This window comes from Variovorax sp. PBS-H4, assembly GCF_901827205.1.
In the GTDB taxonomy this organism is placed as follows: Bacteria; Pseudomonadota; Gammaproteobacteria; order Burkholderiales; family Burkholderiaceae_C; genus Variovorax.
The window spans coordinates 4,595,864-4,817,003 of record NZ_LR594675.1; the positions used below are offsets into that span (position 1 = coordinate 4,595,864).

General features: G+C 66.8%; 221 protein-coding genes, 4 tRNA genes and 1 pseudogene (2 of these 226 cut by a window edge). 101 read left to right on the forward strand and 125 right to left on the reverse strand.

The window, feature by feature from the left end:
• The 6 genes from bfr to hemP form a co-directional block, all read left to right on the forward strand.
• Positions 1 to 68, forward strand: partial view of a bacterioferritin gene (gene bfr / locus E5CHR_RS21820; protein ID WP_162581783.1) — the end only. The gene continues 409 nt to the left of window position 1, outside the view; only the last 68 of its 477 coding nucleotides appear in the window; the start codon falls outside the window, past its left edge; its stop codon occupies positions 66 to 68.
• 147 nt (positions 69 to 215) lie between these two features.
• The gene (locus E5CHR_RS21825) at positions 216 to 488 is read left to right on the forward strand and encodes a (2Fe-2S)-binding protein (RefSeq protein WP_162581784.1); all 273 of its coding nucleotides are present in this window, start codon (positions 216 to 218) and stop codon (positions 486 to 488) included.
• Between the two features lie 94 nt (positions 489 to 582).
• Positions 583 to 1,278, forward strand: a complete 696-nt coding sequence (locus tag E5CHR_RS21830; protein WP_162583834.1) for an energy transducer TonB — start codon at positions 583 to 585, stop codon at positions 1,276 to 1,278.
• An 18-nt stretch (positions 1,279 to 1,296) separates the two neighbouring features.
• Positions 1,297 to 2,010 carry a MotA/TolQ/ExbB proton channel family protein gene (locus tag E5CHR_RS21835; RefSeq protein WP_162581785.1) on the forward strand — a complete coding sequence of 238 codons (714 nt, stop codon included), beginning with the start codon at positions 1,297 to 1,299 and terminating at the stop codon, positions 2,008 to 2,010.
• 8 nt (positions 2,011 to 2,018) lie between these two features.
• Positions 2,019 to 2,432: an ExbD/TolR family protein gene (locus E5CHR_RS21840; protein WP_162581786.1), complete on the forward strand. Its 414-nt coding sequence runs from the start codon at positions 2,019 to 2,021 to the stop codon at positions 2,430 to 2,432.
• 87 nt (positions 2,433 to 2,519) lie between these two features.
• The gene (hemP, locus tag E5CHR_RS21845; protein WP_162581787.1) at positions 2,520 to 2,732 is read left to right on the forward strand and encodes a hemin uptake protein HemP; all 213 of its coding nucleotides are present in this window, start codon (positions 2,520 to 2,522) and stop codon (positions 2,730 to 2,732) included.
• 172 nt (positions 2,733 to 2,904) lie between these two features.
• Here hemP and E5CHR_RS21850 read toward each other — a convergent pair whose 3' ends face one another.
• Positions 2,905 to 3,312, reverse strand: coding sequence for a GlcG/HbpS family heme-binding protein (locus E5CHR_RS21850; protein WP_162581788.1), 408 nt, complete (start codon positions 3,310 to 3,312; stop codon positions 2,905 to 2,907).
• 182 nt (positions 3,313 to 3,494) lie between these two features.
• On the opposite strand from E5CHR_RS21850, the gene E5CHR_RS21855 reads away from it, so the two are divergent.
• The gene (locus tag E5CHR_RS21855) at positions 3,495 to 4,196 is read left to right on the forward strand and encodes a Bax inhibitor-1/YccA family protein (RefSeq protein WP_162581789.1); all 702 of its coding nucleotides are present in this window, start codon (positions 3,495 to 3,497) and stop codon (positions 4,194 to 4,196) included.
• A 42-nt stretch (positions 4,197 to 4,238) separates the two neighbouring features.
• Here the strand turns inward: E5CHR_RS21855 and rlmD are convergent, their stop codons facing one another.
• From rlmD to surE, 5 genes are all read right to left on the reverse strand, one after another.
• Positions 4,239 to 5,675 carry a 23S rRNA (uracil(1939)-C(5))-methyltransferase RlmD gene (gene rlmD / locus E5CHR_RS21860; RefSeq protein ID WP_162581790.1) on the reverse strand — a complete coding sequence of 479 codons (1,437 nt, stop codon included), beginning with the start codon at positions 5,673 to 5,675 and terminating at the stop codon, positions 4,239 to 4,241.
• Between the two features lie 44 nt (positions 5,676 to 5,719).
• Entirely contained in the window at positions 5,720 to 6,622 is a 903-nt protein-coding gene (locus E5CHR_RS21865; RefSeq protein WP_443083122.1) for a sigma-70 family RNA polymerase sigma factor, read from the reverse strand.
• Positions 6,623 to 6,760: 138 nt separating this feature from the next.
• The gene (locus E5CHR_RS21870) at positions 6,761 to 7,696 is read right to left on the reverse strand and encodes a peptidoglycan DD-metalloendopeptidase family protein (protein ID WP_162581792.1); all 936 of its coding nucleotides are present in this window, start codon (positions 7,694 to 7,696) and stop codon (positions 6,761 to 6,763) included.
• Positions 7,697 to 7,707: 11 nt separating this feature from the next.
• Positions 7,708 to 8,481 (reverse strand): protein-L-isoaspartate(D-aspartate) O-methyltransferase, encoded by a 774-nt coding sequence (locus E5CHR_RS21875; RefSeq protein ID WP_162581793.1) that lies wholly within the window; start codon positions 8,479 to 8,481, stop codon positions 7,708 to 7,710.
• A gap of 2 nt (positions 8,482 to 8,483) precedes the next feature.
• Positions 8,484 to 9,248, reverse strand: coding sequence for a 5'/3'-nucleotidase SurE (surE, locus tag E5CHR_RS21880; RefSeq protein ID WP_162581794.1), 765 nt, complete (start codon positions 9,246 to 9,248; stop codon positions 8,484 to 8,486).
• Positions 9,249 to 9,371: 123 nt separating this feature from the next.
• On the opposite strand from surE, the gene E5CHR_RS21885 reads away from it, so the two are divergent.
• Positions 9,372 to 10,358: an NADPH:quinone oxidoreductase family protein gene (locus tag E5CHR_RS21885; protein ID WP_162581795.1), complete on the forward strand. Its 987-nt coding sequence runs from the start codon at positions 9,372 to 9,374 to the stop codon at positions 10,356 to 10,358.
• A gap of 64 nt (positions 10,359 to 10,422) precedes the next feature.
• On the opposite strand, the gene E5CHR_RS21890 is transcribed toward E5CHR_RS21885, so the two are convergent.
• The 56 genes from E5CHR_RS21890 to E5CHR_RS22165 all read right to left on the reverse strand — a co-directional run bounded on the left by E5CHR_RS21890 (position 10,423) and on the right by E5CHR_RS22165 (position 61,974).
• Positions 10,423 to 10,764 (reverse strand): H-NS histone family protein, encoded by a 342-nt coding sequence (locus E5CHR_RS21890; RefSeq protein WP_162581796.1) that lies wholly within the window; start codon positions 10,762 to 10,764, stop codon positions 10,423 to 10,425.
• Between the two features lie 284 nt (positions 10,765 to 11,048).
• On the reverse strand, positions 11,049 to 11,579 hold the full coding sequence (locus E5CHR_RS21895) for a DUF2514 family protein (RefSeq protein WP_162581797.1): 531 nt from the start codon (positions 11,577 to 11,579) through the stop codon (positions 11,049 to 11,051).
• Positions 11,580 to 11,667: 88 nt separating this feature from the next.
• Positions 11,668 to 12,348, reverse strand: coding sequence for an SGNH/GDSL hydrolase family protein (locus E5CHR_RS21900; protein ID WP_162581798.1), 681 nt, complete (start codon positions 12,346 to 12,348; stop codon positions 11,668 to 11,670).
• The gene (locus tag E5CHR_RS21905; protein WP_162581799.1) at positions 12,345 to 12,869 is read right to left on the reverse strand and encodes a glycoside hydrolase family protein; all 525 of its coding nucleotides are present in this window, start codon (positions 12,867 to 12,869) and stop codon (positions 12,345 to 12,347) included. Before E5CHR_RS21905 ends, E5CHR_RS21900 begins: the two co-directional genes overlap by 4 nt.
• A complete protein-coding gene (locus tag E5CHR_RS21910; protein ID WP_162581800.1) occupies positions 12,866 to 13,150 on the reverse strand; it encodes a holin in 285 nt (94 codons plus the stop codon). The genes E5CHR_RS21905 and E5CHR_RS21910 overlap by 4 nt, the downstream gene beginning before the upstream one ends.
• 270 nt (positions 13,151 to 13,420) lie before the next feature.
• Positions 13,421 to 26,566, reverse strand: a complete 13,146-nt coding sequence (locus E5CHR_RS21915) for a PLxRFG domain-containing protein (RefSeq protein WP_162581801.1) — start codon at positions 26,564 to 26,566, stop codon at positions 13,421 to 13,423.
• A gap of 36 nt (positions 26,567 to 26,602) precedes the next feature.
• Complete coding sequence (locus E5CHR_RS21920; RefSeq protein WP_162581802.1) at positions 26,603 to 28,588, reverse strand: transglycosylase SLT domain-containing protein; 1,986 nt, start codon at positions 28,586 to 28,588, stop codon at positions 26,603 to 26,605.
• Position 28,589: 1 nt separating this feature from the next.
• Positions 28,590 to 29,999, reverse strand: a complete 1,410-nt coding sequence (locus tag E5CHR_RS21925; RefSeq protein WP_162581803.1) for a methyltransferase domain-containing protein — start codon at positions 29,997 to 29,999, stop codon at positions 28,590 to 28,592.
• Positions 29,999 to 30,859: a hypothetical protein gene (locus tag E5CHR_RS21930; protein ID WP_232062156.1), complete on the reverse strand. Its 861-nt coding sequence runs from the start codon at positions 30,857 to 30,859 to the stop codon at positions 29,999 to 30,001. Before E5CHR_RS21930 ends, E5CHR_RS21925 begins: the two co-directional genes overlap by 1 nt.
• The gene (locus tag E5CHR_RS21935; protein WP_162581804.1) at positions 30,843 to 31,451 is read right to left on the reverse strand and encodes a hypothetical protein; all 609 of its coding nucleotides are present in this window, start codon (positions 31,449 to 31,451) and stop codon (positions 30,843 to 30,845) included. The genes E5CHR_RS21930 and E5CHR_RS21935 overlap by 17 nt, the downstream gene beginning before the upstream one ends.
• A gap of 86 nt (positions 31,452 to 31,537) precedes the next feature.
• Positions 31,538 to 32,107, reverse strand: coding sequence for a DUF4376 domain-containing protein (locus E5CHR_RS21940; RefSeq protein ID WP_162581805.1), 570 nt, complete (start codon positions 32,105 to 32,107; stop codon positions 31,538 to 31,540).
• A 2-nt stretch (positions 32,108 to 32,109) separates the two neighbouring features.
• On the reverse strand, positions 32,110 to 34,551 hold the full coding sequence (locus E5CHR_RS21945) for a phage tail tip fiber protein (protein WP_162581806.1): 2,442 nt from the start codon (positions 34,549 to 34,551) through the stop codon (positions 32,110 to 32,112).
• Positions 34,548 to 36,221 carry a hypothetical protein gene (locus E5CHR_RS21950; RefSeq protein ID WP_162581807.1) on the reverse strand — a complete coding sequence of 558 codons (1,674 nt, stop codon included), beginning with the start codon at positions 36,219 to 36,221 and terminating at the stop codon, positions 34,548 to 34,550. The genes E5CHR_RS21945 and E5CHR_RS21950 overlap by 4 nt, the downstream gene beginning before the upstream one ends.
• 2 nt (positions 36,222 to 36,223) lie before the next feature.
• Positions 36,224 to 36,523, reverse strand: a complete 300-nt coding sequence (locus E5CHR_RS21955) for a phage fiber-tail adaptor protein (RefSeq protein WP_162581808.1) — start codon at positions 36,521 to 36,523, stop codon at positions 36,224 to 36,226.
• An 11-nt stretch (positions 36,524 to 36,534) separates the two neighbouring features.
• Positions 36,535 to 37,854 (reverse strand): hypothetical protein, encoded by a 1,320-nt coding sequence (locus tag E5CHR_RS21960; protein WP_162581809.1) that lies wholly within the window; start codon positions 37,852 to 37,854, stop codon positions 36,535 to 36,537.
• Positions 37,855 to 37,864: 10 nt separating this feature from the next.
• A complete protein-coding gene (locus tag E5CHR_RS21965; RefSeq protein ID WP_162581810.1) occupies positions 37,865 to 38,302 on the reverse strand; it encodes a phage tail fiber protein in 438 nt (145 codons plus the stop codon).
• Between the two features lie 21 nt (positions 38,303 to 38,323).
• A complete protein-coding gene (locus E5CHR_RS21970; protein ID WP_162581811.1) occupies positions 38,324 to 38,887 on the reverse strand; it encodes a hypothetical protein in 564 nt (187 codons plus the stop codon).
• Positions 38,884 to 39,510 carry a phage adaptor protein gene (locus E5CHR_RS21975; RefSeq protein ID WP_162581812.1) on the reverse strand — a complete coding sequence of 209 codons (627 nt, stop codon included), beginning with the start codon at positions 39,508 to 39,510 and terminating at the stop codon, positions 38,884 to 38,886. The genes E5CHR_RS21970 and E5CHR_RS21975 overlap by 4 nt, the downstream gene beginning before the upstream one ends.
• A 4-nt stretch (positions 39,511 to 39,514) precedes the next feature.
• On the reverse strand, positions 39,515 to 40,258 hold the full coding sequence (locus tag E5CHR_RS21980; RefSeq protein ID WP_162581813.1) for a hypothetical protein: 744 nt from the start codon (positions 40,256 to 40,258) through the stop codon (positions 39,515 to 39,517).
• A gap of 86 nt (positions 40,259 to 40,344) precedes the next feature.
• Positions 40,345 to 40,791 carry a hypothetical protein gene (locus E5CHR_RS21985; RefSeq protein ID WP_162581814.1) on the reverse strand — a complete coding sequence of 149 codons (447 nt, stop codon included), beginning with the start codon at positions 40,789 to 40,791 and terminating at the stop codon, positions 40,345 to 40,347.
• Positions 40,792 to 40,868: 77 nt separating this feature from the next.
• On the reverse strand, positions 40,869 to 41,993 hold the full coding sequence (locus E5CHR_RS21990; RefSeq protein WP_197893867.1) for a N4-gp56 family major capsid protein: 1,125 nt from the start codon (positions 41,991 to 41,993) through the stop codon (positions 40,869 to 40,871).
• A gap of 208 nt (positions 41,994 to 42,201) precedes the next feature.
• The gene (locus tag E5CHR_RS21995; protein ID WP_162577778.1) at positions 42,202 to 42,474 is read right to left on the reverse strand and encodes a hypothetical protein; all 273 of its coding nucleotides are present in this window, start codon (positions 42,472 to 42,474) and stop codon (positions 42,202 to 42,204) included.
• A gap of 69 nt (positions 42,475 to 42,543) precedes the next feature.
• Complete coding sequence (locus E5CHR_RS22000) at positions 42,544 to 42,744, reverse strand: hypothetical protein (RefSeq protein WP_162581815.1); 201 nt, start codon at positions 42,742 to 42,744, stop codon at positions 42,544 to 42,546.
• Between the two features lie 5 nt (positions 42,745 to 42,749).
• Positions 42,750 to 43,727 (reverse strand): hypothetical protein, encoded by a 978-nt coding sequence (locus E5CHR_RS22005; protein WP_162581816.1) that lies wholly within the window; start codon positions 43,725 to 43,727, stop codon positions 42,750 to 42,752.
• Between the two features lie 9 nt (positions 43,728 to 43,736).
• Positions 43,737 to 44,147: a hypothetical protein gene (locus E5CHR_RS22010; protein WP_162581817.1), complete on the reverse strand. Its 411-nt coding sequence runs from the start codon at positions 44,145 to 44,147 to the stop codon at positions 43,737 to 43,739.
• On the reverse strand, positions 44,144 to 44,347 hold the full coding sequence (locus tag E5CHR_RS22015) for a hypothetical protein (protein ID WP_162581818.1): 204 nt from the start codon (positions 44,345 to 44,347) through the stop codon (positions 44,144 to 44,146). Before E5CHR_RS22015 ends, E5CHR_RS22010 begins: the two co-directional genes overlap by 4 nt.
• Positions 44,344 to 44,532: a hypothetical protein gene (locus E5CHR_RS22020; RefSeq protein WP_162581819.1), complete on the reverse strand. Its 189-nt coding sequence runs from the start codon at positions 44,530 to 44,532 to the stop codon at positions 44,344 to 44,346. Before E5CHR_RS22020 ends, E5CHR_RS22015 begins: the two co-directional genes overlap by 4 nt.
• Positions 44,529 to 44,951, reverse strand: coding sequence for a hypothetical protein (locus tag E5CHR_RS22025; RefSeq protein ID WP_162577779.1), 423 nt, complete (start codon positions 44,949 to 44,951; stop codon positions 44,529 to 44,531). Before E5CHR_RS22025 ends, E5CHR_RS22020 begins: the two co-directional genes overlap by 4 nt.
• Entirely contained in the window at positions 44,951 to 45,649 is a 699-nt protein-coding gene (locus E5CHR_RS22030) for a DUF2829 domain-containing protein (RefSeq protein ID WP_197893868.1), read from the reverse strand. The genes E5CHR_RS22025 and E5CHR_RS22030 overlap by 1 nt, the downstream gene beginning before the upstream one ends.
• Positions 45,650 to 45,669: 20 nt before the next feature.
• The gene (locus E5CHR_RS22035) at positions 45,670 to 48,063 is read right to left on the reverse strand and encodes a portal protein (RefSeq protein ID WP_162581820.1); all 2,394 of its coding nucleotides are present in this window, start codon (positions 48,061 to 48,063) and stop codon (positions 45,670 to 45,672) included.
• Positions 48,063 to 48,551, reverse strand: a complete 489-nt coding sequence (locus tag E5CHR_RS22040) for a hypothetical protein (RefSeq protein ID WP_162581821.1) — start codon at positions 48,549 to 48,551, stop codon at positions 48,063 to 48,065. Before E5CHR_RS22040 ends, E5CHR_RS22035 begins: the two co-directional genes overlap by 1 nt.
• Positions 48,551 to 48,808: a hypothetical protein gene (locus E5CHR_RS22045; protein ID WP_162581822.1), complete on the reverse strand. Its 258-nt coding sequence runs from the start codon at positions 48,806 to 48,808 to the stop codon at positions 48,551 to 48,553. The genes E5CHR_RS22040 and E5CHR_RS22045 overlap by 1 nt, the downstream gene beginning before the upstream one ends.
• A 20-nt stretch (positions 48,809 to 48,828) precedes the next feature.
• On the reverse strand, positions 48,829 to 50,313 hold the full coding sequence (locus E5CHR_RS22050) for a terminase large subunit domain-containing protein (RefSeq protein WP_162581823.1): 1,485 nt from the start codon (positions 50,311 to 50,313) through the stop codon (positions 48,829 to 48,831).
• Positions 50,306 to 50,827, reverse strand: coding sequence for a hypothetical protein (locus tag E5CHR_RS22055; RefSeq protein ID WP_162581824.1), 522 nt, complete (start codon positions 50,825 to 50,827; stop codon positions 50,306 to 50,308). Before E5CHR_RS22055 ends, E5CHR_RS22050 begins: the two co-directional genes overlap by 8 nt.
• Positions 50,828 to 51,677: 850 nt before the next feature.
• Positions 51,678 to 51,753, reverse strand: a tRNA-Met gene (locus tag E5CHR_RS22060).
• 3 nt (positions 51,754 to 51,756) lie between these two features.
• Positions 51,757 to 51,832 (reverse strand) — tRNA-His (locus tag E5CHR_RS22065).
• A gap of 11 nt (positions 51,833 to 51,843) precedes the next feature.
• Positions 51,844 to 52,113, reverse strand: coding sequence for a helix-turn-helix domain-containing protein (locus E5CHR_RS22070; RefSeq protein WP_162581825.1), 270 nt, complete (start codon positions 52,111 to 52,113; stop codon positions 51,844 to 51,846).
• On the reverse strand, positions 52,113 to 52,436 hold the full coding sequence (locus E5CHR_RS22075) for a hypothetical protein (protein ID WP_162581826.1): 324 nt from the start codon (positions 52,434 to 52,436) through the stop codon (positions 52,113 to 52,115). Before E5CHR_RS22075 ends, E5CHR_RS22070 begins: the two co-directional genes overlap by 1 nt.
• Positions 52,433 to 53,209 (reverse strand): hypothetical protein, encoded by a 777-nt coding sequence (locus E5CHR_RS22080; RefSeq protein ID WP_162581827.1) that lies wholly within the window; start codon positions 53,207 to 53,209, stop codon positions 52,433 to 52,435. Before E5CHR_RS22080 ends, E5CHR_RS22075 begins: the two co-directional genes overlap by 4 nt.
• A gap of 94 nt (positions 53,210 to 53,303) precedes the next feature.
• The gene (locus E5CHR_RS22085; protein ID WP_162581828.1) at positions 53,304 to 53,660 is read right to left on the reverse strand and encodes a phage protein NinX family protein; all 357 of its coding nucleotides are present in this window, start codon (positions 53,658 to 53,660) and stop codon (positions 53,304 to 53,306) included.
• A complete protein-coding gene (locus tag E5CHR_RS22090) occupies positions 53,657 to 54,133 on the reverse strand; it encodes a Ref family recombination enhancement nuclease (RefSeq protein WP_162581829.1) in 477 nt (158 codons plus the stop codon). The genes E5CHR_RS22085 and E5CHR_RS22090 overlap by 4 nt, the downstream gene beginning before the upstream one ends.
• The gene (locus E5CHR_RS22095) at positions 54,133 to 54,618 is read right to left on the reverse strand and encodes a recombination protein NinB (protein ID WP_162581830.1); all 486 of its coding nucleotides are present in this window, start codon (positions 54,616 to 54,618) and stop codon (positions 54,133 to 54,135) included. The genes E5CHR_RS22090 and E5CHR_RS22095 overlap by 1 nt, the downstream gene beginning before the upstream one ends.
• Complete coding sequence (locus tag E5CHR_RS22100; protein WP_162581831.1) at positions 54,615 to 55,100, reverse strand: hypothetical protein; 486 nt, start codon at positions 55,098 to 55,100, stop codon at positions 54,615 to 54,617. Before E5CHR_RS22100 ends, E5CHR_RS22095 begins: the two co-directional genes overlap by 4 nt.
• Before the next feature lie 103 nt (positions 55,101 to 55,203).
• Positions 55,204 to 55,563, reverse strand: coding sequence for a hypothetical protein (locus tag E5CHR_RS22105; RefSeq protein ID WP_162581832.1), 360 nt, complete (start codon positions 55,561 to 55,563; stop codon positions 55,204 to 55,206).
• Positions 55,560 to 55,865 (reverse strand): hypothetical protein, encoded by a 306-nt coding sequence (locus E5CHR_RS22110; protein WP_162581833.1) that lies wholly within the window; start codon positions 55,863 to 55,865, stop codon positions 55,560 to 55,562. Before E5CHR_RS22110 ends, E5CHR_RS22105 begins: the two co-directional genes overlap by 4 nt.
• On the reverse strand, positions 55,862 to 56,401 hold the full coding sequence (locus E5CHR_RS22115; protein ID WP_162581834.1) for a hypothetical protein: 540 nt from the start codon (positions 56,399 to 56,401) through the stop codon (positions 55,862 to 55,864). The genes E5CHR_RS22110 and E5CHR_RS22115 overlap by 4 nt, the downstream gene beginning before the upstream one ends.
• On the reverse strand, positions 56,398 to 56,874 hold the full coding sequence (locus tag E5CHR_RS22120; protein ID WP_162581835.1) for a hypothetical protein: 477 nt from the start codon (positions 56,872 to 56,874) through the stop codon (positions 56,398 to 56,400). Before E5CHR_RS22120 ends, E5CHR_RS22115 begins: the two co-directional genes overlap by 4 nt.
• A gap of 217 nt (positions 56,875 to 57,091) precedes the next feature.
• A complete protein-coding gene (locus tag E5CHR_RS22125; RefSeq protein ID WP_162581836.1) occupies positions 57,092 to 57,301 on the reverse strand; it encodes a hypothetical protein in 210 nt (69 codons plus the stop codon).
• A complete protein-coding gene (locus E5CHR_RS22130) occupies positions 57,298 to 58,251 on the reverse strand; it encodes a YdaU family protein (protein WP_162581837.1) in 954 nt (317 codons plus the stop codon). Before E5CHR_RS22130 ends, E5CHR_RS22125 begins: the two co-directional genes overlap by 4 nt.
• Positions 58,252 to 58,263: 12 nt before the next feature.
• Entirely contained in the window at positions 58,264 to 59,340 is a 1,077-nt protein-coding gene (locus E5CHR_RS22135; protein WP_162583838.1) for a DNA cytosine methyltransferase, read from the reverse strand.
• 41 nt (positions 59,341 to 59,381) lie between these two features.
• Positions 59,382 to 59,708 carry a hypothetical protein gene (locus E5CHR_RS22140; protein WP_162581838.1) on the reverse strand — a complete coding sequence of 109 codons (327 nt, stop codon included), beginning with the start codon at positions 59,706 to 59,708 and terminating at the stop codon, positions 59,382 to 59,384.
• Between the two features lie 2 nt (positions 59,709 to 59,710).
• Positions 59,711 to 60,928 carry a DNA-methyltransferase gene (locus E5CHR_RS22145; RefSeq protein ID WP_162581839.1) on the reverse strand — a complete coding sequence of 406 codons (1,218 nt, stop codon included), beginning with the start codon at positions 60,926 to 60,928 and terminating at the stop codon, positions 59,711 to 59,713.
• On the reverse strand, positions 60,925 to 61,182 hold the full coding sequence (locus tag E5CHR_RS22150; protein ID WP_162581840.1) for a hypothetical protein: 258 nt from the start codon (positions 61,180 to 61,182) through the stop codon (positions 60,925 to 60,927). Before E5CHR_RS22150 ends, E5CHR_RS22145 begins: the two co-directional genes overlap by 4 nt.
• On the reverse strand, positions 61,179 to 61,484 hold the full coding sequence (locus E5CHR_RS22155) for a hypothetical protein (protein ID WP_162581841.1): 306 nt from the start codon (positions 61,482 to 61,484) through the stop codon (positions 61,179 to 61,181). The genes E5CHR_RS22150 and E5CHR_RS22155 overlap by 4 nt, the downstream gene beginning before the upstream one ends.
• Before the next feature lie 34 nt (positions 61,485 to 61,518).
• Positions 61,519 to 61,707 carry a hypothetical protein gene (locus E5CHR_RS22160; protein WP_162581842.1) on the reverse strand — a complete coding sequence of 63 codons (189 nt, stop codon included), beginning with the start codon at positions 61,705 to 61,707 and terminating at the stop codon, positions 61,519 to 61,521.
• On the reverse strand, positions 61,708 to 61,974 hold the full coding sequence (locus tag E5CHR_RS22165; RefSeq protein WP_162581843.1) for a transcriptional regulator: 267 nt from the start codon (positions 61,972 to 61,974) through the stop codon (positions 61,708 to 61,710). It abuts the gene before it with no gap.
• 247 nt (positions 61,975 to 62,221) lie between these two features.
• Here E5CHR_RS22165 and E5CHR_RS22170 point away from each other — a divergent pair, with 247 nt between their 5' ends.
• The 20 genes and pseudogenes from E5CHR_RS22170 (at position 62,222) to E5CHR_RS22265 (ending at position 74,500) form a co-directional block, all read left to right on the forward strand.
• Entirely contained in the window at positions 62,222 to 62,797 is a 576-nt protein-coding gene (locus E5CHR_RS22170; protein ID WP_162581844.1) for a S24 family peptidase, read from the forward strand.
• Positions 62,798 to 63,163: 366 nt separating this feature from the next.
• Entirely contained in the window at positions 63,164 to 63,367 is a 204-nt protein-coding gene (locus E5CHR_RS22175) for a hypothetical protein (protein WP_162581845.1), read from the forward strand.
• Positions 63,364 to 63,600, forward strand: coding sequence for a hypothetical protein (locus E5CHR_RS22180; RefSeq protein WP_162581846.1), 237 nt, complete (start codon positions 63,364 to 63,366; stop codon positions 63,598 to 63,600). Before E5CHR_RS22175 ends, E5CHR_RS22180 begins: the two co-directional genes overlap by 4 nt.
• Positions 63,597 to 64,004, forward strand: coding sequence for a hypothetical protein (locus E5CHR_RS22185; protein WP_162581847.1), 408 nt, complete (start codon positions 63,597 to 63,599; stop codon positions 64,002 to 64,004). The genes E5CHR_RS22180 and E5CHR_RS22185 overlap by 4 nt, the downstream gene beginning before the upstream one ends.
• Positions 64,004 to 65,431 (forward strand): hypothetical protein, encoded by a 1,428-nt coding sequence (locus E5CHR_RS22190; RefSeq protein ID WP_162581848.1) that lies wholly within the window; start codon positions 64,004 to 64,006, stop codon positions 65,429 to 65,431. Before E5CHR_RS22185 ends, E5CHR_RS22190 begins: the two co-directional genes overlap by 1 nt.
• 29 nt (positions 65,432 to 65,460) lie before the next feature.
• Positions 65,461 to 66,729, forward strand: a complete 1,269-nt coding sequence (locus tag E5CHR_RS22195) for a RecT family recombinase (RefSeq protein ID WP_162581849.1) — start codon at positions 65,461 to 65,463, stop codon at positions 66,727 to 66,729.
• A 26-nt stretch (positions 66,730 to 66,755) separates the two neighbouring features.
• Positions 66,756 to 67,559, forward strand: a complete 804-nt coding sequence (locus tag E5CHR_RS22200; RefSeq protein WP_162581850.1) for a lambda exonuclease family protein — start codon at positions 66,756 to 66,758, stop codon at positions 67,557 to 67,559.
• Between the two features lie 34 nt (positions 67,560 to 67,593).
• Entirely contained in the window at positions 67,594 to 68,025 is a 432-nt protein-coding gene (locus tag E5CHR_RS22205; protein ID WP_162581851.1) for a hypothetical protein, read from the forward strand.
• Between the two features lie 60 nt (positions 68,026 to 68,085).
• On the forward strand, positions 68,086 to 68,433 hold the full coding sequence (locus E5CHR_RS22210) for a hypothetical protein (RefSeq protein ID WP_162581852.1): 348 nt from the start codon (positions 68,086 to 68,088) through the stop codon (positions 68,431 to 68,433).
• Positions 68,434 to 68,435: 2 nt separating this feature from the next.
• On the forward strand, positions 68,436 to 69,257 hold the full coding sequence (locus tag E5CHR_RS22215; protein ID WP_162581853.1) for a DUF2303 family protein: 822 nt from the start codon (positions 68,436 to 68,438) through the stop codon (positions 69,255 to 69,257).
• A gap of 2 nt (positions 69,258 to 69,259) precedes the next feature.
• Positions 69,260 to 69,460 carry a hypothetical protein gene (locus tag E5CHR_RS22220; RefSeq protein ID WP_162581854.1) on the forward strand — a complete coding sequence of 67 codons (201 nt, stop codon included), beginning with the start codon at positions 69,260 to 69,262 and terminating at the stop codon, positions 69,458 to 69,460.
• Positions 69,457 to 69,645: pseudogene (locus tag E5CHR_RS31865) on the forward strand (DnaJ domain-containing protein); the annotation flags it as partial. The gene E5CHR_RS22220 and the pseudogene E5CHR_RS31865, both read left to right, overlap by 4 nt.
• Positions 69,646 to 70,079: 434 nt before the next feature.
• Entirely contained in the window at positions 70,080 to 70,286 is a 207-nt protein-coding gene (locus tag E5CHR_RS22230; RefSeq protein ID WP_162581856.1) for a hypothetical protein, read from the forward strand.
• Entirely contained in the window at positions 70,283 to 71,350 is a 1,068-nt protein-coding gene (locus tag E5CHR_RS22235) for a phage Gp37/Gp68 family protein (protein WP_162581857.1), read from the forward strand. Before E5CHR_RS22230 ends, E5CHR_RS22235 begins: the two co-directional genes overlap by 4 nt.
• Positions 71,347 to 71,553 (forward strand): hypothetical protein, encoded by a 207-nt coding sequence (locus E5CHR_RS22240; RefSeq protein WP_162581858.1) that lies wholly within the window; start codon positions 71,347 to 71,349, stop codon positions 71,551 to 71,553. Before E5CHR_RS22235 ends, E5CHR_RS22240 begins: the two co-directional genes overlap by 4 nt.
• The gene (locus E5CHR_RS22245) at positions 71,550 to 71,972 is read left to right on the forward strand and encodes an ASCH domain-containing protein (RefSeq protein ID WP_162581859.1); all 423 of its coding nucleotides are present in this window, start codon (positions 71,550 to 71,552) and stop codon (positions 71,970 to 71,972) included. Before E5CHR_RS22240 ends, E5CHR_RS22245 begins: the two co-directional genes overlap by 4 nt.
• Positions 71,965 to 72,441 carry a hypothetical protein gene (locus tag E5CHR_RS22250; protein WP_197893869.1) on the forward strand — a complete coding sequence of 159 codons (477 nt, stop codon included), beginning with the start codon at positions 71,965 to 71,967 and terminating at the stop codon, positions 72,439 to 72,441. The genes E5CHR_RS22245 and E5CHR_RS22250 overlap by 8 nt, the downstream gene beginning before the upstream one ends.
• Positions 72,434 to 73,240: an NADAR family protein gene (locus tag E5CHR_RS22255; RefSeq protein WP_162581860.1), complete on the forward strand. Its 807-nt coding sequence runs from the start codon at positions 72,434 to 72,436 to the stop codon at positions 73,238 to 73,240. Before E5CHR_RS22250 ends, E5CHR_RS22255 begins: the two co-directional genes overlap by 8 nt.
• Complete coding sequence (locus E5CHR_RS22260) at positions 73,233 to 73,475, forward strand: DUF4224 domain-containing protein (RefSeq protein ID WP_162581861.1); 243 nt, start codon at positions 73,233 to 73,235, stop codon at positions 73,473 to 73,475. Before E5CHR_RS22255 ends, E5CHR_RS22260 begins: the two co-directional genes overlap by 8 nt.
• Positions 73,476 to 73,516: 41 nt before the next feature.
• A complete protein-coding gene (locus E5CHR_RS22265; RefSeq protein WP_232062157.1) occupies positions 73,517 to 74,500 on the forward strand; it encodes a tyrosine-type recombinase/integrase in 984 nt (327 codons plus the stop codon).
• Between the two features lie 67 nt (positions 74,501 to 74,567).
• On the opposite strand, the gene E5CHR_RS22270 is transcribed toward E5CHR_RS22265, so the two are convergent.
• From E5CHR_RS22270 to E5CHR_RS22295, 6 genes are all read right to left on the reverse strand, one after another.
• Positions 74,568 to 74,643 (reverse strand) — tRNA-His (locus E5CHR_RS22270).
• A 31-nt stretch (positions 74,644 to 74,674) separates the two neighbouring features.
• Positions 74,675 to 76,603, reverse strand: coding sequence for a peptidylprolyl isomerase (locus E5CHR_RS22275; protein ID WP_162581863.1), 1,929 nt, complete (start codon positions 76,601 to 76,603; stop codon positions 74,675 to 74,677).
• Positions 76,604 to 76,664: 61 nt separating this feature from the next.
• Positions 76,665 to 76,740 (reverse strand) — tRNA-Val (locus E5CHR_RS22280).
• Between the two features lie 16 nt (positions 76,741 to 76,756).
• Positions 76,757 to 77,029, reverse strand: coding sequence for an HU family DNA-binding protein (locus E5CHR_RS22285; RefSeq protein ID WP_007830705.1), 273 nt, complete (start codon positions 77,027 to 77,029; stop codon positions 76,757 to 76,759).
• A 244-nt stretch (positions 77,030 to 77,273) separates the two neighbouring features.
• The gene (locus E5CHR_RS22290; protein WP_162581864.1) at positions 77,274 to 78,362 is read right to left on the reverse strand and encodes a tartrate dehydrogenase; all 1,089 of its coding nucleotides are present in this window, start codon (positions 78,360 to 78,362) and stop codon (positions 77,274 to 77,276) included.
• An 18-nt stretch (positions 78,363 to 78,380) separates the two neighbouring features.
• The gene (locus E5CHR_RS22295; protein WP_162583840.1) at positions 78,381 to 79,256 is read right to left on the reverse strand and encodes an alpha/beta fold hydrolase; all 876 of its coding nucleotides are present in this window, start codon (positions 79,254 to 79,256) and stop codon (positions 78,381 to 78,383) included.
• Between the two features lie 259 nt (positions 79,257 to 79,515).
• Between E5CHR_RS22295 and E5CHR_RS22300 the strand changes: the two genes are divergently transcribed.
• From E5CHR_RS22300 to E5CHR_RS22335, 8 genes are all read left to right on the forward strand, one after another.
• Positions 79,516 to 79,902 carry a type IV pilin protein gene (locus E5CHR_RS22300; RefSeq protein WP_162581865.1) on the forward strand — a complete coding sequence of 129 codons (387 nt, stop codon included), beginning with the start codon at positions 79,516 to 79,518 and terminating at the stop codon, positions 79,900 to 79,902.
• The gene (locus tag E5CHR_RS22305) at positions 79,896 to 80,447 is read left to right on the forward strand and encodes a prepilin-type N-terminal cleavage/methylation domain-containing protein (RefSeq protein WP_162581866.1); all 552 of its coding nucleotides are present in this window, start codon (positions 79,896 to 79,898) and stop codon (positions 80,445 to 80,447) included. The genes E5CHR_RS22300 and E5CHR_RS22305 overlap by 7 nt, the downstream gene beginning before the upstream one ends.
• Entirely contained in the window at positions 80,444 to 81,610 is a 1,167-nt protein-coding gene (locus tag E5CHR_RS22310) for a PilW family protein (protein ID WP_162581867.1), read from the forward strand. The genes E5CHR_RS22305 and E5CHR_RS22310 overlap by 4 nt, the downstream gene beginning before the upstream one ends.
• Entirely contained in the window at positions 81,607 to 82,161 is a 555-nt protein-coding gene (locus E5CHR_RS22315) for a pilus assembly PilX family protein (protein WP_232062158.1), read from the forward strand. The genes E5CHR_RS22310 and E5CHR_RS22315 overlap by 4 nt, the downstream gene beginning before the upstream one ends.
• A 41-nt stretch (positions 82,162 to 82,202) precedes the next feature.
• Positions 82,203 to 85,322, forward strand: coding sequence for a pilus assembly protein (locus E5CHR_RS22320; RefSeq protein ID WP_162581868.1), 3,120 nt, complete (start codon positions 82,203 to 82,205; stop codon positions 85,320 to 85,322).
• Positions 85,319 to 85,867 (forward strand): GspH/FimT family pseudopilin, encoded by a 549-nt coding sequence (locus E5CHR_RS22325; protein ID WP_232062159.1) that lies wholly within the window; start codon positions 85,319 to 85,321, stop codon positions 85,865 to 85,867. The genes E5CHR_RS22320 and E5CHR_RS22325 overlap by 4 nt, the downstream gene beginning before the upstream one ends.
• Before the next feature lie 114 nt (positions 85,868 to 85,981).
• Positions 85,982 to 86,830, forward strand: a complete 849-nt coding sequence (locus E5CHR_RS22330) for a DUF6502 family protein (RefSeq protein ID WP_162581869.1) — start codon at positions 85,982 to 85,984, stop codon at positions 86,828 to 86,830.
• Positions 86,827 to 88,194, forward strand: a complete 1,368-nt coding sequence (locus tag E5CHR_RS22335; protein ID WP_162581870.1) for a DUF5666 domain-containing protein — start codon at positions 86,827 to 86,829, stop codon at positions 88,192 to 88,194. The genes E5CHR_RS22330 and E5CHR_RS22335 overlap by 4 nt, the downstream gene beginning before the upstream one ends.
• A 51-nt stretch (positions 88,195 to 88,245) precedes the next feature.
• Here E5CHR_RS22335 and E5CHR_RS22340 read toward each other — a convergent pair whose 3' ends face one another.
• Genes E5CHR_RS22340 through uvrC form a run of 3 tightly spaced genes read right to left on the reverse strand, consistent with a single transcriptional unit; the run spans position 88,246 to position 91,703 of the window.
• Complete coding sequence (locus tag E5CHR_RS22340; protein ID WP_162581871.1) at positions 88,246 to 89,130, reverse strand: DMT family transporter; 885 nt, start codon at positions 89,128 to 89,130, stop codon at positions 88,246 to 88,248.
• Complete coding sequence (gene pgsA, locus E5CHR_RS22345) at positions 89,127 to 89,693, reverse strand: CDP-diacylglycerol--glycerol-3-phosphate 3-phosphatidyltransferase (RefSeq protein WP_162581872.1); 567 nt, start codon at positions 89,691 to 89,693, stop codon at positions 89,127 to 89,129. The genes E5CHR_RS22340 and pgsA overlap by 4 nt, the downstream gene beginning before the upstream one ends.
• A gap of 45 nt (positions 89,694 to 89,738) precedes the next feature.
• A complete protein-coding gene (gene uvrC / locus E5CHR_RS22350) occupies positions 89,739 to 91,703 on the reverse strand; it encodes an excinuclease ABC subunit UvrC (RefSeq protein WP_162581873.1) in 1,965 nt (654 codons plus the stop codon).
• 64 nt (positions 91,704 to 91,767) lie between these two features.
• Here uvrC and earP point away from each other — a divergent pair, with 64 nt between their 5' ends.
• From earP to E5CHR_RS22365, 3 genes are all read left to right on the forward strand, one after another.
• Positions 91,768 to 92,838, forward strand: a complete 1,071-nt coding sequence (gene earP / locus E5CHR_RS22355; RefSeq protein ID WP_162581874.1) for an elongation factor P maturation arginine rhamnosyltransferase EarP — start codon at positions 91,768 to 91,770, stop codon at positions 92,836 to 92,838.
• Between the two features lie 132 nt (positions 92,839 to 92,970).
• Positions 92,971 to 93,525 carry an elongation factor P gene (efp, locus tag E5CHR_RS22360; protein WP_068683006.1) on the forward strand — a complete coding sequence of 185 codons (555 nt, stop codon included), beginning with the start codon at positions 92,971 to 92,973 and terminating at the stop codon, positions 93,523 to 93,525.
• Between the two features lie 105 nt (positions 93,526 to 93,630).
• Positions 93,631 to 94,497 (forward strand): TIGR00730 family Rossman fold protein, encoded by an 867-nt coding sequence (locus E5CHR_RS22365; protein ID WP_162581875.1) that lies wholly within the window; start codon positions 93,631 to 93,633, stop codon positions 94,495 to 94,497.
• An 84-nt stretch (positions 94,498 to 94,581) separates the two neighbouring features.
• On the opposite strand, the gene E5CHR_RS22370 is transcribed toward E5CHR_RS22365, so the two are convergent.
• Genes E5CHR_RS22370 through pncB form a run of 5 tightly spaced genes read right to left on the reverse strand, consistent with a single transcriptional unit; the run spans position 94,582 to position 100,726 of the window.
• Positions 94,582 to 95,742, reverse strand: a complete 1,161-nt coding sequence (locus E5CHR_RS22370; RefSeq protein WP_162581876.1) for an MFS transporter — start codon at positions 95,740 to 95,742, stop codon at positions 94,582 to 94,584.
• The gene (locus E5CHR_RS22375) at positions 95,739 to 97,082 is read right to left on the reverse strand and encodes a DNA recombination protein RmuC (protein WP_162583843.1); all 1,344 of its coding nucleotides are present in this window, start codon (positions 97,080 to 97,082) and stop codon (positions 95,739 to 95,741) included. The genes E5CHR_RS22370 and E5CHR_RS22375 overlap by 4 nt, the downstream gene beginning before the upstream one ends.
• A 13-nt stretch (positions 97,083 to 97,095) precedes the next feature.
• Positions 97,096 to 98,082: a 2-hydroxyacid dehydrogenase gene (locus tag E5CHR_RS22380; RefSeq protein ID WP_162581877.1), complete on the reverse strand. Its 987-nt coding sequence runs from the start codon at positions 98,080 to 98,082 to the stop codon at positions 97,096 to 97,098.
• A gap of 2 nt (positions 98,083 to 98,084) precedes the next feature.
• A complete protein-coding gene (locus E5CHR_RS22385; protein ID WP_162581878.1) occupies positions 98,085 to 99,515 on the reverse strand; it encodes a sodium:proton antiporter in 1,431 nt (476 codons plus the stop codon).
• On the reverse strand, positions 99,512 to 100,726 hold the full coding sequence (gene pncB, locus E5CHR_RS22390) for a nicotinate phosphoribosyltransferase (protein WP_162581879.1): 1,215 nt from the start codon (positions 100,724 to 100,726) through the stop codon (positions 99,512 to 99,514). Before pncB ends, E5CHR_RS22385 begins: the two co-directional genes overlap by 4 nt.
• Positions 100,727 to 100,918: 192 nt before the next feature.
• Here pncB and E5CHR_RS22395 point away from each other — a divergent pair, with 192 nt between their 5' ends.
• Together E5CHR_RS22395 and E5CHR_RS22400 are read left to right on the forward strand one after the other, a co-directional pair.
• Complete coding sequence (locus E5CHR_RS22395; RefSeq protein ID WP_162581880.1) at positions 100,919 to 101,152, forward strand: CsbD family protein; 234 nt, start codon at positions 100,919 to 100,921, stop codon at positions 101,150 to 101,152.
• Positions 101,153 to 101,178: 26 nt separating this feature from the next.
• A complete protein-coding gene (locus E5CHR_RS22400) occupies positions 101,179 to 101,586 on the forward strand; it encodes a hypothetical protein (RefSeq protein WP_162581881.1) in 408 nt (135 codons plus the stop codon).
• Positions 101,587 to 101,638: 52 nt separating this feature from the next.
• Here the strand turns inward: E5CHR_RS22400 and E5CHR_RS22405 are convergent, their stop codons facing one another.
• Together E5CHR_RS22405 and E5CHR_RS22410 are read right to left on the reverse strand one after the other, a co-directional pair.
• Complete coding sequence (locus tag E5CHR_RS22405) at positions 101,639 to 102,088, reverse strand: acyl-CoA thioesterase (RefSeq protein ID WP_162581882.1); 450 nt, start codon at positions 102,086 to 102,088, stop codon at positions 101,639 to 101,641.
• Positions 102,089 to 102,164: 76 nt separating this feature from the next.
• Positions 102,165 to 103,106 (reverse strand): histone deacetylase family protein, encoded by a 942-nt coding sequence (locus E5CHR_RS22410; protein WP_162581883.1) that lies wholly within the window; start codon positions 103,104 to 103,106, stop codon positions 102,165 to 102,167.
• Positions 103,107 to 103,287: 181 nt separating this feature from the next.
• Between E5CHR_RS22410 and E5CHR_RS22415 the strand changes: the two genes are divergently transcribed.
• Together E5CHR_RS22415 and E5CHR_RS22420 are read left to right on the forward strand one after the other, a co-directional pair.
• Positions 103,288 to 103,848, forward strand: a complete 561-nt coding sequence (locus E5CHR_RS22415; RefSeq protein ID WP_162581884.1) for a phasin family protein — start codon at positions 103,288 to 103,290, stop codon at positions 103,846 to 103,848.
• A 142-nt stretch (positions 103,849 to 103,990) separates the two neighbouring features.
• Positions 103,991 to 104,749: a 3-hydroxyacyl-CoA dehydrogenase gene (locus E5CHR_RS22420; RefSeq protein WP_162581885.1), complete on the forward strand. Its 759-nt coding sequence runs from the start codon at positions 103,991 to 103,993 to the stop codon at positions 104,747 to 104,749.
• Here the strand turns inward: E5CHR_RS22420 and E5CHR_RS22425 are convergent.
• Positions 104,679 to 105,650 (reverse strand): YihY/virulence factor BrkB family protein, encoded by a 972-nt coding sequence (locus E5CHR_RS22425; RefSeq protein ID WP_162581886.1) that lies wholly within the window; start codon positions 105,648 to 105,650, stop codon positions 104,679 to 104,681. The genes E5CHR_RS22420 and E5CHR_RS22425 overlap by 71 nt on opposite strands.
• A 90-nt stretch (positions 105,651 to 105,740) precedes the next feature.
• On the opposite strand from E5CHR_RS22425, the gene dnaG reads away from it, so the two are divergent.
• From dnaG to E5CHR_RS22445, 4 genes are all read left to right on the forward strand, one after another.
• Positions 105,741 to 107,618, forward strand: coding sequence for a DNA primase (dnaG, locus tag E5CHR_RS22430; protein ID WP_162581887.1), 1,878 nt, complete (start codon positions 105,741 to 105,743; stop codon positions 107,616 to 107,618).
• Between the two features lie 312 nt (positions 107,619 to 107,930).
• Positions 107,931 to 110,270 carry an RNA polymerase sigma factor RpoD gene (gene rpoD / locus E5CHR_RS22435; RefSeq protein WP_162581888.1) on the forward strand — a complete coding sequence of 780 codons (2,340 nt, stop codon included), beginning with the start codon at positions 107,931 to 107,933 and terminating at the stop codon, positions 110,268 to 110,270.
• Positions 110,271 to 110,371: 101 nt separating this feature from the next.
• Positions 110,372 to 111,610 (forward strand): multidrug effflux MFS transporter, encoded by a 1,239-nt coding sequence (locus tag E5CHR_RS22440; RefSeq protein ID WP_162581889.1) that lies wholly within the window; start codon positions 110,372 to 110,374, stop codon positions 111,608 to 111,610.
• A gap of 2 nt (positions 111,611 to 111,612) precedes the next feature.
• Positions 111,613 to 112,776 carry an HPP family protein gene (locus E5CHR_RS22445; RefSeq protein ID WP_162583844.1) on the forward strand — a complete coding sequence of 388 codons (1,164 nt, stop codon included), beginning with the start codon at positions 111,613 to 111,615 and terminating at the stop codon, positions 112,774 to 112,776.
• Here the strand turns inward: E5CHR_RS22445 and E5CHR_RS22450 are convergent.
• From E5CHR_RS22450 to E5CHR_RS22460, 3 genes are all read right to left on the reverse strand, one after another.
• A complete protein-coding gene (locus tag E5CHR_RS22450; protein ID WP_443083123.1) occupies positions 112,748 to 113,701 on the reverse strand; it encodes a tripartite tricarboxylate transporter substrate binding protein in 954 nt (317 codons plus the stop codon). The genes E5CHR_RS22445 and E5CHR_RS22450 overlap by 29 nt on opposite strands.
• A gap of 71 nt (positions 113,702 to 113,772) precedes the next feature.
• Positions 113,773 to 114,927, reverse strand: a complete 1,155-nt coding sequence (locus E5CHR_RS22455; RefSeq protein ID WP_162581891.1) for a CaiB/BaiF CoA transferase family protein — start codon at positions 114,925 to 114,927, stop codon at positions 113,773 to 113,775.
• 12 nt (positions 114,928 to 114,939) lie between these two features.
• Positions 114,940 to 115,890, reverse strand: coding sequence for a hydroxymethylglutaryl-CoA lyase (locus E5CHR_RS22460; protein ID WP_162581892.1), 951 nt, complete (start codon positions 115,888 to 115,890; stop codon positions 114,940 to 114,942).
• A 112-nt stretch (positions 115,891 to 116,002) separates the two neighbouring features.
• Between E5CHR_RS22460 and E5CHR_RS22465 the strand changes: the two genes are divergently transcribed.
• The gene (locus tag E5CHR_RS22465; RefSeq protein ID WP_162581893.1) at positions 116,003 to 116,908 is read left to right on the forward strand and encodes a LysR family transcriptional regulator; all 906 of its coding nucleotides are present in this window, start codon (positions 116,003 to 116,005) and stop codon (positions 116,906 to 116,908) included.
• A gap of 195 nt (positions 116,909 to 117,103) precedes the next feature.
• A complete protein-coding gene (locus E5CHR_RS22470; protein ID WP_162581894.1) occupies positions 117,104 to 118,234 on the forward strand; it encodes a branched-chain amino acid ABC transporter substrate-binding protein in 1,131 nt (376 codons plus the stop codon).
• Here E5CHR_RS22470 and E5CHR_RS22475 read toward each other — a convergent pair.
• From E5CHR_RS22475 to E5CHR_RS22515, 9 genes are all read right to left on the reverse strand, one after another.
• On the reverse strand, positions 118,220 to 118,636 hold the full coding sequence (locus E5CHR_RS22475) for an SRPBCC family protein (protein ID WP_162581895.1): 417 nt from the start codon (positions 118,634 to 118,636) through the stop codon (positions 118,220 to 118,222). The genes E5CHR_RS22470 and E5CHR_RS22475 overlap by 15 nt on opposite strands.
• A gap of 54 nt (positions 118,637 to 118,690) precedes the next feature.
• Positions 118,691 to 119,395 carry an ABC transporter ATP-binding protein gene (locus E5CHR_RS22480; RefSeq protein ID WP_162581896.1) on the reverse strand — a complete coding sequence of 235 codons (705 nt, stop codon included), beginning with the start codon at positions 119,393 to 119,395 and terminating at the stop codon, positions 118,691 to 118,693.
• The gene (locus E5CHR_RS22485; RefSeq protein WP_162581897.1) at positions 119,388 to 120,146 is read right to left on the reverse strand and encodes an ABC transporter ATP-binding protein; all 759 of its coding nucleotides are present in this window, start codon (positions 120,144 to 120,146) and stop codon (positions 119,388 to 119,390) included. The genes E5CHR_RS22480 and E5CHR_RS22485 overlap by 8 nt, the downstream gene beginning before the upstream one ends.
• A complete protein-coding gene (locus E5CHR_RS22490) occupies positions 120,143 to 121,183 on the reverse strand; it encodes a branched-chain amino acid ABC transporter permease (RefSeq protein WP_162581898.1) in 1,041 nt (346 codons plus the stop codon). The genes E5CHR_RS22485 and E5CHR_RS22490 overlap by 4 nt, the downstream gene beginning before the upstream one ends.
• Positions 121,180 to 122,055 (reverse strand): branched-chain amino acid ABC transporter permease, encoded by an 876-nt coding sequence (locus E5CHR_RS22495; RefSeq protein ID WP_162581899.1) that lies wholly within the window; start codon positions 122,053 to 122,055, stop codon positions 121,180 to 121,182. The genes E5CHR_RS22490 and E5CHR_RS22495 overlap by 4 nt, the downstream gene beginning before the upstream one ends.
• A gap of 244 nt (positions 122,056 to 122,299) precedes the next feature.
• Positions 122,300 to 123,475, reverse strand: coding sequence for an ABC transporter substrate-binding protein (locus E5CHR_RS22500; protein ID WP_162581900.1), 1,176 nt, complete (start codon positions 123,473 to 123,475; stop codon positions 122,300 to 122,302).
• A 165-nt stretch (positions 123,476 to 123,640) separates the two neighbouring features.
• Positions 123,641 to 124,651 carry a PDR/VanB family oxidoreductase gene (locus E5CHR_RS22505; protein WP_162581901.1) on the reverse strand — a complete coding sequence of 337 codons (1,011 nt, stop codon included), beginning with the start codon at positions 124,649 to 124,651 and terminating at the stop codon, positions 123,641 to 123,643.
• Positions 124,652 to 124,667: 16 nt separating this feature from the next.
• Entirely contained in the window at positions 124,668 to 125,420 is a 753-nt protein-coding gene (locus E5CHR_RS22510; RefSeq protein ID WP_232062160.1) for a GntR family transcriptional regulator, read from the reverse strand.
• On the reverse strand, positions 125,417 to 126,526 hold the full coding sequence (locus tag E5CHR_RS22515) for an aromatic ring-hydroxylating dioxygenase subunit alpha (RefSeq protein WP_162581903.1): 1,110 nt from the start codon (positions 126,524 to 126,526) through the stop codon (positions 125,417 to 125,419). Before E5CHR_RS22515 ends, E5CHR_RS22510 begins: the two co-directional genes overlap by 4 nt.
• A 147-nt stretch (positions 126,527 to 126,673) precedes the next feature.
• On the opposite strand from E5CHR_RS22515, the gene E5CHR_RS22520 reads away from it, so the two are divergent.
• The 3 genes from E5CHR_RS22520 to E5CHR_RS22530 are packed head-to-tail and all read left to right on the forward strand — an operon-like array spanning position 126,674 to position 129,904.
• Entirely contained in the window at positions 126,674 to 127,795 is a 1,122-nt protein-coding gene (locus tag E5CHR_RS22520; RefSeq protein WP_162581904.1) for a 5-methyltetrahydropteroyltriglutamate--homocysteine S-methyltransferase, read from the forward strand.
• Positions 127,796 to 127,833: 38 nt separating this feature from the next.
• Positions 127,834 to 128,511, forward strand: coding sequence for a glutathione S-transferase family protein (locus E5CHR_RS22525; protein WP_162581905.1), 678 nt, complete (start codon positions 127,834 to 127,836; stop codon positions 128,509 to 128,511).
• Positions 128,512 to 128,527: 16 nt separating this feature from the next.
• Positions 128,528 to 129,904: a phospholipase D-like domain-containing protein gene (locus E5CHR_RS22530; RefSeq protein WP_232062161.1), complete on the forward strand. Its 1,377-nt coding sequence runs from the start codon at positions 128,528 to 128,530 to the stop codon at positions 129,902 to 129,904.
• On the opposite strand, the gene E5CHR_RS22535 is transcribed toward E5CHR_RS22530, so the two are convergent.
• On the reverse strand, positions 129,901 to 131,046 hold the full coding sequence (locus E5CHR_RS22535; RefSeq protein ID WP_162581906.1) for an ROK family protein: 1,146 nt from the start codon (positions 131,044 to 131,046) through the stop codon (positions 129,901 to 129,903). The two genes, E5CHR_RS22530 and E5CHR_RS22535, sit on opposite strands and share 4 nt — an antisense overlap.
• Before the next feature lie 28 nt (positions 131,047 to 131,074).
• Positions 131,075 to 131,863 (reverse strand): alpha/beta fold hydrolase, encoded by a 789-nt coding sequence (locus E5CHR_RS22540; RefSeq protein WP_162583846.1) that lies wholly within the window; start codon positions 131,861 to 131,863, stop codon positions 131,075 to 131,077.
• A gap of 107 nt (positions 131,864 to 131,970) precedes the next feature.
• Here E5CHR_RS22540 and E5CHR_RS22545 point away from each other — a divergent pair, with 107 nt between their 5' ends.
• Complete coding sequence (locus E5CHR_RS22545) at positions 131,971 to 133,503, forward strand: ABC transporter permease/substrate-binding protein (protein WP_174255733.1); 1,533 nt, start codon at positions 131,971 to 131,973, stop codon at positions 133,501 to 133,503.
• Between the two features lie 906 nt (positions 133,504 to 134,409).
• Here the strand turns inward: E5CHR_RS22545 and E5CHR_RS22550 are convergent.
• The 4 genes from E5CHR_RS22550 to E5CHR_RS22565 form a co-directional block, all read right to left on the reverse strand.
• Positions 134,410 to 135,846 (reverse strand): aldehyde dehydrogenase family protein, encoded by a 1,437-nt coding sequence (locus E5CHR_RS22550; RefSeq protein WP_162581908.1) that lies wholly within the window; start codon positions 135,844 to 135,846, stop codon positions 134,410 to 134,412.
• 110 nt (positions 135,847 to 135,956) lie between these two features.
• Positions 135,957 to 136,868 (reverse strand): 5-dehydro-4-deoxyglucarate dehydratase, encoded by a 912-nt coding sequence (gene kdgD / locus E5CHR_RS22555; protein ID WP_162581909.1) that lies wholly within the window; start codon positions 136,866 to 136,868, stop codon positions 135,957 to 135,959.
• Positions 136,869 to 137,091: 223 nt separating this feature from the next.
• Positions 137,092 to 138,063 (reverse strand): Bug family tripartite tricarboxylate transporter substrate binding protein, encoded by a 972-nt coding sequence (locus E5CHR_RS22560; RefSeq protein WP_162581910.1) that lies wholly within the window; start codon positions 138,061 to 138,063, stop codon positions 137,092 to 137,094.
• A gap of 121 nt (positions 138,064 to 138,184) precedes the next feature.
• Positions 138,185 to 138,997 carry a FadR/GntR family transcriptional regulator gene (locus tag E5CHR_RS22565; RefSeq protein ID WP_162581911.1) on the reverse strand — a complete coding sequence of 271 codons (813 nt, stop codon included), beginning with the start codon at positions 138,995 to 138,997 and terminating at the stop codon, positions 138,185 to 138,187.
• 68 nt (positions 138,998 to 139,065) lie between these two features.
• Here E5CHR_RS22565 and E5CHR_RS22570 point away from each other — a divergent pair, with 68 nt between their 5' ends.
• The 15 genes from E5CHR_RS22570 (at position 139,066) to dnaJ (ending at position 154,215) form a co-directional block, all read left to right on the forward strand.
• Positions 139,066 to 139,884, forward strand: coding sequence for an NAD-dependent epimerase/dehydratase family protein (locus E5CHR_RS22570; protein WP_162581912.1), 819 nt, complete (start codon positions 139,066 to 139,068; stop codon positions 139,882 to 139,884).
• Between the two features lie 70 nt (positions 139,885 to 139,954).
• Complete coding sequence (locus E5CHR_RS22575) at positions 139,955 to 140,950, forward strand: TRAP transporter substrate-binding protein (RefSeq protein ID WP_174255734.1); 996 nt, start codon at positions 139,955 to 139,957, stop codon at positions 140,948 to 140,950.
• A 17-nt stretch (positions 140,951 to 140,967) separates the two neighbouring features.
• On the forward strand, positions 140,968 to 141,498 hold the full coding sequence (locus tag E5CHR_RS22580; protein WP_162581913.1) for a TRAP transporter small permease: 531 nt from the start codon (positions 140,968 to 140,970) through the stop codon (positions 141,496 to 141,498).
• Positions 141,498 to 142,781, forward strand: coding sequence for a TRAP transporter large permease (locus E5CHR_RS22585; RefSeq protein WP_162581914.1), 1,284 nt, complete (start codon positions 141,498 to 141,500; stop codon positions 142,779 to 142,781). Before E5CHR_RS22580 ends, E5CHR_RS22585 begins: the two co-directional genes overlap by 1 nt.
• A gap of 19 nt (positions 142,782 to 142,800) precedes the next feature.
• Complete coding sequence (locus E5CHR_RS22590) at positions 142,801 to 143,814, forward strand: lactonase family protein (protein ID WP_162581915.1); 1,014 nt, start codon at positions 142,801 to 142,803, stop codon at positions 143,812 to 143,814.
• 10 nt (positions 143,815 to 143,824) lie between these two features.
• Positions 143,825 to 145,417 (forward strand): galactarate dehydratase, encoded by a 1,593-nt coding sequence (gene garD / locus E5CHR_RS22595; RefSeq protein ID WP_162581916.1) that lies wholly within the window; start codon positions 143,825 to 143,827, stop codon positions 145,415 to 145,417.
• A gap of 14 nt (positions 145,418 to 145,431) precedes the next feature.
• The gene (locus tag E5CHR_RS22600; protein ID WP_162581917.1) at positions 145,432 to 146,196 is read left to right on the forward strand and encodes an SDR family NAD(P)-dependent oxidoreductase; all 765 of its coding nucleotides are present in this window, start codon (positions 145,432 to 145,434) and stop codon (positions 146,194 to 146,196) included.
• A gap of 27 nt (positions 146,197 to 146,223) precedes the next feature.
• Positions 146,224 to 147,321: a lactonase family protein gene (locus E5CHR_RS22605; protein ID WP_162581918.1), complete on the forward strand. Its 1,098-nt coding sequence runs from the start codon at positions 146,224 to 146,226 to the stop codon at positions 147,319 to 147,321.
• A gap of 88 nt (positions 147,322 to 147,409) precedes the next feature.
• Positions 147,410 to 148,402: a Bug family tripartite tricarboxylate transporter substrate binding protein gene (locus E5CHR_RS22610; RefSeq protein ID WP_162581919.1), complete on the forward strand. Its 993-nt coding sequence runs from the start codon at positions 147,410 to 147,412 to the stop codon at positions 148,400 to 148,402.
• A 66-nt stretch (positions 148,403 to 148,468) separates the two neighbouring features.
• On the forward strand, positions 148,469 to 149,317 hold the full coding sequence (gene asd, locus E5CHR_RS22615) for an archaetidylserine decarboxylase (RefSeq protein ID WP_162581920.1): 849 nt from the start codon (positions 148,469 to 148,471) through the stop codon (positions 149,315 to 149,317).
• Between the two features lie 161 nt (positions 149,318 to 149,478).
• Positions 149,479 to 149,844, forward strand: a complete 366-nt coding sequence (locus tag E5CHR_RS22620; protein WP_162581921.1) for a winged helix-turn-helix transcriptional regulator — start codon at positions 149,479 to 149,481, stop codon at positions 149,842 to 149,844.
• 37 nt (positions 149,845 to 149,881) lie between these two features.
• Positions 149,882 to 150,232, forward strand: coding sequence for an FKBP-type peptidyl-prolyl cis-trans isomerase (locus E5CHR_RS22625; protein ID WP_162581922.1), 351 nt, complete (start codon positions 149,882 to 149,884; stop codon positions 150,230 to 150,232).
• A 148-nt stretch (positions 150,233 to 150,380) separates the two neighbouring features.
• Complete coding sequence (gene grpE / locus E5CHR_RS22630) at positions 150,381 to 150,947, forward strand: nucleotide exchange factor GrpE (protein ID WP_162581923.1); 567 nt, start codon at positions 150,381 to 150,383, stop codon at positions 150,945 to 150,947.
• A gap of 101 nt (positions 150,948 to 151,048) precedes the next feature.
• The gene (dnaK, locus tag E5CHR_RS22635; RefSeq protein WP_162581924.1) at positions 151,049 to 153,001 is read left to right on the forward strand and encodes a molecular chaperone DnaK; all 1,953 of its coding nucleotides are present in this window, start codon (positions 151,049 to 151,051) and stop codon (positions 152,999 to 153,001) included.
• A gap of 77 nt (positions 153,002 to 153,078) precedes the next feature.
• Positions 153,079 to 154,215, forward strand: a complete 1,137-nt coding sequence (gene dnaJ, locus E5CHR_RS22640; protein WP_162581925.1) for a molecular chaperone DnaJ — start codon at positions 153,079 to 153,081, stop codon at positions 154,213 to 154,215.
• Between the two features lie 59 nt (positions 154,216 to 154,274).
• On the opposite strand, the gene E5CHR_RS22645 is transcribed toward dnaJ, so the two are convergent.
• On the reverse strand, positions 154,275 to 154,946 hold the full coding sequence (locus tag E5CHR_RS22645; protein WP_232062162.1) for a FadR/GntR family transcriptional regulator: 672 nt from the start codon (positions 154,944 to 154,946) through the stop codon (positions 154,275 to 154,277).
• 131 nt (positions 154,947 to 155,077) lie between these two features.
• Between E5CHR_RS22645 and E5CHR_RS22650 the strand changes: the two genes are divergently transcribed.
• The 5 genes from E5CHR_RS22650 to E5CHR_RS22670 all read left to right on the forward strand — a co-directional run bounded on the left by E5CHR_RS22650 (position 155,078) and on the right by E5CHR_RS22670 (position 162,173).
• Positions 155,078 to 155,950 carry a fumarylacetoacetate hydrolase family protein gene (locus tag E5CHR_RS22650; protein WP_162581927.1) on the forward strand — a complete coding sequence of 291 codons (873 nt, stop codon included), beginning with the start codon at positions 155,078 to 155,080 and terminating at the stop codon, positions 155,948 to 155,950.
• Positions 155,951 to 156,006: 56 nt separating this feature from the next.
• Positions 156,007 to 156,987 carry a Bug family tripartite tricarboxylate transporter substrate binding protein gene (locus tag E5CHR_RS22655; protein ID WP_162581928.1) on the forward strand — a complete coding sequence of 327 codons (981 nt, stop codon included), beginning with the start codon at positions 156,007 to 156,009 and terminating at the stop codon, positions 156,985 to 156,987.
• A gap of 432 nt (positions 156,988 to 157,419) precedes the next feature.
• Positions 157,420 to 159,342 (forward strand): PrkA family serine protein kinase, encoded by a 1,923-nt coding sequence (locus E5CHR_RS22660; RefSeq protein WP_162581929.1) that lies wholly within the window; start codon positions 157,420 to 157,422, stop codon positions 159,340 to 159,342.
• Positions 159,343 to 159,372: 30 nt separating this feature from the next.
• Positions 159,373 to 160,659, forward strand: coding sequence for a YeaH/YhbH family protein (locus E5CHR_RS22665; RefSeq protein WP_174255801.1), 1,287 nt, complete (start codon positions 159,373 to 159,375; stop codon positions 160,657 to 160,659).
• Positions 160,656 to 162,173, forward strand: a complete 1,518-nt coding sequence (locus tag E5CHR_RS22670) for a SpoVR family protein (RefSeq protein WP_162581931.1) — start codon at positions 160,656 to 160,658, stop codon at positions 162,171 to 162,173. Before E5CHR_RS22665 ends, E5CHR_RS22670 begins: the two co-directional genes overlap by 4 nt.
• 8 nt (positions 162,174 to 162,181) lie before the next feature.
• Here the strand turns inward: E5CHR_RS22670 and E5CHR_RS22675 are convergent, their stop codons facing one another.
• The 3 genes from E5CHR_RS22675 to E5CHR_RS22685 all read right to left on the reverse strand — a co-directional run bounded on the left by E5CHR_RS22675 (position 162,182) and on the right by E5CHR_RS22685 (position 164,010).
• Positions 162,182 to 162,820, reverse strand: a complete 639-nt coding sequence (locus tag E5CHR_RS22675; protein WP_162581932.1) for a DNA-3-methyladenine glycosylase I — start codon at positions 162,818 to 162,820, stop codon at positions 162,182 to 162,184.
• Positions 162,817 to 163,266, reverse strand: coding sequence for a type II 3-dehydroquinate dehydratase (gene aroQ / locus E5CHR_RS22680; protein WP_162581933.1), 450 nt, complete (start codon positions 163,264 to 163,266; stop codon positions 162,817 to 162,819). The genes E5CHR_RS22675 and aroQ overlap by 4 nt, the downstream gene beginning before the upstream one ends.
• Before the next feature lie 63 nt (positions 163,267 to 163,329).
• Positions 163,330 to 164,010: a GntR family transcriptional regulator gene (locus tag E5CHR_RS22685; protein WP_162581934.1), complete on the reverse strand. Its 681-nt coding sequence runs from the start codon at positions 164,008 to 164,010 to the stop codon at positions 163,330 to 163,332.
• Between the two features lie 106 nt (positions 164,011 to 164,116).
• Here E5CHR_RS22685 and E5CHR_RS22690 point away from each other — a divergent pair, with 106 nt between their 5' ends.
• The 7 genes from E5CHR_RS22690 to fghA are packed head-to-tail and all read left to right on the forward strand — an operon-like array spanning position 164,117 to position 171,366.
• A complete protein-coding gene (locus tag E5CHR_RS22690; protein WP_162581935.1) occupies positions 164,117 to 165,199 on the forward strand; it encodes a BMP family ABC transporter substrate-binding protein in 1,083 nt (360 codons plus the stop codon).
• Positions 165,200 to 165,210: 11 nt separating this feature from the next.
• Positions 165,211 to 165,888 carry a Rieske (2Fe-2S) protein gene (locus E5CHR_RS22695; RefSeq protein WP_162581936.1) on the forward strand — a complete coding sequence of 226 codons (678 nt, stop codon included), beginning with the start codon at positions 165,211 to 165,213 and terminating at the stop codon, positions 165,886 to 165,888.
• Complete coding sequence (locus E5CHR_RS31870; protein ID WP_232062163.1) at positions 165,881 to 167,731, forward strand: 2Fe-2S iron-sulfur cluster-binding protein; 1,851 nt, start codon at positions 165,881 to 165,883, stop codon at positions 167,729 to 167,731. Before E5CHR_RS22695 ends, E5CHR_RS31870 begins: the two co-directional genes overlap by 8 nt.
• A 49-nt stretch (positions 167,732 to 167,780) precedes the next feature.
• Positions 167,781 to 168,425, forward strand: coding sequence for a glutathione S-transferase family protein (locus tag E5CHR_RS22705; RefSeq protein WP_162581937.1), 645 nt, complete (start codon positions 167,781 to 167,783; stop codon positions 168,423 to 168,425).
• A 55-nt stretch (positions 168,426 to 168,480) separates the two neighbouring features.
• Positions 168,481 to 169,587: an S-(hydroxymethyl)glutathione dehydrogenase/class III alcohol dehydrogenase gene (locus E5CHR_RS22710; RefSeq protein WP_162576009.1), complete on the forward strand. Its 1,107-nt coding sequence runs from the start codon at positions 168,481 to 168,483 to the stop codon at positions 169,585 to 169,587.
• 13 nt (positions 169,588 to 169,600) lie between these two features.
• Positions 169,601 to 170,512: an alpha/beta fold hydrolase gene (locus tag E5CHR_RS22715; protein ID WP_162581938.1), complete on the forward strand. Its 912-nt coding sequence runs from the start codon at positions 169,601 to 169,603 to the stop codon at positions 170,510 to 170,512.
• The gene (gene fghA / locus E5CHR_RS22720) at positions 170,509 to 171,366 is read left to right on the forward strand and encodes an S-formylglutathione hydrolase (RefSeq protein WP_162581939.1); all 858 of its coding nucleotides are present in this window, start codon (positions 170,509 to 170,511) and stop codon (positions 171,364 to 171,366) included. The genes E5CHR_RS22715 and fghA overlap by 4 nt, the downstream gene beginning before the upstream one ends.
• 75 nt (positions 171,367 to 171,441) lie before the next feature.
• Here fghA and E5CHR_RS22725 read toward each other — a convergent pair whose 3' ends face one another.
• A complete protein-coding gene (locus tag E5CHR_RS22725; RefSeq protein WP_232062164.1) occupies positions 171,442 to 171,975 on the reverse strand; it encodes a gluconokinase in 534 nt (177 codons plus the stop codon).
• 61 nt (positions 171,976 to 172,036) lie between these two features.
• Here E5CHR_RS22725 and E5CHR_RS22730 point away from each other — a divergent pair, with 61 nt between their 5' ends.
• From E5CHR_RS22730 to E5CHR_RS22740, 3 genes are read left to right on the forward strand one after another with little or no spacing between them, the layout of a single operon-like run.
• The gene (locus tag E5CHR_RS22730) at positions 172,037 to 175,252 is read left to right on the forward strand and encodes an efflux RND transporter permease subunit (RefSeq protein WP_162581940.1); all 3,216 of its coding nucleotides are present in this window, start codon (positions 172,037 to 172,039) and stop codon (positions 175,250 to 175,252) included.
• Positions 175,253 to 175,256: 4 nt separating this feature from the next.
• On the forward strand, positions 175,257 to 176,465 hold the full coding sequence (locus tag E5CHR_RS22735; protein ID WP_162581941.1) for an efflux RND transporter periplasmic adaptor subunit: 1,209 nt from the start codon (positions 175,257 to 175,259) through the stop codon (positions 176,463 to 176,465).
• Positions 176,462 to 177,964, forward strand: coding sequence for an efflux transporter outer membrane subunit (locus E5CHR_RS22740; protein ID WP_232062165.1), 1,503 nt, complete (start codon positions 176,462 to 176,464; stop codon positions 177,962 to 177,964). Before E5CHR_RS22735 ends, E5CHR_RS22740 begins: the two co-directional genes overlap by 4 nt.
• Before the next feature lie 105 nt (positions 177,965 to 178,069).
• Here the strand turns inward: E5CHR_RS22740 and E5CHR_RS22745 are convergent, their stop codons facing one another.
• Together E5CHR_RS22745 and E5CHR_RS22750 are read right to left on the reverse strand one after the other, a co-directional pair.
• Entirely contained in the window at positions 178,070 to 178,459 is a 390-nt protein-coding gene (locus tag E5CHR_RS22745) for a hypothetical protein (RefSeq protein WP_162581942.1), read from the reverse strand.
• 139 nt (positions 178,460 to 178,598) lie between these two features.
• The gene (locus tag E5CHR_RS22750) at positions 178,599 to 179,687 is read right to left on the reverse strand and encodes a PA0069 family radical SAM protein (RefSeq protein ID WP_162581943.1); all 1,089 of its coding nucleotides are present in this window, start codon (positions 179,685 to 179,687) and stop codon (positions 178,599 to 178,601) included.
• A gap of 170 nt (positions 179,688 to 179,857) precedes the next feature.
• On the opposite strand from E5CHR_RS22750, the gene add reads away from it, so the two are divergent.
• The 3 genes from add to E5CHR_RS22765 all read left to right on the forward strand — a co-directional run bounded on the left by add (position 179,858) and on the right by E5CHR_RS22765 (position 183,687).
• On the forward strand, positions 179,858 to 180,925 hold the full coding sequence (gene add, locus E5CHR_RS22755; protein ID WP_162581944.1) for an adenosine deaminase: 1,068 nt from the start codon (positions 179,858 to 179,860) through the stop codon (positions 180,923 to 180,925).
• Positions 180,926 to 180,933: 8 nt separating this feature from the next.
• Complete coding sequence (locus E5CHR_RS22760) at positions 180,934 to 181,914, forward strand: Bug family tripartite tricarboxylate transporter substrate binding protein (RefSeq protein ID WP_162581945.1); 981 nt, start codon at positions 180,934 to 180,936, stop codon at positions 181,912 to 181,914.
• 210 nt (positions 181,915 to 182,124) lie between these two features.
• A complete protein-coding gene (locus E5CHR_RS22765) occupies positions 182,125 to 183,687 on the forward strand; it encodes a phospholipase D-like domain-containing protein (protein ID WP_162581946.1) in 1,563 nt (520 codons plus the stop codon).
• 16 nt (positions 183,688 to 183,703) lie between these two features.
• Here E5CHR_RS22765 and E5CHR_RS22770 read toward each other — a convergent pair whose 3' ends face one another.
• A complete protein-coding gene (locus tag E5CHR_RS22770) occupies positions 183,704 to 184,153 on the reverse strand; it encodes a CBS domain-containing protein (RefSeq protein ID WP_162581947.1) in 450 nt (149 codons plus the stop codon).
• 144 nt (positions 184,154 to 184,297) lie between these two features.
• Here E5CHR_RS22770 and E5CHR_RS22775 point away from each other — a divergent pair, with 144 nt between their 5' ends.
• Both E5CHR_RS22775 and E5CHR_RS22780 read left to right on the forward strand, forming a co-directional pair.
• The gene (locus tag E5CHR_RS22775; RefSeq protein ID WP_162581948.1) at positions 184,298 to 185,608 is read left to right on the forward strand and encodes an O-acetylhomoserine aminocarboxypropyltransferase; all 1,311 of its coding nucleotides are present in this window, start codon (positions 184,298 to 184,300) and stop codon (positions 185,606 to 185,608) included.
• Positions 185,608 to 186,420 (forward strand): alpha/beta fold hydrolase, encoded by an 813-nt coding sequence (locus tag E5CHR_RS22780; RefSeq protein WP_162583851.1) that lies wholly within the window; start codon positions 185,608 to 185,610, stop codon positions 186,418 to 186,420. Before E5CHR_RS22775 ends, E5CHR_RS22780 begins: the two co-directional genes overlap by 1 nt.
• Here E5CHR_RS22780 and E5CHR_RS22785 read toward each other — a convergent pair.
• Genes E5CHR_RS22785 through E5CHR_RS22795 form a run of 3 tightly spaced genes read right to left on the reverse strand, consistent with a single transcriptional unit; the run spans position 186,404 to position 188,730 of the window.
• Positions 186,404 to 187,066 carry an NAD-dependent epimerase/dehydratase family protein gene (locus tag E5CHR_RS22785; RefSeq protein WP_162581949.1) on the reverse strand — a complete coding sequence of 221 codons (663 nt, stop codon included), beginning with the start codon at positions 187,064 to 187,066 and terminating at the stop codon, positions 186,404 to 186,406. The two genes, E5CHR_RS22780 and E5CHR_RS22785, sit on opposite strands and share 17 nt — an antisense overlap.
• Positions 187,067 to 187,091: 25 nt before the next feature.
• Positions 187,092 to 187,475: a thioredoxin family protein gene (locus E5CHR_RS22790; RefSeq protein WP_232062166.1), complete on the reverse strand. Its 384-nt coding sequence runs from the start codon at positions 187,473 to 187,475 to the stop codon at positions 187,092 to 187,094.
• 34 nt (positions 187,476 to 187,509) lie between these two features.
• Positions 187,510 to 188,730, reverse strand: coding sequence for a YihY family inner membrane protein (locus E5CHR_RS22795; protein ID WP_162581951.1), 1,221 nt, complete (start codon positions 188,728 to 188,730; stop codon positions 187,510 to 187,512).
• On the opposite strand from E5CHR_RS22795, the gene E5CHR_RS22800 reads away from it, so the two are divergent.
• From E5CHR_RS22800 to E5CHR_RS22815, 4 genes are read left to right on the forward strand one after another with little or no spacing between them, the layout of a single operon-like run.
• On the forward strand, positions 188,729 to 189,202 hold the full coding sequence (locus tag E5CHR_RS22800; protein ID WP_162581952.1) for a DUF2069 domain-containing protein: 474 nt from the start codon (positions 188,729 to 188,731) through the stop codon (positions 189,200 to 189,202). The two genes, E5CHR_RS22795 and E5CHR_RS22800, sit on opposite strands and share 2 nt — an antisense overlap.
• A 58-nt stretch (positions 189,203 to 189,260) precedes the next feature.
• On the forward strand, positions 189,261 to 190,682 hold the full coding sequence (locus tag E5CHR_RS22805) for an FAD-binding oxidoreductase (protein WP_162581953.1): 1,422 nt from the start codon (positions 189,261 to 189,263) through the stop codon (positions 190,680 to 190,682).
• A gap of 22 nt (positions 190,683 to 190,704) precedes the next feature.
• Positions 190,705 to 191,538 (forward strand): thymidylate synthase, encoded by an 834-nt coding sequence (locus tag E5CHR_RS22810; protein ID WP_162581954.1) that lies wholly within the window; start codon positions 190,705 to 190,707, stop codon positions 191,536 to 191,538.
• 15 nt (positions 191,539 to 191,553) lie between these two features.
• Positions 191,554 to 192,054 (forward strand): dihydrofolate reductase, encoded by a 501-nt coding sequence (locus E5CHR_RS22815; protein ID WP_162581955.1) that lies wholly within the window; start codon positions 191,554 to 191,556, stop codon positions 192,052 to 192,054.
• A gap of 269 nt (positions 192,055 to 192,323) precedes the next feature.
• On the opposite strand, the gene E5CHR_RS22820 is transcribed toward E5CHR_RS22815, so the two are convergent.
• Genes E5CHR_RS22820 through E5CHR_RS22835 form a run of 4 tightly spaced genes read right to left on the reverse strand, consistent with a single transcriptional unit; the run spans position 192,324 to position 195,441 of the window.
• On the reverse strand, positions 192,324 to 192,644 hold the full coding sequence (locus tag E5CHR_RS22820) for a non-heme iron oxygenase ferredoxin subunit (protein WP_162581956.1): 321 nt from the start codon (positions 192,642 to 192,644) through the stop codon (positions 192,324 to 192,326).
• A 26-nt stretch (positions 192,645 to 192,670) separates the two neighbouring features.
• A complete protein-coding gene (locus E5CHR_RS22825; RefSeq protein ID WP_174255735.1) occupies positions 192,671 to 193,156 on the reverse strand; it encodes an aromatic-ring-hydroxylating dioxygenase subunit beta in 486 nt (161 codons plus the stop codon).
• On the reverse strand, positions 193,153 to 194,418 hold the full coding sequence (locus E5CHR_RS22830; RefSeq protein WP_162581957.1) for an aromatic ring-hydroxylating dioxygenase subunit alpha: 1,266 nt from the start codon (positions 194,416 to 194,418) through the stop codon (positions 193,153 to 193,155). Before E5CHR_RS22830 ends, E5CHR_RS22825 begins: the two co-directional genes overlap by 4 nt.
• A gap of 27 nt (positions 194,419 to 194,445) precedes the next feature.
• Positions 194,446 to 195,441, reverse strand: coding sequence for a 2Fe-2S iron-sulfur cluster-binding protein (locus tag E5CHR_RS22835; RefSeq protein WP_162581958.1), 996 nt, complete (start codon positions 195,439 to 195,441; stop codon positions 194,446 to 194,448).
• Positions 195,442 to 195,528: 87 nt separating this feature from the next.
• Here E5CHR_RS22835 and E5CHR_RS22840 point away from each other — a divergent pair, with 87 nt between their 5' ends.
• From E5CHR_RS22840 to E5CHR_RS22865, 6 genes are all read left to right on the forward strand, one after another.
• A complete protein-coding gene (locus E5CHR_RS22840) occupies positions 195,529 to 196,437 on the forward strand; it encodes a LysR family transcriptional regulator (protein WP_162581959.1) in 909 nt (302 codons plus the stop codon).
• 113 nt (positions 196,438 to 196,550) lie between these two features.
• Positions 196,551 to 198,065 (forward strand): amidohydrolase family protein, encoded by a 1,515-nt coding sequence (locus E5CHR_RS22845; protein WP_162581960.1) that lies wholly within the window; start codon positions 196,551 to 196,553, stop codon positions 198,063 to 198,065.
• A gap of 27 nt (positions 198,066 to 198,092) precedes the next feature.
• The gene (locus E5CHR_RS22850) at positions 198,093 to 199,202 is read left to right on the forward strand and encodes an ABC transporter substrate-binding protein (RefSeq protein ID WP_162581961.1); all 1,110 of its coding nucleotides are present in this window, start codon (positions 198,093 to 198,095) and stop codon (positions 199,200 to 199,202) included.
• 79 nt (positions 199,203 to 199,281) lie between these two features.
• A complete protein-coding gene (locus E5CHR_RS22855) occupies positions 199,282 to 200,145 on the forward strand; it encodes an ABC transporter permease (RefSeq protein WP_162581962.1) in 864 nt (287 codons plus the stop codon).
• Positions 200,142 to 200,963: an ABC transporter permease gene (locus E5CHR_RS22860; protein WP_232062167.1), complete on the forward strand. Its 822-nt coding sequence runs from the start codon at positions 200,142 to 200,144 to the stop codon at positions 200,961 to 200,963. The genes E5CHR_RS22855 and E5CHR_RS22860 overlap by 4 nt, the downstream gene beginning before the upstream one ends.
• Before the next feature lie 26 nt (positions 200,964 to 200,989).
• Positions 200,990 to 201,847 (forward strand): ABC transporter ATP-binding protein, encoded by an 858-nt coding sequence (locus E5CHR_RS22865; RefSeq protein WP_162581963.1) that lies wholly within the window; start codon positions 200,990 to 200,992, stop codon positions 201,845 to 201,847.
• A gap of 537 nt (positions 201,848 to 202,384) precedes the next feature.
• On the opposite strand, the gene E5CHR_RS22870 is transcribed toward E5CHR_RS22865, so the two are convergent.
• From E5CHR_RS22870 to E5CHR_RS22930, 13 genes are all read right to left on the reverse strand, one after another.
• Positions 202,385 to 203,887 carry a sugar ABC transporter ATP-binding protein gene (locus tag E5CHR_RS22870; RefSeq protein ID WP_162581964.1) on the reverse strand — a complete coding sequence of 501 codons (1,503 nt, stop codon included), beginning with the start codon at positions 203,885 to 203,887 and terminating at the stop codon, positions 202,385 to 202,387.
• Between the two features lie 4 nt (positions 203,888 to 203,891).
• Positions 203,892 to 204,998, reverse strand: a complete 1,107-nt coding sequence (locus E5CHR_RS22875) for a strictosidine synthase (RefSeq protein ID WP_162581965.1) — start codon at positions 204,996 to 204,998, stop codon at positions 203,892 to 203,894.
• A 56-nt stretch (positions 204,999 to 205,054) separates the two neighbouring features.
• Positions 205,055 to 207,178, reverse strand: a complete 2,124-nt coding sequence (locus E5CHR_RS22880; RefSeq protein WP_162581966.1) for an ABC transporter permease — start codon at positions 207,176 to 207,178, stop codon at positions 205,055 to 205,057.
• A gap of 71 nt (positions 207,179 to 207,249) precedes the next feature.
• Positions 207,250 to 208,227 (reverse strand): sugar ABC transporter substrate-binding protein, encoded by a 978-nt coding sequence (locus tag E5CHR_RS22885; RefSeq protein WP_162581967.1) that lies wholly within the window; start codon positions 208,225 to 208,227, stop codon positions 207,250 to 207,252.
• A gap of 74 nt (positions 208,228 to 208,301) precedes the next feature.
• Positions 208,302 to 209,384, reverse strand: coding sequence for an ABC transporter permease (locus E5CHR_RS22890; protein ID WP_162581968.1), 1,083 nt, complete (start codon positions 209,382 to 209,384; stop codon positions 208,302 to 208,304).
• A gap of 38 nt (positions 209,385 to 209,422) precedes the next feature.
• Entirely contained in the window at positions 209,423 to 210,718 is a 1,296-nt protein-coding gene (locus tag E5CHR_RS22895) for a hydroxymethylglutaryl-CoA reductase, degradative (protein ID WP_162581969.1), read from the reverse strand.
• 58 nt (positions 210,719 to 210,776) lie between these two features.
• Positions 210,777 to 211,547, reverse strand: a complete 771-nt coding sequence (locus E5CHR_RS22900; RefSeq protein WP_162581970.1) for an enoyl-CoA hydratase/isomerase family protein — start codon at positions 211,545 to 211,547, stop codon at positions 210,777 to 210,779.
• Entirely contained in the window at positions 211,547 to 212,779 is a 1,233-nt protein-coding gene (locus E5CHR_RS22905; RefSeq protein ID WP_232062168.1) for a CaiB/BaiF CoA transferase family protein, read from the reverse strand. The genes E5CHR_RS22900 and E5CHR_RS22905 overlap by 1 nt, the downstream gene beginning before the upstream one ends.
• On the reverse strand, positions 212,776 to 213,486 hold the full coding sequence (locus E5CHR_RS22910; RefSeq protein WP_162581971.1) for an ABC transporter ATP-binding protein: 711 nt from the start codon (positions 213,484 to 213,486) through the stop codon (positions 212,776 to 212,778). Before E5CHR_RS22910 ends, E5CHR_RS22905 begins: the two co-directional genes overlap by 4 nt.
• Positions 213,486 to 214,244 (reverse strand): ABC transporter ATP-binding protein, encoded by a 759-nt coding sequence (locus E5CHR_RS22915; protein WP_162581972.1) that lies wholly within the window; start codon positions 214,242 to 214,244, stop codon positions 213,486 to 213,488. The genes E5CHR_RS22910 and E5CHR_RS22915 overlap by 1 nt, the downstream gene beginning before the upstream one ends.
• Entirely contained in the window at positions 214,241 to 215,197 is a 957-nt protein-coding gene (locus tag E5CHR_RS22920; protein ID WP_162581973.1) for a branched-chain amino acid ABC transporter permease, read from the reverse strand. The genes E5CHR_RS22915 and E5CHR_RS22920 overlap by 4 nt, the downstream gene beginning before the upstream one ends.
• On the reverse strand, positions 215,197 to 216,102 hold the full coding sequence (locus tag E5CHR_RS22925; RefSeq protein WP_162581974.1) for a branched-chain amino acid ABC transporter permease: 906 nt from the start codon (positions 216,100 to 216,102) through the stop codon (positions 215,197 to 215,199). Before E5CHR_RS22925 ends, E5CHR_RS22920 begins: the two co-directional genes overlap by 1 nt.
• A gap of 28 nt (positions 216,103 to 216,130) precedes the next feature.
• Positions 216,131 to 217,432, reverse strand: a complete 1,302-nt coding sequence (locus E5CHR_RS22930; protein ID WP_162581975.1) for an ABC transporter substrate-binding protein — start codon at positions 217,430 to 217,432, stop codon at positions 216,131 to 216,133.
• Between the two features lie 273 nt (positions 217,433 to 217,705).
• Between E5CHR_RS22930 and E5CHR_RS22935 the strand changes: the two genes are divergently transcribed.
• From E5CHR_RS22935 to E5CHR_RS22945, 3 genes are all read left to right on the forward strand, one after another.
• Positions 217,706 to 219,688, forward strand: a complete 1,983-nt coding sequence (locus tag E5CHR_RS22935; RefSeq protein WP_162581976.1) for a helix-turn-helix domain-containing protein — start codon at positions 217,706 to 217,708, stop codon at positions 219,686 to 219,688.
• A 171-nt stretch (positions 219,689 to 219,859) separates the two neighbouring features.
• Complete coding sequence (gene xth / locus E5CHR_RS22940) at positions 219,860 to 220,639, forward strand: exodeoxyribonuclease III (RefSeq protein ID WP_162581977.1); 780 nt, start codon at positions 219,860 to 219,862, stop codon at positions 220,637 to 220,639.
• Positions 220,636 to 221,140 carry the 5' portion of a hypothetical protein gene (locus E5CHR_RS22945; RefSeq protein WP_162581978.1) on the forward strand. Its footprint extends 20 nt past the window's final position, so the window shows 505 of its 525 coding nt (coding positions 1–505); its start codon is at positions 220,636 to 220,638; its stop codon lies beyond the right edge, outside the window. The genes xth and E5CHR_RS22945 overlap by 4 nt, the downstream gene beginning before the upstream one ends.

Sequence of the window (221,140 nt, forward strand, 5' to 3'; positions counted from 1 at the left end):
AGATCGATCTGGTCGGCAAGGTCGGCCTGCAAAACTACCTGCAGTCGCAGATGGGCGAAGTCGAGTAAGGCCCCTCACCTCCACTCTGATCCGGCGGGGCCCCTCAGGGGCCCCTTTTTTTGCCACTGGGGTCTTCATAGTTATTGCAAATGCGAGGAATTCGTATTTATAATCGCAGCTCCTACCAACAGCCAGCCAGACTGCCGCCCATTGCCATGATCGTTTGCGTATGCCGCCGAGTGTCTGACCGTGAGATCGCGCGCCATGCCCGAGCGGGGATGACCTTTGACGAAGTGCAGTTCGAACTCGGCGTCGCCACCCAGTGCGGCCAATGCGAGAGCTGTGCACGCGACGTGGTCGCGCAGTGCAGCGCCTCCCATCCGATCGCCGCGCTCAACCGCGAAGCGGAGCCACGTTCGATCCAGCTTGCCAACGCACTGACGGAAAGCAGGATATGGAACTCTTCTCGGTCCTCGGCATCAGCCTGATCGTCGTAAGCAGCTCGGCATGGTGGATTTTTCGTAAGTAACAGCCAGCGGTGCTGCATCCGGCGCTCTGCAGTGTCGGGCACTTGAATGTTTGATCGTGTCTGACCGCTTCTCCCCGTCGCCGCCTTCCGTTCTGGGCTTCTCACGCAATGCGCTCATCGCGGGCGGCGTCGTCCTGTTCCACGTTGCGGCGCTCTGGGCATTGCAGAGCGGCCTGTTGCGGCGGACCGCCGAGGTGATCATCCCGGTAGAAATTCTGAGCGAATTCATCGAGCCGCCCAAACCGAAGGAAGTGCCACCTCCTCCGCCCCCTCCACCACCACCAAAGCCTCGGATCGTCAAGGCGCCGCCGCCGCCGCGGCCCCAAGCGATCCGCGAGCCCAAACCCACGCCCGCGCCGAATGCCCCCGTCGGCACGGTTGAGCCCCCACCGCCTCCCGCCCCGATTGCGCCACCCGCGCCAATCGCGCCACCGGCACCACCGCCCGCGCCGCCAGCCCCCCCCGCCGTGCAACTGCCTTCCGAGGATGCGGAGTACGCAAGAAGCTGCAAGCCCAACTACCCTGCCATGAGCACCCGCCTCGGCGAACAGGGCAAAGTCATTGTCAAGGTGGTCGTGGGCGCGGATGGTTTGCCAAAGCAGGTCGATATTCACAAGTCCAGCGGTTTCGACCGCCTGGATGCGGCGGCAAAAGAGGCCATGCTGAGGTGCCGTTTCTCACCCGGCAAGGTCGGCGGCGTCGCGAAACAGATGTCCTACGACGCTCCCGTCAACTTTGTATTGAACTGATCTTTTTTTGGAGTGCTTATGGATTCCCACTTTGGCCTGATGAACGTCTGGAGTCAGGGCGACTTCGTCACCCGTGCCGTGGCCCTGCTCCTGGTCGGCATGTCGCTCGCGTCTTGGATCGTGATCCTGGTCAAGGCACTGGACATCATCCGGTACAAGCGCCTCGCCAAGCACTCGCAGGACTTCTGGCACAGCGAAGACTTTGCCACTGCCCTCAACAAGCTGGGCAAGGATGACAGCAACCCGTTTCGTGCGCTGGCGCTGGAAGGCCGGGAAGCGGCGGCGCATCATCGCAATACCAAGGCGCATCTGCACGACGCGCTCGATGTCAGCGACTGGATCACCCGCGCGCTGCGCAACGGCATCGACGAATTCACTGCACGGCTGCAGACAGGCCTCGCCATCCTGGCCTCCGTGGGCTCTACGGCGCCATTCATCGGCCTGTTCGGGACGGTCTGGGGCATCTACCACGCCCTGATGAGCATCAGCTCGGCCGGTCAAGCAACTATCGACAAGGTGGCCGGGCCGATCGGCGAAGCGCTGATCATGACGGCGCTGGGCCTCGCGGTCGCCATTCCCGCCGTGCTGGGCTACAACGCACTGGTACGCGGCAACAAATTCGTGCTGACCAAACTCAACAGCTTCGCGCATGACCTTCATGCCTACTTCGTGACCGGCGCGCGGGTGCAAAGCGGCGTCGAGGCCACGGTGGTTCCGCTCAAGAAAGGCTGAGTAATACGATGGCTTTCGGCACCCAGGACGAGCCCGACGAGGTCATGAATGAGATCAACATGACGCCGCTGGTCGACGTCATGCTGGTGCTTCTCATCATCTTCATCATCACCGTTCCCGTGATGAAGCATGCCGTGAATATCGACCTTCCCCGCGCCAGCAGCGAACCGGAGCACACCAAGCCGCAGAACATCGTGTTTACGGTAGCGGCCGACGGCAGCTATTACTGGAACGAGCAGAAGATCGCGGACAGCGAATTGACGACGCGCCTGGCAGCCGAGGCCGCCAAGGACCCGCAGCCTGAACTGCACATCCGCGGCGACAAGGCGGTCCGCTACGAGCGTGTGGCGCAAGCCATGTCGGCGGCGCGCGAAGCCGGGGTGCGCAAGATCGGATTCATCACTGAGCCCGAGCCCAAGTAGCAAACGCGCAGAAATACGATACGGGCGATTGACATTTACTTGAGAATCGTTATCATTTACTCATCGTTTCGATGGAGGGAATTACCGATGCAAGCAGTGCCCAACGCGTTCAATGTCCTGAGCCATCCATCGCTCGATCATTCGGGCGGTGGCCGCGCAGGCAGCGAACCGCCAAGGCCGGCGCCGCTCTTCGAAAGCGCCGAGTTGCTCAAGGGCGGCAAGAGCGTCGGCATCATGCACAACGGCTCGTTGTACCGGCTCCAAGCCACCAAACTCGGCAAGTTGATCCTCACGAAGTAGGTCAGCTCGCTTCTCGCGCAAGTTTCATCGTGGGGCGACTCGAGGAGATCTGATCTCCGAAGGGTCGTTTTTGCTAGCCAACGGCTTCTTGCCGACTAGCCAAGCTTTTTTTCACGTCGAACCGCCAAGAACAACGCCGACCCAGGTCGGCGTTTTGCTTGGGCGCTCGGCGTCAAAGACCAAGCGCGGCAATCCCCGCCCTGGCGATCTGCGCATCTTCGTTCGATTTGACCCCGCTCACCCCGATCGAACCGATGACATGGCCATCCTTGACGATGGGAACCCCGCCCTCAAGCAGGCCATCTATGCCTGGTGCCGACAGGAAGGACGTACGCCCGCCGTTGACCATGTCCTCGTAAACCTTGCTCTCGCGCCGCCCCATGGCGGCCGTATGGGCCTTTGCAGGCGCGATGTGCGACGAGACGGCGGCGGCACCGTCCAGTCGCTGCAGCCACAGCAGATTGCCGGCATCGTCCGCAATGGCAATGGTGACGGCCCAGTTGTTCTTGAGCGCTTCGGCTTCGGCCGCAGCAGCGATCGCCTTCACGTCGGCGAGTTCCAGAAAAGACTTGGTCTTCATGATGTTGCAAGTAATGGGCAAACGCCAAGCATAGCGCCAGCCCGAACCACCTCCCGATCGCTTCCGAAATGTGCGGCGCGCTTTAGCGCCATGCCAAGGCGGGTCTTTTCCCGGGCGGATACTTGCAGCCCCCTAGAATGGCCCCAACTGCTGCTTCGCAGCCAACATCAGGAGTTTCAGCAATGAACGACCGCGTCAACACCCTTGCCACTTCCGTAGGCTACGGCCAGGCGCTGCCGCAAGCCGAGCGGCAACGCGTCCTGCGCAACACCTACTGGCTGCTCGCCTTCAGTCTTCTGCCCACCGTCCTGGGCGCCTGGTTGGGCGTGGCGACCGGCCTCACCCGCGCGCTCACCGGAGGCATCGGCCTTATGGTGTTCCTCGGGGGTGCCTTCGCTTTCATGTTCGCGATCGAGAAGACCAAGAACTCCGCGGCCGGCGTCCCCGTGCTGCTGGGCTTCACCTTCTTCATGGGCCTGATGCTGTCGCGCCTCATCGCAATGGTGCTGGGCTTCAAGAACGGCTCCGAGCTGATCATGACCGCCTTTGGCGGCACCGCCGGGGTGTTCTTCGTCATGGCTTCGCTAGCCACCGTGATCAAGCGCGATCTGTCGGGGATGGGCAAATGGCTTTTTGTCGGCGCTTTGGTACTGATGATCGGTGCGATCATCAACGTGTTCGTCGGGTCCAGCGCCGGCATGCTTGCGATCTCGGTCGCGGCAATCGGCATCTTTTCGGCGTACATGCTCTATGACCTCAAGCAGATCATGGACGGGGGCGAAACCAACTACATCAGCGCCACGCTCGCGCTCTACCTGGATATGTTCAACGTGTTCCAGAGCCTGCTTGCGCTGCTGGGCATCTTCGGCGGCGAACGCGACTGACGCCGGCTCCTCTCCTAAAAAGGGCCTTCTCGGGCCCTTTTTTCATGGCCGATCGAACACCGCAATCGACTCGACGTGCGCCGTGTGCGGAAACATGTTGACCACCCCCGCGAAAGTGCAGCGATAGCCCGCTTGATGTACCAGCAGCCCGGCATCCCGCGCCAAGGTCGAAGGGTTGCAGCTGACGTAGACGATCCGCCTGGGCGGCGTCCAGCCGTCCTTGGTTAGATCGGGCTCCTGGTGCAGATCGGCCAACGCCTTGGCCAGCGCAAATGCGCCCTCGCGCGGCGGATCCACCAGCCATTTGTCTGCTGTGCCGTCCGCCATCAGCATGGAGGGCGTCATTTCGAACAGATTGCGCGCGACGAAGCTCGTTGGTGCCAACGGGCCCCGGCCGGGCGCCGCAGGCCGGTTACGCGCAAGGTTCTCCGTCGCCCTGGCAACCAGCGTGGCGCTGCCTTCTATGCCCAATACTTCCCGCGCGCGAGTCGCAAGCGGGAGCGTGAAATTCCCCAGCCCGCAGAACCAATCGATGACGCGCTCCTTCGGCTGCACGTCCAGCAGGCGCAAGGCGCGGCCGACGAGCGCGCGATTGATAGACGCGTTGACCTGCGTGAAATCGGTCGGCTTGAATGGCATGGTGACGCCGAACTCCGGCAACTGGTAAGCCAGCATCGGCTCGCCGGATTCGAGCGGTCGTGCCGTTTCCGGTCCTTTCGCCTGAAGCCACCACTGAACCCCGCTGTGCGCGACGGCAAAGCCCCTGAGCCGGGCAATATCCTCGGGCGACAGGGGCTCCAGGTGCCGCAGTACCAGCGCGATCACGCCGAGCCCAGCGCCATCGGGCGCGTCCCCGCAGGCGAGCTCGATTTGCGGACACGTATCGCGTGCGTCCATCGATCCGATGAGCTCACGCAGCGGCATCAGCATGGCACTGACGGGCGCTGGAAGCACGGGGCACACCTGCATGTCGGCGAGATAACGGCTTTTGCGTTCGTGGAAGCCGATCAGTACCGTCCCCTTCTTCACGACGTGCCGCACCGACAGGCGAGCGCGATATCGGTAGTGCCACGCGGGGCCCTCGAGCGGGCGAAGCATGTTCTCAGGACGCACCTTGCCCAGGTGCCACAGGTTGTCTTCAAGCGCACGCTGCTTCACTGCCACCTGGGCCGTGGGGTCGAGGTGCTGCATCTTGCAGCCGCCACAAGCGCCGGTATGCAGCCCGAAATGCGGACATCCGGGGCGCACACGCTGCGCTGATTCACGGCGAATCGCGGTCACGGTGCCCTGCTCCCAGTTGTTCTTCCTGCGCTGTACCTGCAGCTGCACTTCTTCGAAAGGCAGCGCGCCTTCGATGAACACCACCATGCCGCTGGCCTTGTGTGCCACGCCTTGTGCGTCGAGGTCGAGCGACTCGACCTGTAGCCACTCATCGTGAAGCTGCTGCTGCGCCTGTTTCTTTTCCATCGAATCCGTCATGAATGGATTGTCTCAGGGCGGCATGCAACGCCCCGGAGGAGCACCTACAGGAACGCGTCGCGCTGGACGCCGGCTCGAGCAAGCTGGCGGCGCATCTTGGCCAGTGCTTCGTTCTGGATCTGCCGCACGCGCTCGCGCGTGAGACCCAGGCGGACGCTCAGTACTTCGAGTGTCTCCGGATCACGGTCGTGCAGGCCGTAGCGTCCTTCCAGTACCTCGCGCTCGCGCACACTCAGGGCCAGGATCCACTGGTCGAGAAGCTTTTCGACTTCATGCGCCTGGGTGGTGCCCGCCGGATCACTGTGCTCGTCCTCCGAGGCGACCGTGTCTGCCAGGCTGAAGCTGTCCTCGCTTCGTTCGCTGCCTGCATCGAGCGAACGCGGTGCCTCGGCGAGTGCCATCAGATCGGCCACTGCCTGCACCTCGCGGCCCAGCAGCGCCGCGACGTCTTCCACCCGCACGCCATCGGGGCGGCGGGCAATGAAGTCGGCATCGCCTTCCAGCGCGCGCCGAGCGCGCATCACCTGCTGCAGTTCGCGCACCACATGCACCGGCAGCCTGATCGCGCGTGCCTGCATCATGGCTGCGCGCTCGATCGACTGCCGAATCCACCAGGTGGCATAGGTCGAAAAGCGAAAGCCGCGTTCGGGTTCGAACTTGTTGATCGCATGCATCAGGCCGAGATTGCCTTCTTCGATCAGGTCCGCCAGCGGTACACCGCGGCCGAGATAGCCTTTGGCGATGTTCACCACCAGCCGCAGGTTGTGCTCGATCATCGACTGCCGTGCAGAGAAGTCCCCGCTGCGCGCGGCGCAGGCCGTGCGATATTCCTCGTCGGGCGTGAACAGCTCGGTGCGCCGGATCTCGCGCAGGTAGAGCGTCAGCGAGTCGCCGCCCTCGCCGCCGAGATCGGGCGAGGCGCCATCGCGCGAAGCGTCCGATGCCATCTCGCTCTCTGCACGCTCGGCCGCCTCCGTCGCAGCAACTGCCGGTCCGGAAGCGTTGAAGGGTGCGGCACCACCATTGCCCGCCGCGCGCCGCACGATCTGAACGCGACGCAGGCGAGAGGCGGCCATGCAGGGGTCCTACCGGGCGGGCAGGTAGCGCGCCGGATCGACAGGTTTGCCCTGCCGACGAATCTCGAAGTGCAGCTTTACGCGGTCCGCGTCGCTGTTGCCCATTTCGGCAATTTTCTGGCCCTTCTGCACCGACTGGTCCTCCTTCACCAGCAACGTCCGGTTGTGGGCGTAGGCAGTGAGGTAGGTATTGTTGTGCTTCAGGATGATCAGGTTGCCATAGCCGCGCAGCCCGGCCCCGGCATAAACGACGCGCCCATCGGCCGCGGCGAGCACCGAGTCGCCAGCCTTGCCGCCAATGTCGAGGCCCTTGTTCTTGGCCTCATCGAATCCCGCAATCAATGAACCCTGCGCAGGCCAGATCCAGCCGACGTCTTCGTCCCCGGATGCCGTCGCAGCGGGTGACGCAGGCGAGGCAGTCACGATGGACGGCGTCGGCTTGACAGCAGCGCTCGCAGCCGCAGCAGGCGCCGGGGCCGCAGCAGCGGGGCCCGGGGCAGCCGAGGACGCAGCAGTCCGCGAAGCATCCGACCCAAGGGGTGCAGGCGTTGCCGCCGCCGGTGCGGTGGTGGCGCCGGCAGGCGGAATCACGCGCAACACCTGACCCACTTCGATCAGGTCGGGATTCTCGAGATTGTTCCAGCGCACGATGTCACGCCAGTTCTGACCCGTCTCGGTGCCGATGCGGCGAATGGTGTCGCCAGGACGCACGGCGTAATAACCGGGCTTGCCGTAATTCTCGATGCCGGGAAGCGGCTTGCCCGATGCATCGGTGGTGATGAGAGGCGTACCTGAGGCGGTCGACGGAGCAGCGACTGGCGCACCGATCATCGTGCCGCGGTCTTCGACCGGAACGGGCCCGCGTTTCGCGGCACACCCCGCAATCAAGAGTGCGACCAGCAGCGTCACGCCAGCAAGCCAGCCCCGATTGCCAATACCCTGCATGTGTTCTTCCTTCAAGCAATTCCCGATTTTAGGGGGACAAAGTGAACCGCCTCAAGAATGCGGCGCTCCAGTCCGCGTGCGGTCTTGTCGATCACGACAAGGGCCTGTCCTCCCGCGGACGATTGCGTTGGGGCGACGATGCGACCCCCGACGGCGAGTTGCGCGAGCCATGTCTCCGGCACCGCATCACCCCCGGCCGCGGCAATGATGCCGGCGTACGGCGCGCCCTTCGCGTAGCCCACCATGCCGTCGCCGAGGAGAAGGTGGACGGTAGCCAGGCGGAATGGACGTAGATTGGAGCGCGCCCGCTCATGCAAGCCTCGCAAACGCTCGATGCTGTAGACCTCGGTTGCGACATGGCTCAGCACCGCGGCCTGGTAGCCGCAGCCGGTACCGATCTCGAGCACTCGTCCGAGTCGATCGCCGGGCTTGTTCGCCAACGCAGGGGCACCGAGCAGCAGCTCGATCATTCGCGCCACCACGCTAGGCTTCGAGATGGTCTGGCCAAGACCGATCGGCAGGCTCGTGTCTTCATACGCCTGGTTGACCAAGGCGCTGTCGACGAATCGATGACGCTCGACCGTGTTCATGGCACGCACCACGCGCGCGTCGGCGATGCCCTGGGCAGCGAGCCGCTGGACCATGCGGGCGCGCACCGCCTCAGACGCCATGGATGGCGTGTGATGAACGAGGGGCTTTATGGGAACAGCCGAGGGCCGACCGCGTGTCGCCGCAGATGCGGTGGGCGTGAGCCGCACGGGAAACCCAGGCCGTTGACTCGCCATCGTCAGGAGGACTTGCCCAGTCGTGCCACCGTCTCGCGCCACTGTTCCAGATGCGCGTGGTCGGTCAGATCGATCTGCAGCGGCGTCAAGGCGATGTGGCCCGCGGCAGTCGCATGGAAGTCGGTACCTTCTCCACTGTCTTTGGCGCCGCCCGCGCCGGCGATCCAATACATGGTCTCGCCCCGCGGACTGTCCTGGGTGATGACTTTCTCCGCTGCATGGCGGCGGCCCAGCCTGCAGACCTTGATGGGCTTGAGCTCTTCGAAAGGCAAATTCGGTATGTTGACGTTGAGCAGGAACGCGGCCCCCCCGAGCATGCGATCCCGCTCGACCTGCTCGACCAGCCTTCGCGCCGCGCGCGCCGCGGCATCGACGTGCGCCCACCCCTTCTCGATCTGCGAGAAGGCAATCGCCGGAATGCCGAAAAGGTACGCCTCCATGGCGGCTCCGACCGTGCCCGAATAAATGGTGTCATCGCCCATGTTGGCGCCGTTGTTGATGCCGGACACGACGAGATCGGGCCGGTACTCGAGCAGACCCTTGAGCGCGATATGCACGCAATCCGCCGGCGTGCCGGTGACGTAGCGAAAACCGTTGTGCGCCTTATGCACGTAGAGCGGTGCCGCGAGCGTGAGCGCATTCGACTTGGCGCTGTTGTTGTGCTCCGGGGCAACCACCTCGACTTCCGCTACTTCCTTGAGCGCGTCGTGCAATGCCACGATGCCGGGAGCCTGGAAACCATCGTCGTTCGAAATCAGTATCTTCATGGCTTTGGTAGTGCGCGCGATTGTAGGCGCCGGCCGCGTCACGACAGGGACAATGCCGGCCCGCAGCCCGTCCTATCATGAACGGGATCTATTGCCTTCTGATTCACCCAAGGAGACCCGAGCATGCACGCATGGCTCTGTGAAAACCCGACCGGCGTCGATGCGCTGGCCTGGAAAGAACTGCCCACCCCAGCGCCTCAGGCGGGCCAGGTGCTGATCGAGATCAAGGCGGCGAGCCTGAACTTTCCCGATCTGCTGATCGTGCAGAACAAATACCAGATGAAGCCGCCGCTACCCTTCGTACCAGGATCGGAGTACGCCGGCGTCGTTTCGGCGATCGGAGAAGGAGTCACCCACTTGCGCGTGGGCCAAAGTGTTGCCTGTCTATCGGGCACAGGCGGATTCGCTACCCACGCGCTAGCGCCTGCTTCTCTCTGCATACCCCTTCCCGACGGCTTCGGGCATGTCGATGCGGCGGCGTTCATCATGATCTATGCCACCTCTTGGCACGCGCTGATGGACCGGGCACAGCTCAACCCCGGCGAGACGGTGCTGGTGCTCGGCGCCGCCGGCGGCGTCGGCACTGCCGCCATACAGATCGCCAAAACCGCCGGCGCCAAAGTAATTGCCGCAGCGTCGACCGACGAGAAATGCGAACTGTGCAAATCCATCGGCGCAGACCTCGCGATCAACTACACCACGCATGCACTTCCCAATGCGTTCCGCGACGCGATCAAGGTTGCGACCGGCGGGAAAGGTCCCGACGTGATTTACGATCCCGTGGGTGGAGAATTTGCGGAACCTGCGTTCCGTTCGATTGGGTGGCGAGGGCGCTATCTGGTGGTGGGTTTCGCATCGGGGCCGATTCCTTCGCTCCCGCTCAATTTGATGCTGCTCAAAGGCGCGTCGGTGGTTGGCGTGTTCTGGGGCGATTTCGCCAAGCGCGAACCCAAGGCGAATGCGCAGATGATGGACGAATTGGTGAAGTGGTATGGCCAAGGCAAGATCAAGCCGGTGATTGACGCCACGATGCCGATGGCCGAACTGAAAGCGGCCTATGCCCACATGGGCTCGCGCGGCGTCAAGGGCAAGCTCGTCATGGTCAACTAAGCCAGCCACGCTGTCGCCAAAAAAAAAGCCCGCGATGCGGGCTTATTTATTGGAGGGGAAGGCGTCAGTTGATCTCGAACTCGGACAACGATTTGCCCGCGGCCAGTGCCTCGGTAATCCAGCGCGGCTTGCGACCACGTCCTCCTGACCAGGTTTCTCCTGTCGGGCTGCGGTACTTTGCCGCAGACTTCGGCGCGGCGACAGAAGTTCCTCGCCTGCTCGTGCCCCGCGACGCGAGCTTCAAATCGGCTGCGGTAAGGCCGTATTCTGCGATCTTCTTCCGCAACTCCTCGACCACGCTTGCGCGCTCTTGATTGCGCAGCTCCTCGGCTTGCTTGCGCAATTGCGCAATCTGCTCGTCGTGCTTCTTGATCTGGGAATTAATGTCGGCAAGTGTTGAGGCCATTGGTACAAGTTCCTCCGAATTAGGAAGCCCGAATTCTAATTCAAGTCCGAATTGCCGCAAGCATAGCGCGCGCAAAAAAAAGCGCCGGTCGACGGACCGGCGCTTTGCATCAATGGCTTGGGGTGGCTGATGGGACTCGAACCCACGACGACCAGAATCACAATCTGAGCAGGATCGTGAGTATACATGCGGCTTCCGAGCCCTTCGTGGGAATTTTCGAGCCCTCGCACGTCACGGCTGGACGCGGGCTCCCGGCCCTTCGTTCCCACGCTCCGGGCCTGTTTTCACGGGCCCAATGCGTCGTAGCTTTTCTCACACAATCGGCCGGCTATTCTGGCACGGTCAGCGTAGGCAGCAAGGAATTCCACTCGCTGGCTACAGCGGCCGAGCACGTCGGCAAGCACTCCGATGGGATCGGCTCCTGCCGTGCCTCGCTCGAGAGCGGCGGCGCGTTCATTCGCTCTTCGCGCGGCGGCGGCGTATTTGGCGATTTGCAGGCGCAGCTTGTCACCAGCAGCGCGAGCAGTAGAAGCATGGCCCTGGGCAATGCGTGTTTCTTTTGCGGCTTCATCGACGGCCTTCCTCTGTTCTAAATTGATGCGCTCGAGCTCGAGCAGCCGCGCACGCGCGACCAGCCGGCCAGTTTCGGCAACCGTGGCCTTGTAGTCGGCGAGCTCCACGCGGACCTCGGCCGTCTTCGTACGCTCGGCGTGCACCTGGGCTTCCTTCACCAGCCCGAAGGCCAGCGCGCCGGCAAGCAGCAGCGCCCATAGCGCGCCCGGCAGCATGTCGAAGATCCCGGCGAGCGCCCTCATTCGTCACGCTCCTTGTCGGGCTCCGGCAGCTCGGGCCACGCGAACAGATCCATGAAGCACATCCAGGCAAGCCGGGGAAAGAGGAACATCATGGCCGGCACCCCGCAGCAGCATCGAGCGTGACAGCCAGGCGCTCAATCAGGCGATCGCTGTAGGCCCGGCCAGGGTGCACGCTGTCGGGCACGTCGGCCGGCCCGTCGAACTGCACGCTTCCCCAGTCGGCGAAGTGCACGCCCTTGGCCTCGGCCAGCTCGGCGGCCGCGGCGTTGAGCTGCTCGCGGCCCTGGAGCGCGCCCGGCGCGAGCACGAGGCCCGCAACCTGATGCGAGAAGCCAGTGATGACCGGCACCCGGCCCTCGGCGCGCACGTAGTCGACCATCCCGCCCAGCACGCTCTTGAACTCGGCCGCGGTCATGTGCGCCCACGAGTCGATCACGCCGTTCTCGATGACGATCACGCGCGCCGATCGCGGGTCGTTGTAGAAACGCGCCGCGAGCTGCTGCAGCGACGTTCCGGCCACGGCCTTGTCGATCACGGCGAGCTCGGGGCGCAGCGCGCGTAGCACCATCGCCGGCGTTTCCGCGGTACCGTTGCCGGCCATGATCGAGTCGCCGTAGAGCTCCACGGTGCACGCCTTCTGCGCCTGCGGCGCCGGCTCGGCGGTCTTGTCGGGCGTGGTGGCCACCGGCAGCGCGAAGCCGCCACCACCGCCACCACCACCGCAAGCAAACAGGAAGGCGCACAGCGCCAGGGTCAGGAGCTTCTTCATTGGACAGCCTCGCATTTCGCGTTTCGTTGGAGTTGCCTGTCCCACACGCCCCAGCACCGCTTGTTCGGCAGGCCGTTGATGAGCGTGGAACAGTCGTAGCCCGCGGCGAAGCGATACAGCAGGTATGCATCGCAGGCCTGGGAGTAGTTGCCCGCCTTCGTCTCGCGCGCCATGGATGACTGCTGCCAGCGGTAGCAGCCGTACTGGCCGGCGAAGTCGACGGCCTGGGCGAACTCAACGGGGTGGATCAGGGTGTCGCCGAGCGACTTGCGCACGCACTGCGCATAGGTGCCCTCGAGCAGGTTCTCGGCGAGCTCGGCCGCGCGCTGGCGCGTGATGGGCGGGTCTGCCATCGTCACGCGCCGGCCGTCTTCGTAGTGCGTGGCACCGTGGCCGATGGTGGGCACATCGCCCTTGGTCGGGATCTCCGGCTTGGGCGCGAAGCCTTCCGAGGCGATCCAGGCCGCGAGGATGGCGGCGCTGACGCCCAGCGTCTTCGCGGGGACGCGCCCGGCGTTCAATCGTCCGCCCCCAGCGCCTCGAGCGGCGCGCGATCAGAGTCCCGCGCGAGCTTTCGCAGGCGCACCTGGTGCTCTTCCCTCTCGCGCAGATCCCGGGCGCGCTGGCGCTCGTTCTCCTGACGCTTGAAGTGAATGTTGACCAGCAGGCCGGCGAGGCCGAGCAAGATGCCGCACCAGAAACCCCAGTCGATCGCCGCGAGGGCGCTCGCGACAGTGGTTCCTGCGCCGACGTAGGTAGCCTTGTTGCCGAGCCACTCGAGGAACGTCTCGAGCCGGCTCATGCGCAGAGCCCTCGCGGTTGGAGGGCTCTGCGGTTGACGGGAAAGGCCGTCGCCTTAGCTTGGGTGGGCATGTCGGTCCTTGTGGACCGCGCTGCCCCGGTAGGTGTGCCCTGCGTTTATAGGCGGGCGCCGCGCCCGCCGACAAGGGGGGTCAGGTCTTCCGCTTCGACCAGTGCCAGATCCCCAGGCCGGCGACGGCCATCGTGGCTGCCACCCGCCAGTCGACCGTCGCCACCATGATGATCCCCAGTACCACGCTTGCTGCCGCCATCAGTTTGCCCCTTCTTGAAGCTGCCGTTTCACTTCCTGCCGGACGGCCTTGGGCGCGGCATTCGCTACCCGCGTGGCACGGTCCTGGCGCATAGCCATGACACGTCGGCGCACGCCGGCCATGTCGATGGTCATTGGTGAGTGAGGGTTTTTGCGGTTCCACTCGCGCACTGCATCGCGCACCGCTTTCTGCTGCTCGAAGTCCTTCTCGTACACGGCCTTTGCCATGTCCGCGGAGAAGTCCTGTTTGGCGAGCCGATTCTGCGCCACCATGGCCTGCGTCGTAAAGGTGCGCTCCCCCTCGCGCGCCACGTCGGCGGGCTGGAATCCGATCGCCTTCACCGCGGCCTCGATCGGGTTGACATCCATGACCTTGCGGCCCTTGGAGTCCTTGTATTCCCCGGTGAGCCACATGTCGATGCCCTTGCGCAGGTTCTCGGCTGCCTTGGGCGCCATCATCGTGCCGCCCTGCACCACGTCGCCGTCGAGCACCTTGCCGGCGCCCTCGTAGCCACGCTGCACCAGATCCGCGGCCGGGCCGAGCAGCTCGGCCACATCGCGCGCGTGGTCCGCCTTCTTCACGAACAGGCCGGTACCGGGCAGCAGGTTCCCCATGCCCAGCCGGCCGGCCACGTCGATCGGCACGCCTGGGAAACCGGAGATACCGCGCTCCGCGAACTCGGCGCCGCCCTCGCCCAGCGTGTTGATGAAGAACTGGCGCCGCGCCTGCTTGGTCGAGAAGGCGTAGCCCAGGCGCTGCATGATCCCGTCGATAACGTCCTCGGCGTCCGACATGAAGGGGATGCCCCCGGCGCCGGACAGCAGGAACAGCATCGCCAGGGCGAACAGTGCAGCCTTGCGGCCCTCGGGCCCACCCTGGGTTGCCATGCGGTGCAGCAGCTCGGCATAGCTGATGCTGTACTGCTTGAAGGTGAAGATGACGGAGCCGGCCGCGCCGCGCGCCCACTGGGGCTTGTTGCCCTTGTTGTAGACGAATTGCGTGTCGGCGATCGCCTTCTCGGCGAACTTGGCCGGGTTGGCAATGCCCTGCTCCACGGCCGTGCGGTAGGCCGCGATGAACGTCACGCGGCGGTTGAACTGCTCTGCCAGGCTGAACGGCTTGCCCCAAGCCACCATGACCTTCGAGCCAAGGTTTTGCGCGCCGGCGCTCAGGTCGCCCCACCGCGTGCCGTCGCCGGTCTTGAGCGCCGCGCTGCCGCGGGCCTGGGCGATGAGCTGGTGCACCTCCTGCGGCGCCACGATGCCCTCGGCCTCGGCCTGCTTGAGCGCCGCGTCGAGCTTGGCGTCTCCCGTGGTCTTCTTCATCACGTCCGCCAGCGCCTGCTTCATGCGGGTGGCCGACTTGGTGATGCCGCCGTACTGGCTCAGGTAGGGCATCGTCACCGCGAACGGTTGAGTCATGTTGACCAGAGCCGAGGCGATTGAGCCGCCGATGTACTGGGCAAAGAGCAGGCCGCGCAGGCCCTGCGCCTCTTCCTGCGGGTTGCGCACGTAGTCGCCCAGCTTGATCGCCATGTCCTTGAGCTCGCCGTCCTCCTTCGGGATTGCCTCGGTGGCGCGGGAGATTTCACCGGCGTGCAGGTTCTGCGAGGTCAGCCGGGCATTACTGTAGACGAAGCCGGCCAGGACGCGGCCCGGATCTTCGCTGTAGCCGGCGATGCCCTTGCGCTCGATGAGGCGCTTCATGGCGCTGCGGTTGCTCTTCGCCAGCTTGAGGTACTGCTGGAACATCTGGTGCTTGGCCTCGTCGCCGTCGGCCTCGAGGCCCACCATTTCGCCGAACATTTCGAGCGTCTCGGGCGTGATGCCGTTGAACAGCTTGTAGGCCTGCTGGCTGACCGTGCCCATGGTCACGGTCGCCCCCGGGAACTGCTCGCGCAGGCGCCGCGCGGCCGCGCCGCGGTCCAGGCGCGACTCGTAGAGGCCGAAGTGCACGCGCTCGCCGTCGGCGTCCACCACGTCGACCGTGTAGGAGCCGTAGCGCGAGAGCGGCGCGTACCCGCGATCGATCAGGCTCTTGATCTTGTCGCCCTTCTCGATCATGGTGTTCGCCGTGTCGCGCAGCACCTCGGCGCGCGCCTCATCGTCCTCGGCCATCTGCAACAGGTGGTCGCGCAGCAGCACCGCGGCATCGTCGGCCGTCGGCGCGTCGAGCACCATCTGGCGCAGGGCCTCGGTGTCCTTGCCCCCGAAGCGCAGCATTTCCGCCTTGCCCAGGTTGTTCAGGCTGTTGTCGACCGCGGCGCGGAACTCGCGGTAGAGCCCGATCTGGCTGCCGTTGAGGCCGAAGGTCGCCTTGAGCTCGGCGTCGGTGAACACCACGCCCGCCTTGAGGAATTCGGCCTCGAAGCGGTTGCGCACCGCGCCCTCGTACACGTCGATCTTGGAGGCCTGCCAGCGCTGGAGCTGCTCGGGCGTCACGAGCCGCTTGCGCAGCAGCATCTGTGCCTTTTCCTCGGTCGGCAACGCCGCATAACGCCCCTCGAGGTCGGCCATCTTCACCAGCCGGCCGTCTTGGTCCCGGCCATAGGTGAGGGTGCCCTCGAAGACCGGCGCCGCGAGCGCCTTGGTGTCGGCCAGCGACATCGCGCCCTTTTTCAGATCCCGCCACGTCTCGAGCTTCGGCAGGATGTTGGGCGCGAGGTCGGCCGCTTCGGTGGCGTACAGGCTCACGTCCTGCAGGAACGTTTGCACCGCGTCGTACACGCGCCGGAAGGCGGGCCGGCGCTGCGCCAGGTCGTGCATGGTGCCGACGGTCTTGTGCCACCAGCCCACCACGCCCTTCGACTTGAACAGGTCGCCCACGATGTCGGAGGCCTTCGCGCGCCACTCGCGCACGTCGTTGAGGCCCTCCACCGGCGTGTCGGGCGAGCGGACCACATGGCCCTTCAAACCGTCGAATGCGCGCCGGCCTGGATTGGTCGGCACGGCGGTGCCGGTGCCGCGCAGCGTCACGCCCGAATCGCCCAGCGCATCCTCCACGACACCAGCCTCCACCGCGGCGATCACAGCCGGAGAGCCCATGTCCACGTCGGAGCCGACAAGGAACACGCGGGTGGCGCCGGAGTTGCGCAGGGTGCGGCGCACCAGCGCCTTCAAGTAGGGATGGTTGCGCGTCAGGATGGCGCTTGGCGCCTCGGTGACGACCCGGACGTTGTTCGATGCGTCGGTGCCGATCAGCGTGATCCATCCCGGCTTCTGCGCGCTCTTGCCGATCACGGCGAGGTCGACGAGGCTGCCGATGGCCTTGCCGAGCAGCGGGTTCGGCTTCGATGCCAGCAACACCTTGTCGGGCCCGAAGTCCTTGGTGTGGACCATCGGCTGCGCCAGGCCGGTGCGGGCGGACAGTTCGATGGTGGCGTACTTGCCGCTGTTGATGATGACGTGGGCGCGCAGGCCTCCAACCTCGTTGCCCAAGCGGTCGGTCAGGCGCAGGTCATCGGGGCTCGGCGTGGGGTCGCCGCTCGGGTGGTTGTGCAGCAGGTAGTAACCGTCGGCGCCCGTGCGCTGCATTTCCTCGTAGAACCACTCGAAGTACTGCTCGGTGTTCATGCCGGCAGGCACCATGGGCGCGTAGCCGGGCATGCGCGCGCTCACGCCCGTGGAGTGCACGATTTCGTCGCCCTTCATGAAGAAGACGCGGAAAGTCTCGTACTTGGGGTTGCGGTAGACCTGGGCGAGCTCGGCGAGCTCTTCCGGCGTGGAGGCCTTGCGGCCTACGAGCGCGGTGGAACGGGCTTCTTCCAGTTCGGCGGCGATGCCGAGGCCTGTGACTGTTGCCCGGCGCTGTACGGCTGCTGAATCCCCCCGCACGCCCGCAGCGCCGGCTCCGGCTTGATCGCCGGCGCTGGCTTCGGGGGCTGCTTGGTCAGGGTTTCCATTGGCCGGATCGTACTCGGCCTCGTTGGACCGGGCAACTACCTCGGCCGAGGCCTTGTCTCCCTTGCCGGCCAGCCGCTGGAGCACTTCCTTGTGCTTGAGGCGGGCCTGCTCGAGCTTGCCCTGTTCCGGCCACGTGCCCATTTCCTCGGTCGCGTCGAGGTCCGCCTTTTCCTTCTTGGCGCGGCCGAGCTGGGACTTGAGCCAGTCCTGATCACTGCGCAGGCTTTCCAGCATGCGGCTGACCGACGCAACCACGTTCTCGGGAGCCTTGCCGGTGTCGGTCACGTAGAGGTCGCGGCTGGCGATCACTTTGCCGTCCTGGGAAAGCGTGACATCCATCACGACCGTGCCGGCCTTGTCGAGCGTCGCCTCCACCTTCACGTCGAAGCCGGCGATGGTGCCCACGGGCTTTTCCACCTGATCGGCGATCGAATCGATGACGCCCTGCTTGATGGCGCTGGCAATGCGGGTGCGGCGGCGGTATTCCTCGCCTCCCACGTTCCACACGATGGGGTCCACGTCGCCGCGCAGATCCGAGAACGCTTCGGCCATCGGGGCGCGCGCGGTGTAGCGCTCGCCATTGATTTCCACGTCGATCGGTGCGGCGCGCTCGGTTTCGTTGCCCTCCTTGTCCTTGCTCTTCACCTTGGCTTCGTCCTTGGCGCGGAGGTGGGCCTGCGCTTCGCGCCAGTTGGTGTATTCCGTGCCGTCGATGGTCGCCTTGAACTGGTCGAGCCGCGCCTGCGCGTCCTCCGCGTAGGCCTGCACCTGGGCGGCGATGGGCTCGCCGGCGCTGATCTTCTCGGGCAGTTCTGCCAAGCGCTCGGCGTTGCGGCGGCGGCGCGACTCGAGCTCGTTCTTGTTGGCGTCGAAGGAGCGCTTGCGCTGCTCGAGCTTCTTCACGTCGGCGCGCAGTTGAATCTCGTGCAGCAGGTCAATGTTGCCGGTGGCGGCAGCCTGCATTTCGCCGGCCGACAGCTCGAGGTCTTCAAAGGCGTTGTCAATCTCGCGGCCCACCTTGCGGGTGCGAAGCTGGTTAATCATCTTGAGCTTCGTCTCCTGAACCTGCCACATGCGCATGTCCAGGGTGTCCTTGGTGACGTAGGCCAGGATTTCCACCTCGAAGCCTGCAATCTCGTTCATGAGCACGTTGCCCTGACGCTCGATGCGCCCCTCGCGCTGCTCAACGTCCGACGGCCGCCACGGCACGTCCAGATGGTGCAGCGCCACGAGGCGCTCCTGCACGTTGGTGCCGGCGCCCATCTTCGCCGTCGAGCCCACCAGCACGCGAATCTCGCCGGCGTTGACCTTGCGGAACAGGCTGGCCTTCTGGTCGTCGGTGTTGTAGTCGTGGATGAACGCGATTTCCTCGGCCGGGATGCCCTTCTCGATGAGCGCGGCGCGCAGGTCGTCATAGACGCTGAAACCGCGCTCCGCGGCCTTCACGGCATCGAGCCAGTCCGGGCCCTTCGCGTCGAGCGCTTCCTGCGCCGCCTCGGCGTCTTCCACGATGGCGAGCGCCGCCTCGTTGCCCAGCGTGGCCGAGGCCTGCACATCCTCATTGGCTGCCGCCACGCGCTCGCGCAGCGCTTCGTACTCTTTCAGCTCGGCCTTGGCGTGCTTGATCGGCGTGCCCAGGTCGGAGAACACCAGTTGGGTGCCCTTCACCGCGGCGTACTGCTGGTAGCGCGTCAGGATCTCATCCGAGGCGCGATCGACGCGCCCGCCCACCTCGCGCTCGATGCGATCGATGTCCACGAGCCGGATGTCCATGGCAGCCTTCCGGCCGTCGCCCATGATGACCAGAATGTTGTCTTCGCCCTTCTGCGGCGGGCCCTTGCGGGCCTCGAGGATCTTGGCGCGCTCGGCCAGCTCCTGCATGTAGGTTTCCTGGGCCGGGGTCTTGTCCAGGCTGATCGGGGTCCGGCGCCCGCCCTTCACCTTGGGCAGGGGGAACTCGGCGCCGTCGTTTTCCTCGCGATAGGCGCTCTTGATGTCCTCCATCGTCACCGTGTCGCACACCTGGTCGAACATCTTCAACAGCTCGGGGGTGTTCACGAAGTTGGACATGCGGCTCGAGGCCTTGAAGCCCTCTCCGCTGGGCTTCTGCATCCAGACCTGCTCAACGCTGGCGAAGGTGTTGGCCCAGGCGTCGAACGACTCGAAGCCGAGCTCCTTCATGGCCGTCGGCATCAGGTACCGCATCATGTGGTACATCTCGGCCAGCGAGTTGGACACCGGCGTGCCGGTGGCGGCGACAAAGCCCTGATCGCGGCCGTTTTTCGCGTAGATCTGGTTGATCTTCACGTACATGTCATAGGCGCGCTGGCTGCCGGCCGAGTCCCCCAGGCCCTGCACGTTCTGCATCTTGGTGCTGAACATCAGGTTCTTGAACATGTGGAACTCGTCCACGGCGAGCTGGTCCACGCCGAGCTGCTCGAAGTCCAGCAGGTCGTCCATGGGCTTGTCGCGCAGCGCCTTGATGCGGTTTTCCAGCTTCTCCTTGAGCGCCTCGAGCTGCTTGACCGTGCGCTTTTTCTGCGGCTTGTCGCCGTCGCCGCCCTCCACCGCCTTGATGGTGGCAACGATGTTGTCAATCTCGCGCTGGTTGAAGGCAGCCTCAAACTCGGGCGCGGGCTTGATGAAGCCGAAGGAGCTGTGCGCGATCACTACCGCGTCCCAGTCGCCGGTGGCAATCTTCGCCAGGAATTTGCGGCGGTTGGCCCGCTCGAAGTCCTTCTTGGTCGCCGTGAGGATGTTGGCGCCGGGGTAGAGGCGATAGAAGTCTGCGGCCCACTGCTTCACCAGATGGTTCGGCACGGCGATCATCGGCTTGCTCGCCAGGCCGGTGCGCTTGAGCTCCATCGAGCCGGCCACCACGGTATAGGTCTTGCCGGCGCCCACCACATGGTCGAACAGGGTGGTGCGGTCTTGCACCATGCGGGCGATCGCGTTGCGCTGGTGGCGGCGGAACGTCACCCCGCCGTCGCCCGGGCTCTTCATGTCGGGCACCTTGCCCGGGAACGTCATCATCGAGCCGTCGTAGACGCGGGTGACGTAGTTGTTGTTGGTGTCGTTGTAGGCGCGCACCAGCTTCTCGGAGCGGTCGGCGTCGGAGAACAGCCAATCGCCGAAGGCCTCGCGAATCTCCTGCGCCTTGGTGTTCGCCTGCTCCGTGCCGTCGGCGTCGGTATGGGTCTTGCCATCGCTGTCGCGGTAGGTGACTTTGACCGCGCGGTTGTTCAGCAGCGCGGTCAGGATCTCCCCACCGTTCATCTTCGCCGTGCCCCAGGTCGTGCGCCACGCCACGTCGTTCGCGGGCGTGATGTCCACCTGATAGCTGCTGTTGAGCTTCATGTACCGCACGCGCGCCTTGGTGCCGTCGCCGAAGAGCTTGGCTGCGAACTGCTCGTAGGCCTGCTCAGGCACCCACGGGGAGCCCACGCGCGCCACGATCTGGCTGGCGCCCACGTCCTCGGGCTGCACCTCTTCCAGGGCTCGCACGTTCGCGGACATGCCAGCGGAGCGGGCCTGCGCCAGCTTCGCGCGCACGTTGCCTGACAGGTAGGCGTCCCGAAGCACGAATTCATCGGTGGCCGGGTCGCGGAACAGGAGCGGCTTGTCGCCGGTCGAGAGCTCGCGCAGCACGTCCTCGGGGTCGCGGCTCAGGATCTTCCCGATGTAGGCCGCGTCCAGCTTTCCGCGCTCGGCCATCGACACGGCCAGGGCGTCGGCCGCGGTTTCCGCGCGGCGCACCTGGGAGCGTGCAGCAACCACGCGGCGCTCGAAGATCGGGCCTTTCTTCGCGGTCGACTTCGTGGGCTTGATGCCCTGGCGCTTCGCCGCGGCCGGGCCGATGCCTGGCGTGTAGCCGTGCTCGAGCGAGGCCAGCAGCGGAAAGTCCGGGTCATCGTCGAACACGCGCAGCGTGCTCGGGTCGTTGATGAGCCCGTGCTCCTTGCGGTAGGCGTCGTACTGGTCGTTGAGGGTGGCGCGCAGTTGGCCCATGCCCTTGTCGTCGTCGGCCATTTCCGCGGCGATCAGGCCGCGCAGCGTCGAGCGCATGCCGGCCAGTGCCTTGATGCGCGCGAAACCGGAATCGCCCAGCTTGGTCTTCTCGGTCCACTGGGACGACGGCGTGATTTCGGTACCGCGCGCCTCGCCGCCCAGGTCGGGCAGGCGCTGCATGAGCTTGTCGCCCTCGAGGAAGAACCCGCCTTCCTGCACCGTCGGGCTCTTGAGCGCGACGACCGCGGCCTTGATGGCATCGGCCGAGCCGGTGTCGGCGATCGACTTGTAGACGCCCTCGGGCAGCTTGCCCACGGCTTCCTTGAGCAGCGCGAGGGTGTCCTGGCCGGGCCGCGCGACGAGCGCTGGCTGGTCGGGCCCGTACATGGTGCCGAAGGCGCCGTAGTCGCCCAGCATCATCCCGGGGTTGTCGATGAAGTACTGGTTGAGCGCGACCGCCTTGCCCTGGCGGTCGGCGTACAGGCCAGTGTTCAGCCAGCGCTTGGCGTCTTGCTTCGCCGCCTTGCTGCCGATGTCGGAGTCCGGGCGCTTCTGCAAAAAGATGATGTCGGTGGTGACTTCGGTATTCGCGTTCTTCGCGAAGGCGCTGTTGGGCAGCCGGATCGCGCCCAGGAACACCGTGCGGTCGCTGATGTACTTGCGCGCGCTGTCGGTCTTGGCGTCGAGGAACGAGTTGGTGACAACCTGGGCCATCACGCCGCCCTCGCGCAGCATGTCGACCGCCTTGGCGAAGAAGTAGTTGTGCAGGCTCAGGCCGGACAGGTGCTTGCGGCCGCTGCGATCGGTCTGCGTGTCGCTCGCAAAGGGCGGGTTGCCCACCGCGGCGTCGAAATAGGCGTCGTTGCCCTTGAACTCGGTGAAGTCGGCGCGCTGCACGATCTGGCGCGGGTAGAGGTGCTTGGCGATCGCCGACGAGAACGGCTCGCGCTCGATGGCGGTGAAGCGCCCGGCGCTGCGCATGTCCGCTGGCATCAGACCGATGAAGTTGCCCACGCCGGCGCCGGCCTCGAGGGTCTTGCCGCCCGTGAAGCCGAAGCGGCGCAGCGCGGCATAGATCCCGTCCACGATGATCGGGCGGCTGGTGTAGTGCGCGTAGCGCGTCGAGCGGCGCGCGTCGGCCAGATCCTGCGGCGAGAGCAGGCTGGTCAGCTCGGCGTGCTCCTTGGACCAGTCTGCATTCTTCGGGTCGAAGGCCTGCGGCAGACCGCCCCAGCCGACGTACTTTGCGAGCACGCGCTGCTCGTCCGGCGTTGCCAGGCGCCCGCCGGCCTCGAGCTCGTTCAGCAACCGGATGGCGGCGATGTTGTTGCGGTACTTGGTCTTCTGCCCGCCCTCGCCCACGCCGAGGTCATCCTCGATGGTGAAGTCTTCGGCCTTGATTTGCGGCGCCGCGATCGGCGGCGCGTTGGGGGCCTCGTTCGGCCCGCCCTCGGGGGTCAGTCCCGACTGTTGGGGTCGAACTCCGTCAGGCCGCGCATCAGGTCGCGGTGGGCGCGATAGCCTTGGCTTTTTGGCATCTTGGGCTCCTGGCCCGGTTCCTCCGGCAGGAACAGATACGTCTCGCGGACCTGCTCCCACGCTTCCTGCCACGTCGCGCCCTGCGTCGTCAGCACGCGGATTCCTGCCGCCGTCGCCTCCGCGGCTTCCGTCAGCGCCTGCTCGAGCTTGCCCGCCTTCTCCAGTCGGGCGAACATCTTCGGTAGGTGCTCCTGCCAGTGCGCCCGTGCTTGGGCTATCCAGTTCGCGTGCTGCATTTCCATCTTTCGGTGCTCCAGTATCTGCGGCAGGCGCCGCGGGTGCAATGCTGTCCAAATTCGCAGCTTCGACCGCTGCGGCGGTGTCCAGGCCCTCGAGCGCAGTGGCGCGCGGGTCGAACTTGAGGGCCATGTAGAGTTGCTTGAGGTACGGGCGGATGCCCTCCCCCATGTCCTCGAGCATGGCCTTGGCGTAGGCGGCGAAGGTGCGCGCGCCGCGCTCAATGTGGTACCCGGCGAGCGTGATGCCGTCCTGCAGCAGCTCAGGGTCGATGCCCGAATTCAGGCGCCCCAGCTTGGCCTTCATGCGGGCGCGTGCGGCTGCCGCGGCGTCCTCGGTGAAGATCGTATTGGCGCTGGCGGCTGGTGCCGCGGGCTCAGATTTACTCGAAACGCCAGATTTACCGGCTGGTGAATCCTGGGTCTTCAGTGAATCGGCCGGCTTCTCGGCCGGCGTGGGGTCCGCCTTGAGCGGCCTGCGCTCTTCGCCCATCAGGTCGATCGGCCCTTGGAACGGCACGACCTTGGACAGGTCCACGGCGCCCGGGTTGTACGTGATGGTGACGTGCGGCTGGTAGCCGGGGAAGTCCCACGAGGCGCCCGCATCGCGCAGGGCCTTGTGGTCCTTGTCCAGCACGCGCGACTCCACCATCAGCACCACGGCGCCCTCGTCGCCCAGGCGCTGCACGCTGCGCGCGGTGCCGGGGAGGATCGTGGTCGGCTTGGCGAGCGGTACCGCGCTGGCGTCCACCGGCGTGCGCGAGAACCCGACGGTCACGTGGAGATCGTCCGCCACATCGGTGAAGCCCTGCGACTGGGCCCATTCGGTGATGCGGCGCACAGAGCCGGGGGTGAGCTTGCGCTGCGAGTAGAGCGGTGCCGGCGCGGCAGTGGTCAAGGGCTCCTTGACATCTGGCGCAGGCGCTGCGCTTTCTCGCTCTGCCAGGTCGGAACGCTGTCGGGCAATCTCGTGGGCCACGTCATCGAGCTTGATGGTCGACATGGTTTCACCCGTGTCCTTGCCATCCAGCATCGAACGCACGTTGTAGACGGTCGGGCTGCCATTGCGGCCACCGCTCATCGTCGCGTGAATCTCGCCTCGCTCGCCGACGTGCTGCGACCAGTCGCGCGGGTCGTTGCCGTCGAACTCCATGCCCGCGGCCACCAGCGCGCGGCCGAACTGCACCACGGGGCTCTCGTCGCGCTCCTTCTGGAGTTTGCCGGTGGGCGCGGGCGCTGGAGCGTCGGACTTGGCCGAGGGCGCCGCTACCGGGGGGAGTTGCTCGAGGTGCGCCTCGCGGATGAAGAAGCCCTTGCCCTTTACGTTCCACGTCGACGGGTCGATGGCCTCGGCCTGCTCCTTCGTCAGGTCCGGGCGCCACACGCCGCGCAGCACGCGCCCGCGGCCGGTGGTGTGCTCCACGACCTCGCCGCGATTGACCGACGGTGTTACCGCTGCTGGCGCGGCAGGCGCATCAGCGCCTGGTCGAACGGTTGCAGCCTCGCCGCCTGCGAAAGGAGCTCCTTCATCGCTTTTCGCTGGTGCGGCAGTGGCTTGAACAGGCGCGGGCTGTGGGTCAGCGGCTTGGGGTTGCTCTTTGGCATCGGTGCTTTCTGGCTGCCCGGCCGACTTGCGCACCACGAAGCCGCCCTTGACGGGCACGATTTCGTGGCCGGGGCCGGCCGTTTTCAGCGCATTGATGGCGGGCAGCCGGATCGTGAACGGCTTGCCCTTGGCGTTGGTGATGTCGCCGTCGAGCATGCCGGCGTCGGCGCGCTCCTTGGCGATGCGGCGCTCTTCGCGCAAGCGCTCGCCCTCGGCGTATTCGGGGTCGTTCTTCGTCGCGAGGCGGAAGCCGCCCTCGGTGGCCACCGGCAGGCCGGTGATGCTGGATCCGCTCGATTTCTGCGCCTTGCGGTAGGCGTCAGCCTCTTCGTAGGTTGCATAGACCGGGGGCGGCAGCGGCTCGGCCGCGGGCTCGGGCTCTACGGCCGCGGGAGGGGCGTCGATGCCGGCAGGTTCAGCAGCTTGGTCAGCGCCGACGGGCGCCCCTTCTGCCAGCACGCTTTCCGCCATGCCGTCAGCCATGCCGGGTTGCTGAACCGGGGTTGCAGCGCTCGATAGCTCCGCTCCACCCGCACCGGGAAGCTGTTCGCCGACTTCATCAGCCGGCGCTTGATTGCTCGCACTTTCACTGGGGACTCCAACAGGGTTGATCGATGCCGAGGCCTTCGCGAGTGCGCCGGCTGGCTTGGCTTCCACGTCGATGACCGCGCCAGTGGCTGCCTGCGCAGCTCGAGCCAGCGGGCCCTTCTCCACGATCTGGCCGGCGCGCGCCTCGAGGTCGTCGCGCACGCCCTGGCGCTGGTCGACGGTTTGCGCGGTGCCGTCGGGGCCGACGGTGATGGTTGGCGCCGGCAGCGCCAGCGGGTCGTTCGCGGCCGGTACCGCGGTGTCGCTGGGGTCGTTCGCGGCGGGCTGCTGCGAGCGCCCGTGCAGAACGTTGGCGCCACCGCCCATCGCGGCGCCGGACAGCAGGCCCAGCACGGCGGCTTGGTCGACGCCTTCGTCCAGCGGCTTGCCGAGTGCCAAGTTCTGGAGCACTTGCTCGGAAATGGACTGCGGCAGCTCTTCGAGGATGCCCTCAGAGGCGGCGCCCTCGAGCACGCGGCGCACGATGCCCTTGGCCTTGGCCGGGCTGGTGATCGCGCCGGCCAGCATCATGTCCACGTCGTTGATGCCCAGCGACTTCGCCACCTTGCCGCCCAGCAGGCCGAATGCGGAGGTCGCCACACCCGTCGCGGCGGCGAGCCCGGCTTGGCCGGCAGTCATCGTGCCGCCCGGGGTCTCCTGGCGGATCTGCTCGGCCGCGCTGCCGGCGCCCACCACGCCCTCGCCGATCGCCGCGCCGCTGGCGCCACCGAACGCGCCGGCCACCCGCGGCGCCACCGCGCCCACGCCGCGCGCCACCACGCCACCGGCTGCCATGCTCGGCAGGGACTCAACAACGCTGTGCCCGACGACGGACGGGTTCTCCAGGGCCGCGACGAACTTCCCACCGAAGCCCTCGGCATCGTTCACCGCTTTGAACGCCTGCTTCTGCTGGTCGGAATAGAGCTCGTCGAGCATGGTCTTGGCCTGCTTCGGCCGGAAGCCCACCGCGCCGTCCTCGTTCTCGAGGAACTTGCCCGCGCGCCCGCCCGTGGCGATGTCCGCCAGGCCGACGGCTGCCTCCGGAACGCCGATCGCGCCCTTGAGCGCACTCACGCCCACGTCGCCGGCCACGCGCGCCCAGGAGCGCGGCTGCACCGGAGCTGCGGGCTCCTTGGCACCGATCGCCTTCGCAATCTGCTCGGGGCTCATGTCCGGGTAGTGGACTTCGTGCAGCACGCGCACGATCTGTTGGTCGTCGAGGTTGGCCCAGTCGGGCTCTTGCGCGCGGATCTCGTTGATGTTCATGAGGTGGTGCTGGTGGTTTGCTGGTGGCGGGAGCGCTTAAGAGCGGTCCTTGTCCTTCTTGGCGGCGCGGAGCTTTTCGCTCTGCAATGCGGCCTGCTGCGCGGCGTTGAAGCGCTGCTCGCCGGCGCGCTGCTCGCCGGAGTCCATGCGCTGCTTCCATGCGGCCACGTCGGGCGAGAGCTCAGTGCGGAGCCCCTTCTGCATTTCGACGACCTGCTTTTGGTAGACAGCAGCCATGGGGTCGTCGCCGGCGCGCATGGCCGTGTAGTCGATCGCAGGCTGCTCGCGGGCCGGCTTTTCAGCGGCGGACGCCATCGGCGGCTGCGGCTTGCCCATGTTCCGGCCGAACTCGGACGCCCGCGCCGCAGCTGAATCCCGGGCCGGGTCGGTAGCAGCCAGCGCCATCGAAGTCCGCTTCGAGTAGTCGCGGTTCTCCTTGGTGCCGTTGGTGCCGCGTTCGGCCGTCGGCCCGCCGTTGAAGCCGGCCATGGCCTTGTCCCACGAGCCGGTGCGGTCGTAGCTCTCCTTCAAGTGGTAGGCCGCGGCGAGCGCCTGCTCTTCGGGGTCTTCGCTGTAGGCGTCGACACCGTACTTCTTGAGGAAGAGGTCGCGCGTGGCCGGCATGAACTGGTACACGCCCTTCGCGCCCTTCGGCGACACCTGATCGCCGTTGCTGCGCTCGCCGACGGTGCGGATGATGCGCATCACCTCCGTGGGCACGCCGGTCTTCTTCGAGGCCTGCACTTCGGCGCCATCCCACACCGGGTCTTTGTAGCTGTTGGGGACCGTACCGCGGCCGGCGCCGGCGCCCTGACCGCCATTCGCCCCGGCGTTGGTGCCCTGGGGCTTCTTCAAGCCAAAGGGGTCCGCGCCGGTGCTCTCGTCCTTCATGAAAGGCTTGAGCGCCGCGGAAATCTTGCTGTTGGCGACGGCCTGGCGCGTCAGCAGCTCCTTGGCATTGGGATTGTTCGTGTCCCAGGTGCCGTCGGCCATCGCCTTCGTGATCGCCGCGTTGATCGTCTTCGCTTCTTCGCGCCAGCCCTCAACCTGCATCTTGACGCCCTGCGGGATCTTGGAGCCGCGCAGCGCCTCCTGATACGCGAGGTCGGCGGACTTGATCTGCACATCAGCCAGCTTGCCCTGGCGGGTTTCAGCGCGATCGGCGCGCGAGTTGGTCGCCTCGAAGTGGCGCTCGGACTGGTTGTAGCTGCGATCGCTGTTCTTCTGCGCGCGGTCGCGCTCCTGCTGCTGCGTGAAGTGCGCCATGCGCGCGGCAGGGTCGACGGTGCGGTCCAGCATCCACGCGGCCTGGATCATGCCGTTCTGGTCGTTGCTGAACTGCGGCAGCCCGGGGATCGGCGTGGCCTTGCCGTCGGCATCGAGCGCCGCATAGGTAACGCTCTTGCCGTCCTCGCTGACGATCGGCTGAACCTTCAAGCCGGCCATCGGGCCCGCTTCGGAGCTGCTCGCGAGCTGGGCGAGCCCAGCATGCCCGCCGCGCATCGCCGCGCCCAGGTCGCGCTTCCACCGCTGGTCGGCCAGTTGCATCTTCTGCACTTCGGCCATGCGGTCGGCGCTCTCGATGGCAATGGCCTTGTCGACCTTCCCGTTGCTGCGGTAGGCACCGGCGACACGCGCGTTCACCGCCTCGGGGGCGTTGGCCTTCGTCGCGGCCGTATCGGCGGCAGCGCGATCAGCATAGGTCTGTCCGGCGACGGAGAAGCCGCCCTGCTGCAATCCGCCGTTGGGCAGCGCGGCGTTTTCCGGCAGGCCCACGTCCCGGTTGTCCATTTCCGGGGGCTTGACCATGCCACCGGCGCCCTCTTCCACCGCGACGGGGCGCGCGGCGTTTTTCAGATCCTGCTCAATCTGGTCTTCGGCGGCATCGCGCTTGCGTTGGCGATCGCGCTGCTCGTCCTTCCACTTCGCATCCTTCTCGGCCTGCTCGTTCTGGCGCACGTACTCGGCACCGCGCATCCAGCCATTGACACCCGCCGCGAGGGCGTGACCCCATCCAGCCATTTCAGGCCTCCGTTTCGTGGTTCAGCCAGGACATCGAGCGATCAATCTCGCGGCGGATGTCGGCCATGCGTTGAATGAAAACCTTGTGCTCGTTCGGGTGGTGCTTGCGCATGTAGGCCGCGCGGCCTTCGTCCCACCATGCCGTGCAGCTCATGCACTCGGGCGCGCGACGGGCGCCCGCTTCGTAGAACGGCGCGACCGGTAGCCCGTGCTCGGCGATGAACATGTCCACGTCCGCGGCTGACCAGCCCTGGATGGGGTACAGCACTTCAAACCCGTCCGACACGTCGCCACTGCGAAGCGGCGGCGCGGCGTATTCGTCGTCGCGCTGGCCGCGAATCAGGAGGGTGATGCCGTCGAGCTGCATGCGCGCGTGCAGCGGGTTCATCAGGTTCGCCGCGCAGCAGTCGTAGCGGCCCTGCAGGCGCAGGGGCGCACCGGACACCATCTGGCCCAGCACCGTGTTGTCGACCGGCACGAGGTCGGTGGGGTAGCCCGCGTACTGGTGGTTGCCCTGCACGTCGGTGACGATGCGAACGAGCTCCAGGCCGGCTTCCGCCAGATCCTTCTCCACCTGGGCGACGACGGCGCGCGTCTCGGGGAACTGATCGCCGGTGTCCACGTGGTAGACGCGCATCTGCGGCCAGAACTCGCGCAGCGCGTAGAGCGCCGCCGTGCTGTCGCGCCCGCCGCTGAACTGGAAGGCCACGCGGCCCTTGTGCCGGTGGAAGGCGCGCTGGTGGCCGGTGAACGACTGGAAGCGCCAGATGGTCGGCACGATGTCGCCCATGAGCTTGTCGGCGAGGCCATCGTTGCCGATCAGCGCGCGCATGCGGTCGAGCTTGACCTCTGGCGCGATGGCGAAGTCCAGATGGAATCCGGCGTCGGCAGCCCAGGCCTCGAGCTGCTCGGGCGTGTGCGCGTGCGCGCCGAGCTCGGCCTCGAGGAGCTGGTTGTCACCGGCCAGCCGCGCCATGTCGTTGATGAACAGGACGCCGCCCGGCTTGAGCATGCGGAAGGCCTCGCGCAGCACGCGCGGGAAGTCGCCGGACTGGCACAGCGCGTAGCTGAATACCACCACGTCGGCCACGCCGTCGAGCACCGGCAGCTCGTGGAAGTCGGCATGCAGGCGGTCGAAGTGCTCCGGGCAGTGCGCGAGCTGCACCTCACTGGTGTTCACCAGCAGGAATTGCAGATCCGGCCGGGCCTCGTGCATGAGGCGGGCCATTTCGCCCACACCGCACCCGGCATCCAGCACCATCGCGCCCTCGGGCGGGTCGAGCGCCTCGAGCAGCACGGCAACGTGCTCGGCCTCGGTGTCACCGAACAATGCGCCGTTGAAGACACGGATGCCGCTTGCGAGCACGCGCTCGGTTGCTTGATCCACCACTGGCTGATCGATGAGGTTCATTAGATGACGACTGCTGCCGCGACGGTGGCGACGGCGCCCACGCCCGCGGCGGTGTTGGATGCCCGGTTGGCGGCCGCCGCGTCCTGCGAAGCGCCCACGCGGCCGAAGCTGGCACCGGCGCCCGCGAGGCCCTGCTGGGCGCCCTGGTAGCCGGCGTTCATGTTTGCGTTGCCGGACTGGCCGGCAGCAAGGACGCTTTGCTGCGCAGCGATCGCGCCGGCGCCCTGCTGCTGCGCCAGCGCGGCGGTCGTGCCTTGGGTGCTGGCGATGTTGCGGCCCAGGTTCGCAGCGTCCATGCGGCGCGCGTAGCCCACGGTTTCCACAGCCTTCGAGGCAGCATTCGCGGCGCCGGCCTTGAGCTTCGCGGCGCCCAGGTCCATCGAGCCCTGCATGGCGAGGGTCTTGCCGCTCGCCGGGTTGACGCCCGCGCGCTCCATCTCGCGCATCGTGGCGCCGCGCTGGGCCGCGATACTGCGCTCCACGTCGGAGCTGGCGGCAGCCGATTCGGCCGCGCGCCGCTCCGGCGTGTCGTAGTTGTTCGCGTCGGCGACGATTTGCTGCTCGAGGGGGCGGTACGTACCGCGGTAGTCGTCCTGCGCCTCCTGCGTGATCTGCATCTGCTGGCGCATCTGCGCCAGTTGGGCCTCGGAAACCTCGGTGCCGATGCGCTGGGCCTCTGCACGGTCGGGCGCCTCGTCGTGATAGACCTGCTTCGCCCAGTCGAGCTGCTCGCGCGAGAGCTGCATCTGCTGCACGGCGACGAAGTTCTGCGCGGCCGTCGATCCGCCGCCGCCGCCGCCGCCACCCATAGGCGTCAGGCGCAGGCCGGCAGAGTGCCGCTGCTCAAAGGAAAGAATCATGGGTAGACCCCTTGTGCCGCGTGGGCACGTCGGCGAACGAATCGCCGGCGTGGGTCTTCGTAACCCTGGTGGAAATAGCTTCGTAGCCGAGGAAGCGCGCCATGCGGTCTGCCCCGTTTTCGAGCCGGAAGTGGAAAGTTGCCGAGCGCACGCCCAGGGCGACGATGCAGCGCTCGCCGTACTGCACCAGCCGCACGCCCAGCAGGCCGTCGCGGTGGGCGGGAACCACATACAGCATGTCGTCTGTCACGCTGTAGATCCCGGTGTCGAGGTCGCAGCCGACGAAGAGCCACAGGCTGCCGACGATCGCGCCGGTGGCGCGGTGCCTGGCGGTGAAGATGACGTGCTCGCCGAGGCGTTGCAGCTCGTTCAACCGATTCCAGTCAACGCGAATGGCGTCCGAGGGCCGCGTTTCCGCCAGGTAGGCGAGGCGCTGCTGCTCGAGCTCTTCGCTCGCGTCCCGCAGGCGCTCGCACCGGAAACGGTAGTCGGCGAAGACTTCCAGGGGAAAGCGCCCTGCCTCGATGGGGCTCGCCGGCGAGGCCTCACGCGCGATCGCGGTCGCCAGCTCAACCGTGAGCTGCTCGCCCACGTGCTTTGCCAGGACCAACGAAAGAAGATTCATCCGTGGATTTGGCCCAACGGAATACCGGAAATAAAGGGGGGTCGATCTGGCGCTTACGGGCCCCATGCCACCGCCTCGAGCGCCGCGCCGGTCGATGACTCGATGCGGTCGCGCAGCCGTCGGCCGATGGCGTGGGCGAAGTTGGCATGCGCCAGAACCCTCAGTGCGACCATTCGGAACTGGTCCTTGGTGAGGGTGATCGAGCTGTTGTCGAAGCGCGTCCAGTCGATGGTCCAGTCGTCCGGCATGGAGTCGAGCGCAGCGAAAGTCCCGGTCATGTTGAGCGCGGCTTTCGCGTCGGCGTCGAACCGTCCGAGGCCCGGCAGATGGACGCCCGCCACGATGTAGGCCTCTCGAGCGGCCTTGATTTCGCGCCACTTGTCCCCCCGGTGCATCTCGGTCGTGCGCTGGCTGACCCACTCGTGCGTCGGCCAGTCCCACACGTGATACGGGGTGATCTGGATGCCCATGGGGACGAAGGTCGAGCGAGAGGCATCCCACCAGTGCTCCGGAGGCGCGGCCTGGGGAATGACGTTGCCCGGCAGCGCGGAGAGGTCGTTGGTCGTCCCGGTCGACAGCACTTGCCCGTGGTCGCCGATGATGCTGTAGGGGTAGATTTCCATGGTCAGCGCTTGAAGATGAACGCCATCAGGCTGACGGGCGTGTTGAAGGCATAGACCTCATAGTTCACGCCCGCGGTCAGTTGGTGCGTGCCGGCCCCGAGCACGAGTTGGGAGAACAGGGCGCCGCCTTTGTTGAACAACCAACCGATGGGCGGGCCACCACCGCTCCAGAGGTCCACGAGCTGCCGATCCGAGATAGGGCTGTTGGTCACGGTCAGCGTCCGCGCCGCGTTGTTGATGTCGCCCACCGCGCCGTAGGCCACGGCGTTGGACACGCCGAAGGCCCCGAACAAGGCGATGTTCCACACCTCGCCAGCGGGGATGCTGAAAATGATGTCGGCGCGGTTGTTGCCGCTGGCCGCAAGCGCGAACGTCACGGCGCCCTGCACGATGTGCTGGCTGTTGACGATGTTGGCGCGCTGGAACGACAGCACACCCTCTTCAACCTGCATCCCGGGGAGGTAGAAATTGCCCCGCTCGGTGATCTGCACGTAGCGCCCGGCGTTGGCGTTGCCGAGCAGCAGGCCCGGTGGCCCGAGGTAGAAGCCGCCGCCGCCGTCGCCGGGCCACCCATAGCCGGCGAAGCTGCCGCCGCGCAGGCTGCCGGCGTAGCAGTCGCCCAGCACAGCGGTCAGCGCCGAAAGGCTGGGCGTAGTGATGCCCCAGGGCGAAATGCGCGTGCCGATGCCGCTCGGGCTGTAGTCGCTGAAAACGGTCTGCTGCGGCCGCGCGGCCCCCGCGAACGGTGACACCAGAAAGGCGTAGCTGTCCGTCCCGCTCTGCGTGGCCTGCTTGATGATGCGGAAGATGGCCCCGGCCGCGTTGGGCGGCGCCGTGCCAAAGCAGCCGATGCGCTTGAACAGGTCGTAGCGCCGGCCGCCCAGCATCTCGCCGTTGTTGACGATGAGCCCGTCGGCCGAGGTTCCAATGACGTTGCGGTTGCCGTCGAGCCACTGGATGTCCACGTAGACCATGCAGCGGTGCGCGCCGCTGTAGACACTGACCTCATAGCGCCGCCCAGGCAGCACCGGGAAGGGCGCCTGGATGAGCATGTAGGTGTCCACGTGCGGCCCTTGCGGGTTGTGCATCAGGAAGCCGTTCTGGTCCTGGGGCACCCAGTCGGGCCACGAGTCGTTGGAGTTGGTCGCCCAGGTGTTGTAGGCGCTCTCGCTGGTGCCGAACTCCCATCCCTGAGGCAGTTGCCGCGTGCCGCCCGCGCCGACGATCGCCTGCGGCTGGTCCACCCACTGCGAGTTGGTCAGCAGGTTCGCGCCGGCGCCGACGTTGAGCTGCTGGGCGCTGACGGAGCCGCCCGGCAGATTGAGCGAGCCGTCGGCGCCAAGCCGGAAGCCGTTCCCAGCACCGTCGTAGTTGCTCGAGACGATGGCGTTCGCCAGGATGGTGATGCCACCGATGGAGCCATTGCCGACGAAGGCCTGCCCGCGGAAGATGGCGTTGTTGAACTCCACATTGCCCAGGCCGTTGATGCGCCACCCGCTGGTGCCTGCGACGTAGCCGGTCGACTGCACGTACTGGCCGACGGCGATCGAGCCGGCGATGAGCTTGTCCGCGCTGACGTTGGCAATCTTGAGGTTGTCGATCGCCCCGTTCGCCACTTTCAGGTTGGTGATGGTGCCGTTCTGAATCCAGCCGTCGGCGAAGTAGACGCCCGCGGGCACCACCACGCCACCCACCGTGATCGGCGCCGAGACCACGCTGAACAGCGGCGCGCCGTCGGGCGTGACATCGTTCGTGACATAGAACATGCCCGCGCGCACCGCGTACTTGCTGTACGGCGCGTCCGGATTCGTCGCGGCTTGGGTCAGCGCGTTGAGAAGCGTCCGCACGTCCTGTGCGGTGGTGGCCGTCAGCCCGTTGGTGCCGCCCGCAGGCGAGGCCGACTCCACGCCGTCCTTCGTCTGCCACTTGATCCACAAGTGATAGGTGGTCGCGGGGTCCGTCGGGTAGGCGTGCACCGTGCCCGAAAAGCTGGTCAGCAGCACGGCCTGGTCGAAGGTCGGCAGCGCGGGTCCGGAGCGCTTCACCCCGTAGACGTTGGTCACGGCGTGGCCGTGGCCCTCGGTGTAAGTCTGCGCCGCGCATTCGATGTAGATGAAGCTGACGCCAGCGTCTACATCAAAGCCGCTGGGCGTCGGCGGCGGCGTCAGGTCCGGCTCGTAGGTGACACCGGGAATGATGACGTTGCCGCCGCCGCCAGGGCTCGTGATGATCGTGTTGATGCCGGCGATGGGGTTGCGGCTCCGTCCCGCGAGATAGGTCTTGCTGACATCGATCAGGCCCGCTTGCGCCAGATCCCGCACGGTCACGCCGCGATCGAGCTTGTCCCCCTGCATGCCCATGTAGGTCTGCACCGCCTCGCGGATGGCGTCAAGGATCTTGTTCGAATTGCCTGCCGGGAGGCTCTTGCGGGAATCGGGCTTCATGCGTTGCCGAGCTCCCCGTAGCTGGTGGCCACCACGACGGACTGCACGGGATTCGTGCTCGCGACCTCGAGCTGCCAGTCCGTCGCCAGGATGTCACCCGGCAGCCGGAACGGCTTGCGGCTGGTCACGGTCTTGGTGAAGCGAAGGGTCGTGCTGGTGGGCGCGGAGTAGATGTCCGGACGTGCCGCCACGCGAGCGGACACCACGGCGGGGTCCAGGCTCTGCGCCTCCCAGCGAACAGTCACCGGGAATGCGTCGGCCAGCACGCGCGCGCCGGCGAAGCTCGTCTCGTAGGTGCGCCACACCTTGGAGCGGAACGTGGCGGTCAGCAGGTCGCCGCTGTCCCACTTCTTCACGCTCGTGCCGTCCAGCACGTAGAGCGCGTCCTGCAGCTCGTCGAAATAGAGCGCGTCGTAGCCCTTGTCGAGCCAGTAGACGCCGGTGGGGTCCACCGGGTCGATCGCGAAGCCCTTGCGCGCGCCGGGGGCGCCATAGAACCCGATGTAGAAGCCCTCGTAGCTGCCCCCCACCAGCGTCTTGGGGTCTATCGCCTGCCAGTCATCGCGCGTGAAGATGCCAGCCGTGCAGATCTTGGGGCCGCTCGATCCGAAGTAGGCGAGGCCATCAGGGCAGGCCCAGGCCACGCCATGGCCCAGGCTCGCCACCGAGCGCGGCGCGATGCAGGCCTCCGCGAACTCCAGCGGCTCTTCGGTGAGCGCGTCGGGCGAGGAACCCGACACGAGCACCGGCCGCGCGGTGGTCAGCACCAGCAGCGCCTGGCCGAAGCGCCCAAGTGCGACCGCCTGGGCGTCGGGCGGCAGCGTCTCGTAGGCCACGGGCCACGCATAGGGCTTGTAGGCCACGCAGTAGCGGACGGCCCCCTTCACGATGCCCGCGGCCATCCCGTTCCACATCGGCGTGAGCCAGCTCATGTCCGCATCCGGTACCAGCCAGCCGTCGGTCGGCAGTACTTCGCCCAGCGCGCGGCCGTCGTCGGTGGTGGTGGTGGAGGTGGACAGGATCTCGCGCAGGAAAAAGAACTCGGTGTCGCCGGCTTGGCCGGTCTGAGTGCGGTAGACGCGGATTCGGTTGATGTCGTACGGGCCCGTGGGCGGCGCCCCCAGGTTGTCGATGGTCCACGTGGCATCGGTCTTGCCGCTGTAGGGCAGCGACACGGGGCTGGGCGCCGATTCCTCGCCGCGCGTGGTCACGTAGGTGTAGACCAGATACCGAATTTCGGTGTCGGTCGCGGTGCCGGCGTCGAGCACGGTGACGGTTGGCGTGTCGGCCGGCCGCGGGACGCCCAGGTAGCGCCAAGCGTTCGGATAGGGCGTGCCCGCCAGGGCAATCGTGTTGTCGGTCTGCTTCGGCGGGCCGTCGCCGGTGTAGAAGGTGCGCTCCGTCGTGTCCTCGGTGATGAAGCCGCGCATCGCGTGCACCACACCGGTCCACGAGAGCCAGTAGTTCGCATCGCTCGCCACGTCGCGGCCCATGCGGTAGATCGTCTGCCGGGTCGCGCCGACGGTCGCCACGGCCGCAGGCGCGCGCCACGGGCGCAAGTCGCCGCGGCCGGGCTTCTGATTGAGCGACTGCACGCCCAGGTTGTCGGGCAGCAGCTTCGGGTGCACCGCCTGGTTGGCGCCGGTGAACCCTGCGAGGGTGAGCTGCATGCTCAGTCCTCCTTGACGTTGAGGATGAATTCGTCCTCGAGCTCTCGCCCGCCTTCCGTCGTCGCGAAAACGGTGATCTTGTAGCTGTGCTTGTCGGTGCCACCCGAGAGCCACACCTTGGACGCCAGATCCGTGAAGGTCACGGAGCCCTTGGTGAGCGCGGTGTCGGTGGGGTCGGTGATGCACACCACCGATGCGCTGGCGGATACCACCTTGTCGCCCACGGGCATGTCGCCCGCGTAGTCGATGTCGTAGTCCCAGGTTTCGCGCGGCTGCTTGCGCTGCTTTCCGAGAATTGCCATGTGCTCTCTCCTTATCCGGTGCGGCGCATGAGGCGCAAGCCGGCCGGTCGGTTCATCGTTCGGTTGGTGGTCGGGCGCCGCATGATTCGCAGCAGCGCGGCCGGGGTGAGCGCGCCGCCACCGCCAGGGAGCTCAACGGTCGCGCCCTCGGCCTCGAAGAGCAGCTCGAGCACTGCCGTGGCAACCCCGGACAGCACCCAAGTGCCGAGCGCGTTGGCATCGGCGGCAGCCTCAACAGCGAATGCAGCCGACACGATGGCGCTGCCGAGCCCCCCGAGGTCCGCCGCCGCACTGATGCCGGCCACGCCCGAGGCCACGGCGCCGCCGGCGAAGAGCACGTCAGCGGCTGCATCGGCCTCGAAGACGGCCTCCGAGCTCGCGATGGCGTTTGACTCGAAGGAGGCCTGCAGGTCGCCTGTCGCGGCCCACACTGCGGACTTGATTGAGCCGCCCAGGAAGGCGTCCGACGATTCACCGCTCACCGCGGCGATCGCGCTGGCAACGGCGGTGGCGACGAATGCCTGGTCCAGGGCACCCGATGCCGCGAGCTCGCCGCCCAGCACCTTCGAGGCCAGGCCGGCCAGTTGGCCGTCGGCGCTGACTGCCCCGTCGCCGCCCAAGATCTTTGCGCCCTCGAGTACCTCGCTCACGGCCGCACTGATAGCAGCGTCCGCTTCGACAATCGAGCCGCCAACAGCGGACTTGATGACGATGATGAGCAGGCCCGTTTGCATCCCGGGGTTGGTGCGCTCGAAGGACGCCGTAACAGTCGTAGTGGCCGACGTGTTGCGCGCCGCCACCGCCAGGGGCCACCAGTTGTTGGTGTCCATCTCCTGCCCCACTATGGTGAAGGGGGAGCCAACAGTGGCGTTGGTGCTGCCGCTCGCGTTGTGCGTGAACGCGGCGATCACGAGGTTGTCGGCCTGGGCGAGGCTACTGCCCGCCGTGCTGATGGTGTACGGCGTGGCGTCGTCGCCGCCCTGGGCGTAGGAGGTGCTGTCGTTTGCGCCGCTGGTCAGCGCCCCCGAGATCTCGAGCAGCATCATCACCGGGTAGCCAGCGCTGACCTTGACGCCAGAGGCCGTGTGGCCGGTGCCGCCAGTGCCGTTCACGCACAGCCACGCGCGCAGGTTGTTGCCCGCGTTGTTGTTGCCGGAGCCGAGGGCAACGTAGGTGTTGCTCTTGTTGTCCGTCGGGGTGGACATGTCCGACGTGTCGGACGAAATGATGAGGAACGAGCGGCCGCTCCCCGCCGTGTTCATCGCGGCGGTGGTGACGGTTGTGCTGTTTGCTGCCCTCCCGAAGGCAAACTGAGCAACGGCCGCGGCCATGGACCCTGCCTTACGAGGTCACGACCGTGATAACGCTGGTCGACTTCACGCGAGGCGTGACGCCGTTCGCGACAACGATGTTCGGCGTGAGCGTGCCGCGCAGCAGGATCTTGGTCGCGCCGCTCGAGGCGATGCCGACCGACACGTGGGTGACGGTGCCGCCCGTGCCCGCGGTCATTTCGCCGAAGTCGATGTTTGCGGCCGGGCTCGCGGTGTTGTTGGTCACGGTCCAACCGACGGCCGTGCGCACGATCGCCACGCGCGCGTAGCCCGTGTAGCTGATTTCGTTGGTGCTCTGCGTGCCGGAGGCGCCCGGGTCGGCCGTGTGCAGCGCCATATACAGCGAGGTCAGCGGCGAAGTCACCGCGTTGTCGGCGAGGTTGGCGATGGCCGTGGCCTGAAGGATGAGCTTCAGGAGGTCATTCGCGAAGGTGGTGTTGAAGGACATGGGAGGCTCCCGTGGTGGTGGTCAGAAAAGGTGCGCACGCGCGCGCGGGCGGATGGCGGCGCTGCCGCGCCACAGGTCCGTCTTGATGCGAGCCATGCGGTGCTCGAAGTCACCGCGCTTCGTCTGATCGCCGCTGAGCTCGGCCACCGCGCCGAGCGCGATGGTTTTGACGTAGCGCGCAAAGAGCACGTCGTCGATGCCGGTGGCGCCTTCGCCAGGCGTCACAGCGCAGCGGATGACCAGCGGCAGCCCTGCGCCCACGGCCTCGGAGAAGGCAATGGAACGCCCGTCGGGCGTGTAGACGTAGCGGCCGCTGCCGGCTCGTTCGCCGGGGCGCCACACGGGATAGGCCTCGCCGTTGAGCGTGGCGCTCTCGAGCCGCACAAGCTCGGTCGCCTGCTCCAGCTCGAGGTCATAGGTCAGCACGCCCTCCTGCGTGTTCGTCGGCTCGAGCTCCACCACCCATGCGCGCGTCTCGCGGCAGAACTCTTGCGCGGCGCGCAGTACTGCGTGCTCGGCGAGCGGCTCGGCGGTACCCGGGACGTGGATGCGCACGTCGCGCAGGAAGTTGCTCCAGGCCTTCATTTGCGTGCGGGCCGCGTGGCCTGGTCAGATTGCGACTTGCCGGTGAGGGCCTGGAGGAACGTGGCGATCGCGTTGGCCGCGCGCTGGGCGTCCGGGTTCGCATCGCCGTCCTTGCTCCATGCGCGGTAGCACACGAAGTCGATGAGTGCGCCCTCGAAGAGCTCGGCGCTGACCAGATCCACGTCGGCATCGAGCGATGCGCAGTCGGTGGGCAGCACGGATTGCAGAAGGCGCACCTTCATGCCGGCCGTCGCGGGCGGGTAGACCTCGAAGGCCTTGGGCGCGTTGGCGTCGAACGTGTAGTGCTTGATCGCGGCGCCAGGACGCGCGCTGTACCAGTCCGGGTCGAACTCGTTGAGTTGGTCGCGCGACACGAGAGTGATGGCGCGCCCGCCCACATTGCGGATCACGTCCAGCACGCGCACGCCGCTGGCGCCGATGGTCTGCTCCACGCCCGCGATCAGCGTGTGATCGATGGTCGTGGACTTGGCATCGGGCCGCACGGCCACGAGTTGAAGCTGGCCTCCGTTCAGCCAGCCCAGCAGCTCGGCGTCCGTCCACCGCACCTTGTCGGGGTCGTTCAGCAGGACGCGAGCCTGGGTGATGACGCGGGAGGCCTTCATCGCATCAGACTCCGGTCAGGGCCTTCGCCAGCAGCAGGCGCAGCTCGCCCACCTTGACGCTGTTGCCCTTGGGGAGCTCGATGCCGTTGGCCGTGGCGAACTCGCGCACCTTGGTCGCGCTCATGGCGCCGATGTCGAGCGTTTCGCCCTTGTCGTTGGCGATGAGCAGCGGGTTGGCTTCGACCACTGGTGCCGGCGCGGGCGCAGCAGCAGCAGCAGGAGCAGGAGCAGGAGCGGGTGCAGCCGCTGCCTCGAGCTTGGACTTGGCTTCCTCGGCTGCCAGGATGAGCTTGGTCACTTCGCCCTCAATCAGGGCTTCGCGGTCGTCCTCGTCGTTGAGGTTCCACTCTTCGCGGTTCATGCCGCTGCGCGCGAACGCCAGATCCACGACCTGGGCCTGCGTGTACGTTGCGCCGAGCACGTCGAAGGTGGCCGGAAGCTCGTCCGAGCCGATCAGCACCTCATCGAAAACCTTGTCCTTGTCCTCGTCGTCATCGCTTCCGCCAGGCGGGGATGCGGGAGCCGGCGCTGCGACTGGGGCAGCCACGATGGCAACGGGGGCCGGTGCGGGCACGCCGTCGCCGGTGTATTCGCAGTAGGCCTCGGGGATCGAGAGCAGGCGCTCGGTGGCGCGCTCGTCGTCGACCTGCGCGACCACGTGGCCGGCAGAGTTGGGCGCGAACGCGAGCGCCAGCCCGAAGAGGCTGACGAGTGCCGATTCAGTGCGGCGATAGGCGTGGATTTGCATCTTGCAGTCCTGGGGTTGGAGTTGAGGTCAAGAAAAAGGGGGCCACACCTCTGCGGCCCCCTGCACACAAACCGGGGCGGCGCGGCTTATCCGCGCAGATGCAGGACGGCGACGAGCGTCTTGCCCGAACCTGCGTAGGTGGCGGCGCCGGTGGTCACCTTGAGCGCGAGGCGGCGCGCAACGGACTTGTCGGCGGCGAGGTGGGCAGCGGTGCCGGCGCGCGACACGGAGCCGTTGGCCGTGCGGCCGAAGGTCAGGCCGGCCTCGTAGACCACGCCCAGGTCGGTGCCGCCTGCGTTTTCGCTACCCAGCGAGAAGGCGGCGGTGGGCGAGCCGTTGCTGTCGAGCTGCGGCGAGAGGATGTCGTAGTCGACCAGATCCACGCCGGGCGGCAGGTCGATGAGCTCGAGCAGGTCGTTCGCAGTGATCGCGGCCGGCAGCACGAGGGGGACGGCCACTTGCATGATGGTGGCGTCGAAGGGTTGCGGAACGATCTTGCGACCGGCCAGCACTTCGGAGAGAACTTTTGCCATTTCGGGCTCCTGAGATTTGGGGGATGAAGGCGTGCAAGCCGATGCGACACCCCCGCTTGCGCGGGGGCGTCAGGTCATCAGGCGTTGGGGTCGACGTTGGCGGTGTCGATGGCGATCACGCCGAAGTCGCGGACGGTCACACCGTCCTTGGACTTGTACGTGGCCTTCTTCACACCCATGATCGAGTGCGTGCCGATCGCGACGGAGTTGCCGTGGTCCTTGGTTTCCTCGGTCCAGCGGTACCGGGTGCCGGTCTCGTTGTCGCCGAAGGCAACCATGGCAGCCTGCGAGCCCAGGAACAGGGCGCGAGCGGCGCTCACGTTGGCGCCTGCGCCGTAATCGCTGAAACGGATCACGTTGCGGTGCTTGTGCAGCACGACATCGTTGTAAAGGCCCAGGGCGCCCGTGAAGATCGGGTTCTTGTTGCCTTCGGCGGCAGCCGCGGCCTTCTGGATGTCCAGCCAACCACCGGTGCCTGCGTCCTGGCGCATGCTGTCCGCTTGGTACGTGTGCATCAGGGCGATGTAGTGGTCGCCGCCTTCGATGGACACCGGGATCATCGAGAGCTCGTCGGAGCCGTCGCCGCCCATCGTCTCGGCCTTCGCCACTGCCTTGTCGATCACGCGCAGCTTGAAGGTGTCACCCACGACCAGCGAGGCCTTCGACGTAGCGGCGCCGCCGTACATCTGGTGCATCGCGTCGGGAGCGGTCAACGCATTCACGTTGAAGATGGGGTTGCCGGCGCTCCACACCATGCCGCCGCCGGTGCCACGCGAGCCCGAGAGGTAGATGAAGTAGAGCTCGTCCTGCAGGCGCTTCCACCAGTCGGTCGAGACGCGCTTGGCATCCTGGCGCAGGTTGCGCAGGGTGCGCTTCTTGGTCATGCGCGAGCCGAGGTCGGCACCACCGCGCACCTGGTCGATGCGCAGGCGATCGGTGAAGTACTTGAGCGCCTGCTCCTTGCCGTCGAGGGTTTCATCGCCCACCAACGGCTCCATGTTCATGGGCATCAGCAGGTCGACGGACACCTCATCGCCAGCGCCTGATTCGAGGTCGTCAATGCGCTGGATGGGGAGGCGGGCATCCTTGCCTTCGCCAACGAACTTCTTGGACCAGTAGGACGCTTTGTTGATGGCAACTGCCATCAGCGAGGCCCACTTTTTGACTGCTTGAGGGTCGTTGACCCCGATCAAGGTACGCACGTGACACGCTCCTTGCCGACTCTGCGGCGTAGGTAGCGCGTCTTGCGCATAAACCTGGGACTACCCCCAGTGGCTGGGCCTGCTCCCGACTCAATGCGTCTGCGGGCCCGACATCGAGAAGCCTATAACAGACTTTTCGGAAAGCAACACCCCTCGATTGGGCGCTGCAACAATTCAGCGGACCATTTTGGTGGCGTCACCAATTTGGTCACACGCAGCGGAATTGAATCTCCGCGGAGGCGTAGTTGTAGACGATCACATCCTGCGAGGTGGACGTGACGGGACTCAGCTTCTTGCCGCTCTTCGCGCAGAAGGCGTCCGCCTCCTTGAACAGCTCGGCCTTCACCTGACCGCCGCTGTACGTGGTCATGCCGCCCAGCTTTGAGCTCATGTAGATCCCGTCGCCGATCGGCACGATGCCGGTGGGGGACGCGCAGCCTGCGAGCGCCGCCAGGGCGACGAGGGCCAATGTCTTTCGCATGTCTTCTCCTGTGAGTGCGCCACCAGAGGCGCCGGCCGGATTATGGCGGCCTCCCTGGTGGCCGCGCACTCACTTTGCGGCGCGCGCGGCCTGGTCGAGCGGGGGCTCGTCGTTGGCCGCGGTGCGCGGCTTGTCGACCACCACATCCTGCGCGAGCTGTAGGCGCAGGCGGGCGGTCTTGGGTGAGTTGCCATCGAGGCCGAGCACGATGCGCCCGTTGTCGAAGGACAGGCGCTCGCCGATGCGCAAGTTGCGGATGAGGGTCGACATGCGGCTCATGCGTCGAGATACCGCTCTTGCTGCTGCGGGGTCATCTTCGCGAGCTCGAGCTCGAGGTCTGCGTGCTCGAGCCCATCGAGGTGGGCGAACTCGCTGGTGATGCGCGCATCGCCGGCCACGGGCACGCCGGCCAGGGTCGGCGGGATCTGCGATCGGTCGGCGGGCGGGCGCGGGCCGGGAGCCTTCGTCGTGGTCGCCGCGGGGGGCGCCGGGGTGGGCGCGGCTGCCGCGGCCTTGCCGTGGCGGCGCAGCATCAGCGCCTTGGCCTCGTCGAGCGCGCGCTTGCTGGCCGCGAGGTTGCCGGGCGCGTCGGACAGGCCATCCTCTTCCGCCTCCTGGGCGAACAGGCGAACGGCGCGATCGAACTCCGTCTTGAGCTTCTCGTCGCCCTTGAGGTCCAGGCCCGAGGTCTTGAGGGACTTCACCGTGTCGCGCAGATCCGCGTTGTAGTCCTTCATCATGCCGTCGCGCTGCAGTTGCATGGTCGCGCGGTCGGTCGCTTCCAGCACCAGCAGGTTGTCGAGCGAGGCGCGGACCTCGTTCTTCGTCTTCGCGTGCTCTTCCTGGGTGATTTCGCCGTCCAGCAGCTTCTGCATGGACTCGTCTTCACGCTGATTCAGGGCGGTGCGCTGCTCGGTGAGGTCGGCCGGCGCCACGCGCGCGGGCTGCGCTTCGAGGCCGGTTTCGTCGTCGCTCGGGTCGGCGGCAGCGGGCGGGTCGCCCTCCTTCGGCGCGGCCGGTGCGGCAGCAGGCGCAGCAGCAGCGGCGGCGGCGGCGGCAGCTTCGGCCTCGGGGTCTTCGTCGCCGTCGCCGGGCACTTCGGGAGCGGCCTTCGCCGGCGCCGCGTCGTCACGTGCGGCGGGCTGGCCCAGCTCGCGTGCGATGTCGCCGTCTTCGTCGTCCTCTTCGGCGGCGATCAGGGTTTCACGTTCAACGGCGCTCAGGCCGCGCAGGTCTTCTTCGGAGATTGCCATGGTTGGCTCCTATGGTGATTCAGGGGAAAGGGAATGGGCACAAGCCCAGAAGTAGCGGGAGGCTGCCAACACATCGGCGCGCGTGCTGGCGACATCGATGCGCAGGTCTTCGCAGGCGCCTTCGAGCCGGGCGGTCGCCTCGGCCAGCGCCACGCGGTCGGCCGGGCCGTTGTCGACGGGCAGCACCACGTCGAGGTGCGCCTGCACCAGCTTGCGGAGGTTGGACAGGGCATCCCTGGCCGTCTCCCGTCGCATGCGCAGGCTCTCGCTCGGCAGCCAGCGGCCCACGTCCGTCTCGGCGAAGTGGCGGAACAGCGGGCCATTCGGCGCCTGATAGGCCAGCGCAACACCGAACACGCGGCCGTAGTCGCGCGTTGACTCGTGCACCTTGCAGTCGCCGATGTTGGGCACGCGGATCATGGCTTGGGCCCTCCACGTAGCCAGCGATTGAAGGCCAAGCCGAGGCGGGCCCGCACGCTGACATTCGGGCCTGCGTAGCCCGTGCGCAGATCCGCGCGGCGCGCCTGGCGGAACACGGCGGCGGACCAGCGGTGGGTCGAATGCGGCTCAACGAAGCCGTAGGCGATCGCCACGCCCAGGGCGATGGGATTCGGCCTCATCCCTCGCCCTCCACCTTGAGCGCGTTCTCGAGCGTCACGAGGGCGATGGCGATTTCGCCGTAGTCCCCGCTGTCGCGGATGATGGCGCGGATGCCTTCGGCGGCGTCCTCCACCTTCTTGCGGTCCTCGGGCTGGAGCTGGGACACCACGCCCAGCATCATCAGGTGTGCGGCCTTCGTGCTCATTGCCGGTCTTCGTAGATGGGGGCGATGTCCACGCGCTGCGGCGCGGCCCCGGTCGTCACCGGCTCATAGGTCGCATCGAAGATGCCCGGCTTGCACGGGTAGCGCTCACCCATCACGCCAGTGATGATCCAGTCTCCAGGGCAGACGCGGTGCCCCTGTTCCAGGGTGTCAATCCAGCCGTGAACGTGATGCGGCTCGCCACACTGCTCGCACAAGCTCTCGCCCGGCACGTCGGGATGGCGGTAGTAGCGCACCACGGAGCCCTCCCATTCGTTGGCCTTGCGCTCGGCGCCGGTGAAGGTGCGCAGCTCGCCGCCCTCGAGCCCTTGCTGGTCGTCGGCGCAGTCCTCGGGGTGGTCGCCGTTCTTGTGCCATTGGGTCGCCTCGATGACGACCGGCTTCTTGCGGTAGGCGGGCATCAGAGCACCACCCAGTCTTCGGCCAGCACGTCGTTGATGCTGGGCACCCAGGTGCTGATGCTGCCGTCCACGCCCTTGAGCGCGAGGTAGGCGTTGTAGGGGACCATCGCGCCGTCGCCGAAATGGGCCTTGGCGGCGCCGGTCTGCGCGGGGTAGGAGGCTGCCGGCACGTAGTAGACGAACATGCCCTTGCCGTTCCAGCCCTTGCGCGCCACGCGATCGCCATCTTTCAGGTGGCGGATGGCGGCGCCGAAGGTCAGCCCGGCGATGCGCCAGCCCTTGTCGGTGTGCTCGACCTGCACCCGTTCGTATGGCGCATACGAGATATCCGACTTGGCGCGCGGCACCACTTCGATCGGGCCCGGCTTCAACAACTCGGCCAGCGCGGCGGCCACCAGCGCTTTGATGTCGTCCGGCTTCGAGGCCTGCCCCTTCTGGTAGGGCATCCACTCGCAGAAGGCACCGTTCGGCCGGTCCCCATTGCCGTGCCAGAGATCCACGCTGGTGAACGCATGGTGATTGCCGGCGTGGTCGGTCACGTCGAGGTTGACGCAACGATCGCTCCACACGTACACGATGCCCGCGTCCATGGGCACGTTCTGGTTGTGGCAGACGAACCCACTGGCGCCGGATAGCGGGTGCGGGTAGTACCAGACGCGGCGTCCGACGGTGGGGATGATGACCTTGTTTTCGCTCATGGCTTCTTGCCTTTCGGGACTCACTGCGGGGGAATTGCGGCCGGGTCAATGGCCGCGGGTGGTGGCGCGTTGTCCGCGCCGGTAAGCGTTTCCATGCCGCCCTGCGCGCCCTCGAGCGGGCTGGGGGGCTGGGATTCGAGGGCCGCGCCGTCGGCGGGCTGGGCGATGCCGAGGCTCTGCGGCGGTGCGATGGCCTGGGCCATGGCCTGGGCCTGGGGGATGCCGCCCGGGTTCTTGTCCTCGAGGCCTGCGCTCTTGGCAATCTCGTCGGCTGCCGGCACCACGCCGGGCACCTGGGCCACGATCTGAGCGGCCTGCAGGGCGGAATACATGGACTCCACGCGCTTGAGCACGCCTTCCACGTCCATCTTGCTCATCTGCGCGCGCAGCACGTCGACATTGGCCTGGATCTGCGCGAGCTGGGCCTTGGCGGTGTCGGTGGCGAGCTGCTCCTGCTCCTGCTGCTTGTCGATGGTCGCCTTCTCGATGGCCTGCTCTTCGGGCGTCGGCGGCTTGCTCGGGTCGCGCTGGCCGTTGAGCTTGCGAATGCGCGCCACCCACTCGTCCTTGTCCTTGAGGTCGGCCGTCTCCACCACGAGGTCGAGCACGTTGAGCACCACCTGGGGCGCGAAGGCGGCAATCTTGCCCAGCAGGTCGAACATCTGCTCGAGCGCGGCCTGCGCCAGCGATGCGCGGTAGTCCTGCGTGTCCACGTGGAAGTCCGCCTCGCGCGCGGTCACGTCGTCGAGGATCTGGCCGGTGGCCGGGTCGAACTTGTTGATGGTCAGCCACTCGATCGGCTTGCGGTTGCCCACGATGCGGATGGCCTTTTCCTCGGTGTAGAACTGCTCGATGTGGGAGAGGCGCAACCGGCCGGCCTGGCGCTTCGCCAGCAGGTAGTTGTCGAAGAGCTCGCCGGTGGTGAGCTGGCCCTGGTCCTGCTTGAGGCCGATCGCCTTGCCGGACTGCGCATTCGTGTCCTGGCCCAGGTTCTCGTTGGTCACGCCGCCCACGTTGCGCAGGAGCTGGCTGTCCTGCGCGGCGAGCTCGAGATTGCCCTGGTAGTCGCCCACCGGCTTCTCGAATTTCAGATCCTTGCCGACGGCCTTGACGATGATGCCGTCGGGCCGGGCAGCCTCGAGGCGCGTGTCCTCGATGTCGTCGACCGCGCCATGGTCCATGACGATGCGATTCGAGCTCAGGGCGTAGAGCGCCTTCGAGCGGCGCTTGTTGAGGTCGTCCTGAATGTCGCGCATGCCGCGCATCGGGCCGTAGGCCATGCCATCGCGGGCGCGGCGGTAGGCGAAGATGGGTACCAGCAGGAAGCGGCCGTGCCGGAACGGGCTCGCCATGTCGATCATGGGCGCCGACTTCGTGGCGATCATCAGACGCATGCGCATCTTGACCGCCTCATAGGTCTGCGTGTTGGCCTGGATCGCCTCGGCGTGCTGCGGGTCGGCCGGGTTCACTACCTTGCCTTGCAGCCTCGAGGTCGCGAACACCTTCACGCGCTCGGGCACCTTGTACCAGCACTCGAGCAGCTCCACGCTGCGGCGGCGGGCATAGTCGAAGTAGCCATTGCGCGCCATGTAGGCCGCGCGATCGCCGAAGCCGTTCAGGTTCTCCCCTGCCCACTCCGTCTCGCTGGCGCCGGTGAGCTTGCGGCCCAGGTACCAGATGTCATCGCCCTCCTGATCCTCGTCCATGCGCCCGGCCATGGCGCGCAGATGGGCCTCGTGCTTCGGCAGCAGGGCAATCGAGTAATCGAGGTCGATGACGCGGCGGCGGAACAGGTAGCGCGCGTCGACGTTCATGTCGATGTTGCGGCTGTGGCTGTCGCGGAAGACGTTGCGCCAGTCCTCCATCGACGAGTAGATGATTTCCTGCTCGGGATCGGGGTTCACGCCCTCTTCCAGCCAGGAAATGCCCGCGGTGGCCGCCTGCTTGAACGCCTTCGAGTGGTGCCACTGGGTGAGGTTGGCGTCGTCGGTGTACTTGATGAGCTTGGTCTTGAGCTCGGCACCCTGCTCGTCGTCCTGCTCGCGCGGCAGCACCTTGTAATCCTTGCGCATGCGCTTCTCGGTGCCGCTGATCCAGTCGATGGTCTGCCGGCTCTCGTTGAACACGAGCGGGGCCTGCCCACGGTCCATCAGTGCGCGTGCGTCCTCGGGGCGCCACTGCAAGTGGTCGTAGTAGTCCTCGTCGATCTGTGCCTGAATGCGCTCTTCGGCCTGGCGCTCCGCTTCGTACTCGAGCAGGTCCATCAGCACGTGGTGGCGGTGCCGGCTGCCCGAGTCCGGCGTGCCGTCCTGGGCGCTCGCGGCCTTGATCGACTGGGTGAGGCTGTCGCCCTCGCCACGGGCTTGGCCCTCGGCCGGGGGCGCGGAAACGGTGCTGGAAAGATCGTCGAACATCAGATGACCTCGCTATGCAGCGTCTTGCCGCCATTGCGCGCCGTGACCTCGATGCCGAGGCGGTGGCGCTGGATTTCGAGCGCTGGGGGCTGCTCGAGCGGCATGAGGATCAAGTCGGGCATGGCCTCGATGACCAGATCCAGCATTCGGTGCTGCGCGGCCTTGTCGTTCTTGTCGAAGCCGAGCGTCTCGCAGGCGTCACATACGCCGCGGAAGAAGTGGAAGGTGGGCTTGCCCTCGCGCGCGCCGTAGAGGTAGGCGTAGCGCTGCGGGATCACGTGCGCTCCGACCTCGAGGCGCCGGAAGGCGTGGAACAGCACCATGCAGGGGATGGGGCCGTCCTCGGGAAAGTTCGGATCGTGGGCCTGCAGGTCGAGCCATTGCAGGCTGCACACCATGTCGCCCTTCGTGTACTGGCGCCAGGCGCGCTGGCCGCTCAGATCGACATAGGGCGTGCCGCTGGGGCCGAGTAGGGACACTTCGCTCATCAGGTGGCTCCTTGGTAGCGGCGGGGGATGGCTTGGCCCGGTGCGATGCGCTCCAGGGCGGCGAGCACTTGCAGCTCTTCGCGGCGGCGGACGGCCTGCTCCATGGCCTCGCGCAGGTCGACCTCGGCCTGCTTGTGCGGCGGCAGCGCGGGCGGCTTCAACGGGATGCGGATGACCCTGGCTCCGAGCACTTGCGGGCGATCGGGGAAAGGGATGGGCGCGCCTTCGAGGTGCGCGCGGAAGAGGTTTGCGGTCATGTCGTCTGCTTCGTTGGGTGTCACGCGGTCCTCCATGAGCCCTGGCGCACGCCTTCGCGCGTCTTGGGCTTGACCCGTGCGAGCTGCACACCGGTCTTCACGAGGTAGCGGGTTGCGTCCATCAAGTGGTCGCGCTCTTTGACGATCCGGCCCTTGTCATCGCGGCGGTAGATCCGGTACTCGTCGATCCAGTTGCGGCAGCTCTGGAACACCTTGAGGCGCCCGGTCGACATGCGCTCCCACACGTCGTAGAGGCCCGACTCCACGCCGTTGTCGGCCATGGCGATGTTTAGGCCCAGGTCGGTGTACGACTGGAAGAGCTGCTCGCCGTCCTTCTGCTGCCGGCCGCGGCTGGCGGGGTCGATGGCGCCGTGAATCCACTCGCCGCGCGCCTTGATGCCGGCCACGTGCACGCTGGGCTCGGCGTGGGCGCGGTAGTGCTCGCTGTAGAGGTAGAGCACGTCCGATTCGCGGTTCAGGGCGCCCCAAATGGCCGCGGTGCGGTTCCAGCCCACGTCGAAGCCATAGGCTCGAGGCCAGTACTCCGGCAGCGCCATGTCCGGAATCACGATGTCCGTCTCGGGCACCGGGTAGATCGCGCCGGAGCCCAGCGCGGGGATGCCCTTCGTGCGCGCGTCCCGCTGGTGGGGCATGAGCTTCGAGAGCAGCTTGGCCTTTGCCGCCTCGGACAGGTGGGGAACGTCGTCCCACCCGCACCGGATCACGTCGCGGCTGATGGCCGGCTTGTCGGGGTCGTTGCTGGTCAGCGCCTGAACGAGGGTCGTGAGCCCGTTCAGCGGCGTGAAGGTCAGCATCGAAATGCCGCCCGTGGTCAACAGGCGGACTTGGCCCTCTTCGTACACGTCCTCGGGGCACTCTTCGTCGGGCCAGAACACGTCCAGCTCGAAGCCCTGGAAGATCTTGCGGCCCTGCACGTAGCTGCGCAGCCAGAGCTCGGAGTTCTCGCCGCTGAGGTGCTTGACGGTGATCTTCTCCACCGCGCCAGGCACGCCCATGCGCTTGGTCCAGCCGACGATGCAGTCCCCAGGGATCAGGCCGGTGCCGTAGAGCGTCTCGTCGGTCGTGCCGCCGAGCATCTTGTCCTGAATGATGTCCCGGGTGGTGTCGTGCGTGTCGCCGCTCGCCAGGGCGCGGATGGCCCGCGTGAAGCGCCGGCCGCGCCACCAGTGCGGGTAGCGGCCCGTCAGGTGGTAGGCGAGCTCCGTTCCGGCCGCGACGGTCTTCCCGACCCGGTTGCCGGCCATGAAGATGCGCTCGTCGTTGATCGCGCCGGACAGGAAGAACTCGAGGTGCCGCGGGTAGAGCTCACGCCGAAGCGGGCCCGTGTCCGGGAACATCGATTCGATCAGCCGCGTCTTGCGGCGCCGCTCGAGCTCGTCGATCAGGCCGGTGAGCTCCAGGCGCTGGTCAGCCGTCAGCGTGGAAAGGTCGAAGACGCCAGCGGGCGCGGGCGTCGGCCTGGTCGGGGCGGGCAGCTCAAGCATCGTCGCTCGGCCCCTGCTGCTGCGGCGTGACGCTCGCCACGTTCACGCCCAGCACCGCAAGCCGCTCGAGCAACTGCTGGTCGCTCATCGTCTTGTGGTTCACCGTGCCGCCCAGCTCGAGCTTGTCCCCGTAGGTGCGCGGCTTGAGCTTCGAGGCGGTCCACTTCCGGGCGTCCACGCGCAGCTTGTTGCGAGCGACAGCGGTGGGGTCGAGCACGAGCTCCACCCGGTTCCCCTTGAACACCGCGATGGCTTCCGCCTCGTCCGCGATCGCCACGATTTCATCGGCAATCACGTCCGCCCGAGCCTCGCGTGCGTGCGCGTACATCTCAGAACGGGACGGGTCGGCGTTCACGAACCCCAAAAGCGTCGTGTAGTTGATTCCCCTTTCATCGCAGAAGGCAGCCATGTGCCCGCCCTTGACGATGAAGGTGATGAACTCGTCGTAGCTCCCCGGCATGTCCGCCTTGAACTGGGCCCACGGGCTCAGCGGCTCGGGCTGGGGAATGACCATCAGAGCCCGTCCAACAACCGGCGACGTGGCCGGTGCGGAGGTCTGCTGCGGTTCCTCAGTGGCTGCTGGTGCCGGGGACGCCACTCGCCACTTCGTGGCTGGTGGCGTGGCGGGTGCTGGAGTCTTGCCCTTGCGGGTCTTGGGAGCCGTGGTGGCTGGCTTCTTCGGGGATGGCTTCGCCTTCGGCTGGGGCGGTGCCTTTTTCTCGTTTTGAGCGCGGGACGGTTTCTTACTTGGCAAAGAAAGCCCACCGGGGGTTAGCCGGTGGGTGAATGCGAGGTGTGACCCTCACAGGAGACAACTGGAAGCGCACGTGGATTGCAGCAATCCACGATGGCGGTTGCAAGGGGGGTCGGTCCTCGCAACGACAAACGCCCCCGAAGGGGCGCTTGAAGGCGAGGCAGAGGGAGGAATGCCTCGCGTGGGCTGACTGGCTCAGCGCCTGCGGATCTGTGGGTCTATACCGCGCCGACGGCTCTCGATGACCCGCCCCGTGCGGTCGAAAGGTTTCCCTCCCATTTCGCCGTGGGAAGGCACGCATCGAGTCGTGTGCAGCCGGCGAGGCGAAGTTTGGGATGCCCCGTTTGCCGGCACAAGGGGGGTCGAACACAACGACAAACGGACCCCGAAGGGTCCGCTTGAAGGGCTCATTGCGTCTTAACCCTCTCGGGCCTCGGCAAGGCCCGAGCCGCGGGCCTCAATAAAAGCGGGGCGATGGTGCAGGCGGGAGCCACTCAAGGCCTCGGCCGGATCGCCCTGCACAGCTACCGGCTCCATGACTTCATCCCGTGCTCTTGGGCTACTTGCTCAGCACCGCCCACACGGTCAGCCCCTTCGGGGGGTGTATCTCTGGTTGCAACGGCAGGACTCGAACCTGCGACCTTCGGGTTATGAGCCCGCCGAGCTACCAACTGCTCCACGCTGCAACATGGGGTGTCAGGGGGGAATCGAACCCGCCGCTACCGGAATCACAACCCGGGGTTCTGGCCGTTGAACTACCGACACCGGGGCGGTGTCTACGAGCCCTCCGCGGGCGGCTGCAAGGGGGGTGCCTTCACGGGCTTGAGGCTCTTCACCTTCAAGTGCCAGTGCTCCCACGTGGCGAGGGACATGGGATTCTGGCCCGTCTCCCACGCCTGCCACGTGCGAGTGCTCACGTGGACGAAGGCCGCGGCCTGCTCCTGCGTCATGCGCAGTCCATCGCGCAGGGCGCGGATCTGCTCGGGGGATGGGCGCTGGTCGAGCGCCAGCCCGAACACCTTCTTGCGGTTTGGGTGGTTGACCATCATTCCTCCTTCGGGCGGTTGGCTGCGATCCATGCCACGACCTCTTCCCAATCGTCGGTGTGCAGCCAAGGCGCGCTCATTTCGCAGGAGCACGGGTCGGCCGTGGTGGCGGCGAAGCGCGGGAGGTCTTTGTTCTCGCGCTCGGAGAGGTCGGCGTAGTCGATGAACAGGGTGAGCGCGGCCACGCCCGTGCGATCGAAGTCGGGGCCGGGGATGCAGAAGGACGGGCAGATGTCATCGCGCCAACTGTGGTCGACCAAGCCCTCCGGCAGCGTCACGTCGAGCGCGCCGAAGCGCGGGAATTCCTTGCGGTAGTCGCTCATGGCTGGCTCCCTGAGAGTACTCGCTGGGCCTGCTCCCACGCGGCGTCGAACTTGGCGCGGTCGGTGTCTTCGTCCCACGTCGCGACGGCCATCAAGCCACGCAGCGCCGATGCAAGGATCTCTTCCCGGCTCTCGGGAGCGACGGCCGTGGCGGCTTCCGCCGGGGGCGCGTCATCGTCCGGCACCACGCCGACGGCCATGGTCCAGATGGCGAGCTCCTGGCCTTCATCGTCATGCAGGCCGAGCATGAATTGGTCGTCGTCCATGATGTCGTGCGACGTGCCAACGGTGTCGGTCAGCAGCACGCGGAGGCGGTCGTCAATCTTCCTGGCCCATGCGGTGCAGCCGCCTCCCGTGCTCACGACCTCAAAGCCGTAGTGCTCCGGCGACATCTTTCCGCGCGCCTCGGCCGTCGGGTTGGTGATGAGCATTCCCTCGTGCTCGAAGCCGGGGAAGTGGGGCATCTGCGCGAAGTGGTCGCCCGCCTTGAGCCATTCGTCGCACTCGTCCTGCAGGTCGTTCGACACGTCCATCATGGCCTGCGTTTGCAGGGTGTCGGGGTCGGTGCGCTCAGTGAACAGGCTGTTGCCCAATTCGATCACGCCGTCTTCGCAGAGCCCACCGTATTCGTTGGCGTCCACGTGGTCGTGCAGGTCGCCGAAGCTGGTGACGAAGGCCGGCACGCGGCCGGTGCTCATGTCTGCGAGTATTTCGGCCTTCATGCGGGCCAGGATTTCTTCAAAGAAGGCTTGTTGCCGGGTGGTGCGGGTCATCTTGATCCTTGGTGCCCCTGATATCCCGAGGCGCGGCGGCTGCGATGTGCAGTGCCCCTATCTTACACACATATTATGTATGGCGCCAAACATATTATGTGCCTCCGCTACGCACTTCGGAAGGGCTCGGCGGCAGGTCCGGCACATCGGGGCCGAACCTCATCAGCAGGTAGGCGCGCATCGCGGCGATCGTGTGGCTGTCGCCCCGGCCCACCCACACCCCATCGCGGTCGTAGTCGATCACAGCCGTCCGTCCGTTGTCCTCGAATTCGATGCCCAGGCGTCCGATGATCGGCCCGGCCACGTGCCACTGCTCCGCGTCGAAGGGCATGAAGTCGTCCTTGCAGCGGATCCAGCCGCGGCCCTCGCGGTCGAAGCGCTCCGGCTCCCTTCCCTCGGCCTTGGCAACCCAGTAGGAGAGATACAGCCCGGTCAGTTCGGTGGTCTTCATCGCGCATTCCAATTCAAAGCGGCCCGTAGCCGCTCCAGCAGCTCGAGCTCGGTCCCGTACTTTGCCTCAAACCGGGCCTTGTACGGGTGCCTGCTGATGGCCCCCTTCTCCTGCCCGCCCTGGTGGTGTCCGGGGTCGCACAGCGGGAGCGTGAACAGGTGCCCTATCCGACGGCCACCGCGCAGGATGTGGTGCACCGCGGGCGGCGTGATGCCCAGGTTGTCGATGCGACAGGCGATGCAGCCGTAGGCCACGATCGCGTCCATCCATGCGCGTTCCTCCGCATTCGGGGCTCCCTTCCCAGGCTTCGCCTTCTCGTCCTTGGGCTGGGCAAGCACCGGGTCGTTGGCCGGCTGGGCGTAGCGCACCGGGCGCGCGAGCGGCTGGGCCGCGGGCTTGATGCGCTCCGGCCGCGCCTCGCGCTCGGGTTGCGCGCGCAGCCAGGCCGTGCGCTTCATGGGCGTGCGGCGCATCAGTGCTGCGGCCGATCGCCCCAGGCCTTCGGCGTCGACCAGCGCACGTCCTTCTCGGCGCCGAAGGCATACAGCCACTCGATGAAGGCGCTGCCGAGCTTGAGCGAGAAGCGGCGGGTCTGCTCGCCGACGGCCACGAAGCCCGGGTTGTTCAGCGCGGGGATCAGCTCGAGGTTGTCCCCGAACTTGTGCCAGTCTTCGAGCAGGTCCGCGTCGTCCTTGGTGTCGTGCTTGAAGGCGTTCACCAGCAGGCGCTTCCACGAGCCCGCGGGCAGCATGCGGCCGTCGTAGATCGACACCTGGCGGGCGATGTCCCCGATCATGGCGTGGTACTTCTCTTCCTGCAGACGGGTCTTCGTGTCGCGGCGGCGCTTGATGGACAGCTCCACCTTGCCGCCGTCTTGTGTCTCGTCGATCACCGATGGCAGCAGCGCGCGCACCACGGCCTTGTACTGGCCGGGGTCGGTGATGGTGAAGGTTCTCACGCGCTGATGCTCTTGAGCAGGGCCTGGAGTTGGCGCAGCTTCTCGCCGTCCTTGCCCGCGGCTTTCACGCGGTCTTCCACGTCGAGCGCGATCGCCTCGGCCTCGTCGGCGGCGCGGCGCAGCAGCGCGCCCAGGTTCGCCAGGCGCGAGAGGGTGTCGTCGGCCGTGGCCGGCTGCACCGGTGCGGGCGTGGCGATCGGGCGGATGGTGGCGGGCATGTCGAGCTCCTGGGTGGTGGTGATGGGTTGGCGGGCGAGCACGCGGATGAAGTTGCCGCGGGTGGGCTCCTTCACCGCGCCGCGCTCGCAAAGGGTGTTGAGGCAGCCGTCGATGACATCCCGGCTCGCGCTGGAGCCGAGGCGGCGCAGTTCAACGGCGATCTGGTCCTTGGACCACGGGCTTTGCATGGGCACTGCCTCGAGCACCTTCTTTGCCATTCCGTTGAGCCCGCTCTCGATGCGGGCCAGCTTGTTCGCGTTCATGAGGTTTCCTGGGTTATCGACTCCGGCCATGCGCAGTCCTTCGCGGACGCCTCTCCCGAAAGCTGCGCGGCGCCGTTGCTCCTGTTCGGTGAGTCCCATGGGGCTACGGCTGTGCCGTCTCCGTCAGGTGGATTTCCACTGCCCACTCACCCTTCTTGCCCGGCCGCTGGCCGTAGTCCCAGGTGATGGTCTTGCCGTCGGCGTCGTCGCGGCCGAGCCATGTGGCGATCTGGTCACGCACGGCCTTGAGGCTGCCCTGCAGGTTGTCCTTGTCGAGTCCCTTGCTGCTGGGCGATACACGCACCATCAGCGCGTACACCGACCCCGCGGGCGTCGGCTTGCCGTTGAGCAGCCACTGCACAGCAGCGCGCTCGGACTTCACGCGCCGGTGCCGGGCCATGGCTTGCTCGCGGTCGTTGAGGCCGTTGCCGGTCTTGAGGGGGACGGAAATGTGCAGGGTCATAGGGTGTCGTGGAAAAAGCGATGCTTGGGAAAGGCGCGAGGCCCACGGGCGAGCTTTGGCAGGCGCGATGCGGGCTCGATGAATGGGGCCGGGTAGCTGATGCGAGCCTTGGTGAGCTCGGCGTCGAGTTGCGCCAGCAGGTCGGCGAACAGCCCGGGGTCTTCGCGGGCCATCTGGTCGGCGCGCCAGCGCGCGTAGCCGGCATCCAGGCGCGCCATGCGCAGCAGATGCGCCGCGGTGGCCACCCGATGCGCAACCGGGTCGGGCGCGGGCGCACAGGGGATGAGAGCACCGCCGGTCACAGCGTTCCCATCAGCCCAGCGAAGGGCGAGGCCAGCTCGCGCCAGGACTCATTGCGCAAGATCCGGGCGACAAGCGATCGGTCCACGCCGAACTCGGCGCCCAGCGTGTCGATCGTGTCCGTGGCGCGGCGCGCGCGCATTTCCCGCACCTTGGCGATGTCCAGCTTTGCGAACGGACGCGCCGCCTTGGCGCAGGCGGCAGACTTGCGGGCCCGGACAGCGAGCGAGGCATTCCCGAGCACTGCCGCGGCCGACTTGTCGGTGAGGGCCAGATGCTCGATGTGGAGGCAGTTGACCTTCTCGCACGTCACCGTCACGAGCTCGTGCGGCTCCAGCGGCCGGTCGTGGTGCGCCTCCCACATCAGCCGGCGCGCGCTGGTGTCGTAGAGCTTCGGCGCGCCGTTGGCGTTGGTGCCGCCCTGCCACAGGAGGCAGTCGCCGCACTCGATCGAGCCGGCGAACAGTTTCAGCAGCGCCAGGAAGTGGTCCGCGTCGGTGGGATTGCCGTCGGCGTCGGGGAAGAACACGCGCCTCATGCCGACACCGCCTCAATCAGCGGCTCGAAGTCGCTCCACCGCACGGCGCCGCGCTCGAGCAGGCAATGCAGCTCGAAGGCGGATTCCGTCACGCTGTCGAAGTCGAGCTCGGCGAGCAGCCGCTCGCAGGCCAGCAGGCCGGAAACGATGGACGCGCGGCTGGCCTCGGTGATGACTTCCTCGCCGGCCTGGTCGTACACCGCATTGGCGGCGCCGCGCAGGATGCGTATCTCGGGCAGGCTGGGGTCCAGGCCATCGGCCACTGCGGCGCCCAGCACCACGAAGAACATGCGCCCGGCCTTGTTGACCATTTCCCCACTGTCGGAGCCGGTCAAGGCGTGGATCTGCGCAGACGTGAACGTGGAGCGCACTTCGACGGCGATCGCCTCGCGAATCTCGCGGTCGACCTTTGCCGCCACGGCGCGCTCGATGAGGCTCGGGCCTCGAGGGGTGCGGCGGCGCTTCACAGCCATGACTGCGGCCCCCTGCGGCGCTTGGACGGGCCGGCGCGGTAGACCCGCGTTCCGCCGATGTTCGCGAACGTGACGAGCTTGGCTTCGAGGGCTTGGTGGGCAACGTGCCTGAATCCTTCCCACCCCCAACCGCAGCAGAGAACCGCTTCGGTGTGGCGCATTGGGCCGTGCTCGAGCAGCTTTGCCAGAGCGACGGGTCGCGGTAGAAGTTGAGTGGTCATGCTTTGGGCGCCTCGTCGTTGGCCGCGGGGAAGACAGCCGACCACGCTGCGAAGTGGCCGGCCAGGATGCGTGCGTGCTCGGCAGCCTCGGCGAGCACCGATTCGGGGGCACCAGCGAGCGGCCCGCGGCCGATGCGCGCAGCGCCGATGGCGTAGGAGAACTTTTGCGAACGCAGCAGGTTCGAGGCAAGGACGGCCATGGTCATGCTGGCTCTCCCGCGAGGGCTTCGACGGCGCGGCGCACGCGCGCCGTGTAGGCCTGAAACGTCTCGCGACTCGCGCTCAGGTCATTCGCGTTCCACATGCCCAGGCCGAGCTCGATGCCCTTGGCCTCGATGCTCGATCGGCTGTCGTCCCAGGGCTTCACGGGCATGCCGGCACCCGAGGCGATCACGGCCGCCTCGCCGAGCTGGCGCTTCACGATGCCCAACAGGTAGGCGAAGCCCTTCGGCGGCTTCGCTTCGGCGCAGATTTCGGCCGCGGCCTCGAAGGTTTCGACCGGAACGCCCTTGTCGATCAGCGCCAGCAGTTCGGGGTTGGACGGGTTGATGCCCGATGCCACGCCCTTCGCCTTGATGGCGCGGCAGATGGCTCCCGCTTTCGTCGGCTCTGCCGATCCACCCCCACCAGATCCGGCGCCGGGATCTTGGGTGGTGGTGTCTACTTGGGTATAGGTACCGGTACCGGTACCGGTTCCGGTGTCGGATTCGGGGTGGAGTCCCGCACTTGTCCCGCGGGACAAATCAGGGACATCGCCGAGACTATCGCGGAGTCCTTCGGTCTGCTTCGCACGGGCGCGCGCCTTCCGGTCGGCTTCACTGCGTCGTCGCGTCATCATTTCCGTGACGCGCAGGGTCAGCGTGTCGTGGTAGAGCCGGCCGTCGTCGGCCGGCCACCAGCCGCGCATGAGCTTCGCGCGTACCTTGGCGAAGGCTTTCAGCGGCATACCGATCTTGGCGGCGATGAGCTCGTCGTCGGCGGGCAGCGAGCCGCACGGCTCCTGGCGCCACGCGGTCATCCAGAGCATCAGCAGCCACGGCCGCAGCTCGGCGGGCGCCAGCGCCCAGGTGTCGGACTGCTCAATCTTTTCGTGGTCCAGCTCGAAGCGCCAGCCCTTTGCCCGCGTGTCTGACGGATAGGGCACGGGTTTACTCATCGGGGAATTCCTTCAAGTTGCGCGGGCTCGCCGCACAAGCTCAACAAAAGCGACTGCTGCACACGTCGCCACGACGCCGTTGCCAACGCACTTGAGGCGTGGGGCTCGGCTATCGGCCATGTCAAAGGCCATCCCATCAGCCAGGCCGCAAAAATCGGGTTCAAGCGCAGGTGCAACCTCGGGCCAGCGCTCGAGGATTGAGGGCCAGCGAGGATCTGCTGGGCCTGGGGCGAATGCGCCACGAAGTTCGGTAGCTGCTCGCCCTTCCCCTCCCCGCCCCGGTCCTCGAGGCTCTTGCTGTTGGGCGTGCGGTAGTCGCGTGAGGCCGGCGTAGGCCACTCGGAGCGGACGCGGCTGGTCAACGTATGGCCCCTCGTGCCACGCTCGATCGCGCCCCACCCGCCCGACATTTCGCTGTCCTGCGCCGTCGGCGTGGGCCAGTGCTCGGCTGCGGTCTGGAGCACCGACGTGCCCGCACCAGACATCGAGCGCAAGCGGCGCTCGGCGATCGCCTCCGGCGACTCGGTACCGCGCTTGCCCGCCCCAGCGTCCGGCGTCGGCCACCGCGCGCCATGCGAAGCAGAACCATCGTTCGCGGCCGTGCGAGGCGCCCACGTCGGACGCGGAAAGAGTGAGCCATTCCGCGTGCCACCCGCGGTCGGCCAGTTCTCCCACGACGCGGGCAGCGGCGCGTTCGTAAACATCACCCTCGGCTTCGTCCACAGCGGAGGCGGTGGCAGTAGCGATGCCTGCGACGTTCTCCAGAAAGAGGCACCACGCACCGCAAGCGTCGGCAATGTCGAGGATGCGGAAGAAGAGCCCGCTGCGCTCGCCGTCGAGCCCAGCACGGCGCCCTGCAACTGAGAGGTCTTGGCAGGGGAACCCAGCAGCGATGCAATCCACTGCGCCGCGCCACGCTCGAGCGTCGAAGGTGAGCATGTCGGACCAGACAGGAGCCGGGTCCAGCGATCCTTCTTCGATGCGCGCCGCCAAGACTGCGGCGGCGTGAGCTTCCCGCTCAACGTAGCAGACTGTGCAAGCCTCGAGGCCCAGGTATCCGAGCCCAGCTCGCAGTCCTTCTCCAAGCATGCCCACTCCGGCGAACAGCTCGAGGGTGCGTAAAGCCACATTCACGCATCCCCCTGGATGTTGGCCGGCTCGTTGACGACCCACACCACGGCCTCATCGCCACCGCCGGTCAGGCGCGTGCGCCCGCTGTCGACGATCAGGCGATCCGTGCAGAGCTCCACGCGCCGAGGCCGCTGGGTGTTGGCGCCCATGGGGATGCCGCGCTGCATTTCCTCGTCGGTGGCACCGGCGCGGCCGCAACGCTTGAGGTACGCCAGCACCAGTGCACGCTTCGTCGGCGCCTTGGGCACGAAGGCCTCTGCTGCCTTGCGGCTGGTGCGCGAGTGCCGCTGGTGCGGCGGGTTGTGGTCAAGGGTGAGCTGCTGCATGGTCACGCTGCCTCCAGAAAGAGTGACGGCTGCGGGGGGATGCGATCGGCCTGGAGCGGCGCATTGGCGCGGTTGAGGTCGATGCCGATGAAGTGCCGGCCCAGCCGGCGTGCGACGAGCCCAGTGGTGCCGGACCCAAAGAAGGGATCGAAGACGATGGCGCCCACCGGCGAGCCGGCCAGCACGCAGGGCTCAATCAGCTTCTGTGGGTAGGTGGCGAAGTGCGCGCCCTTGTAGCTCTCGGTTGGCACGGTCCACACGCTGCGCTTGTTGCGGCTGTCGACGCGCACGGCCATGGCCGCATCGAAGCTGGCGTTGCTCTTGCCGCCCGTCTCGCGATCGGCGAGCTTGCGCACGCGCCCGCGCTGCCGAGCCTCCGCATCAGTGCCGTGGCCGAAGCCAACGCCGCGGTGCTGGCTGTAGCGGCCCTCCGTCTCGTTGTGCATGCGATCGGTGCCCGTTGCCCAGCCCGACGGCACCAAAGCCTTCATCGGGCGATCGCTGCGCGCTCCACCGTTGGCACGCATGCTGCCAATCTGCGCCTCCACGTGCTGAGCCAGGCGCGCATGCGTGTTGGGACTCACGGGCTCGCGGATGGCCTCGCTGTCGAAGTAGTAGCGGGGGCGCTTGGTCAGCAGGAAGATGAACTCGTGCGCCTTGGTGCACCGATCCTTCGCGCTCTCGGGCATCGGGTTGGGCTTGTGCCAAACGATGTCCTGGCGCAGGTACCACCCAGCGTCCTGCAGGGCGAAGGCGAGGCGCCAGGGCTGGCCCACCATGTCCTTCGGCTTGAAGCCGGGCATGCGCATGTCGCTGCGTGGGATCGGGTGGTTGTCGCGACGGCGCGAGGCGGTGTAGGCCGCGGCTTCGGCGCTCTTGCTGGTGCTCTTGCCGGTGATGTAGGCGCTCTGCTTCGCCTTCGGGTCGCGGCTGCCGGCGTAGCTGTCGCCCATGTTCAGAAAGAGCGTGCCGTCGTGGCGCAGGATCTGGTGGCACAGGTCGAAGACCTCCACCATGTTCGCCAGGAACTCGGGCAGCGTCGGCTCGCTGCCGAGCTCGAGCGCCTTGTCCGGGTGGTCGGCCGGCAGGTAGCTTCGGAGCCCCCAATATGGAGGCGAAGTCACGATGGTCTGCACCTTCACGCCGTCGGCGATCATCTGCCGCAGCACCGCGCGCACGTCACCGAACTGGCACGTGTCCAGATAGTCGGCGGGCTTCATCCCTTGACCTTCTTGCCGTGGTTCACGAGGAATCGCAGCGTCAGCACGTACTCGCCCGGGGCCATCTCGCCGTTGGCGTTCACGTTGCGCACCACAACCTCGGGGTTGTGCTGGCCGACGATGCGGCGCAGCTCCACCACTTGGCCGGAGGGCAGCCTCCACCACTGGTAGAGGGCAAGCTGCGGTCGCGGGCCCGGCGCGGGCTGGTCGACCGCGATGGCGCGCGCCGCGCCGATGGGCCGCGGCTCGCTCATTCCTCGGCGTCCCAAATCAGGTGGGGCGCCTTGTCCATGATCCGCGCGTGGCTGCGGGTCAGGAACTCATAGGTCGCGGGGTCGACGCACTTGTGGTCGGCCGGGACCACCTTCTGCCCGAGCTGCGCGAGCAGGGCCGCGAAGTTGTCAAGGTGCTCGTTGAGCAGCCGGTTGACGGTTGCCTCGCTCACGCCCATCGCAGTGCCGATTGCCTTCTGGCTTTCAGCTCCTTGCACCGCCTGACGGATGTGCGTCCCGATCTTTCTAGCCCTTTCAGGCGTGGTCAAAGAGTATTCCGGCATGAGAACTTTCGTTTCCAACAATGAAGAGGGGGGGCTAGCTGGCGGCGGCGACCAGCCGCAGCTCGAGAGCGCGCCGGGCGTAGGCGCGGGAGAACTGGGCGCGGCGCGGCGTGCCCCGGGGAAATGGATTCGCGTCTTTGATGCGCTCCCCGCGTTCAGCCGCGAAGCGCCCCAGGTCGGCGACCTCGGGCAGGGGAAGCGTCTTGATGGGCCTGATGTGCATTCAGGCCGCTTTCAGGGCGTCGGGGATGGGCGGCGCGTTGCGCCAGCGGGCGATTTCGGGCCAGAACTCGTGCCAGTCGCCCGGCCGGGTGTCCCAGCGCATCACAGCGCGGTTGCTGGCTTTCTCGATCTTCAACGCCCAGTGGATGGGCACCGGGCGCTTCTCGTTGGCCCAGTCGAAGAGGTCAGGGCCGTGGCACCCGATCACGGCAGCGAAGCGCGTGTAGGAGCCGTGCCCGCCAAGGTCCAAGTAGCTTTTGAGTCTCATGTGCGGGCCGATTGTAGCTTAAGGCTACATAGTACAACAACGACAAAGCTAATAGGCCATGGTTAGCACGGCTCGCATACTTCCGTCTGTGAAATTAATAGACGAAATACGACGGGAGAACCTTGAATTGCTACAGCGAGAAGCTGGCTCCCTCAAGGCACTCTCCGAGCTCCTGCAACGGGATGAGTCCCAGGTGTCGCAATGGCGCCTGGGGGCCAAAAATTCAGGGACGGGGAAGCCACGCGGCATGCGCGCGGACACAGCCCGCTACATCGAGGAACGGGCGAACAAGCCACCTGGCTGGCTCGATCAGGACCACAGCGGCCAGGGGCTGTTAATACGATTGGCTGACGGGCGCGAGTCGCCGGCGAGGGCATGGGAGCACCCGGCCCAACTGCCGGAGGTCTATACCGTGTTTATTCCACGATTCGACGTAGGACAGGCGCCCGATGGTCAGGTGACAATCAAACTCGTGACGACAGAACCTCAAGCCTTCGACGCCGCATTCATCAAAGCGGACCAACTCCAGCCGACCAAGCTGGGCTATATCGAGAAGTCCGACGACAGCATGCACCCGACGATCGAGCGCGGGGACAAGTGCGTGGTTGATATCTCGCAGACACAAATCGTGGACGGCAGGACGTTCGCGGTCTACTACGACGGGGCGTGTCGATTGCGGCGATTGTTCCGGCTGCCCGGAGGTGGGCTGCGCATCGAAGCAGACAACCCGCGCCACGCTCCCATCACAGTGCCCCCCGAAATGGCGAGCTCTATCACCGTCCTCGGCCGTGTCGTGCTGCGCACCGGCCGCGGCGGTCTGTAAGTATCGAAAGCGTGACTTTTTAGTTAGAAACGCACACAACTAGTCACTTCCTGTCAACAACCTCTAACCCGCTTCGGCGGGTATTTTTTTGTCTAAAGCTAAACAGATGTAGCTTTAGTGATTGAAAGCTCAGTAGCTTTAGGCTACATTTCTCCAGCCGGCATGTCGCCTGGCAGGAGAAACAAGCTTGAAAAGCGCCCCAATCCCTCCCTCCCCCCCGTCCGCGGAAGCCGAAGGCTCTATTGCCGAGTCTGAGCTTTTGGCTCATGACCGCGCTTATGTTGAGGCTCTGAACTCCGGCGAACTGTTCCGCCGCGAAGCCGCCAGCGCCCTCGCCCTTGACCACCAACACGGGATCGGTGTCCTGTGAGCGCGCAGCACACGCTGGAGCCGAAGCCGCACATGGTCATGCGGCACGGTTGCTGGAATCTTTTCGCCAGCCGGAAGGACGCCAGCTACTGGCCTTTCCCCGAGCTTGAGACGCGCACCGTGGGCGCGATGTCCGATGCCGTTGCGCGCCGGGAGCAGTTCCGCGCGGTCATCGCCAAGACCACCGGGAGCGCCGCGTGAAGGGCGCCCTCGAAGCGATGGCGGCGCAGTTCGTCAACGTCTGCCTCTCAATCCTCGCGATCGTCGTCTGGATGGGCCTCTGCGCCTACTTGGACGCGAAGCCTTCCGAAACCGACGCCGCCCAGGCGTCCGCCCTCACCACCCTCGATGCCATCGACGACGCGCGTGTCCGCGCGCGCGTGGAGCGCGTCGAGCGCGTCCATTTCGCCACCACCACCGAGAGCCAACCATGACCGCACAGTCCAAAGACGATTCCCTGACCCTGCAGCCCATTGATGCTGTCGTGCCGCGCGTGCGGCACTTCGACGGCCGATTCACCTTCGTGCGCAACGACCGCGACGCCGCCAACGAGGCGCGCATCGCGCGCCACAACTACATCGAGCGCGACAACGACGGTCGCAGCGACTGGAACGTGGGAATGTTCCTGAGCTCCCTCTGCGTGTTCCTCCCGCTGCTGGCGCTGATCGCCTGCCTCGTGTTCCTGGCGGGCGTCCACGTCGGGGTGCCGCTCGTGCGCGTGCTGGTCGACGAGCCCACCGCCCGCGGCTACGCCCTGGTGTCGCTGCTCGTGCTGGTCCTGAGCCTGGGACTTGCCCTGCGCCTTCGTCGCCTCGCTCCGACCCCGGGGGTGCTGTGATGACCACGCTCCCGCTGACCGAATTTGACGACGGCGAAGTGGTCTACGACTCCACCGCCGCGCGCGCGGCTGCGCCAGCCGCAAACGATCCGCCGTTCGACGTGGACCCGCCACCTTCCGCAGACGCCCAGCCGGCAGCCGAGCAGGGGGAAGGCAAGCCCAACGCGACCGCCCTGGCGCTCGTGGAGGTCAACAAGAACATTGCCGAGTTCGATGCCGTTGAGGCCGGGCTGCAGAAGCTCGAGAAGGACTGGAAGGGCGTCATCTTCGGTGACATCCAAACGCCCAAGGGCCTGCGGGCGGCGAAAGCCGCGCGCGCGTCGATCCGCGAGCCGCGCTACGCCGTGCAGAAGGCCGTCGACAACGCCAAGGGTCCGCTGAACACCCTGAAGGCAGCGATCGCCCAGCGCGGCGAGGAAATCATCGAGCGCATTGCCGCGGTCGAAGATCCGATTGACGCCCAGGTGAAGGCCGAAGAGAAGCGCTTGCAGGAAGAAAGGCAGCGGCTCGAGCGCGAGGCTGCCGAGCGCACCAAGGCGATCAACGAGGCGCTGCTGGACATCACCAGCCGCACCGAGGCCTGCATTGAGCAGCCGGCATCCTTCATCACCGAAACGATCCAGTGGCTGGACAACACGGAGTTGACCGAAGAGGACTTCGGGGACCGGCTCGCCGAGGCGAAGACCGCATGGCAGACCACGCGCGACCGTCTGGTGCGCATGCAAGCCGCGGCCGAAGCCGCCGAGCTGGCTGCCGCGAACGCGAAGATCCTGGCCGACCAGTTGAAAGCCCAGCAGGACGAGCTCGAGCGCCGCACCGCCGCCCTGGCGAAGCGCGAGGCCATCGCCAACCGCATCGACGGGCTGCGCGCGCTGCCGCTCAGGCACGTGGAGAGCACCGCGGCCGTGCTGCGCCAAGTCATCGAAGCCCTGAACCATCTGCAGGCCGAGGACTTCGACGACCGAATCAGCGAGGCCTACGGCATCACCGCCCAGGTGCTGCCGGAGCTCCAAGACCTGCTCACCGCCGCGGAGGAAGAGGAAGCCGAGCCCGAGCCGCAGTGGGTGACTCCCATCAGCACCGAGCCCAGCAGCCTCGAGGCCGTGCTGGACGAAGACGAGGCCGAACAGTTCGCGCCTGCTCCCGCCGCCCCCATGGAAGTGGCTGCCCCGGCGCCCGTGCCCGCGCCCGCGCCTGCCCCTGCACCCGCCATCGCTCCGCGCTCCTTCGGCGGCTACAGCTCCACGCGCCCGTCGGCCGCACCGCGCCGCGAGCACCGCCCGACGGACAGCCAGCTCATCGAAGTGCTGTCGCTGCACTACCGGGTGCACGAAAGCAAGGTCATCGAGTGGCTGCTCGCCGTAGACCTCGATGCCGCCAGCAAGCGCCTCGCCGCCGCCGAAGCCGGCGACCCCCTGCCGTTCTGACCCGCAACCAATCACAGGAGAACAGAAGAATGACTACTGCAACCGCAGAGCGCGTGAGCCTGGACTCGATCCTCAATCCCGCGCCCTCCTTCCCCGCGCCGGCCGTGCGCACCAACAGCGGCATTTCCCTGGTCGACGAGCGCGGCATGGAAGCGCTGCTGCGCGTGGCCGAGCTCATGGCATCCGGCCGCGCCACCGTGCCCCGGCACCTGCAAGGCAACAAAGCCGACTGCCTCGCCATCTGCATGCAGGCGCAGCGCTGGGGCATGGACCCCTTCGTGGTCGCGAAGAAGACGTACGTGGTCGACGGCAACCTGAGCTATGAGGCGCAGCTCATCGCGGCCGTCGTCAACACCAGCAGCCTGTTGCAGGGGCGCCTGAGCTACCGCTACTTCGGCCCGTGGGAAAACATCCTGGGCAAGTTCAAGCAGGTCGAGAGCCGTACGAAGAAGGACGACAACGGCTACCCGAAGAAGTACATGGTGCCGGACTGGAATCTGGAGCACGAGCGCGGCCTCGGCGTGGTCGTCTCCGGCCTGCTGCGCGGCGAGTCGGAGCCGCGCGAGAAGGAGGTTCTGATGACCCAAGCCCGCACGCGCAATTCGACGCTGTGGGCCGAAGATCCGAAGCAGCAGATTGCCTACCTCGGAACCAATCGCTGGGCGCGCATCCACACCCCCGAGCTGGTGCTGGGCGTCTACACGCCGGACGAGCTTTCCTCGTCGGCGAGCGTGTTCATGGGCTCGGCCGAGGTCGTGGAGAAGGCCGGTCCCAGCGAGGAACTGCTGATCGCCGCGCGCGCCGCGGCCGACAAGGGCCGCGATGCCTTCGCCGCCTACTGGAAGGGCTTGCTGCCGGTGGCGCGCCGCGCGCTTGAAAGCGAGGTCGACGACCTCTCGAAGCGCTGCACCGAGGCTGACAAGCACCGCACCGTCGACAACCCCGCCGAGCAGCCGGCAGCCGCGGCGCCCGCGGCCGCAGCAGCGCCGGCCACCGCCGCGCCGGCTGCCGCCGCACCCGCCGCCGCCGAGGCCCAGCCGACGAAGCCCACCGGACGCACCCGCCCACCAGCACCAGCACCGAAGCCCACCGCGGCGCCGCCCGCGCCCAGCCAGGCCGAGGCCTCCAACGGTGCCCCGGTCTTCACGGCCGCCGTGGTCGAGCAGCGCCTGAACGACGCGCCGGATCTGGACGCGCTCTACATCGCCGCCGACCTCATCAACCACGTGCAGGACGCAGACAAGGCGCCCGCACTGGAAACCCTCTTCGAGAAGCGCAAGGCCGCGCTCGAAGGCTGACCCCCCACCAACTACAGGAGAACACCATGGCATCCCGTGTCATCAAGTGCGAACAGGGCTCGGAGGAGTGGCACAAGGCCCGCGCCGGCGTCATCACCGCCAGCAACTTCAAGATTGCGCGCCAGCGCGTCAACGGGCTCGATGAGCGCCAGCGCAAGTACGTCGTCGCCATCCTGGCGGGCACGTCCGAGCTCGAAGCCCGCGCGATCGCCGGCTACAAGGCCGCGCCGACCTCGGAGACGGTGAAGCGCGCCCTGGACGGCGAGAAGGTAGGCGAGCTGTCCGAAGCCGCAAAGAACTACGCCTTCCGCATTGCCTTCGAGCGCATCAGCGGCGAGCCCATGGACGAGGGCTACGAAACGTGGCAAATGTCCCGCGGCCACGAGCTCGAGCCCGAAGCGCGCAGCGAGCACCAGATCCTCGAGGGCGTCATCGTGGAGCGCGCCGGCTTCGTCGTCACCGAAGACAACGTGTTCGGCGCCAGCGCCGACGGCCTGATCGGCGCCAAGGGTGGCAGCGAATACAAGTGCTTCGTGTCGCCGGTCAGCCTGCGCCCGGTCCTGCTGCTGAACAACATCGAAGAGGTCCGCGACCAAGTGCAGGGATGCATGTGGGTGACGGGCCGCGAATGGTGGCACCTGGGCTTCTTCTGCCCCGCCCTGCGCGCCATCGACTACCCGCTGCACCTGCTGCGCCTCCAGCGCGACGACGACTACATCGAGGCCATGGAAGCCGACCTCATGGAGTTCAAGGCCGAGGTCGATGCCCAAGAGCGCGCGCTGCGCGCCCTCCCCGCCGCCAACCTGCCGCACTTCGCTCGTGCGGCCTGACCCTTTCCCAACCCAGCCCCAAGAAGGAGCACCCGTGTCCAAAGACCCTCTCTCCCGCCTGCTCGCCAGCGTGGTCGTGTCCGCCGTGATGGATATGCCCGACAACCCGAAATTCGAGCCGTGCGACCGGCCTGACTGCGGCTTTTGCAGCCTCATGCGCGCCAAGCGCGCTGCCGCCACCGCGGCGCGCCAGGCCGCGCAGGACGCCAAGCCCGAGGCCGCTCCGTCGCAAGCCGAGCTCGAGCGCGCGGACCTCGCTCGCGGCGCCGAGGCGCTCGTGAACCTACGTGAGGGTGAGCCCGGCCCGATGGGCGACATCAAGCGCGCGGCGGCCGCGCTGGTGCTGGAAATCAAGAAGGTGCGCGAGCGCAGCCCCGTGGGCGGTCACGCCTGGATCAAGACGGACGTGGCGCTCGAGCACGCCCTCGCGGCCAGCAACTGGGCGGTGCGCGCCGTCGCCCCCTGAGAACAAAAACCGGAAGCCCTTTCGCTGTCACACATCCCAACAAACCAAGGAAACCATGAAGTGAAGTCCTTTTCTCTTTTCATCAACGAGCTCAACGACGGCAGCACCCACGCGGCGCTGACCGCCGACCTGAAAGAGCTCCTGCAAACGGTGCAGTCCACCGGCCGCAGCGGCGTGCTGACCTTGAAGGTCAAGGTGGCACCCGCCGTGAAGGGCACCCAAGGCGACATCGACAAGGTGACGATCACCGCCGATCGATCGCTGACCCTGCCGAAGCCCGAGCAGCCGACGGACTTCTTCTGGCTGACCGAAGACGGTGAAACGTCCCGCCAGCACCCCAAGCAGCACAGCCTCGAGCTGCGCGCCGCCCCCGCCCAGGAATCCCCCACGCAATTTAAGACCGCCTAACCATGACCGAAGCAATCAACAGCGCCACCGCGCAACACATCGCCTCCCTCGCCACCGCAGGCTTGAAGCCCGTGAAGGTCGAGAAGACCCACCATGTCATCGTCCCGGAGCGCTTCACGCGCGTGGACCTGACCGCCGATGTCGAGAAGGCCGAAGCGGCGCCCTACCGCAAGAAGGGCACCGTGGTGCTCGGCGACGTGGCGAGCTTCCTGGCCTTCGCCGCCGACCAAGACAGCGTGAAAACCGGCTACATCTACGCCGACGTGGACTCGCGCACGCTGGTGGCCATCTTCAACGACAGCAAGGCCGGGCCCGGCTGGCGCGACCACCGCGCCACGTTCAAGGCCGAGCTCACGCCCGAAGCCCGGCGCTGGCTCGAGCACGACGGCGCCGCCAAGGCGTTCACGCAAACGGAGTTCGCCGAGTTCATCGAGGACAACTTCGCCGACCTCCAGGGCGACGATGCGCAGAACCTGCTCACGGTGGCGACCACCATCGCGGCCACGAGTGGCATCAACTTCTCGAGCGCCAAGCGCCTGCAGGACGGTCAGACGCAGCTCGTCTACAACGAGGTCATCGACGCCGCGGCCGGCCAGAACGGAGAGCTCAAGATCCCGAAGACCTTCACCCTGGGCCTGCGCCTGTTCAAGAACGGTGACGGCTACGCACTGACCGCGCGCCTCAAGTACCGCCTGCACAGCGGCAATGTGAAGTTCTGGTACGAGCTGGACCGCCCCGAGCGCGCCGTGGAAGACGCCTTCAAGGGCTACGTGGCCGAGGTGTCCGCGAAGAGCGGATACACGGTCCTGACCGGCAAGGCCTAACCGTGGCCCGCAGCAGCGCCGAAGAAAACCGCAAGCCCGCGCGGCGGCTGGCGCTGCTGCGCCGCCGCGCCGAGCACCTCGAGCAGCGCATCAAGGCCGATCCGAGCCGCCCGGCCGACCACGACAAGGCGGAAGTCGCCGCCCTGCGCTGGGCGATCGCCGACCTCGAGCAGAAATACCAACCGAAAGGACTGGGCGCATGACCCACTACGAGACACTCGGCGTCGAGCCGACGGCCAGCGAGGACGACATCCGCACGGCCTACCGCAAGCTCGCGCGCAAGTACCACCCCGACGTGAGCCAGGAGCCCGACCGGGAAGAGCGCATGCGCGCGATCAACGAAGCCAAGGATGTCCTGCTGGACCCCGAGGCCCGCAAGCGCTACGACGAAACCGGCAGCGCCGAGGACGGCCAAGCGAAGATGAAAGCCGAGGCCAGGGGCATGCTGGTGCGGTTTTTCAGCTCCGGCCTGACCGAGGCGCGCCCCATCATCCCCTTCGTGGCCGACTGCATCGAAAGCCTGCGCCAGGAGGCAGCGCTCGCCATTTCCGAATACCGTCTCCGGCAGCGGACGCTCGCGAGCAAGCTGCGCACCGTCAAGTGCCGCATCGAGGACAACCTCCTGGCCTCGCTGGTCAAGCAGGAGTCCGACGGCCTGGCTGAACGGGTCCGCAGCGCCGAAGAGCTCATTGAGGTCGCGGGCATCGCCCGCCAGATGCTGGACGACTACGAAATGGTCTACGAGCAGGCGCCGCCCACCTTCGGGGGGTTCCTGCGCGCCGGGCACAACCAAGGTATGCCCTTCCTGCTGGGGAGCGTGTGATGGCGACCACGACCACCCGCCGCAAGCCCGCGCCCGGCCGCGCGAACGTCAAGGCCCGCATCCGCGCATCCAGCATCAGCATCGAATACGAGGGCAGCCTGTCCGAGGACGTGGCGCTGCAGATCTACCGCATGCTCGTGTCCGGCGAAATGAACCCCATCGCCGCGGCGCCAGCGACCACCATCGAAGAAGGCAAAAAATCGTGAGCGCCAACAGCAAGATCGAATGGACCGATCACACGTTCAATTATTGGGAAGGCTGCCAGAAGACCGGGCCTGGCTGCGACAACTGCTACGCCGAGACGCGCAACGCGCGCTTCGCCGGCATCAAGGTCAACGGCATCAACATCGCGCCCAACTGGGGACCGGGCGCGCCGCGCCGGCTCACCAGCGAGAGCAATCGGAACCTGCCGGCGAAGTGGAACCGCGAGCATGCCGCGTTCTTCGCAAAGCACGGCCGGCGCCAGCGCGTTTTCTGCTCGTCGCTGTCCGATGTGTTCGACAACCAGGTGCCGCGCGAATGGCGCTGGGATCTGTGGCAGCTCATCATGGCCACGCCGAATCTGGACTGGCTGCTGCTGACGAAGCGCATCGGCAACGTGAATGCCATGCTGAAGGAGCCCGGCGCGCCGATAAACGGGCTGCCCTCCAATGTGTGGCTCGGCGCCACCATCGTCAATCAGGAGGAAGCCGACCGCGACATCCCGAAGCTGCTGGACGTGCCGGCGAGCGTGCGTTTCCTGAGCATGGAGCCGCTACTGGGGCCGGTGTCGCTGCGCTGGCTTGCCGCTTGGCCTGAGAACGCGCCCACCAGGGCCCAGAAGCCCGGCGGCATCACCAATCATCTTGACGGCCTGCGCCGGCTCGACTGGGTCATCGTGGGCGGGGAGAGCGGCCCAAAGGCGCGGCCGATGCACCCCGACTGGGCCCTGCACCTGCGCGACCAGTGCGCCGAGGCAGGCGTGCCGTTCCTCTACAAGCAATGGGGCGAGTGGAAGCCAATCAGTCAGATGGCCGAGGCCGAGCACACGGCGCTGTATCGCTCGCGCGTGAAGGCGATGCCGCACGAAAGCCAAGACGCGATCGACGACATCAACGGGCGCGCTTGCACCGTGCCCTATGGCGTTGTGCATGCCGATGGCTCACTGCACGAACCGCTGGAGCCGATGGCCTTCCTGCAGGGCACCGGCGCCATGACGACGTTCAAGATCGGCAAGAAGGCCGCAGGCCGCCTGCTGGACGGCATCGAGCACAACGGGTACCCGCGATGAGCAAAGACATCACCACCATCGTCCGCGGGACTGTCATCGAGGTCGGTTCCAGCGGCACGACCGGCGCCACCGCCTTCGTGCGCCTGGCGCGCAACGACGGCGAGCTCGTTATCGACGGACTGAGCCACGCCGAGGCCCGCGACATCGCCTCCAGCCACTTCGCCCAGGTCATCAGCGTCACCATTCAAAGGAGCTCGAAGTGAAAGCCATCAGCATTCGCCAGCCCTGGGCTTGGCTGATCGTGCACGCGGGCAAGGACATTGAGAACCGGACGTGGCCGACGCGGTACCGCGGCCCAGTGCTGATCCACGCCGCCAAGGGCATGACGCGCGAAGAGTGGGAAGACGCATGGACGTTTGCGCAGGGCACCGGCGCATCGCCGAAAGCCATTGCGGCCGGCATCACGCGAGACACCATTGAGCGCGGCGGCTTCGTCGGCATCGCCGAGCTGATCGACTGCGTGATGCCTGCGCGCCGGGTGTCGAGCTGGCACATGGACGGATGCTTCGGCTTCAAGTTGGCCAACGTGCGCCCCCTCCCCTTCACCCCCTACAAGGGCGCGCTCGGCCTGTTCGACGTGCCGCAGGGAATCGTCACGCTTCCGGAGCCTGCCCATGGATGACGACTCGATGCGCGAGGAATCGAAGCAGCGCCGCGCAGCCAACCGCGAGCACGCACCCAAGGTGCTGGCCGAGGCCGGCGTGAAGCACACCATCCTGAACCACGGCGCCTACATCCGCATCGGGCGCGAGGTCGCGGACTTCTGGCCCGGCACCGGCAAGTGGATCGACCGCAAGCGCAACGTCGAAGGCCGAGGCGTCAAGAACCTCATCGCCCACCTGAAGCGCAGCTACCCGCGGCCGGAGGCGGCGCACACGTGCCACTGGCCTGGCTGCCCGGCCCCAGTCCCCCCGGCCATGTGGGGGTGCCGCAAGCACTGGTTCACCCTGCCGAAAGCGCTGCGCGACGACATTTGGCGGACCTATGTGCCCGGCCAGGAAAAGACAAAGACCCCCTCCCCCGCCTACCTCGAGGCCGCTCACGCGGTCCAGGCGTGGATCAGCAACTACAAGGAGACGCACCATGGCTGATCTGACCGACGACCAGATCGACGGAATCCTGCGCGCCAATGGCTGGACGCGCGCTGACATGCGTGACGAGCGCAAAGAGAGCATTCGCGACTCGTTCCGCCGCACGCTGAACGACGCCGCTCGTAGTGCCGCACCGCCCCCGGCAGCACCGGCAGAGCCCATGACTCGCGCCGACCGCCACCTGCTTCGCTGCGCCATCGCGCTCGTGTCTGGGCCCGAGCTTTCCGAGGTCGCCGGCGAAAGCCGAGGAACGATCGCGCACCGCCTGCAAGTCATGCTGGCCGACTCGTGGCCGAACGAGGGCGAGCACCACGGCCTGGACACCGCCGAGCGAGTCTGCTTCTACGAGCAGGACTTCTACGTGCTGTCGAACTTCAGCAGTTTTAACCTGGTGTGGGAGGGCATCACGTTCGCCACCAGCGAGGCTGCCTATCACTGGGAGAAGTTCGCCACCGACGAAGACGACGATGAGCGCAACGGCATCGCCTGCCGAGTCATGGACGCGCCATCGGCGCACGAGGCATTCAAGATCGCCGAGCAGTGGAAGCACCTGCGCCGCCCCGACTGGGATGCCGTCAAGGTGGGCATCATGCGCCGCATCCTGCGGGCCAAAGCCGACCAGCACGACTACGTGCGCCGCAAGCTTCTGGCCACCGGCGAACGCGAGTTGGTTGAAAACTCCTGGCGCGATGACTATTGGGGCTGGGGGCCGAACCGCGACGGCCAAAACATGCTGGGCAAGCTGTGGATGGAGGTCCGCGCCGAGCTGCGCGCCGCGTCTGAGAAAGCACATGGCTGAAGCCCTCACCCTTTCCCGCGAGGAAATCAAAGGCATCACCGGCATGTGGCAGCACGCCGCCCAGGCACGCGCGCTCGAGCGGATGAAGATCCCGCACACTCGCCGGCCAATCGACGGGTCCGTCGTGGTCGGCCGTGACGCCGCCAAGCGCGCGCTGGGCTTCGAGGTCCAACGCGACCCGGCCGTGCCGGCAGCCAACGATGACGACGGATTTAACTGGAGCGTCCGCAAATGAAACACCGCGATCGCCAGTCCCAGCTCGGGCTGCTGCCGCGCATGGAAGCCCGCCCCCTGAAGGATGGCGGCTTCAGCTACCGCTACCACCCTGTCGACGGCAAGCCGTTGAGCCTCGGCCGCGACAAGGCCGAGGCCATCCGCAAGGTGCTGGACCTGAACGGGCAGGGCAGCGATGAGGGCACCTTCTCGCACCTGTGGCGCCTCTACCAAGAATCCCGCCAGTTCAAGCGGCTGGCCGAGAGCACGAAGGATCAGTACCGCGACAACTGGAAGGAGCTCGAAAAGGTCTTCGGCAAGGGGCACGTCACCCAGCTCAGGCCCAAGAGCGTGGCCCGCTACCTGCGCGTGTACCGCGAGGCCGCGCCGATCGTGGCCAACCGGGAAGTGGCGCTGCTGTCCAACCTGTGCAAGCTGGCCGTCGAGCGCGGCGACATCGACCGCAACCCGTGCAAGGAGGTCAGCCGCAACCCGGAGCAGCCGCGCGATCGGCTGGTGGAAAAGCACGAGCTGGACGCCTTCGTGGCCTGGGCACTGAAGCAGGGCAAGAGCGCCGTGGTGCTGGTGTCCATGGCGCAATTCGCGGCGCTGGCCGGCAACCGCCGCGCCGAATTCCTCGATTTGCACTGGCCCCAGGTCGACGAGGAAGTTGTGCGCTTACAACGCGCGAAGCAACGCGGCAGCAAGAGCAAGCGGGAATTGGTGGGCGTGAGCGCGGCGCTGAAGGAGGTTTTGGACCGCATGCGAGCCCTGCCTGGCTACTCGCCAATGGGCGCGGTATTCCGCGCACCGAAGACCGGCAACCCATATTCGGAGTCCGGATTCAAAGCGATGTGGGCGCGTCTAATGCAAAAGGCGCTCGATGAAAAGATTGTGGAAGCGCGATTTACTTTTCACGATCTGCGCGGCCACTACACCACCTACTTCAAATTGCAATTTGGCAGTCTGCCCGAATTGCACGCCGATCCGGCAACGACGGCGGGCGTCTATGACCGGACCAGAGTGGTGAGCCGGAAGGCTCTGTGATATTCCCAATTTGGGAATTTTCGGGGGTTGTCGCTATCGTTTTTGTAGCGCAACCCCTTGATTTTGTTGGGGTGGCTGATGGGACTCGAACCCACGACGACCAGAATCACAATCTGGGACTCTACCAACTGAGCTACAGCCACCGCAGAGCTCGCAATTGTAGCCTGAAAAAAGCTATCGCCGGATGGCCATGCCCGCATCGACCGGCATTGGAACCAGGATCTCGGCCTTGAACCGGCTCTTGAGCATCTCGTAGTACGCGGCTGACTCCGCGGCCGAGGTCGCCAATGCGACTTGCTGCGTTTCCTGCTGCGCCATCTCTGCAGCGGGCGGCGTGCGGGGCACTGTCTTGTTGACGCGAACGACGGCATATCCCTGCGTGCCGAGGTCCACGCCCACCAGCGCGGGCAGCTTGGCCGGATCCGCGCGCAGTGCTGCTTCGATGACGGGCATTGGCTGCGACTGCGCGTCCACCCGCGACACGGTCAACGCTGCACCAAAGGTCGCGCCGACGGCGTTCGATTGCCAAGCCGCGAGCTTGGCCTCCCCTTCCGCCTTCGCGAGCGCCCCCGCGCGTTCAGCGACGAGCTGTGCCCGAACCTTGTCCTTGACCTCCTCAAGAGGCTGCGCGCGGGCTGGGGCGTATTGCGTGACGCGGCCGGACGCAAGCTGGTTGGGACCGATCTCGATTGCCTCGGTGTTGTGCTTGCGCTCCAACGAATCGGGCGCAAACAGAGCGTTCAGGAAATTGCGGCTGGCCAGGGCTCCCGCCGCGCCAGGCACGGGCGCACGTGACACTTTGTCCGCCGTGCGGATCGTCAGCTTCAGCTTGTCGGCGGCGGGCTTCAAGCTGTCGGGCTGCTGGTAAACGGCATCAGTGAAGGTCTCGGCCGCCTTGGCGAATTCCTGCGTGGCTTGCTGGCTGCGAACCTCGTCCTCGATCTTCGCGCGCACCTGCTCGAAAGGCGGGACAACGCCCGGCTTGATGTCGTTGAGCTGGATGATGTGATAGCCGAACTCGGTCTCGACCAGATCGCTGATCTCGCCCTTCTTGAGCGCGAACATCGCATCCTCGAACGGCTTCACCATGGCGCCGCGCGTCACGAAGTCCAGATCGCCGCCCTTCTCCGCTGAGCCCGGGTCCTGCGAATTCTTGCGGGCAATTTCCGCGAAGCTGCTGGGCGCCTTCTTCACTTCCGCAAGCAATCCCTGCGCTTTTTCGCGCGCCTTTTCGCGTTCGGCAGCTGAAGCGCTGGAGGGCGCGCTGATCAGGATGTGGCTGGCACGCCGCTCTTCCTTCGTGCCGAGGCGTTCGCGGTTCTGTTCGTAGTAGGTGCGCACGTCGGCCTCGTTGACGGCGATGTTCTTCTTGGCGGCCTCGAGATCCAGCACGAGGTATTCGATGCTCGCCTGCTCCGGCACCTGGAACTGCGCGACATGCTGCTTGTAATAGACCTCCAGGTCGGCATCGCTGACAGTGACCTTCGTCGCAAAGTCGCCGGGCGCGAAGCGCGCCACCTGAACCTCGCGCCGGTCATAGAAAGCGTTGAGCATGACGGCCGTCTGCGCTGGTGTCGCAAGGGCCGTATCTGCAATGCCCTTCAGCACCTGTTGGCGCACCATCTGCGCGGCAAGCGCGGCTTGGTGCTGTTCGGGCGTCATGCCGGTGGCGCGCAAGAACAGCTCGCGGTCGAACTGTCGCTTGCCGTCCTTGACGACGACGAAACTCGCCAGGCCCGGATCGTTCTGAAATATTTCCAGCTGGCGCTGCTCAGTCACCACGAAATGGTCCTGGGCGGCGGCGGCGGCCAGCACGCGGTCGCGCACCATGCGCTCCAGTGTTCCGTAGCGCTGCGCGTCGGTATCGAATATCGCGGGATCCACGTCCGACCGCTGTTGGCGAATGCGATCGACCTCGTTTCGATGCTGTGCATCCCACTCCGGACGACGGATGCTCTCGCCCGCCACGCTGGCGACCTTCTCGCCCTTGTTGCCGGAACCGCTGTACCGGTCGAGCACGCCGACTACGACGAACGACGGCACGATCAACAGGAACAAGACAACCATCAGGATTTTGTTGTGCTGTCGGATGAAGTCGAACATGGATGGGGGTCTCTCCAGCGAAAAAGAAAAAAGGCGAACTGCTGTTCGCCTTTGCATCGGTTGGTGGGTGCTGAGGGGCTCGAACCCCCGACCTACGCCTTGTAAGGGCGCCGCTCTACCAGCTGAGCTAAGCACCCAACCGTGATCCGATTCTCAGTTCAGCGCATCTTTCAGCGCCTTGCCGGGACGGAACTTCGGGATCTTGGCAGCCTTGATTTTAATCGCGTCGCCGGTGCGCGGATTGCGGCCCGTGCGCGCAGCGCGCTTACCCACCGCAAAAGTGCCGAACCCGACGAGCGACACCGACCCGCCCTTCTTGAGCGTAGTACGAATGGCGCCGATGGTCGATTCCAGTGCACGCGTGGCAGCAGCTTTCGAGATGTCGGCGTTTTTTGCGATGTGCTCAATCAGTTCGGTTTTGTTCACAAGGACCCCTTGCAGGAAAAATAGTTGATCGGGTTGCGTCAGAAGCAGTGCTTGCCCCGTGACGAAGCCACGGGGTTCGTATAAGAAGAAAGGACGGCAGTTCTGATGCGCCGGCAGCGCACTGCCGCCAAGGATTACAACCACTGGTCCCCGGGGTGTCAATACGACGGGACGCCGTGCAATCCGGCGAGGCCCGCGATTCTAGTGATGTTTTGCGCGGTTCCTTTTCCCCGTACGGACACGCTCACAGCGCGTTCGCAATCGCACGGCCGAGGTCGATGGTGCCCGCGCTGCCACCGATGTCCGGCGTGCGCGGCGCCCCGCTTTCCGGCGCCAGCACCTTCTCGATGGCGGACAGGATCGCGTCGTGCGCGTTCCTGTGGCCAAGGAAGTCGAGCATCATGGCTCCGCACCAGATCTGGCCTATCGGGTTGGCGATGCCCTTGCCTGCAATATCCGGCGCCGAGCCGTGGACCGGCTCGAACAGCGACGGCGTGCTCCGATCGGGATTGAGGTTGGCGCTCGGCGCGATGCCGATCGTGCCGGTGCAAGCCGGACCGAGGTCCGACAGTATGTCGCCGAACAGGTTGCTTGCCACCACCACGTCGAAGAAGTCGGGGCGTTGCACAAAATGCGCCGTGAGGATATCGATGTGGAACTTGTCGAGCTTGACGTCCGGATAGTTCTTGGCCATCGCGGCCACGCGCTCGTCCCAGTACGGCATGGTGATCGAGATGCCGTTGGACTTGGTCGCGCTGGTCAGGTGCTTGCCGGGACGCGATTGCGCCAGCTCGAAGGCGAACTTGAGCACCCGGTCCACACCCGTGCGCGACATCACTGTTTCCTGGATCACGATCTCGCGCGCCGTGCCTTCATACATGCGCCCGCCGATGCTCGAATACTCGCCCTCGGTGTTCTCGCGCACGATGTACATGTCGATCTCACCGGGTTGCCGCGCAGTGCCGTCGCGCCGCACCACGGGCGCGACGATGCCCGGCATCAGGCGTGCAGGCCGCAGATTGATGTACTGGTCGAACTCGCGACGGAACAGCAGCAGCGACCCCCAGAGCGAGACGTGGTCCGGAATCTTCTCCGGCCAGCCGACGGCGCCGAAATAGATCGCGTCGTGGCCGCCGATCTGATCCTTCCAGTCGTCCGGCAGCATCTTGCCGTGCTTCTCGCAGTAGTCCCAACTCGAGAAATCGAAATGGTCGAAATGCAGGTCGATGCCGAACTTGCGAGCGGCCGCTTCCAGCACGCGCAGCCCCTCCGGCATGGTTTCCTTGCCGATGCCGTCTCCGGCGATCACGGCAATACGCTTCTTGCCACTCATGATGTCTTCCTTTGTGCTTCAAACAAAAAACTGGAGTGCTTCCTCGGCCAGCGCGTCGGACGCCTCTTCGGGAATGTAGTGGCCGCAGGCCAGCGCGGCACCGGACACGCCCTCGGCGCGCTCGCGCCATAGGCTCAGCACGTCGAAGCAGCGGCCCACGGCACCATGCTCGCCCCACAGCACGCGCAGCGGCTGCCCGAGCTTCAAGCCGGCGGCGATATCGGCGCGGTCGTGCTCAAGATCGATCGTCGCCGAAGCGCGGTAGTCCTCGCAGATGCCTCGCGCCGTCCCGGCGATCGCGGCACAGCGCTCGTACTCGGCGAGCGCGTCGGGCGCAAAGGGTCTCAGGCCGGCATGTCGGCTGCCCATCACGCTGCGGACATAGCGCGCCGGGTCGGACTCGATCAGGGCCTCCGGCAGGGGGGGTGGCTGGATCAGGAAGAACCAGTGCCAGTACGCACGGGCGAAGGCATCCGATGTCTGCTCGTACATGGCAAGCGTTGGCGCGATGTCGAGCAGCATCAGGCGCTCGACAGCATGAGGATGATCCATGGCAAGCCGGTGCGCAACGCGCGCGCCGCGATCGTGCGCCAGAACCTGAAAGCGTTCGAACCCGTGACTGCGCATGACCGCCATTGCATCTCTTGCCATCTCCCGCTTGCTGTAGGCAAGGTGCGCGGCATCGGCCGCGGGCCGATCCGAATCGCCGTAGCCGCGCAGATCCATCATTACCAGCGTAAAGCGCTCGGCCAGCAAGGGAGCGACGCGGTGCCAGATGGCAAGTGTCTGCGGATGGCCGTGCAGCAGCAGCAAGGGAGCGCCCTTGCCGCCGACGCGGCCATGCAGGCGGACTCCCTCGCGGAGCACGTGGAAGGCGGAAAAACCGTTCTGCATCCCGCGATTGTGCTTTGCGTGCCAACCATCACGAGATGTAACAAAGCTCCGCACGCCGGGTGCGAGTTTTCGGTTCACCGACGTGCACTTTCGACTACGCCGCTGCGCCGCTCATCGGAAGAAATCGACCATTTGTCGCGCTTTCTGACGCGCCGATGTGAAAAGTTCACATTCTTAACATATCGTCACACTTCCCCGATTTCTGACGGGTCGTGATTGTCTGAACAGAAAGTCCGCGGAAGGCAGTTTTGGAGCGTCGATGCGCAAACAGCACGGATTCACTTTGATCGAACTGATCATCACGGTAGCGGTGGTCGCCATCCTGGCCGCGATCGCCCTTCCCAGCTATCAGCAGTACGTCATCCGTTCCAAGCGGTCGGCGGCGCAGGCGCAGATGATGGACATCGCCAATCGGCAGCAGCAGTACCTGCTCGCCAACCGCGCCTATGCGGACAAGGCTGCACTCGAAGCAGGCGGCTACAGCCTGCCACCCGAGGTGAGTTCTGTTTATGACTACAGGATCACCTTGGGTACCGGCACCGCGCCGAGCTTCCTCGTGACGTTCGACCCCAAGGGCAGCCAACGCAGCGACGTCACGCTCACGCTCAACAACGAGGGCCTCAAGATGCCCCCGGAAAAATGGTAACGCTCCAATCACAGCGTGGTGCGACCCTGCTGGAAGCGCTGGTCACCCTGGTCATCATCGCCTTCGGCTTGCTCGGGCTGGTGGGCCTGCAATCGCGCCTGCAGGTGTCCGAGATGGAGGCCTACCAGCGTTCGCAGGCTCTGATCCTGCTGAACGACATGGCCAACCGCATCGCGATCAACCGCCGCGCCGCAGGGAGCTACGTCACCGCCACGCCGGTGGGCACGGGCAACTGCCCCGTAGCCACCGGCAGCCGCCAGCAGGTCGATGCCGCCGAATGGTGCAACGCGCTCCAGGGCGCGGCGGAGACTTCAGGCACCAGCAAACTGGGCACCGTGATCGGCGGGCGCGGCTGCGTGCAGGACCTGGGCAACAACGAGTATCTGATCACGGTCGCCTGGCAGGGCCTGGTGCCGATCTCTGCGCCGCCCGATGGCGTCGCCTGCGGCAAGGACCTCTACAACGGCGACGCAGCATCGCCTTGCAAGAACGACCTCTGCCGCCGCACGGTGACAACCCTGGTGCGCATCGGATCGCTCACATGAAAGCGCCCTCGCACGATCGCCTCCTGCGGCCCTATGCCGCTGCCGCAGCGCAGCGGGGCCTGACCCTGATCGAGTTGATGGTGTCGATCGCCATCACGCTGATCATCGTGGCGGCCCTGATCACCCTGTACCTCAACGTGTCGCAGTCCAACCGGGAGATGGTGAAGGTCAATCGGCAGATCGAAAGCGGCCGGCTCGCCGTGTACGTCCTGGAGAACGAGGTTGCGCACGCCGGGTTCTGGGAAAACTACATGCCCCAGTTCGACGACCTGACCCTGACCACCGTGCCCGCCGACGTGCCGACCGCGGTGCCCGATCCCTGCCTGGCCTATACGGCGGCGAACTGGACCGACGACTACAAGCGCAGCCTGCTCAACATTCCCGTGCAGACCTACGAGGACGTTCCTGCCGGCTGCGCGGCGATCGTGACCCACAAGAAGGCCGACACCGATGTGCTGGTGGTGCGGCATGCCGAAACCTGCTTCTCGTCGGCAGCGCCATCCAACTGCGAGGAAGTCCCCGGCAGGCTCTATTTCCAATCGTCGTTGTGCGCGACGCAAACGCCCTCGACGTTTGAGCTCAACACTGCAGGCTTCACGGCCATCCAGAAAAAGGATTGCACCACGGCGGCACTCAAGCGCAGGTTCATTTCCGACATCTACTACGTTCGGGACTACGCCGAAACAGTGGGCGACGGTATTCCAACACTGGTGCGGTCGCGCCTGGACACCGCCGGCGGCACCCCCGTGTATCCGGATCCGGTGGCACTGATCGAGGGCATCGAGGGGCTTCGCGTGGAACTGGGCTTGGATACCCTGGGCAAGACCGGCGTCGCGGTGAACTACACACAGGCCATCAACTGGCTCGACGCCACCAACAAGACGACACCGACCAATCGCGGAGACGGCAGTCCCGACGGCGCGTTCGTGCGCTGCACCACCGGCACGCCGTGCACGGCGGACCAGTTGATCAACACGGTCGCCGTGAAGTTCTACTTGCTCGCCCGCAGCATCGAGCCCTCTCCGGGCCATACCGACGCCAGGACCTACAAGCTCGGCAGCGCTGCGACGCTCCCTGCGTACAACGACCACTACAAGCGGCACGTGTTCTCCACGACCGTGCGCCTGACCAACGTCACAGGCCGAAGGGAGACGCCGCCGTGAGAACCACGCACTCGAGCCGGCAGCGCGGCGCCGCGCTGATCGTCGGCCTCATCATGCTGGTGCTTATCACGCTGACGGTGGCCGTCGCCTTCAATGTCAGCGTCTCCAACCTCAAGTCGGTGGGCAACATGCAGGCGCGCAACGAGGCGGTAGCCGCAGCCAACCGGGCCATCGAGGAGGTCGCTGCCTCGCTGTTGCCGCCCAACGCGGACGGCAGCCCATCGATGGTGGCGCCGGTGGCGACCGCAAGCCTGGTCGACATCAACAACGATGGAAAGACCGACTACAGGGTGCAGATCGCCCCACCGAATTGCGTTCGGGTGACGAAGGTCTCCGGCGGAGGAGGCGGCGGCACCACGAGCGGCCCTGGCGGGATCACCGGCGGCGGCTCGACCAGCGGCTCGGGACTCACCGCGGTGCCGGATCAATACAACGCTGTCTGGGACATCAGCACCACCGTGACCGACGAAGTCACCGGCGCCTCGACCGCGGTCCGGCAAGGCGTGCGCGTGCTCATGAGCCAGGCGCAGTTCGAAGCGTTCTGCCCCTGAAGGATTCTTTCTTGCGATCAGACGATGAACAGGTTCGACAAATGAAAAAGAACTTCCTCAAACCGCTCTGGGCCGCCGCCCTGCTGGTGCTTCAACTGTCGACACCGGCGCGGGCGGAGGACATCGACCTGTTCACCGGCTACACGCCGGCTATCGCGGATCTCCCCAACGTGATCTTCGTGCTGGACAACACCGCCAACTGGAACCAGCCCTTCGAGGCTGAAATGACTGCTTTGGCAAACGCCTTCGCAAGCCTCAAGCCCGACAGATTCCGTGTCGGCCTGATGATGTTCAGCGAGACAGGCAACGGCAACTCCAACGTCGACGGAGCTTATGTGCGCGCGGCCGTCCGCACGCTGGACGACGGCACCAAGATCAAATACGGCGAACTTTTCCGGGCCGGCAGTCCTGGCAGGCTCGACAAGCTCGACGACAAGTCCAATGGCGGCAAGGTCGGCAAGACGATGGTGGAGATCCATCGCTATCTCACTGGCGGCGCCCCGATGGCCGGCAACAACAAGCTGAAGACGGACTACACCGGAAACATCACGGGCACCTCTGCGTCCAAGGCCATCTATGCATTGCCAGGCAACGCCCTCAGCGCTTTCGCCGGCACGGCGTACAACAGCCCGAACACGGCCCATTGCACCGGCACCTACGTCATCTACATCAGCAACGGCGCTCCGCAGGACAACACCAGTGACACCATGATGGCTGCCGATGCGCTGCGGGCGGTTGGCGGCACGACGACAACCATTGCCCTGACTCCCAGCGGCTCCCAGGACAACATGGCGGACGAGTGGGCCAAGTTCCTGAACACCAGCCTCGGCGTGAAGGTCTACACCATCGAGGCTGCCGCCGCGAGCGGTGGCCAGGGACCCGGCTGGACGGCGCTGCTCAAGAGCATGGCCGGCCAGAGCAAGGGCGAGTACTACGACCTGAGCGCAAAGCCGGACCTGGGCGCGGCCCTGGGCGACGCGCTCAACGACATCTTCAGCAAGATCCAGTCCGTCAACAGCGTGTTCTCCTCGGTGAGCCTGCCCGTGAGCGTCAACACGCAGGGCACTTACCTGAACCAGGTGTTCGTCGGCATGTTCCGTCCCGACCAGGACGCCCTGCCGCGCTGGAATGGCAACCTCAAGCAGTACAAGCTGGGCCTGGATGGCAACAAGCAGCTGGTCCTGCAGGATGCCGACGATGCCAACGCCATCAACACCGAAACGGGCTTCATCGCTCCGTGCGCACGCAGCTTCTGGACACCCGCACGCAGCGACACAGACAAGTACTGGAGTTTCCGCCCGGCCGGGGACTGCATCGGCAAGGAGGTCGCCGACAGTCCTGACGGGAACATCGTGGAAAAGGGTGCGCAGGGCTATCTGTTGCGACACATGACGCTGGCTGCCCGGAACGTCAAGACCTGCGCGCTGGGCGCCTGCACGGGCTTGATCGACTTCAGCACCGGCAACGTGGCGCGCTCGGACGTCGGCGTAGCGACCGACGCCGACCGCGACACGCTGGTCAGCTGGGTCCGCGGCGCCGACAACAAGGGCGACGAAAGATTGGACAGCAGCGGCAACCCTCTGAAGGACAGCAACGGCAATCCCCTGATCTACCCCACCGCGATGCGCCCGTCGGTGCACGGCGACGTGGTGCATTCGCGCCCGGTGGCCATCAACTACGGCACCGATGCAGCGCCGCAAGTCGTGGTGTTCTATGGCGGCAATGACGGCGCACTTCGCGCGATCAACGGCAATCGCAGCACGACGAGCACGCTGTTCGGTTCGGCCCCCGCGGGCAGCGAGCTGTGGTCGTTCATCCCGCCGGAGTTCTACGGCAGTCTGAAGCGGCTGCGCGACAACACCCTCCGCATCAACTACCCCCAGACCGCCGCCACGACCACCGGCGCCGCCGCACCCAAGCCCTATGGCATGGATGGTCCGGTGTCGGCATATCGGCAGGGCAGCGATACCTGGCTGTTCGCATCCATGCGCCGCGGCGGTCGCGCGCTCTACGCATTCGACGTGTCGAGCCCGACGGCGCCTACGCTCAAATGGCGCAAGGGCTGCCCCAACCAGGACAACGACACCGGGTGCGATACCGGCTTCGCCGGCATCGGCCAGACCTGGTCGGCACCGAAGGTCGTGAAGGCTTCGGGCTACAGCAGCGGGCCGCTGCTGGTCTTCGGCGGCGGCTACGACAAGTGCGAGGACGTCGACACGGCTTACCCGGCAATCACGTGCAGTGCAGGCACCAAGGGCAACAAGGTCTATGTGCTCGACGCCAGTTCGGGCACTGTGCTCAAGACCTTCACCACCGGCCGCGCGGTGTCCGGCGAGGTCACGATCGTGAACGACGCCGCGGGATTGGCCAAGTACGCCTACGCGGCGGATCTGGGCGGAGATGTCTACCGCATCGACATCAAGGACGCCGCACCCGGCGCCTGGACCATGATGCGGCTCGCCTCGCTCGGATGCGACGATCCGGTTGTCACGTGCACGCCCAACCGGAAGTTCATGTTCGGCCCCGACGTCGTCGAGGACAACGGCGTGTACGTGCTGCTCCTGGGCTCGGGCGACCGCGAGAAGCCGCTGCGGTACTACAGCAATGCCTTGTCCGCCGCCAACCGGTTCTACATGCTGGTGGACAAGCCCTCCGACGGTACCTGGCTGGACGCCGAACCCCTGCGCTGCGGTTCCCTCAGGGTACTGTGCCACCAGTCACTGGTGGCGATCACCGGAGCGTCGGCGCCGACCGGCGCCGAACTGGCGGCCAAGAAGGGCTGGTACCTGACGCTCGCGGCCGGCGAGCAGGTCGTGACCTCGTCCGTCACGGCCTATGGCATCACGACATTCAGCACCCACATACCGAGCGATCCCGCCACGCAAAGCCAGACCTGCCGCGCCGACCTCGGCACCGCCAGCGTCTACAACGTGTCCTACCTCGACGCGTCGCCCCCGCAGGGAGGGACGCGTTCCGACGTCATCGTCGGTGGCGGCCTGGCACCCTCTCCTTTCGTGGGCCGGGTCAGAGACGACAACGGCAGCCAGCGCGACGTCGTCATCGGAGGCAGCCGGGACTCGGTCCTGAGCCCCAAGGAGGCGGTCGGCAAAGCCGCCTTCCGCCAGCCCAAGGGCCGGGTCTACTGGTTCATCCAGAAGTGAGCGCTGCAGACGTCCAACGCTCGCCCACGGCCATGCTCGGAGCCGCCCCGGGCAACCGCAGGCGCGGCTTCACCCTGATCGAGCTGATGGTCACGATCACCGTGCTGGCGATCCTGCTCACGGTGGCCGTGCCCTCCTTCGATGGAATCCGGCTTTCCAACCGCCTGACCTCCTACGCCACCGATCTGGTCACCGGCAGTCAATTGGCGCGCACGGAGGCCATCAAGCGCAACACCTCGGTCACGATGTGCGTGTCCGCCGACGGCACCGGCTGCAGCACCTCGGGCGGCTGGGAGACCGGCTGGATCGTCCTCAGCGGCACGACGGTCATCCAACGACACCCGGCCGCCGCCGCCGGCTACAAGCTGACGGAAGCCGGCGGCACCACCTCGCTGACATTCGAGGCCACCGGCGTCGGCGCCAGCCAGGCGACCTTCACCATCTGCCGCGCGAGCCCCAGCGTCGGCGGCCAAGAGCGCGTGGTCAAGATCAGCGCCACCGGGCGGGCCGCGATCACGCGGACGGCGCTCGGCACCTGCGCCTGAAGCGTGGTGCACGATTTTTTGTGCGATCCTCGCCGACTGCAAAACCGGCCGCCGAGTCCCCTTCGGCGCCACGACAACAACGGAGCATAGGCATGGGACGGGCCTCTCACTGACATGGAAAACCAGCTCGCCTGGGCCCTGGCCGCCTGCGCACGCGTCATGCGCCCGGTCGTCCGGCTCGCTTTGGCGATGGGAGTCAAGCATCCCCATCTCGAGGAACTGCTGCGTGACCTGCTGCTGAGCGAGGCGCGCCGTTCCTGGCAGGCCCAGGGGGTGAGGAACCCCAACCTCAGCCAACTCTCGGTGTCGACCGGTCTCAACCGCAAGGCCGTCACCAGCAAAGTCCGCGAGCTGGGCGAAGCCCTGCCTCATACCGAAATGTCGGCGGCCGCCAAGACCTTCACCCTGTGGCTGCAGATGCTGGCCGAGCACCCCGAACACCGGCGCCTGCCCATCGTGGCCGAGGCCGGCGTGCCCTCCTTCGAAACGGTGGCCAGGCAAGCGAGCCGCGGCAACATGCACCATCGCGCGATCCTCGACGAGTTGGTCCGCCTGAACATGGTGGCCGAGCACGAGGGCCGTGTCGAAATCACGGCCGAAGCCTTCGTGCCCGCGAAGGATCTGCAATCCATGCTCGCCTTCTTCGGCGACAACGCCCGCGATCACCTGCTGGCCGCCGTGTCCAACACCCTGGGCGAACGCGCGCCCCTGCTCGAGCGGGCCGTCTACGCCAACGGCGTGACCCTGCAGGATTGCCAAGGCATCGAGCAACTGGTCCGGCAACGCTGGAGCAGTCTGCATCATGAGCTGACGCACGAGATGACACGGGCCGTGACCTCGGCCGCCGGCAGTGCGTCGGGCCGAATCCGTGTGGGCATCTATACCTACTACGAGGCCGAATCCACCGACCCGGCGGAAGCCGGATCCGGCGTGCCCCCGACCGCGCAAGAAGGGAAGAAATGAAGAACAGCCTCGTGAGAAGCGGCTTGATCGCAGCGTCGATGACCCTCCTGCTCTCGTGCGGGGGCGGCAGCGACAGCGGCAGCTTCAACCCTGGCGGGACAAGCGGCGCTTCGTCCGGCACTGCGTTCCGCGGCCTCTCCAGCAACGCCTCGGGCGACGGCGTGTCGGCATCTGCAGCGGGAACGAGCGCGTCGGATGGAACAGGCTCGGTCGATGGATCGGGCGTATCGGACGGCGGCTCGTCGACAGCCGCTGCCGGCGGCGACGACTCGGGCGTGGGATCGGGTGGAACCGGCGTGAGCACCGCGGACGCCGTGGGCATCGGCGGCGTCGATGGCCTGGGCAGCATCATCGTCAACGGGCTGCGGTACGACACCGACAGCGCCGTCTTCAGCGTCGAGGACGCTCCGGCTCTTCAGATCGGGATGACCGCCAAGGTCACCGGCGCCTTCAATGCCGAATTCACCAGCGGCGTCGCAAAACAGGTGGTCTCCGCCGCGGAACTGCGCGGACCGGTCGCCAGTGTCGATCTGGCCGGCGGCAGCTTCGCCCTCATGGGCACCACCGTGACGACGGACGAAGCAACGGTATGGGCCCAGGCGCCCGGGCTGGTCGGGTTGCTGCCGGGCACAGCCGTTCAGGTCTGGGGCCTGCCCGCCGCGCCCGGCGTGCTTCGCGCCACGCGGGTCGACCAGCACCCGGCGAGCTCGGCCCGTATCGCTACGGGCACCGTGCAAAACCTGAACACCGGCTCGCGCATCTTCACGCTGGGCAGTCTGAGCGTCGACTACGGCACCGCCTCCTTCGCAGGCGGCATCGACGCCAGCACGCTGGCGAACGGGGCCATCGTCCGCGTGCGTGCCGCCGCCCAGGCAATGCCGGGCGTGCTGTCCGCCGCAGTGGTGGAGGCATGGCACACGGTGCCCCAGACGGGCAGCACCCCGGTTCAGCTGGCAGGCGTCATCACCGACTTCGTGTCACCGGATTCGTTCCGGCTGCTGGGTACGGAGGTCGATGCCGCCTCGGCGCAGATCACCGGCGGACTTGCCGGTGCCATCGGCAACGGCGTGAAGGTGGAAGCCGGTGGCACCATGGCCGCCGGCGTCCTCGTCGCGACGAAGCTCAAGATCAGGCATGTTCCAGGGACCGGCGGGCCCGCTTCGTTCAAGCTCATCGGCCCGGTGGCCGGCTACAGTTCTCCGGCGGCCTTCCAGGTGCGCGGCCAGCCGGTGGACGCGAGCGGCCCGGGCGTCGTCTTTGAGAACGGCACGGTGGTCAATCTGTCCAACGGCAAGCAGGTGACGGTCTCGGGCTCGCAGATCGTCGACGGCGTGCTGCTCGCGGAGCAGATCAGCTTCGATTGAACATGAACCGGCCCGGCGATCTCACAGCAGGCAAGCGCGTGCCCCAAGGGCTCAGCGCTCGCCTCGTACCACCAGGCTCACGCCCGCTGCTGTCATCGCAATGCCCGCCAGCGTGGCCACGGTGATCGGCTCGGCAAACAGCAGCCATGCCATCAACGCCGTGCAGGGCGGCACGAGGTACAGCAGGCTGGTGACGGCCGTCGCGGTGCCGCGCTGGATCAGCATGTAGAGCAGCGAACTGCCGCCCAGCGACAGCGCCAGCACGGACCAGGCCATCGCGCCGCCGGAATACAGGTTCCACTGGATGCTGTCGGATTCCAAGGCTGCAAAGGGGAGCGTGACGAGCAGCGCCGCCGCAAGCTGGATCGCACCCGCAATGCGGACGTCGCAGGGCGCGACGAAGCGCTTCTGGTACAGCGTTCCCGCGGTGATGGAAAAGAGCGCCATCAGTGCCAGCCCCATGGTCATCGCGCTCACTTCGCTGCCCTGCCCGAGCTTGCGCAGTACCACCAGCACGAGGCCGGCAAAGCCCAGTGCGAGGCCGGCCCACTGGCGGCGCGAGATCGCACCGCCGCGCATCGACAGCCAGACGGCCGTGAGCACAGGCTGGACGCCGACCAGCAAGGCGACCAGCCCCGAACCCATGCCGGCCCGGACGGCCGCCCACACCCCGCCGAGGTAGCCCGCCTGCATCAGGATGCCGGTGATGGCCAGATGCCCCCACTGCGCGCGCCCGAGCGGCCAGCGCACGCGCGCCGCCCACACCCAGGCGAGGAAACAGAGCACCGACAGCGCATAGCGCACCGCCAGGAACTTGAGCGGCGGGGCATAGGGCATGCCGTAGCGCGCCACGATGAAACCGGTGCTCCAGATCAGCACGAAGATCGCGGGCATGGCCCGTACCCACCCCGACGCAGGCGCCGCGGCCACGGTCATTTGGCGCGGGCCCGGATCTCCGGAATGGCCTTCTGCAGGTAATAGACCATTGACCAGACCGTGAGCACGGCCGAGATCCAGATCAGCCATTGGCCCCAGGTGCCGGTGTCGATCACGCCGAACAGGACGCCATCGAATAGCAGGAAGGGGATCGCAACCATCTGCACCACCGTCTTGACCTTGCCGATCATGTGGACGGCAACGCTCTTGGCGGCGCCGATCTGCGCCATCCATTCGCGCAGGGCAGAAATTGCAATCTCGCGGCCGATGATGATGAGGGCCACGAACACGTCGGCGCGGTTCAGGTGCACCAGCACCAGCAGCGAGGCACACACGAGGAACTTGTCGGCCACGGGATCGAGAAACGCGCCGAAGGCCGAGGTCTGGTTGAGCCGCCGCGCGAGGAAGCCGTCGAGCCAGTCGGTGGCGGCGAACACGATGAACAGCACCGTGGCCACGATGTTGCGCATCGGCTCGCTCAGGGGAAGATAGAACACCCCGACGATCAGCGGGATCGCGACGATGCGCGTCCACGTCATGATGGTGGGCAGGGTCCAGAACATGGCGACGAGTATATGGCTCGCCTCCTGCCTGCCCGCTTCAAGGGCCTAGTGCAAGGCCCGGTAGATTTCCTCCGCCAGTTCGAAGGCAATGCCGTCGACCGAGGCAATGTCTTCGACGCTTGCCGCTGCTACCCCGCGGATGCCGCCGAAGCGCTGCAACAGCCGCGCCCGTCGCTTGGGACCGATGCCCGGGATGTCCTCGAGCTGGCTGCCGCCGACCCGCACCTTGGCACGCTTCGCACGCATGCCGGTGATGGCGAAGCGGTGCGCCTCGTCGCGGATCTGTGCGACGAGCATCAGGGCCGCCGAGTCGCGGCCGAGATACACCTTGTCGCGGCCATCGGCGAATACCAGTTCCTCCAGGCCTACTTTCCGGCCCTCGCCCTTTTCCACCCCGACGATCAGCGACAACGGCAGCCCGAGCTCGCTGAACACTTCGCGCGCCATCGACACCTGGCCCTTGCCGCCATCGACCAGCACCAGGTCCGGCATGCGCGCGCTGCGTGTGCCTGGCCGGGCATCGCTGCCGACACCGGCCGCATCGCCCGCCGGGGGTGCATCGCTCTCTGCGGCCATCGCTTCCGCCAGTTTTCCGTAACGGCGATGAAGCACCTGGCGCATCGCTGCATAGTCGTCGCCCGGCGTGATGCCCTCGATGTTGTAGCGGCGGTACTCTCGGTTCTGCATCGCGTGGTGCTCGAAGACCACGCAGGAGGCCTGGGTGGCTTCACCCGCCGTGTGCGAGATGTCGAAGCACTCCACACGAAAATTGTCGAGGTCGTCGGGTGCGAGCTCCAGCGCGTCCACCAGCGCACGCGTGCGCGCCTGCTGCGAGCCCTCCTCCGCCAGCAGACGCGCGAGCTGCAGGCCGGCATTGGTCTGCGCCATTTCCAGCCAGTGCCGACGCTGCTCGCGGGGCTGGAACACGGCCGTCACCCGCGCGCCGGCCTGCTGCGAGACGGCCTCGATCAGCTCGCGGCTTACCAGCTCGCTCAGCACCAGCGTGGGCGGCACCGGCACGTCGATGTAGTGTTGGGCGATGAAGGCCTCGAGCACCTGGACTTCGACCGACCCGGCGAAGGCTCCCGGAGCCTCGTCCTCTTCGGCGCCCTGGGCGCCCTGCTCCATCTGCGCGGCGTCCTCGATGTGAACAGGAAAGTAGGCACGGTCGCCCAGGTGCCGGCCGCCACGCACCATCGCCAGATTGACGCAGGCCTTGCCGCCCTGCACCTTGACCGCGAGGATGTCGACGTCCTTGTCGGAGGCGATCTCGATCGACTGCTGGTGCAGCACGCGGGACAGCGCCGACATCTGGTTGCGCAGCTCGGCCGCCTGCTCGAACTCCAGCTTCTCGGCATGCGCCGTCATGCGCGCCTCCAGCTGCGACAGCACCGCCTGCGTGTCGCCCAGCAGGAAGGCCTCGGCATTCGCCACGTCCTGCGCATAGGCCTCGGGCGCGATGTAGCCCACGCAAGGTCCGGTGCAGCGCTTGATCTGGTAGAGCAGGCACGGCCGCGTCCGGTTGGCGTACACGGTGTCCTCGCAGGTGCGCAGCTTGAAGACCTTCTGCAGCAGCTGGATCGATTCCTTCACCGCCCAGGCGCTGGGGTACGGGCCGAAGTAGCGGTGCTTGCGATCGACGGATCCACGGTAGTACGCCAGGCGTGGGAAGGCGTGCGAGGCGATCTTCAGGTAGGGGTAGCTCTTGTCGTCCCGGAACAGGATGTTGTAGCGGGGCTTGAGCGTCTTGATCAGGTTGTTCTCGAGCAGGAGCGCCTCGGCCTCGGATCGCACCACCGTGGTCTCCATGCGGGCGATCTTCGAGATCATGTGGCCGATGCGCGTCCCGGCGTGGTTCTTCTGGAAATAGTTGGCCACGCGCTTCTTCAGGTTGCGCGCCTTGCCCACGTACAGCACCGCGCCCGTGGCGTCGAAATAGCGGTAGACGCCCGGCAACTGCGGAAGCGCCGCAACCTCGCTGAGCAATTGATCGGAATGCGTATCTGACATCGGGCGCTATTGTGCTGGCGCGAGCGCGGCCGGTCGCCGGGATCGGGCTGTAGAGTATCCCGGGATGCGTTGGGACATTTTCTGCAAGGTCATCGACAACCACGGCGACGCCGGCGTGTGCTGGCGGCTCGCGTGTGCGCTTGCGGACACAGGGGACGCGGTCCGGCTATGGATCGACGACCGCTCGGCGCTGGCATGGATGGCGCCGATCGGCCACGAGGGGGTCCGTGTGGTCACCTGGACCGAGGCCGGGGCGGCGCGCGAAGCAGGCGCCGCGCCGCCGCCGGATGTGCTGATCGAAGCCTTCGGCTGCGACCCCGCGCCGGAGCTGGTCGCGCGCTTTGCGGAACCGGTCCCCCAGGGAGCGCCGCGTCGCGTCTGGCTCAATCTCGAATACCTCTCCGCCGAACCCTACGTCGAGCGCCTGCACGGACTGCCTTCGCCCGTGTTCAAGGGTCCCGGCGCGGGGCTGACGAAGCACTTCTTTTATCCTGGCTTCACCCGCGCGACCGGCGGCCTTCTGCGCGAGCGGGACCTGCCCGCGCGCCGCGCGCGTTTTGATCGCGCCGCCTGGCTCTCCGGGCAGAACATCGAATGGAATGGCGAGCGCCTGGTCTGCGTCTTCTGCTACGAACCGCCCGCGCTCGGGCCCCTGCTGGCGCACCTCGAACAGGCAAGCGAACCCACTCGCCTGCTGGTGACCGCAGGCCGCGCATCCAAAGCCTTGCCCCCGGGACCGGCCGTGCGCGGCGCGCTGACGATCCACTGGCTGCCCTACCTGTCCCAGGCGGATTTCGACCGCCTGCTGTGGGCCTGCGACCTGAACTTCGTGCGGGGCGAGGACTCGCTGGTGCGCGCTCTATGGGCCGGCGCGCCCTTCGTCTGGCAGATCTACGTTCAGGACGACGATGCGCACCACACCAAGCTGCACGCCTTCCTCGACTGGCTGGGCGCGCCACCGGAGCTCCGCCGGTTGCACCATCTCTGGAACGGCATGGCCGAGGGCGAGCTGCCGGACCTTGGCCCGGCGGCGCTGGCACCATGGCAGGCAGCCACGGCCGCCGCACGCGATCGGTTGCTCGAACAGGACGACCTTCTGACTCGTTTACGGCAGTTCGTCGCCCAAAAAAGTTAGAATTGCGGGCTTTGCGGATTTCCGGCCTGGCCCAGCCCAGATGCCGCTGCATCCGCTGAACCCGCCGCGGTGAATGTGTCAGAGGAACTAGGCCCAGACACACCGAGCGGCCAACATCCAGAAACCCTGACTATGAAAATCGCTCAAGAAATCCGCGCCGGCAACGTGATCATGCATGGCAAGGACCCGATGGTCGTGCTCAAGACCGAGTACAGCCGCGGCGGCCGCAACTCCGCCACCGTTCGCATGAAGCTCAAGAGCCTGATCGCCAACTTCAACACCGAAGTCGTGTTCAAGGCCGACGACAAGATGGAACAGATCGTGCTCGACAAGAAGGAGTGCACCTACTCCTACTTCGCCGACCCCATGTACGTCTGCATGGACAGCGAGTTCAACCAGTACGAGGTCGAGGCCGAGAACATGGGCGACGCACTCAACTACCTCGAGGACGGGATGCCGGTCGAAGTGGTGTTCTACGACGGCAAGGCCATCTCGGTCGAACTGCCCACCAGCGTCGAACGCGAGATCACCTGGACCGAACCGGCCGTCAAGGGTGACACCTCGGGCAAGGTGCTGAAGCCCGCCAAGATCGCCACGGGCTTCGAGGTCCCCGTGCCGCTGTTCGTCTCCCAGGGCGACCGCATCGAAATCGACACCCGCACGGGCGAATACCGCAAGCGCGTCTGAACACGCCCGCATCCGCTTCAAAGGCTCCTCTGGGAGCCTTTTTTGCGCCTCCAGATAGGTGAGGCTGCAGCGCGCACAATCCTAGGCCGATTTCCGCACCCGACCATGCCCAACAACGCACACGACATCCACAACAAGCGCCTCGCCGACGCCTGGGCGACGCTCCAGGCCCATGCCGACAAAGGCCTTCCGCTCAACGCCGATCCCTCGCGACTCGCCTTCGCCGACCCCGAGTTCCTGTTGCGGCGCGAAACGCGCGGCCTGCGCATGCAGCTCGAGCTGATGAAACCAGACCTCGAAATGCGTGCCCACGGCATCGAGAACACGGTGGTGGTGTTCGGCAGCGCACGCTTTCGCAGCGAGGAGGAATCCGGTGCCCTGATCGCCCAGGCCGACGCCGCCGGCGATGCCGTGGCCGCCGCGCGCTGGCGCAGGCTGGCGCGCAGCTCGCACTACTACGAGAAGGCGCGCGCCTTCGGCAGGCTGGTCGCCGAGTACAGCGACGACAAGGACCCGGAAGACAAGCTCTTCGTCTGCACCGGCGGAGGCCCCGGCATCATGCAGGCCGCCAACCGAGGCGCCTACGAAGGCGGCGGACTGTCGGTCGGCCTGGCCATCGCCCTGCCGATGGAGGAGGAAGCGAACCCGTACGTCACGCCGGCGCTGAGCTTCAAATTCCACTACTTCGCAATCCGCAAGATGCACTTCATGATGCGAGCGAAGGCGTTGGTGGCGTTTCCGGGCGGCTTTGGCACTCTCGATGAGCTGTTCGAGGTGATCACGCTGGTGCAGACCCGCAAGGCCCGGCCAGTTCCGATCGTGCTCTTCGGCGCGGGTTACTGGAAGCAGCTGATCAACTTCGACTTCCTGGCCGAAGAAGGCGTGATCTCGCCCGACGACGTGAAGCTGATCGAGTACGTGGACTCGGCGCAGGACGCGTGGGACGCGATCAAGCGCTTTTACAAGCTTTGAGGCGGCAGCCGGCGCGCAGGCTCACTGGCGCAATCCGTCAGCGCTGCGGGACGAGTCTCGCTTTTGAAAGGGCTCGGCGGAAGCTCAAGCCTTCAGGCCCCAGACCGCCCGGGTCCCCAGAGCCACCACGCCGCTGGCCAGCCAGAACACGCCTCCAATGCCGATCAGCGCGCCAATCGATCCGAAAAGCATCGGCATGGCGACGCTGGAAGCGTTGATGGCCATCAGCCGCAGCCCGAGCGCTTCGCCGTGCCGCTCGTGTGGCGTGATCTGGTGCAGCATGCTCATGACCATCGGCTGCACGGCGCCGAGCGCAAAGCCCAGCACCACCGAGCAAATGCCCATCGCCAGCGCCGAGGACAGCAGCGGATAGACCGAGAACATCAGCGCCGTGATCACCGACGACGTCGCGATCACGCTACGCTCCGATGCACGGGCCGCGACCAGCGGCAGCACGATCCGGATCAGCGCGGCGGCGATGGCAAAGGCGCCCAGGATGGACCCGATGACCGAGGCACCCAGTCCGCGTTCGTGGCCCAAGATGGGCAGCAGGAAGGCATGCACGTCCCAACTCGAAGATTGCAGCCAGTTCACGAACAGCAGGCGCCGGAACATGGCTTGGCGCAACAGATCCCAGGCGCGCGGTTTGGACTCGCCTTCCGCTCGCACGATGGACGGCAGTTCATGCGTGCCGCGCGCGAAGAACCAGCCCGCGAGCGGCAGCAGTGCCAGCACGGCAAACGCGATCCGAAAACCCGGCAGGTCCGCTGGACTGCGGCCCGCATGGTCGATCAGCAGGCCGGCGCAGAAGGGGCCGACGAAGTTCGCCACCGCGGGGGCAATCGCCAGCCAGCTGAATACCTGTTTGAGCTGCGTCGGATTGGCCGCGGCGCGCCCGACATGGCGCTGCAGCGCGATGACGGCCGCGCCGGTCGCGCCGCCTGTCAGCAGGGCCGCCAGGCACAGCACCGGGAACGAAGGCAGGATGGCCGCCAGTGCGGCACCCGACGAGGCCGCGATCACCGACAGCATCAGCGGACGCTTGAGCCCGCGCCGGTCGGCAAAGCGTCCGGCCGGCAGCGCCAGGAACACCTGGGTGAGCGCGAACAGCGCGATCAGCAGACCCACGGCCGCCGCGCTGTATCCCTGTTGCAGCGCGAGCAGCGGTGCGCCCAGGCGCATGCCGGTCATGGCCGCGTGCAGCAGGACCTGCGCCGTGATCAGGCGCAGCAGTTCACCGCTCACGTGGCCAGCTCGCCGTCGTCGGCAGCCGGCAGCAGGGCCTGCGACTGTGCCTCCGGCAGCGCTTCCACCTTGCGCAGGGCCAGGCGCATCTGCTTGGCGCGGGTATCGGCCTTGTCGAGCGTGTCGGAAGCCTTGGCGACCTGCTCCTTGATGCGCGCCACCCATTCGCCGTAGCGTTCGAACTCGGTCTTGACGGCGCCGAGCACCTTCCACACCTCGGAGGCCTGCTGCTCCAAGGCCAGCGTGCGGAAGCCCATATGCAGGCTGTTGAGCATCGCCAGCAGCGTGGTCGGTCCCGCGAGCGTCACGCGGTGCTGGCGCTGGATCGCGTCCATCAACCCGGGACGGCGCAGCACCTCGGCATACAGGCTCTCGACCGGCAGGAACAAGATAGCGAAATCGGTGGTGTGCGGTGCCGCGAGGTAGTTCTCGGCAATCGACCGCGCTTCGGTGCGGATGCGCGCCTCGAGCGCACGTGCCGCCAGTTCGGCCGCGCCGGCGTCGATGCGCTCGTGGGCATCGAGCAGGCGCTCGTAGTCGTCGCGTGGGAACTTGGCGTCGATCGGCAGCCAGACCGGCGCGCCGTCGGTGCCGCGGCCCGGAAACCGGATCGCGAAATCCACGCGCTGCCCGCTGCGCGGCTTGGTCTCGACCTGCCGGGCGTACTGCTCGGGCGTGAGCACCTGCTCGAGCAGCGCCTCGAGCTGCACTTCGCCGAACACGCCGCGCGTCTTCACATTCGTCAGCACGCGTTGAAGGCTGCCGACACCGACCGCCAGCGTCTGCATCTCGCCCAGGCCCTTGTGCACCTGCTCCAGCCGGTCGGCTACCTGCTTGAAGCTCTCGCCGAGACGGGCCTCGAGCGTGCTTTGCAGTTTCTCGTCGACGGTCTTGCGCATCTCGTCCAGCTTGGCGGTGTTGCTCTGCTGGAGCTGCCCGAGCTGTGTCTCCATGGTCGCGCGCACCTCGGCCAGCCGCCGCGCATTCGACTCGGACAGCCCCTGGAGCTGGGTGTTGAGCGTGTCGGCCAGCGTCTTCTGCAGCATCGCCAGTTGCTGCGCGAAGGCGTCGATCTGCGCGTTCTGCGTGCGCGTGGCCTCGGCCCCCTGCTGCACCAGCGCGCGCTGGAAGGTGGCGAACGCCTGGCTGGTCTCCTGCCGTGCGCCGCGCGAGGACTCGCCGATCTCGTGCCGCAGCTCTCGCTCGATTCGCTCGTTCGCGGCGCCCAGCGTCGCGATCAGCGTGCCGTGGTCGGGCGCTGGCGGCTTGCGCAGCAGCAGCCAGACCAGGAGGACGATGTTGAGCGCGGCGAGGCCAATGAGGATCCAGGATTCCGGCAAAGGCATGACGGGTCTACTTGCCTCCGAGGATCGAGGGGTTCAGGGGCGTGACCGGTTTGCCGTGCACCAGGAATCCGACCAGGTTGTCGGCCGCCAGCTCGGCCATCGCGCGCCGCGTCGGGATGGTCGCGCTCGCGATGTGCGGCGTGAGCACGACGTTCGGGACCTCGAGCAATGCCGGATGAACCTTGGGCTCGCCCTCGAACACGTCCAGACCGGCTGCGGCGATGCGCCTGTCGCGCAGCGCCTGCGCCAGTGCGGCATCGTCGACGATGCCGCCGCGGGCGATGTTGACCAGGGTGGCCGTCGGCTTCATCAGGGCCAGCTCGGCGGCGCCGATGGTGTGATGCGAGGCTGCCGAGTAAGGCACCACGAGCACCACGTGGTCCGCGGTCTTCAGCAGTTCCTCCTTGCTCACGTAGCTGGCCTTGCATTCGGCCTCGAGCTGCGCATCGAGCCGCGAACGGTTGTGGTAGATCACCTTCATGCCGAAACCGTGCGCGCCGCGCCTGGCGATGCCCTGGCCGATGCGCCCCATGCCGATGATGCCCAGGGTGGCGCCGTGGATGTCGGAGCCGGCAAACATGTCGTAGCTCCACTTCTCCCACTTGCCGGCGCGCAGGAAATGCTCGCTCTCCGTGATGCGGCGCGCCGTGGCCATCAGGAGCGCAAAACCGAAGTCGGCCGTGGTCTCGGTCAGCACATCGGGCGCGTTGGTGGCGAGCACGCCGCGAGCGGTCATCGCGTCGACATCGAAGTTGTTGTAGCCGACCGCCATGTTGGCGCAGATCTTCAACTCGGGACAGGCGGCCAGCACTTCGGCATCGATGCGCTCGCTGCCGGTGGTGAATGCGCCCCGCTTGCCTTGCAGCTTCTGGATCAGCTGAGCCTTGCTCCAGCTCTGGTCGTCCTGGTTGGACTCGACCTCGAAATGCACTTGCAGCCGGTCGATGGTTTCGGGAAAGATCGAACGGGCGACGAGGATCTTGGGTTTGCTCATGATCAACGGAAGAAGATGAAGGTGGAGAGGATGAACAGCGGCACCAGGATGGCGCCCGACCACATCATGTAGCCGAAGAAGCTCGGCATGCGCACGCCGCGGCTTTCCGCGATGGCCCTGACCATCAGGTTGGGCGCATTGCCGATGTATGTGTTCGCGCCCATGAACACGGCGCCGGCCGAAATCGCGGCAAGGGTCGACGCATACGTGGTCATGAGTGCCTGAGGATCGCCACCCGCGGTGTTGAAAAAGACGAGATAGGTGGGTGCATTGTCCAGGAAGGAACTCAGCGCGCCGGTGGCCCAGAAGTACATTGCCGGATCGGGCTGCCCGTCCGGTCGCGTCACGGCGGCGACGACCGCGCCAAAGGGGCCATGGACGCCGGCCTTGAGCATTGCAATCACCGGGATGATGGTGAGGAAGATGCCGGCAAAGAGCTTGGCGACCTCGAGCATCGGCGCCCAGGCGAACTGGTTGTCGGCATGCACCTGGGGCTTGGTAATCCGCAGCGAGACCAACGTGACTGCGACCAGCCCGACATCGCGCACCACCCCAGGCAGGCCGAGCACGGTGCCATGGACTTCGAAAGCGATCGCGGACTGCCAGACGCCGCTGAGCAGCACGAGGCAGACGATGCCGCCCAACAACCAGAAATTGGCCGCCCCATCGAACCCGACCCGCCGCGTGTCCGGGGTCGGGTCGAAGGGCAGCACGCCCTCCTTGCGGTAGTACCAGCGGTCGAGCACATGAAACAGCGCGAGCAGGATGCCGACGATGAAGAGGGTCTCGGGCAGGATGTTGCGCACCGTCCAGAAAAACTCCACGCCCTTCAGGAAGCCCAGGAACAGCGGCGGATCGCCCAGCGGCGTCAGCGAACCACCGACGTTGGAAACGATGAAGATGAAGAACACGATGACGTGCACCCGGTGCCGCCGGTTGTCATTGGCGCGGATCAGGGGACGGATCAGCAGCATGGAGGCTCCGGTCGTGCCCATCAGGCTTGCGAGCACCGCGCCGATGGCCAAGATTCCGGTATTGAGTCGGGGTGTGCCGTGCAGGTTGCCGCGGATGTGAATACCGCCCGCCACGACGAAGAGCGCCGTCAGCAGAATGATGAAGGGGATGTACTCGGCCAGCAGCGCATGCAGGAGTTGCGCCGCAGCCAGGCTCAGACCGTGGATTGCCGCAAAAGGCAGCAGAAAGGCGAGGGCCCAGCCCGCGGCCACCTTGCCGTAGTGGTGGTGCCAGAACAAGGGCGCCAGGAGGGGCATCAATGCGATCGACAGCAGGATCCCGGCGAAGGGCAAGCCCCACCACGCGGGCAAGCCGCCACCGTCGAGATCGGCGGCAATGGCGGTGGCGGGCAGCAGGGCCGGCAGTACGGCAATGACCAGCAGGCGGACGAATCGGGTGGGGGCGCGGGAAGCCTTCATGCGGCCGGCTGGGCAATCTCGAAGACCTGGCGCAGGTAGGCCAGATAGCGCTCGTCGTCACACATGTTCTTGGAAGGCGTGTCGGACAGCTTGGCCACGGGTTGGTCGTTGCACCGGACCATCTTGATCACGATCTGCAGCGGCTCGTACCCAAGGTCGTTGGTGAGGTTGGTACCGATTCCGAAGGCCAATTGGCAGCGGCCGCGGAACTGTTGATAGAGCTCGATCGTGCGGGTGAATGTGAGGCTGTCGCTGAAGATCAGAGTCTTGGTGCGCGGGTCGACGCGGTTCGCAGCATAGTGCGCGAGCATGCGTTCGCCCCACTGGAAGGGATCACCACTGTCGTGCCGGGCGCCGTCGAACAGCTTGCAGAAATACAGGTCGAAGTCACGCAGGAAGGCGCTCATGCCGTAGACGTCCGACAGCGCAATCCCCAGGTCGCCACGGTACTCGCGGGCCCAGGACTCGAATCCGAAGACCTGGCTGTCGCGCAGGCGAGGACCCAGCGCCTGGCAAGCCTGAAGGTACTCGTGCGCCATGGTACCCAGGGGGATCAGGCCGAGCTTCATGGCATAGAGCACGTTGCTGGTCCCGGCGAACTGCGGCGATCTGTCGAGGCTGCGCTGCGGCGGCGATGTCACCGGGCCGAGCCGGGCGCTGAGGGTGCGCAGTACCTCCTCATGCCAATCCTTGGAGAAGCGGCGGCGGGTTCCATAGTCGGCAATCTTCAGGTCCTCCAGCCCTGGTCCCTGCAGCTGCGTCAGCTTGGTCTCGAGGCGCCGGCGGCCCTCGGCGGTGTCCGGGTGCGCTTGAGTGCTCCGGAAGTAGACCTCGTTGACGATCGCCAGCACCGGGATCTCGAACAGGATGGTGTGCAGCCACGGTCCTTCGATGCGAATGTCCAGTTCCCCCGAAGCCAGCGGAGTGATCTTGATGTACTTCTCGTTGAGGCGAAACAGCCCCAGAAAATCGACGAAGTCGCTCTTGATGAAGCGCATCGATCGCAGATAGTTCAGCTCGGCGTCCCGGAACTGCAGCGAGCACAGGTGGCGGACCTCCTCGCGTATCTGGGAGGCAAACTGAGCCAGGTCGATGCCGGCATTGCGGCATTTGAAACGGTACTCCACGCGCGCGCCCGGGAAGTGATGCAGCACCACTTGCATCATCGTGAACTTGTAGAGGTCGGTATCGAGCAGGCTGTGGATGATCATGGTGGGGATACGGCGCGCCGGTCTCCTGTTTCTGCGTGCGTCCGATTATCACGGGGCACGTCGGCAAGTGCCTACGACCCCTTCCCGGGGCGTCCTACTGCTGAGCTCAGGCGGGCGGGCGAGATTCGTTTCACGCTGGCCATACAGGTAATCGGTCAGCGACAAAAACCCTCATCTGAAGGAGAAAAGTCGATGAACAAAGACACCGTCGAAGGCAACTGGAAACAGCTCAAGGGCAAGGTCAAGGAGCAGTGGGGCAAGCTGACCGACGATGACTTCGACGTTATCGCCGGCAAACGCGACCAGCTGCTTGGACGCATCCAGGAACGTCATGGCATCAGCCGGGATGAAGCCGAGAGGCAGGTCACCGACTGGGAAAGCCGAGACGGGCGCACGCCTGCGGCCCTCTGGTACGAGAAGTATTGATTCGACAGCATCAAGGAGAACATCCCATGAAAAAACATCTGCTCATGCTCGCAATCGCATCGTCTTGCTTCGTGGCAACGCAGGCCAGCGCGTTGACCAAGGACGAGTACAAGGCCGCCAAGGAAAAGATCGAGGCGACGTACAAGGCCGACAAGGCGAAGTGCGATCCGTTGAAGGACAACGCAAAGGACGTCTGCCAGAAGGAAGCCAAGGGCAAGGAAAACGTGGCCAAGGCTGAACTCGAGCAGCAATACAAGCCGAGCGATTCCAATGCCCGCAAGGTCGAGGAAGAAAAGGTGAAAGCCAACTACGAAGTCGCCAAGGAAAAATGCGACGACCAGAAGGGCGACGCAAAGAGCGCTTGCGAAAAGCAGGCGAAGGCCGACGAGACCAAGGGCAAGGCGGATATCAAGGCCATGCACGCGAAGAAGTGACGGACGCCCTGCGTCAATTTCGATAAAAACGGCGCCCGAAGGCGCCGTTTTTTTATGCTCCCTCGCTGACCAAGAGCTCACCGACGACCGCCTGCAGTGTCGGCGGCAGCTTCACTGGCCGCTGGGTCGCCCGGTCGACATAGACATGAATGAAATGGCCCTGCGCCGCAGCGGCGTCGGCGCCCTGAGCGAACAGCGCGATCTCGTATCGCACGCTTGAACTTCCGACATGCGCGACGCGGACGCCCGCCTCGACCGTTTGCGGAAAAGCGAGCGGCGCAAAGTAGTTGCACCCGGTCTCCACCACGAAGCCGATGATGTCGCCGCGATGGATGTCGAGCGCACCGCGCTCGATCAGAAGCGCATTGACTGCCGTGTCGAACCAGCCGTAGTAGACGACGTTGTTGACATGCCCGTACATGTCGTTATCGGCCCAGCGCGTCGGGATGCTTCGAAAAACGCGAAAGGCGCTGCGGGAAAGGGGAATGGGCTTGGCGGTCATGCGGGTAGCTCGGGGTCCGGAACGTCACCGCATTGCATTCGGCGGCGGGCCTGTGCCTGCGGAGCGGCCATGTGGTTCAGGGGGTGTCTTTTGCCGCGGCATTCTGCCATCGGCGCCAATAATCCAGGGCCGCGCGGAAGGTGCCGAGTTGGACCTGCACCGTCTCGGCGATGTCGTTGGCATAGCCACCGGCCATCGCAAACGCGAGAGGGATCCGGCGCTGCCAGGCAAAGTCGAACACGCGCCTGTCGCGCGCCTCCAGGCCATCGAAGCTCAGTTTGAGGCGCCCGAGCCGGTCGCGCTCGAAAGGGTCTGCGCCCGCCAGGTAGATAACCAGCCCGGGCGAAAAGCGACCGTCGAGTTCGTCGAGCGCATGCTCGAGCGCCGTCAGGTACTCGGCATCACCACACCCGTCAGGCAGTTCGACATCGAGGTCGCTCAGCTCCTTGCGAAACGGAAAGTTCTTCTGCCCGTGGATCGAGAGCGTGAACACGCTTGGGTCCTCGCGAAAAATGCGAGCGGTTCCGTTGCCCTGATGAACATCGAGGTCGATCACTGCGACCTTCAATGCCACGCGGCCGCGACGACCCTGCTCCGCCTGCATCAGGCGCGCCGCCACAGCGGCATCGTTGAAGACGCAGAAGCCCCCGCCTCGGTCGGGACCGGCATGGTGAGTGCCGCCGGCCATGTTGCCGGCCACGCCCCCTTCGAGGGCGGCACGACAGGCGGCGATGGTGGCGCCCGTCGAGCGGCGCGAACGCTCCACCATGGCTTCGCTCCACGGAAAGCCGATCTCGCGCATGGCCAGAGCATCCACGCTGCCGTCAGTAATGGCGGCAATCCATTGCGGCGTGTGGGCCAACGCAAGTTCGCCATCGCTGGCACGTGGCGCCTCGAGCATCTCGACCTCGGGAAGGTGCCGTTCCATCTGCTCGCGAAGCAGCACGTAGCGGCCGATTGGAAACCGGTGCCCGGGCGGCAGCGGCAAGACGAAGTGCCCCGAATAAAACGCACGCATGGGAACATTGTCGGCGACGGTTTTAGAAGGTGCCTTCTAAATTGCTGCAAAGCAACAAAAACCACTTGGAGAGCGCCGCGCCGTTGCCTATACTTTCGCCATGCTGCGCCGCAACATAAATGGATGGGAGGGGCAGCTCACTTCCGGGTTCACCCCTTTTCATTTTTGATGGAGCTTCCACATGGCACTCACCGCTGACCAAATCATTGCCTCCCACAAGGCCAACGTCGAAACGCTGTTCGGCCTCACCACGAAAGCCTTTGAAGGCGTCGAGAAACTGGTGGAACTGAACGTTACCGCCTCCAAGGCAGCCCTGGCGGAAGCCGCCGGCACCACGCAAGCGCTGCTCAGCGTCAAGGATGCGCAAGAACTGCTGGCACTGCAAGCCGGGCTGTTCCAGCCCCTAGCTGAAAAGGCTGCCGCGTACAGCCGTCACCTGTATGAAATCGCACAAGGCACGGGCGCCGAATTCAGCAAGGCGTTCGAAGGCAAGGCCGCTGAAGCCCAGCAAGCCTTCGTTGGCCTGGTCGACAGCGCCGCCAAGAACGCCCCCGCCGGTTCGGAAACCGCGGTTGCCGTGATGAAGAGCGCCGTGGCTGCCGCCAACAACGCCTTCGAGTCGGTCCAGAAAGCTGTCAAGCAAGCCACCGACGTCGCAGAAGCGAACTTCCAGGCCGTCTCGAACACGGCTGTGAACGCCGCCAAGAGCACGGCCCAGACCGCTGCTCGCAAGCGCGCCTGATCATCGACGAGCCCGCCTCACGCGGGCGACGATTGTCTCCTTGGGTCCTTCGGGATCCAATTTCGGGGCCCCATCTTCGGACGGGGCCTTTTTTTTTGCCGTCTATGATCGTGAACGAAGGCATTCTTGAGGAGCTGAGTACATGCAGATCGAAGGCAAGGTTTTCATCGTCACCGGCGGGGCTTCAGGCCTCGGCGAAGGCACGGCGCGCATGCTGGCGGCCAACGGTGGCAAGGTGGTAGTAGCCGACATGCAGGCGGACAAGGGCGAGGCGGTCGCGCAAGACATCGGCGGCGTCTTCGTCAAGTGCGACGTGAGCCAGGAGGCGGACGGCCAAGCCGCTGTGACTGCCGCCCAGAAGCTGGGCAAGCTGGTCGGCCTGGTCAACTGCGCCGGTATCGCACCTGCTGAAAAAACGGTAGGCAAGAACGGCCCTCATGCACTGGCCGTGTTCAGCAAGACCGTGACCGTCAACCTGATCGGCAGCTTCAACATGATCCGCCTTGCTGCCGATGCCATGGGAAAAAACGAGCCTGAATCCACCGGCGAGCGCGGCGTGCTGATCTCCACGGCCTCCGTCGCGGCCTACGACGGGCAGATCGGCCAAGCCGCCTACAGTGCATCGAAGGGCGGCGTCGTCGGCATGACACTACCTATAGCCCGTGACCTCGCGCGCAACGGCATCCGCAATATGACGATTGCCCCGGGCATCTTCGGTACACCGATGCTGTTCGGCATGCCCAAGGAAGTTCAGGACGCGCTGGCCGCCAGCGTTCCATTTCCTTCGCGCCTGGGCACGCCCGAGGACTACGCCAAGCTGGCGAAACACATCATCGAGAACGAGATGCTGAACGGCGAGGTGATCCGGCTCGACGGGGCGATCCGGCTGGCGCCGCGCTGACCGGCGCGATCTCGCCCGGAATAGGCGCCGCGCTGCCGGTGCGCTCGAGGCGCTCATATTGCGCGATCACCTGTGCGCCGAACAGCACCAGCGTGGCGGCGATCTCCAGGCTCAGCAACACGACGATCGCGGTGGTCAGGGAGCCGTACACCACGTTGACCTGCGACAGCGTGGCGAAGTAGAGCACCAGCACACGCCGCGTGACCTCCCACAGCAGCGCCGCAGTCACGCCGCCCAGTAATGCGTGCCGCAGCCGCAACCGACCCACCGGCATCACCAGGTAGAGCGAGGTGAGCATGAAGATCTCGCCCCCGAGCCCGAGCAAATACAGCAACGCCCCAGATACGCCTGAGAGCGACCAGCTGCCGCCGAACAGCTCGACGCTTTCCTGACCGATGACTTGCAACGCGCCCGCGACCAGCGTGACCAACAGCAGACCCACGCACAGGCAGAGGATGTAGATATAGGGCATCACGGCCGAAATCAGGAAGTGCCGCGTATGGTCGGCTTTGCGGTGATGAAAGATCACCGCCATCGCACTTTCAAGCACGGTGAACGCCAGCGAACTGAAGAAGATCATCGTCACCAGCAACACCGGGCCCATCACGTCGCGATGCTCCAGAAAGTTCGACAGCTCGCCGACGATGGCGCGTGACTGGCCCGGCAGCAGCCACTCGAGATAGCGGCCCACCGAACTCAGGAGCTCCGCCTGGTTGATGAAGTGCGACATCGCGATCACGCTCAGGATCAGGATCGGGACGATCGACAACAGCGCGTAATAGGCAACCGCTCCCGCCAGCAGCAGGCCCTGGTTTGCCCTGAATGCCTTGACTGCCTCCCAGGCGAAGCGCAGAGGGTGGCGCAGCAAGGGCACTGCGTGGCGGACGGTACGGCGAATCATGCAGATGAGGCGCGGGATTCGAAGCGGCCAGTATGCCGCCGAGGCGCGCAGGCATGAGGTCTTGCGTATGATTTGCCGCTCTCCGCCTACATGACCATCCCCGCCTCTTTCATCCAGGAATTGATCGCGCGCGCTGACGTGGTGGAGATCGTCGGGCGCTACGTCCAGCTGAAGAAGGCAGGCGCCAACTTCATGGGACTGTGCCCCTTCCACGGCGAGAAGTCGCCCTCCTTTTCGGTAAGTCCGACAAAGCAGTTCTATCACTGCTTCGGGTGCGGAGCGCATGGCAACGCGATCGGTTTCCTGATGGAGCATGCCGGCATGGGCTTCGTCGAGGCGGTGCACGACCTCGCGGGCCAATACGGAATTCAGGTGCCCGAAGACGACGCCTCGCCCGAGGAACGCGCCCGGGCCGCCGGCCAGCGCCAGAAGCAGGCCACCTTGTCCGAGGTGCTCGAGAAGGCGGGCGAAGCCTACCGCAAACAACTGCGCCAGTCGAAAACCGCCATCGACTACCTCAAGGGCCGCGGCCTCTCGGGCGAGATTGCCCGGCAGTTCGGCATCGGCTACGCACCGCCCGGCTGGCGTACGCTGGCCAGCGTGTTTCCCGATTACGACGACCCGTTGCTGGCAGAGAGCGGCCTGGTAATCGCCGGCGAGGCCGACGAGAACAGCGAAGGCAAGCGCTATGACCGCTTTCGCGATCGGGTGATGTTCCCGATCCGCAACGTCAAGGGCGAATGCATCGGTTTCGGCGGGCGCGTCTTGGGCGACGAAAAGCCCAAGTACCTCAATTCGCCCGAGACCCCGGTCTTCAGCAAGGGCCGCGAACTCTACGGCCTTTACGAGGCGCGCGCCGCGTTCCGCGAGCGAGGTTACGCGCTTGTAACCGAGGGCTACATGGACGTGGTGGCGCTGGCCCAACTGGGCTTTCCGAACGCTGTCGCCACGCTGGGCACAGCCTGCACAGCGGATCACGTCCAGAAGCTGTTCCGCTTCACCGAATCGGTGGTGTTCAGCTTCGACGGCGATGCCGCAGGTCGGCGCGCGGCGCGCAAGGCGCTCGATGGCGCCTTGCCGTACGCCACCGACGTGCGCAGCGTCAAATTCCTGTTCCTGCCGGCCGAGCACGATCCCGACAGCTTCATCCGCGAATTTGGCGCCGACGCCTTCGCGCGCTTCGTGGGCGAGGCCACGCCGCTGAGCCGATTCATGGTCGAAGTCGCGCGCGAGGGCTGCGACCTCGGCACCGCCGAAGGACGCGCCCATATGGCCAGCAATGCCCGGCCGCTGTGGAGCGCCCTGCCCGAAGGCGCGCTCAAGCGCCAGTTGCTCACCGAGATCGCCGAAATGGTCCAGTTGAGTGCACAGGAGCTGAGCGAGCTCTGGCTCCCTCGCGGGGCAGCCCGTCCGGCCGCGCCAGGTCCGCGGGAGCGCCGCGAGGACCGGCCTCGGCCGCGCGAAGACCGTTACGGGCACCGCGCGCCGGTCTCACGCCCTGCCCGCGGCCGCATCATGCCCCTGGGACGCCCCGACGTGGCCGCGCGCCTGCTGCTCTCGAACATGGCGGAATGGGAGGCCCTGCCCCACGAGCTCCACGCCCTCCTGTGCGAACTCCCAGGCGAGCACGGACAGCTCTTCGCCTGGCTGGACAGCCAGTTGCACGAGCACGGTCTGCAGCCCTGGGCGGCGCTGCGCGAGGGCTTGCGCGGCCTTGACTTCGAGGCGCTCGCCGTGCGCGTCATGACCGGACCGGACGGGGCGCCACTCGGAGATCCAGAGGGTGAGCACGCCGGCGAGGCCGCGCGCGAGCTGCGCAACGTGCTCGATTTCATGCTGGACGATCGCCTCAAGATTCAACAAAGCGAGGCTATCGATGCCGTGGGCAGCGATCCGCGTGCCCTGGAACGCTACAAGGCACTGGAAGCGCGCCGACTGGAACTGCGCGCCCGCTTGAAGCCACGCTAGGAATTGCTTGAAAAAAGCGCAGGGCGCTATAATTTAAGGCTTCGCATACAAGCGAAAATAAGGCAAGAGCGACAGCAGCACCTCCGGGCCGACTCGATGCGCAACGCAATTCCGGTGAATCCACGTCGGAATACGGGTCAATAACCGCAAGGACTGCACACCAAATGTTCGCCCGACATCTTGTCTTTTGAAGCGCGTTCGAGGGGTCGCCAGCGGCCTTTCGTTCGACCCTTTCCGTTTTTTGTGCTCCTGCCTGCGCCGGGCTGTTGGCGCCTGTGATTCTGTTGGTCAATTCTTGATGTGCGAGGTCTTATGCCCAGTTCAAAGAAGCCTGCCGTGTCCGCCGCCAGCAAACCGGTTGCAGAGAAACCGTTGAAAGCTGCGGCCCTGCCGGCAACTAAGACGGGTACCGCCGCGTCCAAGGCCACAGCCGCAACGAAAGTGAAAACCGTGCCCACCAAATCGTCCTCCACCGCCGAACCCAAGAAGACCGCTGCAGCAGCCGTCGCCGCCGCCCCCGCCACCGCCGCCCGCAAGGTCGGCCGTCCGCCCAAGGCGCCTGGCGCCGCACCCGCTGCCGGCGGCGCCAAGCGTGGCCGCAAGCCCAAGGCTGCCGCAGAAGCGCCTGCCAGCGACGTCGACCTGTCCGACATCGAGGACGAGTTGGTCGGCGACGAGCCGGCCGCGACCGAAGAGAAGGTCAAGCCGCTGCGCATGAAGATCAGCAAGGCCAAGGAACGCGCCTTGATGAAGGAGTTCGGCCTCGACGAGACCGTGCTGTCCGAAGAAGACCTGGCCAAGCGCCGTTCCCGCCTCAAGACCCTGATCACCCTGGGCAAGACCCGCGGCTACCTGACGCACGGCGAGATCTCCGACCACCTCCCCGACAAGCTGGTCGACGCCGAGACCATGGAAGTCGTGGTCACGATGCTCAACGACATGGGCGTGGCGGTCTACGAGCAGACGCCCGACGCCGAGACCCTGCTGCTGAACAACACGGCGCCCACCGCCACGACGGTGGAAGAAGCCGAGGAAGAGGCCGAAGCCGCCCTCTCCACCGTCGACAGTGAATTCGGCCGTACCACCGATCCCGTGCGCATGTACATGCGCGAGATGGGCACCGTCGAGCTGTTGACGCGCGAAGGCGAGATCGAGATCGCCAAGCGCATAGAAGGTGGCCTGATGGCCATGATGGAGGCTATCTCAGCCTCACCCGCCACCATCGCCGAGATCCTGCGCCTGGGCCAGGAAATCCGAGACGGCAAGGTCGTCATCTCCACCATCGTGGACGGCTTTTCCAACCCGAACGAGGCCGACGACTACGTGGCCGAGGAAGACTTCGACGAGTTCGACGAGGAAGACGACGATGACGGCAAGGGCGGCTCCAAGGCGCTGACGAAGAAGCTCGAGGAACTCAAGAACGAGGCGCTCACCCGCTTCGACCGCATCGCGTCGCTGTTCGAGAAGGTCCACAAGGTCTACGACAAGGAAGGTTACGGCACGCCGGCCTACCAGAAGGCGCAGCACGCATTGTCCGAAGAGCTGATGACCATCCGCTTCACGGCCCGCACCATCGAGAAGCTGTGCGACCTGGTGCGCACCCAGGTCGACGACGTGCGCAAGAAAGAGCGCGAGCTGCGCCGCATCATCGTGGACAAGTGCGGCTTCCCTCAGGAAGAGTTCATCCGCGACTTCAGCGGCTACGACAAGAACGGCAACCGCGTGCCTTCCAACCTGCTCAACCTCAAGTGGGTCGAAAAGCAGGCCGCGTCCGGCAAACCCTGGAGCGCCGTACTGGCCCGCAACATCCCGCCGGTGCAGGAACTGCAGCAGAAGCTGACGGACATCCAGTCGCGCGTGGTGGTGCCGCTGGCCGAGCTCAAGGACATCAACAAGCGCATGAACGAGGGCGAATCGTCCTCTCGCGACGCCAAGAAGGAAATGATCGAGGCCAACCTGCGCCTCGTGATCTCCATCGCCAAGAAGTACACCAACCGCGGCCTGCAGTTTCTGGACCTGATCCAGGAAGGCAACATTGGCCTGATGAAGGCGGTCGACAAGTTCGAATACCGCCGCGGCTACAAGTTCTCGACCTATGCGACGTGGTGGATCCGCCAGGCGATCACGCGCTCGATCGCCGACCAGGCGCGCACCATCCGCATTCCGGTGCACATGATCGAGACCATCAACAAGATGAACCGCATCAGCCGCCAGCACCTGCAGGAGTTCGGCTTCGAGCCCGACGCCGGCATCCTGGCCGCCAAGATGGAGATCCCGGAAGACAAGATCCGCAAGATCATGAAGATCGCCAAGGAGCCTATCTCGATGGAGACCCCCATCGGCGACGACGACGATTCGCACCTCGGCGACTTCATCGAGGACAGCAGCAACACCGCGCCGATCGAGGCTGCGATGCAGGCCGGCCTGCGCGATGTCGTCAAGGACATCCTCGACAGCCTGACGCCGCGCGAGGCCAAGGTGCTGCGCATGCGCTTCGGCATCGAGATGTCTACCGACCACACGCTGGAAGAAGTGGGCAAGCAGTTCGACGTGACGCGGGAGCGCATCCGCCAGATCGAGGCAAAGGCGCTGCGCAAACTCAAGCATCCCTCGCGTTCCGACAAGCTGCGCAGCTTTATTGATACGCTCTGATCCCCTAGCGGATCCTCGAGCCTGAACGCCCGCTTTGCCTCACGGCGGCGGGCGTTTTTCTTTTCCCGCGCCCAGCACAATCAAGAACGGAGACTGCCCGCATGAATCCCGACGCCGACAAACTCTGGCACGCGCCTCGCTGGGCGCTGGCGGTGCTGCTGGCGGTGCTGGGCATGCTCGGCCCTTTCTCGATCGACACCTACATTCCAGCCTTCTCGGGCATTGCCGCCACCGTCGGCGCGACGCCGGCGCAGATGCAACAGACGCTGTCGGCCTACCTGTTCGGCTTTGCCTTCATGAACCTGTTCCACGGTGCACTGTCCGACAGCTTCGGCCGGCGTCCGGTGGTCCTGTGGGGCCTGGCGGTGTTCACCATCGCCTCGCTGGGCTGCGCGCTCTCGCAGACCATCGGCCAGCTGGTGTTCTTCCGCGCGCTGCAGGGCTTGTCGACCGGTGCCGGCATCGTGGTCTCGCGTGCGGTGATCCGCGACATGTTTCCGCCAGCCGAAGCACAGCGCGTGATGAGCCAGGTCACCATCTACTTCGGCGTCGCGCCGGCGATTGCGCCGATCATCGGCGGCTTCCTTTTCGTGCATCTGGGCTGGCACAGCGTCTTCTGGTTTCTGGTCGCGGTCGGCGTGGTGCTGTTCGCCGCCAACTGGAAGCTCCTGCCCGAAACCCTGCACCACAGCCAGCGGCAACCCTTCGAAGTGCGGCATCTGATGCGCGGCTACTGGGACCTATGCTCCGACCCGCGCTTCCTGCTGCTGGCCCTGGCCAGCGGTGTGCCCTTCAACGGCATGTTCCTCTATGTGCTGGCCGCGCCTGCCTTCCTCGGCGACCACCTGGCGCTTGCGCCCACGCAGTTCTTCTGGTTCTTCCTGTTGACTATCGGCGGCATCATGAGCGGCGCCTGGGCGAGCGGGCGCATGGCGGGCAAGGTGGCGCCCAAGCGGCAGATCCGTGACGGCTTCCTGATCATGCTGCTGACCTCGATCGTCAACGTGATCGCCAATGCCCTCTTCACGCCGCACCCGGCCTGGGCGCTGTGGCCGCTCGCGGTCTTCGCCTTCGGCTGGGCGCTGATGGTGCCGGTGGTCACCCTGCTGGTGCTCGACCTGCACCCCGAGCGCCGCGGCATGGCCTCCTCGCTGCAGGCCGTGATCGGCTCGACCGCCAATGGGCTCGTGGCCGGGGTGGTCGCGCCATTGGTCATGCATTCCACACTCGCGCTCGCGCTCACCTCCATCGGCATGATGAGCATCGGTCTGGTGGCCTGGGGCTGGCTGCATGGACGGTGGCCGGAGATCGGACGCCGGGTTGCCGGCGAAGTCGCTTGAAGATGAGTCGCGAGGCGCTGCGCACTTTCGCCCGCTCCTGGCTGCCGGCCCGTACCAATGTCAACTCGCGCGAACGCCTGCGCGCCGTCGCCGGTGCCGGGCTGGGCCTGCTGCTGACGGTGCTGGTCCTGCAGCTGGCCGAGCTGGGCAGCGGAGGCCAGTGGCTGATCGCGCCGCTGGGTGCCAGTGCGGTGCTGGTGTTCGCACTGCCGGCAAGCCCGCTCGCCCAGCCGTGGCCGGTGATTGCGGGCAACATGTTCTCGGCGCTGGTTGGCGTAGCCTGCGCCCGCTGGATGCCGGACGCCGCGTGGGTCGGCCCGGCTGCGACCGCGCTGGCCATCGCGCTGATGTTCGCGCTGCGCTGCCTGCATCCGCCCGGCGGCGCGGTGGCGCTGCTGGTGGCGCTCAACCACACGACGCACTTTTCTTTTGCCCTCCACCCGGTACTGATCGATTCGGTGCTGCTGGTGCTGGCCGGCGTGTTCTACAACAGCCTCACAGGGCGACGCTATCCGCACGTCCAGTTGGCGCCGCGCACGCCGCAGGCCGACGCACGCTTCAGCTCGGCTGATGTCGACGCGGTGCTGGGGCGCTACAACCAGGTGCTGGACATCAGCCGCGACGATCTCGAGGCGCTGATCCGCGAAACCGAGCTGGAGTCCTACCGCCGCCGCCTCGGCACTGTGCGGTGTGCCGACATCATGTCTTCCAACCCCGTGGTCGCCGAGTTCGGCACGCCGTTGCAGGACGCCTGGGCCTTGATGCAGGCGCGCCGCATCAAGGCGCTCCCGGTGATCGATCGCACCCGCCGGGTGGTCGGCATCGTGACGCAGGCAGATTTCTTCCGGCACATCGACCTGGACCACCACGATGGCCTGGCCGGTCGCCTGCGTGACTTCATTCGCGCCACCCGAACCGTGATGTCGAGCAAGCCCGAGGTGGTCGGCCAGATCATGACGCGGCAGGTGCGCGTGTCCAGCGAAGAGCGGCCGATGGTGGAACTGGTGCCGCTGTTCTCCGAAGGCGGCCACCATCACATCCCGATCATCGATGGCGAGCGTCGGCTCACCGGGATGATCACTCAGTCGGATTTCGTGCGTGCCCTGTACCGGGCGGTCGGGCCCGAGACACCGCTGCCTACTCCACCGTCACGTTCGCCTTCTTGACCAGCGCAGCGTAGCGGTCGGCCTCGCTGCGGAAATAGCGGGCGGCCTCCTCCGGCGTCGTCGGCTTGACGATGTTGCCCTGCTTGTCCATCGCCTCGCGCACCTCGGCCATGCCGAACGCGGCCACGATGGCGTCGTGCACGCGCTTGACCTCTGCCGCCGGCAGCCTGGCCGGACCGATCACAGCGAACCAGCCCTCCACGATGTAGTTGGGCAGCCCCTGCTCGGCGATGGTGGGGATCTCGGGCGCCGCCGGCGAGCGCGCGGGGCCGCACAGCCCGATGGCGCGCAACGCGCCGCTCCTGATGTGCTGCTGCGCCGCCGGCAAGGCCACCACGCCGATCTCGACCTGCCCCGCAATCATGTCGGTCACCATGGGACCGGTGCCCTTGTAGGGAATGTGGCGCGCCTTGACCTTGGCCTCGTCCATGAACATCTCGCCGGCCAGGTGGATGATGGTGCCGTTGCCCGAGGACGCGTAGTTGTACCCGTCGGGCTTCGCCTTGAGCAGCGCCACCAGCTCCTTCACGTTCTTCGCCGGCACCTTCGGGTTCACCACCAGCACGAGCGGCGTCGCGCCTATCACGCTGATGGGCGTGATGTCGTTGATGGCGTCGAAAGGCATCTTCTTGTAGACGCTCGGGTTGATGACGTGGTTGTTCGACACCATGCCCAGCGTGAGCCCATCCGGCGCCGCCTTCACCACGACCGATGCACCGGTGATGCCGCCCGCGCCAGGCAGGTTCTCGATCACCACCGGCTGGCCGAAGGCCTTGCCCAGCGCCGGTGCCGCGGCGCGCGCGATGGTGTCCACGCCCGACCCGGCGCTGATCGGCAGGATGATGCGCACCGGCTTGTCGGAGCCGCCCTGGGCCAGCGCGGGCAGGGCAGCAGTGGCGATTGCGCAGCTGCTGAAGCCGAGCATCGTGCGGCGCGAGAGGATGGGGTTCATGTCGTGTCTCCTTGGTTGTCTCGAATGATCGAAGGCCGGGCCGATCAGGCCGCTTCGCGCGCCGCAAGCTGCGACAGGACCTCGTTCGTGTGCTCGCCCACGCGCGCCAGCGGCTGCCGCACGCCGGGCCGGCGACCGCCCATCAGCAGCGGCAACAGCACCACTTCGGTCATGCCGCCGTCGTCGGTCTCCATCGGCGCGAGGCCGCCGCTCGCCTTCAGGTGCGGGTCCTGCAGCAGTTGGTCGGGCCGCACGATCGGGGCGTAGGGAATGCCGGCCTCCTCGAGCCTGGGGGCGAGTTCGTCGACGCGATGGTGCGCGAGGATCTCGCCAAGCCGCTGCAGCAAGGCAGGCCGCACCGCCACGCGCAGCGCATTGTTCGCCAGCGCCGGGTCCGCCGCCAGTTCGGGCGCGTCGAGCACGCGGCACAGCGTCAGGAACTGCTTGTCGCTGACCGCGCCAATGAAAAGCTGCTCGCCCTCAGCGAGCGTGAAGACGTCATAAACGCTCCAGGCCGATACGCGCGAAGGCATCGGCGGCGGCGGCTCGCCGGTCATCGCAAACTGCTGCATGTGCTGCGACGAGAGGAACACGCAGTTCTCGAACAACGCGCTCTGCACCTCCTGGCCGCGGCCGGTGCGCTCGCGCTCGCGCAGCGCCGCCAGCACGCCGATGGCGCCGAACATGCCGCCCATGATGTCGTTGACCGAGGTGCCCGCGCGCAGCGGACGCCCTTGCGGGCCCGTCATGTACGAGAGCCCGCCCATCATCTGCACCACCTCGTCGAGCGCGAGCCGCTTCTCGTACGGCCCGGGCAGGAAGCCCTTGTGCGAGACATAGACCAGCCGCGGATACTTCTTCGAGAGTGTCTCGTGGTCGAGGCCGAGCGAGCTCATCAGCCCTGGCCGGAAATTCTCGAGCACCACATCGCACTGGCCGATCAGCTCGGTCGCCGTGGCGCGCCCCTCTTCGCTCGTGATGTCGAGCACCACGCTTTTCTTGTTGCGGTTGAACGAGCGAAAGAACCCGATGCCCAGCCCCGGCAGCCTACGCGTCTTGTCGCCGCCGGGCGGCTCGATCTTGATCACCTCCGCGCCCAGGTCGGCCAGGATCATCCCGCAGGTGGGGCCCATGACCATGTGGGTGAACTCGACGACGCGAACGCCGGCGAGGGGCAAGGAATCTTTTTCGGTTTGCATGGTGCTTTCGTGTCAGGCCGCGAGGGTTTCGGGTATGAAGGTCCTGGGCAGGCCGGCTCGCCAGAGCGTGCCGTGCAGCGTCTCGCCATGCAGCCAGTCCGCGACACGTGCACGCAATGCGAGTACTTGCCCGATGTCCATTCCGGTCGCGATGCCCATGCTCCCGAGCATGTAGGCCAGGTCCTCGGTCGCGACATTGCCGCTCGCACCGGGCGCATGCGGGCAGCCGCCGATGCCAGCAAGGCAAGCGTCGAAGCGGCTCACGCCGAGCTCCAGCGCCGCGTACACGTTGGCGAGGCCCAGGCCCCGCGTGTCGTGGAAGTGCCCGCACCACAAGCGCTCGCCTGCGATCTTGAGCGCCTGCTCGAAGAGCGCGCGCACCATCGCCGGGTCGGCATAGCCCACGGTGTCGGCCAGGCTCACCCGGTCGGCGCCGGCGTCGAGGAGGGCCTGCATCAGACGCAGCACCTCGTCGGCAGCGACCTCACCCTGCAAGGTGCAGCCGAAGGCCGTGCCCACGCCGCCTTCGATCAGCGTCTTCGCGCCAGCCGCATCGCGCGCCGCACGGATGCGAGCAACTTCCGCCACCACTTCGTCGGGCGTCTTGCGCAGGTTGGCCAGGCTGTGGGCGTGGCTGGCCGACAGCGGCACGATCATCAGGTCGGCGCCGCTGGCGATCGCACTCTCGGCGCCGCGCAGGTTGGGCACCAGCACGGAAACGAAGAGGCCAGGCAAAGTCTTTGCATAGTTCACCAGGTCGGCGGTATCGGCCAGTTGCGGCAGCAGGCGCGCAGGCACGAAGGAGCCGACTTCGATCTCGCGTTGGCCTGCGGCATGGGCTGCGCGGATCCACTCGCGCTTGCGCTCGGTGGAGAGGATGGTGGCGATGCTCTGGAGGCCATCACGCAGGCCGACTTCGCGGATGACGGCAGCGCGCGGCAGGCGTGGGTTCGATGTGGGCATGAAGCTTTGTCTCTCGTGGCAGGGGAAGCCGGTTCTTGCCTGAACTTTAGGCGTTCCCTATTGTTCGCAGAAGCGGTAATCTCGCACGCCAAACATTCCCATACGGAACGCCATGCGAGACCTGGACCTCACGAGCCTGCGCCTTTTCGTGGCGGTCTGCGAAATGCGCAACATCGCGCGGGCCGGCGAGCAGCACCACATCGTCGCCTCGGCCATCAGCAAGCGGTTGGCCCAGCTCGAGAGCGTGGTAGGCGCCACTTTGTTGGAGCGTCGCCGCCGCGGCGTCACGCCCACGGCCGCCGGCGAGATCCTTCTGGAGCATGCGCGCGCCATGCTCGCCAGCGCCGACCGGGTGGCGCGCGACATGGCGGATTACGGACGCGGCGTGAAGGGCCAGGTCCGGGTGCTGGCCAGCGTCTCGTCCATCGCCGAGTTCCTGCCCGACGACATTGCGGATTTCCTGCAAGCCGCGGCGCACCGCGACATTCGCGTGGACATCGAGGAGGCGCTCAGCCGCGACCTGGTGCGCGCGCTGCGCGAAGGCTCGGCGCCCGTCGGCGTGTGCTGGGACGCGGCGGACCTCGAAGGATTGCAGGCCTGGCCCTACCGGCGCGACCGGCTGGCCATGGTTGCGCATCCCTCGCATCCGATCGCGCGGCGCCGGCGCTGCAGCTTCGAGGAGACGCTGCAGTTCGACCACGTGGGCCTGCCGGCTTCCACCGCGGTTCACACCATGCTGGCACGCGCGGCCGCCATCATCGGACGGCCGCTCAGCTACCGCGCGGTCGTGTCGACTTTCGACGCGGCGCTTCGTTGCGTGCGCGCCGGCCTGGGCATTGCCGTGGTGCCGCGCGAGGTGGTCGAGCCTTGGGTGCAGAGCTTCGGATTGCGCGTCGTGCCGTTGTCCGACCCGTGGGCCGAGCGGCGCTTCGCGATCTGCTTCCGCAGCGAGGCCAACCTTTCGCCGGCCGCCAAGCTGTTGGTGGCGCACTTGCGCGAGCGTGCCCGGCCGAGCTGAATCCTTGAACCGCCGGTCTGTCCGTCCGTTCACCGGCTCTTCTTCGGCGCAGGCGGCCCGTCGCGTGCGCCGAAGAAGCGCAGGGCAGGCCCGCTCGAAAATCATCGAAGCGAAAGGTCGCGGAATCTGTTCGACGAACCGAAATTGCCAGACCCCCCTCGTAGAATTTTTTTCTACAACTTCTAGTGGGGCTACATGAGACTCGTCGGTATCGGCTTTTCAGCACTCGCGCTCGTCGGGCTCATCGCCTGTTCCAAGGTCCCGGATACGGTAAAGATCGGCGTCGCCCAGCCCTTGTCCGGCCCGCTGGCCGCATTGGGCAAGGACATGCTCGAGGGGGTTCAGCTGGCGGTCAAGGAGATCAACGCCAGCGGCGTTGCAGTCGACGGGAAAACGGTGCGTTTCCAGATCGTCGCCGTCGACGATCAATCGAGTCCGGGCGTCGGCGCGCAGGTGGCGCGCCATCTTGTCGACGAGGGCGTGGTCGCGGTCATCGGTCACCTCAACTCCGGCGTGAGCATCGAGGCTGCGCCCATTTACGCTGCGAGAAACATCCCTCAGCTCGCCATCTCCACCCAGCCCAAGTACACGCAGCTCGGCTTTCCCACCACGCTGCGGCTGGTGGCCAGCGACGCCATCCAGGGCCGCGCGATGGGCACCTACGCCGCGACGACGCTCAGCGAAAGCGCCTGTGCGGTCGTCGACGACAGCACGTCCTATGGCAAGGCGCTGGCCGACCTGGCCGAAAAATCGCTCAACGCCCATGGCCGAACGGTCGCCTTGCGTCGTTCGTTCGACGACAAGACCACCGAGTTCGGTGCCCTGGTCAAGGAGCTGAAGACCCGCTCGGTCGAGACCATCGTCACGACGCTTGCCGACTTTCAAGTGGTCGCGCTGGTCCAGCAGCTGGCAGACGCCCAGCTGACCAACATCAAGATCGTCGGTGGCGACACGCTCAAGACGAACAAGTTGCTGGCCCAAAAGCTGCCGCTCGAAGTCTTCGCAACGTCGCCCGTGCTGGAGCCAAGGGAGTTCTACCGGGGCGCGAAGTTCGTCGAGGCCTTCAACACGGCATACGGCCACGCACCGGTGTATGGGTCGCACTATGCCTACGACGCGATGTACCTGCTGTCCAACGCGGTGCACCGCGCCAACTCGGTCGATGGCAAGGTGCTGACCACCAAGCTTCGCCAGCTCGACTACATGGCGCCCGTCACCAACGTGATGAAGTTCGGCCCGGACGGCGAGCAGCTCTACGGCAGCGTCGGCGTCTATCGACCCCGTGGGGGCCGCTGGGAACCGCTGATGAGTTCAGACCGCTGGTAAACCGGGGGCGGCGGCCTCCAGGGTTTTCTTCATCACACGCATGCCCTCGTCGATCATGCCGGCAATGGGCCCCGCCATCTCGTGCGGGAGCAAGTCGGCGATCCAGACCAGGCGGCTCTGCCCATCGCCCTCGTCCACGATCTGCAGAGACGCGTTGTGATGGCTGAGCCGGCCGCCGCTGGCCGACCAGACCAGCCGCCTCGCGGCATCGTCCAGATCGACGATCACCTCCCGCGCCACCACCCCATTGCCGAAGGTGACGATGCGCGCATCGCCCTCCAGTTTGCAGTCGGTCACGAAGCCGGGCACCAGCCGCCGGTGGATGGCACCGATGTCGCGCACCACCTCCCAGACCTGCGCCGCGCTCGCGGCGACCTGCGTTTCTCGTCGGATGCTTGCCATGCCCGTGTCTCCTGTGGCGAGTCGTTGTCGGGCCAGTGTAGGCCCGGCGCACGGTCAGCGCGAGACGCCCAGCAAGCGTTCCAGCACCTCGGGCTGGGCACGCAAGGTCGCGGCGCGATCGGCATGCACCACAGTGCCATGGTCCAGCACCACCGCCTCGTCCGAAATGGCGAGGATGGATTGCGGATGCTGCTCGACGATGATGGCCGCGAGTCCCTCGTCCTGCGTGATGCGCCGGATCGCGCGCAGCAGTTCCTCCACCAGGATCGGCGCCAGCCCCTCGAGCGGTTCGTCGAGCAGCAGCAGGCGCGGATTCACCACCAGCGCCCGGCCCACGGCCAGCATCTGCTGCTCGCCACCCGACAGCTGCGTGCCCAGGTTGCGCTTGCGTTCGGCCAGGCGCGGGAACAACTCGTAGACGCGCTGCGCGGTCCAGCGGCCGGGCCGCTCCACCGCCGTCAGGTTCTCGTGCACGGTGAGCGACTTGAAGATGTTGCGCTCCTGCGGCACCCAGCCGATGCCCGCTGCCGCGCGCTGGTGCGGCGACAGCTTGTGCAGCGCCGCGCCCGAAAGCGTGATGCTGCCGCCGTGCTGGCGCGTCGCGCCGGCCAGCGTATTGATCAGCGTGGTCTTGCCGGTTCCGTTGCGGCCCAGCAGCGCCAGCGTCTGGCCCTCGCCGAGGCTGAGCGAAATGTCCTGCAGCACCACCGCCTCTGCGTAGCCGGCGCTGAGCTTCTCGATGCGCAACAGCTCAGGCATGCACGGCCCCCTGCCCCAGGTAGACATCCTTGACCTTCGGATCGTTGGCGATGGTGTCAGGGTCGCCTTCCGTGAGCAAGGCCCCGTTGACCAGCACGGTCATGCGGTCGGCGAAGCTGAACACCAGGTCCATGTCGTGCTCGATCAGCAGCACCGACACATCGGCCGGCAGCGCGGACACCGTCTGCAGCAGTTCCTCGCGCTCGCCTGCCGGCACGCCTGCCACGGGCTCGTCCAGCAGCAGCACGCGCGGCTCGCAGGCCAGCGCGATCGCGATTTCGAGCAGGCGGCGCTTGCCATAAGCCAGCTCCCGCGTCGGCTGCCGCGCCACGTCGGTGAGGTGGAACTGCGCGAGCAACTCCGCGGCCCGCTCGGAGACATGCGCCGACATCCCCAACGGGCGCCACCACTGCGCCCCGAGGCCGGAGCGCTGCGACACGACCAGCGCCAAGGTCTCCAGCGGCGTCATCGAATCGAAGAGCTGGTTGATCTGGAAGGTGCGCACCATGCCGCGCGCCACGCGCGCATGCGGCGCCAGGCGCGTGATGTCCTCACCCTCCAGCACGATGCGTCCGGCAGTGGGCGTGAGCACACCCGTCAGCAGGTTGACGAGCGTGGTCTTGCCGGCACCGTTGGGCCCGATGAGCGCGTGGCGCGCGCCGCGCTTCAGGTTCAGCGTCACGTTGTCGGTGGCGGTGATGCCGCCGAAGCGCATCACCAGGCCGGTGGCGGACAGCACGGTATCGTTCATCGTCCTGCACCCGTCCGCTTGCGGAACCAGGTCCAGGGCTTGAGCAGCCGGTCACGCCCGACCAGCACCAGCAGCACCAGGATCAGCCCCACCCAGAACATCCAGTACTGCGGCGTGACCGTCGACAACGTGTCCTGCAGCAGCTTGAAGACGATCGCGCCCGCGATACCGCCGTAGAGCCAGCCGACGCCGCCGATCACCAGCATCAGCAGCACGTCGGCCGATCGGTCGAAGGCCAGCACGTCGAGCGACGCGAAGCCGCTGGTCTGGGCGAGCAGCGCGCCCGCCGCGCCGGCCACCGCCGCTGCGACCGCATAGATCACCGCGATGCGCGAGACCACGGGAATGCCGATCGCCATCGCACGCAGCCGGTTGTCACGGATCGCCTTCAGCGTGGCACCGAAGGAGGACTGCACCAGCCGTCGCATCAGGAGGAAGAGCAGCAACAGCACGGCGAGCGAGTACCAGGCCGCCGTGCGGCCGTAGAGGTCGAATTCGAACAGGCCCAGCACCGGCCCCATCACCACGCCCTGCAGCCCGTCGGCGCCGCCGGTGAGCCAGTCCAGCTTGTTGGCCAGTTCGAGCAGCAGCAGCGCGGTGCCCAGCGTGACCATCAGCCGCGTGAGATCGCTGCCGCGCAGGATGGTGACGCTCGCAACGGCACCGAGCGCCGCCGACGCGACGATGGCGACCAGCAGGCCCACGGTCGGATCGGGCATGACATGTTTGGCGAAGAGCGCTGCGGTATAGGCGCCGAACCCGAAGAAGGCCGCGTGGCCCAGCGAGACGATGCCGGTATAGCCGAGGATCAGGTCCAGCGACAACGCGAACAGCGCGATGATCGCGATCTCGTTGATCATCAGTGCCTTCGAGGGCAGCAGCGCCGGCAGCACGAAGACCACCGCCCAGAAGACGAACTCCCACGGCCGCCAGCGCGTGCGGGCGAGCAGCGCGTCGCGCAGCGCCTCCGCGCTCACCGGAGCGCCCTCGCCCGCGGCTGCGATGCCATGAGCCTTCGAAGCGGCCGTGCGGCTCATCGCCCGCCGCCTCGCCGCGTGAACAGGCCCTGCGGGCGCCACATCAGGATCAGGATCATCAGCAGGTAGACCGTGAAGGCCCCCATCTTCGGGATGAAGTACTTGCCCGCCACGTCGGCGATGCCGAGCAGCAGCGCGGCCAGCAGCGGCCCGGTGATCGACGAGGTGCCGCCGACCGACACCACGATCAGGAAATAGATCATGTACTTCAGCGGGAAGGTCGGGTCCATGCCGAGGATCTCGGCGCCCAGTGCGCCGCCGAGCCCCGCCAGGCCCGAACCCACCGCGAAGGTCGCCAGGAACACCACGTTGACGTTGATGCCCAGCCCTGCCGCCACGCGCGGATCGTCCACCGCCGCGCGCAGCCGGCTGCCGAAGCGCGTCTTCGACAGGATGAGCTGCAGCACCACCGTGAGCAACGCACACAGCACGATGATGAAGACGCGGTAGTGACCCATGCCCAGCAGCAGCGCGCCGTCACCGATCTCGGTGCGCCCGCGCAGCCACTCGGGCAAGTGGACGTTCTGCTGCGAGGAGCCGACGAAATAATCGACCGCAGCCACCGCCATGAATGCCAGACCGATCGAGAACAGCACCTGGTCCAGGTGCGATTTGCCATACATCGGCCGGTACAGCGTGCGCTCCAGCAGCGCGCCCAGCAGCCCCACCAGCACGAAGGCGAGCGGCAGGCAGGCCAGAAAGGGAACGCCCGCCTTCTGCATCGCGAACACCGTCAGGTAGCCGCCGGCCATCGCGAAAGCCCCGTGCGCGAGGTTGATAAAGTTCATCAGCCCCAGCGTGACGGCCAGGCCGACCGCGAGCACGAACAGCAGCATGCCGTAGGCGATGCCGTCGAAGAGTATGGTTAGCATGGCTCGCCCCCAGGTTGCCCGCACTTCGTGTCGGGCGCCCACCCCCTACCGGGGGCAACACCAGCGGCCCGGCAAAGCCGGTTCCGCGGTGGGGATGTTGCTCCCCCCCAGGTTGGCTCACTGCGTGTAGCCGCCCACCCCCTACCGGGGGCAACACCAGCGGCCCGGCAAAGCCGGTTCCGCGGTGTTTCCCAAAGGGAGCGCGGCGGGGTCATGCGGCTGAAACGGGCGGGCGCTTGATGAATCACTGCTTGTTCTTGCCCGGATCCTTCACCGCCTTGATCACGTCGAACTCGACGTTGTAGAGCTGCCCGTCCTTCTTCTCGACCTTGCGCAGGTACACGTCCTGCACGATGTCGCGCGTCTGCGCATCGATCAGCACCTGGCCGCGCGGGCTTTCGAAGAGCTGGCCCTTCATCGCCGCCAGCAGCGCGTCGCCGCCGCCCTGCCCCTTGGTGGCCTTGAGCGCCTCGTAGATCACGCGCATGCCGTCGTAGCCGCCGATCGCCATGAAGTTGGGCCGCATGTTCTTGTTGGCCTTCTGGAAGGCCTCGACGAACTTCTTGTTGGCCGGCGACGGGTGAGCCGCCGAATAGTGGTGCGTGGTGACAACGCCCAGCGCGCCGTCGCCCATGTCGTTGAGCTGGTCGTCATCGGTCACGTCGCCGGTGGCGATCATCTTGATGCCGGCCTTGTCCATGCCGCGCTCGATGAACTGCTTCATCACCGCGGCGCCTGCACCCGAGGGCACGAAGACGAACAGCGCATCGGGCTTGGCGTCACGCACCTTCTGCAGGAAGGGTGCGAAATCGGGGTTGCGCAACGGCACGCGAAGCTTGTCGAGTACCTTGCCGCCGTTCAGCTGGAAGCGCTCGGCGAAGAACTTCTCGGCGTCGTTGCCGGGGCCATAGTCGGTCACCAGCGTGACCACCGACTTGATTCCGTTCTTGGGCGCCCAGTCGCCCATGGCAACCGAGACCTGCGGCAGCGTGAAGCTGGTGCGCACGACGTAGGGAGAAGCCTCCGTGATGCTGGAAGTGGCGGCGGCCATCACCACCATCGGCGTCTTGGACTGTGTGGCGATCGGCGCCGTCGCCATGGCCGACGGCGTGATGCCGAAGCCCGCCAGCACGTTGACCTTGTCGTTCACCACGAGTTCCTGCGCCAGGCGCTTGGTCACGTCGGGCAGGCTGGTGTCGTCCTTGACGATCAGCTCGATCTTCTTGCCCGCGACGGTGTCGCCGTTCTGCGCCATGTAGAGCCGGGCCGCGGCCTCGATCTGGCGGCCGGTGGTGGCCTGCTGCCCTGTCATCGGCAGTACCAGGCCGATCTTGAAGGTGTTGCCCTGGGCCTGCGCCAGCGGCATGGCCAGGGCGAAGGCCGTGAGGCTCGCGGCCTGCACGAGGTGGCGACGTTGCATGGATGTCTCCTTGAGATGGGGATCGGAACGGGGCGTATTGTGATCAATCGAAACGATGTTGGCGCCTTGGCAAACACCTAAGGCACCTCGGCCGTCGGCCCGCGGGCCTGCATTCTGCGCGATGCATCGATCGCTTGCGCGATCATCGCGCAACGCTCCCGGGGCTCACGGCGTGTCGGGCCGCCAGGCGGAATCGAGCGTGATGCAGCCCACGGCGCGCGACACGCAGGCGCAGATGCGCCGGCCTTCGCGCTTCTCCTGTTCGCTGAGGAACACGTCGCGGTGGTCGATCTCGCCCTCGACCGCGAGCACGTCCATCGCGCACAGGCCGCATTCGCCACGGCGGCAATCCCACAGCGTCTGCACGCCGGCAGCTTCGAGCGCTTCGAGCAGGCTGCTTTCCGCTGGCACCTGGATGCTGAGGTCGTGGCGCGGAATGCGCACTTCGAATGCCTGCACGGGCAGCCGGCCGCTGCTGCCGAAGGTCTCGAAACGCAGGTCCGCCGGGGGCCGCCCCGCCGCCGCCCAGGCGCGCTTGACCGCCTCCAGCATCGGCACCGGTCCGCAGGTGTAGAGCTGGCCGCCTTCGGGCAGCGCCGCGATCTCGGCCGCAAAATCGATGGGCGCATGGCCGATATGGGTCTGGATGCTGCTGGTCGCCGCGCTGCCCAGCGCTGCCTGCAGCGACGCAAGATAGGCCAGTTCCTTCTCCGAGCGCGCGCCGTAGAGCAGGCGCACCGCCACCCCCCTGCGTGCGGCCAGCGCGCCCAGGCGCTGCGCCATGAAGACCATCGGCGTGATGCCGATGCCGCCCGCCACCAGCAGGTAGCCGGGCGCCGTGATGTCGAGCCCGAAGTGGTTCTGCGGCTGCGTCACCAGCAGCCGATCGCCGGGCGCCAGCCGCCACATCGCGAGCGACCCGCCCCGGCCGTCGTCCAGGCGCTTGACGGCGATGCGCCAGGTGCGCCCGTCAGGCTCGCCCACCAGCGAGTAGTGGCGCGTCTGCATCCGGCCGGCGCCCGTCGTGCCCACGAGCACCTGGACCTGCAAGTGAGACCCCGGCTCATGGCTCGCTGCCAAGCCCGATTCGGGCGTGAGTTCGAATTCGCGTACGGTGGGCGTCAGGTCGCGGCAGGCGGTGATGCGCGCAGGCATCCAGTGGATTTCGCTGTTCATCGCAGGAATGGTGTCGTCATGCCCGACGGCGGATCAGCTGCACGCCGGGCAGCGGGTGGATGTGTGCGCCGTGCAGCGCCTCGCGCAGGTTGCGCTGCGCCAGGCGGCTGTGCTCGCGCATCAGCGACTCGGCACGCGAGCCCTCGCGGTTTTCGATCGCGTCCAGCACCTGGCCGTGCTGGTCCTGCGCGATCACGAGCATGTCACGCGCGGCCGGCGAGTTTGCTTGCACCACCACGAAGGCCGAGGGGGAGGCAAACGGAAGGTTGATCACGCGTTCCATCTGCTGCGCGAGCAGCGGGCTGCCGGCCATCTCCGACAGCAGCCGGTGGAACTGCCCGTTGAATTCCACATAGCGCGAGAAGGCTGCGTCGTCGAGCGCGGGTTCTCTCAGCAGCTCGTCGATGCGGCGCAGGCAGGCGCGCGCCTCGCGCAGCACCACGGGCGCTGCGCCGCGCTCGGCTGCGAGCCGCGCGGACAGGCCTTCGAGCGTGCCGCGCAGCTCGATGGCGTCGGCAACGTCGCGCTCGGAAAAGGTGCGCACCGCATAGCCGCCGTTCGGCAGGGCTTCGAGCAGGCCCTCCTGCTCGAGCCGCATGAGCGCGCTGCGCACCGGCGTGCGCGACACGCCGAGTTGCTCCGAGATCGCGACTTCGGCGATGCGCGTGCCACCGGGCAGCTCGCCCGCCAGCACCATTTCGCGCAGCCTCAGCTGGGCCTTCACGGCCTGCGAGCTGCCGGCCTCGCTGGCTTCCGCACCGCCACTCACGCGCCCTCCGCCACCGGCGCCGGCCGGATCGGGATGGTGGACGCGATCGGCCGCTCCTTCGCGATCAGCTGATCGATCAACCGGCGCGCCCACATCGCGCCGGCGTCGATGTTGAGGTTGTTGAAATCGCGTCCGGGGCGCTCGTCCATCGCGCGCTGCTGCGCCTCGAGCACCAGCTCGTCCTCGCGGAAGATGCCGGCCACGCCCTCGCGCAGCTCGTGCGTGAGCCGCTGCTCGCCGATGCAGTAGTTGCGCGCGAACGCCCAGAAATAGAGGCAGCTCGTGTCGGTCTCGGGCGTGATGGTGTTGAGCACGTAGCCATTCACGCCCCGGCTGCGATCACCCGCATGACCCTCGCGCGGCACTGCGCCGCTGCCTGCCGGAGCGACGCCCACGTCGATGTTGACCGTGCACGGGCCCTCGAAGCGGATGATCTGCCAGCGGTCGACCTTGCCCTCGTAACCACGGGCATGGCGGATCTGCGCAGCCCAGAACGGCGGGGCGTCGATGTTCTCCATCCAGCGCGTGACGGTCGCCGAGCGGTCGCCGTGCGTCGCGACGAAAGGCGCTTCCGCCACCGCTCGGTTGCCGATGGATGAGCCGTGCACGAACGTCTCGTGCGTGAGGTCCATCAGGTTGTCGACCACCAGCCGGTAGTCGCAAGCCACGCGGATCATCTTGCCGTCGCCGGCCCAATCCGGGTCGTCGTTCCAGTGCATGTCCGGCACCAGCGCCGGGTCGGCCTTGGCGGGGTCGCCGGGCCAGATCCACACGAAGCGGTGCTTCTCCACCGCCGGATAGGCGCGCACGCAGGCCGAGGGATTGAGGGTCTCCTGGCTGGGCATGTGGGTACAGCGGCCCTGGCTGTTGTAGACCAGGCCGTGGTAGCCGCACACCAGTTCGTCGCCCTCGAGGCGGCCGAGGGACAGCGGCATCAGGCGGTGCCAGCAGGCGTCTTCCAGCGCAGCGACCTGGCCGTCTCTGCGCCGGTACAGCACCAGTTTCTGGTTGCAGACGGTCCGTGCCAACAGGCTGTGCTTGACCTCGACGTCGTAGGCCGCCGCATACCAGGCGTCGAGTGGAAAATGGCTTTTGGAGCGACTCATAGGATACGCAATGTATACAGCGATAGCCTAAAAACCAATACTTACCGGCCAGTTCTAGGGAAAACACGGATCTTCCTGTATCCAGACAAGTCGATTCCGGACCGTTTACGATCGATCGTTCTTTTCCAAGATTCGACGGAGCCCACCATGTCAGAACACGCCCGCCTGCCTGCCCGCTATGACCACGTCGGCAGCTTCCTGCGCCCCCAATACCTGCTCGAAGCGCGCGAGCAGAAGGCCAAGGGCGAGATCACGCCCGAACAGCTTCGCAAGGTCGAAGACAAGGCCATCACCGAGATCGTCAAGTTCCAGGAGGACATCGGCCTCAAGAGCATCACCGACGGCGAATTTCGCCGCACCTACTTCCACATCGACTTCCTGGAGCAGCTCGGCGGCGTGAAGACCGACATCCCGGTCACCATCCGCAAGCCCGATGGCACCGAAGAGCTCGCCCCCCCGGTGATGCGCGTCATCGACAAGGTGACCCACGCCAAGGCCATCCAGCTTGCCGACTTCCAGTACCTCAAGAGCCAGGTCTCGCCCGGCAACACGCCCAAGGTCACCATCCCGTCGCCGACGATGCTGCATTTCCGCGGCGGCCGCGCCGGCATCAGCAAGCAGGCCTACCCCGAGCTCGACCCGGCCTTCTACGACGACGTGGCCCGCGCGTACGGCGACGAGCTGCGCTCGCTCGCCGCGGCCGGCTGCACCTACGTGCAGATGGACGACACCAACCTGGCGTACCTGTGCGACGAGAAGATGCGCGAAGCGGCCCGCCAGCGCGGCGACGACCCCAACGAGCTGCCGCACCGCTATGCCGCCTTCATCAACAAGGTGGTGGCGCAAAAGCCTGCGGGCATGACGCTTGCGATGCACCTGTGCCGCGGCAACTTCAAGAGCACGCATGCCGCGGCCGGCAACTACGAGCCGGTGGCCGAGGCGCTGCTCAAGGAAATGGACCTGGACGCCTACTTCCTCGAATACGACGACGCACGTTCCGGCGACTTCCGGCCGCTGCGCTTCCTGCCCAAGGGCAAGACCGTGGTGCTCGGGCTGGTGACCACCAAGTTCGGCCAGCTCGAGGACAAGGACGAGCTCAAGCAGCGCATCGAGGCTGCCGCCAAGTACGTGCCGCTGGAGCAACTGGCGCTGTCGCCGCAATGCGGCTTCTCCAGCACGGTGCACGGCAACAAGATCGCCGTCGACGACCAGCGCAACAAGCTGCGCCTGGTGGTCGAGACCGCACAGGAGGTCTGGGGCTCGACCTGAGGTGCATGCCCGGTGAAGTCGCGGCATGATCGCGCTCCATGAAGCTCTTCACCGGCCCCCTCAGCATGTTCGGCGCCAAGGCGCAGATCGCGGCCCTCGAAAAAGGCATCGCGATCGAAGCCGTGATGGTGCCTTTCGACAAGGACGACAACTACCTGCCCAAGCACCCCGAGGTGCTGCGTGTCAATCCGAAGCGGCAGGTGCCTGTGCTGATCGACGGCGAGGTGGAGGTCTTCGATTCCACGCAAATCTTCGAGTACCTCGAGGACAAGGTGCCCGAGCCGCCGCTGTGGCCGCGTGATGTTGCCGCCCGCGCCGGGGCCCGCCAGCTAGAGCACCTGTCCGACGAGGTGTTCTTCCCGCACGTGATCAAGCTGATGGGCTTGCAGCACGACATGGGCAGCGAAGCTGCCATCACGGCCTGCGCCGCCTGCGCCCGCTTCTACGAGCAGATGGAGCAGCACCTCACTCAAGCCGACTATTTGGCCGGGCCCTATTCTTTCGCCGACATCGCCTTCTACATGGCGCAGGTCTTCGCCGACCGCAAGGGCGCCGGCATGACCGATGCCACGCCGCGCCTGCTGGCCTGGCGCGAGCGCGTGGGCGCGCGACCGGCAGTGCGGGCCGTGGTCGGGCCGATGATGCGCTTCCTCGCGTCGGAGGGACGGCCTGTGCCAGCGGCGCTCCAGTCGCACCTCGGGCCCGTCAACGCGTGAATCGGGCGCTCGCCGCGTGAACCGAATCGACGACTGGCTGGACTGGCTGCCCTCGCCGTCGCAGCACCTGCTGGTCGTCACCTTTGCGCTGCTGGTCTATGTGCTGACCACGCGCGGGCGACGCGAGCATCGCGCGCCCGCCACTGCGATCGCCTGGGTCATGGGCCTGGCACTGCTGCCCTACCTCATCCTGCCCACCTACCTGCTGTTCGGGCAGCGCAAGCTGCGGCCATCGGGTTCGCCCCGGCCCTCTCGCTCGATGCCCGCCGGCCATTGGGCAGCCGACCTGATCGAGAGCTTCGGTCTCGCGTCGCCGGGACCCAGCCCCGTCCGCTTCCACGCCGACGGCGGCGCTGCACGCGACGCGTTGTGGGAGGTGATCGAGGGTGCGCACACGCGCATCGACGTGTGCACTTTCATCATCGGCGACGATGCGCTCGGCCACGAGGCCATCAACCGGCTGTCGCGGCGTGCGCGCGAGGGCATCAAGGTGCGCGTGCTGCTCGACGGCTTCGGCGCCCTGTCGCTGCCGCGCCATCACTTCGACACGCTGCGCGACGCCGGCGCGGAAATCGCCGTGTTCCGCCCCATCTTCGGCCTGCGCCGCACGGGCCCGCGCAACCTGCGCAACCACCGCAAGCTCACCATCGCCGACGACGGCTGGCTCTGGTCGGGCGGGCGCAACCTCGCCGGCGAATACTTCCTCGGCAACCACGAGCAGCCGCAGCCCTGGCGCGACCTTTCCTTCGACCTCCGAGGCAGCGTGGCGGCGGCGGCGGCGCGGCAGTTCGACCACGACTGGGGTTCGGTGCGCGGGCGCAAGCCGCGCGCCATCACGGCCGAGGAGCCGCCGGCGGGCGAGCTCGCCCAGTTCCTTCCCAGCGGACCCGACCAGACCGAGGACACGGCGCACGCCCTGCTGATCGACGCCTGCTTCCGCGCAGAGCACCGGCTGCTCGCGATCACGCCCTACTTCGTGCCCGGCGACGGGCTGCGCGACGCGCTGCGGCTGGCAGCGCGGCGTGGTGTGCAGGTCACGATCGCGATGCCGGCGCGATCCAACCACCCGCTGGCAGATTTCGTGCGCGCCAGGGCCATGCGCGACCTCGCGCGCGCCGGCGTCAGCTTTCGCATGCTGCCCTTCATGGCGCACGCCAAGGCTGTCGTGGTGGACGAGCAGCTGGCACTGTGCGGCTCGATCAACCTCGACATGCGCAGCCTGCTGCTGAACCACGAGGCGGCCGTGGTGTTTTACGGCGCCGAGCAGATCGACTGGCTCGCGCAGTGGATCGAAACCACCGCCTCGGCCGGCGAGACCTACCGTGCACGCCGGCCCGGCCTGGTGCGAGACGTGGCGGAAGGCCTGCTGCTGACGATCGCGTTCCAGCTCTAGGCTTTCTTCGGAGGCTCCAGGTTGGTGTAGCTCGCGTTGCCCATGCCCGTGCCGATGGTCAGCACCGCCCAGCGCTTCAGGTCGCGCATGAAGGGCAGCTCGCTGAGTCCCTGCACCACCGCATCGTTGTGCATCAGCACCATGGTCGGGATGCCGCGGATGGTCGGGATCTTCTTGGCCAGTTCGGTGGGCAGGTGAAAGTGCTCGCTGGTCCAGTCGCCGGGCATGTTCTGCGCGCCGCGCGCGATCGAGCCGTCCTTGCGGATCAGGCCGGGGCAGCCGATGCCGACGAAGGGCGCGAGGCGGATGCCCTTCTTCTCGCAGTAGCGGACCTGCGCCTCGAGCATTTCGGCCAATCGCGCCACCAGTTCGCGGCGATTCGGGCCATCGTCTGCATGGCGCCACTTCTCGCGCCGAAGCACCTTTGCCCTGGACAGGTCGGCTGCGCGCTTGCGCCGCGTCTTCACGATGCCGCAGCGCACATTGGTGCCGCCGATGTCCAGCGCGAGGATGGCGTCAAAGTGCTCCAGCAGCTCGGGCGGGGTCAGGTGCACCCAGCCGAGCAGCCCTGCATCGTCGGGCTCGTGGCAGATGCGCGCCAGCTCCACCTGCACCTTCATCTCCTGGAGGATCGCGGCCGCTTGCAGCACTGCCCGCTCGCCCACGTCGCTTTCCGGAAATCCGCCGCCGACCACAATGCGCTCGACACCCTGCCATGAGGGTTGGCGCAGGAAGCTGTCGATGACTTCAGCAAGCGACTCGGCGAACTCCTCGATGGCCGCATGCACCACGTCGGTCGCTTCCGTGGCCTTGCCGGCCCTCAACGCGGCGTCGAGCGTGCCTTTGGCCAGGTCCCTCGAGTGCTGCTGGCCGAGCGGGTCGGGCTTGCCCTTCTTGCGAACGCGGCGGCGCCAGCGCTCCAGCAATTCGCGGAATGCGGTCTGGCTTGCCTGATCGCCCAGGAAGCCTTGCTCGCCCCGCAACTGCAGGCTGTAGCCTTCGACCAGCACCGCCGGCAACTCCTTGGCTCCATGGATGTCGGCCGATGGCGGCGGCGGTGCGTACGGGTTGCTGCCGTTGCTGCTGCCGTTGTCGTTGTTCTTCTTCGGTCGCGCCTTGTGCGCCTTGTTCTTGGGGGCCATGCAGTCCTTCAGGTTTCTGGTAGTGGGTTCAGTCGGCCGTGGCTTCGAGGATCAGGCGCGTGGTCTCCTCGGGGGCGTCCCAGTGCGGGAAATGGCCGCAGCGCTCGAACCAGTGCAGACGCGCCCCGGGATACAGCTGCATCGCCCGCGCCGCCTGCCGCGGAAGGCAGATCCGGTCGAGCCGCCCCCAGCCGATCACCAGTGGGCTGGTCAAGCTGCCCGCATCCGCGCCCTGCTGCGCCGGCTCGCGCAGGAGCGCACGCAACACGGCGCCGTAGGAACGCGCGGATGCGTAGCTGCGCATTTCCTCCAGCACCATGGAAGAGGACAGCGCGGCCGGCGCCACCGAGAACTGCGCCATCAGCAGGCTGCGCGACCAGTCGTGTGCGATGAGGCTGGGCATGGCAGATTGGAGGCTGCGCGCCAGCCCGTGCGAGAGCCACGCCGACGCGGCGAAGAGGAAGCGCTCCCAGCCGAGCCAGAAGCCGCCCGGTCCGAGCGATACCACCGAGCCCAGCACGCCGCCGCGCCTCGCCAGCTCGAGCAGCAATCGCCCCCCGACCGAGCTCCCGGCGGCATCGGTGCCGATCAGCTCGTGCTCCCAAAGAAACTGCGCGAGCGCATCGGCCATCGTCTGCATCGAGACCTCGCCGTCGAGCGGTGGACTCTTGCCGAACCCGGGCAGGTCGATCGCGGTCACGCTGCGCCGCTCGGCGAGCGGTTCGATGATGCCCTGCCATGAACGCCAATTGCTGCCCAGTCCATGGACGAGCAGGAGCGACTTGCCTTGACCTCGCCGGACGTAATTGATGAGCACGTCGGTACTCTGCTGCGCCGCGGCACGGCAACGCATCAGCCCCGCTCACGAACTCCTGTAGGAGCGCAACCTGTCGAATTCCGAGGCACGTCGATACACTGCGCCGGATGCATTGCCTGCACCCTCTGCGGCTTCTCGTCCTGTCCTGTCTCGGTCTGCTCTGCGCAGCGATGCCCTCGCACGCACAGGACGCAGGCCTCGGCATCGGCTCCAAGCGCTTCACCGAGTCCTACATCCTGGCCGAAGTGCTGGCGCAGACCGCGGCGCCCCACCTGCCGGCGCCGCCTCGGTTGCGGCAAGGCTTGGGCAACACTGCCATCGTCTACGAGGCCCTGCGTTCGGGCAGCATCGATCTCTATGCCGAATACACCGGCACGGTGGCGTTGGAGATCCTCAAGAACCCGCAGCCGATGACGCGCGAGGCCATGAACGCGGCGCTCGCGCCGCTCGGCCTGGGCATTGCGATTCCGCTCGGCTTCAACGACGGCTATGCGCTCGCCATGCGCGCGGCCGAGGCCGAGCGGCTCGGCGTGCGCACCCTCGGCGACCTGGCACGCCATCCCGAGCTGCGGCTGGGACTTTCCAACGAGTTCATCGGCCGTGCCGATGGCTGGCAAGGCCTGGCTGCCCGTTATGGTTTCACGCAGAAGCCTGCCGGACTCGACCATGGCCTGGCCTATGACGCGATCGCGGCGAAGCAAGTCGACGTCATCGACATCTACACCACCGACGCCAAGATCGAGCACCTGGGCCTGCGGGTGCTGACCGACGACCGTGCCTACTTCCCTCGCTACGACGCGGTCGTGCTGTATCGGCTCGACGTGCCCACGCGCTGGCCGGCGGCCTGGGCCGCGCTGCAGAAGCTCGAGGGCCGCATCGACGAGCGCGCCATGATCGCGATGAACGCACGCGCCGAGTTACAGGGCGTGGCCTTCGACGTGATCGCGCGCGACTATCTGGCGCAAGGCGGCGTGGGCGGCAAGGCCGGCGCCTCCGGCAGCGAAGGCGCGCGCGGCTTCGTCGCCAAACTGTTCGGCCCCGACCTGGGGCGGATCACACGCCAGCATCTTCTGCTGGTGGCGGTCTCGGTCGGGCTCGCGGTCCTGATTGCCGTGCCGCTGGGCATCGCCGTGTTCCCGCACTTGCGCCTGCGGGCCCTGGTGCTCGGGCTCACCGGTCTTCTTCAGACCGTGCCCTCCCTCGCGCTGCTCGCGGTGCTGATCTCTCTCATCGGCGCCATCGGCACCTTGCCGGCACTGATCGCGCTCACGCTCTATTCGCTGTTGCCCATCATGCGCAACACCGTGACCGGCCTGGCCGAGGTGCCGACCGGCCTGCGGCAGGCCGGCACGGCGCTGGGCATGACGGGTGCTCAGAGCCTGCGGCTGGTCTTGCTGCCGCTCGCGCTGCCGACTCTGCTGGCGGGGGTGCGGACGGCCGCCACCATTGCCATCGGGACGGCGACGATTGCGGCTTTCATCGGCGCGGGAGGGTTTGGGGAACGGATCGTGACGGGGCTGGCGCTGAATGACCGCGAGTTGCTGGTGGCGGGGGCGGTGCCGGCGGCGGTGTTGGCGTTGCTGAGTGAGGGGTTGTTCGAGGTGATCGAGTATTGGCTTCGGCGGGGGCGGGCTGGGTGACTACTGGTGTCGGGAGGAGCTTGGCTATTGGTCCTTGCGCGACTGTCGATGCTCGCGCGACTGTCGGTGCTTGCGTGACTGTCGGTGCTTGCGTGACTCGCTAGTCTTACGTTGCGCTTGGGGTGAGGCTGGAGCCGGGGCGTCGTCCCGGCAGCCGAGTCACTTTCTTTTGCTTCGCCAAAAGAAAGTAACCAAAGAAAAGGCGACCCCACTGGCCGCAGCCCTCCGCTTCGCTACGGGAAGCCTCCGGTGCTCGCTTTTCGCGGGGTCCGCGCAAACTCGCTTCGCTCAAACACGCGCGGCCCTGATCCGCGAAAAGCTCCGCTCCTCGGCTACGGCCAGAGGGGACCTGGAATCCAACGCGCCATGGCGCGTCCTTGTGTGGTGTGCAGATGGGCATGAGCTTCGAGTCTTCGCTCACGCTAGCAGTCGAGCACACGCACATCACACGCGCATAGGCACATTCCATGTCCATGCCCGTGCCCGTGCTCGTGCTCGTGCTCGTGCTCAAGTGCGAGGCGCATACGCACGCACCTGTTCCAGGCCTCGCGCAGCGAGGCCGTTGGTGGCCGAGCGAAGCAATGGCCCGTCCATATCCCCTCTGCGCGTGCCGAGGAGCGGAGCTTTTCGCGGATCAGGGCCGCGCGTGTTTGAGCCGCAGGCGAGTTTGCGCGGACCCCGCGAAAAGCGAGCACCGCAGGTTGCCCGTAGCGAAGCGAAGGGTCACGCGCAGTGGGGTCGCCTTTTCTTTGGTTACTTTCTTTTGGCGAAGCAAAAGAAAGTGACTCGGCTGCCGGGACGACGCCCCGGCTCCAGCCTTCAACAAAGCGCAACGTCCCAATCGAAGACCGGTGCACCTCACCCAGCCCCCTCCCAGAGGGAAAGGGAAAGACGGAACCAAAGAAATCAAGCCAACGTATACGCCGTCTTCACCACAGTAAAAAACTCCTGCGCATACCGCCCCTGCTCCCGCGCCCCATAGCTCGACCCCTTCCTCCCGCCAAAAGGCACGTGGTAATCGACGCCCGCAGTCGGCAGGTTCACCATCACCATCCCCGCCTGGCTGTGCCGCTTGAAGTGCGTCGCGTACTTCAGCGAAGTCGTGGCGATGCCTGCGGACAGCCCGAACTCCGTGTCGTTCGCCGTCGCCAGCGCCTCCTCGTAGTTCTTCACGCGGATGACGCTCGCCACCGGCCCGAAGATCTCTTCCTTGTTGATGCGCATGCTTCCGACCGTTTCGCTGAACAGCGCGGGCGACATGTAGTAGCCCTCGGTGTCCAGCCTCAACCGGTCGCCGCCAGCCACGAGGCTGGCGCCTTCGCCCCGGCCGATGTCGATGTACTCCAGGTCTTGCTGCAGTTGGCTCTCGCTGGAGACCGGGCCGATGTCGGTGCCCTGCGCCAGCGCATCGCCGACCTTGATCTTCGCCATGCGCGCCTTCATCGCCTCGATGAACTTCGGGTAGATGCCCTCGGTCACGATCAGCCGGCTCGACGCGGTGCAGCGCTGGCCGGTCGAATAGAAAGCGCTCTGCACGCTGAGCTCGACCGCCTGGTTCAGGTCGGCATCGTCGAGCACCACCTGCGGATTCTTGCCGCCCATCTCGAGCTGCACCTTCTTGTGCGTCGTGGCGCATTGCACCGCGATGCGGCGGCCGACGCCGACCGAACCGGTGAAGCTGATGGCCTGGATGCCCGGATGGTTGACCAGCGCATCGCCGATGACGCTGCCGCGCCCCATCACCAGGTTGAAGACGCCGGCCGGGATGCCCGAGCGGCTGATGATCTCGGCCAGCGCCCAGGCGCAGCCGGGCACCAGGTCGGCGGGCTTGAGCACCACGCAGTTGCCGTAGGCCAGCGCGGGCGCCACCTTCCAGGCCGGGATCGCGATCGGAAAGTTCCACGGGGTGATCAGCCCCACCACGCCGACCGGCTCGCGCGTGATCTCGATGCCGATGCCGGGGCGCACCGACGGGATCACCTCGCCCGCCAGGCGCAGGCATTCGCCAGCGAAGAACTTGAAGATGTGGCCGGCGCGCGTCGCCTCGCCGATGCCTTCGGCGCGGGTCTTGCCCTCCTCGCGCGCCAGCAGCGTGCCCAGCTCTTCCTTGCGCGCCAGGATCTCGTTGCCGATCTTGTCCAACGCATCCGAGCGCGCCTGCACGCTGCCGGTGGACCAGGCCGGGAAGGCGGCGTTGGCAGCCGCCACCGCTTCATCGACCTGGGCCGCGTCACCCTGGGCGTAGTGGCCGAGCACGTCCTGCAGGTTGCTCGGGTTGGTGTTGGGGCTGTAGCTGGCGCCGCTGCGCCATTCGCCGTTGATCAGGTTGTCGAAGTTCTGCATGACAGTCCTTGTGTCGGTCGGAAAAAATGCGGGGCCGTCTGGGCGGCCCCGCACGCTGTCTCAAGAATAGGCGAGCCGCGGCGCGTCGGCCAGGGCGCCGCCCTGCAACCCTACTGCGGCCCGAGTTGGCCGATGAGCGAGGCCAGGGCGTCGTACTCCTGCGGCTTGAGTTCGGTGAGCGGCGTGCGCACCGGTCCTGCGTCGTGCCCGACGATGCGCGCCCCGGCCTTGACGATGCTCACCGCATAGCCCTGGCCCTTGTTGCGGATCTCGAGGTAAGGCATGAAGAACTGCTTGAGCAGCCGGTGCTGCGTCGCCGTGTCGTCGGCCGCCACCGCCTTGTAGAAGTCCATCGCGGTCTTCGGAATGAAGTTGAAGACCGCCGAGGAATACACCGGCGTGCCCAGCGCCTTGTAGGCCGCCGCGTAGACCTCGGCCGTCGGCAGGCCGCCGAGATAGGCGAAGCGATCGCCCATGCGCAGGTGGATCGAGCTCATGAGCTCGATGTCGCCGATGCCATCCTTGAAGCCGACGAGATTGGGGCAGCGCTCGGCCAGCTTCGCCAGGGTATCGGGGTACAGCCTGCTCTGGCCGCGGTTGTAGACGATGACGCCGAACTTCACGCTCTTGCACACCGCCTCCACGTGCGCGGCCAGTCCTTCCTGGCCGGCTTCGGTCAGGTAGTGCGGCAGCAGCAGGACGCCGTGGGCGCCGGCCTTCTCGGCAGCCTGCGCGCACTGGATCGCAAAGCGCGTGGGGCCACCCGCGCCCGCGATGATCGGCACCTTGCCGCGGCAGGTCTGCACCGCCGTCTCGATGATCTCCGGGTACTCGTCACTGGTAAGCGAGAAGAACTCGCCCGTGCCGCCGGCGGCGAACAGCGCGCTCGCGCCGTAGGGGGCCAGCCATTCAAGGCGCTCGATGTAACCCCTCTTGTGGAAGTTGCCCTCGGCATCGAAGTCGGTCAACGGAAAAGACAGCAGGCCGGAGCCCATGATGGATTTGAGTTCCTGGGGATTCATCCAAAGATCCTAAAAAAAGAGTGAAGGAAAGTCGGGGAACACCGCGGAACCGGCTTTGCCGGGCTGCTGGTGTTGCCCCCGGTGGGGGGTGGGCGGCTACACGAAGTGAGCCAACCTGGGGGAGAGCCAAGTAACGCCGCGGAACCGGCTTTGCCGGGCCGCTGGTGTTGCCTCCGTAAAAAAGGGGGCGGCCACACGAAGTGAGGCACCCTGGGACAGAGCTTCAGTCAAGCTTGATCTGCGCCGCGTCGACCACTTTGGCCCAGCGCGCGCGTTCCTTGTTGAAGAACTGCTCCTGCTCGGCGGGCGTCATGGTCACGACTTCGGCGCCTTGCCCGGCCAGGCGCGAGCGGATGTCGGCCGAGCGAATGATGGCGACCAGCTCCTTGTTGAGGCGCTGGATGACGGCGTCGGGCGTGCCGCGCGGCGCCAGCAGGCCCTGCCACGTGCCCGACTCGAAGCCCGCCACGCCCTGCTCGGCGATGGTGGGCACGTCGCCGATCAGCGGCATGCGGGTGGACTTGGAAACGCCCAGCACCTTGAGCTTGCCGCTCTGCACGTGCGGCAGCGTGGCGAGCATGCCGTTCATCAGCACCTGGGTCTGGCCGCCGACCGTGTCCTGGATGGCCTGCACGCCGCCCTTGTACGGCACGTACTGCCAGCGCGCGCCGCTCGCGCGCTCGAGCGCCACGCCGGCCAGGTGGGGGGCGCTGCCGGTGGCGGTCACCGCGAAGTTCAGGTCGGCCTTCTTCGACAGCGCGACCAGTTCCTTCAGGCTGCTCGCCTGCACGGACGGATGCACCACCAGCAGGTGCGGCGAATAGGCCAGCATGGTGACGCCGCGCAGGTCCTTCGAGGGATCGAAGGAGAGCTTGGTGTAGACCGATGGGCTGATCGCCAGCGCGCCGACGTCGCAAAGCAACAGCGTGTAGCCGTCGCCCGGGGCCTTGGCCACGAGGTCGGCGCCGAGGTTGCCGTTGGCGCCCGCGCGGTTCTCCACGATCACCGATTGCTTGAGCGCCTCCGACAGGGGCTGGCTGATGGCGCGCGCGATGATGTCGGACGAGCCCCCCGGCGGGTACGGCACCACGATGCGCACGGGCTTGGAAGGCCAGGCGTCGGCTGCATGCGCAGCGCTGGCCAGCAGGCTGACGCCGACGGCGCCGAGCACGAGATCGCGTCGATTCAAGGTCATGACTTGGGTCTCCTAATGAAGGGGATGGGAAGTGCGTGCGGGCACGCCGAAGTCTGGGTTGTTCTAAGTTATCAGTCATCGTACAACTTAAGACGTGCGATGTCCAGCGATCGGACGCCGTTCAGGCGGAAGGTTCCTCGCCACCTTGCGCAGGTGCCTTGCTTTCGCGCTGGGCGGCTTCCTGCGCAACGCGCAGGCGCTCGCGGCTGTTCGTCAGATGGATGCGCATGGCCGCCCGTGCCGAGTCCGGATCGCCTCGCGCGATGGCTGCATAGATTTCTTCGTGCTCGCGGTTGACCCGGCTCAGGTACTCGCCGCGGCGGTCGTGGTTGCGGATGGCCGTGATGCGGGTCCGCGGAATGATCGTGGTGCCGAGGTGGCTCATGATGTCCGCGAAGTACGGATTGCCGGTGGCCTGCGCAATTTGCAAGTGGAAGCGGAAGTCGGGTGCCACCGTGTCTCCTGCCACTGCCACGTTGCGCTCGAAATCGTCCAGTGCGTCGCGCAATGCCGCCAATTGCTCCTCGGTGCGGCGGGTCGCCGCCAGGCCGGCCGATTCGGTCTCCAGGCTGATTCGCAGTTCCAGCACCGCCAGCACGTCGACCGTGGTGGCGATATCGGAGGCCTCCAGCCGGAACATCCCCGGCGCCCGGGGCTGCAGCACGAAGGTGCCGATGCCGTGGTGCGTTTCCACCAGCCCGCCGGCCTGCAGCTTCGACAGAGCCTCGCGCACCACGGTGCGGCTGACGCCGTAGGCCTGCATGATGGCCGACTCGGTCGGCAGCTTGTCGCCCGGGCGCAGTTGCTGGCTGCGGATCTTCTCCCCCAGGTCGTCGACCAGGCCGTGCGCCAGGCCGCGACCGCGGCGGCGCGGTCTTTCGACCGAGGTGGCCGGCTCGGCGGCTGCGGTTGTCCCGGTTGACAGGTTCGACATGGGGTGATGATAATCACCCGAGCGTTGTACGACAACCGATAACCTACGACTCACAGAGACAAGCAACGATGAGTGCGCCTTCCTCCCCTCCCCGTTTGAATCGATTGCTGTTGACCGGAGCCGCTGGCGGACTGGGCAAGGTACTGCGCGAACGCCTGCGTCCCTTTGCCCGCACGTTGCGGGTGTCCGACATCGCCGCGCTCGCGCCGGCCGAAGGCTCCCACGAAGAGGTCGTGCCCTGCGACCTCTCCGACAATGCCGCCGTCGATGCGATGGTCGCCGGCTGCGACGCGATCGTGCACCTTGGGGGCGTCTCCGTCGAACGCCCTTTCGAGGAAGTCCTCGAGGCCAACATCAAGGGCGTCTTCCATATATATGAAGGTGCGCGCCGTCACGGCGTCAAGCGAGTAGTCTTCGCCAGCTCCAACCATGTGATCGGCTTCTACAAGCAAAGCGAAAAGATCGACGCCCACGCGGCGCGCCGGCCCGACGGCTACTACGGCCTGTCGAAGTCATTCGGCGAGGACGTGGCCCAGTTCTACTTCGACCGCTGGGGCATCGAGACGGTGAGCATCCGCATCGGCTCCTCGTTCCCCGAACCGGCCAACCGCCGGATGATGAGCACCTGGCTCAGCTACCGCGACCTGACAGCGCTGATCGAGAAGTCGCTGTTCACGCCGGACATCGGGCACATGGTGGTCTACGGCATGTCCGCCAACCGCGACGTCTGGTGGGACAACCACGCCGCGGCGCAGCTCGGCTTCCAGCCGCAGGACAGCTCGGAGGTCTTCCGCGCCAAGGTCGAGGCCCAGCCGCCGGTGGCTGCCGACGATCCCAATGCCGTCTACCAGGGCGGCGCTTTCACGGCGCAAGGCCCGTTCGAATGAGATGTGCCGGCGGAAAGCGGGCCCCTCTTCTTTCTTCGTTCCAGATTCACACAACACCTCGGAGACTTTCATGACGTTTTCTCGCACTCTCATGGCTGCCTGCACGGCGGCAGCTGCCTTTGCCTGGGGCGCAACCCTTCCCACTCCGTCCCAGGCCCAGACGATGACGCTCAAGGCCGCCGACGTGCATCCCGCCGGCTATCCCAACGTCGTGGCGATCGAACACATGGGCAAGAAGCTCGAGGAGGCCACCAAGGGCCGCATCAAGCTCCAGATGTTCCCGGGCTCCGTGCTCGGCGGCGAGAAGGAGATGATCGAGCAGACGCAGGTGGGCGCCATCCAGATCCTGCGCACCTCGCTCGGCCCCATCGGCCCCGTGGTGCCGGAGGTCAACGTCTTCAACATGCCTTTCGTATTCCGCGACGAAGCGCACATGCGCGCAGTGATCGACGGGCCGATCGGCCAGGAGATGCTCGACAAGATCACCGCCTCGCCCGCCAAGCTCGTCGGCCTCGGCTGGATGGACGGTGGCTCGCGCAGCCTCTATACGAAGAAGCCGGTGCGCACGCCCGCCGACCTGAAGGGCATGAAGATCCGGATGATGGGCAACCCCTTGTTCGTCGACACGATGAACGCGATGGGCGGCAACGGCATCTCGATGGGCTATGGCGAAGTCTTCACGGCGATCCAGACTGGCGTGGTCGATGGCGCCGAGAACAACCCGCCCACCCTCTTCACCGCCAACCACTACCAGGCCGGCGCCAAGTACTACACGCAGACCAATCACCTGATCATTCCCGAGATCTTCGTCATGTCGAAGGTCACCTGGGACAAGCTGTCGAAGGACGATCAGGCGCTGGTCAAGAAGTTCTCGCGCGAGGCACAGATGGAGCAGCGCGCGCTGTGGGACAAGAGCGTCGCCGACTACACAGCCAAGCTGAAGGCGGCAGGCGTCGAATTCATCAATATCGACAACAAGCCGTTCTATGACGCGACCGCGCCGGTTCGGGCCAAGTACGGCGCGGACTACGCCACCCTGATCAAGCGCATCGAAGCCACCAAGTAGCAGGGAGCGCTTTCCCCATGGATCCCCTCTTCGTGCGCGCTTGCGACCGGCTCTACCTCGCCTGCATCTGGCTGGCCGGTTTCGCCATCTTCCTGATGTCCCTGATCATTCCCTGGGGGGTATTCACGCGGTACGTGCTCGGCACCGGATCGCAGTGGCCGGAACCCGTCGCCATCCTGTTCATGATGGTATTCACCTTCATCGGCGCTGCGGCGGCTTATCGGGCCGGTGCCCACATCGCCGTCTCGATGATCACCGACCTGCTGCGCGAGCCCCTGAAGAAGGCGCTCGCAGTGCTGGTGGATCTGCTGATGATCGTCGTGTGCGCGTTCGTCGCCTATTACGGCACGCGGCTGTGCATGGAGACCTGGCACCAGTCGATCAGCGAGCTGCCCTGGCTGCCCGTCGGGGTCACGTATGCCGCGCTGCCCGCCGGCTCGGCGGTGACGCTGGTCTTCGTGATCGAGCGCATGGCTTGCGGGAGTCAGGCCCATCGCAACGTCGTGCGCTACGAGGAAGGCGCTGACGCCCCCGAGGGAGCGCGCTGATGGACGCCTTCGTCTTGCTCGGCAGCTTCGCGCTGCTGATGATGCTCGGGATGCCCATCGCCTACGCGCTGGGCCTGTCGGCGCTGATCGGCGCGCTCTGGATCGATATCCCGCTCGACGCGGTGATGATCCAGCTCGCATCCGGCGTCAACAAGTTCTCGCTGCTCGCCATCCCCTTCTTCGTCTTGGCCGGGGCCATCATGGCCGAAGGCGGCATGTCACGCCGGCTGGTGGCATTCGCGGGCGTGCTGGTGGGCTTCATTCGCGGCGGCCTTTCGCTGGTGAACATTCTGGCGTCCACCTTTTTTGGCGCAATCTCCGGGTCGTCGGTGGCCGACACGGCTTCCATCGGCTCGGTCCTGATTCCCGAAATGGAGAGGAAAGGCTACCCGCGCGACTTCGCGACCGCCGTGACGGTCAGCGGCTCGGTGCAGGCCATCCTGATTCCGCCGAGCCACAACGCGGTGCTGTATTCGCTGGCTGCCGGCGGCTCCGTGTCGATCGCCAGCCTGTTCGTCGCGGGCGTGCTCCCCGGCCTGCTGATGGGCCTGTCGCTTGCCGTCCTCTGCCTGGTCATCGCCAGCCGGAAGAATTACCCCAAGGGCGAGGTAATCCCGCTGCGCCAGGCGCTGAAGATCTGCCTGGATGCGATGTGGGGCCTGATGACCATGGTGATCATTCTCGGCGGCATCCTGTCGGGCGTCTTCACCGCCAACGAGTCGGCCTCGATCGCGGTTGTCTGGGCCTTCTTCGTCACGATGTTCATCTACCGCGACTACAAATGGCGCGACCTGCCGAAGCTGGTGCATCGCACCGTGAAGACAGTGACGATCGTGATGATCCTGATCGGCTTCGCTGCCAGCTTCGGCTACATGATGACGCTGATGCAGATTCCGCTGAAGGTCACGACCTTCTTCACCAGCGTCTCGGACAACAAGTACGTGGTCCTGATGATGATCAACGTGATGCTGCTGGTGCTCGGCACGCTGATGGACATGTCCCCGCTGATCCTCATCCTCACGCCGATCCTGCTGCCCGTGGTCAAGCTGCTCGGCGTCGATCCCGTGCACTTCGGCATGATCATGATGGTGAACCTGGGCATCGGCCTCATCACGCCACCGGTCGGAACGGTGCTGTTCGTCGGAAGCGCGGTCTCCAAATTGTCGATCGGGGTCGTCACACGGGCGGCGGCGCCCTTCCTGGTCGCGCTGTTCCTCGTGCTGATCGCCGTGACCTACGTGCCCGCGCTGTCGCTGTGGCTGCCGCGCGCGCTCGGCCTCTGACGATACAGGCCTTATCGCCATGACCGCCGCCGTGTACGTCTCCAATGCCGAGAGTGGCGATATCACGGTCTTCTCGCTCGACGAGCGCACCGGGACGCTTACGCGGCGCCAGGACGTCGCCGTCGGCGGCACGCTGATGCCGATGGCACTCAGCCCCGACCGGCGGCGGCTGTACGTCGCGAGGCGTTCGGCACCGCTGGCCGTCATCGGCTTCTCGATCGATCCGGCAAGCGGCCGACTCGCTCCGCTGGGCGAGGCGCCACTGGCGCACAGCATGGCCTACATCGCCACCGATCGCAGCGGACGCCATCTGTTCAGCGCGTCCTATGGCGGCCACCTGGTCGCGGTCAACCCCATCGATGCCGATGGCAAGCCGCAAGCTGCGCGGCAGATCATCCCCACCGGCTCGAATGCGCATTGCGTCCAGGCCGATGCCGCCAACCGCCATGTTTATGCCACCTGCCTGGGCAGCGGCGTGGTCATGCACTGGCATTTCGATGCTGCGAGCGGGACGCTGGCACCCGCAGAGCCGGCTGCGTGGGAGGCCCCGCCCGGTTCCGGTCCGCGCCACTTCGTCTTCGCACCAGGAGGCCGGTTCATCTACCTGCTCGGCGAACTCGACGGGTCGATCACGGTCCTCGGGGTCGACGCAGCCAGCGGCGCGCTGACGGCGCTGCAAAGTCTTGCCATGCTGCCGCCGGGCTTCACGGGCGAGCCGTGGGCTGCCGACTTGCATCTCACACCCGATGGCCGCTTTCTCTATGCCTGCGAGCGGCGCTCCAGCACGCTTGCCATCATCGCAGTAGACGCCCTCGACGGACGGCTGGCGGCGCCGCGGTACGTACCGACGGAAGCGCAGCCCCGCGGCTTTGCCATTGATGCCCGGGGCCTCTTTCTCGTCGCCGCCGGCCAGCTCTCTCATCGTGTGACCCTCTACGCGATCGATCCTGATTCCGGTGCACTGGCAGTCCGTGACACGGCCGCCGCCGGTCGCGACCCGAACTGGGTCGAGATCGTCGCGCTGTCTGAATGATTCGTCGCCCATGACCCCTCCGCTCCAAGCCACCGCCCCGCTGACCATCCACATGCACGAGCGCGACAACGTCGCGATCGTGGCCAACGACGGCGGCCTTCCGGCGGGCACGGTGTTCCCCTCGGGACTGACGCTGCGCGAGAAGGTGCCGCAGGCGCACAAGGTCGCGCTGGTCGACATTCCCGAAGGCGGCGAGGTGCGCCGCTACGACGTCGTGATCGGCTATGCGCTGAAGCCCATCGCGGCCGGCAGCTGGGTCCACGAGCGCCTGCTGCGGATGCCCGCCGCCCGCGCCCTCGACGGCCTGCCGATCGCGACAGTGAAGCCTCCGCGGCAGGCGCCGCTGGAGGGCTACACCTTCGAGGGCTACCGCAACCCGGACGGCTCGGTCGGCACGCGCAACATCCTGGCCATCACCCAGACCGTGCAGTGCGTGGCCGGCGTGACCGAGTTCGCGGTGCAGCGCATCAAGGCCGAACTGCTGCCGAAGTACCCGAACGTCGACGACGTGGTCGCCCTGGAGCACGGCTATGGCTGCGGCGTGGCGATCGACGCGCCAGACGCGGTCATTCCCATCCGCACGCTGCGCAACATCAGCCTCAACCCGAACTTCGGCGGCGAGGTGATGGTCGTCAGCCTGGGTTGCGAGAAGCTGCAGCCCGAGCGACTGCTTCCGCCCGGCACGATCCCGCTGATCGACGAGCGCAACGTGGCCGACATCGGCGCCACCGCCGAGCCCAAGCTCGACGTGGTCTGCCTGCAGGACGAAGCGCACGTCGGCTTCATGTCGATGGTCGATGCCATCCTGCGCCAGGCCGAGGAACACCTCGAGCGGCTGAATGCCCGGCGTCGCGAGACGGTGCCGGCCAGCGAGCTGGTGGTCGGCGTGCAATGCGGCGGCAGCGATGCCTTCTCGGGCGTCACCGCCAACCCGGCCGTGGGCTTCTGCACCGACCTGCTGGTGCGCGCCGGCGCGACCGTGATGTTCTCGGAGGTGACGGAGGTACGCGACGGCATCGACCAGCTCACCTCGCGGGCCGCGACGCCGGAAGTGGCCGAGGCCATGATCCGCGAGATGGCCTGGTACGACGCCTACCTCGACCGCGGCCGGGTCGACCGCAGCGCCAACACCACGCCCGGCAACAAGAAGGGCGGGCTCTCCAACATCGTCGAGAAGGCGATGGGCTCGATCGTGAAGTCGGGCAGTGCGCCGATTTCCGGCGTAGTGCCGCCCGGCGAAAAGGCGCGGCAGAAGGGCCTGCTCTACGCGGCGACGCCGGCCTCGGACTTCATCTGCGGCACGCTGCAGCTCGCGGCCGGCATCAACCTGCATGTCTTCACCACCGGCCGCGGCACGCCTTACGGGCTGGCCGAGGTGCCGGTGATCAAGGTCGCCACCCGCAGCGAGCTGGCGCGCCGCTGGCACGACCTGATGGACGTCAACGCAGGCCGCATCGCCGATGGCGAAGCCAGCATCGAGGACGTGGGCTGGGAACTGTTCCGGCTCATGCTCGATGTCGCGAGCGGCCGAAGGAAGACCTGGGCCGAGCACTGGAAGCTGCACAACGCACTGGTGCTGTTCAACCCTGCACCCGTCACCTGAAAGGAAGAGAAGCCATGGAAGACCTCAAAGGCCGGAGCGCACTGGTCACCGGCGCCAGCACCGGGATCGGCGCCGCCGTCGCACGGGCGTACGCTGCGCGCGGAATGCGGGTGGCGGTGCACTACAACGCTTCGGCCGACCCGGCGAAGGCGCTGGTCGATGCGATCACGGCCGACGGCGGCGAGGCCTTCGCCCTGCAGGGCGACGTGCGCGACACGCAAGCCATTCGCCGCATCGTGATCGAGACGAAGGCGCGCTGGGGCGGCATCGACGTTCTGGTGAACAACGCGGGCGGCCTGGTCCAGCGCGTGCCCATCGCCGACTTCGAGGACGCACTCTTCGACGAGATCCTGCATCTCAACGCGCGGTCCATGCTCGCGTTCTGCCGCGAGGTGGTGCCGCTGATGCGCGCGCAGGGGCGCGGTGGCAGCATCATCAATGTGTCGTCCGTCGCGGCACGCCATGGCGGCGGGCCCGGGGCCTACCTGTATGCCGGCGCCAAGGGCTTCGTCAACACCGCCACCCACGGCCTGGCGAAGGAGCTCGCGGCCGAGCGCATCCGCGTGAACGCGGTGGCGCCGGGCGTGATCCAGACACCGTTCCACGACCGCTACTCGACACCGCAGATGCTCGAGTCCTTCAAGGCGACCATCCCGATGGCGCGCATCGGCGACCCGGACGACTGCGTGGGCGCCTTCCTCTATCTCGCCTCGGAGCAGCTCTCGGGCTATGTGACGGGCCAGATCCTCGAGGTCAACGGCGGCCAGTACATGCCCTGAAACCCCCGAGGCCACCAAGACTGAAACATGCACAAAGCCTTCACCTCTCGCGCGCTGCGCCGCGTGGCACTGCTGCTGGCAGCCGGGCTCGGCGCCGTCGGCACCAGCGCTTGCGCCGCCACCTGGGTCTATGTTTCGAATGCGGACAGCCAGGAGATCTCTGTGCTCGAGCTCGACCGAGGCCAGGGCACGCTGAAGCCGATCGAAACGGTGAACGTCGGCGGCATGGCGATGCCGATGGCGGTCAGCCCCGACAAGCGCTTCCTGTACGCGGCGCTTCGCTCACAACCCTTCCGGGTCGTGAGCTTCTCGATCGACGGCGCGAGCGGGAGGCTGAAGAAGCTGGGCGAGGCACCACTGGCCGACAGCATGGCGAACATCGACACCGATCAAACAGGGCGCTGGTTGTTCGCGGCCTCCTACCCTGGGCACAAGATCACGGTGAACAGCATCGACAAGACAGGCGCCGTGGGCGCGATCCAGCAGTTGCTGCCGACTGCACCGAATGCCCACGCGATCCACGCCGACGCAAGCAACCGCTTCGTGCTGGCGACCAGCCTGGGCGGCGACCACATTTCGAGCTGGCGCTTCGATGCCGAAGCGGGCGTGCTGTCGCCCAACGAACCCGCGCTGACGACGGGCACTGCGAAGTCCGGACCGCGCCACTTCGTCTGGGACAAGGCTCAGCGCTTCGTGTACCTGCTCGACGAGCTCGATGCCCGGCTGCATGTGTACGCCTGGGACTCCGCGCGCGGCACGCTCCAGTTGCAGCAGAGCACCACCACCCTGCCCGAAGGCTTCACGGGCAAGCCATGGGCCGCCGATCTGCACCTCACACCGGACGGCCGCTATCTCTATGCCTCGGAGCGCACGTCCAGCACGCTGTCGGCCTTCAAGGTCGACGCCGCGACAGGCCGGCTGCAGCCGCTGGGCCAGGCGCCGACCGAGAAGACACCGCGCGGTTTCGCCATCGATCCGAGCGGCCGCTTCCTCGTCGCTGTCGGCCAGGAATCCCACAGCGCCTCGGTGCATCCCATCGATGCCGCGACCGGCGCGCTGGGCACGCCGCAGCGGCTGACGGTGGGCAAGAACCCGAACTGGGTCGAGATCGTCGAAGCGCCTTGAGCCCCTTCATCGCCTTCAGCGCCAAGGCTCGGGGAGCGCCGCCAATCTTGCCCTCCATCCATTACCCGCACTTCAAGGAGACACCCTCATGCACCGTCGCACACTGATCCGCACCGCCCTCGCCGCCTTCGCTGCCGGCTTGCCGGGAATGTCCGCCCTCGCGCAAGGCCAGTGGCCCACCGGCAAGGCCATCACCTATGTCGTGCCGTTTCCGGCCGGCGGCACGACCGACGTGCTCGGCCGCCTGATCGCCCAGAAGCTCGGCCCGGCGCTCGGCACCAGCGTCGTGATCGACAACAAGGGCGGCGCCGGCGGCAGCATCGGCTCCGAAATCGCGTCGCGCGCCGCGCCCGACGGCTACACGATGCTGGGCGGCACCATCAGCTCGCACGCCATCAACGTGAGCCTCTATCCGAAGATCGGCTACGACCCGCTGAAGTCCTTCGCGCCGGTCACCCTGATCGGCACCAACCCCGTGGTGCTGGTGGTGAACCAGAGCAGCCCCTACAAGACGCTGAAGGATGTGCTGGAAGCCAGCAAGTCCAAGCCGGGCGGGCTCTCCTCCGCCTCGGCCGGCACCGGCACGTCGCAGCACCTGACGCTGGAGCTGCTGGCCTACAAGTCCGGCGTCAAGTTCACCCACGTGCCCTACAAGGGGAGCGGCCCGGCCATCCAGGACGTCATCGGCGGGCAGGTCGACATGATGTTCGACACCACGGTCGTCGCCGGACCGCACATCCAGAGCGGCAAGCTTCGCGCGATCGCGGTCAGCTCGGCGAAGCGCCTGCCTTCGATGCCGGACGTGCCGACGGTCGCGGAATCGGGGCTGCCCGGCCTTCAGGACTTCGAAGTGCTGTCGTGGCAGGCCATCTTCGTGCCGGCCGGCACGCCGGCGCCGGTGATCGACCGGATGCACACCGAGATCCGCAAGATCCTGGCCGAGCCCGAGATGCAGGACAAGCTCAAGGGCTTCGGCATGCAGCCGGCCGACATGAGCACGACGCAGATCGCCGCGTTCCAGAAGGCCGAAGTCGAGAAGTGGGCGCAGGTGATCAAGGCTGCGAACATCAAGCCGGAGTAGGCGCAGTCCCGCAGGCAGCGGCAGGAGCGCTGGCTAGAATCGCCTTCCTCTTCCGGAAGCCCCGCCGTGTCCCGTTTCGCCGTCCTGCCGCAGTACCTCTTTCCCAAGCAGGCGCTGACCAACTTTGCCGGCTGGGTGGCGGGCAAGGAACGCGGCGCGGTCACGACGTGGATCATCCGGCGCTTCGTCGCCAAGTACGGCGTCGACATGGCCGAGGCGCTGAACAGCGACATCGCGAGCTACCCCAGCTTCAACGATTTCTTCACCCGCGCACTGAAGCCCGGCATGCGCCCGATCGCGCAGGCCGACCTGGTCTGCCCCGTCGACGGCGCGATCAGCCAGTTCGGCTTGATCGAGGGCGACCAGATCATCCAGGCCAAGGGTCACCTCTACACCACGACAGCGCTGGTGGGCGGCGACGCGGCGCTGGCCGCGCAGTTCCAGCACGGCAGCTTCGCCACCCTGTACCTGAGCCCGAAGGACTACCACCGCATCCACATGCCTTGCGACGGGCGGCTGGTGCGGATGATTTACGTGCCCGGCGACCTGTTTTCAGTGAACCCCGTCACTGCGCGCGGCGTGCCGGGGCTGTTTGCGCGCAACGAGCGCGTGGTGTGCGTCTTCGAGTCGGCGCGCGGGCCCTTCGTGCTGGCGCTGGTCGGCGCCACCATCGTTGGGAGCATGGCGACGGTTTGGCACGGCGTGGTCAACCCGCCGCGCGGGGGCGAGTTGCGCGAATGGCGCTATGACGATCGGCAGATCGTGCTCAGGCAAGGCGAGGAAATGGGACGCTTCCTGCTCGGCTCGACCGTGGTCATGCTGTTCCCGAAGCCGCCGCTGGACTTCAATGGCGCGTGGGCGCCGGGCCGCGCTGTGCGCCTGGGCGAAGCCATGGCCCACTATCCCGCCGCCTGAGGCCTCGCTTCACAGCCCGCGTCCCGCCTCAGGGGCCAGCTATGAAACTTGTAGCACGCCGTCATCTGGGATATAGTCGCCGGCCCGGTCGGGTGGCCGGGTCGACAAGAACAAGCAGCGCCATTCGTGGCCGCCGCCATCCTCCCGAGGAGATGCCCTGAATGAGCAGCAAGGAAAACGCGGCGGTCAGCCAACTGCTCGCGTTGCTCGAAGCCCGCTACGCGTTGCGCGTGCTCTGGGCGCTGCGCGACGGCCATGCCCAGACCTTCCGGCTGCTGCAGGACAGCGTCGGCAACATCACGCCCAACACCCTCAACACCCGCATCAAGGAGATGCGCGAGGCTGGCATCGTGAGCCACGGCGGCGAAGGCTACAGCCTGACGCCCACGGGCCAGGACCTGCTCAGGCGCCTCTCGGACCTGCAGGCCTTCGCGGTGAAATGGCAGCTCAACCAGGTCAGGAAGAACGTGCCCCCGCCTCTCAAGCCCGTCGCGCCGCCGCCCGAGGGACCGCCAGAGCCTCGTTAAACTGCAGGGCTTTCCCTTCCACTTCCCAAGGAACGCCATGCCCACCACTCCCTCCGGCCTCCAGTATGAAGACAGCGTCGTCGGCGACGGCGCCGAAGCGCAAACCGGCCACCACGTCCACGTGCACTACACCGGCTGGCTCTACAACGACGGCGTGCAAGGCGCCAAGTTCGATTCCAGCCGCGACCGCAACGACCCCTTCGCGTTCTCGCTCGGCGCCGGGCAGGTGATCAAGGGCTGGGACGAAGGCGTTGCCGGCATGAAGATCGGCGGCAAGCGCACGCTGATCATTCCGCCGGCGCTGGGCTACGGCGCACGCGGCGCCGGCGGCGTGATCCCGCCCAACGCCACCCTGAAGTTCGACGTGGAGCTGCTCGACACCCACTGAACAGGCCGGCGTGGCGTGCCGCCCGCGCCGCTCGCGAAATGCGCCTCCCGAGGCGCATTTTTTTCTTGAAATACCCACCGCCGACCCCAGTTGGCCGTGATCGTTCTCTACTTCATGAGTTTCCGGCCAGGCCGCCGGCTTTTTGAGCATGACTGACCCGCAAAACCCACCATCGAATTTCGAGCCGCTGCAAGGCGAAGCCAGCCCCGAGGAACTGGAGGCCGCGCAAGCCGCCAACGAGGCAGATGCATCAGCCGCTGCCACCGCCGAGATCGCGCAGCTGAAGGCCAAGAACGCCGAGCTGGCCGACCAGTTCCTGCGGGCCCAGGCCGACGTGCAGAACGCGCGCCGCCGCGCCGACGAGGAGATTACCAAGGGTCGCAAGTTCGCCATCGAGTCCTTTGCCGAAAGCCTGCTGCCGGTGCTCGACAGCCTGGAAGCCGGCCAAGCCCACAAGGACGCGACGCCCGAGCAGATCCGCGAAGGCGCCGAAGCCACGCTGCGCCAGCTCAAGAGCGCGCTGGAGCGCAACAAGGTGATCGAAATCGCGCCGGCACCCGGCAGCAAGTTCGATCCGCACCAGCACCAGGCGATCTCGGTGGTGCCGGTCGAAGGCCAGGAGCCCAACACCATCGTCGGCGTGCTGCAGAAGGGCTACACCATTGCCGAGCGCGTGCTTCGCCCGGCGCTGGTGACCGTCTCCCAGGCCGGCTGATCCCCACGAAACCCACAGGAAATCCCCGCTTCTTCCCTTGAATAGAGCCGGGTTATCCACAAGTTCACAACAACATCTTTTTCGCGTTCAGGAGAAACAACATGGGCAAAATCATCGGCATCGACCTCGGCACCACGAACTCGTGCGTGTCGATCATGGAAGGCAACACGACGCGAGTCATCGAGAACTCCGAGGGCGCCCGCACCACGCCCTCGATCGTCGCGTACCAGGAAGACGGCGAAGTGCTCGTCGGCGCCTCGGCCAAGCGCCAGGCGGTGACCAACCCCAAGAACACCATCTATGCCGTCAAACGCCTGATCGGCCGCAAGTTCGAGGAAAAGGAAGTCCAGAAGGACATCGACCTGATGCCCTACAGCATCGTCAAGGCCGACAACGGCGACGCCTGGGTGGAAGTCCGCGGCAAGAAGCTGGCGCCGCCCCAGGTCAGCGCCGAGATCCTGCGCAAGATGAAGAAGACCGCCGAGGACTACCTCGGCGAGGCCGTGACCGAAGCCGTGATCACCGTGCCGGCCTACTTCAACGACAGCCAGCGCCAGGCCACCAAGGACGCGGGCCGCATCGCCGGGCTGGACGTCAAGCGGATCATCAACGAGCCGACGGCGGCCGCCCTGGCCTTCGGCCTCGACAAGCAGGACCGCGCCGACCGCAAGATCGCCGTGTATGACCTGGGCGGCGGCACCTTCGACATCTCGATCATCGAGATCGCGGACGTCGACGGGGAGAAGCAGTTCGAGGTGCTGTCGACCAACGGCGACACCTTCCTGGGCGGCGAGGACTTCGACCAACGCGTGATCGACTACATCATCGGCGAGTTCAAGAAGGACCAGGGCGTCGACCTGAGCAAGGACGTGCTCGCCCTGCAGCGCCTGAAGGAAGCGGCCGAGAAGGCCAAGATCGAGCTGTCGAACAGCGCGCAGACCGACGTCAACCTGCCCTATATCACGGCCGACGCCTCGGGGCCGAAGCACCTGAACATCAAGCTCACCCGCGCCAAGCTGGAGAGCCTGGTCGACGAGCTGATCGAGCGCACCATCGCGCCCTGCCGCACGGCCATCAAGGATGCGGGCGTGTCGGTCAACGACATCCATGACGTGATCCTGGTGGGCGGCATGACCCGCATGCCCAAGGTCCAGGAGAAGGTGAAGGAGTTCTTCGGCCGCGAGCCGCGCAAGGACGTCAACCCCGACGAGGCCGTCGCAGTGGGCGCCGCCATCCAGGGCCAGGTGCTCTCGGGCGACCGCAAGGACGTGCTGCTGCTCGACGTGACCCCGCTGTCGCTCGGCATCGAGACGATGGGCGGCGTGATGACGAAGATGATCACGAAGAACACCACGATCCCGACCAAGTTCGCGCAGACCTTCTCGACCGCGGAAGACAACCAGCCCGCCGTGACCATCAAGGTGTTCCAGGGCGAGCGCGAGGTGGCCGCCGGCAACAAGCTGCTGGGCGAGTTCAACCTCGAAGGCATTCCGCCGGCCGCGCGTGGCACGCCGCAGATCGAGGTCAGCTTCGACATCGACGCCAACGGCATCCTGCACGTGGGCGCCAAGGACAAGGGCACCGGCAAGGAGAACAAGATCACCATCAAGGCGAACTCGGGCCTGTCGGAGGACGAGATCCAGAAAATGGTGAAGGACGCCGAGCTCAACGCGGCCGAGGACAAGAAGAAGGTCGAGCTGGCGCAGGCCCGCAACCAGGGCGAGGCCATGGCCCACAGCGTGAAGAAGTCGCTGGGCGAGCACGGTGCGAGCCTGGAAGCCGGCGAGAAGGAAAAGATCGAGGCCGCGATCAAGGAGCTGGAAGAAGTCCTCAAGGGCGAGGACAAGGCCGCGATCGAGGACAAGACCAACACGCTGATGACCGCCAGCCAGAAGCTCGGCGAGAAGATGTACGCCGACGCCCAGTCCGCCGCCGGTGCCGCCGGAGCGGCACCCGGTGGCGGGGCAGGCGGTGCTGGCCCGGAAGCTGCGAGCAGCGCCCCGGCCGACGACAACGTGGTCGATGCCGAGGTCAAGGAAGTCAAGAAGGGCTGACCTGAGGGCCCTGATGCAAGGCTGGATCTGCTGACAAGGCGGTCCGGCCTTTTCCGTTCTCGACACCGCTACCGAACATGGCCACCAAACGCGACTACTACGAAACCCTCGGCGTTCCCAAGAACGCAAGCGAGGAAGAAATCAAGAAGGCTTATCGCAAGCTGGCGATGAAGCACCACCCTGACCGCAACCATGGCGACAGCAAGGATGCCGAGACCAAGTTCAAGGAGGTCAAGGAAGCCTACGAGATGTTGTCGGACCCGCAGAAGCGCGCCGCCTACGACCAATACGGCCATGCAGGCGTGGATCCCAACATGCGCGGCGGGCCCGGGCCCGAGGGCTTCGGTGGCTTCGCGGAAGCCTTCGGCGACATCTTCGGCGACGTCTTCGGCGCCCGTGCTGCCGGCGGTCGGGCCGGTGGCCGCCAGGTGTTCCGCGGCAGCGACCTGAGCTACGCGATGGAGATCACGCTCGAGGAGGCGGCCGACGGCAAGGATGCGCAGATCCGCATCCCCAGCTGGGACGATTGCGGCACCTGCAAGGGCACCGGCGCCAAGCCCGGCACCAAGCCGATCACCTGCACCACCTGCCATGGCAACGGCGTGGTGCAGATGCGCCAGGGCTTCTTCAGCGTGCAGCAGACCTGCCCCACCTGCCACGGCAGCGGCAAGATCATTCCCGAGCCCTGCGCCACGTGCCACGGCCAAGGCAAGATCAAGAATCACAAGACGCTGGAGGTCAAGATCCCGGCCGGCATCGACGATGGCATGCGCATCCGCAGCACCGGCAATGGCGAGCCAGGCACCAACGGCGGTCCGCCTGGCGACCTGTACATCGAGATCCGGCTGAAGAAGCACGAGCTGTTCGAGCGCGATGGCGACGACCTGCACTGCGTGGTACCGGTCAGCATCACCACTGCCGCACTCGGGGGCGAGATCAGCGTGCCCACACTGAAGGGCCCTGCAGCCATCGACATCCCGGACGGCACCCAGAGCGGCAAGCAGTTCCGCCTGCGCGGCAAGGGGATCAAGGGCGTGCGCTCGAGCTACCCCGGCGACTTGTACTGTCACATCCGCGTGGAGACACCGGTCAAGCTCACGGAGCACCAGCGCAAGCTCATGAAGGAGCTGGACGAGTCGCTCAGGAAGGGCGGCGACAAGCACAGCCCCACCGACAAGGGCTGGTTCGACAAGGCCAAGGAATTCTTCAGCTAGGCCCTCGCCCTCGGCAACCCTGTCATTGGGCCTGATTGGTTCAGACTGCGCGGCTGCGCCTAGTAGCCGAGCAGGTTGCGCCGCACGTGCGCCAGATGCTCCAGGCAGAGCTGCACGGCGCGCGCGCCGTCGCGGTCCTTGAGCGCGGCAACCAGTTGGCGGTGCTCGCGCTGGTAGTCCAAACGGCGCTCCGGCGTGGCGCTGCGGCGCTTCAACATGCCCCATTCGCCCTGGGCCCGCACCTCGTTCATGCGCTGGAACACGGCGGAAATGAAGGCGTTGTGCGCAGCATCGGCGATGGCCTCGTGCAAGCGGCCGTCCCACAGTTCGAATTCCTCCAGCGTGGCGGCCGCCTCGCCCCGGTCGCAGCAGGCCTCCATGCGGGAAAAGTCCGCAGCGGTGGCGTTCCCCACCACCATGGCGATGATCGCCGGCTCGAGCACGAGGCGCGCGCTCATCAGCTCCGCGGGGCTGGTGGCGAGCGGCGCGTCGCCGCTGCCCAGCTCCGCCAGCGCCTGCGCGACCTCGGCGCTCACATAGGTTCCGCTTCCGACGGTCTGGGTGATCAGGCCGCGCTCCTTGAGCTCCGCCAATACGCGCCGCACGGTCGTGCGGCTGAGGCCGAACTGCCCGCTCAACGCACGCTCGGTGGGCAGCCGCTGGCCGGCCCGCCAGGTGCGTGACTTGAGGTTGTCGAGAATGGCTTCCCGTAGGGACAGGGCGCTGTACACGGTCGTGGAATGTTCGGACGCGAAGCTTGGCATAAGGCCGGCGGCGGCAATCGTATCAATCGCGTGCTGGCTCGCATCATTGTGCAATTGGTATTGCATTGGTAGCATTTGGTCTTGTCAAGGAGATCATTTTGCGCATTGCCACCTACCACTACCAAGGCCGTCGGCAGGTCGGGCTCGTTGCCGATGACGGCATGACCGTCCACCCCCTCGCGCTCGACGCCGATCGAGCGCAACGGGGCGTCCTGCCCCTCGTCGAAGACCAGGCCGCGGGTATCGCCTGGCCGGCCCCCACCGGCGACACCCTGGCGCTCGCCGACGTGCGGCTCGAAGCTCCCTTGCCTTTGCCGCGCCGCAATCTGTTCTGCGTCGGCCGCAATTACCACGCGCATGCCAAGGAGCTGTCCGGCTCGGTGTTCAGGAACAACGCGGCAAACCCGCAGGAATGGCCCATCGTTTTCACCAAGGTGCCCGAATGCGTGATCGGGCCGGCCGACGAGGTCCGGCTGCCGGGCGACACGATCTCGGCGCAGATCGACTACGAGGCGGAGTTGGCGGTGGTCATCGGCAAGGCCGGCCGCAACATCGCGCGTGCCGACGCGTTGTCGCACGTCTTCGGGTACACCATCGTCAACGACATCACCGCGCGCGACGTCCAGATGCGGCACCAGCAATGGGACCTCGGCAAGTCCTTCGACACCTTCTGCCCGATGGGCCCCTGGATCGTGAGCGCCGACGCGCTGGACGGCACGCAGACCCGGGTGCGCTGCTGGGTCAACGGCGAGCTGCGCCAGGACGCACAAACGACCGACCTCATCTTCGACATCCCCACCCTGATCGAGACCTGCTCGCGTGGCATCACGCTGTACCCGGGCGATGTGATCGCGACCGGCACGCCGGCCGGGGTCGGCATGGGTTTCACGCCGCCGCGCTACCTGAAGACGGGCGATACCGTGCGCATCGAAATCGATGGGATCGGCACGCTCGAGAACAGCTTCAGCTGAGCCCGGGAGATCCCCGCGCATCCAGATCAGAGCCCATGAAAAACGGAGACAGAACCATGCACCGGTCCCCCCGCGCCCTGCTGCGCCTCGCGATGCTCGCCGCTTGCTGCATTGCCGCAAGCGCGCTCGCCCAATCGAGCTGGCCTGCCAAGCCCATCACCATGATCGTGCCGTTTCCGCCGGGCGGCGTGGCCGACACGGTCGCGCGGCCGGTGGCAGATGCCTTGTCGCGCCAACTTGGGCAGACGGTCGTGGTCGAGAACCGCGCCGGCGCAGGCGGCGCGGTGGGCATCGGCTTCGTGGCCCGCGCGCCTGCGGACGGCTACACGGTGCTGCTGAGCTTGTCCTCCATCTCCATCCTGCCCGAGGCCGACCTCCTGCTGGAGCGCAAGCCCGCCTATCAGACGAGCCAGTTCACGCCGATTGCGCGCTTCACGGCAGATCCGACCGTGCTGGTGGTGCGCGCCGACGCGCCCTGGCAGACGCTGTCCGAGTTCGTGGCCGATGCGCGACGCAAGCCCGGCGCTTACAACTACGGCAGCTCCGGCAACTACGGCACCATGCACGTGCCGATGGAAATGCTGAAGAGCGCGGCAGGCTTCCGCATGACGCACATCCCCTACACCGGTGCGGGACCTGCCGTGGTCGCGTTGCTTGCGGGCCAGGTGGACGCGGTCGCCAGCGGGCCCGCAACGGTGGTGCAGCAGATCAAGGCCGGCAAGCTGCGCGCACTCGCGCACTGGGGGGATCGGCCGCTGGCAGCGCTGCCGGGCGTCCCCAGCCTCGAGCAGGCCGGCTTCAAGGTCAGGTTCGCGCAGTGGTCGGGGCTGTTCGTGCCGGCGGGCACGCCGGACGAGGTGGTCAGCAAGCTGCGTGCTGCCTCCGCCAAGGCAGCGGCGGATCCGGCGGTCCTCCAGGTCATCGAGAAGGCGGGCAGCCCCATGGCCTACCTCGATGCGCCCGAGTTCCAGTCGTACTGGCGCACCGACGCCCAAGCCATGACCGAGGCGGTCCGGAAGATCGGAAAGGTCGAGTAACAAAAAAGCCAGCTTTCGGCTGCCCTTCTTTACACCCGGTCGGCTGCTGCCGCGTTTGGGTTGGGTCATGGCAGAAATAGTCTTTGCCCCTACCCTGCTGACGCGCGAGCGCGAATGGAAGATGATGTCCTACATCGGCATATGCGGTGCAGGCGATGAGGTGCTATGTCTCCTGTCTTAGGCTTGTGTTGATTTCACCGCGTTTATGCCGATTGCTTCCGCTTCGGCGTTGGAACTTTTAGACAGACGGTTCGTTCTTATTTGAAAACCAATTTGCTCGACGCGTTGTTTGTTCTATGCTTTGAGCCAAGTTACTGCTCGAGGAGTTTTTCGTAAGCGTGCTCAACTCACCTGGCACCATTCCTGCGAACGATGCGATGTGTGCAGCACGGAAACTCCGGGCAGCGCCCCGCTGACTCGATGGAGGTGTTTATGGATGTCATCAGTAACTTCGCCGCCCGCTACGAGCGGACTCGCGAAGAGGTCCTTTCCCTGCAGGAGTACCTCGAGATCTGCAAACGGGAGCCCACGGCCTACGCCACCGCTTCCGAGCGAATGCTCAAGGCCATCGGGGAGCCGGAGCTTGTCGACACGCGCAACGACCCACGCCTGTCGCGCATCTTCGCCAACAAGGTCATCAAGATCTACCCGGCCTTCCGCGAGTTCTACGGCATGGAGGACGCCATCGAACAGGTGGTGTCCTACTTCCGGCACGCGGCGCAGGGGCTCGAAGAGAGGAAGCAGATCCTCTACCTGCTCGGCCCGGTCGGCGGCGGCAAGAGCTCGATCGCCGAGCGGCTGAAGCAGTTGATGGAGCAGGTGCCCTTCTATGCCATCAAGGGCTCGCCGGTCAACGAATCCCCGCTCGGCCTCTTCAACGCCACCGAAGACGGCGAGATCCTCGAGAAGGAATACGGCATCCCGCAGCGCTACCTCAATCGCATCCTCTCGCCCTGGGCGGTGAAGCGGCTCGAGGAATACGGCGGCGACATCCGGCAGTTCCAGGTCGTCAAGCGCTACCCCTCGGTGCTGCGCCAGATCGCGGTGGCCAAGACCGAGCCCGGCGACGAGAACAACCAGGACATCTCATCGCTCGTCGGCAAGATCGACATCCGCAAGCTCGAGACCTATGCGCAGGACGACCCCGATGCCTACGCCTACTCCGGCGGCCTGTGCCTGGCCAACCAGGGCCTGCTGGAGTTCGTCGAGATGTTCAAGGCACCGATCAAGGTGCTGCACCCCCTGCTGACTGCCACGCAGGAAGGCAACTTCAAGGGCACCGAAGGCTTCGGCGCCATCCCCTTCGACGGCATCGTGCTCGCCCACAGCAACGAAAGCGAGTGGAAGGCGTTTCGCAACAACAAGAACAACGAGGCCTTCCTCGACCGGATCTACATCGTCAAGGTGCCCTACTGCCTGCGCGTCTCCGAAGAAATCAAGATCTACGAGAAGCTGGTGCGCAACTCCTCGCTGTCGCTGGCGCCCTGCTCGCCCGGCACGCTGCGCATGATGGCCCAGTTCTCGGTCCTCACGCGGCTGAAGGAACCGGAGAACTCCAGCATCTTCAGCAAGATGCAGGTGTACGACGGCGAGAACCTCAAGGACACCGATCCGAAGGCCAAGTCGATCCAGGAGTACCGCGACTACGCAGGCGTGGACGAGGGCATGAGCGGCGTGTCCACCCGCTTTGCCTTCAAGATCATCTCCAAGGTCTTCAACTTCGACAGCGGCGAGGTCGCCGCCAACCCGGTGCACCTGATGTATGTGCTCGAGCAGCAGATCGAGCGCGAGCAGTTCGCCGCCGAGACCGAGCAGAAGTACCTGTCCTACATCAAGGAGCTGATGGCGCCGCGCTATGCGGAGTTCATCGGCAAGGAGATCCAGACCGCGTACCTCGAGAGCTACTCCGAATACGGCCAGAACATCTTCGATCGCTATGTCACCTACGCCGACTACTGGATCCAGGACCAGGAGTACCGCGACCAGGACACCGGCGAGGTGTTCGACCGTGGTTCGCTCAACGCCGAACTCGAGAAGATCGAGAAGCCCGCGGGCATCAGCAACCCCAAGGACTTCCGCAACGAGATCGTGAACTTCGTGCTGCGCGCGCGTGCCGGCAACGCGGGCAAGAACCCGCTGTGGACCAGCTACGAGAAGCTGCGCACGGTGATCGAGAAGAAGATGTTCTCCAACACCGAGGAGCTGCTGCCCGTCATCAGCTTCAACGCCAAGAGCAGTGCCGACGAGATGAAGAAGCACGAGGATTTCGTCAACCGCATGGTGCAGAAGGGCTACACCGCCAAGCAGGTCCGCCTGCTGTGCGAGTGGTACCTGCGCGTGCGCAAGAGCTCATGATGAGCTGACAAGGGAGTCAGGGCCGTGGCCATGCTGCAGCAGATCATCGACCGCCGTCTGTCGGGGAAGAACAAGTCCATCGGCAACCGCGAGCGTTTCCTGCGGCGCTATCGCGAGCAGATCGGGGAGGCCGTGCGGCGCGCCGTCAGCGGCCGCAACATCCGGGACCTCGAACAGGGCGAGGACATCACGCTGCCCAAGCGCGACGTCTCGGAACCGGTGTTCGGCCATGGCCCCGGCGGCGACCGCGAGTACGTGCATCCCGGCAACCGCGAGTACGTCAAGGGCGACCGCATCGAGCGGCCCCAGGGCGGCGGCGGCGGCAAGGGAAGCGGCTCGCAGGCGGGCGACGGCGAAGGCGGCGAAGACGACTTCGTCTTCCGCCTCACCAAGGAAGAGTTCATGCGGGTCTTCTTCGAGGACCTTGCCCTGCCCCACCTGATCCGCACCCAGTTGGCCGAAGTGCCGGAGTGGAAAAGCCACCGCGCCGGCTTCACGCAGGACGGCATGCCCACCAACCTGCACGTGGTGCGGTCGATGCGTGGCGCGCTGGCGCGCCGCATCGCGCTGGGTGGCGACTCGCGGCGCGAGATCCGGGAGCTCGAGGCCCACCTCCTGCACCTGAAGCGCAGCCCGCGCGCGGCCGATGCACTGGTGCAGCGCGAGATCCGCGACACCGAGGCCAAGATCGAGGAGCTGAGGGCCAAGGCCAAGCACATCCCCTTTCTGGACCCGATCGACCTTCGCTACCGCAACCGGGTGAAGGTGCCGATCCCCTCGGCCAAGGCCGTGATGTTCTGCCTGATGGACGTTTCCGGGTCGATGGACGAGGCGCGCAAGGACATGTCCAAGCGCTTCTTCATGCTGCTGTACCTGTTCCTGACGCGCCACTACGAAAAGATCGAGCTGGTCTTCATCCGGCATCACACCCAGGCCAGCGAAGTCAGCGAAGAAGAGTTCTTCCATGCCACCGAGACCGGCGGCACGGTGGTTTCCAGCGCGCTCACGCTGATGCACGACATCATCCGCGCGCGTTTTCCAAGCAGCGAGTGGAACATCTACGGCGCCCAGGCCAGCGACGGCGACAACTGGCACCAGGACAGCGGCCGATGCCGCGAGCTGCTGGCCGACCACCTGCTGCCGCTGGTGCGCTACTACGCCTACGTGCAGGTGGCCGACGCCGAGCAGAACATGTGGGAGGAGTACACGCAGCTGGTGGACTCCCACAAGAACTTTGCAATGCGCAAGGTCGCCGACGCGGCGGACATCTACCCGGTGTTCCGCGACCTGTTCAAAAAGGAGAGGGCAACGGTGTGAACGCCAGGAAACGAGAACCCCTGCCCAGCCCTTCGGACTGGACCTTCGATCTGATCGAGCGCTACCACAGCGAGATCGCGCGCGTCGCGCGCGGCTACAAGCTGGACACCTACGCCAACCAGCTCGAGATCATCACGGCCGAGCAGATGATGGACGCGTACGCGTCGGTGGGCATGCCGGTCATCTACCGCCACTGGTCCTACGGCAAGCAGTTCATCTCCACCGAGAAGAACTACCGCCGCGGGCACATGGGGCTTGCCTACGAAATCGTCATCAATTCCGACCCTTGCATCGCCTACCTGATGGAAGAGAACACCATGGCCATGCAGGCCCTGGTGATCGCCCATGCCGCGTACGGGCACAACAGCTTCTTCAAGGGCAATTACCTGTTCAAGATGTGGACGGATGCATCGTCCATCATCGACTACCTGGTGTACGCACGGCACTACATCAGCGAGTGCGAGGAAAGACATGGCGTGGCGGCGGTGGAGGACCTGCTCGACTCCTGCCATGCGCTGATGAACCACGGCGTGGACCGCTACCGCCGCCCGCAGCGCCTGTCGCTGAGCCAGGAACAGGCGCGCCGCGAAGACCGCGAGCACCATCTGCAGCAACAGGTCAACGACCTATGGCGCACGCTGCCCAAGCGCGCCGGCCGCTCCGCCGAGGAAGACGAGGCCGCCAAGCGCTTCCCGTCCGAGCCGCAGGAGAACCTGCTTTACTTCATCGAGAAGAACGCACCATTGCTGGAGCCCTGGCAGCGCGAAGTGGTGCGTATCGTGCGCAAGATCGGGCAGTACTTCTATCCGCAGCGGCAGACCCAGGTCATGAACGAGGGCTGGGCCACCTTCTGGCACTACACCCTGCTCAATACCCTCTATGACGAGGGCCTGCTGGCCGACGGCTTCATGATGGAATGGCTGCAGTCCCACACCAACGTGGTGTTCCAGCCGCCGGTCGGCCACCGCGCCTACAGCGGCATCAACCCCTATGCGCTGGGCTTCGCCATGTACACCGACCTGCGCAGGATCTGCGAGGAACCTACCGAGGAGGACCGCCGCTGGTTCCCGGACCTGGCCGGTTCGCCCTGGCAGCAGACGCTCGACTACGCGATGCGCAACTTCAAGGACGAGAGCTTCGTCGGCCAGTTCCTCTCCCCGAAGCTGATGCGCGACTTCCGCTTCTTCGCGATCCGCGACAAGCAGAGCGAGTCCGAGCTCGAGGTGTCGGCCATCCACGACGACAGCGGCTACAGGCAACTGCGCGAGTCGCTGTCCCGGCAGTACGACCTCAACCACCGCGAGCCCAACATCCAGGTCTGGAGCGTCAACCTGCGCGGCGACCGTTCGCTGACCCTGCGCCACACCCAGCACAACGACCGCCCGCTGCACGACGATGCACATGAAGTGCTCAAGCATGTCGCCCGGCTGTGGGGCTTCGACGTTCACCTCGAGAGCGTCGACAGTCAGGGTCGGGTCAACCACCGGAAGGTGGCCGGACCGCAGGCGGCTTGACCCGTTCGCTAGCGCGGGACCTTCAGCGTGCCGCGCGCTGCCAGTGCGAGCTCGCGCGCGTGGCAGTCCTCCAGATGGTCGTTGACCAACCCCATGGCCTGCATGAACGCATACACCGTCGTCGGGCCGACGAAGCTCCAGCCCCTCTTTTTCAGGTCCTTGGACATCGCCACCGATTCGGGCGAGGTGCTCATGGATCGCAGCGCCTCGTGGGTGATGCGTCGAGGGCGCGACGCCGGGTCAGGCTCGAAGCCCCATGCATAGGCGGCGAGCGAGCCGAACTGCTCGCGCAGTTCCAGCACCCGTTGCGCGTTGTTGATGGCCGACTCGATCTTGCCGCGGTGCCGCACGATGCCCGCATCGCCAAGCAGCCGCTCCACGTCCTTCGGCCTGAAGCGCGCCACGCGCTCGGCGTCGAACTCCGCGAAGGCGCGCCGGAAGGCCTCGCGCTTGTTGAGGATGGTCAGCCAGCTCAGCCCCGCCTGGAAGCCCTCGAGACACAGTTTCTCGAACAGGCGCCGGTCGTCCGTGACGGGGAAACCCCATTCGTTGTCGTGGTAGTGCTGGTAGGCCGTGGTCCCCTGGCACCAGCGGCAGCGCAGCGCGCCGTCTTCGCCGGTGAAGAGCCCTGGCTGCTCTCCACTCACGTGCTCACCCGCACCAGCGCTTCGATCGCCAGCGCATACCCCTTGACGCCGAAGCCGACGATGATGCCGCGCGCCGCCGGCGAGATGTACGAATGATGGCGGAACTCCTCGCGCGCATGCACGTTCGAGATGTGCAGCTCCACCACCGGCACGCTCGCGCCCTTGATCGCGTCGTGCAGCGCGATCGAGGTGTGCGTGTAGGCGCCCGGGTTCATGACCACGCCGAGCATGCGCCCGGCAGCCACCTCGCGCCCGGCCTCGTGAACCCAGTCGATCAGCTGGCCTTCGTGGTTGGACTGCCGGCATTCGATGTCCACGCCCAGCGTCGTACCCGCCTCCGCGCACAGGCGCTCGACGTCGGCGAGCGTTTCGTAGCCATATTGCGCAGGCTCGCGGGTGCCGAGCAGGTTGAGATTGGGACCGTTGAGGACAAGGATCTTTTTCATGGCCCGTTTGTAGCAGGTGCAGCGGCGTTCGGAGCAATCCCGGCTCGACCGGACTGAGCGCGCTCAGCCGGCGAGCAGTGCCCGGCGCAGGTGAGGATCGTCCACCACCGCCATGTTCTCGACGTTCAGGCTGACCTCGACCGTCTGCAGGTGCCGCTGCAGGAGCTGAAGCGCCTTGGCGGCAGCCCCCGATTCGAGCAGGTCGATGAACTCGGTGTGCTCGTCCTGCAGGCACTCGACATGCTCGTCGTAGTCGTGACGGTAGAGCAGCAGGATCAGCGCAATCCGCGCGACCAGCTGCTCGAGGGTCCGGGCGAGCAGTGCGTTGCCAGCGAGCTGCGCCACCAGCACGTGAAAACCCGCGCCGAGCCGGCGAACCTCTTCCGCATTGCGCGCCGCACGCGCCGCCCGTTCCAGCTTGACGTGCGCCCGCAGCGCGGCCACGTGCTTCTTGGTGAGCTTCCGCGCCAGCGTTTCGGTTGCATGCCGCTCGATGGCCCAGCGCAGGTCGAAAGTATCGCGCGCCTCTTCCGGCGTCGGCTTGGCGACCGAGGCGATGCGGCCCGGCGTGAGATCCACCAGGCCCTCGCGCGCCAGCGTCTGCAGCGCCTGCCGGACGACGGTGCGGCTCACGCCATACAGCTTGCCGAGCGCCACCTCGCGCAACTGCACGCCCGGGAGCAGGCGATGTGCCGCGACGGCGCTGCGGATGTTCGAAACAATCTCGTCGGTCTTGCTGGACATGGGATTCGATTCTAAATACACTGAACCGGTATACCGCTTCAGATCACAGGATCGGGATTCCGCCCCGTTTCTCACGACCTCCCCTCATCCCCAGAAGGAGACACCCATGCCCCTGCACTCCCCCGCCCGCGTCCTGTTCGCCGGCGTCTTCGCCGCCTGCACGTCGCTTGCCGCGGCGGCAGCCGATCCGCTCGAGATCGGCTTCGTCTATCAAAGTCCGGTCTCCGACGTGGGCTGGGTTGCAGTGCACGAGAGCGCCCGCAAGCAGCTCGAGAAGGAATTCGGCAGCCGCATCAAGACGCGCGTCGTGCAGGACGTGAAGGTCGGCCCCGACGGTGCGCGCGTCATGCGCGAGCTCGTCGGCGGCGGTGCGGGCCTGGTGGTGCTCGGCAGCTTCGGCTACATGAACGACGGCCTGAAGCTCGCCGCCGAAGAACCGAAGGTCAATTTCATCCATGCCAGCGGCTTCAAGCAGGCGCCCAACTTCGGCACCTACAACGCGCGCTGGTACGAAGGCGCCTATGTCGCGGGGCTGGTGGCCGGCAAGGTCACCAAGAGCAACAAGCTCGGCTACGTGGGTGCCATTCCGATCCCCGACGTGGTTTCCACCATCAACGCCTTTGCGCTCGGCGTAAAGCGCAGCAATCCTGCGGCCACCGTGTCGGTGGTGTGGGTCAACGAATGGTTCAATCCAGGCAGCGAGCGCGATGCGGCCAACTCGCTGATCCAGCAGGGTGCCGACGTGATCGGTTCCGGATTCCAGGACAACCCGGCCATCGTGCAGGCCGCCGACGCCAGGGGCGTCTGGTCGGTCGGCATGTTCTCCGACCTGCGCAAGGCAGCGCCCAACAAGCTGCTGACGTCGATCACGCACGACTGGACGCCGCACTTCCGTCAGGTCGTCGCCGACACGCTCGCAGGCAAGTTCAAGGGCGCCGCCTATGTCGGCACGCTCCAGAACGGCGGCGTGAACCTGCTGGATTGGAACGCGGCCGTGCCGCCGGAGGTCGTCAAGATGGCCAAGGCCGCGCAGGCCGACATCGCCGCCGGCAAATTGAATCCCTTTGCCGGTCCGCTGAAAGACAACACCGGCAAGGTCCGTGCAGCACCGGGTGCGGCAGTTCCCGATGCGGAGATTGCCGGGATGAACTGGTTCGTCGAGGGCATTCAGGGCGCGATGCCGCGCTGAAGGCAGCCGTCATGGATGTCGAAGAAGAACAAGCCGGCAGCGCCTTTGCCGCCGACGGTTGGTTTGCCGTCGAGCTCTCGACGCATGTGCCGGCCGGCCAAGTCGTGCAGACCTTGCTCCACGGCCAGGAACTCGCCCTGTGGCGTCCCTCCTCCGGCCCGGTGCAAGCCTGGGAGAACCGCTGCCCGCACCGCAGCGTGCGGCTGACGCTCGGCTTCGTCGACGGCGACCAGCTGGTCTGTCGCTACCACGGCTGGCGCTACGGCAGCGACGGCCGATGCGCGGGCGTCCCCTCCACGCCCGCGCTCGCGCCGCCGCCCGCCGCCTGCGTGCGGACGTACATGTGCCGGGAATCAGACGGCGTGATCTGGGCCAGCCTGGCACTCGCGCCGCGCGGGTACCCGCCACGGCTGCCCGGCCTCGGCGCGTGCAGGAGCTTCGTCCTGGACCGCGCAGCGCGCTCGCTGGCCGATGAGGTCGCCCATGCGGGCTTCATTCCCGGCGGCCACCCGAGTGCGTGGCGCGAACCCGCCAGCAGCGCCGATGCCGCTACCTTGCTGCTTCAACCGATGAACGCGGAAACGACTTGCGCGCACCTCTTCGTCGCAGAAGGCCTTTCCGCAACGCGGCGCCTGGCCAGCGCCCAACGCATCAAGGCGCTATTCGCCAAGGAGCGCTCCCATGCATGACACGAAGACCGGCACCGACCTGCAAGATGCACTGGACCCGGCCCTTGCCGACGACTGGTTTGCAGTCGCAGCGGGCAGCGATGCCGTTGCGTCGGGGCCGCCACTGCGCCGGCGGCTGCTCGATCGCGAGATCGAAGTCAGGCGCGATGCTCGGGGCGCGCTGTGCGCGCGCATCACGGATGCCGCAAGCGCCCCGTGCGTCGCGCGCGACCACTGCGGCTGCATCTTCGTGTGCCTGGGCGATGCGCCGAGGCCGCTGTTCGCGCTCGACGAATTCGAGGCGCCGGGCCGGCGCTTCGTCTACATGGGCGCGATCGGCGTCCATACCGGTGGACTGCGGGTGGTCGAGAACTTTCTCGACATGGCCCACTTCCCTTTCGTCCATGCGCACATCCTGGGCACCGAGGAAGCGACCGAGGTGCGTGCCTACGACGTCGAGCTCGATGCGCGCGGCGAACTGTGGGCCCGCGGCTGCAAGTTCGTGCAGCCGATGGCTTCGGCTGCATCCGAAGGGCCGGCAGACATCGACTACGTGTACCGCGTCGTCAATCCTTTCTCGCCACTGCTCTACAAGGCACCGGCTGGACGCCCCGGCGAGGCGGACATCATCTTCCTGTTCGTGCAACCCACGCAGGAGGACGCCTGCACCGTGCACTTCGCGATCTCGCTCCTCGACGCCGCCCACAGCGCCGGCGAGATCACGGCGTTCCAGCAGACCATCCTGGGGCAGGACAAGCCGATCCTCGAGAACCACGTCTACAAGCGGCTCCCGCTGGACGCGCGCCTCGAGGTCCCTTCGCGCGCCGACGCGGGCTCGAGCGCCTACCGGCGCTGGCTGCGCAGCATCGGGCTGCGCTGGGGCGTCGAGCCGATGGCCGCCACGGCGCCAGCGCGGCTCGTGGTCGAAGTTGCGGCCAAGCGCAAAGTGGCCGAAGGGGTGGCGAGCTTCACCCTGCGCTCGCCAACGGGCGGGCCTCTGCCGCCGATGACGCCCGGCGCACATCTCGACGTGCACCTGCCGGGTGGACTGATCCGCCAGTATTCGCTGTGCAACGGCCCGGACGACGACGGCTGCTACACCATCGCAGTGAAGCGCGAAGAAGCCTCCCGCGGCGGTTCGGCGGCGATGCACGACCAAGTCGAGCCGGGCGACCTGCTGCAAGTGGGCCTGCCCAAGAACAATTTCGCGCTCGACAGCGCCGCCGGGCACACGCTGCTCATCGCGGGAGGGATCGGCATCACGCCATTGCTGGCAATGGCCCGGCACCTGGCTGCGCGCGGCGACGATTTCCACCTGCACTGCTTCTGCCGCTCGGCCGCGCATGCCGCCTTCGGTGCCGAACTCGAACGCGAGTTCGCGAACCGCTGGACCTTGCACGCCGCGCTTTCGCCCGACGCCACGCGCGAGGCGATCGAGCGCGTGCTCGGCGCCAGCGACGCGGCCACCCACGCCTACACCTGCGGCCCGCTGCCGCTGATGCAACTCGTGGCATCGGTGGGCGCTGCGTGGGGCTGGCCGCCCGAGCGCATGCATTTCGAGTACTTCAAGGCCGCGCGCCCGGTGGCTGCCGGCGGCACGCCTTTCGAGCTCACGCTCGCGCGCAGCGGCCGCACGGTGCAGGTCCCGGCCGAGCGCAGCATCGTCGAGGTCTTGCGCTCGATCGACGTCGCGATCGACACCAACTGCGAGCAGGGCGTGTGCGGCACCTGCCTGTGCACGGTGATCGATGGCCTGCCCGAGCACCGCGACCAGTACCTGAGCGCCGCCGAGAAGGCAGGCAACACGCAGATGCTGCCTTGCGTCTCGCGCGCCCGCTCCGCGACCCTGGTGCTCGACCTATGAGCCGCCTGCTTGCTCCGAAGGGCAAAGGCACTCCAGCGAGCCGCGAACCATGATCAAGCTGTACAACGACGAGCTCTCCGGCAACTGCTACAAGCTGCGGCTCTTCATGAGCCTGCTGCGGCTGCCCTATGCACGGGTGCCGGTCAATTTCCATCCCGGCCGCGAGCACAAGGGCGAAGCTTTCCTGCGCGTCAATCCCTTCGGCCAGCTGCCCGCGATCGACGACGATGGCTATGTGCTGCGCGATGCCCAGGCCATCCTGGTCTACCTGGCCAGCCGCTACGACCGGACCGAGCGCTGGTTCCCAGCCGATCCGGCGACGCGCGGCCGCATCGCGCTCTGGCTGGCCGTGGCCGAGGACATCACGCGCAGCGCCTCGGCTGCACGGCTGCACGACGCCTTCGGCTACCCCTTCGACGTTGCCGCCTGCCGCGGCGCGGCGCACCGACTATTCGCGCACATCGAGGACCATCTTTCGGACGGCGAAATCGAAGGGCGCACCTGGCTGGCGGCGCATGGCGCGACGATTGCCGACATCGCGTGCTTTCCCTACATCGCCCTCGCGCCCGAAGGCGGCGTCGGACTCGAACGCTACCCTGCACTGAGACGCTGGATCGCACGCTTGAAGGCACTGCCGAACTTCGTCGGCATGCCGGGCATCTTCGCCGCAGGCATCGACCCCGAACCGTCTTAAGCTCGGGGGTACGCCGGCTTGCCCGCGGTACCCTCATCCCCCAAAGGACCCCTCAATGAAGACCAAAGCTGCAGTCGCCTGGAAATCCGCCGCCCCCCTGTCCATCGAAACCGTCGACCTCGAAGGTCCGAGGTTCGGCGAGGTCCTGGTCGAGATCAAGGCCACAGGCATCTGCCACACCGACTATTACACGCTCTCGGGCGCCGACCCCGAAGGCATCTTCCCGGCCATCCTGGGCCACGAAGGCGCGGGCATCGTGGTGGATGTCGGGCCCGGCGTCACCTCGCTCAAGAAGGGCGACCACGTCATCCCGCTCTACACGCCCGAGTGCCGGCAGTGCAAGTTCTGCCTCTCGCGCAAGACCAACCTCTGCCAGCTGATCCGCGGCACGCAGGGCAAGGGCCTGATGCCCGATGCCACCAGCCGCTTCAGCCTCGATGGCAAGCCCATCTTCCACTACATGGGCACCTCCACCTTCAGCAACTACACGGTCGCCCCCGAGATCTCGATGGCCAAGATCCGCGAGGACGCGCCCTTCGACAAGGTCTGCTACATCGGCTGCGGCGTGACCACCGGCATCGGCGCGGTGATCTTCACCGCCAAGGTGGAGGCCGGCGCCAACGTGGTGGTGTTCGGCCTCGGCGGCATCGGGCTCAACGTGATCCAGGGCGCCAAGATGGTGGGCGCCGACAAGATCATCGGCGTCGACCTGAATCCCGCGCGCGAGGCGATGGCACGCAAGTTCGGCATGACGCACTTCCTGAACCCGAAGGAGCACGCCAACATCGTCGACGCCATCGTGCAGCTGACCGACGGGGGCGCCGACTACAGCTTCGAGTGCATCGGCAACACGCAGGTGATGCGCCAGGCGCTCGAGTGCACGCACAAGGGCTGGGGCCGCAGCATCATCATCGGCGTGGCCGAGGCCGGCGCCGAGATCAGCACCCGCCCCTTCCAGCTCGTGACCGGCCGCAAGTGGGAAGGCTCGGCTTTCGGTGGCGCGCGCGGGCGCACCGACGTTCCGAAGATCGTCGACTGGTACATGGAGAACAAGATCAACATCGACGACCTGATCACCCACACCATGCCGCTGGAGGACATCAACAAGGGCTTCGACCTGATGAAGCGCGGCGAGTCGATCCGCGGCGTGGTGCTCTACTGACGGCGCTCCGGCGATGACGGCGTTGACACCGCTGCGGCAGATCCGGGCCGGGGTGCTCGACATCGGCTATCACGAGAGCGGCCCCGCCGACGGGCCGCCGGTGCTGCTGATGCACGGCTTCCCCTATGACATCCACGCCTATGCCGAGGTCGCGCCGCTGCTCGCGGCGCAGGGCTGCCGCGTCATCGTGCCCTTCATGCGCGGCTACGGCAGCACGCGCTTCCTCGATGCGGCGACGCCGCGCTCCGGCCAGCAAGGCGCGTTCGGCACCGACCTGCTCGCGCTGATGGACGCGCTGGCCATCCCGCGCGCGGTGCTTGCGGGCTACGACTGGGGCGGGCGCGCCTGCTGCGTCGTGGCGGCGCTGTGGCCCGAGCGCTGTGCTGGCCTGGTTTCGCTCAACAGCTACAACATCCAGGACATCGCTGCCGCTGCCAAGCCGATCGCGCCCGAAAACGAACAGCGCTACTGGTACCAGTACTACTTTCACGGCGAGCGCGGCCGTGCAGGCCTCGAGCAGAACCGCCGCCCGCTGTGCCGGCTGCTGTGGTCGCTCTGGTCGCCGACCTGGACTTTCGACGACGCCACCTTCGAGCGCAGCGCCGCCGCCTTCGACCATCCGGACTTCGTCGAAGTCGTGATCCACTCCTACCGCCATCGCTTCGGCCTGGTGGGAGGCGATCCCGCGTACGACGAGATCGAGCGCCGGCTCGCCGCCCTGCCGCCGATCACCGTGCCAGCCATCACCTTCGACGGCGCCGACGACGGCGTGATGCCGACCGGCGGCACCGCCGCCCATGCCCGCCATTTCACCGGCCCTCACCAGCACCGAGTCGTCACGGATGCCGGCCACAACCTGCCCCAGGAACAGCCTCGGGAGTTCGCCCGTGCAGTCCTCGACCTGGTGACGCCTTCCAAACCATGAACCCAGACATTCGCACGCTGTCCGAACACCGCTGCTTCGGCGGTACCCAGGGCTTCCACGAACACGACGCACGAGAGATCGGCCTGCCGATGCGCTTCTCGGTCTTCCTGCCGCCGCAGGCACAGCACGCCCCGGTGCCGGCCCTGATGTACCTCGCGGGCCTGACCTGCAGCGAGGAAACCTTCATGGTCAAGGCGGGCGCCCAGCGGTTGGCGGCCGAGTTGGGCCTGGCGCTGATCGCGCCCGACACCAGCCCGCGCGGCGCCCATGTGCCCGGCGAGAGCGACAGCTGGGACTTCGGCGTCGGCGCCGGCTTCTACCTCGACGCCACGCAAGCGCCCTGGGCGGCGAACTGGCGCATGGAAAGCTGGATCGTGCACGAGCTGCTGCCGCTGCTGGGCGCGCATTTCCCCATCGACGTCCATCGCCTGGGCCTCTTCGGCCACTCGATGGGTGGCCACGGCGCGCTCACGCTGGCGCTGCGTCATCCGGGCCGCTTCGCCTCGCTCTCGGCCTTCGCGCCGATCTGCGCGCCGAGCGAGTGCCCCTGGGGCGAGAAGGCATTCGGCGGCTACTTCGGCCCGGACCGCGAGCAATGGCTGGCGCACGATGCGAGCGCGCTGATGCAGTCGCAGACCGCCGCGCCCTACCCCGGTGGCATCCTCGTCGACCAGGGCCTCGCGGACAAATTCCTGGCCGACCAGTTGCATCCGCACCGCCTCGAGACCGCGTGCCGCGCCGTGGGGCAGCCGCTCACGCTGCGCCGGCACGAGGGCTACGACCACGGCTACTACTTCGTGCAGAGCTTCGTGGCCGACCACTTGGCGCACCACGCCCGGTTCCTGCGGGGCTGAGGCACGGCCTGCCGGCAAGCGCTGCGGCACTCGCCTTCACCGTCGGCGTGGTGGCCTGCGAAGCGCCGTCGGCATTCACGGCACCGCGCGCAGCCAGGCCCGCACGCGGTCGACGAGTTCGGGCTCGGGCGCTGTCGCATCCACCTCCAGCACGCCCGCCTCCCCCGTCGGCGACTCGAGCGTCGCGAACTGGTCAGCGACCAGGCTGGCGGAGAAGAAGTGTCCAGGCCCGCGCCCGGCGACCCGGCGCTCGGCCTCCTCTCGCGACAACGCCATGAAGACGAAGCGCAGCCGGGGCACCGCGGCGCGCAGCCGGTCGCGGTAGGTGCGCTTGAGCGCCGAGCAGGCCAGCACGGCCCCTTGCGGGTGTGCAGCGAGCGTGCCCGCCAGCGTGTCCAGCCAGCCGGCCCGGTCGGCGTCGGTCAGCGCGATGCCGGCGCGCATCTTGCTGACGTTTGCGGGCGAATGAAAGTCGTCGCCTTCGATCAGCGGCAGGCCCAGGGCCTGCGCCAGCGCGGCCCCGAGCGTGGATTTGCCGCAGCCCGAGACGCCCATCACCACCACCCAGCAAGGTGGGCTCTCGGAAGAAGATAAGTAAAGCTCGGCCATTGGAACTATTGTGTTGCGAACTCTCCTTATGATGGCGCCCTTCGACGGGAAGTAACAAGCCGTGTCCATGGTCTCGCTGGCGCTGCGCCGCCCCTACACCTTCATCGTGATGGCGATGCTGATCGTGCTGGCCACGCCCTTCGTGCTGGCACGCATGGCGACCGACATCTTCCCGGAGATCAACATCCCGGTGCTCAGCATCATCTGGAACTACGGCGGCCTGCCGGCCCAGGAGATGGGGCAGCGCATCGCCGGCCAGACCGAGCGCGGCCTCACCACCACGGTGAGCGACATCGAGCACATCGAGTCGCAGTCGCTGGCCGGCGTGAGCGTGATCAAGATCTTTTTCCAGCCCACGGCCAACATCGAGACCGCGATTGCCCAGACCGTCGCGTCGGTGCAGACCCAGGTGCGCCAGCTGCCGCCGGGTATCACGCCACCACTCGTCATCAAGTATTCGGCTTCCAGCATTCCGGTCATCCAGCTCGCACTGTCGAGCAGCGAGCGGCCGGAGAACTCGCTCTTCGACTCGGCCATCAACCAGCTGCGGCCGCAGCTCATCACCATTCCGGGTGTCGCCATTCCCTTCCCCTACGGGGGCAAGAACCGCGTGATCTCGGTGGACCTCGACACCCAGGCGCTGCAGGCGCGCGGGCTCTCGCCAGCCGACGTGGTGAACGCCGTCAACGCGCAGAACCTGATCCTGCCCTCCGGCACGGCCAAGTTCGGCGCCACCGAGTACAGCGTGAAGATGAACGGGTCGCCGGAGGTCCTGACAGGGCTGAACGACCTGCCGGTGCGCACGGCCAACGGAGCCACCACCTACCTGCGCGACGTGGCCTACGTGCGCGACGGCTTCCAGCCGCAGACCAACATCGTGCGGCAGGACGGCGTTCGCGGCGTACTGCTGTCGGTCATCAAGAACGGCAGCGCCTCGACGCTCGACATCGTCTCCAACCTGCGGGCACTGTTGCCGGTTGCGCAGCAGGGCATGCCGGCGGACATCAAGGTCACGCCGCTGTTCGACCAGTCGCTGTTCGTCAAGGCGGCGGTGCAGGGGGTGGTGCTCGAAGCCGTCATCGCGGCCCTGCTGACCGCCGCGATGGTGCTGATCTTTCTAGGCAACTGGCGCAGCACGCTGATCATCGCGGCGACGATCCCGCTGTCGATCCTGGCCTCGATCCTCGCGCTCTACGCCCTGGGCGAGACGCTCAACCTGATGACGCTCGGCGGGCTCGCGCTGTCGGTCGGCATCCTGGTCGACCAGGCGATCGTGACCATCGAGAACATCGAGCGCCACCTCCACATGGGCACGCCGCTCAACGAGGCGATCATGGTCGGCGCTGGCGAGATCGGCACGGCCGCCTTCGTCTCCACGCTGTGCATCTGCATCGTGTTCGTACCGATGTTCTTCCTCTCGGGCGTGGCGCGCTTCCTGTTCGTGCCGCTCGCCGAGGCGGTGGTGTTCGCGATGCTCGCGTCCTATATCCTGTCGCGCACGCTGGTGCCGACGCTGGTCATGCTGCTGATGGGCCGCAAGCATACGCAGGGCGGCACCGCAGCCGGCGCGAAGCCCAGCCTGCTGCAGCGCCTGTACCGCAGCTTCGACCGGCGCTTCGAGCGCGTGCGGCGCGCCTACACGCTCGTGCTGTCGGCGCTGCTGTCGAAGCGGGGACCCTTCATCGCCCTCTTCCTGGGCTTCTGCCTCCTGTCCTGCCTGCTGTACCCGGCACTGGGCCGCGACTTCTTCCCCGGCGTGGACGCGGGCCAGATCCGCCTGCACATGCGCGCGCCGACCGGCACCCGGATCGAAGAGACGGCGCGGCTGGCCGACGAAGTGGAAGCCGCGATCCGCGAGCTGGTGCCGAAGGACCAGCTCGAGACGATCCTCGACAACCTGGGCGTGCCGAACAGCGGCATCAACCTCTCGTACAGCAACGCCGGCACGATCGGCACGCTGGACGGCGAGATCCTGCTCTCGCTGCGCGACGGCCACCGGCCGACCGATGAGTTCGTCTCGCTGCTGCGCGCGGAGCTGCCCCGGCGCTTTCCGGGCGTCGAGTTCTTCTTCCAGCCCGCGGACATCGTCACGCAGATCCTCAACTTCGGGCTTCCCGCGGCCATCGACGTGCAGTTCAGCGGCAACGACCTGGTCGGCAATGCGCAGCATGCCGCGGCACTGGTCAAGGCCATCCGGAAGATTCCTGGCGCCGTCGATGCCCACGTGCACCAGCGGCTGGACGGCCCCAGCCTCAGCCTGCAGATGGACCGCACGCGGCTGCAGCAGGTCGGGCTGACGGCTCAGAACGTCGGCCAAAACGTGCTGATCGCGCTGTCGGGCAGCTCGCAGACGGCGCCCGCCTTCTGGCTCAATCCTCAGAACGGCGTGGTCTACAGCGTCGCGGTGCAGACGCCCCAGTACAAGGTCGACTCACTCGACGCGCTGCTCAATATCCCGGTGGGCGGCCAGGGCACCGCGGCCGGGCCGCCGCAGCTGCTGGGCAACCTGGTCGAGGCGCAGGCCGCGCGGCAGCCTTCGGTGATCTCACGCTACAACATCTCGCCGGTGATCGACGTCTACGTCAGCGTGCACGGCACCGACCTCGCCAGCGTTGCGGGCCAGGTCAGGAAGCTGGTCGACGAAGTGCGCCCCAGGCTCGCGCGCGGCAGCCAGGTGGCCATCCGCGGGCAGGTCGAGACCATGCAGTCCTCCTTCCTCGGGCTGGGCGTCGGGCTCGCGATGGCGATCGTGCTGGTGTACCTGCTGATCGTCGTCACCTTCCAGTCGTGGCTGGACGCCGCGATCATCATCACCGCCCTGCCCGCTGCGCTGGCCGGCATCGCCTGGATGCTGTTCCTCACCGGCACCACGCTGAGCGTGCCCGCGCTGACCGGCGCGATCATGACGATGGGCGTCGCCACCGCGAACAGCATCCTGCTGGTGGCTTTCGCGCGCGAGCGGCTGGGGGCCGGCGTGCCGCCGCTGTCGTCCGCGCTGGAGGCCGGCGCCACCCGCATCCGCCCCGTGCTGATGACGGCGCTGGCCATGATCATCGGCATGATCCCGATGGCGCTGGGCCTGGGCGAAGGCGCCGAGCAGAATGCGCCGCTGGGGCGCGCGGTGATCGGCGGCCTGCTGTTCGCAACCGTGTCCACGCTCTTCTTCGTGCCGGCGGTGTATGCCGGCATCCATAGCCGCATGGCCCATCGCAAGGGGCGCCAGGCCGAACCGTCCGAACCGTCCGTGCCGCCGCAAGGCACGCCCCAGGAGAGTTGAGACCATGACGGAGCAACGCCACGCGGCATTGGCCATCCATCCGATCGCCGCCGACGAGCAAGGCGAGCAGCACGAGCTGCTGCGGCGGCGCCAGATCGTTCGCCGCACCCGCATTGCCGTCGTCATCGTGCTGGGGCTGCTGGCCATCGGCGCGGCGCGTACCGTATTCGTGCGCATGGCCAACGCACGGGAACTCGAAGCTTCCTCCACCGAGCTGGCCAGGCAGTACGTCAAGACCGTGCTGCCGCAGACGGCGGCAGCCGGCCAGACGCTGGCGCTGCCGGGCACGCTGCAGGGCTTCGTGCAGGCGCCGATCTCCGCGCGCGCCAGCGGCTACCTCAAGCGCTGGACCAAGGACATCGGCAGCCAGGTGCAAAAGGGCGAACTGCTGGCCGAGATCGAGACGCCCGAGATCGACCAGCAGCTCTCGCAGGCCGTCGCGGCGCGGCAGCAGGCGACCTCCAGCCTCGAACTGGCGAAGAGCACGGTGGCACGCTGGGAAAACCTGCGCAAGAAAGACGTGGTCTCGCAGCAGGACCTGGACGAGCGGCGCAGCGGCCTCGCCCAAGCCACGGCCAATGTGGCGGCAGCCGATGCCAACGTCCAGCGGCTGCGCCAGACCGAGGGATTCAAGCGCATCGTCGCACCCTTTGCGGGCGTCGTCACGCGGCGCAACGTCGACGTCGGCGACCTGATCGACGCGGGTGGCAGCCGGCCGCTGTTCCTGCTCGCGCAGACCGATCCGCTGCGCGTGTACGTCAACGTGCCGCAGGCCTACGCGCAGCTGGTCAAGGCCGGTCAGCCAGTGGTGGTGACGCAGGCCGAGCTGCGCGGCCAGAGCTTCAAGGGCGAGGTGGCGCGCACCTCCGGCGCCATCGACACGGCCACGCGGATGATGCAGGTCGAGGTCGCGCTGCCGAATCGCGAGGGCCTGCTCCTGCCGGGCGCCTACGTCCAGGTCTCGCTGCCGCTGGCGGCCAGCCGCGCGCTCAGCATCCCGGCCAACACGCTGCTGTTCCGCCCCGAGGGGACGCGCGTCGCCACCGTCGATGCCGAAGGGCGCGTGCGCCTGCGAACCGTCAACCTGGGCCGCAACTACGGCGAGACGGTGGAGGTGCTGGACGGGCTCGCCGCGAACGACCGCCTCATCCTCAACCCCTCCGATTCGCTGGCCGAGGGCGACGTGGTCGCCGTGGCCAAGGTACCGGCGTGAACGTGCGGCTGCGTCCCTGGGCGGTGGCGGCAGGTGCGCTGCTGCTTGCGGCCTGCGCCGCCGGCCCGGACTATCGCGCGCCGCAAGTCCAGGTGCCGGTGAGCTGGCAGCTCGAGGCGCCCTGGCGCGAGGCCGCGCCCGGCGATGCGCTCGACAAGGGGCCGTGGTGGCAGCGCTTCGGCGACGCCCAGCTCGATCGCCTGCAGCAGCAGGCGCTGCGCAACAGCCCCACGCTGGCACTCGCAGGCGCGCGGCTCGCGCAGGCCCGCGCCTCGCTCGTGGTGGCCGACGCGGCACGCTTTCCGCAACTGGGCCTGGGCGCACGCGCGGCACGCCTGAAGATCTCCGCCAACCGCCCGCTCACCAATTACACGGCGCAGAACTTCTCGACCGTGCAGAACGACTTCGCGCTCTCGCTCAACGCAAGCTACGAGTTCGATCTGGCAGGCCGCGTGCAGCGTTCGGTCGAAGGCGCGACCGCGTCTGCCGAGCAATCGGCCGCCGACCTGGAAAACACGCGCTTGCTGCTCACCACGGACCTCGCGTCGGCCTATTTCAATCTGCGCGCGACCGACATCGAGCTCGACGTGCTTTCGCGCTCGATCGCGCTGCAGCGCCGCGCGCTGGAGCTGGTGACGGCGCGCCACGAGCTCGGCGCCGTGTCGGGGCTGGACGTGGCGCAGCAGCAGGCACTGCTGGACAGCACGCTGGCACAGGTGGACGTGCTGACGAAGCAGCGTTCGCAGTACGAGCATGCCCTTGCCACCCTGAGCGGTACTCCGGCGCCCAGCTTTGCCCTGGCGCCCGACCTGCGCCCCATCGTGCCTCCCCCCATTCCGCTCGGCGTCCCCTCGGAGGCGCTGGAGCGCCGCCCCGATATCGCCTCGGCAGAGCGCGCCATGGCCGCGGCCAACGCGCAGATCGGCGTCGCGACCGCGGCCTTCTATCCGAGCGTGATCCTGGCACCGACAGCCGGCGTGGACAGCCGCCTGATCGAAAACCTGTTCAATGCGCCGAGCTTGCTGTGGTCGGTGGGCGTCTCGGCCACGCAGGTGCTGTTCGACGGCGGGCGCGTGCGCGCCAACGTCGACTTCGCGCAGGCCGGGCATGCGGCCACCGTCGCCAACTACCGGCGCGTGGTGCTGACGGCCATGCAGGAGGCGGAAGATGGCATCAGCGGCCTGGCCGCACTGGACCGCGCGGTGACGCAGTCGCTCGCCGCTGCCGATTCGGCACGCCGCGTGCTCGACATGGCGACCAGCCGTTACGAGGGCGGCGCCTCGACCTACCTCGACGTGATCAGCGCGCAGCAATCGCTGCTGACGGCCGAACGCCAGGCCGCCCAGCTCCAGGGCCAGCGCCTTCTGACCACGGTGTTTCTCGTCAAGGCCCTGGGCGGTGACTGGTGCGGCGTTGCGCCGGACGGCGCCGGCGCAGTCGAAGCGGGCGCCAGACCTGACTGCCCTGCCCCGCAGCGCCGGTTGGCCGAAATGCACTGAGGCCGGGCGCGACGTGGCCGCTGGCGCGTCGCAACTTTTCGGCCGTGGAACGGGCGACGTCCGGTGCATCGTCGACGCAGGGCCGAAGCCGCCCATCCCATGGGTTCATCGCTTCGACGACGAGGTGGACTTCGAAGGATCGCGCTGGCCGCGCGCCTCTTCATCGTCGCCGGTTCGGTTTCCCTCGGTAACCGGGCCGTTGTAGACGGCATCCATCACGGGCCCGCGGTCCGTGTCGGCGCCGTGCACGGCGTCGTGATGCGCGATCGCGCCCACCGATTCCATCGAAGGATTGCCGGCGGACTGGCTGCTCGCGGATTCGTCGAGCTCATTGGGTTGCTGAGGCACCGGCTTCTGCAAGCCGTCGCCGCTGGCCTGGGCCCAGCGCGTTTCGCCAGCCGCGGCGCTGCGTCCCGGCTTGGGCGACCCTTCCTTGCTCGTCGCGCGGTCCGCGGTTTCGCCTTCGGCTGTTCCGGGTGTGTGTCTCGTGTTCACGGAGTACTTCCTGTCGGTGTTTTCAATGCCCCATGCTGCCGAGGCCCGGCGCTCTGCCGGTAAGGTTTTGCTCACAGCGGCCGTAGGAGATCGAGTAAGGGCGCCGTTGCCGGCGATGCGCGGCGTCGCCGAATCAGGCCTAGAACAGACTCCCCTGCCCTGCAGCACCGGGTGGCCGGAACGCGCCAAGGTCGAGCGCGATGCGCTCCCGATTGAAGCCCAGCCGCTGCGCTGCCTTCTCGAAGCGCTGGCGGATCAGCTCGGCCCACAAGCCACTTCCGACCATGCGCGTGCCGAACGACGCGTCGTAGTCCTTGCCGCCGCGCATCTCATGGATGCGCGCCATGATGCGCGCGGCGCGCTGCGGATAGTGCAGCTCCAGCCACTGCTTGAAGAGCGGCGCCACCTCCCAGGGCAGCCGGATCACCGTATAGAAGGCGCTGCGCGCACCGGCCTCCCAGGCGGCCTCGAGCACCTTCTCCATGTCCTCGGTGACGAAGGGAATCTGCGGCGCCACGCTTACGCCCACAGGAACGCCCGCCTCGGCCAGCGTGCGCACCGTGCGCAGTCGCCGATGCGGCGCGGCGGCGCGCGGCTCCAGCTTGCGCGCGAGCTCGCCGTCCAGCGTGGTGATGGTGACGTAGACCGCCGCGAGATGCTGCGCGGCCATGGGGGCGATCAGGTCGAGATCGCGCTCGACGGCGCTGGACTTGGTGACCAGGCCGAAAGGATGGCGCACCTCCTGGAGCAGCTCGATCACCGATCGGGTCAGCCGCAGCTCGCGCTCGATGGGCTGGTAGCAGTCGGTTGCGGTGCCGATCGCCAGGTTTTGCGGCCGATAGCCGCGCCGGCCCAGTTCGGCGCGCAGCACTTCGACGATGTTGCGCTTGGCGATCAGCTTGGTCTCGAAGTCCAGGCCGGGCGAGAGGTTCAGGTAGCTGTGCGTGGGCCGCGCGAAGCAATAGATGCAGCCGTGTTCGCATCCGCGGTAGGGATTGATCGAGCGGTCGAAGTGGATGTCGGGCGAGTCGTTTTCGCTCAGCACCGACTTCACGTCCTCGAAGCGCACCTCGGTCTGCAAGGGCGCAAGCGGATCGGCTGCGCCTTCCTCGAGGGTGCCCCAGCCATCGTCGAAGGCATCGCGGGCATCGCGCTCGAAGCGGTGGGGCAGCCGGGTTGCCGCACCTCGGCCCTTGATGACATGGAGGGGAATGAAAGCGTCGGGCATGGTCCTTCACCTCTGTGAAACTGTGTTTTCATACAGTATTCCACCAAACTGCCGGGCGTGCACGCCGGGCCGATATCGAACCCTCGCGCCAAGTGCATCGCAGCGCGCAGCGGCCGAGTTCCATGGGCGCGGCAACTGCTAGCGGCCGGAAACTCACTAGACTGGCGTGAATGACCACCGCGCCACTCGACGCCTTTCTGCACGCGATGCCAAAGACGGAGCTTCACTGCCACCTGTTCGGCACCGTGCGCCACGCCACCTTCGCTGCGCTCAATGAACGTGCGGGGTCGCCGCTGGCGCAGCAGGAGGTCGAGGACTTCTACACGCGCGGCGAGAAGCCCGTGGGCGTGTTGCGCGTCCTGCGCGCTCTCGACGCCCAGCTGCTGCGCACGCCGGACGACCTGCATCGGATCACGCTGGAATACCTCGAGGATGCCGCGGCGCACAACGTGCGCTACAGCGAGTTCTTCTGGAATCCGACGGGCACGGTGCATGTTTCCGGTATGGACTATGTGGACGCGCAGGCGGCGATCGTGCGCGCCATCCGCGACGCGGAGCGCGACTTCGGCATCACCGGCCGCCTGGTCGCGGCGATCGACCGCGAGGCCACGCCCGAGGCCGCCGTCGAAATGGTGGAATGGGTGACGACGAACCGCTGTGAGGAAGTGATCGGCATCGGCATCGACTACCGCGAGGTCGACCGTCCGCCGGAGCTCTTCCTGCAGGCCTACCGCGACGCACGCCGCGCCGGGCTAAAGACCACTGCGCATGCCGGCGAGTTCGGCATGCCGTGGACGAACGTGCGCACCGCGCTCGACCTGTTGCAGGTGGACCGCATCGACCACGGGTACACGGTGGTGGACCAGCCCGAATTCGCGCGCGAATGCGCGGATCGCGGCGTGCTTTTCACGGTGGTGCCGACCAACTCCTACTACCTGCGCACGCTGCCGCCGGCGCGCTGGGCTCTGGACCATCCCATCCGCCGCATGCCTGGCCTGGGCCTGCGCATTCATCCCAACACCGACGATCCCACGCTGCACAAGGTCACGCCCACCCAGGCCTGGGCCATGATGGTGCGCGACTTCGGCTTCGGCGTCGACGACCTGCGCACCTTCATGCTCAACGGCCTCGACGGCGCCTGGATCGACGACGGCACGCGCCGTGCATGGCGCGCGCAATGGACCCAGCAATTCGATGCGCTGCGCGCACAACTTTCCCCAGACGCCGTTCCCTCCTGAAACCGACCATGCCCAAGCTCGAGCCCCTGCTTTTTGCCTCCTTGTTGCTGGCCGCCGCACCCGGCGCGGCCCTTGCGCAGGCCGCCTGGCCGGCCGCCAAGCCCATCACGCTGATCGTGCCCTACTCGGCCGGCGGCAGCGTGGACTTCAACGCCCGCCTGGTCGCCACCAAGCTGGGCGAGCGGCTCAAGCAGTCGGTGGTGATCGAGAACGTGACCGGTGCCGGCGGCGCCATCGGCGTGGCCAAGGCGGTGAATGCGGCGTCCGACGGCTACACGCTGGTGGCGGGTCCGGACAGCGCGATCGCCATCGGCAAGCTGATCAACCCCGCCGCCTTCAAGTTCGACCCGCTGAAGGACCTGGCGCCGGTGGGCATGCTCAATACGGCGCCCATGGTGCTGGTAGCGCGTCCCGGCTTGCCGGTGCAGAGCTATGCCGATTTCGTGAAGCTCGCGAAGGCTGCGCCCGGAAAATACAACTACGCGACCTCGGGGGTGGGCACGGTTCTTCAACTGGCCATGGAACTGCTCAAGGAGAAGAGCGGCATTTTTGTCACCCACGTGCCCTACCGCGGCGGCGCGCAGATCGCCACCGACGTGATCGGCAATCAAGTCGACCTCGCGATGCTCGTCAGCACCAGCGCAATTCCGCACATCAATGGCAACCGCCTGAAGGCCCTCGGCGTCACTGGCAGCAAGCGGCTGGACGCGCTGCCCAACGTACCGGCCTTCGACGAGATGCCTGGCCTCAAGGGCTACTCGATGGTGAGCTGGACCGGCATCTTCGCGCCAGCGGCCACGCCGGCTGCGACGGTGAAGCGCCTCAACGAAGAACTCAACGCTGTGCTGAAGGACCCCGAAGTGCGCGCCAAGCTGCAGGAGCAAGGGGCCCTTCCCGGCAGCGGCACCGCCGAGGAACTCGCCACGTTCGTCCAGGCCGAGTTCGCGCGCAACCGCAAGATCGTGCAGGCCGCGAACATCAAGGAGTGACATCCGAGCGCTGCATGCCCGGCATATCGTCGAACGCCTGCACCTGCTCGATGGCCCGCGGCGTGCGCACGGCGAACCTGCGACGGATTTCCATGGCGGACACGTAAATCTCGCCAAATCTCTTCGAGGGCCGGGATCTCGAAGTCAGTTGCGTAGCATCCTTCCGCGCCCCGCGAGATGCGGTTCTCCAAAGCTGACTTCTAGACGTTCATGACTTCATTGCTGCGCTACGCAACCCTCGTCATCGCGTGCCTCATCACGGGCTGCGCGAGCTTGCCGCCCGCCGCGCCCCGCGCCCCCGAGCAGGCAATCCCCGCTTCCCCGCAAACAGAACTCGGGCGCATCGCGCTGTCATCGAAAGCGGGTCCCACCGATCGCTCTGCCGTGCGTCCGTTGCCCCAGGCCAGTTTCGCGCTCGATGCCCGGCTCGAGCTCATCCGCCGAGCGCAAGCCTCGCTGGATGTGCAGTCCTACCACCTCGGCAATGACAAGACCGGCCTCCTGATCCTGCGCGAGCTGCGCGACGCAGCCCGGCGCGGCGTGAGAGTCCGGTTGCTGCTCGATGACTTCCATACGGCGGGCCTCGATCGCGCTTTGCTCGCCCTGGCCGCGGAGTCCGGCGCCGAAATACGCTTGTTCAATCCGTTTGCGAGCGGCCGCGAGCATGCGGCCACCCGCTGGGTCAGCTTCTTCAGCGACTTCAGCCGGCTCAACCATCGCATGCACAACAAGCTCCTTGTCGCGGACGGCGCCATCGCGATCGCAGGCGGTCGCAACATGGCAGACGAATACTTCATGCGCAGCGACGGGGCCAACTTTCTCGACTTCGAGCTACTGATGGCCGGCCCTGTCGTACCCCAGTCCGCGCGCATCTTCGACGAGTACTGGAACAGCGACGTGGTGTACCCGTTGGCCGAGGTGGTGCACACGCAGGACACGCCGCAGACGCTGAAAGACGAGTTCGAGCTCGCCAGCTCCGAGGCACGCCTCCCCCGGCCCGACACGCCAGCCGATGCCGACGCCTTCGGCGAGCCCCCGCTGGGCAAGGAACTCGCGCGCGGAGAGCTCCGGTGGATGCAAGCCGAGGCAGATGCTTTTGCAGACAGCCCGAACAAGGCCATCGGAACGCGACCTGCTGGCGCGGTGACGCTCGCGCAACGCTGGTACGCGGCCATGGAAGCTGCCAAGTCGCAGTTGCTGGTGATCTCGCCGTACTTCATTCCGGGCGACAAGGGCATGGAACGCATCCGCGCCGCGCGGGCGCGCGGGCTGCCCATCACCGTCATCACCAACTCCCTGGCCGATACCGACGAGCCGCTGGTCAACGTCAACTACAACAGCTATCGGGTCGCGCTGCTCCAGGCCGGGGTCGAACTGTTCGAGGTGAGCTCGCGCCAGATGAAGCGCAACGGGGTCATGCGCCGGGCATTGCGCAATGCGCAAGGCCGACTGCACGGCAAGCTGGCGCTGATCGACCGCGAATGGGTCCTGCTCGGCTCGATGAACCTCGACCCGCGCTCGGCACTGCTCAACACCGAATTCGGCGTGCGCGTGCGCAGCTTCGAGCTGACGCAAGCCCTGCACTACGCCTATCTGCTGGACAACGTCGAAGGCGTGTACCGCGTCAAGCTCGGGCCCGATGGCGAAAGCATCCAATGGGTGGGCACCGGCGATGAATCCAACGAAGTGCTGGACGACGAACCCGACTCCAGCATGCTGACGCGCCTTCAGCTGCTGATGTTCTCGTGGTTCGTCCCCGGCGACCAGCTCTGAGCAAGCGCGCCAAGGCTCAGGACGACTCGTCTTCCGCCGGCCAGTCGCGGATGTAGGCCTTGAGCATCTTGTTTTCGAAGTTCTGGCTGTCCACCACAGCCTTGGCCACGTCATAGAAGCTGATCACGCCCATCAGCATGCGCTGGTCGATGACGGGCATGTAGCGTGCGTGGCGCTCGAGCATGATGCGGCGGATCTCGTCCAGGTCGGTCTCCAGCGTGCAGGTGACGGGGTGGTCGTCCATGGCCTTTCGCACCAGCGTGCCACCGACCTGTCCGCCATTGCCGACGATGGCAACGATGACCTCGCGAAAAGTCAGCATGCCCACGAGATCGCCATGCTCCATGACGACCAGCGAGCCGATGTCCTTGTCCGCCATGACGGAGACGGCGTCGGCCAGGGGTTCTTCAGGCGTGATGGTGTAGAGCGTGTTGCCCTTCACGCGCAGGATGTCGCTGACTTTCATGGTGTTGCTCCTCACTTGGCTCGGCGCTGCTGCCGAAATTGAATATAGCCCACAATGGCCGCCCGTCCACGGGCCCCGCCGCTGTCGCACCCATTGCGCGCGTAACGGGGCATTGCAGAATCGACCTTGCTTCGAAAGGCCTCCATGCCCGGTTATTCCGATCCCGGCTTCGACACGCTCGCGCTGCACGCCGGTGCCGCGCCCGACGCGGCCACCGGCGCGCGCGCCGTGCCGATCCATCTCAGCACCTCCTTCGTGTTCGAATCGAGCGACCACGCGGCGGCGCTCTTCAACCTGGAGCGCGCCGGCCATGTGTACTCGCGCATCAGCAACCCCACCAATGCGGTGTTCGAGCAGCGCGTGGCTGCGCTGGAAGGCGGCGTCGGCGCCATCGCGACCGCCAGCGGGCAGGCTGCCCTGCACCTGTCGATCGCCACGCTGATGGGCGCGGGGGCGCACATCGTGGCCAGCACGGCGCTCTACGGCGGGTCGCAGAATCTTCTTCACTACACACTGCGGCGCTTCGGCATCGCGACGACCTTCGTCAAGCCGGGCGACCTCGACGGCTGGCGTGCCGCGATCCGGCCCGAGACGCGGCTCCTCTTCGGCGAGACCGTGGGCAACCCCGGCCTCGATGTGCTGGACATTCCGGCCGTCAGCGACATCGCGCACACGGCCGGGGTGCCGTTGCTGGTGGATTCCACGCTGACCTCGCCCTATCTGATCAAGCCCTTCGACTGGGGCGCCGACCTGGTCTACCACTCCGCCACCAAGTTCCTCTCGGGCCATGGCACGGTGATCGGCGGCGTGGTCGTCGACGGCGGCAGTTTCGACTGGGAACGCTCGGGCAAGTTCGCCGAGCTGACCCAGGCCTACGAAGGCTTCCACAACATGGTGTTCAGCGAGGAGAGCACGGTGGGCGCGTTCCTGCTGCGCGCGCGTCGCGAGGGGCTGCGCGACTTCGGCGCCTCGATGAGCCCGCACACCGCCTGGCTGATCCTGCAGGGCATCGAGACCCTGCCGCTGCGCATGGAGCGCCACATCGACAACACGCAGAAGGTGGTGGAGTTCCTGGCCTCGCACCCTTTCGTGGCGCATGTGGGGCATCCGCTGCTCGAATCCCATCCCAGCCATGCCCTGGCGGGCAAGCTGCTGCGCCACGGCGCCAAGGGTGCGGGTGCAGTCTTCAGCTTCGACCTCAAGGGCGACCGGCAACAGGGCAAGGTCTTCATCGAGACGCTCAAGCTCTTCAGCCATCTGGCCAACGTGGGCGACTGCCGCAGCCTGGTGATCCACCCCGCGAGCACCACGCACTTCCGCATGACGGACGACGCGCTCGCCGCTGCCGGCATCTCGCAGGGCACCATCCGGCTGTCGATCGGGCTGGAAGACCCGGCCGACCTGATCGACGACCTCAAGCGCGCGTTGAAGGCCGCCGAGAAAGCGGGCGCATGATGGACCTCATCGTCAACGGTCACAAGACCTACTGCTACACCGGCGGCAAGGCCTTCGATGTCGCGAAGCCGACCGCGGTTTTCATCCACGGGGTGCTGAACGACCACAGCGTGTGGATCCTGCAAAGCCGCTGGTTCGCGCACCATGGCTGGAACGTGCTGGCGCTCGACCTGCCGGGGCATTGCCGAAGCGATGGCCCACCGCCGGCGAGCGTGGAAGAGGCGGCGGCGTTCGTGATCGCGCTGCTGGATGCGGCCGGCGTCGAGAAAGCCGCGCTGATCGGCCACAGCTTCGGATCGCTGATTGCGCTCGAGGTCGCCGCCCGCGCACCGGGCCGCGCCTCACACCTGGCGCTGGTCGGCACCGCCTATCCGATGAAGGTCTCGCCGGCCCTGCTCGAAGGTGCGCTGAACGAGCCGCTGCGCGCAATCGACATGGTCAACAGCTTCTCGCATTCGATGCTGGCGCCGCCGCCCTCCACGCTGGGCCCGGGCACCTGGCTGTACGGCGGCTCGCGGGCATTGATGCGCCGCGTGCTGGCGAGCAACCGCGAGGCCAATGTGTTCCACATCGGCTTCAAGGCCTGCAACGAGTACGCGGGCGGCGACGCCTCGATGGCCGCGGTGCAGTGCCCCATCCTGTTCGTGCTCGGCAAGTCCGACCAGATGACGCCGCCGCGTGCCACGCAGGCGTTGATCGCCAAGGCCGGCGGCGCGCGCGTGGTGCACGTGGCTGCCGGTCACCAGCTGATGAGCGAGGCGCCGGACGAAGTGCTGTTCGCGCTGCGGGATTTCCTCAACGCAGCGCGTTGATGTCGGGCATTTCCACCAGCGGCGTCCGCGCGCCCCCCTTGGCAACGGCCAGCATGGCGCGCCCGACCTGCTCGCTGGTCGTCACGTGGTTCGGGATCAGCCGCCGCAGCAGGCTGAACACGGGGCCGAGCAGCAGGTAGATCCAGCGGTAGACCGCCGTCTTGGAGCGTACGCCGTGCAGCGGCTGGATGAAGCCGGGACGGAACATGTAGGCCGCCTTGAAGGGCAGGCGCATCAACGCGTTCTCGGTCTCGCCCTTGACGCGCGCCCACATGCGGGGCCCGCGCTCGGTACTGTCCGTGCCGGCGCCGGACACGTAGACGAAGCTCATCTGCGGATTGAGGCCCACCAGCATCTTCGCCGCGGCCAGCGTGATGTCGAAGGTGACGCGGCGGTATTCATCCTCGCTCATGCTGACCGAGGAGACGCCCAGGCAGAAGAAGCAGGCGTCGAAGCCGGCGAGCTGCTCCCGGACCGCGCCGTAGTCCAGCAGGTCGGGCACCACCAGCTCGTGCAGCTTCGGGTGCTGCACGCCCGTGGTGCGCCGCCCGACGCTGAGTACCCGGCGCACGTCGGGGTCGAGCAGGCATTCGCGAAGTACGCCCTGGCCCACCATGCCGGTCGCGCCGAAGAGCAGGACATTCATGGCTGGTTGCGGATCGTGGAAGACCCTAGGCGACTTCGAAGGTGCCCGGCTCGCGCGCCAGAGCACCGAGCAGGGTCTGGACCTCGGGACTCGGCGCCTGCGCCGGCTGCAGGGCGCCGAGCATGCGCGCCAACGTCTCGGCATGCGGCAGCACGGGCCCGAGGAAGCGGGTGCCGGACCCGTCGGCGACCAGCAAGGTGGGAAAGGTCTCGACGTCGAAGTCGTCGGCCAGCTCGGCATGGTCTTCGATGTCGACCCAGGCGAAGCGGAACCGCGGATGGGCGCGTGCCACCTGCTCGAACAGGGGCCGGTACTCGCGGCAGGCGCCGCACCATTCGGCACAGAGGCAGACGACCCAAAGGGTGTCGCCGGCGGCTCGCAGGGTCTCGGGTGTGGCGGAAGCGTTCAAGGTCGAATGAATGAGGTGGAGCGGACCGCCGCCATTATCGGCAAGGCAGCACATCCTGCAGCAGCAGCGTGCGCAAGGGGCCTCGCTGCCACAGGTTTTCGAGAGGCGGCGACCGCGGCACCAGCAATTGCACGAGCAGCGGCTCGAGCGAGGTGCGGCCGGGGTCGGCCAGCAGCACGTAGCGTGGATCCTCGTCCTCCGGCTCTTCGGCCAGCGGCCCGATCCAGTCGAGCGCGACCAGCGTCTCCAGCACCGGCGCCAGCTGCAGCGCATCGACCCGCATCCGCGCCACCAGCTCGGCCGCACCCAGGCCCCTGGCGGGCGTGGCCTTCGCCAGCGCGAGCTGCTGCAGCGCCTCCACCGCCAGCTGCAAGGGCCAGCCGGGCATGCCGCCGCGCCGCGCCACGCCGCTCAGCAGGCTGGGCAGGTAGGCCGCGATCACCGCACCCAGCAGCACGATGACCCAGGCGACATAGATCCACACCAGCAGGATCGGCACGGTCGCGAAGGCGCCGTAGAGCACCGAGTAGGTGGGCACCAGGCTCAGGTAATAGGCGAGCACCCGCTTGGCGATCTCGATGGCGGCGGCCACGAAGAAGCCGCCGGCCCACGCATGGGCCCACTTGACGTGCGTGTTGGGCACGTAGTGGTAAAGCGAGGCCATCCCGCCCGCCAGCAGCACGAATTCGAAGGTGTCGAACGCCAGCTTGAGCATGTCGCGCCCGCCGACCCACTCGCGCGAGACCGAAAAGACGTAGGCCGTGGTGCTCAGGCTCAGCGCCAGCACCAGCGGCCCGAGCGTGATGGCCGCCCAATAGACCAGCACCCGCTGCGCGAAAGGCCGCGGTGTGCGCACGCGCCAGATGCTGTTGAGCGTCTTGTCGATGGTGAGGATCAGCGCGATGGCCGTGACCAGCAGCACCAGCAGGCCCGCGACGCCCAGTCCGCTGGCCTTGCTGGCGAACTGGTTGAGGTAGCCCAGCACCTGGCGCGCGATGTTGTCGGGGATCAGGCTCTCGATCAGCCAGCGCTGCACCCGCACCTGCATGGTCGCGAACATCGGGAACACCGTGAACAGCGCCAGCGCCAGGGTGAAGAAGGGCACCATCGCGATGGTGGTGGTGAAGGTCAGGCTGCTGGCAGTCAGGCTCAGCCGGTCCTTGCGGAAACGCTCGCCCAGCACCGCGGCCGTGTTGCCCCAGGGAAAATGCGAAAGATCCCTCCAGAGTTGGCGGCGATTCATGGCGGCTATCATGCCATCGGGTCCCGCGCCAGCCCGGCGCCGCACGCCCGCCGTTGCCCCCGTAGCACCCGTTCCCTGCCCCGCCGTGACCGCACCCGCCATCCCCTCCTCCGTCTCCGCCACGCGCTGGCTCGCCGTCGCCAGCCTGGCCGGGCTGATCGCGCTCGGGCTGGCCTGGGAGCTGTGGCTGGCGCCGCTGCGGCCGGGCGGCTCCTGGCTCGCGCTGAAGGTCCTGCCGCTGGTCGTGCCGCTCGCCGGCCTGCTGAAGAACCGGATGTACACCTACCGCTGGGTCAGCCTGCTGGTCTGGCTCTATTTCACCGAGGGCGTGGTGCGTGCGTGGAGCGACCTCGACGGCACCGGCCGCGCGCTGGCGCTGGGCGAGGTCGTGCTGTGCCTGGCGCTGTTCGGAGCCTGTGCGTGGCACGTGCGCCTGCGGCTGCGTCTCGCGCGGGCCCGCGCGCTGGAAGGCGTTGCGCCATGAACAGCCGGGCCGCTCTCGAATCCAGCAGCACCGTGCTGCGTCGTCCGGAAGTTACCCCATGAGCGATCTACTCATCGACACACTGCGCGCCGTGGTCGGCGCCGCCAACGTCCTGACCGACGGCGACCTCGGCGCCTGGGAACAGGACTGGCGCAAGCGCTCCCGCGGCAAGGCGCTGGCCGTGGTGCGGCCCGGCAGCACCCAGCAGGTGGCGGAGGTGGTAAAGGCCTGCGCCGCCACGGGCCGGGCGATCGTGCCGCAGGGCGGCAACACCGGCCTCGCGGTCGGCTCGATTCCGGACGAGAGCGGCACCCAGGTCGTGCTGAGCCTGCAGCGCATGAACGCCATTCGCGGCATCGATGCTGCCAACCTCACGATGACGGTGGACGCCGGCTGCGTGCTGCAGACCTTGCAGGAGACGGCCGAGAAGGCGGGCTTCCTGTTCCCGCTGAGCCTGGCGGCCGAGGGCAGCTGCACCATCGGCGGCAACCTCGCGACCAATGCCGGCGGGACGCAGGTGCTGCGCTACGGCAACGCGCGCGAGCTGTGCCTGGGCCTGGAAGTGGTAACGCCGCAGGGCGAGGTCTGGGAAGGCACCAGCGGCCTGCGCAAGGACAACACCGGCTACGACCTGCGCGACCTGATGATCGGCAGCGAAGGCACGCTGGGCATCATCACCGCCGCCACCCTGAAGCTCTATCCGCTGCCGGCCGCGCGGCTGACCGCCTGGGCGGCCGTGCCCACGCTGGAGCACGCCGTCGAGCTGCTGGGCCTGGCCCACAAGCGCCTGGGCGCGGGCCTCACCGGCTTCGAGGTGATGGGCCGCTTTGCCCTCAGTCTGGTGGCCAAGCACTTTCCCGCCCTGCGCGTGCCCTTCCTCGAGGACGACGGCGTGCCCTACTGCGTGCTGCTCGAGAACTCGGACAACGAGTCGGAAGACCATGCCCGCGCCCGCTTCGAGGCCCTGCTAGAAACCGCCTTCGAGGCGGGATGCGTCAGCGACGCGGTGGTCGCCGAGAACCTGACGCAGGCGCACCAGCTCTGGCACGTGCGCGAGAGCATCCCGCTGGCGCAGGCCGAGGAAGGGCTCAACATCAAGCACGACATCTCGATACCGGTCTCGCGCATCCCTGCCTTCGTGGAAGAGACGGATGCATTGCTCGAAGACGCGCTGCCCGGTGTGCGGCTGGTGAACTTCGGCCACCTCGGGGATGGCAACCTGCACTACAACGTGCAGGCGCCGGCGGGTGCCCACAACGGCGACTTCCTGCGCGACCATGAGGCTCGCATCAACGCACTGGTCTACGAGGCCGTCCGCCGGTTCGAGGGTTCCTTCTCGGCCGAGCACGGCGTCGGCTCGCTCAAGGTCGAGACGCTCGAGAAGCACAAGTCGCCGGTGGCGCTCGAGATGATGCGCGCCATCAAGCGCGGGCTGGACCCGCAGAACCTGCTGAATCCGGGGCGGGTGATTCGGATCTAAAGCAAGGCAGAATTCTTCCGACATGACCCCACGCCCCACCCGCTCCCAATACGAAGACTTCATGCGCCACGTCGACACCCACGGCGTGCACAAGAGCGACCGCACCGGCACCGGCACCAAGAGCGTGTTCGGCTACCAGATGCGCTTCGACCTGGCCGAAGGCTTCCCGCTGGTCACCACCAAGAAGGTGCACCTCCGGTCCATCATCCAGGAGCTGCTGTGGTTCCTGACCGGCTCGAGCAACAACAACTGGCTCAAGGAGCGCGGCGTCACCATCTGGGACGAATGGGCGCGCGAGGACGGCGACCTGGGCCCGGTCTACGGCGTGCAGTGGCGCAGCTGGCCGACGCCGGACGGCGGCCATGTCGATCAGATCCAGCAGGTCATCGACACGCTCAGGAACAACCCCGACTCGCGCCGCATCATCGTCAGCGCGTGGAACGTCGCCGACCTGTCGAAGATGGCGCTGATGCCCTGCCATGCCTTCTTCCAGTTCTACGTGGCCCCGCCGCAAGCGCCGGGCGAGCGTGGCAAGCTGAGCTGCCAGCTCTACCAGCGCAGCGCCGACATCTTCCTGGGCGTGCCCTTCAACATCGCGAGCTACGCACTGCTCACCCACATGGTTGCGCAGCAGTGCGACCTGGATGTGGGGGACTTCATCTGGACCGGTGGCGACTGCCACATCTACAGCAACCATGCCGAGCAGGTGGCGCTGCAGCTCAGCCGCACGCCCTACCCCTACCCGACGCTCGTCATCAAGCGCAAGCCCGCTTCGATCTTCGACTACGCGTACGAGGATTTCGAAGTGGTGGACTACCGGCACCACGACGCCATCAAGGCGCCCGTCGCCGTCTAGCAACCGGGAGCAGCCATGGCCACTCGCATCAACCTCATCCTCGCCCGTGCAGCCAACGGTGTGATCGGTCACGAAGGTTCCATGCCCTGGCACCTGCCCGAGGACATGGCCCACTTCAAGAAGCAGACCGCAGGCGCGCCGGTGATCATGGGCCGCAGGACCTGGGACTCGGTGCCGCCGCGCTTTCGTCCGCTCTCGGGACGGCGCAACATCGTGATCACCCGGCAGCCGGATTGGCAAGCCGAGGGCGCCGAACGTGCCGCCAGCCTGCAAGAGGCCCTGACCCGCTGCGAGGCGACGCAAGAGCCGGAAGTGTGGGTGATCGGCGGCGCGCAGATCTACGCCGAAGCGGAGCCGCTCGCGCACCGTGCCCTGGTGACCGAGATCGGGCGCGACTTCGAGGGCGACGCCTGGGCGCCGCGCTTCGACGTTTCGTGGCGCGAGACGGCGCGCGAGTCGCATGTCTCGTCGAACGGGCTGCCGTACAGCTTCATCACGCTCGAACGGCCCGAGTAGGGTACGTGCGGGGCGGCGTGCCTCTATGGCGCCGAGAAGCGCAGTGCAGCCGGCCGGCACGCCTGCCGAAGGACAGGTGTGCTTCGTGATCTGACTTGCCGCGGCTGTCTGAGCAGAGTGAACGAAGTGAACGTCGCGAGTTCCGCGGCAGGCCGGTTGCGCGAGCATCGCAGGGAACTCGGCGCAAGGCGCCGACCGCCACGGTGGCACGCCGCCCCGCACACCCGCGGGTGCCTTTGCAGCGCGCACGGCCCCTTTTGACCCAGGAATCAAACCAGCGACAGATACACCCGCCCGCCTTCGATCTTCACCGGATAGCAGCGCAGATCCTCGGTGACCGGTGCGCACAGCGCCTTGCCGTTGCGCACGTCGAATTTGCCCTGGTGCAGCGGGCATTCGATCTCGTGCCCTTCGAGAAAGCCGTCGCACAGCCGCGCCTGGCCGTGGGTGCAGGTGTTGCTGGTGGCGAAGATCTCGCCATCGACGCTGTAGAGCGCGATGTCCAGCCCCTGGACCTCGACGCCCATGACGTCGTCCGCCGGGAGCTCTTCGACGGCAGCGGCGTCGATCCAGTCGGTGATGTTGCTCATGTTCTCTCCTGGGGGCGTCCGCCGTTTCAGATCGGATAGATGATGGAGTTCGGGATCATTTCGCTGTCGTACACCACCAGCCGCGACGCGAACTTCAGCCCCTCCGGCCGCCTCACCACGGTGTCGATGTAGCGGCCCACGTTGAACACCGTCGACAGCTCGCTCAGCTTGGTGCGGAACACCGCGTAGTTGGCCTCGCTGTGGATGGTGCCGTCGGCGTCGACCTGGTGCACGAGCGGCTGGCCGACCACGTGGCGCTGGTAATAGGGGTCGTGGAACAGCGTCTCGCGAATGCCGTAGACCCGGTCCTCCAGCATGCCCCGGCTCTCGAAGGACAGGGTGGCCAGCGGCAGGCCGCGCTCGTGGTTCTCGCGCGGCTGCAGGCGGTAGCTGCATTCTTCGATGAAGAAGGCCGGCCAAAGGTCCCAGTTGCCGGAATCGACGGCGCGCGCATAGTCGGCGTAGAGCTGATTGAGCGCGAAGTAGTCCTCGAAGCGCAGGGTCATGGTCATGCCTCCATCACCTCGCGCCAATACTTGTACATGCCGCGGATCAGCGTCTCGGTCACCATGTGGTCGGTGTCCTCCACCTCGCGGCCGCCCAGCTCGGCCAGCGTGCGGTGGTAGGGCTTCTGCTCGAAGCCCTGCTGCGAGAACTCGATCACCTCGCCGTCGTCCGCCGATACGAAGCCAGCCGGCCCGAACAGGTTGGCCTGGCGCAGGCGGCGCTGCTGCATTTCCTCGCTGTCGTCCTCGAAGCCGAAGTGCGTCCACACGAAATCGAAGGCGTCGTGGCCCACCGGCTGGATGTGGCGCGTCGAGACGCTGTTGACCTGCTGCTGCAGGATCACGCTCGGGAACAGCGTCGTCATCACCGCCGTCGGGCCGCCCCACCACGACTCGGGCACGATGTCCAGGAAGCGCGGGTCCTTCAGCTGCATGCTCTCCTTGAAACTGGAGACCTGCGTGACCTGGGCTGCCTTGCCCGCGCTGCCCCGCGTCGAGATCATGGCGGCGTGGCGGCCGCGCGCGTCCATCTTCAGCTCCGACTTGTTGTCCGCGCGCCAGAGCCCGAAGGTCACGAACCAGGTGTGCAGCAGGCCGGGGTGGTACGGATCCTTGATGTTTTCCTGCATCAGCTTCCAGTTGCCTGGAATTCGCTGGCGGTTGTAGCCGAGGATCTTCAGTTTTCGGCCATTGAAGAGCCGATCGAAGTAGTGCAGGATCGCCGGCCCCATGAAGTTCTCCAGCGACTCGACTTCATGGTCGAAGGACGCGAAGACCACCCCTCCGCGCGTGGCCACCTTGAGCTTGTTGAGGCTGTTCTCCTCCACCTTGAAGTCCGCAGGCATGCCGCCGTGGACCTTGCCGTCCTGCTTCACGCCGCGGCGGAAGGGCACGCCCTGCAGGTCGCCCTTCAAGGTGTAGTTCCACTGGTGGTAGGGGCAGACGAACTCCTTGCGGTTGCCCTGCCGCCCGCGGCAGAAGCGCATGCCGCGGTGCGCGCAGACGTTCTCCACCACGTTGATGCCGCCTTCGGCGTCCCGCACCATGATCACGGAGCGTTCGCCGATCGCCGTGCGCTTGAAGTCGCCTGCGTTCGGGATCTCCGCCTCCAGGCCAACGTAGCACCAATGCTTGCTGTAGAAGAAGCGCTCCAGCTCCTTCTTGTGCTGGTCCTCGCCGATATAGGCCATGAAGGGAATGCGGCTGGTCTTCTCCGACTCCCAGCGCAGCTCGCGCGGGAAGACGGTCGAGGGATTGGCGTTCGTCATGAGGTCTCCTTTCTTCTGGTCATTGCGTCAGGTCGCCTGGGGATAGAAGGCGTCGGCATGGATCTTCTCGATGGGCAGCCCGCGCTCCTCGAGCAGCAGCGTGACGGCCTCGACCATCGGTGGTGAACCGCACAGATAGGCACGCCATCCGTCGAAGCCGGTGGGCCAATCGGCACGGATGGCATCGGTGATCAGACCCTGGCGCATGCCCGGGCGCATCGGCCCGGTAACGCCGACCACATGCACCTTCAGTGCCGGATGCAGCGCCTGCAGCTCGCGCAGCTCCTCGAGTCCGTACACGTCGGCGTCGGCGCGCACGCCGAAGTACAAGTGAATGGGGTTGGGCATGCCGGCCTCGACCGCACCGCGCACGATCGCCAGCACCGGCGCCAGCCCCGTGCCGCCGGCTGCGCACAGGATGGGGCCCTCGTGCCGTGTGCGCAGGTAGGCGGCTCCCATCGGCCCGCTGACGCGCACCGCGTCGCCCTGCTTGAGCTTCTCGAACACGTAGTCGGTGACGCGGCCACCCGGCACGCGCCGCACATGGAACTCCAGCTCGGCGTCGCGGCTCGTGCGCGCCATCGAATACGGCCGCGCATGCTCGGGCGCGAACTGCAGCTGCGCGTACTGCCCCGGTGAAAAGGACAGCGGCTTGGCCGGTTTCAGGCGCAGCCTGCGGATGTCGTGGGTGAGGACGTCGATGCCTGCGATCGTGGCCTTGACGATGCGTGCCGGGTGCACCACCACTTCGTCGGGCTCGGGGATTTCGATCGTGCAGCTTTCGGTCAGCGTGCTCTGGCAGGCCAGCACGTGGTGCTCGCGCGGGCCGTCGGGCCGCATCGCGCCCGGCCCGGGCCCGCCATCGAGCAGCTTGCCTTCGAGCAGCTTGCAGCGGCAGGTGCCGCAGCGCCCCGCCATGCAGCTGTACGAGACCGGCACCTGGTGCTCGCGCAACACCTCGAGCAGGTTCGCGCCGGGGCGAACGTCGAGGGTGCGGCCCAGGGGGCGGATGTGCAGGTCCATGGCGCCGATCATCGGCCTGGGCTACACATTGGCCAATAGAATCTCGTGAATTCGCCGAATCACTGCCGTGAATAAAGGGTGCGCCGCATGCAGCTCAAGGACATCGACCTGAACCTGCTCCTGGTCTTCGACCGCATGCTGGCCGAGAAGCGCGTCTCGGCAGTGGCCGAGACGCTGGGCCTGTCGCAGCCGGCCATCAGCAATGCGCTGGCGCGCCTGCGACGCGTGTTCGGCGACGAGCTGTTCCTGCGCACTGCGCGCGGCATGGAGCCCACGCCCTTCGCGCTGCAGCTGGCCGAGCCGGTGGCCTATGCCATGAGCGCCCTGCACGGCGCACTGAACCAGCACACCGTCTTCGAACCGGCCACCAGTACGCGCAGCTTCACGCTCGCGATGACCGACATCGGGGAGGTCTACTTCACGCCGCTGCTCATGGAGCTGCTCGCACGCACCGCGCCCGGCGTGACCATCAGCACGGTGCGCAACACCGCGGTCAACCTGCGCGATGCGATGGAGGCGGGCCATGTAGACATCGCCATCGGGCTGCTGCCGCAGCTGAAGACCAGCATTTTCCAGCGGCGCCTGTTCCGGCAGCGCTATGTGTGCCTGTTCAGCGCGGCGCATCCGCTGGCGGCCAGGGCGCGGCTCTCGCTCAAGGATTTCTCGGCTGCCGACCACTTGCTGGTGCAGGCCGTCGGCACCGGCCACGGCCAGGTCGACGAGCTGATGGCCGCGCAGGGCATCGCGCGCCGCATCCGGCTGACCGTGCCGCACTTCGTGGCGCTCGGCCACATCCTGCGCGCCACGCCGATGATCGCCACGGTGCCCGAGCGCCTGGCCCGCAGCATTGCGGAGCCGTTCGGGCTGGTCTGGCGCGCGCACCCCGCGAAGCTGCCGGAGATCGCGATCAACTGCTTCTGGCACGCGCGCTTCCACCGCGACCCGGGCAACCAGTGGCTGCGCGGCCTGCTGTTCGAGCACTTCGCAGACGGCTGAGGCGCCGGCCGCAGCGCCCTATGCGCAAAGCGGCTAAGCAAGCGCGAAAGCCTTCGTTGGAAAGCGGACAGGCCGCCCGTAGCCTGCGGTCTTCCCCAACGAGGAGCTTTCCAATGAACGACCGTTTGAGCCGCGTGCAGGCATCGCGCTCCGCCGCCATCAAGGCGAGCCTGCATCACCCCGTGATCGACACCGATGTCCACGTCAACGACTATGCGCCGGTGCTGGAAGACTACATCCAGCACTACGGCGGCAACCAGCTGGTCGACGCGCTGCGCAAGGCGCTGGGCGGCCGCTTCGTCACCCGCACCGGCGGCGGCAAGGACTGGTACCAGCAGACGCCCGAAGAGCGGCAGTACCACCGCACCCTGCGCGCACCCTGGTGGGCGCGCGTCACGCGCAACACCTACGACCTCGCGACCTACACACTGCCTGCGCTGCTGTATGAACGCCTCGCCGAGCAGGGCTCGGACTATTCGGTGCTGTTCCCCAACGACGTGCTCTCGCCGGCCGCGGCCGGAAGCGAGTACCGCCAGCCGCTGCACCGCGCGATCAACCATTTCCATGCCGACCAGTACCGCGCCTACGCCGATCGCCTGACACCGGTGGCGGGCATTCCGCTGTACACGCCGCAGGAGGGCATCGAGGAGCTCGAATTCGCGGTGAAGACGCTGGGGCTCAAGGTCATCAACATCGCCGGCGGCGTGCGCCGGCCCATTCGCGCGATCGCCGACAAGTACCCGGCCAAGGAGCATCCCGAGGTCGCCAGGCAGGCGGGCTACATCGACTTCTACGGCATCGACAGCGAGCACGACTACGACCCGTTCTGGGCCAAGGTGGTGGAGCTCGGCGTGCCGGTGACCACGCATTACGGCAGCCAGGGCTGGACCGGCCGCCAGTCGATCAGCAACTACATGAACAACCACATCGGCCACTTCGCCGACGGCTCGCAGGCCTTTGCCAAGGCACTGTTCTTCGGCGGCGTGACGCGGCGCTTCCCCGGCCTGCGGGTGGGCCTGCTCGAAGGCGGCGCCGACTGGGGCGCGCATGTCTTCACGCACCTGGTGGACCGCTGGGAGAAGCGCAACCGCGTGGCGGTGCGCAACTACGACCCGGCCGAAGCCGACGTCGAGCTGCTGGCCTCGCTGTTCGAGCGCTACGGCGCCGACTACATCAAGGGCCGCGCGAACTTCAAGTCCACGCTGCTGCGCGACAGCCTCGGCATCTCCGCCCTGCCTCACAGCCGTGAGCCCGATGCGTCGGAGATCGACGACTTCGCGATGGCCGGCATCGAGAAGGTGGAGGACATCCGCGACCGCTGGGTTTCCAACTTCTACTTCGGCTCCGAGGCCGATGACCGCACCGTGGCCGCGGCGTTCAACGACCGCGTGAACCCGCTGGGCACGAAGATCAACGCGATCTGGTCCTCCGACGTGGGCCACTGGGACGTGCCCGAGTTCACCGAGCCACTGGCCGAGAGCTGGGACCTGGTCGAGCAGGGCGTGATCTCCGCGGCCGACTTCAAGGCCCTGGTGTTCGACAACCCGCACCGCTTCTACACCGAAGCCAACCCGCGCTTCTTCGAGGGCACCGAAGTGGGCCGCAAGCTGTCGGCCGCCAAGGCCTGAAACCGATCCCGAGAGAACGACTCACCCATGCAACATATCCTCTCCCTTGTGCGCCGATCGGCCTCGGCACTGTTGGCACTGGCCATGTCGGCATTCGCGGCGGCGCCCGTGCAGGCCGCGCCCGAAGTGGTCCGCATCGGCGTCGCCACGGCGGGCGGTGGCGAGCCGGTCACCTGGGGCGGCTCGCCCGGCGGCGTCGCCCGCGTCAACAACTGGCTCGAAGAGGAGTTCAAGGCCTCGGGCGTCAAGGTCGAGTGGCTGTTCTTCAAAGGCGCGGGGCCGGCGGTCAACGAAGCTCTGTCCAACAAGCAGATCGACTTCGCCTACCAGGGCGACCTGCCCTCGATCGTGGGCCGCTCCAACGGGCTCAAGACCAAGCTGCTGCTGGTGAGCGGCGCGCGCAACAACCTCTACGTGGTGGCGCCCACCGCCTCCGACGTCCACTCGATCAAGGACCTCAAGGACCGAAAGGTCTCGATCTTCCGCGGCACCAACGGCCACCTGGTCGCCATCAACGTGCTGGCCGCCAACGGCCTGGCCGAGCGCGACATCAAGGGCGTCAACCTCGACACCGGCAGCGCGCAGGCGGCGCTGGTTTCCAACGGCGTGGACGCGGCCTTCGGCGGCTACGAGTGGTTCAAGGTGCGCGACCAGGGCCTCGCCAGGATCGTCTACTCGACGCAGGGCCAGGACCCGGCTTTCACCCGCCAGGCCTCGCTGCTGGTGCGCAGCGAGTTCGAGCAGGCCAACCCTGCCGAGGTGCAGCGGGTGGTCGATGTCTTCGTGCGTGCTGCCCACTGGTCTTCCGAGGAAAAGAACCGCGAGGCGCTGTTCGGCATCTGGGCCCGGAGCGGCACGCCGGTAGCGTCCTGGTCCGCCGAGTTCGACAAGCAGCCGCTCGCGCAGCGCAACTCTCCATTGGTGGACGACTTCATCGTCGGCCGCTACAAGGCCGTGGTGGCCGATGCGCTGAAGCTCAAGCTGATCCGCCGCGAAGTGGCCGTCGACGGCTGGTTCGACACGCGCTACCTGCAGAACGCGCTGAAGAAGCAGGGGCTCGAGAACTACTGGACCGCCTTCGATGCGAAGGGCAATCCCGCCAAGCCCGGTACGGGCGCCTCGGTCGCGGCCCAATGAGCGCCGCCAGGCCGCCCGAAGGCGCGAAGACCCCCTCGGGGGGCAGCGCAGTACACGCATTGACGAGCGTGGAGGCCCGATGACCGCCGCAGCAGAGTCGACGGCTGTCCTGCGGCCTGCCGGCGACGGCGCACCGGCGTCCACCGCCACGCGTACGGTCGCACCGTCACTGCCGTGGCGACGCGTGGGTGACCGCGCCCTCCCCTGGCTGTTACCCCTCGCGCTGCTCGCGCTCTGGTCCACGGGCGCCACGCAGGGCTGGATCTCGCCACAGGTGCTGCCGCCACCGCAGTTCGTCTGGGAAACGCTGCGCGACCTGGCCACGAGCGGCGATCTCTGGCTGCACGTGAGCACCAGTTTCACACGCGTGGGCGTGGGCTTCGCGGCCGGTACGGTGCTCGGCCTCGTCCTGGGTTCGGCCATGGGCCTGTCGCGCAGCGTCGAGGCCTACGTGCTGCCCAGCTTCAATGCGCTGGTGCAGATCCCGGTGCTGGCATGGTTGCCGTTCGTGCTGCTGCTGGTGGGCATCGGCGAAGCGCTGAAATACATCCTCATCGCCAAGGCCGCGCTCGTGCCCGTGGCGCTCAACACGCTGCAGGGCTTCCGCCAGACGCCCGCCGCGCTGCGCGAGGTGGGCGAGGTCTACGGCTACAGCCGGCGCCAGCAGGTGCTGGAGATCGTGCTGCCGCACGCCGTGCCCACACTCTTCACCGGTGTGCGACTGGGCTTCACCAAGGCCTGGCTCTCGCTGGTCGTGGTCGAACTCGTGGCGTCGAGCGAAGGGCTGGGCTACCTCATCGTCTACGGCCGCCAGCTGTTCCAGCTCGACCTGGTGATGGCCGCCGTGGTCGTGGTGGGCGCCATCGGCCATGCCATCGACCGCCTGCTCGACCGCCTCGAAGCCGCGGCGCACGGGCGCCAGCCCGGCGTAGGCACGCGATGAGCAGGGCCGCGCGGAATACGGCCGAGGTGGCCGAGCTCGCCGCGGTGCAGCCGCTGCGCCCGGAGCAACGCAGGCGATGGCGCGGCTTCGTGCTGCCCGCGGCGGCCGTCGCGCTGTGGTGGCTGCTGTCGTCGCTCGATGTCGTCAACTCGGCACTGCTGGTCTCGCCGGCCAAGGTATTCGGCACCGCGGTCGAGCAGGTCGCGAGCGGACGCCTCTTCCGCGCGCTCAGCGCCAGTCTCGCGCGGGAGGCCACGGGCTTTCTGATCGGCACCGTGTCGGGCCTCGTGCTCGGCGCGCTGCTGGGCCTGTCGCCGCTCTTCAACCGCATCGCCGGCCCCAGCTTCAACACCTTCAAGCAGATCTCGCTGTTCGCGTGGATCCCGCTGATCTCGGTCTGGTTCGGGCTGGGCGACGTCGCCAAGGTGGTGTTCCTCTCGCTGGCCGCGCTGGTGCCGGTGGTGGTCAACACCTGCGACGGCATCCGCACCACCCCCGCGCCGCTGCTGGAAGTGGCGCGGGTCTACGGCTACACGCGCTGGCAGACCGTCATGCAGGTGGTGCTGCCAGCGGCGCTGCCCTCGATCTTCACCGGCGTCTACCTGGCGCTCATCTATTCGTGGCTCGCGACCATCGGCGCCGAATACCTGCTGGTGGCCGGCCGCGGCATCGGCAACACGCTGATCGAAGGCAGCGAGCATTTCCAGATGGACCTGGTGCTCTTCGGCATGGCCGTGATCGGCGGGGTCGGCTGGGCCATGAACGCCGCGGCCCGCTCCCTGGAACGCCGGCTGGCGCGCTGGACCGGACGCGCGTGAGTCACGCAGAAAGAAACCTCTCCCTCATGACCCCGACCCATTCCCTCTCCAACGAGCTCGACATTCGTGGGCTCGGCAAGCGCTATGCGAGCACGCAGGCCGACGGCGGCGCGCTGCAGGTCCTCGACAACATCGACCTGCACGTTCCGGCCGGCCGCTTCGTCAGCATCGTGGGCGCCAGCGGCTGCGGCAAGTCCACCCTGCTGAGGCTCGTGCTAGGCCTCGACGCGCAGTACGAAGGCGAGATCCTGCTGGGCGGCCAGCCGATCTCCGGCACCGGGCGCGAGCGCGGCATCGTGTTCCAGGACCACCGGCTCTTCCCCTGGCTCACGGTGGAGCAGAACATCGCCGTCGGGCTTCGCAACGCGCCGTTCAGCGCACGGCAGAAGCGCGAGCAAGTGGCCGAGCATGTGGCGCTGGTCGGCCTCGAAGGCTTCGAGAAATCCTTCCCGCACCAGATCTCCGGCGGCATGGCGCAGCGCGTGGCGATCGCGCGCGGCCTGGTCAACCGGCCGCGCGTGCTGCTGTTGGACGAGCCGTTCGGCGCGCTGGATGCGCTCACCCGCTCGCGGCTGCAGAACGAGCTGCAGCGCATCTGGCAGAAGGAGCGCATCACCATGCTGCTGGTCACGCACGATGTCGAGGAAGCGGTTTTCCTGGGCGACCGCGTGGTGGTCATGCAGCCCTCGCCAGGGCGCATCCGGCGCATCGTGGAGGTCGACCTGCCGCATCCGCGCAACCGCAGCGACCCGGCCTTCCTTGCCATGCGCGATGACGTGCTCGGTGACTTCCTCGAAGTCGCCCCCGATGCCCCGCTCGCTGTCACGCCACCGGCCGAACAGCCTGCCTTTGGCTTGCGCGGCCGGCTGCAGCTGGCCTGGTAGGACACCTTCTTGTTTCATTCTTCCTGACGACGCTGGTTGTGTGCCGCGGAAGGTATGCCGGCCTGCGTGCAGTGGAAGGCGGCCTGCGGAGGCGAGGTTGAAGATGCACGACCCCGCCCGCGACCAGACGTCGAGGTGTTTGGCATTCCGATACCGGCACATGGCACCGTCGCAAAGGTGCCTGCGGATGTGCGGGGCGGCGTGCCTCTGTGGCGCCGAGAAGCGCAGTGCAGCCGGCCGGCACGCCTGCCGAAGGACAGGTGTGCTTCGTGATCTGACTTGCCGCGGCTGTCTGAGCCGAGTGAACGAAGTGAACGTCGCGAGTTCCGCGGCAGGCCGGTTGCGCGAGCATCGCAGGGAACTCGGCGCAGAGCGCCGACCGCCACGGTGGCACGCCGCCCCGCACACCCGTGGGCACCTTTGCAGCGCGCGCAGCGTCGCAGGGTCGAGGCGTCGCAACGTCGCCGAGTGGCAGGACACCACCAGCAGGTCGGCCGACTCTACGTCGGCGAGCGCACGGAGGCTTGCCGCAGCCGGTCAGTGCACGGCCGCGTACATGATCTTGTCCTCCGTGGCCCCTTCGGGTGCGAACTCCTCGACCACGCGCCCCTGTCGCGTCACGAGTATTCGATCGGACAGGGCCAGGATCTCCGGCAGATACGACGAGATCACCAGTACGGCGATGCCATCGTCGGCCAGGGAATGAATCAGTTGGTGGATCTCGGCGATCGCGCCGACATCGACCCCGCGAGTCGGCTCGTCGAAGATCACCAGCCGCGGCTGCTGCACGAGCGACTTGGCAATCACCACCTTCTGCTGGTTGCCGCCCGACAGCTCGACGATGCGCGCATCGCTGTCGATCGCACGGATCGACAGCCGCTTGCGCCAGGTCTCGGCGAGTGCTCGCATCTGGTCCTGGCGCACGAGCATGAACGGGCTCGGCGACGACGCCAGCTGTCCGGCGTAGATGTTCTCGGCGATCGACAGGGTCTCGAAGAAGCCTTCGAGCTTGCGGTCCTCGGTCACGTAGACGACGCCGCCCTTGACCGCCGGACGCGGGGTGCGATAGCGCACCGGCTCGCCGTCGAGCAGGATCTCGCCGCCGTGCAGGAAGTCCCGCTTGGCCACGCCGGCCACGATCTTGGCCGTTTCGGTACGCCCCGAGCCGATCAACCCGAACATGCCCGTGATCTGTCCGGCATACAGCGAGAAGGCATTGTTCTTGACGATCGTGCCCATCGACAGGTTCTGCACGCTCAGCACCTTGGCGCCGCGGGGCCGGGGCACCCGCTGCGACCGGTTGCCGTAGAGCTCCTGCGAGAGCGAGCGCCCGACCATGGCCTGGATGATCCGGTCGCGGTCCATCTCGCTTGCGTCGGCGGTCAGCACGTGTTCGCCGTCGCGCAGGATCGTGATGCGGTCCGCGATCATCAGCGCCTCCTCGAGCGCATGGGAGATGAAGACGATCGACACACCGTCGGCGCGCAGACGCTGGACCAATCCGAAGAAGTGGTGCTTCTCCTCGGGCGTCAAGGTGGCGGTCGGCTCGTCGAAGATGATGAGCCGCGCCTCGTGCTGCACCGCCCGCGCGATCTCCACCATCTGCCGCTGCGCGGCTCCGAGCTGCGACACCAGCTGGGTCGGATCGACATTGAAGTTCAGCCGCTGCAGGAATTGCTGGGCAGCGATGTACAGGCCGCGCAGGCGGTTGAAGAAGGGCTCGTCGCCGAGATAGAGGTTCTGCGCGACGGTCAGCGACGGCACCAGGCTGGTTTCCTGGTAGACCATGGCGATGCCGTGGCCGAGCGCGTCGTGGGGCGTGGTGAAGGTCACCGGCCGGCCCTGGAGCAGGATCTGCCCCTGCGAGGGCTGCACCGCGCCGGCCAGGATCTTGGTCAACGTGGACTTGCCCGCGCCGTTCTCTCCGAGCAGGGCATGCACTTCTCCGCGCCTCACGCCGAACGAGACGTCGCGCACGGCATGAGCGCCGCGGTACTGCTTGCCGATGTTCCGCAGTTCGATCAGGTGGTCGTGGTCCATGGGTTCATTGCTGCGCTTGCAGGTTCATCGAGACGATCTCGTCGCTTCCCTGGCAACCCACATAGAGGCAGCCACCCAGTTCGGCCACGCTGGTCACCCCATGCCGGCGGCCGTCGGCGCGGCTGTGCGCGCTCCACAGCGGCTGGAAGTCGGCGTCGAGCTTGCACACCAGCCCGTAGGAGCGCGTCGGCGCCCAGGGTTTCAGCCGGCCCATCGACTTGATGCCCCCGCCCTGCATGGGCTCGCGAAAGTCCCGGCCCGACGCCAGTGCCGGCGCCACCCAGTAGCGCTCCGGGATCTGCGCCATCATCCGTTCGCAGTATTCGCGCTCCCGCAGCACGAATTCGACCAGTTGGCTGCGTGGCGCGAACAGGCACAGCCACCAGCCGCCGTCGGCCGCGGGCGAGATCCGCGACGGATAGCCCGGCAAGTCGCCCAGCAGCACGCTGCGCCGGCCCTGACCGTCGATGCGCACCAGGCGGTGCGCCCAGGCTTCGCTGACCACGATCGAGCCGTCGCGGTGCCACGCAATGCCACTGGGCCAGGCCAGGCCCGAAGCGAGGGGGCGCGCCGGCGCGTCCCAGCGGTCGAGCATCCAGAGCGCGCCCGTCGGCTTGCCACACAGCAGGTCCGCGCGCCACTGCGAAGGCAGGCGATCCCGCGCGCCCTCGGCCACCAGCAACCGGCCGTCGGATCCGGCCAGCAGCGCGGTCGGGCAACGGATCACCCGGCGCTCCGCGTCCGCCAGCAGGCCCGCGGACACCGCTGCATCGCCGAACGTGCGAAGACCGCCGCCCGAAATCGCAGCGAGCGCTGCGCCGTTGGCCAGGGCGGTCATCGCACACACTTCACCCTCCATGCGTCCCATCTGCCGCAGCGCGCCGGTGGCGGGATCGAGCGCCAGCACCTCGGGGCCGCTGCTGAAGACCAACTGGTCGCCCGAGAGCGTGAGGTTGTCCGGCGCTTCAATGCGGACGATGCCGCCCGCCTGGTCAAGCAGGCTGTTGGGCCGCAGCGGGCCATCCATCGGGGGCACGGTGACGGCGTGCGACCCGCGTCCCAGCATGCGGTCGAGGAAGGCCCCGACCCATCCGGAGCCCAGGGAGCTCACTGAAGCATGTCGGCTCTCACCTGGGGTGCCATTCGCCTTGGCAGTGGCCGTGCTTCTCATGGCTGCTCCCCCCAATAGCTCTGCTGCCCTGTCCAGGCCGGATCGGCATCCGCCAGCCTCAGGCGCCCGATGCGATTGTTGAGCAGGCCGCCGAGGTAGAGGTGTCCCCGGTGCTCGCGCATCGAGGTGATCATGGGGTGGTTCTCCCCGCCCAGGTCCCATAGCGATTCCAGCACCCGGCCTTGCGCGTCGAACTTGATCACGCAGCCGGTGTTGATGTTCGGAAAGATGAGCTCCTGCGGCGAAACGCGCCGCGCCATGCGCTTGCGAAAACCCGGCATGCGCAGCGACAGGTCCATCGACGGCGTGCGCATGCCGACCAGCGCGAGCCAGAAGTTGCCGTCGGAGGCACGGTTGATGTTGTCCGGGTAGCCCGGCAGGTCGTCGATGACGCGCTCGACCCGGCCCGCCTTCGGCCCGGCGAACCAGTACCTGTTGATGCGGCAGGCCCAGGTCTCGGCAAAGAAGAAGGACTCGCCGTCGTGCGCCATGCACACGCCGTTGGGAAACACCAGGTTGCGCAGCACTGTGCGGGTTCTGCGCGTGGCAGGGTCGTAGCAGATGATGCGCCCGTTGCCGCGGCTCTCGAGCGCGTCGTAGGCCCAGTTGTGCATCTCGTAGCGAATGGTGGCCTCGCTGAAGAAGATGCGCCCGTCCGGCGCGACGTCGAGGTCGTCGGCCAGCTTGAGCCGCGAGTCGTCGATGACGGACCACGGGGTGCGGTTGGTCTCGTCGGTCAGCCGCTCGATCCGGCGCTCGGGCGAGACGCTGTAGAGGCCCATGCCGGCGATGCACACCAGCAGGTTCCCCGCACGGTCGAAGGCCAGGCCAAGCGGATGCCCACCGACATGGGCAAACACCTCCATGTGCGCGTGGTCCGGCCCGAAGAAGCGCACGATGTCGCCGTGCCGGGTGCCGGTGTAGAGATGCCCCTGGGCGTCGAAGATCACGTCTTCCGGGCCTTCGACCTGCCCGAGTCCGATCAGCGCCACGTCGCGCAGCCGGTCGTTCACTGCGTAGGGCGAAGCCGAGCCGGCCTCGGTGGCGGGCGCGGGCGGCAGCTCCAGATAGGCGGGCGACACATAGGACTTCGCCAGCAGCTTGTGCTTGTTCTTGAGCCAGCGCACGTCGATCGCGATGGCCGACAGCAGGATGAGCCCGAGCGCCAGCGATCCCGCGCCGCTCTGGAATCCGATGCGCACCAGCCCATTGGTGATGAGCAGCACGACCACCGCGCCCATCAGCGCTTTCGCGACCGAGCCCCGCCCGCCGCCGAGGCTGTTGCCACCGACCACCGCGGCCGTGAGCGCCATGATCTCGAGGCCGGTGCCGGTGTCCGAACCGGCACTGCCCAGGCGCGCGGCATACATCAGTGCGGCCAGGCCGCACAGCAGCCCCGATCCGACATAGGTCAGGCAGATTGTTCGCCGCACCGGGATGCCGACGTTGTAGGCGGACCGGCGCGAGCCCCCGATCGCCATGATGTGCCAGCCCGGCCGCGTCCGGCTGAGGAACACGTGGGCGCCTGCGGCGAACACCGCGGCGACCAGGAAGCTCGGCGGCAGCCCGAACGCAGAGCCTGCGCCGATGAAGTCCCACACCGCGGACTCCGGCATGTTGCTGGCGATGTCCACCGCATGCTTGAGCAGCAGCATGTCGACGACCGCACGCACGATGATCAACGTCACCAGCGTGGTGAGGAAGGCACGCAACCTCAGGTAGCCGATCAGCACGCCGTTGAGCAGGCCGACGGCCGCGCAGGCCAGCAGCACGGCCGGCATGACGGCCCAGGGCGACCATTGCGCAACATTCATCAGGAACAGCGCCACGAAGTTGCCCAGCGCGAAATTGGAGCCGACGCTCAGGTCGATGCCGCCGGCGACCATCACGATCATCATGGCGCACACGATGAAGATGAATTCGCCGAGCTGCCGCGACGTGTCGCCGAGGTTCGCCGCGCCGAAGAAGTCGGGAATGAGGTTGCCGAACACGGCAAGGACGGCGGCCAGAGCCAGGAAAGGCACGGCGTTGTCGATCCAGTTCTTCGACAGGATCTCCCCGACCACATGGTCGGGCACGTACTTGTATCGCCATCGGGCGAGGTTTCGGGACACGGACATGTGGGGCAACTCCAGAGGCGCGCGACCGGCGGGTCGGTCCGCCGGGTGGCTGTGAGCGGGGAACGTGGTGCTTACTTCTTCTTGAATTCGTCGAGGTTCCAGCACGTGTCGTCGCGCAGGTTGGCCTTGGTGATCACGCCCACGGGCGTCACGCGCGAGATGTCTTGCGCCGGGCGTGCCGAGCTCGCCAGCAGCGTCTTGACCACCTGCACCAGGTCTTGCGACTGCTGCTTCACGTCGTAGGTCATGTAGGCGCTGAAGTTGCCGTTGGCGACGTTGGCGCAACCGGTGCGCGCAGCGCCGCCGTTGGTGGCGAGGAACACCTGGTCCTGCTTCTTCGCCTCGCGGATGGCCGCCGCCGTGCCGGTGTCCTGCCCGTCCCAGAAGCCGATCACGCCGCACAGGTCGGGGTGCTGCTTGAGTGCGGTATCGGTCACGGCACGCGCTTTCGACGCGTCCCAGTCGGCGGCCTGGTTCGACACCACCTTGATGTCGGGGTTCTTGGCCAGCACTGCCTGCACACCCTGCATCTGGAAGGTGCTCGCTGCGGCCGTGAGCACGCCCTGCACGATGCTGATCTTGCCCGACTTGCCGGCCTTCGGGCTGCACTTCTCGGCCACGGCCTTGGCCATGGCTTCTCCGATGCCGACCCAGTCGGCGCCGACGAAAGCGCTCGTCTTGGCGGCCGAGCGCATGTTCACCTGCACCACGCGGATCCCCGCGTCCTCGGCCCGCTTGAGCAGCCGGGCATAGGACTGGATGTCCGGGTTCTGCACCAGCAATACGTCCGGTTTCTCGTTGATCAGCGAAGTGATCGCCTGGGCACCGGCGTCGGTGCTCCAGTTGGGGTCGCGCACGATCCATTTGACGCCCAGCGGCTCGAGCTGGCCGCGCACCATGGCGTTCCAGCCATCGGTGAGGTCGTAGCCGAGCGAGGTCGGCACAAAGGCCACGGTCTTGCCCTTGAGCGAGGTGTCGGCGGCCTGCGCCGCGCAGCCGATGGCGAGCGCGGCGCCCACCAAGGCGAGTCGGACGGAAAAGGATCTCATGGTCTGTCTCCTGGGTCGTTGAACGAAAAAGGACCGCCTGTGTCCGGCGGCTTCGCGCGGAAAGGCGTACGGCGCTAGATGTCCCCCTGCTGGGCCGTCTGCTCGTCGCGTGGATTGATCAGGCTGTCGATGACCAGCGCGGCCAGCAGGATGGCGCTCTTGATGACGCTCTGCACCGTGTACTGGATGTCCATGATCGTCATGCCATTGAGCAGGATGCCGATGAGCACGGTGCCGACCAGCACGTTGCGCACGCCGCCCTTGCCGCCGCTCAGGCCGATGCCGCCGAGGACCACCACGAGAATCACGTCGTAGATCATGGTCGAGTTGACGATGCGGGTGTTCATGCTGCCGACCGACGCCGCCGTGATGACGCCGGCCACGCAGCCCACGCACGAGGCGATCGCATACTGCAGCACCACGAGCGGTCGTACCGGTACGCCGGTGATGCGGGCGGCCTGGTAGTTGTCGCCCATGGCATAGATGAAGCGGCCGGTTCGGGTGTAGCGCAGGAACGCGGCCACCAGCGCGGCAGTGACGAGGAAGAGCAGCACCGGCAGCGGCAAGCCGGCCATCTCGCCCTGGCCGATGCGGCTGAACCAGCCCGCGTCCTCGGGCGCATACACCACGTCGAGCGGGATCAGCTTCATGCGTCCCAGCCCGTAGATGAAGGTGCCCATGGCCAGCGTGGAGAACAGCGACGGGATCTCGGCATAGGCGATCAGCAGGCCGTTGGCCACCCCGAGCACCAGCGCGAACGCGAGGCCCGCGAGCAGCGCGATGCCGAGCGACATGCCGCTGGCCGACAGCGCGAGCGCCCAGGCTACCGAGATCGCCATCACCGCCACCAGCGACAGGTCGATGCCGCGCCCGATCACCACCAGCGCCATGGCCAGCCCGAGGATCCCGAGCACGGCCACGCCGCGCAGCAGCGACAGCAGGTTGTCGCGGGCAATGAAGCCGTCCAGCCCGATGCTGAAGCCGGCGAACAGCAGCACGGCCAGCAGCAGCACGATGCGCTCCTGCGTCAGCCAGCCGGCTCGGAAGTGCCGGCGCGCGGCGGTTGACGGCGGGTCGTCGTGGCGTGGGATGGCCACGGGAGTACCCCCGACTTCGCCCAGCGTGCTGTTGGCCTTCGGAACAGCCGTTCGGCTCATGATGGTTCTCCCTCCTGGATGTTCAGACGAAGCCCGGGTTATAGCGAAGCCTTGCCGCGCAGGGCCTCGAGCAGCGCGAGGGCGCGATCGGTTCGCACGTCGTGCTCGGCGGCCATCTGGCGTGCGATCGTATCGATCTCGTCCCCGGTCGCGCCGGCCACGAGTGCGATGTTGCGGGCGTGCAGCGCCATGTGCCCGCGTTGGATCCCTTCGGTGGCGAGCGCTCGCAGCGCGCCGAGGTTTTGCGCAAGACCCACGGCCACGGCGACCTCGCCGAGTTCCTGGGCCGACTTCACATCAAGGATCTTGAGCGCCAGGCGCGCCAGCGGATGCGTCTTGGTCGCGCCACCCACGAGCCCGACCGGCATCGGCATCTCGATGGTGCCGACCAGCGCGCCGCCGCGGTCTTTCTCCCAGGTGGTGAGCGAGGTGTAGCGGCCGCTGCGGCAGGCGTATGCATGTGCGCCGGCCTCGACCGCGCGCCAGTCGTTGCCAGTCGCCACGATCACCGGATCGATGCCGTTCATGATCCCCTTGTTGTGGGTGGCGGCACGATAGGGGTCGACCGCCGCGAAGGTGTAGGCATCGAGCACGCCTTCGATGATCTCTTCGCCGCTGCGCTCGGCAGTCTTCAGGACTTCGGGCGTGAGCCGCACGCGTGCACGCGCCAGCCGCAGGTCCGCCAGGTTCGAGAGGATGCGCAGGCGCACCGTGCCGCCGGTCAGTTGCTCCACCAGCGGCGACACCGACTCCGCCATGGTGTTGACGGTGTTGGCGCCCATCGCATCGCGTACGTCCACGATCAGGTGCACCACGACCATCGCGCCTCGCGGGGTATCGGGAAACACGTGCACCTCGATGTCGCGGCAGCCGCCGCCAAGGCCGATCAGTACCTCGTCGCGGCTGTTGGCAATCTGCAGGATGCGATCTCGCTGCCGCAGCAGCGCCTGGCGCGCGCCAGAAGGGTCGGTCACGCCAAGAACCTGCACCTGTGCGCGCATGACCGGCCCGGTGCTCGACGCCTCGAAGCCGCCGCATTCGCGCGCCAGTTTGGCCATGAACGATGCCGCGGCGACCACGGAAGGCTCTTCCACCACCATCGGCACGAGTACGTCTCGGCCATTGACCTGGAAGTTGCCCGCAACGGCGAACGGCAGTTCAAAGGTGCCGATGACGTTCTCGATCATGCCGTCGGCGCGCGGCAGGGCGAGCGCGCCCGGGGTCTGCAACAAGGCGACGTCGTCGTCGGCGAGGCCGGTCGCCTTCGCGACGTGATCAAGCCGTTGGGCCGGCGTGAGAGCCCGGAAGTTGGGGAGGCGGGAGTCTTGAACCATGGGACGTCCTGGTCGATGGGTGGATAAATGGATGGGAGTGCGGGAGCGGCGCTACGCCTCAGGCGGACGCCGCCCCGCCCCGATCTCGTGACAGGAATCGGCGCAGGCCCTCCCGGGCCTCGTCGCTGGTGAAGGCGCGCTGGCCGAGCACCGCTTCCCGGCGGAATGCCTCGTCCAGTGGCAGGTGGCTGAGCGTGAGCGCCGCCTCCTTGATGACCGACACGGCCACCCGTCCCTTCTGCACGATGCCGCGTGCACAGGACAGCGCCGCGGCCTCCAGCTCGCTGGGCGGCACGACGCGGTTCAGAAGTCCCATCTCGGCCAGCCGACGTGCGGGAAAGCGTTCGGCCGTGAGCATCAGCTCCATCGCCAGCGCGTAGGGGATCTGGCGCACCAGCCGGACCAGCGTGCCACCGGCCGGCGTGAAGCCGAGCGAGGCCTCGGGCAGCGCGAACACCGCCTTCTCCGAAGCGATCCGGATGTCGGCAGCCAGCATGATCTCGAATCCGCCCCCCATGCACAGCCCGTTGATCGCGGCGACGACCGGCTTGTAGAAGCCCGGCTGCTTGATGTGGGCGCCATCCCATTCCGAGATGTCGAAGCGCCCCTCGGCCAGTGCGGGGATCGACTCGCCCAGGTCGGCACCGACGCAGAAGGCGCGCTCGCCGTTGCCGCCGAGCAGCACGACGCGCACCTGCGGATCGTCGTTGGCGCGCGCGAAGCACTGCGCGAGTTCCTCGTACATGGCGAGAGTCAGCGCATTGAGCTTCTCGGGCCGGTCGAAACGCACGTGCGCGATGCCTTCGTCCACCCTGTAGCTGATGGCCATCAGATCACCCCCTCGGCGACGTAGCGGTCATAGTCGGCCGCAGCGATGCGCAGCCACCCCTTGAGCACGATCTCGTTGTGCTCGCCGAACCCGGGCGCGCTGCCGACGGCGCACGCGGGCGTGGCCGACAGCTTCATCGGGCTGCCGAATGCCTGCACCTGCGCGCCGTCGACCTGCGTCGGTACGAACATGTCGCGGGCTTTCAGGTGCGGGTCTTCGACGACCTCGGCAATGGTCTTGATCGGTGTCATCGGAATGGTGTCGCCAGCCATGGCCTCGAGCTCGGCCTTGGTGTGCCGCGCGCACCAGCGCTGCACGATGGGCTGCACCCGGCGGGCGTAGGTCTCGGGGTCGAAGCGCTTTTCCATGGTGTCGATCTCGGGGTCGTCCACCAGCGATGCCTCGCCGAAGATCCGGCATGCCTCGCGCCAGAACTTGTCGGTGTAGGCACCGAAGAAGACGAAGCCGTCCTTGCAGGCGTACTGGCCATAGGGGCGCACGAACGGATGGTCGTTGCCCAGCGGCTCGCCGACCGCGCCATCGACCGTGTAGTTGACGACGGCATGCTCGGTCAGTGTCACGACCGAGTCCTGCTGGGCGACGTCGACCCACTGGCCTTCGCCGCTTTCCCGCGTGTGGATGACCGCCGACAGCGCAGCGATCGCCGCGTAGAACGAGGCCGACAGGTCACCGATGATGGTGCCCACGCGCAGCGGCGGCCGCCCCTTCTCTCCGTTCAGCGACCACAGGCCACCGGTCGCCTGCGCGCTGTTGTCATAGGCCGGCCGTCGCGAGTTGGGGCCGGTCTGGCCGAAGCCGCTGATCGACACGTAGACCAGGCGCGGATTGCATTGCTTCAGCGCCTCGTAGCCCAGCCCCATGCGTGCCATGGTGCCGGGGCGGAAGTTCTCCACCAGCAGGTCGGCCTTGCGCACCAGCTCGCGCAGCAAGGTGCGGCCCTGCTCCGATTTGAGGTCCAGGCTCACGCCCAGCTTGTGGCGGTTGTACTGCGCGAAAAAGGCGCTGGCCCGGCCGGTCTCTCCCTGCACGAAGGGCGGGAAGCTGCGCACGTAGTCGGGCTCGGAGGGGTTCTCGATCTTGATGACCGTGGCGCCCAGGTCGGCCAGCATCATGGTGCAGTAGGGACCAGCCACCACGCGCGTGACATCGACCACGACCAGGCCGCGCAGCGGTCCCTCGCCGAGCGGAAGCTGCATCGTTTCAGTACTCACTTGTGTGTTCTCCGTTGGGTCCATGTCCGGTCTTCTGCGCGCACTGCGCCCGTGGACTCGGCAATCGAGCCGCGCTCGATGTGGAGCGTGCGGCTCTGTACTTCCTCGAGCAGGGCCGCATTCGACTCCGTCACCACGACGCACAGTTGCGGGTGCGATACGCGCAAGGCGCGCAGTGCGTCGCCGTACTGGCGGGCCAATGCAGGCGCCAGGCCCTGGAAGGGCTCGTCGAGCAGCACGAAGCGCACACCGGCCATGAGCGCGCGCGCGAGTGCGACGATCTTTCCCTGGCCGCCCGACAGCGCCGCACCGGAACGCGCGAGCATCGGTTCGAGCTGTGGCAGGCTGGCCAGCACCGCGTCGATGCGCCGGCGGATTTCATGGCGCGGCAGCCGCAGCACCTCGCAGGGCAATGCGATGTTCTGGAGGACGCTCAAGGTCGGCAGGACCACGCGGTCTTCCGGCGCGTAGCCGAAACCTGCCGCAGCGCGCCGGGACGCAGGACTGCGCGTGATGTCCTGGCCGTCGAGCAGCAACCGGCCCGAACGCGGCGGGACCAGCCCCATGATGCCGCGCAGCAGCGTGGTCTTGCCCGCGCCGTTGCGGCCGACCACGGCCACCGTCTGACCGGGCTCGAGGTCGAGATCGATGCCGCGCAAGACCGAGTGGCCCGCCAAGTCGATGTTCATGGATTGAATGCGCAGCATCAGCGTTCTCCGAGCACTTCGCGGCGCACCAGTGGATCAGCGAACACCTGCGCCGGTGTGCCGTCCGCCGCGATGCGGCCGTCGATCCAGGCGGCGACCCGCGTGGCGTAGCGGCGCACGATGTCGACGTCGTGCTCGACGAACCAGCTCGTGACCTTGCACTGCTGCAGGGCATGCATCAGCGTCTGCATGACGTCATGCTTGTCTTCCGATGACACGCCGCTGGTCGGCTCGTCCATGATCACCAGCTTGGGCTCGAGCATCAGCGCGATGCCCACGTCCAGCAGCTTGCGTCGGCCCTCGGGCAGCGCCGCGGTTGCATCGTTCGCATGGCGGGCGAGTCCCACCAGCTCCAGCATCTCGGCGACGGCGCGCTGGTCCGCAGCGCGCGACAGCGAAGTCCATCGCGACAGCCGCCCCTGCCGGCTGACCGAGGCCAGTTCGAGGCACTGGCGCACCGTGTGGTCGAGGAACAGCTGCGGCAGCTGGAACGATCGGCCCACGCCCAGGCGCGCAATCTGCCGCGGTCCCTTGCGCGTGATGTCCTGGCCTTCGAGCAGCACCCGACCGCTGCTCGGCTTGATGTAGCCGGTGCAGATGTTGATGAAGGTGGTCTTGCCGGCGCCGTTGGCGCCGATCACCGCAAGCTGCTCTCCGTGCGCCAGGACGAAGTCGATGCCGTCGGCCGCGGCGATGCCGCCGAAGTGCAGGGTGAGTTGCTCGGTTCGCAACAGCTCGTTGGCGTTCGGCGCCTTCATCGCGCCTCCTGCAACGTGGCCGGCTCAAGGCGGCGCAGCCGCCAGCCGACGATGCCCTGCGGTGCGAAGAAGATCACGGCGATCAAGGTGGCGCCGAGAAGGATCTGCCATGCATCGGTGAAATAGGCCGCGGCCGTCAGCTTGATCAGCTCGAACACGGCCGCGCCCAGGAATGCACCCGCGGCGTGGCCCGAGCCGCCGAGAATGGCAATGAACACGTACTCGCCAGAACGGATCCAGTAGCCGCTCTCGGGTGTCACCAGGCTCTGCACCAGAGCCAGCAGCGCACCTGCCAGCCCGACCAGGCCGGCGGAGAGCACGTAACCCTGTGCGAGCACCCACCGCGCCGACAGGCCGATGTATTCCAGCCGCGTCTCATTGGTGCGGATCGCCACCATGACCTGGCCCGAGCACGACTCGAAGTAGCGCTGCACCATCCAGCTGACGCCCACGGCCAGCATGAGCGCGAGCACCAGCATCGCCAGCTCGAACTGGCCGCGCTCCATGGCCACCCCGAGCAGCGAGGGCCGCTCGAAGCGCAGCCCGTCGGTGCCGCCGGTCCATGCGTAGAGCTTGCCGGCAAGCGAGAACAGCACCATCGAGAGGCCGAGGTTCAGCATGCCGAAGAAGATGCCGCGGTAGCGCGATACGAAGGCGGCGACGAGCGCGCCGGAAACGAGGCTGGCAAGCACGCCCGCCGCAGCCGCGACGAGGCCGTCGACGCCGGGAAAGGCGCGCACCGTGAAGGCCGTGGCATACCCGCCGATGGCAGCGTACATGGCATGTCCGAAGGACACCTGGCCCGCACGCATCAGCACCGTGAGGCCGAGCGCGGCCATGCCGAAGCACAGGAAGGTAATGATGGGCATGCGCGACCAGGGCCACGCCCAGCCAATACCGACCATGAGCACCACGGCGACCGCGAGGGCTGCAACAGAAGCCGGCGAGCGCATCAGATCCTCCGTGCCGCCGTGGCGGAGAAGAGCCCGTGGGGGCGAACCAGCAGCACCGCCACCATCATCACGTAGGGGATCACGACCTCCAGTTCGGGCAGCGTGTACACCGCGAGCGAGCGCGCCAGGCCGATCAGCACCGCCGCCACCAGCGCCCCGGTGATCTGCCCGAGGCCTGCGGTGGCGATCACGGCAAACGAGGTGACGATCATCTCGGCGCCGAGCCCCGGCACGAAGGAGGTCATCGGCACGGAGAGCGCGCCGCCCAGGGCGCCGAGCGCCCCCGCAAGAGAGAAGGTCAGTGTGCCGACTCGCGCCGAGTTGATGCCCAGCGCGGTCGCCACTTCGCGGTGATGGATGACGGCCACGATCTGGCGCCCCGCGACCGAATGGCGCAGCAGGACCTGCAGCCCCGCGTAGGCGACGAGCGCGACGGCGGGGATGAACAGGAGCTGGTAGTTCATGAAGGTCACGCCTACCAGCTCGGTGGTGCCGAGGCGCGTCGCCAGGTCCCCCGCGTTCACGGGCGTGGCACCCCACACCATGCGCTGCACGTCCTCGAGCACCATGAAGGCCGCAAAGGTGACGAGCAGCTGCAGCACCGGGTCGCGGTCCTGGAAGTGCCGCAGCAGGCCGCGCTCGAGCAGGACACCCAGGCTCCCGCCGACGACGGCGGCCGCCGCAAACAGCGATGCCACCAGCACGACCGTCGATGAAGTGTGGGGCAGCAACCAACCCAGCAGGCTGGCGGCGCTGTAGCCACCGATGGCGTAGAGACTGCCGTGCGCCACGTTGATGACGCCGAAAACTCCGCAGATCAGGGTCAGGCCCAGCGAGATGAGGAACAGCAGGCCGGCGTACGACAGTCCGTCGACGGTGGCCAGCAGGAGGAGATTCGGATCCATGAACGGTCGGGGGCCTGTGTCGTCGGACTCAATCGCCCACGCGCCTGATCTGGGTGTTTTGCATCAGCGCGGGCGTGAGTGTCTTCACCCACTCGGCGGACTTCTGCCCGACCGGCGGCACCAGGATCTCAGCCGGGTAGAAGATGAGCTGCCGCACTACCGGGAACGGTTGCGATGCATCCTTGGCCGTCACGCCGTACAGCTGGCCCTGGAGCGCCTGGCCGTCTTCGCGCAACCGGATCGGGCGCGAGAGGCCGCGGTACTCGAGCTTGCGCAAGGTGGCCGCGAGCTGCTCGGTGGTCGGCCACTGCCCTTTGTTGTCGGCGATCGCCTGTCGATAGGCGCCTGTAGCCGCCTTCAGCGCCTGGATCATGTGATAGACCGCGAAGTTGGGATAGGCGCCGGTGCGCTCCTTGAACTTCCGCACGAAGGCGCGCGCTTCGGGGTCGTTCGCGAACTCGGGATCCGCGAAGTAGCCGTCGCCCACGAAGCCGACGATCGCGCCCGGCGGCACCGCATCGCCCAGTCGCTCGAGCGAGGAGTCGGCGAGCGGCAACACGAACTGCGAGGACTTGAGCAGGCCGCGCTGCGAAGCCTGCCGCAAGAAGGTGTCGAGATCACCGCCCCAGGCGGTCGACAGCACCACGTCGGGTCGCAGCGCCTGCAGCCGGGTGACCTCGGTAGAGAAGTCGGAGGCGCCGAACTTCGGGAACAGCTCGGCCACGATCTTCACGTCGGGCTTGAGCGCCTGCAGCGTGTTGCGGAAGATCTCCCAGGAATCGCGGCCCCAGGCGTAGTCCTGGTTCACCACCGCGAGGGTCTTGATGTCGGGCCTGAGCTTCAGGAGGTGCAGCACCGCCGCCACCATCTCCATGGTGCCATTGGGACCGGTGCGAAACACATACTTGTAACGCCGCTCCTCCAGCACCTTCTCCGTCGAGCATTCCCAGAGGATGTTGATGACTTTCAGATCCTCGGCGACAGGCGCCAACGCATTGCAGTAGCCACTCGAAATGGCCGACAGCATCAGCTTCTCGCCGGGCTCCTGCGCCAGGCGGCGGTACTCGGACAGGAATTTGTCGGCGCCCTGCCCTTCGTCGATCCATGTCGGGCGGAGCTTCGTGCCGCTGATGCCGCCCGCAGCATTGAACTCCTCGATCCACATGTCGGCCGCCACCTTGGCGGGAGCGCCGAGCACCGAGGCCGGCCCGGTCATGAAGGTACTCATGCCGAGCTTGATCTCGGCGGGGCGCTGGGGCTGGGCGATGGCAGCGGTGGCCAGGGCGAACAGAGCCGTTCCCCACGCCATGAGTCTGGCAAGCGATTTCACTGGGTTGTCTCCTGTGGTCTCTCACTGTTAATGTGCGAGTGCATGAATCATCCAGTCCGCATCGGCGATCTCCTATGGCTTATCACTACAGCGGATCGCCTGCGTTATAGGCAATCCACACATCACTGAAGCGCAAATGAGATTCGCACAAGGGTTTGCACTGAGTTCTCCGTCTCACAGGGCGAGCGTCGGGAGAGCTCTTTGACTTCGGATTCGGTCACGCGCCACGCCCGTGTGGCGATGGGCGAGCGGAAGACGGGAACCTCCTTGCTCGTGCCCGCAGAACTTCAGTCCGAGCTGCTCGCCATGCTCCAGCGCAATGCGAGCGCGAGCGAGTTCGACGAAATGCTGGAGCGGGTGGAGGTTGCGCTGAACGACCCGGACCAGCGTTCGCTGTTGGCCGGCAGCATTCGTGCCGCGGTTGCCATCTGCGAGCAGCAGGCACTGCAGCAGCGGCGCGAGCGCGGCCTGCTGGTGGTGCTGGAGAGCGCGCACGACCTCACGTCGATCCGCGACCTGGAGCTCGTGCTGCAGGCGATCGTCCGGCGGGCACGGCAGATCTTCTCGTCTGACATCGGCTACCTGACGAACTTCGACCGGGTGCGAAACGACTTCTATATCCGTGCCACCGAGGGCGCGATCTCCGAGCGGTTCAAGAACGTGCGCGTGCCGCCGGACCACGGCATTTGCGGCCATGTGCTCAAGCACAAGATGCCCTACCACAGCAGCGACTACCTGACCGACGAAGGCTTCGCACACGAGCAGGGGATCGACCTCGCGATCAAGGAAGAAGGTGTCCAGTCGCTCCTGGGCGCACCGCTCATGGTCGGCAATCACTGCATCGGCGTGCTGTGCATTTGCGACCGGCAGCCGCGCCGCCATGCGCCCTGGGAGGTCGCCATGCTGTCGACCCTGGCCGCGCAGGCCGCAGTAGCGATCGAGAACGCGCGCCTGTTCCAGGAGGCCCAGGTTGCGCTGCAGCGCGCCAGCGATGCCAATGCCTCGCTCCATCGGCAGGCCGAAGAGATCCAGGCCGCTGCCGAGGCGCATGAGCAGATGACGCGGCTCGTTGCGCGCGGCTGCAGCGTGGTCGACATCCTCAACATGGTGGCCTCGATGCTCGGCGGGCACATGGTGCTGCTCGACGCGGCCGAGCAGCCGACCCAGCGCGCCACGGTCGCGCCCGCGAACCTCGCCAGCGGGCTTGCCGAACTGCTGGGCCGCACGGACACCCAGGACCTGGTGCACCGCGCGCTGACGGAAGGCCGGCGCACCGGCCGCTCGCACGAGGTCGACGCCGGTCCTGGCCGCTACCTTCGCGTGGCGGCGCTGATGGGCGCCGACCGGCTGCTGGGCGCCATGCTCATGCTGTCGGACCGCGCGATGAGCGCCAACGAGATTCGCACCTTCGAGCGCGGCGCGCTGGTCGCAGGCGTGGTGCTGCTGTCGCAGGAGCGCAGCGAGCTGGTGGTGAGCAGCGAATCGGCTGCGGCGATCCGGGCCCTGGTGAGCTGGCAGCAGGAATCCATGGCTGTGCTGCAGCTGCGGACGCAGCCGCTGGGCCTGGACCTGGAGCTGGCATTGCGCATGGTCGTGCTCAGCGTGGAGGAACGGCACATCGAGTACGCGCTGCGCCGCGTGCGGCCCGCGATCGTGCGCGGCACGCTGCTCGAGGAATGCGAGGGCTTCATTGTCGCGATCTGTCCCGAGGCCTCTTTCGAGGCGCTGCAGGTCGCGCTGCAGGCCACGCTGCTGGTCGATGCGCGACTGGGCGCCGTGGGCGTGGCTTCCAACACGCTTTTGCAGGTCGAGGGGCTGCCCGATTGCTTCCGCGCGCTCAAGCGCGGCATCGACATCCTGCGCGCCCTCGGACGATCGCGCGAGCTGGCTCCCGAGGCGACCCTGTCGATGTATTCGCTGCTGTTCGAGCACCGTCGCGCCGCCGACGTCGCGGGCTTTATCGAGGCCACGGCGGGCGCCCTGGTGCGGAACGACCAGCGCCGCGGTACCGACCTGGCGGGCACGCTGCTCGCCTACCTGGAGCACGCGCAGAACGCGAAGGCAACCGCGGACGCGCTGCAGATCCACGTCAACACCCTGCGCCAGCGCCTGGAGTCCGTCGACAACCTGCTGAAGGGCTGGCGACAGGACGGGCGCTTTCTGGAACTGCACGTGGCCCTGCGCATGCATACGCTTCGCAGAACGGTCGACGCCCAGGCCCTCATGGGAACTGCGGCGAGCGGCCCTGCTGAATAGCGCCTTTCATTTCAATTGCGAGGAGGGACTGGCCCATTCGCAGACCGCGTCGGTCTTCGCGCGGCGGCTCATCGACCGAGCACTCGATGCGGAATCTGCCCCACGCCCGCAGGACGAGAAGCAGAGGCCGTTTGCTAAGCTGACAAGGTACAAGACAACTTGCCCCAAATCATGAAAATTGCCACGTGGAACGTCAATTCCCTCACCGCCCGGCTCCAGCACGTGCTGGACTGGCTGATCGCCAACCCGGTCGACGTCCTGTGCCTGCAGGAGCTCAAGATGAGCGACGACAAGTTCCCGCTGGACGTGCTGCAGTCGGCCGGTTATCACGCGGCGGTGTTCGGGCAACGGACTTACAACGGGGTCGCGATCCTGAGCCTCGCGCCGCTGCGCGACGTGGCGAAGAACATCGGCGGCTTCGCGGACGACCATTCGCGCGTGATCAGCGCGACACTCGACACGCCGTCCGGCGAGCTGCGCATCGTCAACGGCTACTTCGTCAACGGACAGGCGCCCGGCACTGAAAAATTCAACTACAAGATGAGCTGGCTGCGCGGGCTGCGCGACTGGCTGCGCGAAGAGCTGGGCGCGCATACGCGGCTCGCGCTGCTGGGCGATTTCAACATCGCGCCGGAGGACCGCGACAGCTTCGATCCCGTAGGCCTGGCCGAGACCATCCATCACACCACCGAGGAGCGCGAGCACTTCAAGGCCCTGCTGCAGCTCGGGCTGGTCGACAGCTTCCGCCTGTTCGAGCAGCCGGAGAAGAGCTACTCGTGGTGGGACTACCGCATGCTGGGCTACCAGAAGAACCGTGGGCTGCGCATCGACCACATCCTGGTGAGCGAGCCCCTGGTGCCGCAAGCCAAGGGCTGCGTCATCGACCGCGTGCCCCGCAAGTGGGACAAGCCCAGTGACCATGCCCCTGTGATTCTGGAACTCGACGCATGAAAACTTCCACTGCTGCATTCAAGGCGGCGCTGGTCGCAGCCGCGCTCGGCCTTTCGGCCTGCTCTATTTTCAAGCCGGACACCCCAGGCCCGGCGGCCACGCGCGCCACCGACAAGCCCGCGGACGAAGCCGCGTCCGCCCCCTCGACCGAGGTGCCGACCGTGCGCCTCATCACGGCGCAGACGCCGGCCGTGCGCGCCTACCGAAAGCTCGGCGCGCGGCACATCTACAACGCCTATCCCAAGCGCATCTACAAAGGGAAGATCCCGCCGCTGGTGTATGCCGTGGTGGTGACCGAAACCGACATCGACGCCACGGGCCGGGTGACGGGCGTGCACTTCAGCCGCACGCCGAGCCATGCGCCGGAGGTAAGCGGCAAGATCGCCGAGCTGATCCGCGATGCCTCGCCGCTGCCGAATCCGGGCAAGCTCGGCGCGCACACGTATGTCGACACCTGGTTGTGGGACAAGAGCGGCCAGTTTCAGCTCGACACGCTGACGC

Excerpts from the sequence above, each read along its gene's own strand:
- E5CHR_RS21825 (WP_162581784.1), top strand. The coding sequence starts at position 216 with ATGATCGTTTGCGTATGCCGCCGAGTGTCTGACCGTGAGATCGCGCGC.
- E5CHR_RS21835 (WP_162581785.1), top strand. The coding sequence starts at position 1,297 with ATGGATTCCCACTTTGGCCTGATGAACGTCTGGAGTCAGGGCGACTTC.
- E5CHR_RS21840 (WP_162581786.1), top strand. The coding sequence starts at position 2,019 with ATGGCTTTCGGCACCCAGGACGAGCCCGACGAGGTCATGAATGAGATC.
- hemP (WP_162581787.1), top strand. The coding sequence starts at position 2,520 with ATGCAAGCAGTGCCCAACGCGTTCAATGTCCTGAGCCATCCATCGCTC.
- E5CHR_RS21850 (WP_162581788.1), bottom strand. The coding sequence starts at position 3,312 with ATGAAGACCAAGTCTTTTCTGGAACTCGCCGACGTGAAGGCGATCGCT.
- E5CHR_RS21855 (WP_162581789.1), top strand. The coding sequence starts at position 3,495 with ATGAACGACCGCGTCAACACCCTTGCCACTTCCGTAGGCTACGGCCAG.
- rlmD (WP_162581790.1), bottom strand. The coding sequence starts at position 5,675 with ATGACGGATTCGATGGAAAAGAAACAGGCGCAGCAGCAGCTTCACGAT.
- E5CHR_RS21865 (WP_443083122.1), bottom strand. The coding sequence starts at position 6,622 with ATGGCATCGGACGCTTCGCGCGATGGCGCCTCGCCCGATCTCGGCGGC.
- E5CHR_RS21870 (WP_162581792.1), bottom strand. The coding sequence starts at position 7,696 with ATGCAGGGTATTGGCAATCGGGGCTGGCTTGCTGGCGTGACGCTGCTG.
- E5CHR_RS21875 (WP_162581793.1), bottom strand. The coding sequence starts at position 8,481 with ATGGCGAGTCAACGGCCTGGGTTTCCCGTGCGGCTCACGCCCACCGCA.
- surE (WP_162581794.1), bottom strand. The coding sequence starts at position 9,248 with ATGAAGATACTGATTTCGAACGACGATGGTTTCCAGGCTCCCGGCATC.
- E5CHR_RS21885 (WP_162581795.1), top strand. The coding sequence starts at position 9,372 with ATGCACGCATGGCTCTGTGAAAACCCGACCGGCGTCGATGCGCTGGCC.
- E5CHR_RS21890 (WP_162581796.1), bottom strand. The coding sequence starts at position 10,764 with ATGGCCTCAACACTTGCCGACATTAATTCCCAGATCAAGAAGCACGAC.
- E5CHR_RS21895 (WP_162581797.1), bottom strand. The coding sequence starts at position 11,579 with ATGAGGGCGCTCGCCGGGATCTTCGACATGCTGCCGGGCGCGCTATGG.
- E5CHR_RS21900 (WP_162581798.1), bottom strand. The coding sequence starts at position 12,348 with ATGAAGAAGCTCCTGACCCTGGCGCTGTGCGCCTTCCTGTTTGCTTGC.
- E5CHR_RS21910 (WP_162581800.1), bottom strand. The coding sequence starts at position 13,150 with ATGAGCCGGCTCGAGACGTTCCTCGAGTGGCTCGGCAACAAGGCTACC.
- E5CHR_RS21915 (WP_162581801.1), bottom strand. The coding sequence starts at position 26,566 with ATGAACATCAACGAGATCCGCGCGCAAGAGCCCGACTGGGCCAACCTC.
- E5CHR_RS21920 (WP_162581802.1), bottom strand. The coding sequence starts at position 28,588 with ATGGCTGGATGGGGTCACGCCCTCGCGGCGGGTGTCAATGGCTGGATG.
- E5CHR_RS21925 (WP_162581803.1), bottom strand. The coding sequence starts at position 29,999 with ATGAACCTCATCGATCAGCCAGTGGTGGATCAAGCAACCGAGCGCGTG.
- E5CHR_RS21930 (WP_232062156.1), bottom strand. The coding sequence starts at position 30,859 with ATGATTCTTTCCTTTGAGCAGCGGCACTCTGCCGGCCTGCGCCTGACG.
- E5CHR_RS21940 (WP_162581805.1), bottom strand. The coding sequence starts at position 32,107 with ATGGAAATCTACCCCTACAGCATCATCGGCGACCACGGGCAAGTGCTG.
- E5CHR_RS21945 (WP_162581806.1), bottom strand. The coding sequence starts at position 34,551 with ATGAAGCCCGATTCCCGCAAGAGCCTCCCGGCAGGCAATTCGAACAAG.
- E5CHR_RS21950 (WP_162581807.1), bottom strand. The coding sequence starts at position 36,221 with ATGCAGCTCACCCTCGCAGGGTTCACCGGCGCCAACCAGGCGGTGCAC.
- E5CHR_RS21955 (WP_162581808.1), bottom strand. The coding sequence starts at position 36,523 with ATGGCAATTCTCGGAAAGCAGCGCAAGCAGCCGCGCGAAACCTGGGAC.
- E5CHR_RS21960 (WP_162581809.1), bottom strand. The coding sequence starts at position 37,854 with ATGGCCGCGGCCGTTGCTCAGTTTGCCTTCGGGAGGGCAGCAAACAGC.
- E5CHR_RS21965 (WP_162581810.1), bottom strand. The coding sequence starts at position 38,302 with ATGTCCTTCAACACCACCTTCGCGAATGACCTCCTGAAGCTCATCCTT.
- E5CHR_RS21970 (WP_162581811.1), bottom strand. The coding sequence starts at position 38,887 with ATGAAGGCCTGGAGCAACTTCCTGCGCGACGTGCGCATCCACGTCCCG.
- E5CHR_RS21975 (WP_162581812.1), bottom strand. The coding sequence starts at position 39,510 with ATGAAGGCCTCCCGCGTCATCACCCAGGCTCGCGTCCTGCTGAACGAC.
- E5CHR_RS21980 (WP_162581813.1), bottom strand. The coding sequence starts at position 40,258 with ATGCAAATCCACGCCTATCGCCGCACTGAATCGGCACTCGTCAGCCTC.
- E5CHR_RS21985 (WP_162581814.1), bottom strand. The coding sequence starts at position 40,791 with ATGGCAAAAGTTCTCTCCGAAGTGCTGGCCGGTCGCAAGATCGTTCCG.
- E5CHR_RS21995 (WP_162577778.1), bottom strand. The coding sequence starts at position 42,474 with ATGCGAAAGACATTGGCCCTCGTCGCCCTGGCGGCGCTCGCAGGCTGC.
- E5CHR_RS22000 (WP_162581815.1), bottom strand. The coding sequence starts at position 42,744 with ATGTCGACCCTCATCCGCAACTTGCGCATCGGCGAGCGCCTGTCCTTC.
- E5CHR_RS22005 (WP_162581816.1), bottom strand. The coding sequence starts at position 43,727 with ATGGCAATCTCCGAAGAAGACCTGCGCGGCCTGAGCGCCGTTGAACGT.
- E5CHR_RS22010 (WP_162581817.1), bottom strand. The coding sequence starts at position 44,147 with ATGATCCGCGTGCCCAACATCGGCGACTGCAAGGTGCACGAGTCAACG.
- E5CHR_RS22015 (WP_162581818.1), bottom strand. The coding sequence starts at position 44,347 with ATGAGGCCGAATCCCATCGCCCTGGGCGTGGCGATCGCCTACGGCTTC.
- E5CHR_RS22020 (WP_162581819.1), bottom strand. The coding sequence starts at position 44,532 with ATGAGCACGAAGGCCGCACACCTGATGATGCTGGGCGTGGTGTCCCAG.
- E5CHR_RS22025 (WP_162577779.1), bottom strand. The coding sequence starts at position 44,951 with ATGCCCGCCTACCGCAAGAAGCCGGTCGTCATCGAGGCGACCCAATGG.
- E5CHR_RS22030 (WP_197893868.1), bottom strand. The coding sequence starts at position 45,649 with ATGAGCGAAAACAAGGTCATCATCCCCACCGTCGGACGCCGCGTCTGG.
- E5CHR_RS22035 (WP_162581820.1), bottom strand. The coding sequence starts at position 48,063 with ATGTTCGACGATCTTTCCAGCACCGTTTCCGCGCCCCCGGCCGAGGGC.
- E5CHR_RS22040 (WP_162581821.1), bottom strand. The coding sequence starts at position 48,551 with ATGAGCGAAGTGTCCCTACTCGGCCCCAGCGGCACGCCCTATGTCGAT.
- E5CHR_RS22045 (WP_162581822.1), bottom strand. The coding sequence starts at position 48,808 with ATGACCGCAAACCTCTTCCGCGCGCACCTCGAAGGCGCGCCCATCCCT.
- E5CHR_RS22050 (WP_162581823.1), bottom strand. The coding sequence starts at position 50,313 with ATGCTTGAGCTGCCCGCCCCGACCAGGCCGACGCCCGCGCCCGCTGGC.
- E5CHR_RS22055 (WP_162581824.1), bottom strand. The coding sequence starts at position 50,827 with ATGGTCATTCCCCAGCCCGAGCCGCTGAGCCCGTGGGCCCAGTTCAAG.
- E5CHR_RS22070 (WP_162581825.1), bottom strand. The coding sequence starts at position 52,113 with ATGGTCAACCACCCAAACCGCAAGAAGGTGTTCGGGCTGGCGCTCGAC.
- E5CHR_RS22075 (WP_162581826.1), bottom strand. The coding sequence starts at position 52,436 with ATGAGCGACTACCGCAAGGAATTCCCGCGCTTCGGCGCGCTCGACGTG.
- E5CHR_RS22080 (WP_162581827.1), bottom strand. The coding sequence starts at position 53,209 with ATGACCCGCACCACCCGGCAACAAGCCTTCTTTGAAGAAATCCTGGCC.
- E5CHR_RS22085 (WP_162581828.1), bottom strand. The coding sequence starts at position 53,660 with ATGAAGACCACCGAACTGACCGGGCTGTATCTCTCCTACTGGGTTGCC.
- E5CHR_RS22090 (WP_162581829.1), bottom strand. The coding sequence starts at position 54,133 with ATGCGCCGCACGCCCATGAAGCGCACGGCCTGGCTGCGCGCGCAACCC.
- E5CHR_RS22100 (WP_162581831.1), bottom strand. The coding sequence starts at position 55,100 with ATGAACGCGAACAAGCTGGCCCGCATCGAGAGCGGGCTCAACGGAATG.
- E5CHR_RS22105 (WP_162581832.1), bottom strand. The coding sequence starts at position 55,563 with ATGACCCTGCACATTTCCGTCCCCCTCAAGACCGGCAACGGCCTCAAC.
- E5CHR_RS22115 (WP_162581834.1), bottom strand. The coding sequence starts at position 56,401 with ATGAGGCGCGTGTTCTTCCCCGACGCCGACGGCAATCCCACCGACGCG.
- E5CHR_RS22120 (WP_162581835.1), bottom strand. The coding sequence starts at position 56,874 with ATGGCTGTGAAGCGCCGCCGCACCCCTCGAGGCCCGAGCCTCATCGAG.
- E5CHR_RS22125 (WP_162581836.1), bottom strand. The coding sequence starts at position 57,301 with ATGACCATGGCCGTCCTTGCCTCGAACCTGCTGCGTTCGCAAAAGTTC.
- E5CHR_RS22130 (WP_162581837.1), bottom strand. The coding sequence starts at position 58,251 with ATGAGTAAACCCGTGCCCTATCCGTCAGACACGCGGGCAAAGGGCTGG.
- E5CHR_RS22135 (WP_162583838.1), bottom strand. The coding sequence starts at position 59,340 with ATGCTTGGAGAAGGACTGCGAGCTGGGCTCGGATACCTGGGCCTCGAG.
- E5CHR_RS22140 (WP_162581838.1), bottom strand. The coding sequence starts at position 59,708 with ATGCAGCAGCTCACCCTTGACCACAACCCGCCGCACCAGCGGCACTCG.
- E5CHR_RS22145 (WP_162581839.1), bottom strand. The coding sequence starts at position 60,928 with ATGAAGCCCGCCGACTATCTGGACACGTGCCAGTTCGGTGACGTGCGC.
- E5CHR_RS22150 (WP_162581840.1), bottom strand. The coding sequence starts at position 61,182 with ATGAGCGAGCCGCGGCCCATCGGCGCGGCGCGCGCCATCGCGGTCGAC.
- E5CHR_RS22155 (WP_162581841.1), bottom strand. The coding sequence starts at position 61,484 with ATGCCGGAATACTCTTTGACCACGCCTGAAAGGGCTAGAAAGATCGGG.
- E5CHR_RS22160 (WP_162581842.1), bottom strand. The coding sequence starts at position 61,707 with ATGCACATCAGGCCCATCAAGACGCTTCCCCTGCCCGAGGTCGCCGAC.
- E5CHR_RS22165 (WP_162581843.1), bottom strand. The coding sequence starts at position 61,974 with ATGAGACTCAAAAGCTACTTGGACCTTGGCGGGCACGGCTCCTACACG.
- E5CHR_RS22170 (WP_162581844.1), top strand. The coding sequence starts at position 62,222 with ATGCGCGCGGACACAGCCCGCTACATCGAGGAACGGGCGAACAAGCCA.
- E5CHR_RS22185 (WP_162581847.1), top strand. The coding sequence starts at position 63,597 with ATGACCGCACAGTCCAAAGACGATTCCCTGACCCTGCAGCCCATTGAT.
- E5CHR_RS22190 (WP_162581848.1), top strand. The coding sequence starts at position 64,004 with ATGACCACGCTCCCGCTGACCGAATTTGACGACGGCGAAGTGGTCTAC.
- E5CHR_RS22195 (WP_162581849.1), top strand. The coding sequence starts at position 65,461 with ATGACTACTGCAACCGCAGAGCGCGTGAGCCTGGACTCGATCCTCAAT.
- E5CHR_RS22200 (WP_162581850.1), top strand. The coding sequence starts at position 66,756 with ATGGCATCCCGTGTCATCAAGTGCGAACAGGGCTCGGAGGAGTGGCAC.
- E5CHR_RS22215 (WP_162581853.1), top strand. The coding sequence starts at position 68,436 with ATGACCGAAGCAATCAACAGCGCCACCGCGCAACACATCGCCTCCCTC.
- E5CHR_RS22230 (WP_162581856.1), top strand. The coding sequence starts at position 70,080 with ATGGCGACCACGACCACCCGCCGCAAGCCCGCGCCCGGCCGCGCGAAC.
- E5CHR_RS22240 (WP_162581858.1), top strand. The coding sequence starts at position 71,347 with ATGAGCAAAGACATCACCACCATCGTCCGCGGGACTGTCATCGAGGTC.
- E5CHR_RS22250 (WP_197893869.1), top strand. The coding sequence starts at position 71,965 with ATGGATGACGACTCGATGCGCGAGGAATCGAAGCAGCGCCGCGCAGCC.
- E5CHR_RS22255 (WP_162581860.1), top strand. The coding sequence starts at position 72,434 with ATGGCTGATCTGACCGACGACCAGATCGACGGAATCCTGCGCGCCAAT.
- E5CHR_RS22260 (WP_162581861.1), top strand. The coding sequence starts at position 73,233 with ATGGCTGAAGCCCTCACCCTTTCCCGCGAGGAAATCAAAGGCATCACC.
- E5CHR_RS22265 (WP_232062157.1), top strand. The coding sequence starts at position 73,517 with ATGGAAGCCCGCCCCCTGAAGGATGGCGGCTTCAGCTACCGCTACCAC.
- E5CHR_RS22275 (WP_162581863.1), bottom strand. The coding sequence starts at position 76,603 with ATGTTCGACTTCATCCGACAGCACAACAAAATCCTGATGGTTGTCTTG.
- E5CHR_RS22290 (WP_162581864.1), bottom strand. The coding sequence starts at position 78,362 with ATGAGTGGCAAGAAGCGTATTGCCGTGATCGCCGGAGACGGCATCGGC.
- E5CHR_RS22295 (WP_162583840.1), bottom strand. The coding sequence starts at position 79,256 with ATGCAGAACGGTTTTTCCGCCTTCCACGTGCTCCGCGAGGGAGTCCGC.
- E5CHR_RS22300 (WP_162581865.1), top strand. The coding sequence starts at position 79,516 with ATGCGCAAACAGCACGGATTCACTTTGATCGAACTGATCATCACGGTA.
- E5CHR_RS22305 (WP_162581866.1), top strand. The coding sequence starts at position 79,896 with ATGGTAACGCTCCAATCACAGCGTGGTGCGACCCTGCTGGAAGCGCTG.
- E5CHR_RS22310 (WP_162581867.1), top strand. The coding sequence starts at position 80,444 with ATGAAAGCGCCCTCGCACGATCGCCTCCTGCGGCCCTATGCCGCTGCC.
- E5CHR_RS22320 (WP_162581868.1), top strand. The coding sequence starts at position 82,203 with ATGAAAAAGAACTTCCTCAAACCGCTCTGGGCCGCCGCCCTGCTGGTG.
- E5CHR_RS22330 (WP_162581869.1), top strand. The coding sequence starts at position 85,982 with ATGGAAAACCAGCTCGCCTGGGCCCTGGCCGCCTGCGCACGCGTCATG.
- E5CHR_RS22335 (WP_162581870.1), top strand. The coding sequence starts at position 86,827 with ATGAAGAACAGCCTCGTGAGAAGCGGCTTGATCGCAGCGTCGATGACC.
- E5CHR_RS22340 (WP_162581871.1), bottom strand. The coding sequence starts at position 89,130 with ATGACCGTGGCCGCGGCGCCTGCGTCGGGGTGGGTACGGGCCATGCCC.
- pgsA (WP_162581872.1), bottom strand. The coding sequence starts at position 89,693 with ATGTTCTGGACCCTGCCCACCATCATGACGTGGACGCGCATCGTCGCG.
- uvrC (WP_162581873.1), bottom strand. The coding sequence starts at position 91,703 with ATGTCAGATACGCATTCCGATCAATTGCTCAGCGAGGTTGCGGCGCTT.
- earP (WP_162581874.1), top strand. The coding sequence starts at position 91,768 with ATGCGTTGGGACATTTTCTGCAAGGTCATCGACAACCACGGCGACGCC.
- efp (WP_068683006.1), top strand. The coding sequence starts at position 92,971 with ATGAAAATCGCTCAAGAAATCCGCGCCGGCAACGTGATCATGCATGGC.
- E5CHR_RS22365 (WP_162581875.1), top strand. The coding sequence starts at position 93,631 with ATGCCCAACAACGCACACGACATCCACAACAAGCGCCTCGCCGACGCC.
- E5CHR_RS22380 (WP_162581877.1), bottom strand. The coding sequence starts at position 98,082 with ATGAGCAAACCCAAGATCCTCGTCGCCCGTTCGATCTTTCCCGAAACC.
- E5CHR_RS22385 (WP_162581878.1), bottom strand. The coding sequence starts at position 99,515 with ATGAAGGCTTCCCGCGCCCCCACCCGATTCGTCCGCCTGCTGGTCATT.
- pncB (WP_162581879.1), bottom strand. The coding sequence starts at position 100,726 with ATGATCATCCACAGCCTGCTCGATACCGACCTCTACAAGTTCACGATG.
- E5CHR_RS22395 (WP_162581880.1), top strand. The coding sequence starts at position 100,919 with ATGAACAAAGACACCGTCGAAGGCAACTGGAAACAGCTCAAGGGCAAG.
- E5CHR_RS22400 (WP_162581881.1), top strand. The coding sequence starts at position 101,179 with ATGAAAAAACATCTGCTCATGCTCGCAATCGCATCGTCTTGCTTCGTG.
- E5CHR_RS22405 (WP_162581882.1), bottom strand. The coding sequence starts at position 102,088 with ATGACCGCCAAGCCCATTCCCCTTTCCCGCAGCGCCTTTCGCGTTTTT.
- E5CHR_RS22410 (WP_162581883.1), bottom strand. The coding sequence starts at position 103,106 with ATGCGTGCGTTTTATTCGGGGCACTTCGTCTTGCCGCTGCCGCCCGGG.
- E5CHR_RS22415 (WP_162581884.1), top strand. The coding sequence starts at position 103,288 with ATGGCACTCACCGCTGACCAAATCATTGCCTCCCACAAGGCCAACGTC.
- E5CHR_RS22420 (WP_162581885.1), top strand. The coding sequence starts at position 103,991 with ATGCAGATCGAAGGCAAGGTTTTCATCGTCACCGGCGGGGCTTCAGGC.
- E5CHR_RS22425 (WP_162581886.1), bottom strand. The coding sequence starts at position 105,650 with ATGATTCGCCGTACCGTCCGCCACGCAGTGCCCTTGCTGCGCCACCCT.
- dnaG (WP_162581887.1), top strand. The coding sequence starts at position 105,741 with ATGACCATCCCCGCCTCTTTCATCCAGGAATTGATCGCGCGCGCTGAC.
- rpoD (WP_162581888.1), top strand. The coding sequence starts at position 107,931 with ATGCCCAGTTCAAAGAAGCCTGCCGTGTCCGCCGCCAGCAAACCGGTT.
- E5CHR_RS22440 (WP_162581889.1), top strand. The coding sequence starts at position 110,372 with ATGAATCCCGACGCCGACAAACTCTGGCACGCGCCTCGCTGGGCGCTG.
- E5CHR_RS22445 (WP_162583844.1), top strand. The coding sequence starts at position 111,613 with ATGAGTCGCGAGGCGCTGCGCACTTTCGCCCGCTCCTGGCTGCCGGCC.
- E5CHR_RS22450 (WP_443083123.1), bottom strand. The coding sequence starts at position 113,701 with ATGCTCGGCTTCAGCAGCTGCGCAATCGCCACTGCTGCCCTGCCCGCG.
- E5CHR_RS22455 (WP_162581891.1), bottom strand. The coding sequence starts at position 114,927 with ATGCAAACCGAAAAAGATTCCTTGCCCCTCGCCGGCGTTCGCGTCGTC.
- E5CHR_RS22460 (WP_162581892.1), bottom strand. The coding sequence starts at position 115,890 with ATGCCCACATCGAACCCACGCCTGCCGCGCGCTGCCGTCATCCGCGAA.
- E5CHR_RS22465 (WP_162581893.1), top strand. The coding sequence starts at position 116,003 with ATGCGAGACCTGGACCTCACGAGCCTGCGCCTTTTCGTGGCGGTCTGC.
- E5CHR_RS22470 (WP_162581894.1), top strand. The coding sequence starts at position 117,104 with ATGAGACTCGTCGGTATCGGCTTTTCAGCACTCGCGCTCGTCGGGCTC.
- E5CHR_RS22475 (WP_162581895.1), bottom strand. The coding sequence starts at position 118,636 with ATGGCAAGCATCCGACGAGAAACGCAGGTCGCCGCGAGCGCGGCGCAG.
- E5CHR_RS22480 (WP_162581896.1), bottom strand. The coding sequence starts at position 119,395 with ATGCCTGAGCTGTTGCGCATCGAGAAGCTCAGCGCCGGCTACGCAGAG.
- E5CHR_RS22485 (WP_162581897.1), bottom strand. The coding sequence starts at position 120,146 with ATGAACGATACCGTGCTGTCCGCCACCGGCCTGGTGATGCGCTTCGGC.
- E5CHR_RS22490 (WP_162581898.1), bottom strand. The coding sequence starts at position 121,183 with ATGAGCCGCACGGCCGCTTCGAAGGCTCATGGCATCGCAGCCGCGGGC.
- E5CHR_RS22495 (WP_162581899.1), bottom strand. The coding sequence starts at position 122,055 with ATGCTAACCATACTCTTCGACGGCATCGCCTACGGCATGCTGCTGTTC.
- E5CHR_RS22500 (WP_162581900.1), bottom strand. The coding sequence starts at position 123,475 with ATGCAACGTCGCCACCTCGTGCAGGCCGCGAGCCTCACGGCCTTCGCC.
- E5CHR_RS22505 (WP_162581901.1), bottom strand. The coding sequence starts at position 124,651 with ATGAACAGCGAAATCCACTGGATGCCTGCGCGCATCACCGCCTGCCGC.
- E5CHR_RS22515 (WP_162581903.1), bottom strand. The coding sequence starts at position 126,526 with ATGAGTCGCTCCAAAAGCCATTTTCCACTCGACGCCTGGTATGCGGCG.
- E5CHR_RS22520 (WP_162581904.1), top strand. The coding sequence starts at position 126,674 with ATGTCAGAACACGCCCGCCTGCCTGCCCGCTATGACCACGTCGGCAGC.
- E5CHR_RS22525 (WP_162581905.1), top strand. The coding sequence starts at position 127,834 with ATGAAGCTCTTCACCGGCCCCCTCAGCATGTTCGGCGCCAAGGCGCAG.
- E5CHR_RS22535 (WP_162581906.1), bottom strand. The coding sequence starts at position 131,046 with ATGGCCCCCAAGAACAAGGCGCACAAGGCGCGACCGAAGAAGAACAAC.
- E5CHR_RS22545 (WP_174255733.1), top strand. The coding sequence starts at position 131,971 with ATGCATTGCCTGCACCCTCTGCGGCTTCTCGTCCTGTCCTGTCTCGGT.
- E5CHR_RS22550 (WP_162581908.1), bottom strand. The coding sequence starts at position 135,846 with ATGCAGAACTTCGACAACCTGATCAACGGCGAATGGCGCAGCGGCGCC.
- kdgD (WP_162581909.1), bottom strand. The coding sequence starts at position 136,868 with ATGAATCCCCAGGAACTCAAATCCATCATGGGCTCCGGCCTGCTGTCT.
- E5CHR_RS22560 (WP_162581910.1), bottom strand. The coding sequence starts at position 138,063 with ATGACCTTGAATCGACGCGATCTCGTGCTCGGCGCCGTCGGCGTCAGC.
- E5CHR_RS22565 (WP_162581911.1), bottom strand. The coding sequence starts at position 138,997 with ATGTCGAACCTGTCAACCGGGACAACCGCAGCCGCCGAGCCGGCCACC.
- E5CHR_RS22570 (WP_162581912.1), top strand. The coding sequence starts at position 139,066 with ATGAGTGCGCCTTCCTCCCCTCCCCGTTTGAATCGATTGCTGTTGACC.
- E5CHR_RS22575 (WP_174255734.1), top strand. The coding sequence starts at position 139,955 with ATGACGTTTTCTCGCACTCTCATGGCTGCCTGCACGGCGGCAGCTGCC.
- E5CHR_RS22580 (WP_162581913.1), top strand. The coding sequence starts at position 140,968 with ATGGATCCCCTCTTCGTGCGCGCTTGCGACCGGCTCTACCTCGCCTGC.
- E5CHR_RS22585 (WP_162581914.1), top strand. The coding sequence starts at position 141,498 with ATGGACGCCTTCGTCTTGCTCGGCAGCTTCGCGCTGCTGATGATGCTC.
- E5CHR_RS22590 (WP_162581915.1), top strand. The coding sequence starts at position 142,801 with ATGACCGCCGCCGTGTACGTCTCCAATGCCGAGAGTGGCGATATCACG.
- garD (WP_162581916.1), top strand. The coding sequence starts at position 143,825 with ATGACCCCTCCGCTCCAAGCCACCGCCCCGCTGACCATCCACATGCAC.
- E5CHR_RS22600 (WP_162581917.1), top strand. The coding sequence starts at position 145,432 with ATGGAAGACCTCAAAGGCCGGAGCGCACTGGTCACCGGCGCCAGCACC.
- E5CHR_RS22605 (WP_162581918.1), top strand. The coding sequence starts at position 146,224 with ATGCACAAAGCCTTCACCTCTCGCGCGCTGCGCCGCGTGGCACTGCTG.
- E5CHR_RS22610 (WP_162581919.1), top strand. The coding sequence starts at position 147,410 with ATGCACCGTCGCACACTGATCCGCACCGCCCTCGCCGCCTTCGCTGCC.
- E5CHR_RS22620 (WP_162581921.1), top strand. The coding sequence starts at position 149,479 with ATGAGCAGCAAGGAAAACGCGGCGGTCAGCCAACTGCTCGCGTTGCTC.
- E5CHR_RS22625 (WP_162581922.1), top strand. The coding sequence starts at position 149,882 with ATGCCCACCACTCCCTCCGGCCTCCAGTATGAAGACAGCGTCGTCGGC.
- grpE (WP_162581923.1), top strand. The coding sequence starts at position 150,381 with ATGACTGACCCGCAAAACCCACCATCGAATTTCGAGCCGCTGCAAGGC.
- dnaK (WP_162581924.1), top strand. The coding sequence starts at position 151,049 with ATGGGCAAAATCATCGGCATCGACCTCGGCACCACGAACTCGTGCGTG.
- dnaJ (WP_162581925.1), top strand. The coding sequence starts at position 153,079 with ATGGCCACCAAACGCGACTACTACGAAACCCTCGGCGTTCCCAAGAAC.
- E5CHR_RS22655 (WP_162581928.1), top strand. The coding sequence starts at position 156,007 with ATGCACCGGTCCCCCCGCGCCCTGCTGCGCCTCGCGATGCTCGCCGCT.
- E5CHR_RS22660 (WP_162581929.1), top strand. The coding sequence starts at position 157,420 with ATGGATGTCATCAGTAACTTCGCCGCCCGCTACGAGCGGACTCGCGAA.
- E5CHR_RS22665 (WP_174255801.1), top strand. The coding sequence starts at position 159,373 with ATGCTGCAGCAGATCATCGACCGCCGTCTGTCGGGGAAGAACAAGTCC.
- aroQ (WP_162581933.1), bottom strand. The coding sequence starts at position 163,266 with ATGAAAAAGATCCTTGTCCTCAACGGTCCCAATCTCAACCTGCTCGGC.
- E5CHR_RS22685 (WP_162581934.1), bottom strand. The coding sequence starts at position 164,010 with ATGTCCAGCAAGACCGACGAGATTGTTTCGAACATCCGCAGCGCCGTC.
- E5CHR_RS22690 (WP_162581935.1), top strand. The coding sequence starts at position 164,117 with ATGCCCCTGCACTCCCCCGCCCGCGTCCTGTTCGCCGGCGTCTTCGCC.
- E5CHR_RS22695 (WP_162581936.1), top strand. The coding sequence starts at position 165,211 with ATGGATGTCGAAGAAGAACAAGCCGGCAGCGCCTTTGCCGCCGACGGT.
- E5CHR_RS31870 (WP_232062163.1), top strand. The coding sequence starts at position 165,881 with ATGCATGACACGAAGACCGGCACCGACCTGCAAGATGCACTGGACCCG.
- E5CHR_RS22705 (WP_162581937.1), top strand. The coding sequence starts at position 167,781 with ATGATCAAGCTGTACAACGACGAGCTCTCCGGCAACTGCTACAAGCTG.
- E5CHR_RS22710 (WP_162576009.1), top strand. The coding sequence starts at position 168,481 with ATGAAGACCAAAGCTGCAGTCGCCTGGAAATCCGCCGCCCCCCTGTCC.
- E5CHR_RS22715 (WP_162581938.1), top strand. The coding sequence starts at position 169,601 with ATGACGGCGTTGACACCGCTGCGGCAGATCCGGGCCGGGGTGCTCGAC.
- fghA (WP_162581939.1), top strand. The coding sequence starts at position 170,509 with ATGAACCCAGACATTCGCACGCTGTCCGAACACCGCTGCTTCGGCGGT.
- E5CHR_RS22725 (WP_232062164.1), bottom strand. The coding sequence starts at position 171,975 with ATGGCCGAGCTTTACTTATCTTCTTCCGAGAGCCCACCTTGCTGGGTG.
- E5CHR_RS22735 (WP_162581941.1), top strand. The coding sequence starts at position 175,257 with ATGACGGAGCAACGCCACGCGGCATTGGCCATCCATCCGATCGCCGCC.
- E5CHR_RS22750 (WP_162581943.1), bottom strand. The coding sequence starts at position 179,687 with ATGCCCGACGCTTTCATTCCCCTCCATGTCATCAAGGGCCGAGGTGCG.
- add (WP_162581944.1), top strand. The coding sequence starts at position 179,858 with ATGACCACCGCGCCACTCGACGCCTTTCTGCACGCGATGCCAAAGACG.
- E5CHR_RS22760 (WP_162581945.1), top strand. The coding sequence starts at position 180,934 with ATGCCCAAGCTCGAGCCCCTGCTTTTTGCCTCCTTGTTGCTGGCCGCC.
- E5CHR_RS22765 (WP_162581946.1), top strand. The coding sequence starts at position 182,125 with ATGACTTCATTGCTGCGCTACGCAACCCTCGTCATCGCGTGCCTCATC.
- E5CHR_RS22770 (WP_162581947.1), bottom strand. The coding sequence starts at position 184,153 with ATGAAAGTCAGCGACATCCTGCGCGTGAAGGGCAACACGCTCTACACC.
- E5CHR_RS22775 (WP_162581948.1), top strand. The coding sequence starts at position 184,298 with ATGCCCGGTTATTCCGATCCCGGCTTCGACACGCTCGCGCTGCACGCC.
- E5CHR_RS22780 (WP_162583851.1), top strand. The coding sequence starts at position 185,608 with ATGGACCTCATCGTCAACGGTCACAAGACCTACTGCTACACCGGCGGC.
- E5CHR_RS22785 (WP_162581949.1), bottom strand. The coding sequence starts at position 187,066 with ATGAATGTCCTGCTCTTCGGCGCGACCGGCATGGTGGGCCAGGGCGTA.
- E5CHR_RS22800 (WP_162581952.1), top strand. The coding sequence starts at position 188,729 with ATGCCATCGGGTCCCGCGCCAGCCCGGCGCCGCACGCCCGCCGTTGCC.
- E5CHR_RS22795 (WP_162581951.1), bottom strand. The coding sequence starts at position 188,730 with ATGATAGCCGCCATGAATCGCCGCCAACTCTGGAGGGATCTTTCGCAT.
- E5CHR_RS22805 (WP_162581953.1), top strand. The coding sequence starts at position 189,261 with ATGAGCGATCTACTCATCGACACACTGCGCGCCGTGGTCGGCGCCGCC.
- E5CHR_RS22810 (WP_162581954.1), top strand. The coding sequence starts at position 190,705 with ATGACCCCACGCCCCACCCGCTCCCAATACGAAGACTTCATGCGCCAC.
- E5CHR_RS22815 (WP_162581955.1), top strand. The coding sequence starts at position 191,554 with ATGGCCACTCGCATCAACCTCATCCTCGCCCGTGCAGCCAACGGTGTG.
- E5CHR_RS22820 (WP_162581956.1), bottom strand. The coding sequence starts at position 192,644 with ATGAGCAACATCACCGACTGGATCGACGCCGCTGCCGTCGAAGAGCTC.
- E5CHR_RS22825 (WP_174255735.1), bottom strand. The coding sequence starts at position 193,156 with ATGACCATGACCCTGCGCTTCGAGGACTACTTCGCGCTCAATCAGCTC.
- E5CHR_RS22830 (WP_162581957.1), bottom strand. The coding sequence starts at position 194,418 with ATGACGAACGCCAATCCCTCGACCGTCTTCCCGCGCGAGCTGCGCTGG.
- E5CHR_RS22835 (WP_162581958.1), bottom strand. The coding sequence starts at position 195,441 with ATGGACCTGCACATCCGCCCCCTGGGCCGCACCCTCGACGTTCGCCCC.
- E5CHR_RS22840 (WP_162581959.1), top strand. The coding sequence starts at position 195,529 with ATGCAGCTCAAGGACATCGACCTGAACCTGCTCCTGGTCTTCGACCGC.
- E5CHR_RS22845 (WP_162581960.1), top strand. The coding sequence starts at position 196,551 with ATGAACGACCGTTTGAGCCGCGTGCAGGCATCGCGCTCCGCCGCCATC.
- E5CHR_RS22850 (WP_162581961.1), top strand. The coding sequence starts at position 198,093 with ATGCAACATATCCTCTCCCTTGTGCGCCGATCGGCCTCGGCACTGTTG.
- E5CHR_RS22855 (WP_162581962.1), top strand. The coding sequence starts at position 199,282 with ATGACCGCCGCAGCAGAGTCGACGGCTGTCCTGCGGCCTGCCGGCGAC.
- E5CHR_RS22860 (WP_232062167.1), top strand. The coding sequence starts at position 200,142 with ATGAGCAGGGCCGCGCGGAATACGGCCGAGGTGGCCGAGCTCGCCGCG.
- E5CHR_RS22865 (WP_162581963.1), top strand. The coding sequence starts at position 200,990 with ATGACCCCGACCCATTCCCTCTCCAACGAGCTCGACATTCGTGGGCTC.
- E5CHR_RS22870 (WP_162581964.1), bottom strand. The coding sequence starts at position 203,887 with ATGGACCACGACCACCTGATCGAACTGCGGAACATCGGCAAGCAGTAC.
- E5CHR_RS22880 (WP_162581966.1), bottom strand. The coding sequence starts at position 207,178 with ATGTCCGTGTCCCGAAACCTCGCCCGATGGCGATACAAGTACGTGCCC.
- E5CHR_RS22885 (WP_162581967.1), bottom strand. The coding sequence starts at position 208,227 with ATGAGATCCTTTTCCGTCCGACTCGCCTTGGTGGGCGCCGCGCTCGCC.
- E5CHR_RS22890 (WP_162581968.1), bottom strand. The coding sequence starts at position 209,384 with ATGAGCCGAACGGCTGTTCCGAAGGCCAACAGCACGCTGGGCGAAGTC.
- E5CHR_RS22895 (WP_162581969.1), bottom strand. The coding sequence starts at position 210,718 with ATGGTTCAAGACTCCCGCCTCCCCAACTTCCGGGCTCTCACGCCGGCC.
- E5CHR_RS22900 (WP_162581970.1), bottom strand. The coding sequence starts at position 211,547 with ATGGCCATCAGCTACAGGGTGGACGAAGGCATCGCGCACGTGCGTTTC.
- E5CHR_RS22910 (WP_162581971.1), bottom strand. The coding sequence starts at position 213,486 with ATGCTGCGCATTCAATCCATGAACATCGACTTGGCGGGCCACTCGGTC.
- E5CHR_RS22915 (WP_162581972.1), bottom strand. The coding sequence starts at position 214,244 with ATGAAGGCGCCGAACGCCAACGAGCTGTTGCGAACCGAGCAACTCACC.
- E5CHR_RS22920 (WP_162581973.1), bottom strand. The coding sequence starts at position 215,197 with ATGCGCTCGCCGGCTTCTGTTGCAGCCCTCGCGGTCGCCGTGGTGCTC.
- E5CHR_RS22925 (WP_162581974.1), bottom strand. The coding sequence starts at position 216,102 with ATGGATCCGAATCTCCTCCTGCTGGCCACCGTCGACGGACTGTCGTAC.
- xth (WP_162581977.1), top strand. The coding sequence starts at position 219,860 with ATGAAAATTGCCACGTGGAACGTCAATTCCCTCACCGCCCGGCTCCAG.